Raw genomic sequence first — 227,218 nt, forward strand, 5'->3', positions numbered from 1 at the left:
CTCCTACAGAGACTGCGTAGGAGCCGGCTGGCCGGCGAAGACCATTCAGGCCTTGGCCGCAGCCGCCAGGATCAGCGCCTTCATCTCGGCCACCGCGCCCTTGAAACCGACGAACAGCGCATGCGCCACCAGGGCATGGCCGATGTTCAGCTCATTGATGCCCTTGATCGCCGCCACCGCTTCGACGTTGTGATAGTGCAGCCCGTGGCCGGCATTGACGATCAACCCCTGGGCCAGGCCCACGGCAACCCCGTCGACGATGCGCTGCAGCTCATCGGCCACTTCACTCGGCGTCTGGGCATCGGCATAGCGACCGGTGTGCAACTCGATGGCCGGTGCGCCGACGCGCTGGGAGGCCTCGATCTGACGCTCGTCGGCGTCGATGAACAGCGACACTTCGGCACCGATTTTCGACAAACGCTCCACCGCTGCCTTGATCCGTGCTTCCTGTCCGGCCACGTCAAGTCCGCCCTCGGTGGTCAGCTCCTGACGGGTTTCCGGCACCAGGCAGATGTGCGCCGGGCGGATGCGCTCGGCAAAGGCCATCATCTCTTCGGTGACGCCCATCTCGAAGTTCATGCGGGTCTGCAGCACGTCCTTGAGCAGCAGCACGTCGCGCTCCTGGATATGCCGGCGGTCTTCGCGCAGGTGCACGGTGATGCCGTCGGCACCCGCCTCTTCCGCATCCAGAGCGGCCTTGACCGGGTCAGGGTAACGAGTGCCGCGGGCCTGACGCAGGGTGGCAACGTGATCGATGTTCACGCCGAGAAGAATGCGATTGCTGGTGGTCACGGAAGCGCTCCTGGATAAATGTAAATTCGGCGCACAGCATACGGGGAGAACAGGGTCTGTTGCCATTTGCACGAACGCAGAACGAGCGCGGCAAGTGGCCGGCCGCCGCCAGCGGATGAGCGACCGGCAGGCCTAGGGTTTGCGAAACAGCTCGCGACTGACCAGGGGCCGACCGCCCAGGTGCACGGCCAGGGCCTGGCGCATCAGGCGCTTGGCCGCCGACAAGGCACCGGGGGCACTCCAATCGGCCTCGGCCATGGCCAGCAGCTCGGTGCCATTGAACAGGCCCGGTTGCAGCAGGAAGACCTGTTCCAGTCCGGCATCCACCTGCAGGCGATACAGCCCATCGGCAGCGATGGGCGCGCCATGGATGTCGCTGTCCAGGGCAAAGCCATAGCCCAGGTCGTCCAACAGGCGCCATTCGAAGGCCCGCAGCAAAGGCTCCAGGGGCCGGCCTTCGGCCAGGGCCAGCAAGGTGGCGGCGTAGTGGTCGAATACCGCCGGATGGGGATCTTCCGCCGGCAGCAGGCGGATCAGCAGCTCGTTCAGGTACAGGCCGCTGAACAAGGCTTCGCCATTGAGCCAGGAGGCGATTCCGGCACTTTCCATGCGCCCGACATTCTTCAGCTCACCACGGCCGCGAAACTCGACTTCCAGAGGCACGAAGGGTCGCGCCAGGGTGCCGGCCTTGCCCCGGGCGTTGCGCAATACAGCACGCAGGCGACCTTGAGGGGTTAGGAAATCCACCAAGGCACTACTCTCGCGGTAGGCGCGGCTGTGCAGGACGTAGGCGAGTTGGCCGACTGGGGCGTTGCTGGACATGGTTGCGAGGGATCTCAGGGGCAGAGAGGGAACCGGGTCCGAAGAAGGGGTTGCAGCTGGTCGTCGGCCAGCCGACTCCTACGCGAAGGTGTAGGAGCCGGCTGGCCGGCGCAGGGCATCAGAGGTCGCCGTAGCCCAGCGAGCGCAAGGCGCGCTCGTCGTCGGACCAGCCGCCCTTGACCTTGACCCAGAGGTTGAGCATGACCTTGGAGTCGAACAGCAGCTCCATGTCCTTGCGCGCTTCCATGCCGATGCGCTTGATCCGCTCACCCTTGTCGCCAATGATGATTTTCTTCTGACCGTCGCGCTCAACCAGGATCAAGGCGTGAATATGCAGGGTCTTGCCCTGCTGCTTGAACTCTTCGATTTCCACGGTGATCTGGTACGGCAGCTCGGCACCCAGCTGGCGCATGATCTTCTCGCGCACCAGTTCGGCGGCCAGGAAGCGGGAGCTGCGGTCGGTGATCTGGTCTTCCGGAAAGAAGTGGTCGTTCTCCGGCAGGTGCTTGGCGATCAGGCCTTCCAGGGCTTCGAGGTTATGCCCCTGCTGGGCGGAAACCGGCACGATCTCGGCGTTCGGCAGTTGCTCCTGCAGCCAGGCCAGGTGCGGCATCAGCTCGGCCTTGTCCTCGATGCGATCGGTCTTGTTGATCGCCAGGATCACCGGGCCTTGCACGTACTGCACGCGCTCCAGCACCAGTTGGTCCTCGTCGGTCCACTTGGTGCGGTCAACCACGAAGATCACCACGTCGACGTCTTTCAAGGCCGCCGAGGCGGTCTTGTTCATGTAGCGGTTCAGCGCCTTCTCGTTGCTCTTGTGCATGCCGGGGGTGTCGACGTAGATCGCCTGGATGGCGCCTTCGGTCTTGATCCCGAGCATGTTGTGGCGAGTGGTCTGGGGCTTGCGCGAGGTGATCGCCAGCTTCTGGCCGAGGATGTGGTTGAGCAGGGTCGACTTGCCCACGTTGGGGCGGCCGACGATGGCGACATAGCCACAGCGTGTTGCGGTTGAATCAGTCATGGCCATTCTCCACGCCCAGGGCAATCAGTGCTGCGGCGGCCGCTACCTGTTCGGCAATGCGACGGCTCACACCCTGACCTCGGCTTTTTTCATTCAATAAGGTGACTTCACATTCAACGAAGAATGTCCGGCAGTGCGGCTCGCCCTGGATATCCACCACTTCATAGCGCGGCAGTTCGCAGGCACGGGACTGGAGGAACTCCTGCAGCCGGGTCTTGGGGTCCTTGTTGGTGTCCACCAGGGTCAGGCTCTCGAACTCCGAGGCCAGCCAGGACAGTACGCGGTCGCGGGCGGTTTCCATGCCGGCGTCCAGGTAGATCGCACCAATCAGGGCTTCCAGGGCATCGGCCAGGATCGACTCACGACGGAAACCGCCGCTCTTCAATTCGCCGGAGCCCAGGCGCAGGTATTCGCCCAGGTCGAAACCGCGGGCCAGCACCGCCAGTGTTTCACCTTTCACCAGGCGCGCGCGCAAACGCGACAGCTGGCCTTCGCGAGCCTGGGGGAAGCGCTCGAACAACGCCTCGCCGGCCACGAAGTTGAGGATGGCGTCACCGAGAAACTCCAGGCGCTCGTTGTTGCGTCCGGCAAAGCTGCGGTGAGTGAGGGCCAGGAGCATCAGCTCCTGGTCCTTGAAGGAATAGCCGAGCTGACGCTCGAGACGGCTCAAAGAAACGCTCACGGTTTACCCACACTGATTTCGTTGCCGAAACTCGCCATCCTAGGGGCCGCGCACGAAGTGCGGGTGGCAATTAACGCTGTGTTCAAATCCACATCCTGAATATCGTTGACTGCATGCTTCTGGCTTTAAGGCTGTTACGGATGGCCCGAAGGCGCGCCGTTTTATACAAGAGCCAGAAAAGCATTCGGCGCTGTGTTCAACAGCGCCGTGTGTGATTACTTGATCAGGCCAACCCGCGAGAAATTCGGCAGGTGGCTGAGTTTCGGTTCGGGCCAGCTCATCCAGACTGCGAAGGCCTTGCCGACGATATTCTTGTCGGGAACCATGCCCAGCAGGTCTTTGGGAATACTTGGATCGTCCCAGTAGCGACTGTCGTTGGAGTTGTCGCGGTTGTCGCCCATCATGAAGTAGTGCCCGGCGGGCACCACCCAACGACCGTCAGGAGTGGCCCGATAGCGGCTCATTTCCTTGCGGATCAAGTGCTCGGCGGCACCGAGTTTCTCCTTGTACAGCTCAGCGCTGCCCAGGGTGCCAGGCTCGGCGCCAACCAACTGCTCGGCCACCGGCTGACCGTTGACGAACAGATGCTTGTCGCTGGTGTAGCGCACTTCGTCCCCTGGCAGGCCCACTACACGCTTGATGTAGTTGACGTTGGGGTCGCTCGGGTAGCGGAACACCATCACGTCGCCGCGCTGCGGATCACCGACTTCGATGACCTTCTTGTCGATCACCGGCAAGCGGATCCCGTAGGAAAACTTGTTCACCAGGATGAAGTCACCGACATCCAGGGTCGGTTTCATCGAGCCCGATGGAATCTGGAACGGTTCCACCAGGAACGAACGCAGCACCAGGACGATAAACAGCACCGGAAAGAACGACTTGCCGTATTCAACCAGCAGCGGTTCCTTGTTCAGCTTCTCGACCACCAGCCCATCCGGCTGGCTGACGCTGCCCTGATAGTTGGCGATGGCCGCGCGTCGACGCGGTGCGAGAAACACCAGGTCGAGCAACGCCAAGAAACCGCATACGAAGACAGCGATGACCAGCAACAGCGGGAAATTTAGTGACATAGGACCTAACTATCCAACCTGAGCACGGCAAGGAAGGCTTCTTGTGGAATTTCCACGTTGCCCACTTGCTTCATGCGTTTCTTACCGGCCTTCTGCTTTTCCAACAGCTTGCGCTTACGGCTGACGTCGCCGCCGTAGCATTTGGCCAGTACGTTCTTTCTGAGGGCCTTGACGGTTGTCCGCGCCACAATCTGCCCGCCGATGGCGGCCTGGATTGCCACGTCAAACATCTGCCGAGGAATCAGATCTTTCATCTTCTCGGTCAACGCACGCCCTTTGTAGTGGGCGTTGTCACGGTGCACGATCAATGCCAGGGCATCGACCTTGTCGCCGTTGATCAATACATCCAGCTTGACCAGATTAGCTGACTGGTAGCGATCGAAGTGGTAATCCAGCGAGGCGTAGCCGCGGCTGGTGGACTTCAGGCGATCGAAGAAATCCAGTACCACTTCGTTCATCGGCAGATCGTAGGTCACCTGGACCTGGCTACCCAGGAACAGCATGTCATGCTGCACACCGCGTTTCTCGATGCACAGGGTTATGACGTTGCCCAGGTGCTCTTGCGGCACAAGGATATTGGCCCGCACGATCGGCTCGCGCATGTCTTCGATGGACGACAGGTCCGGAAGCTTGGACGGGTTGTCGACGTAGATGGTTTCACCGGTCTTGAGCAGCAGCTCGAAGATCACCGTCGGCGCGGTGGTGATCAGGTCCAGGTCGTATTCGCGCTCCAGGCGCTCCTGGATGATCTCCATGTGCAGCATGCCGAGGAACCCGCAACGGAAGCCGAAGCCCAGGGCATCGGAGCTTTCCGGGGTGTACTGCAGCGACGAGTCGTTGAGGGTCAGCTTCTGCAAGGCTTCGCGGAAATCCTCGAAGTCATCGGAACTGACCGGGAACAGGCCGGCATAGACCTGCGGCTGGATGCGCTTGAAGCCTGGCAGCACTTCCACGTCCGGGGTCGAGCTCAGGGTCAGGGTGTCGCCCACCGGCGCGCCGTGAATGTCCTTGATGCCCGCGATGATGAAGCCCACTTCACCGGCCTTGAGGTCGGCGGTGGCGGTGTGTTTCGGGTTGAATACACCGACGCTGTCCACCAGGTGGATCTTGCCGGTGGATTTCACCAGGATCTTGTCGCCTTTCTTCACCCGGCCGTGACGCACACGCACCAGGGACACGACGCCCAGGTAGTTGTCGAACCAGGAGTCGATGATCAGCGCTTGCAGCGGGTCTTCGATATTGCCGGTCGGCGCCGGAATGGTGGTCACCAGGCGCTCGAGCACCTCGTCCACGCCCAGGCCGGTCTTGGCGCTGCAGGTCACGGCGTCAGTGGCATCGATGCCGATGATCTTCTCGATCTCTTCCTTGACCCGCTCCGGATCGGCCTGTGGCAGGTCGATCTTGTTCAGCACCGGCATCACTTCCAGGCCCTGCTCGATGGCGGTGTAGCAGTTGGCTACCGACTGGGCTTCAACGCCCTGGCCGGCATCCACCACCAGCAATGCACCTTCACAGGCCGCCAGGGAGCGACTGACTTCATAGGTGAAGTCCACGTGGCCCGGGGTATCGATGAAGTTCAGCTGGTAGGTAATGCCGTCGCGGGCTTTGTAATAGAGGGTGACGCTGTGGGCCTTGATGGTGATCCCGCGTTCACGCTCAAGGTCCATGGAGTCCAGAACCTGGGCTTCCATTTCGCGCTCGGCCAGGCCGCCGCACATCTGGATGAAGCGATCGGCCAGAGTCGACTTGCCATGGTCAATGTGGGCGATGATGGAGAAATTGCGGATATGACTCAAATCACTCACGGATGAACACTCAAAAAGGCTGCAGGCATGGCCCGCCGAAAAATAGCCGGGAATTGTACCTGATACTCGGCACGAGCGTCACGCTCGCCTGTCAGCGTTTGTCAAATGCAAAAACGCCCCGATCCAGAGACCGGGGCGTTGCGCTTGAAACCTGGCAGGACCGCGAAATCAACCGGCCCGGCGCAGCAGCCAGAAGCCTGCAATGGCGCAGATACCCGCCGGCACCAGCACCGCGAACAGCGGCGAGAAGCCGAAAACCAGGCTCGAAGGCCCCAGCAGATCCTGGGCGATGCGGAAAGTGAACCCCACCAGCACACCGGTGAACACGCGCTGACCCAGGGTCACCGAACGCAGCGGGCCGAAGATGAAGGAAATCGCCATCAATACCAGGGCCGCCGTCACCAGGGGCTGCAGGACCTTGACCCAGAACGCCAGCCAGTAGCGACCGTTGTTCAGCCCCTGATCCGCCAGGTAATGGATGTAGCCCCACAGACCACTGATCGACAGGGACTCCGGCGCCATCACCACGGTGCTCAGCAGTTGCGGGCTCAAGGCCACGTCCCAGCGCTCGTCGGGCACGCTGATGACTTCGGTGTGACCCTCACGGAAATAGGTGGTAGTGACATCCGTCAACTGCCAGTAGGTTTCGTGAAAACGCGCCTGACGAGCGAAGCTCGACGACAGCATGTGGTGATTGTCATCGAAGTGGTAACGCGTCACGCCATACAGCAAGCCATTGGGCTGCACGGCGTTGATGTGGATGAACTCCTCGCCCTGACGGTGCCACAGGCCGTGCTTGGAGCTCTGGGCATCGCCGGAACCCTGAGCCAGGGCACGGCTGGCCTGGGCCTGGGTCTCGGTGGCCGGCGCCACGTACTCGCCCACCAGTACACCCACCAGCATCAGCACCAGCATCGGTTTCATCACCGCCCAGACGATACGCCCGACGGAAACGCCGGCGGCACGCATGATGGTCAGCTCACTGTTGCTGGCCAAGGAGCCCAGGCCGATCAGGCAGCCGATCAGAGCCGCCATCGGCAGCATCTCGTACACCCGGCGCGGCGCGGTAAGGACGACGTAGCTCATCACGTCCATCACGGTGTAGGTATCGCTGACGCTGCCCATCTCATCGATGAAGGCAAACAGCGAGGCCAGCCCGAGGATGATCCCCAGGACCGCGAGAATGGCCATGAACACACTGCTACCGATGTAGCGATCGAGCTTAACCACGAGCCATCTCCTTCATGCTGCGACGACTCGCCATTTTCAACCGCATCGGTTCCCAGTACATCAAGCCCAGGCCAATGGCCAGGAACAGCAGGTGCACCCACCACAACCCCAGGGCGGGCGAGATCTTGCCTTTCTCCAGGGCACCGCGCACCGCGATCAGGATGGTCAGGTACGCCATGTACAGCAGAATGGCCGGGATCAGCTTGAGGAAGCGGCCCTGGCGCGGATTGACCCGGGACAGCGGCACCGCCATCAGGGTCACGATAAATACCAGCAACGGCAGGGACAGGCGCCATTGCAGCTCGGCACGGGCCCGCAGGTCATCCTTGCCGATCAGGTCGGCAGTGGGCATGGCATCGCGATCGGTGACCTCGTCGCTGACATCCGGACGCTCCAGCAGCACGCCGTAGGTGTCGTACTTGATCACCCGGTAGTTGGCCTCGCCCGGGTTGCCGTCATAGCGGTAGCCGTTTTCCAGGATCAGGTAACGATTGCCGTCGGGGCGGATGTCCTGATGGCCCTTCTCGGCCACCAGCACCGAGATGCCCTGGTCCTTCTTTTCCTGATTCAGGCGTTTTTCGGAGATGAACACCCCGGAAAGATTGGTCCGGTCTTCCGACAACTGCTCGGTATAAGTCACCCGGCTGCCGTCGTTGAGCGCCTGAAAGCGCCCGGCCACCAGGGTGTCGAACTCGGTCAGGGCATCCTGCTTGTTCAGCAGCAACTGGAACTGGTTGGCCCCCTGCGGCGCCAGGCTCAGGCTCAGCCACGCCACCACCAGTGCCACCAGGGCGGCCGGAATCATGGTCATGCCCAGCAGGCGCTGCTGGCTCATGCCGGTCGCGGACAACACGGTCATCTCGCTTTCGAGATAAAGCCGGCCATAAGCCAGAAGAATGCCGAGGAACAGCCCCAGAGGCAGGATCAGTTGCAGGAAGCCCGGCAGACGAAAGCCCATGATCAGGAACAGCGAGCCCGGATCCAGGGCGCCCGAGGCGGCTTGCGCGAGGAACTTGACGAAGCGCCCGCTCATGATGATGACCAGCAGCACCGCACTCACGGCACTCAGGGTCAGCAGGATTTCGCGGGATAGATAACGAAAGACGATCAAACCAGACACTCCAGGGTTGTCAGGCTAAGGCGGCCGAACAAGCAAACGTATCGAGCGGCCCCAGAATGCAGGGCAGCCGAAAAAGATGGCGCATTATCCTGTGATTGCGCGCGCCTGTCACGGAGGATGCTCTCCCGGCGCTCTAAAGCGGCGAACTTGGCCGATACGAGGGTTGTCAGCCGCGACCGGCGAGGTTCAAACTGGCAGCTTTGTCGTCGCCGGCAGGCGACGCCTTCTTCTATATAGACAAGCCCCGCGCCGGAGTCTTTCCTGCGCTCTCAGACCATTCATTCAGGGACCCGGACATGGAACTGGTTGTAAAAAGCGTTAGCCCGGAAACGTTGAAGACCGCCACCCTGGTGGTCGCCATCGGCGAAGACCGCAAGCTCGGCAGCGTCGCCAAGCAACTCGACGACCTCAGCGGCGGCGCCATCAGCGCCGTGCTCAAGCGCGGCGACCTGACCGGCAAGGTCGGCCAGAGCCTGCTGCTGCACGGCGTGGCCAAGCTCAAGGCCGAGCGCGTGCTGCTGGTCGGCACCGGCAAGGATGGCGAACTGGGCGACCGCCCGTTCCGCAAGATCATCAGTGGCGTGCTCACCACCCTCAAGGGCCTGGGCGGCAGCGACGCCGTGCTGGCGCTGGACGAAGTCGTGGTCAAGGGCCGCGACAGCTACGGCAAGACCCGCTTGCTGGCGGAAACCCTGGTGGATGGCGGTTATGTCTTCGATCGCTACAAGAGCCAGAAAGCCGAACCCCGCGCCCTGAAAAAAATCACCCTGCTGACCATCAAGGCCGCCGAAGCCGAAGTCCAGCGCGGCGTGACCCACGCCCAGGCCATCGCCAACGGCATGGCCTTCACTCGCGACCTGGGCAACCTGCCGCCGAACGTCTGCCACCCGACCTTCCTCGGCGAGCAGGCCAAGGCCCTGGGCAAGGAGTTCAAGGGCCTGAAAGTCGAAGTCCTCGACGAGAAGAAGATCAAGGAACTGGGCATGGGCTCGTTCTATGCCGTGGGCCAGGGCAGCGACCAGCCGCCACGCCTGATCGTCATGCAGTACAACGGCGGCAAGAAGTCCGAGAAGCCGTTCGCCCTGGTGGGCAAGGGCATCACCTTCGATACCGGTGGCATCAGCCTCAAGCCGGGCGCCGGCATGGACGAGATGAAGTACGACATGGGCGGCGCCGCCAGCGTGTTCGGCACCCTGCGTGCCGTGCTCGAGCTCAAGCTGCCGATCAACCTGGTGTGCATCCTCGCCTGCGCCGAGAACATGCCCAGCGGCGGTGCTTCCCGTCCTGGCGACATCGTCACCACCATGAGCGGCCAGACCGTGGAAATCCTCAACACCGACGCCGAAGGCCGCCTGGTGCTGTGTGACGCCCTGACCTACTCCGAACGCTTCAAGCCTCAAGCGGTGATCGACATCGCCACCCTCACCGGTGCCTGCATCGTCGCCCTGGGCGCCCATACTTCGGGCCTGCTGGGCAACAACGACGAACTGATCGAGCAACTGCTCAGCGCCGGCCGGCAAGCCGACGACCGTGCCTGGCAACTGCCGCTGTTCGACGAGTACCAGGAGCAACTGGACAGCCCGTTCGCCGACATCGCCAACATCGGCGGACCAAAGGCCGGCACCATCACCGCCGCCTGCTTCCTCTCGCGCTTTACCAAGAACCTGAACTGGGCGCACCTGGATATCGCCGGCACCGCCTGGACCAGCGGCGGCAAGGACAAGGGCGCCACCGGCCGTCCCGTCCCCCTGCTGACCCAATACCTGCTGGACCGCGCCAAAGCCTGAAAACCATGACCGAAAGAGGTCGCCGCCTGAAGGCGGCGACCTCTGCGGCTCAGGAACCCCAATGACCAAAGTCGACTTCTATATCCTTCCCAGCGCGGACCCTGCGGCGCGCCTGGATTTTGCCTGCAAGCTCACCGACAAGGCCTGGCGCATGGGCCATCGCATCTACCTGCATTGCAGCGATGCCGCGCAGCGGGATGAGCTCGATGCCCGCCTGTGGCGCTTCAAGGGCGAAACCTTCGTCCCCCACGGCCCGGCGGAAAGCGAACCCGAAGGCTTGATCGTGCTCGGCCTGGGCCAGGACCCCGGCCAACACAACGACCTGCTGGTGAACCTGGACCTGAAAGTACCGGCCTTCGCCTCACGTTTTGCCCGAATTGCCGAGGTGGTGGTGGAAGACCCGACTATTCGTCAGGCGGCCCGCGAGAGTTTCCGTTTCTATCGCGAACAGGGCTATCCTCTGCAAGATCACCGTTTACAGCGACTCTGAGCACCCGATGGACACTCCCAACCCGCTGCAAAAACCCGTGCATCTGCTGGATGACCTTGAGTCGATCCGGCAACTGCTCGGTGATGACAACCTGCAACCCCCGCTGCTGACCGAGACCGTGAGCAGTGAAGTGCAAATCCCCCTGCTGTTCGACATGGTGGGCAGCCAGCAACAAGCCGCAACCGACACCGCCCCCACCGCACCGGCCAAACCGCAACCTGCGCCGACCCCGGCTCAAGTCACCGCACCAGCACCAGCACCCGCTCAGGCCAAAGCTCCTGCGCCAGCTCCGGCAGCCAAACCCGCCGCCAGCAACAGTGCCGACGCCCTGCTGCACCTGGACACCGAGCTGCGTGCCGCCGCGCAATTGATCATGCAAGACGTGATCGACGACTTCGCCCCGCACATCGAAACCGAGATCAAGCGCCGCCTCGACGCCCGCCTGGAACGCCTGCTCGCAGCCGCCACCAGCGGCAAACCATAAGCCACACGCAAAAGCCGGGCATGGCCATCTTGTCGCTTGCCGCTGGTGGCTTGCTGCCGCCGCCCTCCGCTATACTTCCCGGCTTTTCCTGAATAAATGCCAATAGGGTCCCGCCGCGCATGGATAAGACCTACCAGCCGCACGCCATTGAAACTTCCTGGTACCAGACCTGGGAGTCAGAGAACTACTTCGCCCCGCAAGGCGCGGGCGACTCCTACACCATCATGATCCCGCCGCCGAACGTCACCGGCAGCCTGCACATGGGCCACGGTTTCAACAACGCGATCATGGACGCCCTGATCCGCTTCCGCCGCATGCAGGGTCGCAACACCCTGTGGCAGCCGGGCACCGACCACGCCGGTATCGCCACGCAGATGCTGGTGGAGCGCCAGATCGAAGCCCAGGGCCAGAATCGTCACGACCTGGGCCGGGAAAAATTCCTCGAAAAAGTCTGGGAATGGAAGGATCAGTCCGGGGGCAACATCAGCCGCCAGATCCGCCGCCTGGGCTCATCCGTGGACTGGAGCCGCGAGCGCTTCACCATGGACGACGGCCTCTCGGAGGCGGTCAAGGAAGCCTTCGTGCGCCTGCACGAAGACGGCCTGATCTACCGCGGCAAGCGCCTGGTCAACTGGGACACCAAGCTGCACACAGCGATTTCCGATCTGGAAGTGGAAAACCACGACGAGAAAGGCTTCCTGTGGAACCTCAAGTACCCGCTGGCCGACGGCGCCAAGACCGCTGAAGGCAACGACTACCTGATCGTCGCCACCACCCGTCCGGAAACCATGCTCGGCGACTCCGCCGTCGCGGTGAACCCCGAAGACGAGCGCTACAAGGCACTGATCGGCAAATTCGTCGAACTACCCTTGGTCGGCCGTCGCATCCCGATCATCGCCGATGACTACTGCGACCCCGAATTCGGCACCGGCTGCGTGAAAATCACCCCGGCACACGATTTCAACGACTACGAAGTCGGCAAGCGCCACAACCTGCCGCTGCTGAACATCTTCGACAAGAACGCCGCCGTGTTGCCGGCCTGCCAGGTGTTCAACCTGGACGGCAGCCTCAACGAAAGCATCGACGGCAAGATCCCGGCCGAATACGTGGGCCTGGACCGCTTCGAAGCGCGCAAGCAGATCGTCGCCGCCTTCGATGCCGCAGGCCTGCTGGTCAGCGTCGACGACCACGCCCTGAAAGTGCCGAAGGGCGACCGCTCCGGCACCGTGATCGAGCCGTGGCTCACCGACCAGTGGTACGTCTCCACCAAGCCGCTGGCCGAGCCGGCCATTGCTGCCGTTGAAGACGGCCGTATCGCCTTCGTGCCCAAGCAGTACGAGAACATGTACTTCTCCTGGATGCGCGACATCCAGGACTGGTGCATCAGCCGCCAGCTGTGGTGGGGCCACCGGATTCCGGCCTGGTACGACGAGTCGGGCAAGGTCTATGTCGGCCGCGACGAAGCCGAAGTGCGCGCCAAGCACAACCTCGGCCCGGACGTTGCCCTGCAGCAGGACAACGACGTGCTCGACACCTGGTTCAGCTCGGGCCTGTGGACCTTCTCCACCCTGGGCTGGCCGGAACAGACCGAGTTCCTCAAGACCTTCCACCCCACCGACGTGCTGGTCACCGGCTTCGACATCATTTTCTTCTGGGTCGCCCGGATGATCATGCTCACCATGCACCTGGTGAAGAACGAAGACGGCACGCCGCAGGTTCCGTTCAAGACCGTGTACGTGCACGGCCTGGTCCGCGACGGCCAGGGCCAGAAGATGTCCAAGTCCAAGGGCAACGTCCTCGACCCGCTGGACATCATCGACGGCATCGACCTGGAAACCCTGGTGCAGAAGCGCACCACCGGCCTGATGCAGCCCAAGCTGCAGAAAGCCATCGAGAAGCAGACCCGCGCCGAATTCGCCGACGGCATCGCCAGCTACGGCACCGACGCCCTGCGCTTCACCTTCTGCTCCCTGGCCACCACCGGTCGCGACATCAAGTTCGACATGGGCCGCGTCGAGGGTTACCGCAACTTCTGCAACAAGATCTGGAACGCCGCGCGCTATGTACTGGACAAGGGCGAGGACTGCGGCCAGAACGGCGAGGCTTACGAGCTGTCCCTGGCGGACCGCTGGATCATCTCGCAACTGCAGCGCACCGAAGCCGAAGTCACCCGCCAGCTCGACCAGTTCCGTTTCGACCTGGCCGCCCAGGCGCTGTACGAGTTCATCTGGAACCAGTACTGCGACTGGTACCTGGAGCTGTCCAAGCCGGTGCTATGGGACGAGAACTCGCCGGTTGAACGCCAGCGCGGCACCCGGCGCACCCTGGTGCGCGTACTGGAAGTGGCCCTGCGCCTGGCGCATCCGTTCATGCCGTTCATCACCGAGGAAATCTGGCAGCGCCTGGCACCGCTGGCGGGCGCGGAAGGCAAGACAATCATGCTGCAACCCTGGCCTGTGGCTAACGAAGCCCGCATCGACCAGGCCGCCGAAGACGACATCGAGTGGCTCAAGGGCCTGATGCTCGGCACCCGCAACATTCGCGCGGAAATGAACATCGGCCCGGGCAAGCCCCTGGCCCTGTTCCTGAAGAACGCCGGTGCCGAAGACCTGCGTCGCCTGACCGAGAACGAAGCCTTGCTGAAGAAGCTGGCCAAGCTCGAATCCATCACCGTCCTCGGCGCCGGCGACGAAGCTCCGCTGTCCGCCACCGCCCTGGTGGGCGAGATGGAAGTACTGGTGCCAATGGCCGGCCTGATCGACAAGGGTGCGGAACTGGCTCGTCTGGACAAGGAAATCCAGCGCCTGCAAGGCGAAGTGCAGCGCGTGGGCGGCAAGCTGTCCAACGCCGCCTTCGTCGACAAGGCACCGGCCGAAGTGATCGAGAAGGAACGCGCCAAACTGGCCGAGGCCGAACAGGCCCTGGGCAAGCTGGCGGAACAGCACGCACGGATTTCCAGCCTGTAACGGCAATTCGCGCAGCGTGAAAGAGGGAGGCCTGTATAGGCCTCCCTTTTTTTTGGCGCGTTGTCTTAAGTGGCCAGAAGGCACGCTTGCATCACTTGTCGCTCACCGCTTGAAACTTACCGCTGCTCCTGTGTGACAATGCCCGCCACTTTGAACCAGCCCCGAATCGATCCCCCATGACCGCCCCCAACACCCCCAAGCCTGCGCGCAAAAAGCCCAAGCCCGCCGCCCCAAAAATCACCGCGCCCCGGGAAAAGGCCAGCCTGCATCCGCGCAATCGTCACCAGGGGCGTTACGACTTCCCGCAACTGATCAAGAGCACCCCGGAACTGGGGCAGTTCGTGATCCTCAATCCCTACGGCAAGGAAAGCATCGACTTCGCCGACCCCGCGGCCGTGCGAGTGTTCAACCGCGCCCTGCTCAAGGCCTTCTATGGCATTGCCCACTGGGACATTCCGGCGGACTTCCTGTGCCCGCCCGTACCCGGTCGCGCCGACTACGTGCATTTCCTCGCCGACCTGCTGGCCAGCCACAACCAGGGTGAAATCCCTCGGGGCGCGGCAGTACGGGTGCTGGACGTCGGGGTCGGCGCCAACTGCATCTACCCGCTGATCGGCTACAGCGACTACCGCTGGCAGTTCCTCGGTTCGGACATCGACAGCACCGCCCTGGCCGCGGCCAAGGCCATTGTCCAGGCCAACGGCTTGAACAAGGCCATCAGCCTGCGCCAGCAGGGCAACCCCAAGCAGATCCTCAGCGGCCTGCTGGAAAGCACCGAGCGTTTCGACCTGACCATGTGCAATCCACCCTTCCACGCCTCCCTGGACGAAGCGACACGCGGTAGCCAGCGCAAATGGCGAGCCCTGGGCAAGGCCGATCCCAAGCGCAAGCTGCCGGTGCTGAACTTTGGCGGCCAGGCCCGGGAACTGTGGTGCGAAGGTGGGGAAATTCGCTTTGTCAGCCAGTTGATCAGCGAGAGCGCGAGCGTCGGCCAGCAAGTGCTGTGGTTCAGCACCCTGGTGTCAAAGGCTTCGAACCTGCCGGCGATTGAAAGCGCGCTGAAAAAGGCCGGTGCCCTGGAAAGCCAGGTGGTGGAGATGTCCCAGGGACAGAAACAGAGCCGCTTCGTCGCCTGGACCTTCAAGGACAAGGCACAGCAACAGGCCTGGAGTCAGGAACGCTGGGTCAGGAAGAGCTAGAGAGGCGGGGGATTCAAAGACGATTCACCTTGCGTGAATCGGTATCACACAAACCGTGCCCGGAGAACTTCTGAGCACGGTTTCACTGCAAGTCTTACTTGTTAACAGCGTCGGTCAGGCCTTTAGCCACAACCAGCTTGATAACTTTCTTGGCAGCGATTTCGATGGCGGCGCCAGTCGATGGGTTACGGCCAGTACGGGCAGGACGCTCGGTCACTTTCAGCTTGCCGATACCTGGCAGAGTGATTTCGCCGCCATTTTCCAACTGATCAGCAACGATCTGGGCCAGTTGGTCCAGAGCGTTACGCGCGGTGGTTTTCGGCGCGTCGATAGCTTCAGCGATATCAGCGATCAGTTGGTCTTTAGTAATAGCCATTGTGGTGTTCCTTCCCTATCAAATTCATTTGGATTGCAGAGTGCAGTGTCAGCCATCGAGCCAGATCTTGTGAATCTGGCACCCCGGTTACAACCACGACAGATCGGGGTTATAGATACCGAAATCAGGGTTTGGTTCGACCCGACAAATGCTGAATGCACGCTTAACGCTGAGACATCGCGTAAGACGGGGCAAAACTAGCACACAGACGGGGAAATATCCGCCTCTACCTAGCCATTTGGTCAGCTTTATTGCTCTAAATCGGTAAAAAAATGCATAAGCGTTACCGACCAGCCGTTCATCGCCCGGCAAACCGCGCCCGAACCCTCGGCTGCGGTACACTGGGCACTTTTTCGGGGAGCCCGCCCTCCCCCTTCAATCAGCCGAGAAGCCCATGCCGATCCGTCATTGCATCGTCCACCTGATCGACAAAAAACCCGACGGCAGCCCCGCAGTTCTGCATGCCCGAGACTCCGAACTGGCAGAGTCCGCGGCCATCGAGAACATGCTCGCCGACCTCAATGAAAGCTATAACGCCAAACAGGGCAAAGCCTGGGGCCTGTTCCATCCCGAGTCCGGCGCTTTCCCCTTCAGCGGCTGGCTGAAGGAGTACCTGGACGGCGGCCAGGACTTCACCGCGTTCAGCCGGGTGGCGGTGGAACACCTGCAGAAGCTGATGGAGGAATCCAACCTGTCAGTGGGTGGCCACGTGCTGTTTGCTCATTACCAACAGGGCATGACCGACTACCTGGCCATCGCCCTGCTGCACCACAGCGAAGGCGTGGCCGTGACCGACGAGCTGGACGTGACGCCGTCGCGCCACCTGGACCTGGGCCAGTTGCACCTGGCGGCGCGGATCAACATCTCCGAGTGGCAGAACAACAAGCAGTCCAAGCAGTACATCTCCTTTATCAAGGGCAAGAACGGCAAGAAGGTCTCGGAGTATTTCCGCGACTTCATCGGCTGCCAGGAAGGCGTCGACGGCCCGGGCGAAACCCGCACCCTGCTCAAGGCCTTCAGCGACTTCGTCGAAAGCGAGGATCTGCCGGAAGAGTCGGCCAGGGAAAAGACCAAGACCCTGGTGGACTACGCCAGCAGCCAGGCCAAGCTCGGCGAGCCCATGGGCCTGGAGGAGCTCTCGGAACTGATCGACGAAGACCGTCCCAAGGCCTTCTACGATCACATCCGCAACAAGGATTACGGCCTGTCATCGGAGATCCCCGCGGACAAACGCACCCTCAATCAGTTCCGCCGCTTCACCGGCCGCGCCGAAGGTTTGTCCATCAGCTTCGAGGCCCACCTGCTGGGTTCGAAGATCGAGTACGACGAAGAAGCCGGGACCCTGATCATCAAGGGCCTGCCGACCCAGCTGACCGACCAGCTCAAGCGCCGCAACTGATGCTCCAGGGGGTATTGAAGAAGTTCTTGCTGATCCTGCTGGTGGTGGTGATCTACCAGCACTGGGGCAAGATCGAGCGCCTGTTCAACCCTTCGGCGGTGGTCAGCGAAGAGATCCGCAGCCAGGCTCGGGTGGTGCTATACGCCACCGACTGGTGCGGCTACTGCAAGGCCACCCGGCGCTTTCTCGATCAGAAGGGCATTCCCTACCGCGAGTTCGACATCGAGAAAGATGCCGAGGCGCGTAAGGCCTACACCGCTCTGGGTGGTGCCGGGATTCCGATCCTGGATGTAAATGGAACCCTGATCCGCACCTATGATCCCGATGCGATCATGGCGGCGCTGCAACCGTAAGCACCGGCGATCCGACGCGGCGTTTGCCGGCGAAGGGGCCGGCAGATCGTGCACCGATCTTGGGGACGCCTTCGCTGGCAAGCCAGCGCCTACAGGTGTGGATCACTGCGCCTGGATGCGGAAACCCAGCCGCGGGAAGTGCACGTGCACCACACCGGCACGTGGATCTTCACGGCGCAGGATCAACTCTTCAGTGCCGGCGAACAGCAACTCGCCCGCCACCGGATCAACGCCGTAGTCGGTGGCGGCGATCAGCACTTGCTGCCCCGCCGCAAAGCCATTTGGATCGACAAACTGCTCATCAGGCAGGGCTGCCGGGGTAGCGCTGCGCGACACCTCAAGCGCCTCTTCGGCGCTCATCTCGGTGAAGGAGCCATGGCCAAAGCCCAGTACCCGCGCCAACCAGGCGGATACCGCCGGATACTCGTCCACCAGCGGCGCAGTCACTGGCGTGCCCTTGAGGAACCACAGCGGGTGAGCCAGGGCGATATCGGCAATCGACGGCTCGCCAAACAGGAAGTCCCCCGGCTCGCGCTGCAGCTGCTGCTCCAGACGCGCCATGAGGGTCGGCCACTGATGCTTGGCCACGTCCAGGGGCAGTCGGCTGGCGCTGCCGCCACTGAACAACCCGGCGCGGTCGGCCATGAAGGCCTTGACCGCTTCCGGCGGCAGCTTGCCAAAGCGCACGGCCGCCGATTCGGGCTGGAACACCAGGGTCACCGCATGCTGGAACACCACCGAGTCGACCCAGGCGGCGAAAGTCGCGCTGATCATTTCCTGGCCTTCGGGGAACAGCGCCGGCGAGGCTTTTTCCTGCTCCAGGCGCCGGGCGATCAAGGCCGTGTCGCAATAGATATCCGCGCCGATCTGCAACACCGGAGTCTTGCGATAGCCACCGGTCAGGGCCGTGAGATCAGGTTTGGGCATGACCGGGGAGATCTTCACGGAGCGCCAGGACAGGCCCTTGAAACCCAGGAGCAAGCGGGCTTTTTCCGCGAAGGGAGAAGTCGGGTAATGGTGCAGGATCAACTCTGACATGCTGGGGTCCGCCACAAGAGGGAGAGCGCTGAAGCTTAGCGCGCAATCCGTGGGCGGCCTACAGATGCAACTGATGAGAACCTATCAGTCAGATTGATGCCGCGGCGCTGGCCGAAGCCACCAGGCACTCCTTGGCACTCTTCCTGAGTTTCTTGATCAGCCGCTCCTGGCGCAGGGCCTCGCTCTTGTCTCGGCAGGCTTCGGTGTAGACCAGGGCCACCGCCGGGCTGGAGAGAAAGAAACGCGCGCCCTTGCCGCTCTGGTGCTTGGCGAAGCGCTTCACCGGGTCGTCGCTGATGCCGCAGTACAGAGCGCCGTTGGCCGCGCGCACCAGGTACACAAACCAGGGTTTGCTGGCCGGCGCGGCCAGGTCGGCGGCAATCACGGGGGATGGATCGGGGCTGCTCACAAAAACCATCGGGGCCTGTGGATAACAAGCCGCGATCTTAGCAGAGGATGGCGTTCAGCGACCGCTCTGGAAGGCCTTGAGGCCTTTGCGGGCCTGGGCGCGAACGGCATTCTTCAGCAGCGGCGTCCAGCCCAGCAACAGGCCCTTGGCCCCCAGGGCCTGACGCGCCCAGCGCCACAGGTCGAAATGATCGTGGTGCTCGCAGATCTTGCCGTCGCGAAACACGAAGCGCGCCTGAATGTCATTGACCACGGTGTTGCCGGTCTGGCTGAACAGGTAGGTGGCGACCCAGTGCGCACCACCCGAGCGCTCGTCGGCACGCACCTGATCGAAGGTCAGGGAAAAGTCCTTGGCCCGGGACGTGAGCATGCGCCACATGTCACCGGCGTCACGTCCGCGCAATTCGCCGAAGGCCGGATCACTGAATACGATGTCCTCGGTGTAGCAGGCGCTCATGGCCTCGGCATCGAGCCGCTGGAAGGCCTGGTAGAACTCGGTAATCAGGGCGCGATGGGCATCACTCATGAACGGACTCCGCAAGGGTAAGGGGGATGCAGCACAATAATCCGCAACCCCGGCGAACACTATCGGCATTTGCCAGGCAAATACCGACAGCGAAGCCCGTCAGATTCTCTCGCTCTGCACCTGCACATACAGCGAACGGCCGGCGCCCAACCCGGCGATGATTGCCCCGCTGCCCAACACCGCGAAAATCCAGCCCACGGCGTTCCAGCCACCGGTCCAGTCATGCGCCAGCCCCACCGCAAACGGCCCCATGGACGCCAGGGTGTAGCCGACGCCCTGGGCCATGCTCGACAGGTTGGCCGCCACATGGGTGTCCCGCGAGCGCAGCACGATCAGGGTCAGGGCCAGGCTGAAGGTGCCGCCCTGCCCCAGGCCCAGCAGGATCGCCCAGCCCCACAAGCCGTCCAGCGGCGCATACAGGCAACCGAACAGGCCGCCCAGGGTCATCAGCATGACCAACACGATGGCCAGGCGCTGGTCCTTGCCCCGGGTCGCCAGCCAGGGCGCCGCCAGGGAGCTGGCCAGCTGCACGATCACCGATCCCGAGAGCACCAGTCCGGCCTGGGTCGGACTCAGCCCGCGACCGATCAGGATCGACGGCAACCAGCCAAACACGATGTACGCCAGGGACGATTGCAGGCCCATGTACAGGGTCACCTGCCACGCCAGGGGGTCACGCAGCAACCCGCGCACACGGAAGGCCACATGATGGGCGCCGTGTTTGTGCCCCACCTGCGGCAACCAGAACAGCGCCGCCGCCAGCGCCGGCACCACCCAGAACCCCAGGCCCATGGCCCAGCTGTCTCCGAAATGCTGGCTCAGGGGCACCGTCGCGCCGGCCGCCATCGCCGCCCCCAGGCACAGGGCCATGGTGTAGACCCCGGTCATGGTGCCGGCATGCCGAGCGAAGTCACGCTTGACGATGCCCGGCAGCAGCACCCCGATCACGCCGATGCTGGCCCCGGCCAGGACGCTCCCGGCAAAGACGCCGAACTCACCGAGCGAGCTGCGCAGGACAATGCCCAGGGCCAGGGTCAGGAGAATCCCCAACACCACCCGCTCGGCACCGAAGCGCCGGGCCAGCAGCGGCGCCAGAGGCGCGAACAGCCCCAGGCACAACACCGGCAAGGTGGTCAGCAACCCCGCCTTGGCCGCCGACAGGCCCAGGCTCTGGGAAACGTCACTGAGCAACGGCGCCATGCTCGACAGTGCCGGACGCAGGTTCAGCGCCACCAGAATCAGCCCCAGCAGCAACAGCCAGGGCCGGCGCAAGGGTGCAGGGGCCTGCTGGACTGGTTCGTCATCGGCCTCGGCGTCGATCAGCAATTCTGGAGGCGATGGGGTGTTCGGAGGGGCCTGGTGGTTGGACATAAAGGTCTCGGATTCAGGATTCGTTGATCAACTGGCGGGAAAGGTTCTTGGCCCGCTCGGGGTCGCCTTGCTCGATGGCATCCAGCAGGTGCTGATGGAGATCGAAGACGTCCTGGCGACGCGGAGTCAGGGTCAGGGTCTGGCGCAACTGCGCGCCGACCACGCTGGAAAAATAACGGTACAGCTGGCTGAGGGTCGGGTTGTGGGCGGCATCCACCAGGCGCTGGTGAAAGACCAGGTCGCAGCCGATGTAGCTTTCCAGATCGCCATGAAAATGCCCGCTGCTGGCCTGCAAGGCTTGCTTCAGGGCCTGCAGGTCCTCGTCGGTGCGGCGCAGGGCCGCCAGGCCGACCGCCTCCACCTCAAGGATCTGCCGGGTTTCCCGGGCCTGTTCCAGGGAGCACTGGGACAGGGCCTGGAGCATGTCCAGTGGATCGGCCACCGCTCGCAGATAACTGCCGTCGCCCTGGCGGATCTCGATCAGTCCGGAGAACGCCAGCACCCGCATGGCTTCGCGCACGGTATTGCGGCTGATGCCCAGTTCATGGGCCAGTTCCGGCTCGGTGGGCAAGCGCTGGCCGACCCGCCAGACACCGCTGTTGATGCGTTTGCGCAGTTGCTCCAGGGCCTGGTCGACCAGGGATTTTTTGATCAGGGGGGATGTTTCGCTCATGGGACTCGCTCAATCATCCAATCATCGGATGAATTGCCCGACATGGTATTCAGGCTTTTCCGAGAGTTCAACGTTTTAGGCTGGAGGAGGCACTTTCGCCAAGGCAAACAGGCCTTGACAAAAAACCCTATAAGGGTAATTTCGATCAAGCCTCAAGGGTGTCTCATGGAAAAGAAAACACCTCACCATGACCTGTCGCTGATCAAGGCGCAGGTCGCTCGGCAAGGGGCACAAGCCTTCACTCGAAGCGCATTGCGCTGCGGCAAGGAACTCGGATTGTCCCTGGCCGACATGCAACGAGCGATAGCCGGACTCCAGGGCAGCCTGTTCTACAAATCGATGACCACCTATGGCGATCATCGGCTGTGGCAGGACGTGTATTACACCCGCATCGATAACTGGACGCTCTACATCAAGGTCACCTACCGCCCCGGTGCAGGGCCTCCGGTGATCTCCTTCAAGGAGGCAGAGACATGAAACGGCAACAATGCTACAGCTGCGGCGCCCCGACCGGCATGCTGGCCTTCGAGCAGCGCAGCGAGCTCATCGACTACCGGCACCTGCAGCGTCACCTCCATGGCCTGGCGGGCTGGGAATGCCAGGAATGCGGTGAAATCGAATTCGACGCCGCCAGTGCAGAACGCTACGCCGCCGCGGGCGACCAATTGCTGGAGGAGTACCGGCAAAGCGTCGCCACCGACATCAAGCGCATCCGCCGCAAGCTGCACCTCTCGCAGAAGGAAGCGGTCAAACTGCTGTCCGGCGGCGGGCACAATGCCTTTTCCCGCTACGAGCGCGGCGAAGTCGGCGTGCCCCAACCGCTGTATGTGCTGATGCGCCTGCTGGATCGCCACCCACGGTTGATGAAGGACGTACTGGAGCTGGGCGAACCACGGCCGGCGCCCTCGACCTTGGGCGCCCCCGCCGAACCACAGCTCGGCGCTGCCGGCGGTTGAACGCCGGGCAAAAATAAACCCGGAGCCAGTCCGGGTTTATCGTCAGCGCGGGCCCTGGATCAGGATCAATGCAGGATCTGGCTCAGGAACAGCTTGGTGCGATCGTTTTGCGGGTTGTCGAAGAAGTCGTTCGGTGCCGCCTGTTCAACGATCTCGCCCTTGTCCATGAAGATCACCCGGTTGGCCACGGTGCGGGCAAAGCCCATTTCGTGGGTCACGCAGAGCATGGTCATGCCGTCTTCGGCCAGGCCGATCATGGTGTCCAGCACCTCCTTGACCATTTCCGGGTCCAGGGCCGAGGTCGGTTCGTCGAACAGCATGATCTTGGGCTTCATGCACAGCGCCCGGGCAATCGCCACCCGTTGCTGCTGGCCACCGGACAGCTGGCCCGGGTACTTGTTGGCCTGCTCCGGAATGCGCACCCGCTCCAGGTAATGCATGGCGATTTCCTCGGCCTTGCGCTTGGGCATCTTGCGCACCCACATCGGCGCCAGGGTGCAGTTCTGCAAGATGGTCAGGTGTGGAAACAGGTTGAAGTGCTGGAACACCATGCCCACTTCCCGGCGGATGGCCTCGATCTGCTTGAGGTCGTTGGTCAGCTCCACGCCGTCCACCACGATGCGCCCCTGCTGGTGCTCTTCCAGGCGATTGAGGCAACGGATGGTGGTGGATTTGCCCGAACCCGAAGGCCCGCACAGCACGATGCGCTCACCTTGGCGGACGTTGAGGTTGATGTCCTTCAACACGTGGAACTGGCCGTACCACTTGTTCACACCCTGCATCTGAATAATGCCTTCAGGGCCCACAGGCTTTTTGTTCGCTTCACTCATGGAGGTACTCCTAACGCTTGTGGCCTGTGTCCAACTTACGCTCCAGATGCATGGAGTAGCGGGACATACCGAAACAGAAAATCCAGAACACCAGGGCCGCGAAGACATAGCCTTCGGTGGCCATGCCCAGCCATTTGGGGTCGGCGGCGGCTTGCTTGACGCTGTTGAGCAGGTCGAACAGACCGATGATGATCACCAGGCTGGTGTCCTTGAACAGGGCGATAAAGGTGTTGACGATGCCGGGAATCACCAGCTTCAGGGCCTGGGGCAGAATCACCAGGCCCATGGCCCGCCAGTAACCCAGGCCCATGGCCGCAGCCGCTTCGTACTGGCCCTTGGGAATGGCTTGCAGGCCACCGCGCACCACCTCGGCTACATAGGCCGACTGGAACAGGATCACCCCGATCAAGGCCCGCAGCAGCTTGTCGAAGTTCATGCCCTCGGGCAGGAACAGCGGCAGCATCACCGAGGACATGAACAGCACGGTGATCAGCGGCACGCCGCGCCAGAACTCGATGAAGGTCACGCAGACCACGCGGATCGCCGGCAGGTTGGAACGTCGTCCCAAGGCCAGCAGGATCCCCAGCGGCAAGGCTCCGGCAATCCCCACCGTGGCAATCACCAGGGTCAGCATCAGACCGCCCCATTGGCTGGTGGCGACGTTGCTCAAGCCCAGGTAACCGCCATGCAGCAGGGTGTAGGCCAGCACCGGGTACCACACCAGGAAACACAGGCCGTAGATCGCCTTGCGCGGAAAGCGCGAGATGAACAACGGCGCCACGCCGATCACCGCCAGCCACACGGTCAGGTCCACTCGCCAGCGCAGTTCCACCGTGTAGTAGCCATACATGAACTGGCCGAAACGCTGCTGGATGAACACCCAGCAGGCGCCGTCCTTGGTGCAGTCGGCACGGGTGGTGCCGACCCAGTTGGCGTCGAGGATCGCCCAGTGCAGAAGCGGCGGCACCACCAGGTAGATCAGGTAGAAGGCAAACAGGGTCAACAGGGTGTTGAGCCAGCTGGAAAACATGTTGGCGCGCATCCACGCCAGCACCCCGATACTGCGGCTGGGCGGCGGCATGTCGGGCTTGAAAATATGAGTCGTCATGGGCGCTTCCTCACCGCTCGATCAGCGCAATGCGCTTGTTGTACCAGTTCATCAGCAGGGAAATGCTGATGCTGATCGCCAGGTACACGCTCATGGTGATGGCAATGACCTCGATGGCCTGGCCGGTCTGGTTGAGCACCGTGCCGGCGAACAGCGAAACCATTTCCGGGTAACCGATACCGGCGGCCAGGGACGAGTTCTTCGCCAGGTTCAGGTATTGGCTGGTCAGCGGCGGAATGATCACCCGCAGGGCCTGGGGAATGATCACCTTGCGCAGGGTCGGACCGTTGCGCAGCCCCAGGGAGCGGGCCGCCTCGGTCTGGCCGTGGCTCACCGACTTGATCCCGGAACGCACGATCTCGGCGATGAAGGCCGCGGTGTAGACGGTCAGGGCCAGGGTCAGGGCCAGCAGCTCGGGGATCAGCACCCAACCGCCAACGAAGTTGAAGCCTTGCAGCTTCGGCAACTCCCAATGCACCGGCGAGCCGAAAACCAGCATGCACAGCGCCGGAATCACCAGCAGCAGCGCCAGGCCGGTCCAGAACTTGTGGAACGGCACCCCAGTGTCTTCAAAGCGTTTGTTGGCCCAGCGGCACATCAGCACGATGGCGACGATGGCCAGCACCACACTCGCCACGAACGCCCAGAACCCCGGGGCCATCTGCGCCGCCGGCATGTTCAGGCCCCGGCTGCTGACAAAGAAGGTGTCGCCGAAGTTGTGGCTGTTGCGCGGCCCCGGCATGGTCAGGAACACCGCGAAGTACCAGAACAGGATCTGCAGCAGCGGCGGAATGTTGCGGAACACTTCCACATACACCGTCGCCAGCTTGCTGATGATCCAGTTCTGCGACAGCCGCGCCACGCCGATGATGAACCCCAGCAGAGTCGCCAGGATCACCCCGATAAAGGTCACCAGCAGCGTATTGAGCAGGCCGATGACGAAGACCCGGGCATAACTGTCCGCTTCGGTGTAGGCAATCAGGTGTTGAGCGATGCCGAACCCGGCGCTGCGCTCAAGAAAGTCGAAACCCGAGGTGATACCCCGGTGCTGCAGGTTGGTTTGCGTGTTGTCGAACAGAAACCAGCCCAGCGAAACCACCGCCACGAGGGTGATGATCTGGAACAGCCAGGCGCGCACACGCGGATCGCTGAGGCTAAGCCTCTGCTTGGGTGCGCCGATTGAATTTTGCATGAAGTGCCCCAGGAATAATGGAACAGAACATCACCCGGCGGTTGGCCCGCCGGGTGATAGAACCATCAGCGCACAGGTGGTGCGTATTGGATGCCGCCGTTGTTCCACAGCGCGTTCAGGCCGCGGTCGATGGCCAGTGGCGTGCTCTTGCCGAGGTTTTTCTCGAACACTTCACCGTAGTTACCTACTTGCTTGACGATCTGTACTACCCAGTCCTTCGGCAGTTTCAGGTCTTTGCCGTATTCACCGTCCGCGCCCAGCAGACGTGCTACATCAGGGTTCTTGGTCGACTTGGCTTCAGCTTCGACGTTTTTCGAAGTGATGCCCGCCTCTTCGGCGTTGAGCATGGCGAACAGGGTCCACTTGACGATGCTGAACCACTCTTCGTCGCCCTTACGCACCACCGGGCCCAGCGGCTCCTTGGAGATGGTCTCCGGCAGCACGACATAATCGGTCGGGGTGGCCAGCTTGCTGCGCTGTGCGTAGAGCTGGGACTTGTCGGAGGTCAGCACGTCGCAACGCCCGGATTCCAGGGACTTGGCGCTTTCATCGGAGGTATCAAAGGTGATCGGGGTGTATTTCAGACCATTGCCACGGAAGTAGTCCGACACGTTCAGCTCGGTAGTAGTACCGGCTTGAATACAGATGGTCGCGCCGTCCAGCTCCTTGGCACTTTTCACACCCAGTTTGTTGTTCACCAGGAAGCCGATGCCGTCGTAATAAGTGACACCGGCGAACATCAGGCCCATGCCCGCATCGCGGGAGCTGGTCCAGGTGGTGTTGCGCGACAGCACGTCGATTTCGCCGGATTGCAGCGCGGTGAAGCGCTCCTTGGCGTTCAACTGGCTGAACTTGACCTTGGTCGCATCACCGAATACCGCAGCAGCCACTGCGCGGCAGACGTCGGCGTCGATCCCGAGGATCTTGCCGGTCGCATCCGGTACCGAGAAGCCCGGCAAACCATCACTGACGCCGCACTGTACGAAACCTTTCTTCTGTACTGCATCCAGAGTCGCACCCGCCTGTGCGAAACCGCTTGTAGCCAGTACCGTGGCCGCCGTGACAGCGGCCAGGGTGGATTTCAACATCTTCATTCAAACCTCCAGTTTTGCTCTTGTTGTGTCGGAGCTTGAGTCCTGCCGCACCCTCATGAGGCGCTGTTGACCCGTGTCGGCTTTTTTATGGGGTCAAGCGGCGTAAGACCTTCGCTATGAGTCTAGTAGGAGAAATCCACGTAATGGGGGGCCTACATCTCACCAATCGGCCGAACGGGCTGTAGCCCTTTGCCGTTCGCAAAGCCCGTAGCGGCCATTGGCGAACCGGTATCAGAGGAGGTTGGCTATGCCATCGCCCGCGGTAGCCTGTTAGTGTTACCGCCGGCAGAGCGTGCTATCACTTCCACTCCTCTTTCTGAGCCATAGCAAAGCCCGTACCACAGTTCCGGCTAAAGCGTTTCAGCCAGTGGTCAATAGCAAAACGTTCAACCGTGCGACATCTTCTTCACCGATCAACCGGGCGCGCCCCTTAACCTCGCACTCAATCAGCGCGCACGCACAAAAATGGAGCAGCCATGACCGAGCCCTTGATTCTTCAGCCCAGCAAGCCCGCAGATGCCTGTGTGATCTGGCTTCATGGCCTGGGAGCGGACCGTTACGACTTCCTGCCGGTGGCCGAGATGCTGCAGGAAAAACTCTTGAGCACCCGCTTCGTCCTGCCCCAGGCGCCGACCCGTGCCGTGACCATCAATGGCGGATATGCCATGCCCAGCTGGTACGACATTTTGGCCATGAACCCGGCTCGTGCGATCAGTCGCGAACAGCTCGATGAATCGTCCGATGAAGTCATCAGACTTATCGAGGAACAACGCGCCAGCGGAATAGACGCCTCGCGAATCTTCCTGGCCGGTTTCTCCCAGGGCGGTGCCGTGGTGCTGCACACCGCCTTCCTCAAATGGCAGGGTCCATTGGGTGGCGTACTTGCCCTCTCCACCTATGCCCCGACCTTTGGCGACGAACTGCAACTTTCCGCCAGTCAACAGCGGATTCCGGTGCTGTCGCTGCACGGCCAGTACGACGAAGTGGTGCAAAACGCCATGGGCCGCACCGCCTACGAGTACCTGAAACAGCATGGTGTCACCGTGACATGGCAGGAATACCCAATGGGGCACGAGGTGTTACCAGAAGAAATCCGCGACATCGGCACCTGGCTGAACGAGCGTTTGCGCTAGAAAAACCGCCTCAAGCCGGGGCCCAGAGCAACAGACTACGCCGCGCCCGTTTCTTGCATTACACTGGCCGGCGTACATTCCTTAACCAATTGATGAGATGACCGTGCTCAAAGCACTCAAGAAAATCTTCGGTAAAAGCGAGGCTGAGCCGCTCGCGCCAAGCCCCAGCGCCCCCTCCCCCAGTTCCAGCAGCCGCAACGACGGCCGTCAGCCGGAACGGAGCGCCCCCGCTACCGCAGCTAAAAAAGAACCGGTGAACACATCGGCCGCCCCTTGCGCTCCCAAAGCGCCGCGCCAAGAGAAGCCCAAGGCCGAACAACCCAAGCCTGAGCAGCCGCGCCGTCCGCGCGCGCCCAAGCCGCCGGCCAATCCCTGGAAACTTGAAGACTTCGTGGTCGAACCCCAGGAGGGCAAGACCCGCTTCCACGACTTCAAGCTGGCTCCGGAACTGATGCACGCCATCCAGGACCTGGGCTTTCCTTATTGCACGCCGATCCAGGCCCAGGTGCTGGGCTATACCCTGGCGGGCAAGGACGCCATCGGCCGGGCCCAGACCGGCACCGGCAAGACCGCCGCGTTCCTGATCTCGATCATCACCCAGTTGCTGCAAACCCCGCCGCCCAAAGAGCGCTACATGGGCGAGCCTCGGGCGCTGATCATTGCCCCGACCCGAGAGCTGGTGGTGCAGATCGCCAAGGACGCCGCGGCGCTGACCAAGTACACCGGCCTCAACGTCATGACCTTCGTCGGCGGCATGGATTTCGACAAGCAGCTCAAGCACCTGGAAGCCCGCCACTGCGACATCCTGGTGGCCACCCCGGGCCGCCTGCTGGACTTCAACCAGCGCGGCGACGTGCACCTGGACATGGTCGAAGTGATGGTGCTCGACGAAGCCGACCGCATGCTCGATATGGGCTTCATCCCGCAAGTACGGCAGATCATTCGCCAGACCCCGCCCAAGAGCGAACGCCAGACCCTGCTGTTCTCCGCCACCTTCACCGATGACGTGATGAACCTGGCCAAGCAATGGACCACCGACCCGGCAATCGTCGAGATCGAGGCCGAGAACGTCGCCAGCGAAAACGTCGAACAGCACATCTATGCCGTGGCCGGGGCCGACAAGTACAAGCTGCTGTACAACCTGGTCACCGACAACGGCTGGGAACGGGTCATGGTCTTCGCCAACCGCAAGGACGAAGTGCGGCGCATCGAAGAACGCCTGGTACGCGACGGCGTGAACGCCGCCCAGCTGTCCGGCGACGTGCCGCAGCACAAGCGGATCAAGACCCTGGAAGGCTTCCGCGAAGGCAAGATACGGGTCCTGGTGGCCACCGACGTGGCCGGCCGTGGCATCCACATCGACGGCATCAGCCACGTGATCAACTTCACCCTGCCGGAAGTGCCGGACGACTACGTGCACCGCATCGGCCGTACCGGGCGTGCCGGGGCCGAGGGCGTGTCCATCAGCTTTGCCGGCGAGGACGACTCCTACCAGCTGCCATCGATCGAAGCCCTGCTGGGGCGCAAGATCAGCTGCGAGATGCCGCCCGCCGAGCTATTGCGCCCAGTGGAGCGCAAACGCCCGCAAGCCTGATCACGGTCGCCGCGAAAAAACGCAGCCATCACCGGCTGCGTTTTTTTTCGCCTGGATATTGCCCACCAAAACTAAAAGTCCATAATGGACAAATTAGTTTAATTTGATGGGAGCTCTTGCATGTCCAGCACGCCCTACCTGATTGCCCGGCCCGAAGCCCGCCAGTTGCTCGGGCAAATCGACGTCCCGCAGATCCTGCGCAAACTGTTCCGCGACCTGGCCGCCGGGCTCGCCGTGCAACCGGCGCAGCAGCTGGTGGAGTTTCCCCAGGGCGCCGGCGACTTCATCAATTACCTCGGGGTGCTGGCTGAGGATCGGGTGTACGGGGTCAAGACTTCGCCCTACATCGTTCGCGCCGAAGGCCCGCTGGTGACCGCCTGGACCCTGCTGATGTCCATGGACAGCGGCCAGCCGCTGCTGCTGTGCGACGCCGCCGAACTGACCACCGCGCGCACCGCCGCCACCACGGCGGTCGCCGTCGAGGCACTGGCCACGCCCGAGGCCCGGCACCTGACGATCATCGGCAGCGGCGCGGTGGCCCAGGCTCACCTGCACTACGTGAAAGACCTGCGCCCCTGGCAGAGCATCCGCCTCTATTCCCCAAGCCTGGCGAGCAAGCCCGCCGAGGAGCTTGCACAGCTCCAGGCCCTCGACCCGCGCCTGCAACTGGTTCCCGAACTGGAAGCAGCTGTCGAAGACGCCGACGTGATCATGCTCTGCACCTCGTCCGCCGGACCGGTCATCGATCCCCGCACCCTCGACAAGCCGGCGCTGATCACCTCCATCAGCACCAACGCGCCACGGGCCCATGAAGTACCGCCCGCGGCCCTGCCGGAGCTGCAGGTCTACTGCGACTACCGGCGCACCACCCCGGGCTCGGCCGGCGAGATGCTGATTGCCGGCGAACAGCACGGCTGGGACAGCGCGACGATCCTCGGCGACCTGCCGGAGCTGCTCAGCGGCCAGGCCCGGCGCCCCAGCGCCGAGCGCCATGTGTTCTTCCGCTCCATCGGCCTGGGCCTAGAAGACATCGCCCTGGCCAATGCCCTGTACCACTTGCAACGCCAGCCATGAGCCCCCGTCACCTGCATTTTTTCCGGAGTTATCCATGACCCAGGCAGACTTCATCATCATCGGCGGCGGTATCGCCGGGGCCTCCACCGGCTACTGGCTGTCGCGCCACGGCCGGGTCATCGTGCTGGAACGCGAATCGCACCCGGCCTACCACTCCACCGGCCGTTCCGCCGCGCTCTACACCGCCGCCTATGGCACCGCTCAGGTGCGAGCCCTGACCCTGGCCAGCCGGGACTTTTTCGACCACCCGCCGGAAGGTTTCTGCGAACACCCACTGCTGACCCCACGGGGCGAAATGACCGTGGACTTCAACGGTGACCCGGCCGAACTGAACAGCCAATACCTGAGCGCCAAGGCCTCGGTGCCGGAGATGCAACTGCTCAGTGCAGACGAAGCCTGTGCACGCCTGCCGATCCTGCGCCGCGAAAAGGTCCATGGCGCCCTCTACGACCCCAGTGCCAGCGACATCGACACCGACGCCCTGCACCAGGGCTACCTGCGGGGCATTCGCCGCCATCAGGGGCAGGTCCATACCAACCATGAAGTGCTGGGCTTGCAGCGCGATGAACAAGGGCTGTGGCAGGTCCAAACCAATGGCCAGACCTTCAGCGCGCCGCTGCTGATCAACGCCGCCGGCGCCTGGGCCGACCAGATCGGCGCCATGGCCGGCGCCCGCCCCCTGGGCCTGCAACCCAAGCGCCGCGCGGCCTTTATCTTCCCCGGCCCCGAAGGGCTCGATACTCACCACTGGCCGATGCTGGTGAGCCTGGACGAATCCTTCTACATGAAGCCCGACGCCGGTATGTTCCTCGGCTCGCCGGCCAACGCCGACCCGGTCGAGCCCCACGATGTGCAGCCCGAAGAGCTGGACATCGCCCTGGGCATCTACCAGATCGAAGAAGCCACCACCCTGAGCATCCGACGTCCGACCCGGACCTGGGCCGGCCTGCGCAGTTTTGTCAGCGACGGCGATCTGCTGGCCGGCTTCGATCCCCAGGTGCCCGGGCTGTTCTGGGTCGCCGGGCAAGGCGGCTACGGCATCCAGACCTCCCCGGCCATGGGCCAGGCCAGCGCCGCCCTGGTACGGGGCCAGCCACTGCCGGAACCGCTGACCCGCTTCGGCCTCACGCCCGACCTGCTGTCCCCTGCCCGCCTGGGCTGAAACGGCCCTCGGGATGACGCGCCCGAACGATTGCGGCACACTCCCAGCGCCCGCTAACGACGGGCGCCGATGCCGCCTGGAGTACGACCCATGACCTCACCCGCAAAGGACCCTGCCCTGGACAATTTCCGGGCGATTGCCGATGCCATTGCCACGTTGTTTTTCCCTCACGCCGAGGTGGTGCTCCACGACCTGCGCACGCAGAAGATCGACTACATCGCCAACAACCTGTCCAAGCGCGAAGTGGGCGACGATGCGGCCCTGGAAGACCTGCTCAGCGGCGACAGCGACGAACGCAACATCGGCCCCTATGAAAAGCTCAACTGGGACGGACAGAAGATCCGCAGCCTCAGCAGCGTGCTGCGCGACAGCCACGGCCAGCCAATGGCCGTGCTGTGCATCAACCTGAACATCTCGCTGCTGGAAAACGCCAAGGCGGCGCTGGACCTGTTTCTCTCACCGAGCAAGCTGATTCCCCAGCCCGACTCGCTGTTTCGTGATGACTGGCAAGAGCGCATCAACACCTTCCTGCACAACTGGCTGCGCGAACGCCAGCTGGGGCTGAACCTGCTGACCCGCGATCACAAGCGCGAACTGGTACTGGCCCTGCACGCCGAGGGCGCCTTCAAGGGCAAGAGCGCCTCCAACTACGTCGCCAACGTGCTGAACATGGGCCGAGCGACGGTGTACAAGCACCTGAAGGAATTGAAGGGCCAATGAAGGTTCGCGAGCAAGCTCGCTCCTACACGCAATTGCACAACACCTGTAGGAGCGAGCTCGCTCGCGAAGGCGTCCTCAAGAACGCCGCAACGTCTCAATCCCCATAAATATCCGACTTGAAGTACTTGGCCTGGATCTTCTGATATTCGCCCTTGGCGCGAATCTCATCGATGGCCTTGTTCAACTCGCCCACCAGTTCACTGTTGCCCTTGCGCACCGCGATCCCCGCGCCCTCGCCGACGTACTTGGGATCCTTCAACTCGGGCCCGACAAAGGCGTAGTCGGCGCCCCGTGGCATCGACAGGAAATCCTCCAGGGGAATGGTGTCGGCGAAGATCGCGTCCAGGCGCCCGGCCGCCAGGTCCATGTAGATCTCTTCGTTGTTGCTATAGCGCACCACCTTGATGCCCTTGGGTTCGAAGACCTCGGTGGCGAAACGGTCGGTGGTGGTGGAACGCTGCACGCCTACGGTCTTGCCCTTGAGGCTGGCGTACTGTTCATCCACCACCGCGCCCTTTTTCATCACCAGGCGCGACGAGGTGAAGTAGTACTTGTGGGTGAAGTCCACCGATTTGCGGCGTTCCGCGGTGATGGTCATGGAGGACAGCGCGGCGTCGATCTTCTTCACTTTCAACGAGGGAATCAGACCGTCGAACTCGCCCTCGACCCACTCGCACTTGACCTGCATCTGCGCGCACAGGGCATTGCCGATGTCGTAGTCGAAACCGCCGATCTTGCCGTCGGCGGTCTTGAAGGCGAACGGCGGATACGCCGCCTCGATACCCAGGCGCAGGGTTTTCTCGGCAGCCATCAGGCTGCTGCACGCCAACAGGCTCAAGGCCAGGCCACTGATGAGGGGGAATTTTTTCATGTTCGATCTCTCGCGGGTTGTTGTTGGTTTGGCAAGACAGAAGGAAAGGATGAAACGGAGGACGCGTATTTGTACTTGTAATTCCATACTGGACTTTTACGTACATATCGTCAACGGCGCGCGCAACGACTTATCCCCAGCGGTCGGCGGGAACAGTCGCAGTCGATTACAGATTGGATTGCGGCGGACTCGGGGGCGCCGCCGGCCAGCATCAGGGGATCAGTCTTTCCAGCGCGCGGCCGCCGCGTGGTCACTGTCGCGGCCTTCCACCCAACGGGGGCCGTCGGCAGTGTTTTCCTTTTTCCAGAACGGCGCCCGGGTCTTCAGATAATCCATGACAAAGGCGCAGGCATCGAACGCCGCCTGGCGATGGGCACTGGCCGCGCCGACAAAAACGATGGGCTCGCCCGGCTCCAGGGCGCCGATGCGGTGCAGCACCTCCAATTGCAACAGCGGCCAGCGTTGCTCGGCTTCAGCCGCAATCTTGCCCAGGGCCTTTTCGGTCATGCCCGGGTAGTGCTCCAGGAACATGCCGTGCACGTCCTGGCCGTCATTGAAGTCGCGCACGTAGCCGACAAAGCTGACCACCGCGCCAACCCCGGTATTGGCGGCGTGCATGGCGTTGACTTCGGCGCCGGGATCGAAGGCCGCGGATTGCACACGGATCGCCATCTCAGCCTCCGGTCACGGTGGGAAAGAACGCCACTTCATCGCCGTCCGCCAGGGGTTCGTCCAGCTGGCACAGCTCTTCGTTGCGGGCGCACATCAGATTCTGTTCGGCCAATACACTGGCGCCCTCGCGGGACAGCAGCGCCTGGCGCACATCGTCGACACAGGCAAAGTCACCCTCGACAAGCAGGCCATCGAGCCCCAGCGCCTCACGGTAACGGGCAAAGAACTTCACCGAGATCCTCATGCGTCAGCCACCCGGTAATCGCCGCTTTTGCCACCGCTCTTCTCCAGCACCCGCACGCCTTCGATGGTCATGCCGCGGTCCACGGCCTTGCACATGTCGTAGATGGTCAGCGCGGCGACGCTGGCGGCGGTCAGCGCTTCCATTTCCACCCCGGTCTGCCCCGACAGCTTGCAACGCGCCACGATGTGCACGCTGTCCTCGCCCTGGGCACTGAGCTCGACCTTGACACTGGTCAGCATCAAGGGATGGCACAGGGGAATCAGGTCACTGGTCTTCTTCGCCGCCTGGATCCCGGCGATGCGCGCCACGGCAAAGACATCGCCCTTGGGGTGACCGCCACTGACGATCATCTGCAGGGTTTGCGGGAGCATGCGCACCCGCGCTTCGGCCGCCGCCTCGCGAAAGGTCACGGCCTTGTCGGTGACGTCGACCATATTGGCGCGCCCTTGGGAATCGAGATGAGTCAGCACGGCGTTACTCCTGATCAGGTGGGCCGATTGTAAACCTGCGGGTCAGTTTTTCGCACGGGGCATCTGCCCGCGCCAACCGGCAATCAGCCCGACGAATATCCCGCATCAGAACAACGAATTGGAGCCCGGCTGCGGATAAACGTACAACAGCGCCTACGTCCAAAAAAGGAAGTCGCTCCATGGCCTTGTTCGTTTCGATCCTGCTCAGCCTGCTCGCCGGTTTCGCCGTGCCCCTCCAGGCCGGGACCAACGCCCGCCTGGGCACCCTGCTGGGGCATCCACTGTGGGCCACCGGTGTTTCGCTGCTGGTCAGCCTGCTGGTGCTGGGGGTCCTGCTGCTGTTCATCAAGGTGCCCAAGCCCAATCTCATGGCCGCGCTGCAAGGCCCCTGGTGGATCTGGATGGGCGGCCTGGCCGGGGTGCTCTACATCACCGTGGCGCTGTTGATGGCACCGCGCCTGGGGGCGCTGAATTTCATCATGGTGGTGATCATCGGCCAGTTGTTGATCTCGCTGATCATCGACTACTTCGGCCTGGTGGGCCTGCCACGCAAGGACATCAGCCTGCAGAAACTGATCGGCGTGCTGGTGGTGATCGGCGGTTTCGTCATCACCACCCGAGGCTGAGAGGCCGCCTCAGTCCTGGGCCACGCTGGCCAGCCGGACCTGCTCACGCAACCAGCGATGGGCCAGGTCATCGCTGAAACGCGAATGCCAGATCTGCACGAACTTGAAGGGCGCAATGTTCAGCGGCGGAGTCAGGCGCAGCAGTCCGGGCTGCAGCGGGATCTCGTCCAGGGTGCGACTGGCCACGGTGAGGATCAGGTCGGTGCCACGGATCAGGTTCGGCGCCGCGCCCCAATGAGGCACGCTGAACGCAATCTGCCGCTGCAGGCCTTCGTCTGCCAGGCGCTGATCGACCTCACCGTTGAAGCAACCATCCATCGATACCTGCAAATGCGGACGCGCCAGATAGGTGCTCAAGTCCAGGCTTTGCTCCGCGCCCAAGGTGCTGCCATCCACCAGGCAAGAGAAGGTTTCTGCAAACAGCACCTCCTTGACGATCTCTCCCCCGAGGCTGGGAAACACCCCCAGGGCCAGGTCGATCTGGCCCTGGGCAATCTGCTCGGACATCTGGTGCCGGCTGCCCTGGGTCACCACCAGGCGCATCAGTGGCGCCTCGCCGCGCAGGCGCACCAGCAACCGGGGCAGGACGATGGCCGCCGCGTAATCTGACATCGCCAGGTGAAAGATCCGCTGGGAGCTGGCCGGGTCGAAGTCCAGGGATTTGCCGAGCAAGGTTTCGATCTGGCTGAGAATCTCCTTGAGGGGCGCCTGCAGGCTGCGGGCCAGGGGGCTGAGCAGCACGTCGTTGCCCTGGCGGATAAGCAGCGGATCATCCAGCAGCACCCGCAGCTTGCCCAGGGAATGGCTGATGGCCGGCTGGCTCAGGTGCAGGCGCTCGCCGGTGCGGGTCACGTGTTTTTCTGTCAGCAAGGCATCGAGGATTACCAACAGATTCAGGTCGATATTGCGCAGGGAAACGCGGGTCATCCGGTGTTTTCCAACTGGGAAGCGCTCGGCGGCGGGGAGCCGCAGAATAACCCAGTGCCGCAGGCCGAATGCAAAACGGGCGACCCGAAGGCCGCCCGTGCTGGAAGCAATTGAGGTTACAGATGGCTTTCCGCGTACTCCGCCAGGATCGAGCGCGGCACCCCTTGCAGGGTGATGTGCACGCCGTTGGGGAAGTCCTTGAAACGTTCGGTGAGGTAGGTCAGGCCCGAGCTGGTGGCCGACAGGTAAGGGGTGTCGATCTGCGCCAGGTTGCCCAGGCACACCACTTTGGAACCGGCGCCGGCACGGGTGATGATGGTTTTCATCTGGTGCGGGGTGAGGTTCTGGCATTCGTCGATCAGGATCAGGCTCTGCTGGAAGCTGCGACCGCGAATGTAGTTCAGGGATTTGAACTGCAACGGCACCTTGCTGAGGATGTAGTCGACGCTGCCGTGGGTGTTCTCGTCATCCATGTGCAGGGCTTCGAGGTTGTCGGTAATGGCGCCCAGCCAGGGTTCCATCTTCTCCGCCTCGGTGCCCGGCAGGAAGCCGATCTCCTGGTCCAGCCCCTGCACGCTGCGGGTGGCGATGATGCGCCGGTAGCGCTTGCTGACCATGGTCTGCTCGATGGCCGCGGCCAGGGCCAGGATGGTCTTGCCGGAGCCAGCGGCGCCGGACAGGTTGACCAGGTGGATGTCCGGATCGAGCAGCGCGTACAGCGCCAGGCCCTGGTAGATGTCTCGCGGTTTCAGGCCCCAGGCTTCCTGGTGCAACAGGGGTTCCTGATGCAGGTCGAGGATCAGCAGCACGTCGGCGCGGATCTCCTTGATCCAGCCGACGAAGCCCTGTTCGTCGATGATGAATTCATTGATGTGCACCGCCGGCAGGTTGTCGATCAACTGCACCTGGTGCCAGGTACGACCATGGTCCTGGCGGGTTTCCACTTTGCTTACGCGGTCCCAGAACGAGCCGCTCATGTTGTGGAAACCATTGGGCAGCAGGGACACGTCGTCCACCAGCTGGTCGGTGCTGTAGTCCTCGGCGGCGATCCCGCAGGCCCGCGCCTTGAGGCGCATGTTGATGTCTTTGGTCACCAGCACCACGGGCAGGTCCTTGTTGCGCGCGTGCAGGTCGATCAGCTGGTTGATGATGATGTTGTCGTTGAGGTTCTCCGGCAACAGGCTGTTGGGCTCGTTGCGCTTGCTCATCAGGATCGACAGCAAGCCCTTGGGCCCGCTCTTGCCGCGCTGGATCGGCACCCCCAGCTCGACATCCTCGGGCGAGGCCTCGCCCAGGGTCTTGTCGATCAGGCGGATCGCCTGGCGGCATTCCGCGGCCACGCTGTGATGCCCGCTCTTGAGCTTGTCCAGCTCTTCGAGAACGGTCATGGGAATGGCGACGTGGTGTTCTTCGAAATTCAGTAAGGCGTTGGGATCGTGAATCAATACATTGGTATCGAGTACATAAAGGATTGGCTGGTTGGAAGAAGCGCTACGTCCGTGGTCATCCATACTCGGTCACCTTATGTGGGAGCCAGTCGACGCAATACCATGGGGTATCGCGCCTCGAATGACCACCGAATTCACCCGCAGGGGGGTCAGGTGAGCTGCACACAAGGAGTCTTGGAAGACGCCACCTGTGTCGCAGGTTTCGGCGGTCTGAGTTCGTAATACTCCAAAAACCGTGACAGGAAAACGCACTTTGACGCTTTTTTGATGTTTATTTTTCAGAGTGACGAAAAGCCCTTGGCGCACCGCCTGCTCACCGTTAAAGTCGGAAGTCCGCCTGCCTCGAAATCCCGTCGAAATCCACCCCTTTTTCCGCCCACGCCCCGTGTTTCCGGGCACTTGGCGCGTTCAGCGAAACGCGTCCTGACAATCTTCCCAGCCGATGCCGCTCTGCGCGGTCTGCGCCAGCAACCAGGGCAGGCTGGTCTTGACCCCGTCCTGTTTGGCATTGAAGGCAATCACCCCGCGCCGCCACAGCAGCATCAGGGTCAGCACCCGTTGGCCACTGTCCTCGGCCTTGAGTTTACCGGCGCCGTCCTGGGCGTCGATGTCCCACAACGCCACCTGCATGCCCTGGGCATTGAAGAAGCCCTCGGCGTCGGCGCGACGCTGGCCATAGGGTGGGCGGAACAGCGGCACATAGTTTTCCGGCAGCTTGCTCTTCACCAGATCGGCGCTGCGCTGGATCGAGTACTGCCAGTCCTGCCAGTGGCTGTGGGAGCGGAATTCCCAGCCCTGGACCCCGACGCACTGCCGGGAATACAGCGACTGCAGGCTGGCCACCGAGGCCTTGTCGAGGCGGTTCTGGATATCGTTGCCGAGGACGAAGAAGGTCCCGCTGAGATTGGCCTTACGCAGGTAGTTGGTGAGCCAGGGCGTGTTGTCCGGCACCAGGTTGGCGGCGCTGTCGAAGGTCAGCAGAAACAGCCGGTCATTGAGCTCGTCGCCATTGCGCTCGTAATCGCCGAAACGCAGCACCTCGCTGCTGCTCTGCGGGGACAGCGCCGCCTTGCGCAGCAACTCGTCCAGGTACTGCTCGTGGAAGCTGCGGCTGGGCTCGCCCCAACGGGCGTAATAGGAATCCTCGCTGAGCTGGAACTTGCCGGCCTGCTTGCGCAACTGCTGCATGTTTTCCACCAGGAAACAGAACGAAGCGTCCTGATCGCAGCTCTGCTGGGCGAAGTCGTAGTTCTCCAGCAGACGCGTCCACAAATGCTCACGCAGCTCGTTGATCGCCGCCATGTTGATCATGCGCAGGCCCAGACGCTGCTTGAGCGAGGCCTCGTCCCAGGCCTCGCTGACCAGCAAGGCACGGGCAAAGGTCAGGATCTCGGCCCGCGAGGCCACGTCGAACAGGGTCGGGCTGTCGAGCTTTTCCGGCCAGGTGCTGCGATCCAGGGTCGCCACGTCATTGGGCGCCGCCAGCACGCTGACACTCAGGAGCCAGGCCGAGAAGAGAAACGCGATACGCAAAAGGGATGCCTCCAGAACAGAACCCGCGCGGCACTATAGCCGATCCGCCGGGCAACAAAGGCATCCCTAGCCACAACCGGCATCCACCACGCGTCAGCTATCACCTTGATAGGTGGAGTCCCGGCGCCCGAGCCCCTAGAATCCCCCGACGCTTAAAGGAGACGACCCCATGCTGATGGTGATTTCACCCGCCAAGACCCTCGATTACGAAACACCGCCGGTCACCCAGCGCTTTACCCAGCCGCAATACCTCGACCACTCCCAGGAACTGATCCAGCAACTGCGGGAACTGAGCCCGGCGCAGATCAGCGAGCTGATGCACGTATCCGACAAGATCGGCGGCCTGAATGCCGCGCGCTTCGGCAGCTGGACCCCAGCCTTCACCCCGGACAACGCCAAGCAGGCGCTGCTGGCGTTCAAGGGCGATGTCTATACCGGACTCAACGCCGAAACCTTGAGCGAAGCGGACTTCGACTACGCCCAGCAACACCTGCGCATGCTCTCCGGCCTCTACGGCCTGCTGCGCCCCCTGGACCTGATGCAGCCCTACCGCCTGGAAATGGGCACCAAGCTGGCCAACGCCCGGGGCAAGGACCTGTATGCGTTCTGGGGCACCCGCATCAGTGAATGGCTGAACGAGGCCCTGGCCGAACAAGGCGACGACCTGCTGCTCAACCTGGCCTCCAACGAGTACTTCTCGGCGGTCAAGCGCACGGCCCTGAACGCACGGATCATCAACACCGAGTTCAAGGACCTGAAGAACGGCCAGTACAAGATCATCAGCTTCTATGCCAAGAAGGCCCGGGGCCTGATGAGCCGTTTCGTCATCCAGGAACGTATCAACGACCCCGCCCAGCTCAAGCAATTCGACGTCCAGGGCTACCGCTTCAGCGCGGAGCAATCCAAAGCCGACCACCTGGTATTCCTGCGCGACCACGCACCGGAGTAAAGCGTTCCCCTGCCGCGCTCGTTGCCATCCGGCGAGCGCGCCAGAATGTGATCACCCGCACATTCCCCGCCTCTGATCAGCCATTTTTTTGGCGCTATAGAACTTTTCGCGTTTTCCCTAACTTTTCTTTCACTCGACAACAGTGATTTTTTTCAGTAGTGGCACCACTTTTTTTATTCGGTAGTGGCACAAAACTATCCCCGCGCTTCAACTCCCCACAACTAAAGGCCCAAACCTTAAGTGCTATCAGTTTGAAAGCAGTGCCATCTTTCTCACTATTTCAAGAAATTTCGCAAAACAGGATGAGCGGGCCGGAACTATGCCTGCGGACACCGCTCATACCACCGGTAACGATTCTCAACGAGCTTGTAAGAGATGACTTACACGGACTCAGCAGAAACTAATCAAGTTGCGACCGCGGTTTGACCAGCGGGTCACCAACTTGAACTAAAGGGTAAACAACAGGAGATAAGGCGCCACAACTATCCCCTAACGAGCCAAGGAACAGCTGGCCTTCAAGGACCACGAAAATCAACTGGAAATCCCGCATTACGTGGCATCCAGGCCATCCACAGGATTACGGATGGTTTTTTCGAGAAACCTGCAGCAGGAGCCGCCGGCAACATTCAAGGGCAAACCAGAACAACAAGGATCGGTTGTACATAACTTGAGTGCATTTATTTAGTCACTCGGAACTTAGTCTGCCTGCACCCGACACTACAGCGTACTTCGCTGTACTTACGAGTGCGCAACAACAGCTGGCAAACATTAACTCCGGCCATCTAATGGCGTGAATAACACAGAGGTAAATGCGATGCGCATCAGCATATTTGGTTTGGGTTACGTCGGTGCAGTCTGTGCCGGTTGCCTGTCCGCACGGGGCCATGAAGTGGTTGGCGTGGATATCTCGAAAGACAAGATCGACCTGATCAACGCCGGTAAATCGCCGATCGTTGAACCGGGCCTGGGTGAACTTCTGGCACAAGGGATTCAGACCGCTCGTCTGCGCGGCACCACCAACTTCGCCGAAGCCATCCGCGATACCGACCTGTCGATGATCTGCGTCGGCACCCCGAGCAAGAAGAACGGCGACCTGGAACTGGACTACATCGAATCGGTGTGCCGCGAGATCGGTTTCGTCCTGCGCGACAAGGCCACCCGCCACACCATCGTGGTACGCAGTACCGTCCTGCCGGGCACGGTGAAGAACGTGGTGATCCCGATTCTCGAAGACTGCTCGGGCAAGAAGGCCGGGGTGGACTTCGGCGTGGCGGTGAACCCCGAGTTCCTGCGCGAAAGCACCGCGATCAAGGACTACGACTTCCCGCCCATGACCGTCATCGGCCAGTTCGACCAGGCCTCCGGCGATGTGCTGCAAGCGCTGTACGAAGAGCTCGACGCGCCGATCATCCGCAAGGACATCGAAGTCGCCGAGATGATCAAGTACACCTGCAACGTCTGGCACGCGACCAAGGTCACCTTCGCCAACGAGATCGGCAACATCGCCAAGGCAGTGGGTGTGGACGGCCGTGAAGTGATGGACGTGGTCTGCCAGGACAAGACCCTCAACCTGTCCCAGTACTACCTGCGCCCGGGCTTCGCCTTCGGCGGCTCGTGCCTGCCCAAGGACGTGCGCGCCCTGACCTACCGCGCCGGCTCCCTGGACATCGAAGCGCCGCTGCTCAACTCGCTGATGCGCAGCAACGAATCCCAGGTGCAGAACGCCTTCGACATCGTCTCCAGCCACGACAAGCGCAAGGTCGCCCTGCTCGGCCTGAGCTTCAAGGCCGGCACCGATGACCTGCGCGAGAGCCCGCTGGTGGAACTGGCGGAAATGCTCATCGGCAAGGGCTTCGACCTGAGCATCTACGACAGCAACGTCGAGTACGCCCGGGTCCACGGCGCTAACCGCGACTACATCGAGTCGAAGATCCCCCACGTCTCGTCCCTGCTCAACTCGGACTTCGACGCGGTGATCGGCAATTCCGACGTGATCATCCTCGGCAACCGCGACGAGAAGTTCCGCGCCCTGGCCGAAGACGTCCCCCACGGCAAGCAGGTCATCGACCTGGTGGGCTTCATGTCCAAGGCCACCAGCGCCAAGGGCCGTACCGAAGGCATCTGCTGGTAAGGCAGCGGCAAGCTTCGAACCTCCAGCCGCAAGTGAGAGCACCACGCTTGAAGCTTGCGGCTTGGAGCTTGCAACTGATTTTAGGATGCAGATTATGCACAGGCTAAAGCACGGCCTGCTTCAGGCCGCCGGTTGGCTGTTTTACTTGAGTTTGCTGATGGGCATGGCCTTGCTGCTGCCCACCTCGACCTTCGACTCGCAGTCCAAGGACTTCATTTTCCTGATTGGCGCCGTGGGCATCTGGCGCTACTCCATGGGCGCCACGCACTTCGTGCGCGGCATGCTGTTTCTCTACGTGGTCTACCCGCACCTGCGGCGCAAGGTGCGCAAGCTCGGCCGCGCGGCGGACCCGTCCCACGTGTTCCTGATGGTCACCAGCTTTCGCATCGACGCGCTGACCACCGCCCAGGTCTACGGCTCGGTGATCCGCGAAGCCATCGACTGCGGCTTCCCCACCACCGTGGTCTGCTCCATCGTGGAGATGTCCGACGAGCTGCTGGTGAAAAGCCTGTGGGCGCGGATGAACCCGCCGGAGCGGGTCAAGCTGGACTTCGTGCGCATCCCCGGCACCGGCAAGCGTGACGGCCTGGCCTTCGGTTTCCGCGCCATCTCCCGGCACCTGCCGGACAACCGCGCGGTGGTGGCGGTGATCGACGGCGACACCGTGCTCGGCGAAGGCGTGGTACGCAAGACCGTGCCCTGGTTCCAGCTGTTCGACAACGTCGGCGGCCTGACCACCAACGAATTCTGCGAAGTGCGCGGTGGCTACGTGATGAGCGAATGGCACAAGCTGCGCTTCGCCCAGCGCCACATCAACATGTGCTCCATGGCCCTGTCCAAGCGCGTGCTGACCATGACCGGGCGCATGTCGGTGTTCCGCGCCAGCGTGGTCACCGACCCGGACTTCATCGCCGACGTGGAAAGCGACTCCCTGCAGCACTGGCGCCTGGGCCGCTTCAAGTTCCTCACCGGCGACGACAAGTCCAGCTGGTTCAGCCTGATGCGCCTGGGCTACGACACCTTCTACGTGCCCGACGCGGCGATCAACACCGTGGAACACCCGCCGGAAAAGAGCTTCATCAAGGCCAGCCGCAAGCTGATGTTCCGCTGGTACGGCAACAACCTGCGGCAGAACGCCCGGGCACTGGGCCTGGGGATCAAGCGCCTGGGACTGTTCACCAGCGTGGTGCTGTTCGACCAGCGCGTGTCGATGTGGACCTCGCTGCTGGGCCTGACCGTGGCCATCATCGCCAGCGTCAAGTACGGCACCGCCTTCCTCCTGGCCTACCTGCTGTGGATCGGCATCACCCGCCTGATCCTGACCTTGCTGCTGTCCTGCTCGGGGCATCGCATCGGCCCGGCCTACCCCTTGATCCTCTATTACAACCAGATCGTCGGCGCCCTGGTGAAGATCTACGTGTTCTTCCGCCTCGACCAGCAATCCTGGACCCGCCAGGACACCAAACTGACCCGTGATCTCGCCAGCTTTCAACGTTGGTTCAACACCTGGTCGTCTCGAACCATGACCTTCTCCGCCGGCAGCGTGTTCGTCGCCGTGCTGCTGCTGATGGTCTGACCCGACTTGCCTGAATGAACTAGGAAATCGACTCTATGAACACCGCCGTGAACGTCAACGTAGTGCATGAATCCGAAGCCCAACGCCAGCACGCCCGGGTCAAGATCCCGGCCAAGCTGCGCTTCTTCGGCAACGAGGCCAAGCCCCTGGAAGTGCGGGTCCACGACCTCTCCGCCGGCGGCCTGAGCTTCAACGCCGGGCAGCAGATGCTGACCGTGGGGGCCGTGCACAAGGGCCGCCTGCAATTTGTCATCGACAACCTCGGCCTGGCCATGGACGTGGAATTGCAGATCCGCTCCTTCGATCGCCAGAGCGGCCGCGTCGGCTGCCAGTTCCAGAACCTCGAACCCCAGGACATCTCCACCCTGCGCCACCTGATCACCTCGCACCTGGCCGGCGACATCGTCAGCATGGGCGACGTGCTCGCCACCCTGCAGCGCGACAACTTCACCAAGGCGCGCAAGACCAAGGACAGCGGCAGCGGCATGACCGCCATGGGCCGCCTGCGGGCCGTGACCTTCAGCGCCGGGATCTTCATCGTCGGCCTGGCCGCCTTCGGCTTTGTGCTCAAATCGGTGTACGGCATGTACTTCGTCAGCCACGCCCAGGCCGGGCTGGTCAACGTCCCCGGCATGAACGTCACCATGCCCCGCGACGGCACCGTGCAAAGCCTGGTGCAGACCGACGGCAGCGTGGCCAAGGGCGCGCCCCTGGCCAGTTTCAGCACCAGCATGCTGGACGTGCTCAAGGGCCACCTGGACGAAAACCAGCTGCAACCGGCCAAGGTCGAGGAGCTGTTCGGCAAGCAGATGACCGGCACCCTGACCTCCCCCTGCGACTGCACCGTGGCCCAGCAGCTGGTGGCCGACGGGCAGTACGCGAGCAAGGGCGACGTGATCTTCCAACTGGTGCCAAAGGCCAGTCAGGCCACTGTCGAGGCGCGCTTCTCCTACCGCCAGTTCGGCGACGTGCGCCCGGGCACCAAGGTCAACTTCCAGATCGCCGGCGAGGATGAAGTGCGCACCGGCACCATCGTCAGCAGCGCCAGCCTCAACAGCAGCGACCTGTCCTCCGACATCCGCGTGCAGATCAAGCCCGACGCGCCGCTGAGCAGCGCCTTCGCCGGGCGCCCGGTGGAAGTCAGCAGCGACCGCGGCCCGTCGATGAACTGGCTGATCGACAAAGCCATGGCCGCGGGTCTCTGAGCGGAGGACATGCCTGTGACTAGCCTTTTCATTGGCGAATGCTGCGCACTCGATCGCGAGCAAGCTCGCGCCTGCCAGAACACAGCCGCCCCCTGTAGGAGCGAGCTTGCTCGCGAAAGCTCGCAAGGCCGCCGCCATCTGGCCCTGTGCTCCCTGGCGCTGGCCCTGAGCCTGGCCGGTTGCGCCGGCCTGCCGGACCAGCGCCTGGCCAACGAAGCCCTGAAGCGCGGCGACACCGCCCTGGCCCAGCAGAACTACCGCCAACTGGCGGACCTGGGCTACAGCGAGGCGCAAGTGGGCCTGGCCGACATCCAGGTGGAAAGCCGCGACCCGGCGCAGATCCAGCAGGCCGAGGCCACCTACCGCGCTGCGGCCGATACTTCGCCCCGGGCCCAGGCGCGCCTGGGCCGCCTGCTGGTGGCCAAGCCCGGTTCCACCGAGGCCGAGCAGCACGAAGCCGAAGGCCTGTTGAAAAAAGCCTTTGCCAACGGTGAAGGCAACACCCTGATTCCCCTGGCGATGCTGTACCTGCAATACCCCCACAGCTTCCCCAACGTCGATGCCCAGCAGCAGATCAGCCAATGGCGCGCCTCCGGCTACCCGGAAGCCGGGCTGGCCCAGGTCCTGCTGTACCGCACCCAGGGCAGCTACGACCAGCACCTGGCCGAGGTGGAAAGCATCTGCAAGGCCGCCCTCAACAGCAGCGACATCTGCTACGTCGAACTGGCCACCGTTTATCAAAAGCGCGGCCAGCCAGAGCAGCAGGCCGAGCTGATCAAGCAACTGCAGGCCGGCTACAGCCGTGGCAGCGTCAGTGCCCAACGGGTCGACAGCGTGGCCCGGGTGCTGGGCGATGCCAGCCTCGGCAAGCCCGACGAAAAGACCGCCCAGGCCCTGCTGGAACAGGTCGCCCCCGGCTACCCGGCGTCCTGGGTCAGCCTGGCGCAACTGCTCTACGACTTCCCCGAGCTGGGCGACGTCGAGCAGATGATGGAATACCTGGAGAACGGCCGCGCCGCCGACCAGCCCCGGGCCGAACTGCTGCTGGGCAAGCTCTACTACGAAGGCAAGTGGGTGCCGGCGGACGCGAAAGTGGCCGAGGCGCATTTCCAGAAAGCCGTGGGCCGGGAAGTCGCCGCCGACTACTACCTGGGGCAGATCTACCGCCGTGGCTACCTGGGCCAGGTGTACCCGCAAAAAGCCCTGGACCACCTGCTGACCGCCGCGCGCAACGGCCAGAACAGCGCCGACTTCGCCATTGCCCAGCTGTTTTCCCAGGGCCGCGGCACCCAGCCCAACCCGGTCAACGCCTACGTCTTCAGCCAGCTGGCCAAGGTCCAGGACACGCCCCAGGCCAACGAACTGGCCCAGCAGCTGGAACAACAACTGCCCCCCGGCCAGCGCGCCGAAGCCCAGCGCCTGCTGCAACAGGAACAGGCGGTGCGTGGCGCCCTGACCCAGAACACGCTGCAACTGCACGCCCTGCAGGAAGAAGACGGCGAGGAATCCCTATGAAGCTCAGCCCATACAACACAAACCCTGTAGCCGCTGCCGCAGGCTGCGACCGAGCGCGAAGCGCTCGCCACGCCAGCCCTCGCAAATCGCGGCCGCTGCGCGACCGGGCACACCCCGCCGCCACAATCACAGGCAAGCGCTTGTGCCTGTCGAAACTGGGCATGGCCCTGGGTTTTGCCATGCTCTGGTCCAACCCGACCCTGGCCGCCCTCACCGACACCCGGAACTTCGGCCTGGAAGTGAAGATCACCGGCCAGTCCGAGGACGACCGCGACCTCGGTACCCAGCGCGGCGGCGACGTCAACGGCATCGGCCTCGACCTGCGGCCCTGGGTCTATGGCGAAAGCGGCAACTGGAGCGCCTACGCCATGGGCCAGGCCGTGACCGCCAGCGACGTGATCGAAACCGACACCCTGCAACAGTCCGGCGACGACGCCAGCCAGCAGTCCAGCAACGATGACCGCAAGACCCAGAAGAGCTACCTGGCCATGCGCGAGTTCTGGGTCGGCTACAGCGGCTTCACCGCCTACCCCGGCGAGCAGTTGAAGTTCGGCCGCCAGCGCCTGCGCAACGACGACGGCCAGTGGCGCGACACCAATATCGAGGCGCTGAACTGGACCTTCGATACCACCCTGCTGCGGGCCAACGTCGGCGCCGCCGAGCGCTTCAGCGAATACCGCACCGACCTCAAGGAACTGGCGCCCAAGGACAAGGACCGCCTGCACCTGTACGCCGACGCCGCCTACCAGTGGACCCCCGGCCAGTGGGTGGGCATCCGCGCCCACCACACCCACGACGACGGCAAGCTCGACTATGCCCAGCCCGGCGTGGCCAGCGACCCGCTGGACAAGAAGCAGAACGGCGACCTGACCTGGCTCGGCCTGCAAGCCAACAGCGACGCCTACAACTTTCGCAACACCAATACCGTCAACTATTGGGCCAGCCTCACCGGCATGCGCGGCGACCGCGACACGGTCAACCCGCTGAATGCCGACGGCAGCCGCCCGGCCCAGGCCAAGCGCGGCGACAACCTCGACGGCTGGGCCACCGACCTGGGCGTGCGCCTGCGCCTGGACCCGAACTGGCAAGTGGGCGCGGCCTACGCCCGGGCCAGCGCCGAGTACGAGCAGAACGGCCTGGAAAGCAACCGCTCCAACTACACCGGTACCCGCTCCCGGGTGCACCGCTTCGGCGAAGCCTTCCGCGGCGAAATGAACAACACCCAGAGCGCTACCCTGTTCGGCTCCTGGCAACTGCGCGAGGACTACGACGCCAGCCTGGTCTACCACAAGTTCTGGCGCGTGGACGGCAACAAGCCGGTGGGCAGCAACGGCATCAACGCGGTGGACAACCACTACGACGACGCCACCGGCGCCCTGCTCAGCAGCACCGCGCTGCCCCTGCAGGACGGCAAGAAGGACCTCGGCCAGGAGCTGGACCTGGTGGTCACCAAGTACTTCAAGCAAGGCTTGCTGCCGGCGGCCCTGAGCCAGTCGATCGACGAACCCTCGGCCCTGGTGCGGTTTCGCGGCGGCGTATTCAAGCCCGGCGACGCCTACGGCAAAGAGGTCGACTCCTACATGCACCGCGCCTTTATCGACGTGATCTGGCGCTTCTGATGCACGCCGCGAAGGGAGTCCCCACGATGAACTACTACCCTCACCACCGCCGCCTGAGCCTGCTGGCCGGTGCCCTGCTGCTGGCCAGCAGCGCCGCCTTCGCCAGCGTCGAAACGGCCAAGGCACCGATCGTCGCCAAGGGCCTGCAGCAGGCCAAGACCTACACCGTCAGCAGCGCGCCCACCGAACCCCTGGCCCTGGCCAAGCCGACCCTGCCGGACCTCTCCGGCTACACCGCCGAAGCCGTCGCGGCAAAGATCGTGCGCAGCCAGCCGGGCAAGATCAGCGTGCGCCGGATGATGCAGGAAGACGCCCTGAAGGACTTTATCGGCGGCGACAACAAGATGGCCGAATGGGTGGTGCGCCAGCACGGCATCCCCCAGGCGATCTTTATCGACGACGGTTACATCAACCTCAAGGACCTGGCCAAGAAACTGCCCAAGCAGTACATCAGCGAGACTGCGCCCGGGGTCTACCTGGCCCGCGTGCCGATCGTCGTCGGCCGCCACGGCATTCTCGAAATCGACAAACAGACCCGGGAGCTGCGCCTGTCCCAGGAAGGTGGCTCGTTCCTGGTCAACGACGGCCAGCTGTTCGTGCGTGACACCCAGGTCACCGGCTGGCGCGAACAGGACAACGGCCCGGCGACCTTCCGTTCGCCCAAGGAATTCCGCCCGTTCCTGCTGGCCTGGGGCGGCACCGAGACTTACATCGTCAACAGCCAGATGGCCAGCTTCGGCTACGCCAACTCCAAGTCCTACGGGGTGAGCATTTCCCAGTACACGCCGAACATGGCCAAGGTGCTCAAGCGCCCCGAGCCCACCGGCTGGATCATCGGCTCGACCTTCTCGGACATGTGGTACGGCTTCTACTGCTACGAAACCCGGGATTTTGTGCTCAAGGGCAACACCTATAAGGACAACATCGTCTACGGCATCGACCCCCACGACCGCTCCCACGGCCTGATCATTGCCGACAACACCGTCCACGGCACCAAGAAGAAGCACGGCATCATCATTTCCCGGGAAGTGAACGACAGCTTCATCTTCAACAACCGCAGTTACGACAACCACCTCTCGGGGCTGGTGATCGACCGTAACAGCGTCAACAACCTGATCGCCTACAACGAGATCTACCGCAACCACAGCGACGGCATCACCCTCTACGAGAGTGCCGACAACCTGATCTACGCCAACAAGGTGATCAGCAACCGCCGCCACGGCATCCGCATTCGCAACAGCGTGAACATCCGCCTCTACGAAAACATCGCCATGGCCAACGGCCTGACCGGGGTCTTCGGCCACATCAAGGACCTCTCCGACACCGACCGCGACATCAAGCTCGACCCGTTCGACGCCCAGGTTTCGCTGATCGTGGTCGGCGGCGAGCTGGCGGCCAACGGCAGCGGGCCGATGTCCATCGACTCGCCGCTGAGCGTGGAGCTGTACCGGGTGTCGATGCTGGCGCCGACCAAAAGCAGCGGCATCAGCTTCTCTGGGGTCCTGGGCGAACGCCAGGATGAAATTCTCGACCTGCTGGTGCGCCAGCAGAAGGCCGTGCTGATCGACCCCGTCGAACGCCAGACCGAAATGCGCGATTGAGGATGACTTGCATGCACCCACACTGGATCAAACTCCTGGGCCTGTCGGCCCTGACCGCGGGGCTTCTCGCCGCCAGCGCCGGCGCCCGCGCCGACGGGGCCAGCGCGCCGAGCGCCGCCCCCAGCTTCAAGGCCGAGCCGTGCTGCAACCTGTGCCCGGCCGCCCACGATGCGAAGAACTACGTGACCCGCTACCAGCAGAACTTCACCACCCTGGTGCAAGCCCAGGGCGACTGGCTGTTCCGCACCCAGGAAGATTTGCGCACCGAATTTGACACCACCCCTGAAGGCTACCGCCGCCTCAAGCAGTTGCACCAAGCCTTCAAGAGCAAGGGCGTGGAACTGGTGCTGGTCTATCAGCCGACTCGCGGCCTGGTGAACCGCAACAAGCTCAACCCGGCGGAGAAAGCCCGCTTCGACTACGACAAGGCGCTGAGCAACTACAAGGCCATGCTCGGGCGCTTCGCGCAGATGGGCTACGTGGTGCCGGACCTGTCGCCGCTGACCAACGAACAACTGCCCGAGACCCTGCCGGCCCACGACTTCTACTTCCGCGGCGACCAGCACTGGACCCCTTATGGCGCCCAGCGCACGGCGAAGATCGTCGCCGACAAGGTCAAGCAACTGCCGGCCTTCGCCGACATTCCGCGGCGTGAATTCGAAACCCACAAGTCCGGGCGCATGGGCAAGACCGGCACCCTGCACAACATGGCCGGCCAGCTGTGCGGCACCAGCTACGCCATCCAGTACATGGACCAGTTCACCACCGAGCCCAAGGGCGAGGCCGGCGACGGCGACCTGTTCGGTGATTCCGGCAACCCGCAGATCACCCTGGTGGGCACCAGCCACAGCGGTAAGAACTACAACTTCGCCGGCTTCCTCGAAGAGGCCATCGGCGCCGACATCCTCAACGTCGCCTTCCCCGGCGGCGGCCTGGAAGGCTCGATGCTGCAATACCTGGGCAGCGACGAATTCCAGAAGAGCCCGCCGAAGATCCTGATCTGGGAATTCTCGCCGCTGTACCGCCTGGACCAGGAAACCATCTACCGGCAGATGATGGCCCTGCTGGACAACGGCTGCGAAGGCAAGGACGCGCAGATGAGCGCCAGCACCACCCTCAAGCCGGGCAAGAACGAACTGCTGGTCAACAGCAAGAACCTGGACCTGCGCAACAGCGGCCACCAGGTCGACATCCGCTTCGCCGACACCTCGGTGAAAACCCTGCAAGCCACCCTCTGGTACATGAACGGCCGCCACGAGGACATCAAGATCGAAAAACCGGAAACGTCCGACACCGACGGGCGCTTCGCCTTCGAACTGCGCACCGACGAAGACTGGGCCACGCAGAACCTGCTGGCGGTCGAGATCCAGGGCCCGGAAGCAGGCACTGCGGGGCAGAAGGTCGAAGCGAAAATTTGCAAACGCAACGTATTCCCGAGCGCCGAGCAACGCACCGCGCAGATCGGGCAATGAGGTTACCTATGCAAAGCACAGACTTGAAACGCTTGTTGATACCCAGCCTGCTAGCGCTGGCCATGGTCACCGGCAGCGCCCAGGCCGCCGCGCCGCTGCGTCCGCCCCAGGGCTATTACGCCCCGGTGGACAAGTTCAAAAGCGGTGACCACAGCGAAGGCTGCGACGCCATGCCGGCGCCCTACACCGGCGCCCTGCAGTTTCGCAGCAAGTACGAAGGCTCGGACAAGGCCCGGGCCACCCTCAACCTGCAGTCCGAACAGGCCTTTCGCGACACCACCGCCGACATCACCAAGATCGAGCGCGGCACCAGCAAGCGGGTCATGCAGTTCATGCGCGACGGCCGCCCGGAACAGCTGGACTGCACCCTCGCCTGGCTCAGCGCCTGGGCCCAGGCCGACGCGCTGATGTCCAAGGACTTCAACCACACCGGCAAATCGATGCGCAAATGGGCCCTGGGCAGCATGGCCTCGGCCTACCTGCGGCTGAAGTTCTCCGACTCCCACCCCCTGGCCACCCACCAGGAACAGGCGCAGAAGATCGAGGCCTGGTTCAGCAAGATGGCCGACCAGGTGGTCAGCGACTGGGACAACCTGCCCCTGGACAAGACCAACAACCACTCCTACTGGGCCGCCTGGTCGGTGATGGCCACCGCCGTGGCCACCAACCGCCGCGACCTGTTCGACTGGGCGGTCAAGGAATACAAGGTGGGCGCCAACCAGGTCGATGCCGACGGCTTCTTGCCCAACGAACTCAAGCGCCAGCAACGGGCCCTGGCCTACCACAACTACGCCCTGCCGCCTTTGGCGATGATCGCCAGCTTCGCCCAGGTCAACGGCGTCGACCTGCGCCAGGAAAACAACAGCGCCCTCAAGCGTCTGGGCGAACGGGTGCTGGCCGGGGTCAAGGACCCGGAGCTTTTCGAGCAGAAGAATGGCAAGAAACAGGACATGACCGACCTCAAGGTCGACTCGAAATTCGCCTGGCTGGAACCCTTCTGCAGCCTCTACACCTGCGCTCCAGAGACATTGGAGCGCAAGCACAAGATGCAACCGTTCAAGACTTTCCGCCTGGGTGGCGACCTGACCAAGGTCTACGACCCGGCTCATGAAAAGGGCAGCACAAACCCGTAGCACCTGAACCTGTAGCCGCTGCCGAGGCACGAGGCTGCGACGCGGTCCGCAGGACCGCCCCCAGGGGCCGCTTCGCAGCCCATCGCAGCCTCGTACCTCGGCAGCGGCTACAGAGAGCGTCATCAATGCAATACGCCTCCCACGGTTTTTTTCAGTGGGGGGTTTGGGGGGGCTCCGGCCTCTGACTATTGGTTAAACATGGAGAGATCGGGATGGTTTTCTCATCCAATGTGTTCCTGTTCCTGTTCCTGCCGATCTTTCTCGGCTTGTACTACTTGAGCGGGCAACGCTATCGCAACCTGCTGCTGCTGATCGCCAGCTATGTGTTCTATGCCTGGTGGCGCGTGGACTTCCTGGCGCTGTTCGCCGGGGTCACCCTGTGGAACTACTGGATCGGCCTGAAAGTCGGCGCCGCCGGTGTGCGCACCAAGCCGGCCCAGCGCTGGCTGCTGCTGGGGGTGGCGGTGGACCTGTGCATCCTCGGCTACTTCAAGTACGCCAACTTCGGCGTCGACAGCATCAACGCCATCATGACCTCCATGGGGCTTGAGCCGTTCATCCTGACCCACGTGCTGCTGCCGATCGGCATCTCGTTCTACATCTTCGAGTCCATCAGCTACATCATCGACGTCTACCGTGGCGACACCCCGGCCACCCGCAACCTGATCGACTTCGCGGCGTTCGTGGCGATCTTCCCGCACCTGATCGCCGGTCCGGTCCTGCGCTTTCGTGATCTGGCGGAGCAGTTCAACCACCGTACCCACACCCTGGACAAGTTCTCCGAAGGCTGCACGCGGTTCATGCAGGGTTTCATCAAGAAGGTGTTCATCGCCGACACCCTGGCGGTGGTCGCCGACCATTGCTTCGCCCTGCACAACCCCACCACGGGCGATGCCTGGCTCGGCGCCCTGGCCTACACCGCGCAGCTGTACTTCGACTTCTCCGGCTACAGCGACATGGCCATCGGCCTGGGCTTGATGATGGGTTTTCGCTTCATGGAAAACTTCAAGCAGCCCTATATCAGCCAGTCGATCACCGAGTTCTGGCGGCGCTGGCACATCAGCCTGTCCACCTGGCTGCGGGACTACCTGTACATCACCCTGGGCGGCAACCGCAAAGGCACCCTGATCACCTACCGCAACCTGTTTTTGACCATGCTCCTGGGCGGCCTGTGGCACGGCGCCAACTTCACCTACATCGTCTGGGGCGCCTGGCACGGCATGTGGCTGGCCATCGAAAAGGCCCTGGGCATCAACACCACCCCACGCAGCCTGAACCCGATCCGCTGGGCCCTGACCTTCCTGCTGGTGGTGATGGGCTGGGTGATCTTCCGCGCCGAGAACCTGCACGTGGCCGGGCGCATGTACGGCGCCATGTTCAGCTTTGGCGACTGGTCGCTGTCGGAACTCAACCGCGCCAGCCTCACCGGCCTGCAAGTGGCGACCCTGATCCTGGCCTACGCCACCCTGGCGTTCTTCGGCCTGCGTGACCTGTACCGCAACCCGGCGCCGGTCAAGGCCAAGCCCGACGACGGCCCGGCCAGCGCCCAGCCCGGCCTGATCAAGGCGGTGCCCGGGGACAAGCCCGGCAGCATTCACCAGCCGGGCTACATCGTCGGCACCGAGGCCCAGGTGCAACCGGCCTACTGGAGCGCCGACTGGTCGCGCTACGCCATGCGCGCCCTGGTGCTGCTGCTGTTCATTGCCTCGATTCTCAAACTCTCGGCGCAAAGCTTCTCGCCGTTCCTTTACTTCCAGTTCTGAGGGATCTGCCCATGACCCGCTCATTACGTGTGTTCTACATCGCCCTGTTCCTGCTGACCCTGCTGGTGCTGGGGCTGTGGTCGGTGCGCAGCTTCTTCGGCTTCAGTACCAACAACGACGCCACCGTGCTCAACGGGCGCTGGGCCAAGGCCGTGGAAACCCACTACGACGACCAGTTCCCGATCAAGCGCCTGGGCACCAACCTGTGGGCCGCCCTGGACTTCAAGCTGTTCAACGAGGGCCGCCCCGGGGTGGTGCTGGGCCGCGACCAGTGGCTGTACAGCGATGAAGAGTTCAACCCGGTGGTCAACGAGGAGCTCAATCTGCAGGGCAACTACGCCCTGGTGGAAGGCGTGCGCCAGACCTTGAAGGCGCACGGGGTGAAACTGGTGATGGCCATCGTCCCGGCCAAAGCCCGGCTGTACCCGGAACACCTGGACGAAGTGCGCCCGGCACGGATCCACGCCAACCTCTACCAGGACTTCCACGCCCGGGTCGCCGCCGACAAGATTCTCGCTCCCGACCTGCTGGGGCCCCTGCAACAGGCCAAGCAACAGGGCCAGCCAGTGTTCCTGCGCACCGACACCCACTGGACCCCGGCCGGCGCCGAAGTCGTCGCCCGCCAGTTGGCCCAGGCCATCGCCGCCAAGACCCCGCTCAGCGGCCCGCCACAACGCTTCGTCACCGAGACCCTGGAGACGGTGAAGCACCAGGGCGACCTGCGGCGCTTCCTGCCCCTGGACCCGCTGTTCGACAACCTGATGCCCGCCGCAGAGCCGCTGCAAAAGCGCGTGACCCGCGCCAGCGGGGAACAGCCGGCCGCCGACGATGCGCTGTTCGCCGACCACGAAGTACCCGTGACCCTGGTGGGCACCAGCTACAGCGCCAACCCCAACTGGAACTTCGTCGGCGCCCTGAAACAGGCCCTGCACAGCGACGTGCTGAGCTACGCCGAAGACGGCCACGGGCCGATCCTGCCGATGCTCAGCTACCTGAAAAGCGACGACTTCAAGAACCACCCGCCCCAGGTGCTGATCTGGGAATTCCCTGAACGTTATCTGCCTGTGAACAACGAAATCGGCGACGCCGACCCGCAGTGGGTCGCAGAACTCAAGCAAGCCGGTGCTCGCCAACAGAACCTAGCTGTTAACACCAAATCCGAGACGCCCGACCGGGCGCAAAACTGAAAAAGAGGTAACACTCATGACTTTCATCACTACTCCTCGTCGTCTCGCCCAAGCAATCACCCTGGCTGCCGGCATGAGCGTCCTGTCCCTGTCGGCCTTCGCCGGTGGCGACGCCGCCCTGTACGGCCCCACCGCGCCCAAGGGCTCGACCTTCGTGCGCCTGTACAACGCCAGCAACAGCGAAGTCAGCGCCACGGTGGGCAGCACCAACGTCAATGACGTCGCGCCCCTGGCCAGCAGCGACTTCAGCTTCATGCCCGGCGGCGACTACACCGCCAAGGTGGGCAGCCAGAGCGTGCCGGTGAAACTGGCCGCCGATCACTATTACACCCTGGTCAACAACGCCAGCGGCCAGCCGCAACTGATCGAAGAACCGCCGTTCAAGAACAAGCAGAAATCCCTGGTACGGGTGCAGAACCTCAGCGACCAGGCCCTGACCCTGAAGACCGCCGACGGCAAGACCGACGTGGTCAAGGCGGTGGCCGCCAAGGGCCGCGGCGAGCGCGAAATCAACCCGGTGAAGGTCAGCTTCGCCCTGTATGACGGCGAGAAAAAGGTCAGCGACCTCAAGCCCGTGGCCCTGGAGCGCGGCGAAGCGGCGGTGCTCTACGTCACCGGCAACGGCAGCAACCTGTCGCCGGTGTGGGTGAAACGCCCCGTCTCCACCCGCTAAGACCTGTAGCCGCTGCCGAGGCCCGAGGCTGCGACGCGGTCCGCTGGACCGCCCTCAGGGGCCGCTTCGCAGCCCATCGCAGCCTCGTACCTGGGCAGCGGCTACACCGAGACAAAAACAAGAGTGAAACGACAGAACGCAGTAGCTCTAACCCATACGATGTTTGAAGGAGTAACAACATGATTCCGGTGATCTTGTCAGGTGGTAGCGGCTCACGTCTTTGGCCGCTTTCGCGCAAGCAATTCCCCAAGCAATTCCTCGCCCTGACCGGCGAACACACTTTGTTCCAGCAAACCCTGGAGCGCCTGGTATTCGAAGGCATGGACACCCCCATCGTGGTCTGCAACAAGGACCACCGCTTCATCGTCAACGAGCAACTGGCGGCGCGTAAGCTCGAATCCCAACGCATCCTCATGGAGCCGTTCGGCCGCAACACCGCCCCGGCCGTGGCCCTGACCGCGATGATGCTGGTCAACGAAGGCCGCGACGAGCTGATGCTGGTGCTGCCCGCCGACCACGTCCTCGACGACCAGAAAGCCCTGCAACGAGCCCTGGCCCTGGCCACAGTGGCCGCGGAGCGTGGCGAAATGGTGCTGTTCGGCGTTACGGCGACCAAGCCGGAAACCGGCTACGGCTACATCAAGTCCGCCAACGACGCCCTGCTGCCGGAAGGCATCAGCCGGGTCGCGCAGTTCGTCGAAAAGCCCGACGAAAAACGCGCTAACGAATTCGTCCAGGCCGGCGGCTACTTCTGGAACAGCGGCATGTTCCTGTTCCGCGCCAGCCGCTTCCTCGAAGAACTGAAGAAACACGACCCGGACATCTACGACACCTGCCTCTTGACCCTGGAACGCAGCCAGCAAGACCCGGACACCGTGACCATCGACGAAGCCACCTTCGCCTGCTGCCCGGACAACTCCATCGACTACGCGGTGATGGAAAAGACCCAGCGCGCCTGCGTGGTGCCCCTGAGCGCCGGCTGGAGCGATGTGGGCTGCTGGTCGTCGCTGTGGGACGTGCATGAAAAGGACGCCAACGGCAACGTCAGCAAGGGCGATGTGGTGATCCAGGACAGCAAGAACTGCATGATCCACGGCAACGGCAAACTGGTGTCGGTGATCGGCCTGGAAAACATCGTGGTGGTGGAAACCAAGGACGCCATGATGATTGCCCACAAGGACAAGGTCCAAGGGGTGAAACAGATGGTCAACACCCTCAACGAACAGGGCCGCAGCGAAACCCAGAACCACTGCGAGGTCTACCGCCCGTGGGGTTCCTACGACTCCGTGGACATGGGCGGGCGCTTCCAGGTCAAGCACATCTCGGTCAAGCCGGGGGCCTGCCTGTCGCTGCAGATGCACCACCACCGCGCCGAACACTGGATCGTGGTCAGCGGCACCGCCGAAGTCACCTGTGACGAGAACGTGTTCCTGCTCACCGAGAACCAGTCCACCTACATCCCGATTGCCTCGGTGCACCGCCTGCGCAACCCGGGCAAGATCCCGCTGGAGATCATCGAAGTGCAATCGGGCAGCTACCTGGGCGAAGACGATATCGAGCGCTTTGAAGATATCTACGGCCGCTCGACGCCGGTGGAACGTGGCGTCTCGGTGAAAACCATCGCGCAGTAAGCGCAGCGGCAAGTTTCAAGCGGCAAGCTGCAAGTAAAAGCAGGGAGTCGTGCTAGCAAGACCTTTGTGCTCCCCCTTTCCAGGTGCCTGCGTCCCCTATCCGCAGGCGCCTGGACAGGGGGATTTTTGTAGCCGCTGCCGCAGGCTGCGAAAAGGGCCGAAGGACCTTCAGCGGTCTTGAGCCCCCTGCGCCCGCTGCGCGGTCGTTCGCAGCCTGCGGCAGCGGCTACAAGAAGCAAAAAAAGCGCTGCGTCCCTCCCACGAAGACGCAGCGCCCTTTCGACTCCCTCCATCAAGAAACATCGATCAGGCCTGCAACACCTCTTCCTTCATTCCCAATCCCACGTCATCGATCACCGCTTTGCCCATCTCCGCCAGGAAATGCGCGGCCCAGGCGTAACGCTCGCCCTGGTCTTCCATGGCCGCATCCAGGGCGAGTTTCTTGGCGTAGTACAGCAGGGTCGAAGCGTGCTCCAGCGCCTGCTGCAAAGGCACGTCGGCATTGACGCGAAACAGGGACTGATCGGCGTCACCACAGGAACCGAAGGTGACGAAGCCCGAGGTCTTGATAACGCACATGGTTGAACCTCCCGTATCAAAGTGAGGACTGCCACGTTCGCGACCAAACGAATGGGTGGCAGCCGTGCGTGGATTGGTCGACCGGAGATACAGGAACCCGGCAGGGCCGAAGCCCTTCCACGCACAGCCGCCATTGCACGGAAATGCGGGCGCAAAAAAAGCGCCTGCAATCGTCAAGGGGCGCTGTTGCGCCTGTATCAAGTCGGGCGACCAAACCCGATCACTGCTTTCGCAGCGACGCTCAAAGGCTAGTCCCGGGTTCGACACGGAGCAACGACAAAGGCGTCGCAGTTTATGTCCAAGCCACGGGTGTTGGGAATGTTCAGGATGGTGGCACGCCGTAGCACGCCAGAACCAGCAGGCCATTGCGGCCAACTTCGATAGGGGTTTTAGGCAGTGACGATGCGCTTGAAGATATCTGCCATGGGCGTGTAGTTCACATAGACGCCATTGATATTCGCTTCAAGCCACTCATCCTGGCTGAGCTCTTCCCAATCCAGTTCGTAACCTGCCGATAGCGCGAGGTGTTCAAAGAAGATCCGCTGGACTCGGCCATTGCCCTCGCGAAACGGATGAATCATGTTCAGCTCGCAGTAGAATTCCGCCAACTTTTCACAGAAATCGTTTCGTTCAAGTCCACTCAGCCAGTTGTTTTCTTGAAGATTTGAAAAAATCTTCAGGGCTTCCGCCTCGATTCTTCCGCAGTTACAGAAACGCGTTCCGCCCTTGGAGATATCAACATTTCTTATCTCTCCCGCCCAAGCATAGAGGTCGGAAAACAACTGGCGATGCAGCAGCTTGAAATTCTCCAGGCTGTAGGGCGGAGCGACATAGCGAACCCGACTGACGGTCAGCGCGGTGATGTCCCTCTCCGCTGCCTCAAGGGCGGCCATTTCCTGGATATTCAGCTTGTTTTTAAGCACTGAGGAGGCGGGGTAGCAGTAATGATCATGAGAGGCGTCGTATTTATCCATTCAACGGTCTTCCATGCTTGGCCAGGATTTTTTCCAACGAAGCTTTTTCGTCGAAGATCGGTATATCTATGCCTTCCAGTCTTGAACTGCTGACAAAGTTTTTAAGCTTGTTCTTTTCGAAACGCTCATAAGGATCAAACGCTGGACGAACAGCGCATTTCGACAACAGGGACAAAGCGCCTCTAAGTTCTGCAACATTCCTGGCGCACATCCTGAAGCCGATTCTTTTTGAAACTTCATTGCGCACGGCCGGATAGGGCAACGCATCAATAAGCACGCGTTCGCACTCTCGCCCCTCTTCTGCGAGGGCACTCAGGCGCTTTAACTTCAAAGATAAAGAGCTCCAGCCATTTGCCCCTAACTTCAGATGAAGCTGAGTTTCGACAAAGCGTTTGACCTCAAGAAACGTCCCCAGCTTCTTCAGATCGCTGATCTGTGCAGTTTGCAAGATCTGCTGCAGTGATACGTCCATCATCGCCCCATGATTGATGCCAAAGCCCGGAGATTATACACCTCATAGATCGCCACCACGGGCACGTCTCGTCCTTGGCACCAGCACTCTTCACAGTCAAAAGCGGAGCCCACCCCTTCAGCTAGCATTCGCCTCGTTCGATGTTTGCAGCCCTGAGAGCCTGAGCATTTTCCAGTCCCGGTAAAGGTGTTCCAGAAATGGATAGATGACCCCGAAGCATGCCAGCCACCTGCTCGGGCGGGCACCAGAGTGGACCACATGATGTCCACTATCGGCATAAATCCGCTTTAACAGACCTTCTGTTGTCCTTAACGCCCCCATCAAAACCTGGCCTGTGGATAACGTCACAACAGCCACCCTCCATCGCCAACCCCACCTACGCTTAGGTAGGATGTCCCCTCCTTTTCCCCGAGGCTCGCGTCATGTTCATCGGCGTTCTGCTGGTCATTACCTGGCTGATCCTGCTTCTGCGCTATCCCGCCAAAGCCCTGCCCGTATCCCTGGCCGCCGCGTTCGGCCTGGCCCTGGTGGCGTGCTGGGTGGTCTGGCTGGACAACCGCGAAGCCCAGCAACTGGCGCGCCTGGAGCTGCGCCTGACCTACGCCCCCGAACATTGCCCCGCCGACCGCCCGTTGCAGGTCAAGCTGAACAACGGCAACAAGGTGCCGCTGATCGAGCTGCGCTGGCGGGTCGCGGCCTACGCGCCGGGGGATACGGTCAACCTCGCCGACAACCAGTACAGCGCCCCACGCTACCGTGGCCCCGGCGAGTTGCAGGCCGGCGCCAGCTGGCAGGACTGCTTGCCCCTGCCGCCGCTGCGCCCCGGCTATCGTCCGCAAACCCTGGAGTTTCGCGCCGAGCGTTTACAGGGTAGTTTCTCCGACTGATTCGCCCCTCCCCTCTCCCAGCACAAGGACCGCGCCATGCCCGTCGCGTTGATCACCGGTTGTTCCAGCGGCATCGGCCGCGCCCTGGCGGACACCTTCAAGGGCGCCGGTTTCACGGTACTGGCCACCGCCCGCAAGGCCGAGGACGTCAGCGCTCTGCAAGCCGCCGGTTTCAAGGCCGTGCAACTGGATGTGAATGATGGCCCGGCCCTGAGCGCCTTGAGCGAGGAGATCAGCCAGCAGTACGGCGGCCTCGATGTGCTGATCAACAATGCCGGCTACGGCGCCATGGGCCCGCTGCTCGATGGCGGCGTGCAAGCCATGCAGCGCCAGTTCGAAACCAACGTGTTTTCGGTGGTCGGGGTGACCCGGGCGATGTTCCCGGTGCTGCGCCGTAGCCGTGGCCTGGTGGTGAATATCGGCAGTGTCTCCGGGGTGCTGGTGACGCCGTTTGCCGGTGCCTATTGCGCCTCGAAAGCCGCGGTGCATGCCTTGAGCGATGCCCTGCGCATGGAGCTGGCGCCATTCGGCATCCGGGTCATGGAAGTGCAGCCCGGGGCCATCGCTTCAAGTTTTGCCAAGAACGCCGGGCACCAAGCCGAACAGCTGCTCAACGAACAATCGCCCTGGTGGCCACTGCGCGAGGGCATCCGCTCCCGGGCCAAGGCCTCCCAGGACAAGCCGACCCCGGCCAGCGAATTTGCCGCCGGCCTGCTCAAGGCCGTGCAACAGGACAAGCCGCCACGCCTGCTGCGCCTGGGCAATGGCAGCCGCGCCCTGCCGCTGCTGGCCAACCTGCTGCCCAAGGGGTTGCTGGAGAAGGGACTGATGAAGCGGTTTGGCCTGAGCGCCAAGCTCTGAGCCCCACGCACGCAAGCCATCCAGGGTGTACCGCGAGCCGAGTGCAAACCTTGCGACCGCCTTCGCTGGCAAGCCAGCTCCTACAGCGGTGCGCCTTTGTTCATTCGCCGATCAGGGATCTGCCCCATTGAAATGTCGTAGAGCACTACCGTTGGCCCTGTTCGCCTTGCTGCTGGGCTGCAATGCCTCGTCACCGGACGAAAAACTCAATGCCACCCTGCCGGACCTGAGCCTGGAACAGATCCTGCCCAAGGTCGAGGCCAACCCGTACTGCTCGCCGGAGATGGACAGCGAACGGCTGGTCGGCCTCGGCATCCGACTGATGAATGAGGACGAAGTGCTGCACGGCGCAAGCCGTACCTTGCTGGCGAGCAAGGCCATACAAATGGCCCGCGCCTGCCTGATCATGGCCGCCCCCCGCGACACCATGAGCCTGTGCCTCCTGGGCGGGATTGTCGGCTCCAGGCAGAGGGACTATGACAAAAGCGAAGCCTTCAACTACATCGCCTACGCCGCCCAGCACAATGAATCCTGCGCGGAAGCGGGCCTGTACGACATCTACAACCTTGGCAAGCTGGACCAGCCGGCGAACAAGGCATTGGCCATGGCCTGGCTGGAACGCGCCGCCCGGCACGGCGACGAGGACTCGCAACAAGAGATGCTGCGCAGCAACGAACAGGACAATTTCCCGCTGGCCTACGCCTGGGCCCGAACCCTGGATGACGCCCAAGCGCTCGAAGCGCTGAAACGCAAGATGAACCCTCAGCAGATGGCTGAAGGCGAACAGCACTACACCCGGCTGCTCAGCCAGCTCCCCTCCAAACAGGATCTTGAGCAGGAGCTGCGCCAGAACGTCATCCTCCTGGGCACAGGGGATATCTACTACGACTACCCGGAGGTGTTCGCGGGCATGTCCGCTGAGCAACAGCATGCTTTCGTCGCCCAGTTGGTGGACATGCAGGACCGCTACCCGAAGTTCCACACCCGCGGCCAACTGGTGGCCTATGCCTTGATTTCCCGCCTGGTGCAAAGCACCGGGCCGGCCGTGGACCTGTGGCAAGACCCGGCGCTGCAGGCCGTGCTGGAGGACGATGACCTGAGCGTGGAAGACAGCGTGGCCAAGGCCAAAATCCTCCTGGCCAAGCGCACGCCATAACCTGTGCGGCGGGCGCTACGCCTTTAATCGCCCCTGATGCAGGCGCCGGCTTGCCGGCGAAAGGGCCCGCGAGCCTTGCATCGCCCCTGCCGGCGCTTTCGCTGGCAAGCCAGCGCCTACAGAGGCTCGGGGTTGACGATGACGGTGCAGGTGATGCCCGCCGCCAGCAGCACGCCTTCCGGCACTTCATCGATGTGGATGCGCACCGGTACGCGCTGGGCCAGGCGCACCCAGTTGAAGGTCGGGTTGACGTCGGCGATCAGTTCGCGGCTTTCCGGGTTGTCGCGGTCGTAGATGCCCCGGGAAATGCTTTCCACATGGCCCTTGAGCACTTCGCCGCTCATCAGTTGCATGTCGGCCTTATCCCCGACGCGCACGTGGGGCAGCTTGGTTTCTTCGAAGAAGCCGTAGACCCAGAACGAGTTCATGTCGACCACCGCCATCTTCGCCTCGCCGATGCGCGCGTAGTCGCCACGGTGCACGTTGAGGTTGGTCACGTAGCCGTCCACCGCCGCCCGCACCTGGGTGCGTTTGAGGTTGAGTTCCGCCGCTTCCAGCTGGGCCTGGGCGTGCTGGTAGTCGGCCAGGGCCGAGTCGGCGATGTTGCCGGCGTCGTCGCGGTTTTCCTTGGAGATCACCAGGTTGTCCAGGTCGGCGCGGCGCCGGGCGTTGACCTTGCGCATCTCCCAGGTGGCCTTCTTCGACGCCACCAGCGCTTGCGCCTGCTTGACCGCGATCTGGTAGTGCTCGGGGTCGATCTGCATCAGCAGGTCGCCCTTGCGCACCAGCTGGTTGTCCTTGACCGGCACGTCCACCACTTCGCCGGTCACGTCGGCGGCGACGTTGATGATGTCCGCGCGCACCCGGCCGTCACGGGTCCAGGGGGTGTACATGTAGTGCTCCCACAGGGTGCGGCCGATCCACAGGGCCAGGGCCAGCACGAGCAGGGTGGCGAGCAGGCTGAAAAACTTTTTCATTGCGGGGGTCTCAACGGTAGACAGTGAGCGCCATGGCGCCGAACAGACAGCAGAACAGGCTCAGGCGCAGCAGCGCCGGGTGCCAGAAGAAGCGATACAGGTCATAGCCGGAAATGAACCGGTCCAGGGCCCAGGCCAGGGCCGCGGCGATGAAGAACATCAGGGTCATGGTGGGCATGTAAACGCCGTGGAAGGCGATTTCACGAGGCATGGTCAAGTCCTTGGGGTGCAGGCGCCGTAGGCTTGGCCAGGGCATAGGCCGCCAGCGGCGATTGCGGGTCGAGCAATGAAGTGCGGATGAAGTGCAGGTAGCTCTTGACCCGGCGCAGGGCCGAGGTGTCGAAGTGCGGAGCAAAGGGCTCGTCCGTGGCCTGGACCCGGCTGATGGCGTGGTCCACGGCGATCAGACCGCGCTCCAGGTTGCTCTGGCTCGGTTGCAGGAACAGCCGCACCAGGGAGCGGCCCATGACCCGGATCGCCTGGCGCCAGGGCTGGGATTCGGCATAGGCCGGGTGCACCGGGAGGATCGCCTGTTCCTTGCGCAGCTCGATGATGGCGTGGCCGACTTCCAGCACCACGAACATCCAGCGCAGCAGCTCGCTCTGCACCTTGGGCTGGCCCACCGCCAGGCCGTAGGCCTGGTGCAGCAGGTCGCGGGTGCGGCTTTCGAAGCTCGATGCCAGGCCCTTGAGCTTGCCGCTGATGGCGTACACCACCTGGCCGCGCAGGTCCTGCTCCAGGCGGCGCCACAGCCAGCGGCTGTTGGGCGGCAGGATGATCGCCCCGGCCGCGGCGCAGACCAGCATGCCCATGACCATGGCGATGTAGTCGTTGATGAAGGCGTAGGGGTTGTAGACGGTCAGGTTGTCCGGCACCGAACCGGTGCTGAAGAAGATCAGCAAGCCCAGGCCGACCCCGGCGTACTTGGGCCTGGACGCGAGGAACGAACCGAGCACGATCACCGGCGCCAGCATCAGGCACAGCAGCGGGAAGCCGTCGATCCAGGGGAACACGAAGAACATTTCGACGAAGCCCACCAGCGCGCCGATAAAGGTCCCGCAGGCCATCTGGAAGGCCATGCGCTTGGGGTTCGGCGTGGCCGCCGAAAGGCCGATGGTGGCGGCGGCGATCAGGGTCATGGTGGCGCCGCTGGGCCAGGCGGTGGCCACCCAGTAGCTGCCCAGCACCACCAGCACGAAGGCCGCGCGGATGCCCGAGGCGGCGCAGGCCAGCCAGTTGGTCTGCGGGGTGTAGGGCTCGTCCCAGCGCTCGCGTTCGTGGCGGTGGTCGGCCAGGGACGCGTGAGTCTGGGCGTAGCTGTGCATCTCGTCGACAAAGCGGTAGAGCAGCTCGTAGGCGGTGTGGAAATCCAGCTGCTCGGCGTCGCTCGGGCCGCTCTCCTGAAAGGCCGCCCGCAGGCTGCGCACCCGCGCCGGCAGCTCGGCCTTGTAGGCCGCCAGGGCCGTGGCCAAGCGCGCCGCGTCGGGGCTGGTGAGGGCCCGGCCGGAGAAACCGTCCAGCAGTTCCGCCAGGTCATAAAGCCCTGGCTTGATCGCCGCCACCACCTGGTCGGCGCCGCTGCTGCGCAGGCGTTCGAGCAACTGGTGCAGGGCGTTGAAGCGCGTGGTGATGCCCATGAATTCGCTGTTCAGGCGGCTCAGGCGACCGTTGCGCCGACGCATGTGCGGGTCTTCGAACACGGTGACGCTGCGCAACCCTTCCAGGCCCACGGCCTCGGCAATGAAGCGCACGTTGCTGGTTTCAAAACTGTCGCGCTGGCTGCGCCCGCGCAGGCCGTCGGTGACGAACAGGGCGAACACCCCGAAGCGCTGGTACAGGGCGTTGCGCATGGCGGCGCTGGCGGTTTGCGGCAGGATCGCGGCGCTGACCAGGGTCGAGCAGAGAATCCCCAGGGAGATCTCCAGCACCCGCCACACCGCCGCCATGAAGGCGCCTTCCGGATGGGCCAGGGCCGGCAGGCCGACCATGGCCGCGGTGTAACCGGCAAGGACGAAACCGTAGGCGCGAAAGTTGCGGTAGCGCGCGGCACCGGCCGAGCAGATACCAACCCAGATCGCCAGGGAGCCGAGGAACAGCTCGGTGTTCTGGGCGAACAGGGCGATCAGCGCCACCATCACCGCCGAGCCGGTCAGGGTGCCGAGAAAGCGGTAGAAGCTCTTGGCGAACACCTGGCCGCTCTGCGGCTGCATGACGATAAACACGGTGATCATCGCCGTGCGCGGTTGCGGCAACTCCAGGCGCATGGCCAGCCACAGGGTGAGGAACGCGGCGGCCAGGACCTTGAAGATATAGACCCAGGTCACGCCGTCGCTGCGCGCCCAGTCGAAGAAACCCCGGCGCCATTCAAGGGAGTACAGCCAGCGCAAAGGGGCGGGCAAGGAAGTCATGGGGGCCTGCTTCAGTGGTCGAACACGGCCAGGGCCGCGGGAGTCTTGGGTGCCTCAAGGCGATCTTGCGCGGGGACGTCGCGGCCGGCTTCCAGCCCGCCGCCCAGGGCCGTCACCAGGTCCGCCTGGACCGTCAGGCGCGCGGCCTGCACCTGCTGCTGGATCTGCTGCTGATGAAACAGCAGGCTCTGGGCATTGAGCACGTTCAGGTAGTCGGTCAGGCCGCGCTGGAAGGCCACGGTGGCGATGTCGTAGGTCTTCTGCGCCGCGGCCACCGACTCGGCGGCGAAGGCTTGCTGCTTGTCCATGGACTCGCGACGGATCAACTGGTCGGAGATGCTTTTCAGCGCGCCCACCAGGGTCTGGTTGTACCTGGCCACGGCCAGGTCGTAGCCGGCCGCGGCGTCACCCAGTTCCGAGCGCAGGCGCCCGCCGTCGAAGATCGGCAGGCTGATGGCCGGGCCGACGTTGTAGTTGAGCTTCTTGCCGGTGAGGAACTCCAGGGCCCCGCCGCCGGTGGCCATGAAGCCGATGCTGCCCACCAGGTCGACGTTGGGGTAGAAGCCGGCGTGAGCCACATCGATGCCGCGAGCCTGGGCCGCCACTTGCCAGCGGCTGGCGACCACGTCCGGGCGCTGGCCCAGCAGTTCGGCGGGCAGGGCCGAGGGCAGTTTCAGCGCGGCGCCCAGGGACAGGCTTGGCCGCTGCAGTTGCGCGCCCTCTCCCGGGCCCTTGCCGGCCAGGGCCGCCAGTTGGTTGCGGGTCAGGGCGATTTCTTCGTCCAGGGCGTCCAGCTGGCGATGGGTTTCCGGCAGCGGCGCCTCGGCCTGACTGACTTCGAAATGGGTGCCCAGGCCGCTGTCCAGGCGCCGTTGCGCCAGTTCGAGAATCTGTTGCTGCTGCTTCAGGGTGGCCTGGACTATGTCGCGCTGGGCGAAGTGCAAGGACAGCTGGATATAGCTGCGCACCACGTTGTTCACCAGTTCCAGCTGGGCCTGACGGGCTTCGGCCACGCTCATGTGGGCCAGGTCGACGGCGCGCTCGGTGTTGTTGCTCTCCCGGCCCCAGAGGTCCAGGGCATAACTGAAGCCCAGGGCGGCGTTGTTGTCCCAGGTGGTGGTGTTGGCCAGGGCGCCGGGGCCGTAGAACTGATCGGTGGGCCAGTTGTGGCGCTTGAGGGTGGCGTCGCCCTTGATCTGCAACGACTCGGCCGACTCGGCGATACCGGCCAGGGCCTTGGCCTGACGCACCCGGGCGGCGGCCATGGCCAGGCTCGGGCTGCCTTGCAAGGCCAGCTCGATCCAGCGGTTCAGCTGCGGGTCGCCGTAGGCCTGCCACCACTGGGCGCTGGGCCAGTGGGCGTCGCGCGCGGCGCTCTTTATCGCCTCGTCGGTGGCCAATGTATTAGCGGGAAGTGTCTTGCCTTGTGGGGCAATGCCTCCGGTTCCGATGCAGCCGCTGATTGCTAACGATAAAGCCCAAACACTGAGGGTCTTGAACCCTCTGCTGATGCGACGCGGCACTGCTGCGAATTCCTGAAGATCGGGGGGGAGTGTTTCTCTCGTGGAAGTCGGCCGGCCGGCGCAGCGATACGCCTGCTACACCGCGTTGCGCGGATCGCCGGCACGCCGACTCCTACGGATCGGGGCAATTCTAGGGGGCGGCCGGGGCGGCGATAAGCAGGGATTCCTGTGAATCTTTGTTACCGTAAACGCGATAATCCCTTGGTCGCCTATCCAAGCCCCCGTAACTTCGTGTCACAATTTGCCATCTCCCCAGAGAGCACCCCATGGACACTTTGCAAAACATGCGCGCCTTCAGTTGTGTGGCCGAAGCCGGCAGTTTCACCGCCGCGGCGGTGCAACTGGACACCACCACGGCCAACGTCTCGCGCGCAGTCTCCAATCTTGAGGCTCACCTGCAAACCCGCCTGCTCAACCGCACCACCCGCCGCATCGCCCTGACCGAAGCCGGCAAACGCTACCTGCTGCGCTGCGAGCAGATCCTGGCCTACGTCGAAGAAGCCGAGGCCGAGGCCAGCGACGCCCATGCCCGCCCCGCCGGGCAATTGAAAGTGCACACCATGACCGGTATCGGCCAGCACTTCGTGATCGATGCCATCGCCCGCTACCGCAAGTCGCACCCGGACGTGACCTTCGACCTGACCCTGGCCAACCGCGTGCCGGACCTTCTGGACGAGGGCTACGACGTGTCCATCGTCCTGGCCAGCGAGCTGCCGGATTCAGGGTTCGTCTCCCAGCGCCTGGGGATCACCTACAGCATCGTCTGCGCCTCCCCGGCCTATGTGAAAGCCAACGGCTGCCCGCAAAAACCCAGCGACCTGCTCAACCACGCCTGCCTGCGCCTGGTGAGCCCGGTGATACCGCTTGAGAAGTGGGCCTTCGACGGCCCGGAAGGCCAGGAAATGGTCACCATCAACAGCTCGCCGTTCCTGGTGAACTCCGCCGACGCCATGAAGACCGCGATCATCAGCGGCATGGGCATTGGCGTGCTGCCGGTGTACGCCGCCATCGAAGGCCTGCGCAACGGCACCCTGGTACGCGTGATGCCCCAGTACCGCTCCCAGGAACTGAACCTGTACGCCATCTACCCGTCGCGCCAGTACCTGGATGCCAAGATCAAGACCTGGGTCGAATACCTGCGCGGCTCCCTGCCGGAGATCCTCGCCGCGCACCAGGCGGAACTGGCGGCCTATGAACTGAGCGGCAGCCTGAGCGGCGCGCGCCTGGCCACCTGAGCACCGCCCTCCCGCGTAGGAGCCGGCTCGCCGGCGAAAAGGCCCGCCAGCCCTGCGCAAGCCCCGCCGGCGCCTTCGCTGGCAAGCCAGCTCCTACAGGATGTGCGCGGCGCCCACGAACGACGCCCTCCCCCGTAGGAGCCGGCTTGCCGGCGAAGAGGCCCGCCAGTTCTGCGCAAATCTGGAAACCGATTTCGCTGGCCAGCCAGCTCCTGCACAGGCCAGCGCCGGCAGGCTTTGGCGGCGGCGGCAAAAATGTTAGCTTGCTTGGCATTCTCTCCCGCCTGACGAGTCTTCCCGCAATGAAAAAGACGGTACTTGCCTTCAGCCGCATCACCCCCGAGATGACCGAACGCCTGCAACAGGACTTCGAGGTCATCGTCCCCAACCCCAAGCTGGGAGACATCGCCGCGCAGTTCAATGAAGCCCTGCCCCGGGCCCACGGCCTGATCGGCGTCGGCCGCAAGCTGGGGCGCGCGCAGCTGGAAAACGCCGCGCAGCTGGAAGTGGTGTCGAGCATCTCGGTGGGTTACGACAACTATGACCTGGCCTATTTCAACGAACGCGGGCTGATGCTCACCAACACCCCCGACGTGCTCACCGAAAGCACCGCCGACCTGGCCTTCGCCCTGCTCATGAGCAGCGCTCGCCGAGTGGCCGAGCTGGATGCCTGGACCAAGGCCGGGCAATGGCAGGCCAGCGTCGGCCCGGCGCTGTTCGGCTGCGATGTGCACGGCAAGACCCTGGGTATCGTCGGCATGGGCAACATTGGCGCGGCCATCGCCCGTCGTGGGCGTTTGGGCTTCGGCATGCCGATCCTCTACAGCGGCAACAGCCGCAAGGCGGCCCTGGAGCAAGAACTGGGGGCGCAGTTTCGCAGCCTGGAGCAGCTGCTGGCGGAGGCGGATTTCGTCTGTCTGGTGGTGCCATTGAGTGAACAGACCCGGCACCTGATCAGCCACCGCGAACTGGCGCTGATGAAGCCCAGCGCGATCCTGGTGAACATTTCCCGGGGCCCGGTGGTGGATGAACCGGCGCTGATCGAAGCCTTGCAGAAGGGTCAGATACGTGGCGCCGGCCTGGATGTGTACGAGAAAGAGCCGCTGGCGGAGTCGACGCTGTTCCAACTGAAGAACGCCGTGACCCTGCCGCACATTGGCTCGGCCACCCATGAAACCCGCGACGCCATGGCCGAACGCGCCATGGCCAACCTGCGCAGCGCCCTGCTGGGCGAACGCCCGCAGGACCTGGTCAACCCGCAAGTGTGGAAGGGCTGACCTCACTGCCTATCACCCCCTGTAGCCGCTGCCGAGCCTGCGAGGCTGCGAGGCTGCGACAAGGTCCGCAGGACCTTCAGCGATAGCCCGGCAGAATCAGGTCGCCTGGTTTTGCGACGGCTGCGCCGCCGTTCGCAGCCTCGCGAGCTCGGCAGCGGCTACAGAGGCAGGTTTGGGTTTGCGGAACACCAGGACGTTGCCCAGCATCACCAGCACCAGCCCGGCCAGCGCTGGGGCGGTCCACTGATAGCCTTCGGCAAACGCCGAGACGTTCAGCGCCACCACCGGGAACAGCACCGTGCAATAGGCCGCGCGCTCCGGGCCCATGCGCCCCACCAGGGTCAGGTAGGCGGTGAAGCCGATCACCGAACCCGGTATCACCAGGTACAGCAGCGAGCCGATGTAGCGGGTGCTCCATTCCACGTCGAAGGCGATGCCCTGGGCCAGGCAGTACACCGCCAGCATCGTCGCGCCGTAGGCCATGCCCCAGGCATTGGTGGTCAGAGGCTTGAGCCCGGCTTTCTGCTGCAGGCTGGAGAGCATGTTGCCCGCCGAGAAACACAGGGTGCCGAGCAGAGCCAAGCCCAGGCCCAGCAGGGTTTGCGGGCTGGCGCTATGGCCTGCCAGCTCCGGCCAGAACAGCAGCCCCAACCCCAACAGCCCCAGGCCGCCGCCGAGCAATACATTGCGGGCGATCTTCTGGCCGAAGAACACCCGCGCATTGAGGGCGTTCCACAGGGTCGCGGTGGAAAACACCACCGCCACCAGGCCACTGGGAATCCACTGGCTGGCGTGCAGAAAGCACATGAAGTTGATGCAGAACAGGCACAAGCCCTGGGCCAGGCAGATCAGGTGGCCACGGCGGTTCATCGGCTGCAGCTTGCGGCTGAGCAGCAGCAGGACGAACAGCACCAGGGCCGCCAGGGCGAAGCGATAGACGATGGACACCGGAATCGCCACCACCCCCAGTTGCAGTTTCAGGGCGATCCAGGTGGTGCCCCAGATCAGCACGGTCAACAGGTACAGCGATAGGTTCATGGCACGACTCCTTTATAAGGCGTGCAGTGTCCCGCCCGCCCGACCTTGGGCGCTTGCATAAACTTGCGCTTTTTATCGGCCCGGGGCTGGCGGCGAACCGGCGAGGGAGTAGCATGCAAACCACCGGACACCGGACCCCTTGCCGATTCGAACAGCATGCCCGCACTGGATACCCTGCAAGTCTTCCAAGCCCTCAACCGCTCGCCCCATGCTCGCCTGGAGCACAGCGCCGAGCTCGGTGACGGCTTGTCCGCGGCCTTGTGGAGCAACCATCACGACGCCCAGGAATATGAAGCGCCCGGCCACCACACCCTGTCGTGCTATCTGGCGGGTGGCACCGGCACCTTTCGCCGCGACCAGCCGGGCAGCAAGGGCGGCCCGGGCAAGCTGTGCATCCTGCCTGCCGAGCACCAGTCGGCCTGGGTGATCAACGGCGATATCCGCCTGGCCCATGTGTATTTCAGCCCTGAGCAGTTCGCCCTGGGTTGCGTCACCCTGCTGGACCGCGAGCCGCGGGCCATGCAACTGCGCGAAAGCACCTTTGTCGACGACCCCGAGCAGACCCGGCGCTTTGCGCAACTGGTCCGCCTGAACTGGAACGAGCCCGGCGAGCGCCTGCTCACCAGCAGCCTGGCCCACGAGATGCTCAGCCACGCCCTGCTCAATCAAGTGGGCCTGCGCCAGGGTGCCCGGCTCAAGGGCGGCCTGGCCGCGCACCAGCGCCGCCTGCTGGTGGACTACATCGACAGCCAGCTGGACGCGCCCCTGAGCCTGGGCCAACTGGCGGGGTTGTGCAGCCTTTCCGAATACCACTTCGCCCGCATGTTCCGCACAAGCTTCGGCCTGCCGCCCCATCAGTACGTCCTGGCACGGCGCCTGGTCCGGGCCCGCTATCTGTTGCGCCACAGCGCCCTGCCCCTCGGGGAAATCGCCCTGGCCTGCGGCTTCTCCAGCGCCAGCCACTTCACCAACCGCTTTCGCCAGGCCCTGGGAGGAACACCGGGGGACTACCGCCTGGCGTTCCTGCGCTGACCAACCCGCCTCTGTACGCCCCTCCCGATGCCAAAACCCACACTGGCACGCCTCTATCAGTAATACGACTCCAGTTCCTGAATCAAACAGGACGATTCTTACAAATTAATTAAACAAACCCTACATAAACACCCACAAAAGAGCACCTCCAATAAGTTCTTATATGACAACCCAAAACATAAACGGGTAATTATTTTAGAACTTCAGTTACTGCCTCATTCACAGAGCTGATGGTTCTTGTTTAACGTTCAGCCCAACTTAGTCTTTAGACCTGAAAGTCCAGGTATGACACAAAGTTCCAACACGCCGCCAAACACATCCACCACTTCCAACCACCACTCAGCAGAGTTAAACAAAGCGGCAAAGACTCAACACATCAGCCCCCAATCGCCTTGTTCCTAAAACAACAAAAACAGAGGACGATGAAATGCCTTCAAGACACTGGCCACGACAATGGATCAACCGCTCCAGCCTATTGTGTGCCTTGATGCTGGCCCTTCCGGTGAAGGCCGAACTGCTGGACGACAGCAGCGCGCGCCTGGATCTGCGCAACTATTACTTCAACCGGGACTATCGCGAAGGCTCCGCGCCCACCCGGGAAGAATGGGCACAAGGTCTGCTCTTGCGCCTGGACTCGGGGTTTACCGAGGGCGCCCTGGGTGTCGGTGCCGACGCCATCGGCATGCTCGGCATCAAGCTGGACTCCGCGCCTGGCCGGACCGGCACCGGGCTGCTGAAGGTGGCGCGCGATGGCCGGGCAGAGGATGACTATTGGAAGCTGGCCCTGGCCGGGAAGCTCAAGGCCAGCAAGACCCTGTTCAAGTTCGGCGCACTGGTGCCACCGGTGCTGCCAACCTTGAAACCCAACGACGGCCGCCTGTTTCCGCAGGTTTTCGAAGGCGGGCTGCTGACCTCGAATGAAATCGACAACCTGGAGTTGACCGTCGGGCGCCTGAGCCGGGTCATGCAGCGCAACGCCACGCAGTACACGCCACTGACCTTGAGCCCCTTGAACCGGCGCTTTCAGGGCCAGGGGGCAACGGCGGATCACTTCGACATGGCGGGCGTCGACTATCGGTTCCACAAGCAATGGCTGGCGCGGGTGCATGTCGCGCAACTGGAGGACATCTACCGCCAGCAGGTCTTCACCCTGGTCAACAAGAGTCCCTGGGGCGCGGGGACGTTAAGCAGCGATCTGCGCTTGAGCCTGATGAACGACTACGGCAATGCCAAGGGCGGCAAGATCGACAACCGCGCCCTGCAGGGACTCATCGGCTATGCCTATAAAGGCCACAACCTTGGCCTGGCTTATCAGCGAATGTTGGGAGACACCGGTTATGCCAACATCCTGGGCGCCGATGCCAACTTGATCAACTTGTCGGTACTGGGTGACTTCGCCAATGCCAAGGAACGTTCCTGGGCACTTCGTTATGGCTATGACTTCGCCAGCCTGGGCTTGCCGGGCCTGAGTATCAACAGCCGCTATATATCCGGCAGCCATGCCGAAATTACCGGCACCCGGAAAGTTGGCAAGTCTTGGGAACTGGATAATGAACTTCGATATGTCGTGCAACAAGGACCTTTGAAAGATTTAAACGTGCGCCTGCGCAGTGCCGTATATCGCTCCAACTATGCCAAGAACTTCATTCGCGATACTGATGATACGCGGCTGATGCTCAGCTACTCCTGGAATATCAAGTAACACAACAACAAGAGCCGATATAACGGTTCAACCGCCCAGAGGTGCTTTCCACATGCAACGTCTATTGTCGAAAAGTTTGGCCAGCCTGTTGTTTTTAAGCCTGATCAACCCCAGCGAAGCCAAACAAACCACGCCGACGGAAACCGTCCCGGAGTTCCGACCGGGCTACTTGATCGGCTATCTGAAACAGCAAGACCTGCCCAATAGCCTGGCGCTGTTACCGCCACCGCCTGCGGTGGGCACGCCAGCCTTCGCGCTGGACCAGCACATGGCTGAAAAAAGCCAGGCCTTGCGTGGCGGCAAACGCTGGGCCTTGGCCATCAGCGACGCCAACCTGAAGTTCCCCGCCGCCGCGCAGACGTTTTCCTGCGCCCTGGATGCGCCCATCAGCGAACAGCAAACACCTGCGCTGTACAGACTCTTGCGCCGGACCCTGACCGATGCCGGGCTGGCCACCTATGGCGCAAAGCAGCGCTACCAGCGCACCCGGCCCTTCGTCTACAACCAGCAGCCCAGCTGCACCCCGGAAGATGAGGCCAAGCTGGCCGCCGATGGTTCCTACCCATCGGGCCACAGCGCCATCGGCTGGGCCTGGGCGCTGCTGTTGAGCGAACTGGCCCCCGAGCACGGCAACGCGCTCTGGGCCCGTGGCCGGGCCTATTCGGAAAGCCGCATGGTGTGCAACGTGCATTGGTACAGCGACGTGCGTGAGGGCCGCGAAATGGGCGCGGCCACCGTGGCACGCTTGCACACCGACCCGACCTTCCAGGCCGACTTCGCCGTCGCCCGGCAAGAGCTGCTGGCCGTTCGCGCCAAGGGCCTGACCGCCAGCGGCGACTGTGCGGCGCAAGCGCAAGCCCTGACACTGGGCATCGACTAGGGCGCCAGGGTGATGACCCTGAAGGTATTGGCGTGAAACAGCGGATCCGGCTTGGGTTCGGCCGGGCTCGCGGCTGGCTGGGTGAAGTCCATGGCCGCCAGATAGACCCGCCGGGTGCGCGGGTCAAACGCCATGTTGTAGGCCATGGGCTGGGTACTGACGCTGCCCAGGGCCTGGTAGCGGTCGGCATCGAGCTGGGCGATGACGCTGAGGTTGGCGTCCACCCCGCTGGCGATCAGCAAGCGCTGGGCCTGCGGGTCGTAGGCCAGGGCGTTGACGTCGCGGGTGATCGGCAGGCGGGCCTTCAGCGCGCCGCTGTCGCGGTCGAGCACCAGCAGCTGCGGCCGCTCACCGCGGCAGGCGACGAACAGCCGCCCGCGCCGTTCATCCTTGGCCAGGGCGCTGGGCCGCTGACAGTCGGGATACTGCCAGCGATCCAGGACCTTGAAGCTGCTGGAGGACAACCGCGCAACGATGCCCTCATCGCGCATCGGCAGAAAGAAACTGCCATCGCCCTTGAGCAGCAAGGGGTCGATCTTCTTCACCGCCAGCTCGTGGGCCGCGGTGATCCGTTCTTCCTTGGGATCGAACACGAACAGGGTCGAACGATCGGCCCGGCGCCCGCTGACGATGATCACCTGCCCGGTGCGCGGCTCGTAGACCGCGCTATTGAGGTTGCTCTGGGCCACGGCAATGCGTTTGAGCGGCTTGAGTGTGGATAACTCCACCAGCCCCAGGCTGCCGTCGGTATTGAGCACCAGCAGGCGGTTGAGTTCGGGCACCGCCACCACGCCGTTGGCCCCCTGCGATTGCTCGACGGTGCGCAGCAGACGCTGCTTGTCGACATCGAACACGCTCAGGCCGTTTTCCCGCCGGGCCAGGAACAGGTAGGGCCGGGTCGGGTCCAGGGCGATAAAGCCCCAGCTGCTGCCGGTCCCCGGCAACTGCACGTGCTGCTCGCGGTGGTACAGGCGTTCATCGGCCGGCGCGGCGGCCTGGGCCACGCCGCAAAACGCCAGCAACGCACTCAGGATCTGGGCTCTCATCAGAACTCCAGGGTGCTGGACAAGGACACCTGACGGGCATCCCCCATGGACACGAAGTACTTGCTGGCCGACGAGGTGTAGTAGGTCTTGTCGAACAGGTTCTTCACGTTGAGCTGGAACTTGACCTTCTGCCCTTCGATCCGGGTGTCGTAGGTGGCGAAGGCATCGGCCACGGTGTAGCCCGGCAGGTCGAAGCTGTTGGGCGCATCCCCGGCGCGCTGGCCGACATAGCGGGCCCCGGCGCCGACCCGCAGGCGGTCGCCGCCGAGCAGGTTGCCGAAGTCGTAGACCGCCGACAGCGAGCCGCTGTTCTTGGCCACGTTCTGCAGTTGCTTGCCCTTGTACTGGGTGTCCTTGGTCACCTCGGTGTCGGTGTAGGCGTAGCTGCCGATCAGGCTCCACTGATCGCTGAGCTGCCCGGTCAGGTCCAGTTCCAGGCCCTGGGAATGCACTTCACCGGCGACGCTGGTGACCGTCTCGGTGGCGGTGGCCGTGGACACCAGCACATTGCGCTTGGTGATGTCGAACAGCGCCGCGCTGGCGGTGATGCGCCCGGGGATGTCGAGCTTGGCGCCCAGCTCCCAGGACTTGGCTTCCTCTGGGGCGATGGAGCCGTCGAGTACCGCGGTGCCACCGGCCAGTTGGGCGATGCTGGAGTTGGGTTTGAACGACTCGGTGTAGCTGCCGTAGAACGACAGCTGGTCGGTGTAGCGGTACACCAGCCCGGCGCGGGGCACGAACTTCTGCCCGTTGCTGTCGGTGTTGGCGTGGAACGGCCGGCCCTTGCCGGCGTACTGGTCGTATTCCTGGAAGCGCCCGCCGCCCACCAGGATCCACTGGTCGGTGAGGTGGATGGCGTCCTGGAAGAACAGCGAGTCGCTGCGCAGCAGGTCGGTCTGGTCGCTGTCCGGGGCGCTGACCGTGGTGCCGGCCACTTCGCGGCCATAGACCGGGTTCAGGTAGTTGAAGGTGGTCCGGCTTTTCTGCCGGATCAGGTCGGCGCGGTAGATCTTGCGGTATTCGTCGTCCAGGCCGAACACCAGGTCGTGCTGCATGCCGCCCAGCTGCACCTTGCCTTCCAGGCTGACGGTGGCGTAGCGGTCGGTGGTCAGGGCGCCCTGGGTGCCGTCCATGCTTCGGGTCAGGGTGCCGTTGGCATTCACCGCGGTCAGGCGCACCTGGCTGGCGTCGTAGGTTTCGCGGTTCCAGCTGTAGCCGAAGTGGGCTTTCCAGTCGTCGCTGAGGTCATGATCGACCTCGAAGCGATACAGGTCCGAGCGCCCTTCCATGTTGTTGAACGGCTCGTCCAGGCGCCGGGTGGCCGGAATGTCCAGCGGGTGGTTGGTCTTGGGATCAATGGCCGTGCCGCGGTCGAAGGGGGTGAGGAATTCGCGGTGCTCATAGGCCAGCAGCACCTTGGTGCGCTCGCCGTACCAGGCCAGGGACGGCGCCACCAGGGATTCGCGGTGGGTGCCGAAGTTGCGCCAGTAGTCCTCGTCTTCATGGTCGACGATCAAGCGGTAGGCCAGCCCGGAATCACCAATCGGCCCGGTGGTGTCGAGGCTGCCGCCGCTGCCGTTCTTGCCCGAGCCGTAGCTTGAGCCGCGCACGGTCAGGGCCGTGGACGACTGCAGTTCGGGCTTCTTGCTGACCACGTTGACCACGCCGCCCGGGTCCTGGATGCCATACAGCAGCGACGAGGGGCCCTTGAGCACTTCCACCCGCTCCGCCGTGGCGTTCAGGGCCCGGCCCTGCACCACCGGCATGCTGTCGCGCATGATCGAGCCGTTGCGGTTGTCGCCGAAGCCGCGCAGCAGCACCGCGTCCTGGGTGCCACCCAGGGTGTTGGTCTGGGTAATGCCGCTGACATTGGCCAGGGCGTCATCCAGGTTGCGCGGGGTCTGGTCGCGCAGTACCTGGGCCGGGACCACGTTGATGATCTGCGGGATCTCCTGGTTCAACGCCTGGGAACGGGCCACCGAAGTACTGGCCGGCGGCTGGTAGCTGGTGCTGTCGTCAGGCCCTTGGGTGGTGACTTGGGTGGCCTCCAGGTTCAGCCCGGCGTTGCTCGGCAAGGGTTCCAGGACCAGGGTGCGGGCGTCGCTGTGGCGGTAGCCGAAGCCGGAGTTGCCCAGCAGGCGCTGCAAGGCCTGTTCGGCGCTGAACTGGCCGCTGAGGGCCGGCGCCGTCAGCGCATAAGGCGCTTCATCGGTGTAGATCACGCTGATCCCGGTGATCCGGGTGAAGTCGCTGAGGGCCTGGGGCAGCGGCTTGGCCGCGATGGAAAAGTTGAACAGCGCGCTGTGCTGTTCAGCGCCGGCCTGGGCCGCCAAGGCCACGTTCAGCGGCAGCAGCGCCAACCCTGAAACCACCAGCGCCGAAGCGCCGAACCAACGTTTGACCGAAGCGTTTGCCGCCGATTGTGCCCTGGACTTCATGCTTGAGACTCGCGTGTAAAAAAGCCGTGAATGCGAATTAGTCGCACTTTCAAGCACTACACGTAGCTCGAACGCAAAGACCTCACCGGTTTTTTGAAAATATTTTCACGACGGCAAAAACGCCCCCCGGCCGATGCCTCCCCTGTAGCCGCTGCCGCAGGCTGCTCGCGGCGGCCTTGAGGCCGCTGGAGGTTGGGCGGGAGGCCGTCAAGCAAGGTCCTGCGGACCTTTTCGCAGCCTCGCAGGCTCGGCAGCGGCTACAAGGGTCGCCAAGCTTCTGTCGTCAGTTGAGGCGCTGGATGCGTCCGGCGCTGGTGCTGGAGCCCACCGGCTGGCCCTGCTGGTCCATGGCCTTGAGGTACTGCAGCATCGAGTCCAGATCGCTGACCCCGAGGTCGCTGCGGTTGCGACCGCTCTTGAACAGGCTGAAGCGGTCGCCGCCATCGGCCAGGAAGCCGTTCATCACCAGCCGGTAGTTGCCGTCGGCCCGCAGCGGTTGGCCGTTGAGGCGCAGGCTGCCGGGCACCACCCGGCTGTCCAGCGGGCGCTGGGCGTCCCAGCGATAGCTGAAGCCCCGGGACACTTGCAGGATGTTGGCATCCTCCGCGCCCTTCCATTGCTGGTTGAGCACCTGCTCGATCTGCCGCCCCGTGAGGTCGAAGGCGATCAGGTTGTTGTTGAACGGCTGCAGGGTCGCCAGTTGCCCGTAGTTGACCTGGGTCTGCCCCGGCTCCAGGGCCAGGTCGCTGCGAATGCCACCGGTGTTCATAAAGGCGATCTGTGCGCCATTGGCCCGGCCGCCGGCCAGATGGGCGTCGGCGATCAGGTCGCCGATGGGCATTTCCCCGGCGGCATCGGCGCGCCGGGCAATCGGCGAGGCGGCAATCGCGCCCACCGGTTTGAGCAGCACCTGATTGCTGCGGGCCTCGACCTCCTGTTGCAGCCGCGCCAGGGCCTGATCCTGTGGATAACCGGCCGGATCGGCCAGCAGGTTGACCGCCTGGATACTCGCCACCCGGTGCTGGCCCGGGGTCACTTGCAGGGTCAGGTGGGTCAGCAGGTGGCCGTAGGCATTGCCCTGGGTCACCAGCAGTGGCCCGACCTTGCACAGGTAGCCCTGGTGCGAGTGGGCGCTGATCAGCACGTCCACCGCCGGGTCCAGGCGCTTGGCCACGTCGACGATGTCGCCGCCCAGTTGCGAGCAGTCCGGCTTGTCGAACGGCTCCGGGGTCGCGCCGCCCTGGTGCACCACGGCAACGATGGCATTGACGCCCTGGGCATTGAGCTCGGGAATCAGCCGGTTGATGGAGTCGGCTTCATCGGCCACCTGCAAACCGCGCATGCCCTTGGCGCTGACCACCGAGGCCACGTCCCGCAGTACCGCGCCGACGAAGGCCACCTTGACCCCGCGCACCTCTTCGATGCGGTAGGCCGGCAACAGCGGCCGGCCGGTGTCGCTGTCCAGCAGGTTGGCCGCCAGGTAGGGGAAGCCGCTGCCGGGGTAGTTCGGGCGGAACTGGCAGGCCTTGTCCGGCCGGGGCGACTGGCAGCCGCCATTGAGCTGGCGCAGGAACTCGGCCTTGCCGTTGTCCAGTTCGTGGTTGCCGATGGCGCTGAGTTTCATGTGCATGTGGCGCAGGGCTTCCAGGGTCGGCTCGTCGGCCCACATGGCCGACAGCGGCGGGCTGCCGCCCACCAGATCGCCAGCGCCGATGAACAGCAACTGCGGGTCCTGCTGGCGCAGCTGGGTGAGCATGCCGCCGAGGGTGGCGATGCCGCCGGCCGCAAGCTTGCGCACCCCGCCCGGGGCCTGCGGGTCCTTGTAGCTGAAGGGGTTGGCTTGCAGGTAGCCGTGCAAATCGTTGATGGCGACGATGTTCACCGCCACCGGTTGCGGTTCGCGCGGCAGTGAGCTGCAACCGGCCAGGGCGACCAGGACCAGGGTCAGTGCACCCAGCAGCCGGGGCATGGGAGGAAGACGGGACATGAAAGACATCCTTGGCAGATCAGCGAAAAAAAAGCCGCTGGCACAGGCCTGGATCAGGCGCAGAAGAGCGCTGGAGAACAGCGCCGGCTTCGTCGTCGATCGCAGCCTGGGGCAGCGGCCACAGGTCACTTCAGTTCATCAGGCCGGTTGCAGGTTGCCGTGGATCGTGGCTGCGGGCGCGGGGGCCTTCAGCGCGGTGCCCATGCCGGCGCGCAGCAGCAGGATCTTCAGGTGGTCGGTGATGCGCTCGACCCGGTCCTGGAAGTGGTTGTGAAAAATCATGCTGCCCAGGGCGATGGCGATCCCCAGGGCGGTGGCGTAGAGCGCGGTGCCGATGCCCTTGGACACTTCGCCCGGGTCGCTGACGCCGGTCTCGGCCAGGGCCTTGAAGGTGTCGATGATCCCCAGGATGGTGCCCAAGAGGCCCAGCAGGGGCGCGGCGGTGACCACGGTTTCCAGCAGCCACAGGCCATGCATCAGCTTGCTGCGGGTGGCAATGTAGATCGACTCGCTGAGGTCTTCCAGGTCCTTGTGGCTGGCCAGCCCCTGCTTGTGGGCGAACAGCTCGGCGACCATCTCCAGGGGCAGGCTGTTGCGCTGGCGCAGCTCGGCGGGCAAGTCGTCGACGCTGTGCATCTTCGGGTTGAGCACGTTCTCCAGTTTCTTCGCCTGGCGCAGGCTGAAGCTGAAGTAGATGCCCCGCTCCACGGCGATAAAGGCGGCAATCGCGGCGGCGCCGTACATGGTGTAGAAGGTGATGTCGTGCAGCAGATTCATGTCCATCGTCATTTCCTCTTGGGCCCGAAGGGCATCAGAACCCGGCTTCCAGGGAGACCATCGCGGTGCGTTCCTCACCGACGTTGTAATAGGCCGTGCTTGGCGCCAGACCGTTGGTGCGCTGGGTGTTGAACGACACGGTGCGGGTCGAGGCCAGGTATTCCTTGTCAAACACGTTGAGCATGGAGAAGCGCAGGGTCGCGGACTTCAGCACCTTCTTGTCCACCGGCAGGTGGATACCGGCGTTGAGGTCGACCACGGTGCGGCCGGCGATCTTCTCGTCGTTGGTCAGGTCGCCGTAGAAGGCGCCGACATACTTGCCGACCACGTTGCCGTAGTAGCGCGAGTCGTCGTAGCCCAGGCTCAGGTTGAACATGTTTTCCGGCACGTTGGCCAGTTGCTTGCCGGAGGTCGGCAGCAGCACGTTCTTGTTGGTCAGGTCATCCATCTGCTCGGACTTGGTGTAGGTGTACGAGGCGTAGTAGTTGAAGTCGTGGGGCAGCTTGCCGCTCCACTCCAGCTCCAGGCCGCGGTTCTTCACTTCGCCAACGTTGGCCACCACGTAGTCGCCGTTGAGGTCGGTGGTGGAGATCTGCCGGTCCTTGAAGCTGATGTAGAACAGGGTCGCGCTCAGGGCCATGTTCTCTTCGCTGTAGCGCCAGCCCAGTTCCTGGTTCCAGCTCAGCTCGGGTTTCAGGCTGATGGAGTCACCCTTGTTGTAGAGCACGTAGTTGGGCGGCGTGCGCATGTTGCGGGTGACGTTGTAGAAGGCCTGGTTGTTCGGGTCGATCTGGTACTTGGCGTTGAAGCTGGGCAGGAACTGGTGGTACTTGGCGTCGCGTTTTTCCGGCTTGTCGGTGAGGCTGCCGAGGTTGTTGCCGTCGCGTTCCACGTACTGGTAGGCCAGGGCCCCGGTGAGGGTCAGGTCCGAGGTGGCCTGCCAGGTGTCCTGCACCCAGAGTTTCTGCGCCGGGGTCACGGTGTACTGGTGACGGCCCTGGACCGTGACGCCGTTGCGGTCCACCAGTTGGTCGGAGCCGTTGTAGTCGCCCCAGACATTTTCCGGTGCGCCGTTGCCCTTGATCCCGATGAAGGGCTGGGTCTGGCGCTGGCGGGCGCGCTCGTACCAGTAGCCGACGTCCAGGCTGTGGGCTTCGTTGAGGTCCCACTTGAGCTTGGTGGTCATCCCGGGGCGCCAGGTTTCGGTCCACGACGGCCGGTAGTAGGTGCCGGCGGGCAAGCCGCTCAGGTCGTAGTTGCCGGCCTTGTTCGAGCTGGCGGACAAGCTGGTGGCGGTCTGGCCGCTGAAGCTGCCGCCGTTGGACCACACGTAGTACGGGTTGAAGGTCAGGCTCAGGTCGTCGCGCAACTGAAAGCGCTGGGTCAGCGAGGCGGTCACGCTCTCGAAGGGGTTGCGGTTGAGCTTGTAGGACTGGGACACGCTGCCGTTCTTGAACACGGTGCTTTCCGAGTAGTCCAGGCGCCGGCCCTGGGTCTGGAACTGGGCCTTGCTCAGGCTGTTGTAGTTGTAGTTTTCCTGCAGGTTGTACTTGACGATGGCGTTGGTGGAGTTGCCGTTGCCGTCTTCGAACAGGGTGTTCCACTCGACCTTGTCGGCGCGCAGGGTGCCCTTGCCACGCCACTTGTCGCCCTCGGTGTGGGACGCCGAAACCCAGGTCTTGAAGCCGCCCAGGTCACCGGTATTGAGACGGGCAAAGCTCTTGCGCACGTTGTTCGAACCGATGGACTGCTTGGCGAACACGCCAAAATCCTTGGTCGGGCGGATGGTCACCAGGCCGATGTTGCCGCCGCTGGAGCCGATGTGCGGGCCGTCGGCTTCGGATGAACCCTGGGTGACGAAGACTTCGCTGAAGTTCTCCGGATCGCCCATCAGGTTGGGGTAGATGCTGTAGTCACCGGAATCGTTGATCGGGAAGCCGTCGGCGGACAGCCCGACCTGATCGGAGTTCATGCCGCGCATGGTGAAGTTGGTGCCGCTCAGGCCCGTGGCGTCGGTGCTGGAGACGTTGATTCCCGGGGTGTACTTGAGCTTGTCCACGGCGTTGGCGGTGGGGGCCATCTGGTCCATGGCTTCCTTGGTCACGGTGGAGCGCCCCTTGGCGCTTTCTTCCTTGATCATGTGGCCGTTGCCCAGGGTCTGTTTACCGGCAACGTTCACCGCACCGACGTCGACGCTGTCGTCGGCCAAAACCAATGGCGCAAAACTGCCCAGGCCCGATGCCAGCAGCAGGGCATAAAGTTTATTGATCTTCACGGGTCAATCCCTTGCTTACAACTTTCGTTAATAGGTGATGGGTTTATTCCACGTTGTAACTAAAGGTCGCGGTAAAACGTTGCTTGGACTTGCCGGAGAAGGCGTCCGAGGGAAACGGTGAAACTTTCTCCACGCGGCGCAAACTGGTTTGCGCGGCGCGATTGAGCAACATGTTCGGCGCCTTGTTTTCGATGCCACTGTCGAGCACGTTGCCGGCCCGATCGACTTCCAGCCAGATCACTACATCGCCCTGGGGACGTTGCAACGAGGCCTCGCGGCCGCTGGGGTATTGCTTGTGCTTTTCCAGTTCCTTGCGCAAAGCGGCGGTGTACAGGCTTTCCTTGATGGCACTGCTGGGCGCCGCGGGTGCGGGAGCCGGAGCAGGTACGGCGGCCGCGGGTGCCACCGGTTTGGCGGCGGCCACCGCGGGCTGCGGCGCCACCGGAGCACTCTGGGCCACGGCGGTCGGGGCCGGGGCCGGCTTAGGCGGCTGCGGCTTGGCCACCAGTGGCTTGGGCACCGGCGGTTTGGGCTTGACCACCGGCTTGGGCTTGGGCGGCTCGACCACCAGCGGTTCTTCCTCCGGGACCACCTGCGGCGGTTCGGGCTCGACCGGCAGCGGCTCGGGTTCCGGCGGCGCTGGCTCGGCGACCGCCAGCAGTTCGGCGGCTTCGACCAGGGCAATTTCCACGGTGCTTTCGTCATACACCGGCTTGATCTGCAACTGTTGCAACTGGCTGGTATAGATCACCAGCAACAACAGGCCAGCCGGCAGCAGGCACGCCAGCCACTTGCGAGTTCTATATAAACCGAACATGGCGTCAGGACTTGCGTGTAGCGATGGAGACGGAAGAGAAGCCATTGCCCTTGAGCAAGTCCATCACCGACACCAGGCGCTTAACTTCCACGCCCTGATCGCTGTTGATGATGATCACCAACTTTTCGCTGCCGTTATTCAGCGCTTTGAGTTGGGCCAGCAGCGCCCCTTCATCCAGGTCCTGACCGTCCAGTTGCAGACGTTCCTCCAGGCCCAGGGTGATCACCGCCTTGTTTTGCGGCTTCAACTGTTGCGCGGTGCTGGCCACCGGCAACTGCGTCTTGATTCCCACGGCGGGAATCACGTTGAGACTGATGAGTACGAAGAACACCAGGAGAAACATCATCACGTCGATCATCGGAATGATTTCGATGTGGGCCTTCTTCTTTTTTGCGACATCCCAGCTGCGCATCGTCTTGCTCCCGCTTCAGCCTTCCCTCCCTTGTGAGAGCTGAATCACAACCCTCGCCGATCCTGACCATGTGCTCAGGAATGCGCAGATCATCCGCGCCCCATGTAACGATTTGGTGACAGAACGGTGTGATATCAGTGAATGTTCGGGAGCTCTGGGACGGGCCTTTCAGCGCAAGACGATGAACCTTCCCAGCACCTTGTGCTGCTGGAAACCAAGCACCGCCTGCAACGAATCGAGGACCGCTTGCGGGTCCTGGCTGGAGAAACTGCCGCTGACCCGGCGCGCTGCCAACTGGTCGTTGAGCAGCACAATGCGTCCGGGGAAATAGCGCCGCAGGTCGGCCACCACCTCGCCCAGGGGCGCGTGGTAATAGTTCAGCCACCCCTGGCGCCAGGCCAGCTGTGCCTCGCTGTCGACGCTGTGCAACGGGGTCGCGGCAGCGTGCTCGTAGGCCACTTGCTGGCCGGCACCGAGGACCTGCTGCGCCGCGCCCTGGGCCGCCGTGACCGCGACCCGTCCGGACAGCACCGTGACCTGCGCGCCCGCCGGTTGCAGGCGCACTTCGAACTGGGTGCCCAGGACCCGCGTCTCGCCCTCCCCGGCCGCCACCACGAAGGGCGCGCCGGTGTGGCTGACACTGAAGAACCCGGCGCCGCGGCGCAGTTGCACATGCCGCTCGCCGCCGCTGAAATCCACGGCAATCGCGCTGTCGGCATCCAGGGTCACCTGGCTCTGGTCGGCCAGGGTCACGGTGCGCACCTGGCCCGGCGCGGAAACGTAGTCGGCCCCCAGGTCATCGATCCAGCGCCCGGGCTGCCAACCGGCGCCCAGGGCCACCGCCAGCAGCACGCTGGCGGCCAGGGCCAGGCCCGCCGACCAGCGGCGCCGCGCTCGGCCCTTGGCCGCATCCATGGAGCGCAGCAGGCCTTGCAGGGCAAAAGCGTCTTCAGCGGCCAGGGTCCGCGCTGGCTGTTCGCTCAGCTCCCACAGCACCTGGGCCTGGGCGTAGGCCTCGCCATGGGCGGGGTCGGCCTGCAGCCACTGGCTGAAGGTCGCCTGATCGCCGCTGCTGGGCTGGTCGTGGAGCAGGCTCAGCCAGGCCAGGGCCGCCTGTTCCTGGGCGGGCGTGGGACTGACACGGGGGCGGTGGTTCACGGTGCATTCCTTGGCGTGCGCGGGGTCGAGGGTTCCCGCAGGCTGGCCTTGCAGGCTTCGAGGGCGCGCATCATGTGTTTTTCCACGGCGCTTTGGGACAGGCCCATGGCCTGGGCGATCTCGGCGTACTTGCGCCCGTGGATGCGGTTGAGCAGGAAGATCTGCCGGGTACGCTGCGGCAGGCTGCGCAGGGCGGCCTCGACGTGGCGCAGGTCGTTGCCGGCCTCCAGGGCGGCCTGGGGTTCGCAGCCCTGGTGGTCCTGCTGTTCCGGCAGCCAGCCTTCGCTGACCCGCACCCGCGCGCCCTCGCTGCGCAGATGATCGATGGCGATGTTGCCGGCGCAGCGCAGCAGGTAGGTGCTGAGCTCTTCGACCTGCACCAGGGGCCGGCGCCAGAAGCGCAGGAACAGGTCCTGCACCAGATCGGCGGCGGTGGCCCGGCAACCGACCCGGCGGCTGACCAGGGCTTCCATCTGCGAACGCTGGGACAGGAACACCTGCAGAAAATGCGCGCGGCTGCCCTGAGGATCGGCGTGTTCCAACTCAGAAGGCTTGGGTGGCAAGGTGCTCATCATCGTCGGCTCGCTCAGCAACAGGCCGGGGCGAGCACTGGCGGCCGCACCCGGTGAGCGAGCCCCTGCTTGAAGCAGGAGGCGTGCGCCAGCAACGCGGCGAGAACCCGCGAAGCCAACGCCAGACAATAGGAAGTGGCGATAGCGCCGACCTGGCTTTTCATGTTTCGACCTTGAAGCGAGAGGAAAGCCGGCACCGCGCACAGGGACCGGAAAAACAGTCGGGCATTTTAATGATAAATATTCTCATATGCAAAAAGCCCGCGACGAATTTCTCCTGGCTTCGCGGCCGCCCCCTGATTGCCGAATGCCGTATCAACCCTCTAAAATGCGAACAATTCTTGTTATCTAATAAGTCTTGTTCGCGCAGGAGCGTCCGGTTTGTCCCACTCCGCTACCGTCGAAGGCCTCTACCAGGCCCATCACAGCTGGCTGAACAACTGGTTGCGACGCCGGCTCGGCTGCCCGCACAGCGCCGCCGACCTGGCTCAGGACACCTTTGTCCGAGTGCTCGGCGCCCGGGAAACACCGGCCCTGATCGAACCCCGGGCGTTTCTCACCACCGTCGCCAAGCGTGTGCTGTTCAACCACTACCGGCGCCAGGACCTGGAACGGGCCTATCAGGAAACCCTGGCGCAGATGCCCGAACAGTTCGCGCCCTCCGAAGAGGAGCGGGCCATCATCCTGCAGACCCTGATGGAACTGGACAACTTGCTCGATGGCCTGCCGCGCCCGGTCAAGCGGGCCTTCCTGCTGTGCCAGCTGGACGGCATGAGCTACGGCGAAATCGCCCGGGAATTGAACATCTCCATCGCCACGGTCAAACGCCACCTGAACAAAGCCGCCATGCGCTGCTACTTCGCCCTGTGAGTGCCTTGATGAATCCACACCTCAACGGCCAGCCCGACTTCAGCCAGCAGGTGGCCGAGCAGGCCGTGCACTGGCTATTGGAAATGCACGGCGGGCCGTTGAGCCCGCGCCAGCAACAGGCCTGGCAGCACTGGCACGACGCCCACAGCGAACATCAACGAGCCTGGGAGCATATCCAGCGGGTCAACCAGCGCTTGCGCGGTGTGTCGTCGCCCCTGGCCCACGCCGCTCTGAACGGCCCCAGGTCCTCCAGTCGACGCCAGGCGCTGAAGCTGTTGCTGCTGCTTGGCGCCGGCTCGGTCGCGGCCTGGGGCCTGCGCGAGCACAACCCGCTGCCGCCGCTGCTGGCGGACTATCGAAGCAAGGTGGGCCAGCGCCGCCAACTGCGACTGAGCGACGGCAGCCAACTGCAACTCAATACCCGCAGCGCCGTGGACGTGCGCTTTGACGGGCAGCAGCGGCTGATCCGTCTGCTGGAGGGCGAGATCATGCTCAGCAGCGCCCAGGACGCCCGCCCCTTGCAGGTGCAGACCGCCCAGGGCTGGCTAAGCCCGCAAGGCGCACGGCTGAACCTGCGCCAGTTCAAGACGCGCGCTCACCTGGCGGTGTTCTCGGGAAGCGTGAGCGTAAAGCCCCTGAGCGACTCGGCCGCGCCCTTTGAGGTGGCGGCCGGGCAACAGGTGAGTTTCGACCGTCACCGCGGGGCAACGCCCCGCGCCCTGGATGCCGGCAGCGGCGCCTGGAGCGAAGGCATGCTGGTGGCGGCGCACATGCGCCTGGCGGACTTTCTCGATGAACTGGGACGCTACCGCCCTGGCCAATTGAACTGCGATGGGCAAGTGGCCGACCTGCTGATTTCCGGCAGCTATCCGCTGGATGACAGCGAACGGATTCTGGATCTTCTGGAAATCAGCCTGCCGGTCAAGGTGCGGCGCTTTACCCGGTATTGGGTCACTGTTGAAGCACGGGCGTAGAAGCGGCCCGTTCATTCGCGCAGGGAGCTTTGCCGCCGAAAAAAATGTCCGATCAGGTGAGCCGTTTGCAACGGCTCGGGTGACAGAGAAGGAAAGCCACCTTGATTCCCCCTTCTCAGGACCCCCGTTCATGACTGAGCAACCCACCCGTCTCACTCCCTTGGCCCGCGCATTGCGCCACTTGCTGCTGGGCGCCAGCCTGACTCTCGGCGGTCTGCCCCTGGCTCAGGCCGCCGAGGCAGCCAAGAGTTATCACATTGCCCCCACCACCCTGGAGGACGCGCTGAACCAGTTCGGCCGGGAGTCCGGGGTGCTGATTTCCTTCGGTTCACAGGTCACCCGTGGTGTGCAAAGCCGTGGCCTGGAAGGGCAATACGCTGCGCAGGAAGGCCTTGATGCCCTGCTGCAAGGCACCGGCCTGCAAGCCCGCGCCGAAGGCAACAATGCCTTCAGCCTGCAACCGGCCAGCCCAGACAAAGCCCCACAAACGCTGCACCTGGAGGCCTCCAACGTGGTGGGCGACTGGCTCGGTGATGCCCAGCAGAGCGATGTGTTCGAGCACGCCGGCGCCCGCGACGTGATCCGCCGGGAAGAATTCGAACGCCAAGGTGCAACCCAGGCGCGGGACGTGCTCAATCGGATTCCCGGGGTCAATGCACCGGACAACAACGGCACCGGCAGCCACGACATGGCGCTGAACTTCGGTATCCGTGGCCTCAATCCGCGCCTGGCCTCGCGTTCCACGGTGTTGATGGATGGCATTCCGGTGCCTTTCGCCCCCTACGGTCAGCCGCAACTGTCGTTTGCCCCCATCAGCATGGGCAACATGGACGCGGTGGACGTGGTACGCGGCGGCGGTGCGGTGCGCTATGGCCCGCAGAACGTGGGCGGCATCGTCAACTTCGTAACCCGGGCGATTCCCGATACGCCAACGGTCAAGGGCGGTTTTCAGACCGAGACCAGCCCCTCCTCCAGCCATGACGGCTTCAAGACCACCGGCAACCTGCTGGCCGGCGGTACCGCCGACAACGGCCTGGGTGGCGCCCTGCTGTACTCCGGCACCCGCGGCGGCGACTGGCGCGAACACAGCGACACGCAGATCGACGACCTGATCCTCAAGGGCAAGTACCAGCTCGACGAGGCCAACAGCTTCAACGCCATGGCCCAGTACTACGAAGGTCAGGCGGACATGCCGGGGGGCCTGAACGTAGCGGACTACAAGGCCAACCCGTACCAGTCGACCCGTCCTTACGACAAGTTCTGGGGCCGGCGCACGATGTTCAACGTCGGCTACCGCTACCAGGAAGACCGTCGTGAATTCACCGTCAACAGCTTCTTCACCAAGACCCTGCGCAGCGGTTACCTGGACCAGGGCAGCTTCCTTTCTCTGTCACCCCGGGAATATTGGGTGCGCGGCCTGGAAACCCGCTTCGCCCAGGGCTTCGACCTGGGCGCCAGCAGCCACGAGGTGGGGGTCGGTTATCGCTACATCAACGAGACCGGGCATGAACTGCGCTATCGCACACCGCTGACCGCCAATCAGCAACTGCCCACCAGCAACAGCCGCAACGACCGCGACACCCGCGGCGGCACCGAGGCCCACGCGTTCTTCGTCGACGACCGGATCGATATCGGCAAGTGGACCCTGACCCCAGGCATCCGCTACGAGATGATCGAGTCCCAGCAAAGCAACAACCTCACCCACGTCAAATACCAGGGCGACTACAACACCGCGCTGCCGGCGCTGAACGTGATGTATCACCTCAACGAGAGCTGGAACCTCTACGCCAATACCGAAGGCTCCTTCGGCAGCGTGCAGTACAGCCAGATGCCCAACCGCGTGGCCAGCGGCGAGGTCAAACCGGAAAAGGCCCGCACCTGGGAACTGGGCACCCGCTATGACGACGGCACCCTGCGGGCGGAGCTCGGCGCGTTCCTGATCAACTTCGACAACCAGTACGACAGCAACCAGACCAACGACAGCGTGATCGCTCGTGGCGAAACCCGCCATCAGGGGATCGAGGGCAGCCTCAACTACGCCCTGGATGGCCTGGATCCGGCGTTGGCCGGTTTCAATGTCTACGCCACCTACGCCTACGTCGATGCCACGATTCGTGAGGACGGTCCGAACAAGGGCAACCGCGTGCCCTTCTCTTCCAAGCACAAGGGCACCCTGGGGGTGAGCTACACCGAAGGCCCGTGGAAGCTCAATCTCGACAGCAGCTACCAGAGCAGCCAGTTCGCCGACAATGCCAACACCTCGCGCGAAAGCGCCGATGGCAGCAACGGTCGAATTCCCGGCTACATGCTGTTCAGCACCCGCGCCGGCTACGACTTCGGCCCGCAGCTGTCTGACCTGAATGTCGCGGTGGGGGTGAAGAACATCTTCAATCACCAGTACTTCACGCGCTCTTTCGACGACAACAACAAGGGCAAATACGTGGGCGAACCGCGCACCCTGTATGTGCAGACATCCGTCGCCTTCTAAATCCCGCCCCGCGCCACACGAACGCACCTGGCAGTGAAAAAAAAGGGCCTGCAATGCAGGCCCTTCTTTGGGGGGGACGCTTGGCCGTCAGCTATTGAGCGCGGCCTGTTGGTTTTCCAGGAATTCTTCTTCAAGCAGGGCATCGGCCTCGCTGCCATCGCTGCTGGGCACGGCGGCCGCACGTTTGCCGCGCAGTTTGCCGAACATGTGCTCCAGGGCGCTTTCCAGCTTGACGGTGGCGCCATCGATGGCCTGTTCCAAAGTATCGGCCTTGTGGGTCACGGAAATCGGTTGGTGACCTTTCGGACGGGCTTCCAGCTGGCAGCGCATATCGTCTGGACCGGACTTGCCGCCGTTCTCGTCCCGCAGGTGGACCACGACCCGGGTCAAATCTTCTTCGTAGCGTTCGAGCGTGCTTTCAACGGTGCTGCGCACCCACTCCTCCATCCGAAGGCTGCTTTGAATATGGTTATCGCTATGGACTTGGATTTGCATAGTTCTTCCCTTATTTCAGCTTGCTCGTAAGAGGGTCAAGGCAGGGCGTTTGGACCTGCTTTTCGTGACCTCTTGATTACACAATTAGGCACGGCGAGGAACATTTCAACCCCTAAAAAAAGATAAATATTCATACGCAAATAAACCCGGACAAACTGCAAAAGCGCTGTTACTGTCGGGAGTTAGCTCGATTCGGCTTCCTCGCTCAAACCCTCACAATTGCCCCTCTCCCAGGGGGTGCAGACCGCGAAAAATCTCCGCCTCCTCCACCAGCCAGTCATGCACCGCGCGCACGCCCGGATGACTCAGCGCGCCCGGCGCATAAAGCAGCACATAGCGCTTGTGATTGGGCACCGCCAGGCCGAAAGGCACGATCAGGGTGCCGCGCTCCAGCTCGTCGTTGAGCAGGGTGCGCCGAGCAATCGCCACGCCCATGCCGGCGATCGCCGCCTCGATGGTCAGGTGGTTGCGGTTGAAGGTATGACCACGACGCACATCCGCGCCTTCGAAGCCGATGGCATTGAGGTAGAACTCCCACTCGGCGTATTCGTAGCTGCCACGCCAGGCGGTAATGTCGTGCAGCAGCGCAAAGTGCGCCAGGTCCGCCGGACCATGCAGCGGCGGCCGGCCCCGCAGCAGGCTCGGCGCGCACACGGGGAAGATCTGCTCGTCCAATAGCGCGGTGGACTGCAAGCCCGGATAACTGCCGTCGTTCAGGTCGATGGCCAGGTCGAAGTCACCTTCGTGCAGGGCCACGCTGCTGTCTTCGGCCACCAGCCGCAGCTGGATCTCCGGATAACGCTGTTGCAGGCGCGGCAGACGCGGGGTCAGCCATTTGCCGAGAAATGAAGGGATCGACCGCAGACGCAAGGTGCCGCTGATCATTCCCGCGTCCAGGCGCCGCAATTCCGCATCGATGCTGCCGTAGGCCTCGCTCACCGTCAGCGCCAGGCGCTGGCCCTCGGCGCTCAGCTCGACGCCCCGGGGCCGGCGATGAAACAGGCGCAGGCCCAGGCGCTCCTCCAACTGGCGGATCTGCTGGCTGACCGCACCGGGAGTGATGTGCAGTTCTTCGGCACAGCGAGTAAAGGACAGGTGCCGCGCGGCACAGGAAAACACATGCAGCCAGACATAGGTCTGGGCATGAAACTGACGACTCATCGTTTAGTCCTGCTAAAGGATCTCTTAGGAATTTTCGTTGGTCAGCCGCGACCGACCCGGGCAGTATCGCCGACATTGCGCTTGGCCTACAAAAAATGGCAGCGATCCACCTTCCATTGCTTGTAAGGCTTTAGCATGGCTATCAGTGTTTTCGATCTTTTCAAAGTCGGTATCGGCCCCTCCAGTTCCCACACCGTGGGCCCGATGCGCGCCGCCGCGACCTTCGCCCAGGCGCTGTTCGAACAGGGCCTGGAGCAGCAGGTGCAGCGGGTGCAGATCCGCCTGTACGGTTCGCTGTCGGCCACTGGCGTCGGCCATGCCACCGACCGCGCCAGTGTCATGGGCCTGATGGGCGAATGGCCAGACAGCATCGACCCCAGCAGCATCAACCCTCGCATCCAGCAACTGCGCGACAGCGGCCAGCTGCTGCTGGGCGGACGCAAGCCCATCGCCTTCGACTGGCAGCAGGATTTGCTGCTGCTGGACCAAAGCCTGCCCTACCACCCCAACGCCATGTCGCTGACCGCCCACGGCGAGCAGGGCATCGTGCTGGAGCAGACCTATTACTCGGTGGGCGGCGGCTTCATCATCGAAGCCGCCCAGGTCGAGGCCGGAACTGAAGCCGGCGCCAGTGTCGAATTGCCTTACGACTTCAACAGCGCCGCCGAACTGCTGGCCCTGTGCAAGACCCACAAGCTGCGGGTCGGCGAGCTGATGCTGGCCAACGAACGGGCCTGGCGCAGCGATGCCGAAATCCGCAGCGGCCTGCTGCATATCTGGTCGGTGATGCGCGAGTGCGTCGAACAGGGCCTACGCCACGAAGGCACCCTGCCCGGCGGCCTCGATGTCCCACGCCGCGCGGCCAAGCTGCACCGCAGCCTGCTGGAGATCGGCAAGCCGAATGTCATCACCTCGACCCTCTCGGCCATGGAGTGGGTCAACCTCTACGCCCTGGCGGTGAACGAGGAAAACGCCGCCGGCGGACGCATGGTCACCGCCCCCACCAACGGTGCGGCGGGGATCATCCCGGCGGTGCTGCACTACTACATGAAGTTCAATCCCCAGGCCTGTGACGACGACGTCGTGAACTTTTTCCTCGGTGCCGCGGCCGTGGGCATCCTGTGCAAGAAGAACGCCTCGATCTCCGGCGCCGAAGTCGGCTGCCAGGGCGAAGTGGGCTCGGCCTGCGCCATGGCCGCCGCCGGTCTGGCGGAGGTTCTCGGCGCCACGCCCGAGCAACTGGAGAACGCCGCCGAAATCGGCCTGGAACACAACCTCGGCCTGACCTGCGACCCGGTGGGCGGGCTGGTGCAGGTGCCGTGCATCGAGCGCAACGCGATTGCCGCGGTGAAGGCGATCAACGCCACCCAGATGGCCCTGCGCGGCGACGGCAAGCACTTCATTTCCCTGGACCGGGTGATCCGCACCATGCGCGATACCGGCGCCGACATGCACGACAAATACAAAGAAACTTCACGGGGCGGCCTGGCAGTGAGCTGGGTGGAATGCTGAGGAGCCTTGCCTGACCGTCCGTAAAACGTGAGCCCGAGCAAAAATAATAACGAGGCGATACCGATGACCGATGTACCCACACCTGCTGCCGAACACCCTGCTGTAGCCACACCCCGCGACACCGCTCCAGCCCACTCGGGCTGGAGCAAGCACGACACCACCTGGATGCTCGGCCTGTATGGCACCGCCATCGGCGCCGGCACCCTGTTCCTGCCGATCAACGCCGGGGTCGGGGGCTTCTGGCCGCTGATCGTGCTGGCGCTGCTGGCCTTCCCCATGACCTTCTTCGCCCACCGCGGCCTGACCCGCTTCGTCCTTTCCGGACGCTCCGGGGACATCACCGAAGTGGTCGAGGAACATTTCGGGATCGGCGCCGGCAAGCTGATCACCCTGCTGTACTTCTTTGCCATCTTCCCGATCCTGCTGGTGTACAGCGTGGCCCTGACCAACACCCTGGGCAGCTTCATGGAACACCAGTTGCACATGACGCCACCGCCCCGGGCGCTGCTGTCGCTGCTGCTGATCCTCGGCCTGATGGCCATCGTGCGCTGCGGCCAGGGCGTGATCGTGCGGGCCATGAGCCTGCTGGTCTATCCGTTCGTCGCCGCCTTGCTGCTCCTGGCCCTGAGCCTGATCCCCAACTGGAACGGCGCGTTCTTCGCTTCGGCCAGCGAGGGCATGCCCCTGCCGCTGTTGTTCAAGACCCTGTGGCTGGCGATTCCGGTGATGGTGTTTTCCTTCAACCACTCGCCGATCATCTCGGCCTTCGCGGTGGACCAGAAGCGCCAGTACGGAGCCCAGGCCGAGCGCAAGAGCAACGGCATCCTGGCCACGGCCCACGGCATGATGGTGCTGACCGTGATGTTCTTCTGCTTCAGCTGTGTGCTTGCCCTGTCGCCGGCGGACCTGGTGGCGGCCAAGGAGCAGAACATTTCGATCCTGTCGTACCTGGCCAACCACTTCCAGACCCCGGTAATCGCCTACGCCGCGCCGCTGATCGCCCTGGTGGCCATTACCAAGTCGTTCCTGGGCCACTACATCGGCGCCAGCGAAGGCTTCCAGGGGCTGATCGTGAAAAGCCTGCGCAGCCGTGGTCGCGTGCTGTCGGCCGGCAAGCTGGAAAAGATCACCGCGCTGTTCATGGTGCTCACCTGCTGGGCCGTAGCCACCTTCAACCCGAGCATCCTCGGCATGATCGAGACCCTCGGCGGCCCGGTGATCGCCTGCCTGCTGTTCCTGATGCCGATGTACGCGATCCAGCGGGTGCCTTCACTGCGCCAGTATTCGGGCCAGCTGTCGAACCTGTTCGTGGTGCTGATCGGCCTGATCGCACTGTCTGCGATCATTTACTCGTTCCTGCCCTGAAACGGACCGGGATAAAAAAGCGGACCTGATGGTCCGCTTTTTTTGTCCCCGTATTCATTGCCCGGCGCGTTTCCCGGCATGTCCCTTGCTTTGTCCCGGAGGAGCAATACGGACGTTGGCTACCCTCGGCGAACGGCTGGCCAGTGGTCTGGAATCGCGAACTAATTCCGTGCCCTGCCGGTCAATGACTGCACGATCCAATCAGGCGGTGACGCATCATGGACAACCCTTTGCAACTGATTACCGACACCTTCACCCCGCAATACCAGGTCAACCTGAGCATCCAGGGCCTGGACGGCAGCATCATGCTGACCCTGTCCGAAGGTGGCCGGGTGGTGGCCAAGCGCATGATCAGCGCAGCCCAGCGCAATGACCCGCAGCGCATCAAGCGCCTGGTGCAAAGCATTCAGTTCGGTATCGCCATCGAGCAGGGCCACAGCGCCGTGGCCATCCTCGAAGCCATGACCAACGGCGACAGCCTGGGCCTGCCGCCGCCCAAGGGCCAGACGCTCGCGCCTCCGGCCCTGCGGTTCTAGAGCTCGCCCTTCTCTACTTCCGGGTGTTCACCGGAACCGGCGCCGAGCTTGCGCTGCGGATGCTCGATCTTCACCGAGGGGAACTGCGAGGAGGCGTAGCGCACCACCAGGATGGCGAAGGCCAGCAACAGGATGCCGCCGCACAGGTAGATGATCCCCAGGTCCGGCGGGTTGTGGTGCGAGACATTGGAGATCAGCAGCCGGGTCAGCGCGGTGATCGCCACGTAGATCAGGAAACGCACCGGCATGTGGTTGGTCTTGAAGTAGATGCCGACCATCGCCCCCAATTCCAGGTAGATGAACAGCAGCAGGATGTCATCGATCTTGATGTGGCCCGCCTCGATCATCTGCAAAAATTCCATCACTGCCGCCCAGGCAGTCACCGCGCCAATGGCGAACAGCGCCAGGTAGTGGAATGTCTCGACGAACAGGTTGCCCAGGGACTCGGCCAGCTGGTGCACGTTCTGCCGCAGGTTCTCGGCCCAATTGATTTTCACGATGGTTCTTCCTTAGGTCGGTTCGACCGGATGATGCGGATTGGACGTGACGGTTGTTCTGCATGCAGAAAAAAGGCCAGGAGCCGTCAGTGAGATGGTGGCCGCTCGCAACGAGGCACGGCCCCGTAGCAATCGGCCCGGGAAAAAAATTCCGTCTACATTAAAAAGCCACTATCCAAGGGAAAAGGATTCGCCTATTCTCTCGACCTGTATATAGATACAGTATTTATACAGACCCATTATCGTGAAGGCATGTGAGGTGGTGAATGGCCGTCGAAGTGGTATACCGCAGCAGCCGAGATCTGGAGCGCTTGTTCATGGATAAAGCCGAAGCTGACCGTCATGACAAAATGCTCGAACTGGCTGAATTGCTGGCGCAAGTGTTGCACAAAGCTGTGCCATCGTTGAGCGAGCAGCAAGTGGAAGAAGCCGGGATCTACATGGCGAAAAATCGCGATGTATTTGCCAAGGCCTTCAAGAGCCAGCCGGATGCGTTGTCCGAGTTGCTCAGCGCCCCCGCCCCCGCTCCCGCGGTGGAGGTGGTTGAAGCGCCGCAACCTGCTGAAGTCGAGGCGCCGAGCAAACCGGCGAAAGCCGCCAAGGCGGCAAAATAGGCAGCACGCGAATTGAATAAGCCCTGTGTCGATGACACAGGGCTTTTTTCATGCTTGCCGATCAAGAAGCGCCCGTTATGCAGCCGCCGGTCAAACGATTGCCGCGCCCTTCAGCTCGGGCAAATCGATAAGGTTGCGACGCAATATCGCAATGATCTTGCCCATGAAGATCACCGGCAAATCGGTTGCGCCTCCATACAGGTCGACCATTCCAACCTCAACCGCGCTGTCGACGATGCTGGAGAACGTCTCGATATCCTCAGGCGCTATCAAGGCGACAAGGCTCGCTGGCAAATCATCCCCTCGCCCATTCAATGCCAGTTGCGCTCCGGCCCTCTCCCAGGCCAGTAAACGATCTTTTTCCGGGTAGCCCTCAAGGTGTTTTATCAAGTCATCTACAGCAGGATGAGCAATACCTTGCTTCAGGCAGTAAGCCTCCAGACACGCCGCAGCGTACAACTGCAGGTCGCTGACGGAACACCCGATCAATTGCTTGTCCGTGTTGGCCGCTGTCATGGAGCGACCTCCCATACCCTGCAGCCTGGCGAGCAGTACCCGCAGGCTATATCCATGGCGTCCAGGACTCGGTCTTCAAATTCTTCAGGTGCGTCGTGCCTGAGCGAGGCCAGATAGTTGTACACAGCCTGGGCGCCAAAGCCCCTATCCCGGTACCGCACAAGAAGCTCGCGTATCGATTGAATATCCGCGCCTTTGCGCAACAGTGAAGACAACTGCTCATCCAGATCTCTATCGAGCACTTGCGGCATCGTCGAATACATTCCTTGTCAATTGAGCCGAGAGGGACAGGGCTCGGCACTGCAACCTTTCCCGGGCCCAGATACTACAGAGGGCAGGACCCAGAGTTAAGACAGGGACGCCTAGCGGTACAGCACCCGCTCCGCCAGTTCATCGGCCACCCGCGCCGGGGAGCGCTTTTCGGCCTGGGCATGGGCGAAGACCTCGGTCAGCCGTGAACTGATCTTCGAAAGGTGGGCGGTGATGGTCGACAGCTCCTCGCCACGGTGCTTGAGCGAGACATAAATCAGCCCGCCGGCATTGATCACGTAATCCGGCGCATAAAGGATGCCGCGGCGTTCAAGCTGGTCGGCCACCTCCAGGTTGGTCAGTTGGTTGTTGGCCGATCCCGCCACCGCCGCGCAACGCAATTGCGCCACGCTATGACTATTGAGCACGGCCCCTAGGCCGCACGGCGCAAGAATGTCGCAGGGGGTACTGAGCAGCGCATCGTTGGCAATCGGATGGGCGCCCAGTTGCTCCATGGCCAGCTGCACCTTGCCCGCATCGATGTCACTGACCAGCAGTTCGGCCCCGACTGCATGCAGCTGTTCGGCCAGGGCAAAGCCGACGTTGCCCAGGCCCTGGATCGCCACCCGCAGGCCTTCCAGGTTGTCGCTGCCCAGGCGCGCCATGGCGGTGCTGCGGATGCCGGCGAACACCCCCATGGCGGCGTGCGGCGAAGGATCGCCGGCAGCGCTGGTGCTGGTGACGTAGCGGGTCTGCTGGGCGATGCAGTCCATGTCGGCCACCGAGGTGCCGCTGTCGATGGCGGTGATGTAGCGGCCGTCCAGTTGCTCGACGCAACGGCCGAAGGCCTCGAACAGCGCGGCGCGATTCTCCACATGGGCCGGACGGATGATCACCGCCGTGCCGCCACCTTGCGGCAGCCCGGCCAGGGCGGCCTTGTAGCTCATGCCCCGGGCCAGGCGCGCGGCGTCTTCCACGGCGCTGGTGGCATCGGGATAGGCCAGATAACGGCAACCGCCCAGGGCGGGGCCCAGGCGGTTGTTGTGGATGGCGATCACTGCCTTCAACCCGGTGCCGGGGTCGACGCTGAGGTGCAGCGATTCAAGGCGGGTACTGTGCATGAGAGCGAACATCGACGGGCTCCCGAATCACGTCTGGTAGTCGCCAGTATAGGCTTGCGCCTGGAATTTGCTGCGCCGCGCAGGAATAAGCCGGGAGCCTTTGCAGGCATTGGGAAATAACCTGCAACCACCTGTGTCAGCACTGGACGAAGCGGCGCCACGAGGCTAAAACGAGGCATCCGTCGGAGGTTGAGATGAACCCGCGCCAAGCCTTTTTCGCCTGCCTGCACCGCTCGCCGCCCGCTCTGCTGGAGGCGGCGCTGTGGATCGCCGCCGAACATGCACCGCAACTGGTCCCCGAACGCCAGCTGGAAGCCTTCAAGGATATCCAACTGCAGATCGGCAACAGCCTGCCCCCGTTGCCGGCGAACGAGTTGGGCCAGCCGCTGTTGCGGCGGATGAACGACCTGGGCTTTCAACAAGACGAACACCTGCCCCTGCGGCCCCAGGCGGCGCTGATGGACAAGGTCCTGGAGTCGCGCCGCGGGCAGCCCCTGGCCCTGGCGCTGATCGCCCTGGAGCTGGCGCATCGCTTGCAGATTCCCCTGGTGGGCGTGAACTTCCCCGGGCATTTTCTGCTGCGGGTGCCCGGCGCCGACCATTTGCTCGATCCTTGCGGCGGACGCCGGCTGTACCCCGCCGACTGCCGGGAACTGCTGCAGCGCCAATACGGCGCCCATATCAAGCTCAGTGCCGAACACCTGGTCAGCGCCGAGCCCACGCAGATGTTCCAGCGCCTGTCGCGCAACCTGCGCCAGTTGCACCTGTCCTACGACGACCACCTGGGCGCCCTGATCAACGCCGAACGCGTGCTGGAGCTGGGCAATGGCAGCGCCGCCGACTACCTGGCCCGGGCCAGCCTCTACCAGCGCCTGGAATGCCCGAACGCCGAGCGCTTTGACCTGGAACACGCCCTGCTGCTCAGCGACGATCCGATCCAGCGCCTGCGCCTGACCGAGCGCCTGGGGCACCTGCCGCCCAACACCATCGTGCACTGAACCCCGACTGCACCCGCGCCCGCCGTGACCGGATGAAACACCAACTGCAGGACACCACCCGACACCTGCAACGCCTGAACGGCACCTGACCAACCGCCTGGAGCCTGTTGTGGATCCAGGCCAGGGCCGCATGACAGCCACGCCGGCGCTCTGGCAGGATGGGCGGCTCACGCCAAGGAACGGATTCAGCATGCTCATCAGAAAAGCTCACAGCGGCGACGCGCAGCGGGTCTTCGACATTCGCAACCGGGCCATCAACCACCAGTGCGCCGGTCACTATCCCGAGGCCGACCTGAAGATCTGGACCGATGGCGAACTGTCGGACTATTTCATCGAGCTGGTGGCGAACACCGGCCATGTCGCCGTCGTCGACAACCAGGTGACCGCCAGCGGCCTGCTCGACCTGGAGACCGGCCAGGTCGACGCGGTGTTCGTCGACCCGGCCTACATGGGGCGCGGCATTGGCCGCCGGATGATGGACTACCTCGAAGAACAGGCGCTGCAGGCCGGCTTGCCCCACCTGATCCTGGACTCGACCCTGAACGCCGCCGACTTCTATCGCCGCTGCGGTTTCGTCGGCGAGCGCATCGCCCAGTACCAATCGCCCCGGGGCCTGACCCTGGCGTGCGTGCCGATGCTCAAGCACCTGGCCCGCTGAACGGCTTCAGGACTTCAGGGGCGCAGCCCCTTGCGCGGCAGGCCCCGCCTCGCCGGAGGCGGCCGCCAGCGGCGAACGCACCTGAATGATCAGCAACGCCGCGAGCAGAGCCGGAATCCCACAGAAGAAGAAAATCTGCTGCACCGGAATGTGCATCGCCAGCAGCAGGCTGCCGAACAGCGGACCGAGGATCGAACCGAAACGCCCGACACCCAAGGCCCAGCCGGTGCCGGTAGCGCGCACCTGGGCCGGGTAGAAGTTGCTGGCAAAGGCGTTCAGGGTCAGTTGGCCGCCGATGATGCAAAAGCCCGCGGCAAACACGAACAGCACCAGGTAGCGCGGGTTGTCATGGTTCAGCCCCAGCAGCACGGTGCACAGCGCAGCCGCCGCGAGTACCGCCGCCAGCAAGCGCACCTTGCGTTTCAAGCGGTCGGCGAACCAGGCCATGCAAATCGCGCCCAGGGTGCCGGCGAAGAGGAACATCGAGGTCACCAAGTTGGCCTGCTTCAGCGCCAGGCCGCTCTCCAGCAGCAGCGTCGGCAGCCAGCTGATCATGAAATACAGCAGGATCAGGCTGACGAAAAAGGTCGACCAGAGCAGCAGGGTCGGCCGCGCATAGCCGTGGCGAAACAGTTCCAGCACCGTGAGCTTGCTGTCCGCCTGCGCCTCATCGCCGCTCACGGCAACCGGCGGCTGCCAGCCCGGGAGCATCTGCGCGCTGAGCTTGCGCAGTCGCGCATAGGGCGGCGCGTCCCGCAGCAGGCGCGGCAGGGACTCCGGCAGGCGCCAGAGCAAAAACGGAAACAGCAGCAACGGGGTGATGCCACCGGCGAGGAACACCGCCTGCCAACCAAAGAGCTCGATAAACCCGGCGGCGACAAAACCACCCGCCGCGCCGCCAAAGGAGAAACCGCAGGCCGCCAGGGTGACCATCAGGGTGCGCAAGCGCGGCGGCGAATATTCGGACATCAGCGCCATGGCGCTGGGCATCGCCCCACCCATGCCGATGCCGCAGATAAAACGCGCCGCCATCAGGCTTTCCAGGGAACGGGTGAACACCATCAGCACCGTCAGGCTGGCGTAGATCAGCACGCAACAGAGCAGGATCCGGCGCACGCCAAAACGGTCCGCCAGGGGCGTCACTGCCAGGGAGCCCAGGGTCAGGCCCAGCAGGTTGGCGCTGAACACCGGGCCGAAGGCGGCCTTTTCCAGGCCCCAGTCCTGAGCCAGGGCCGGCACCACATACCCCAGGACCTGGGCATCGTAGCCATCGGTGACCAACAGCAAGGCGAGAAGCAACAGGAGCAACCACTGGTAGCGGGACACCGGGCGGGCGTCGAGCGCCGCGCGAAAGCTGGCAATCTGATTTTGCATCGCAAGGTACCTGTTCGGTTTTTATGGTTATGGGCAACGGTGTTGCGCCGATCACCGGTAGTGACCGCTCAGGCCCCATTGCGGGGCCTGGGTGATGCGGATACCGCGCGGCCCCGGATGTCGGGGCCGCGCGCAGGTCAGGCCGGGGTGTCGGGCTGATTGGCCGGGTGCGCGGCCTGGAACGCCGGATGCGCGGCGGCCAGGGCCGCGACCCGAAGAATCCGCGGATAGGCGTCCAGCGGCACCTTGAAACGCTCGGCCGCGTACAGCTGGGGAATCAAGAACACATCGGCCAGCCCCGGCTGCTCGCCAAAGCAGAAGCCCTGGTCGCCGATCAGTTGCTCCAGGGCTGCCAGGCCCTGGCTGATCCAGTGAGCGATCCACACCTGCAACTGCTCTTCTTCATGGCCCCACTCGCGCAGCAGGTTGAGGGTGCTGGAGTTGTGCAGCGGATGGACGTCGCAACCGATGATCGCCGCCACGGCCCGTTCCCGGGCACGGCTGGCCAGGTCCTCGGACAGCAGCGGCACCTGTGGATAACGTTCCTCCAAGTACTCGATGATCGCCAGGGACTGGATCAGCAGGTCGCCGTCGTCGGTGCGCAGCGCCGGCACCCGCCCCTGGGGGTTGATGCCCAGGTACTCCGGCTGGCGGTTGGCGCCGCCCTTGGGCACCAGCAGGTTGACCGGAATCGCCTGGAACTCCAGGCCCTTGAGGGCCAGGGCAATCCGCACCCGATAGGAGGCGGTGGAACGGTAGTAGGTATAGAGCTGCATGGGGCTCTCCCTTAACGTGCCGGTTGGACCGTGCCACGGCATTCGCCGAAGCCGATGGAGGCGAAACCTTCGCGGCGGCAACGCCCGCGCAGGATGATTTCATCGCCGTCTTCGAGGAACTTGCGCACCTCGCCGGAGGCCAGCTCGATGGGTTTCTTGCCGCCTTCGGTGATCTCCAGCAGGCTGCCGAACTGGCCGCTTTGCGGACCGGACAAGGTGCCCGAACCAAACAGGTCACCGGCCTGCAACTGGCAGCCGTTGACGCTGTGGTGCGCCACCATCTGCGCCACGGTCCAGTACATGTACTGGGTGTTGCTCAGGGTCAGGCGGTGGGCCGGCAAGCCCTGCTCGCGCATGGCCTGGGTGATCAGCAGCACTTCCAGCTCGATGTCGAAGCCGCCAGCGGCCTGGTCGCGCTTGTCCAGCAGATAAGGCAAGGGTTGCGGATCGCCTTCCGGGCGCGGCGCCTGGGCCTGGCGGAACGGCTCCAGGGCTTCGGCGGTCACCACCCAGGGCGAAATGCTGGTGATGAAGCTTTTCGACAGGAACGGGCCCAGCGGCTGGTATTCCCAGGCCTGGATATCCCGCGCCGACCAGTCGTTGAGCAGGCAGAAACCGGCGATGTGCTCGGCGGCGTCGCCAATCGCGATCGGCTCGCCCATCTCGTTGCCCTGGCCGATCCAGATGCCCAGCTCCAGTTCATAGTCCAGGCGCGCGCAGGGGCCGAAGGTCGGCTCGCTCTGCCCGGCCGGCAGGGTCTGGCCCTTGGGCCGGCGCACGTCGGCACCGGAAACCCGGATGGTCGAGGCCCGGCCGTGGTAGCCGATGGGCACGTACTTGTAGTTGGGCAACAGGGGGTTGTCGGGGCGGAACAGCTTGCCGACGTTCTGCGCGTGTTCGATGCCGACATAGAAGTCGGTGTAGTCATTGATCTTGGCCGGCAGGTGCATCTGGCAATCGGCCGCCAGGGGCAGCAGTTTCGCGCCCAGTGCCTCGATCTTGCTGCGCAGGCTGCTGCCTTCGCCGAGCAGTTCCAGCAGGCGCTCACGCAGGGCGACCCGGGCCGGGCGGCCAAGCTGGAAGAACGCGTTCAACTGACCACCACGGGCGGCTTGCACCGCGGCCTTGGCCTGGCCTTCGAACAGGCCGGCGTCCAGCGCCGCTTCCAGGTCGAAAATCTGTTCGCCGATGGCGACCCCGCTGCGGGGTGCCGAACCCTGGGTGCTGAAAACGCCCAGGGGCAGGTTCTGCAACGGGAAGTCGGGGTGACCGTTGGCGGACTCGACCCAGCTACGGGTGATGGTGGGCAAGGTCATGGGTTATCTCCGATTCGGGTTGAAGGTGACGGGCAGCGAGGCCCAGCAAGCATCGTAGTCGTTCTGCAGCTGCGGGCACTCCAGGGCGAACTGGCTCGGGCGCAGCACCTGGCTGGTTTCGAACATGAAGGCCATGGTGTTGTCGATCTTGGCCGGTTGCAGCTCGACGTTGATCGCCTTGGTGCAGGTTTCGCCGTCCGGACCGTGGGCGCTCATGCAGCTGTGCAGCGACGCCCCGCCGGGCAGGAAGCCTTCGGCCTTGGCATCGTAGGCGCCCTGGATCAGGCCCATGAACTCGTTCATCAGGTTGCGGTGGAACCACGGTGGACGGAAGGTGTTCTCGGCCACCATCCAGCGTGGCGGGAAGATCACGAAATCCAGGTTGGCCAGGCCCGGCACGCTGGTGGGCGAGGTCAATACGGTGAAGATCGACGGGTCCGGGTGGTCGAAGCTGACCGTACCGATGGTGTTGAAACGGCGCAGGTCGTATTTGTACGGCACGTTGTTGCCGTGCCAGGCGACGACGTTCAGCGGCGAGTGGTCGAGCTCGCAGCCCCAGAGTTCGCCAAGGTACTTCTGGACCAGCGTGGTGGGCTGGCGCAGGTCTTCGTAATGAGCCACTGGCGCCAGGAAGTCACGGGGGTTGGCCAGGCCGTTGCTGCCAATCGGTCCCAGGTCCGGCAGGCGCAGTGGCGCACCGTGGTTCTCGGCGACGTAGCCACGGGCTTGCGGGTCCAGCAGCTCAATGCGGAATTTCAGGCCGCGCGGCAGCACGGCGATTTCCAGCGGCTCCAGCGCCAGCACGCCCAACTCGGTGACGATGCGCAAGCGGCCCAGTTCCGGCACCAGCAGCAGTTCGCCATCGGCGTTGAAGAACACCCGCTCCATGGAACGGTTGGCGCGGTAGTGATAGACGCTGATACCCGCCGGATGCTGCGCCGCGGAGTTGGCCACCATGGCCACCAGGCCATCGATGAAGTCGGTGGGCTCGCTTGGAATCGGCAACGGGTTCCAACGCAGGCGGTTGGGGGTCACCTCACCCAACGGGCCGCCCGCCAGTTGCCGCGCCAGCTTGGCGAAGGCCGGGTGCTTGGCCGAAGGCTGGATGCGGTACATCCAGGTGCGCCGGGCTTCGCTGCGGGTCATGGTGAAGGCGGTGCCGGAAAACAGTTCGGCGTACAGGCCGTAGGGGGCTTTTTGCGGGGAGTTCTGACCGACGGGCAGTGCGCCCGGCAGGGCTTCGCTGGCAAATTCATTGCCAAAACCCGATTGGTAGCTGAGGGCCGACGCCGAAGAATCGAGGTTCATGGAGCCTCCTGGAAGTTGGAATAGGCAGGGGCCCACCACTCCTTCGCAAGAGTTATCGGCACGCCTGGGTTGTTTTTATCGTAATCCAATTACGCATAACGTAATTTGATTGCCTAGGAGCGTCAAGCTATAAAGACCGCCACTTGTCACGGGACCCCGACACCTCCATGGAAAAGCCGCGCAGCACCAGCGATAGCACCGGTAAACAGAAAGTCCGCTCGGCCGAAGTCGGCACCGACATCCTCAAGGCCCTGGCCGAACTGTCACCGGCCACGTCGCTTTCGCGCCTGGCCGAACATGTGCAAATGCCCGCAAGCAAAGTGCACCGCTACCTGCAGGCGCTGATCGCCAGCGGCTTTGCCGAACAGAACAGCGCCACCAATCATTACGGCCTGGGCCGCGAAGCCCTGCGCGTGGGTCTAGCGGCCCTGGGCAGCATGGATGTGTTGAAAGTCGGCGCCCTGCCCCTGGCGGAACTGCGCGATGAATTGAACGAAACCTGTTTCCTCGCGGTATGGGGCAACCAGGGCGCGACCGTGGTGCACATCGAGCCGGCGGTGCGCGCGGTGACCGTGGTCACCCAACTGGGCTCGGTGCTGCCGCTGCTCAGTTCATCCACCGGGCTGGTGTTCAACGCCTACCTGCCACACCGGGAAACCCTCGATCTGCGCCAGCAGGAACTGGCCAGCGGCGCGCCCCATGCCCTGGCCGACCCGCAGGTCCACGATGCACTGGCGGAGCAGATTCGCCAGCGCGGCCTGCACCATGTCCACGGCCTGCTCATGCCCGGGGTCGATGCGCTGTCGGCGCCGGTGTTCGATGCCACCGGCAAGATTGCTGCCGTGCTGACCGTGGTGGGGCCGACTTCGCTGTTTCACGCCGATGAACATGGGCCGGCGGCCCAGCGCCTGCTGGCGGCCAGCGCCGCCGTGAGCTGGCGCATGGGCTATCAGGCGCAGCCCGAGTAATCAGCGCCCCTCAGCTCATCAGCCCCAGGGCCTGGGCCTTGGCCACGGCCTGGGTGCGCCGCTCCACCCCCAGCTTGCTGTGGATCCTGCGACCGTGGGTCTTCACCGTGTGCAGAGAGATGAACAACTGCTCGGCAATCTGCTGGTTGGAGCAGCCCTGGGCTATCAATTGCAGCACCTGCAACTCCCGCAGGCTGAGCAGGCTCTCGTGATGCTCTGGCGGCGCCTGGGCCGCCAGGGCGGGCGAGCTGTCGGCTGGCGGCAGCAAGCCCGGTTGCCGCAGGCGCAACTCGTGCAGGGCGTGGGGCAGATTGCACCGCGCCGCCAGGGCCTGCCCGGCCTCCAGGGCCTGGGCCGCCAGAGCCTGATCGTCGAGCCTGAAGGCCACCTCGGCCAGGACCAGTTGCACCTGGACCTCCAGCCCCAGCATGCCGTGGCGCCGAGCCCGGGCCAGCAGCCCCTGCAAGGTGGCCACCGGCGCCTGGGCCCGTCCCAGATGCACCTCGGCCAGCACCAGCAGGCATTCGATACTCGGGATCAGTTCCAGACTGGCCGGAGGCGCCTGCAGTGCCTGGGGCCCGCGATAATGCCGGAGTACCCGGCTCAGGGCTTCGTGAGCCAGATCCGCCCGCCCCTGCTGCAGCCAGAGTTGGCTGCTGACCTGCAACAGCACGCCACGGTAGACGCTGTCCGGAATCTGCCGTTGCTGCATCAGTCGCTCGGCGTCTCGCAGGCGGACGAAGGCCTGGGCGTAGTCGCCCTGGTTGGCCGCCAACTGGGCCTCACCGAGAAAGCCGTACAAGGCGCGCTTGTCATGACTGATCAGGCAATCCTCAAGGCCACGGCGAAAATACCCGGCCGCTTGCTGATCCTGTCCCTGACGCAAGGCCAGACGCCCCAGGCGCAAGGCCAGGCGCCCCAGCAAGGGCGTGGCCCGCAGTGCTTGCCCGGACAAGCGCTCGATCACCTGTTCCAGCAGGCTCTGCGCCCGATGCGGCGCGCCGCGCTGTTCCAGCAGTTGGGCATGGTCGAGCTCCAGCAGGCCTTCGAACAGCAGCGCATCCTGGGCCCGGGCCAGGCACAGGGCTTGCCGATTGAGGGACTGGGCCACGTCCAGCTCGCCACACAGCAAGGCTTGCTGAGTCAGCCCGGACAGGCACAGCAGGCGGGTGGTCCAGGCGCTGTCGTCCAAGGCGTTCAAGGCTTCGCGAAAATGCTGCCGCGCGGCCTCCATGCGCCCGCCCAGGTGCAACAGCCAGCCCTGCTGCGCCTGCCAGCGGGCCAGTAGCTGACGCTGTTCGGCGGCCGACGGTTGCGGCGTGAAACGGGCCATCTGGGCCATGCACTGCTCGGCCTGTTCGAAGCGTCCGGCAAACAGCATGGCCGCCGCCAAGAGCCCCAGTAACTGCGGACTGCCCAGCAACAGCTCGGCGCCCTGGCGCTCGTGCAGTTGCAACAACAGCAAGCCATTGTGGCGCTGGAACAGGAACTCGATATTGAAATGCTCCAGCAGGCTGACCGCCACTTCATATTCCTCGGCCAGCAGCGCCTGCTCAAAAGCCGACTGCCAATCCTCCTGAGCGGTAAACCACTGGCAGGCCCGGCGATGCCAGGAGCGCGCCGTGGGCCAGGCTTCATCGCGCATCAGCCGGGCCAGGGGCGCAAACACCTGCAGCCAGTCGGCACCGCCTTCCCAGGGTTCGATAAAGCAGCCCAGGTCCTGCAGGGTGCGCAGGTACTGGGCCCCTTCTCCGGCGCCAAACAGGTGCTCGCACAGCTCGGCATTGAACCGCGGCATATGGGCCAGCACTTGCCAGACTTCCGCCAGCTCAGCCGGCAACACGCTGAACAGCTCGTGCTCCAAGTATTCGAGCAAGGTGTTGGGGCGCCCGGGCTTGCAGGGCTGGGTGACCCGCTCGCTGCCCTCGAGCAAGGCGATACGCACCCCCGCGCACCAGCCGCCGCTGCGTTGCAGGACGCGGCTGGCGGTTTGCGTACACAAGGGTTGCGGCAGGCGTTGCAGCAAACCCTCGATATCGTTCTGGCTGAACGCCAGGGCGCTGCCGTCCAGTTCGTAGAGCTGGTCGTCCAGCAACAGTCGTGGCCAGTTGCATTGAGGTCGACGGCGGCTGCCGATCCACCAGGTGAGTACGGGGTTGTCGACGCTCAGCAAGCGGTCCAGCAGCAGGTCCAGATCGGCCGCCGGCAGCCGGCAATAGTCATCGATACACAGCCAGGCCGGGCCCGACAGCTGCGCCAGATGGGCCAGCAGCGCTGCCGGTTCGGCCGTGGCCAGGCCCAAGGCCGAGGCCAGGACGCGACACAGCTCCTCGGGGGTCTGCCGCGCGCCGCCCAAGGGCAACCAGATGACCCGGCAGCCCTCGGGGGCCTGCTGCAGGCATTCGCTGAGCAGCGCGGTCTTGCCGCTGCCGGCGGGGGCGCACAACAACTTGACCCGCGCGCTGGAGAGCAGCAGGGGCTCACTCAGGTGGCGGCGTGGAGCATGATGGGAGGACAAACGGGGCATGAACCCGGGACGCTCTGGACAACGAGTCATGGCAGTCATTGCGGCAAGCCTTTTTATAGTTTTAGCCAGCGTGTCCCCACCCTAGCCCCGACCTCTCGACCTGTTGAAGAAGTATTCAGCGGGCTGATCCCCTGCCATAAAAAAGGCGACCGGGCGGTCGCCTTTCAACCTCGTGCGTCACTCGCGCCTAGCGCACCCCGCCGGCGCGCAAGGCGGCCGGGGTGTAGTCGGCGGCCTTGGCGGCAAAGCCGAACTCCAGGCTGTGCTTTTCCTCGTTCTTCATGCCCAGGGCCAGGTAGCGACCAGCGTTGAGGTCATACAGGGCTTCCAGGGTGTAGGCCGGGACCTGATGGTCGTAGTAGTACTGCGCGTGACCTTCGGCGACCCGCCACAGCTGGCCACGACCGTCGTAGTGATCCACCAGGGCCACCTGCCAGCTGTCCTCGTCGATGTACATGTGCCGGGTGGCGTAGATATGCCGCTGGTTCGGCTTGACCGTGCCCACCACCTCCCAGACCCGGTGCAGCTCGTAGCGGGTCAGGTCCTGGTTGATATGCCCGGCCTTGACGATGTCGTCGTACTTGAGGCTCGGCGAGTCCAGCTTGTAGCTGTTGTAAGGGATGTACATCTCCTTCTTGCCCACCAGCTTCCAGTCGTAACGATCGGGAGCGCCGGAGAACATGTCGAAGTTGTCCGAGGTGCGCAGGCCGTCGGCGGCGGTGCCCGGACCGTCGTAGGCCACTTGCGGGGCCCGACGCACGCGGCGCTGGCCGGCGTTGTAGATCCACGCCGAACGCGGCTCCTTGACCTGGTCCAGGGTTTCATGAACCAGCAGCACGTTGCCCGCCAGCCGCGCCGGGGCGGTCACCGACTGCTTGAAGAAGTTCAGCACGTTGGCCGCTTTGGCCGGATCCAGATCAGGGATCATCGGCGGCGCCGCGATCTCTTCCTCGAAACGGATCGAGGTATAGCTGCCGTTGGTCTGCGGGGTGACCTGAGTGATGATGCGTTTCTGGTTGCCACCGTGATAGCGGGTCAGGTGGTTCCACAGCACCTCGATGCCGTTCTTCGGAATCGGGAAGGCGTAGTAGCGGTTGCCGGTGAAGTTGGCCAGGCCGTTGCCGTCGTTGGTGGTGGTCACGTTCAGCGCGCTGCGCTTGGCCGACTCGTAGATCTCCGGTGGCAGGCCGAAGCTGCGATGGGTCGGGTAGACCGGAATCCGGTAGCTGTCCGGGTAACGCTTGAACATCGCCAACTGCCCTGCGGACAGCTTGTCCTTGTATTTGTCCGCGGTGGCCGCGGTGATGATGAACAGCGGTTTTTCATTGGCGAACGGGTCGGCGAGAAAGCCCTTGCTGTCCACCGCGCCGGCGTTCTTCGGGATGCCGCCGGTCCAGGCCGGAATCGAGCCATCGGCGTTGCCGGCCTTCTCCGCGCCCACGGGAGTCAGGCTGGTGCCCAGCTTGGCGGCCTCTTCCGGGCTCACCGCGGCCATCAGGTTGGCCGCCCACAAACCCAGTGCCAGGGCGCTGCATTGCAGAATCATGTTGCGCATTCAAGTGCTCCTTCTTGTGCCGGTTCAGAAGTTCACGCCAAAGCTCAACGCGAGGAAATCCCGGTCGGTGAGGGTGTTGTAGCGCCCGCCAAAAAAGTCGGTGTAGCTGAGACTGGCGGTGTAGGTGTTGCGGTAGTCGGCATCGACCCCGACGCTCAGGGCCTTGGCGCCCTGGTTGAACAGGCCGTTGGGACCGTAGCCGTTGACGTCATGGGACCAGGACAGGTTGGGCTTGAAGTTGATCCCGGCGATCACGTTGCTGTAGTCGAGGATCGCCCGGGCGCGATAGCCCCAGGAGGTGGCGGTGACGAAACCGCCGGTATCGCCGCCATAGCCGTACTGGCCATAGACCGAGTCACGGCCGTAGCGCAGCTTGCTCTTGTCCTCCAGGCCGCCGACCCGGACGATCGCCGCCTCGCCCACCAGGGTCAGGCGATCGGCCCCCAGCACCTGATCGAAGAACTGGGTCATGGAGCTCTGGATCTGGGTGATTTCCTTGCGCCGGTAGCCGGTGTTGTCGGCGCCCAGGGCGGTCTTGATCGGCGACGCCGCGCCGCCGGCAATCGGATTGAGCAGGGCCAGGGTCAGGTCGTTGGTGTTGACCTGCACCGGGGCGTTGGGGCGGTAGCTGATCTCGCCGGTCCAGGCGGTGCCGGTGGGCAGCGTGGTGGAGAAGCTAGCGCCGTACAGGCGGATGTCTTCGGGGTATTCGAGGTAGTACTGGCCACGGCCGAGCATCACGCTTTGCACCAGGCCACTGCCGGAACCGGGAACGATGCCGTTGGCAGCCCCGGCAATCGCCCCCAGGGTCGCCGGACTCACATTGGCGGTGGTGGTACTGACCACCGGGCTGCGGGCGTGGTAGTTCATGAAATACAGGCCGTACTCGGTGTCGTCGCCGAGCCAGCGCAAGGCGGCGCCCCACTGCCCGGAATCACGGGCATCGCGGTCGCCGCCGCGGGGCAGGATCACCCCTTCACGGGACACCTGAAAGCCCTGGCCGAACGCCGCGGCGACCGGTTGCAGGGGCGCGATCGCCGGATTGCCGACGGTGTAGCCGGTGGTGCAACCATCGGCCACCACATCGTTGCCGAAGAAGGTGCCGCAGTTGTCCACCACGGTCTGGTCCCATTCCAGTTGATAGAAGCCTTCCACGGTCAGCTGGTTGGTCAGGCCCTGGGAGGCGAACAGCATGTTCACCGGCACCAGGCCTTCCTTGATCTCGGCGCCCGGGCGGCGAAAGGCCGAGACGTCCACCGGGTTGATGCTGTTGATGGAGTTGCCGATGAAGGTGCTCTCGCCCCAGCTGACCACCTGCTTGCCGGCGCGCACGGTGCCCGGCAGGTCGGCGATGGAGTAGTTGTGGTAGACGAAGGCGTCGAGAATCTGCGCGCCTGAGGACTTGGCGCCTTCCTTGCGGTTGTGGTCGCTGATGGGCTTGAACTCGCGGTCTTCATCCTTGAGTTCGAAGTCGTACCAGTACTTGCCGCGCACGAAGACCCCGGTGTCGCCGTACTTGAGCTCCAGGTCATGCAGGCCCTTGAAGATCTTCGAGAACGTCTCGCCCTTCTTGAAGTTCAGGCGGCCATCGTCGCCGGTAGAAGACTGCGCGGTGCCGCCGTTGACCGTACCGACGAACTTGCGGTCGGCATCGCGCATGCCCCAGCTGGCGCCGACCGACAGCGACGAGTCGAACTGCCCTTCGATTTCCCCGATGTTGAACGAAACCGCTTGCACCTGGCTGCAGCAGCCCAGTGCTACCGCGGCGGCCAGCGCCTGCGGTGTGAAGATGGCGCGCATTGTTGTTCTTGTCATGCGTCTTCCCCGGTGAGTGACAGGAGAACTCACCCTACTGCCGGGGTAGCACGGTCGATAAGCGCACCAAGGAGGTATTCGCGTTGTCGCTCGAAAGGATGAATGCCCTTGCCTCAGGGGCGCTTCAGCGGCCTATCCACGGGCTGGATACGGCCCCATCAGGGGCGTCGATGCGGTTCTCGGGCGGCCACCTCGAACTGTTGCTCAGGCTGTAACAGTCCTTGTCCTGAATCGCTATTTTTCCAAGGCGGGCCAGGGCTTATTCTTGCCCCGCAGTCACGGCAAACAGCACCACGCCACTGCCACGGGAAGTACCCGGCACCCGGGTTCCCCGAATCAGTTTCCAGGCGGCTTGAAGGGTTTGGGTTCAGGTCGCGACACCCGGTTCACCGACGTTGATTTTGTAGCTCCTTGATCTAACGTCTTACTTTGGCCGCTGCTCTTGCAGCGGCCTTTTTTATGCGCGCAAGACCACGGCCGCGTTGAACTTACAACTTGTCGTCATCGCCTTCGTCGTAATGAAACTTGTGCAACAGACGATGCGCCACCGGCGACAGGATCAAGCCCAGCGTGGCGGCGAACACCAGGTTGGTGTAAAGCCCGTAGGTGGCAAAAAACAGTTTGCCGCCAGGGGTTTGCGGCATGTTGATGGGCCCGATGCCGCCGAGAATCATGGCCGCGTCATACAGGGCGTCGTGAAAGGAAATGTCCTGCTCGAAGTACAGCAGACCGCTGATACCCAGCAACACCGAAAAGCTGATCAGGGCCAGAACCACCAGGCCGTGAACACATAGACGCCGGATAAACAGCAGTCGCGACAGTACCGGCTGATCCTTTGATTCATACATCTCAAGCGCTCCTTGTGCGTTCGCCAGCCGTCGAGCATAGAGACGAACGCCACAGGAGTAAAACCGCCGCGGCCCAGGCGGCGGCGGGTCATTGCCTGGCGGCTTTCAAGCCTGGAAAAAGTGCCTGCCGATCAGCGCCGGACAACGCTGCCCCACGGAGCGTCAGAGGGCGTATTTTTGCAGATTCTGCATCATCTCCTTCAGCGCCTCGATGTTGTCCTTGGGATGGGCCGCCCCCTCGAAATCGCAGATCTGCTGCCAGTGCGCTGCCACATCATCAGGCGAAAAGCCCTGGTGTGGATCGAAACCGGCGCCCAGGCTGCGCTCCCAACGCACCTTGCCGATCCAGCCGCCGCCCACTTCGAACAGGCCGGAGGTTTCCTGGCATTGCTCGCTGCCCAGGTACACCACCAGCGGGCTCACCAGTTCCGGCTTGAGCTGCTCGAACACTTGCGGCGGGATCAGCCCCTCGGTCATCCGCGTGCCACCGGTGGGGGCAATGGCGTTGACCAGGATGTTGTTCTTGCGCCCTTCGATGGCCAGGGTCCGGGTCAGGCCGTACAGGCCGAGCTTGGCCATGCCGTAGTTGGACTGGCCGAAGTTGCCGTAGATACCGGATGTCGAAGCGGTGAAGATCACCCGGCCGTAGGCCTGGTCCCGCAGGTGCGGCCAGGCGGCGCGAGTGACCTTGTAGGCCCCTTCGACATGCACCCGGTACACCAGGTCCCAATCGCTGTCGTCCATCTTGTGGAAGGTCTTGTCCCGCAGGATGCCGGCGTTGTTGACCACCACGTCGACCCGGCCGAACACATCCAGCGCGTTCTGCACGATCTTGTCGCCGTCGGTGACCGAGTCGTGGTTGGCCTCGGCGATACCTCCGGCCTCACGGATCTGTGCCACCACTCGATCGGCCGCCGTGGCGCTGGCGCCTTCCCCCTGGGCCGAGCCCCCCAGGTCATTGACCAGCACCTTGGCCCCGTGTCTGGCGAACAGCAGCGCATGGGCCCGGCCCAGGCCGCCGCCGGCTCCGGTGATGATCACTACTTTGTCTTCCAAGCGCACAGACTCACTCATACCGAACTCCCGCAGGGCCAATGGACAATGGGTCGAGTGTCGGGCAGCCGGGCGGCGGTCACAATAAAAACGTCCGGACCTGAATGGTGCGCAATAAGACAGCGGGATAATCGCCCCGAGCGCTCAAGGGCGGGCTCCTGCTGGGGACCACAGCGCGGCCCCGGCGTTCAGGAGCCAACGGCCTGACGCGATGGCGATGGCAGCCTGTCGCGAAAGCCCAGGTAATGCTTGAGCACCGGCAGCGGCGCCTCGATCTGCGGGTAATGGCCGATGCCCGGCAGCAGCACGGTGTCCGGCTCGGGGATCAACTGGCAGTAGCGCTCCACCATGTGCGCGCCGGAAATCGGGTCCTGGGCGCCGTCGATCACCCGCAGCGGCACCTCGCCGCGTTGCATGGCACTGACCCAACGCTCGCGCTGGGCGCGCCGCTCGGGGATGTAGGCGATCAACTTGTGCAGGATGCGCGGCCCGTTGTTGCTGTGCACCAGGCTCCAGAAGTCGTCCAGGACCGACTCGCTGGGCCGGGTCTGGGGGCCGAAGATCTGTCGGAAGCTGTTCGCCAGGCCGTGGCGGCTGAAGGCCCGCCCAAGCATCCAGCCCAGCGGACTGAGCAGGAGCTTCTGGGTCAGCACCGGGCGATGGGTTTCCGGAAACAGGCCGCCATTGAGAAACACGCAGCTGGCAATCGCGATCCGCTGTTCATAGTGCCGGGCCAGCAGCTCCTGGGCGACGCTGTCGCCGTAGTCATGGGCCAGCAGGTGCACCGGCTGGCGGACCTGCACATGTGCCAGCAGCGCCTGCTGCAAGTCCGCCTGCTCCAGCAGGCTGTACTCGTGCTCCAGGGGCTTGTCCGAGTCGCCGAAGCCGAGCATGTCGCAGGCGATCACCTGATAACGCCGCGCCAGGGGTTGCCACAGGTAATGCCAGTCCCAGCTGGCCGTGGGAAAACCATGGATCAACAGCAGCGGCTCGCCATGCCCCGCCACCCAGTAACGAATGCGCCGGCCGCGGAACTCGAAGTCCTTGCCGCGCTTGCGCCAGACACAAAGAGGAATCTCGGCAATAGGCATCAGAGTTTATAACCCGGGTCGAGTTGATCGAGTTTGCGCAGCAGGGCCGGCCAGGCCAGCACCCCGCCCATGCCCTGGGCACTGCGGGTGACCCCGGCGATCATCGCCTTGGCCCCGCTCAGGATGGATGGGGCAATGGCCATCAGCTCGGCGCCGCCGCCCTGCGCCAGCACCTGGATCTCGCAGGCGCGCTGGAAGATGAACATCATCAGAAAGGTGTCGGCGATGCTGGCCCCGCAGGTCAGCAAGCCATGGTTGTGCAGCAGCAGAAAGTTGTTGTCCCCCAGATCGGCCTGCAGCCGCACCTTCTCCTCGGGGTTCAGGGCCACCCCTTCATAGGGGTGATGGCCCAGGCTCGACAGGACAAACAGCGACTGCTGACTGATGGGCAGCACGCCCTGCTTCTGCGCCGACACGGCAACCCCGGCGGCGGTATGGGTATGCAGCACACAGAGCACATCGTGGCGCACCGCATGCACGGCACTGTGGATGGTGTAGCCGGCCGGGTTGATCTCGTAGGGGCTGTCCATCAGCTTGTTGCCGGCCTGATCGACCTTCACCAGGCTGGAGGCGGTGATCTCGTGGAACATCATGCCGAACGGGTTGATCAGAAAGTCTTCGGTGCCCGGCACCTTGGCGGAGATGTGGGTGAAGATCAGGTCGTCCCAGCCATGCATCGCCACCAGGCGGTAGCAGGCGGCCAGGTCCAGGCGGGTTTGCCACTCGATGGCGCTGACCTGGTTTTTCACACTCGCTGTCGATTGAACGGGGGCTGAGCTCACGGCAAGGACCTCGGTGACGGTTCTTATTGGAGGAGAGGACCCTCAGAGTCTAGACAGCCCGAAGCGCGGGCGGAGTTGCATTGCCAGCCAGCTTGATGACCGAGCGGGTCAGCCGAAAAAAAGGCTCTGGCGCAGGGGTTTCACGTCAAAGCACCGACGCCAGCAAAGGGGCGGCGAACAGGTTCAACAGCCCGGTCAGGACCATCACCAGACCGGCCACCGAGCCCTCCTCGCCGCCGACTTCATGGGCCCGGCTGACCCCGGCTCCGTGGGCCCCCACCCCAAACAAGGCGCCTCGGGCCAGGGCACTGCGCAGGGGCAGCCAGCGCAGCAGCACACCGCCAAGCATGGCGCCGAACACCCCGGTGAACATCACGAACACCGCCGTCAGTTCGGGCACGCCGCCCAGGTCATGGGCCAGGGGCATGGCGAACGGCGTGGTAATGGAACGGGGCACCAGGGACAGCGTCACCGAGCTGTCCAGGGCCAGCATCTTCGCCAGGCCGAAGGAACTGCCGATGGACGCGGCGCTGCCCGCCAGCATGCCCAACAGCAGGGCCGACCAGTGGCGCATCAGCAGGTGCCGCTGCTGCCAGATGGGAATCGCAAAGGCCACGGTCACCGGCCCCAGCACCAGCATCAGCCAGTGGGTGTTGGCGGCATATTCGGCGTAGGCGGTGTGCAGCGGCACGGCAATCGCCAGCAACAGGGCCGGCACCAGGATCAGCGGCGACAGCAGGTAGCGCCCGGTGCGTCGATAGATCCAGCGGCTGAACAGATAGGCCCCCAGGGTCAGGGCCAGCCAGAACATCGGCATCAGCTCAAGCTTCATGGCGCATTCTCCAGCGGCACACCCATTCCACGGTCAGCGCGGTCACCAGCATCACCAGCAAGGTGCTGATGCCGATCACCAGCAGGATCCGCCAGCCCTCCTCGCGCAGCAGGCTGCCGTAATCCAGCAGGCTCATCAGCGCCGGAATGAAAAACAGCAGCATCTCCGCCATCAGCAGGCCGGCCCCCAGTTGCAGCGTGGCCGGCTTGACCCAGCCCAGGGCGAAGGCCAGCAGCAACAGCCCAAGGCCGATGACCCCGCCGGGAATCGGCCAGGGCAGCCAGGTGGCCAGTTGGCAACCGAGAAAATAGATGGCCAGCAGCACCGCCAGTTCGCCAATCAGGCGGCTCAGGCGTTTACAGGTGGAAATGTTCATGGGGTCAGGTCCTCTCAGGGGCCCATTTTATAAAAAGCCCCCGCATCACCGAAGCGAATTGTTAGACTCGAAACCATTCCAATCTGGAATTACCACCATGGATTTCAAACAACTGCGCAGCTTCGTCGAAGTGATGCGCCAGGGCGGTTTCACCCAGGCGGCCAAGACCCTGCACATCAGCCAGTCGGCCGTCAGCAAACAGATCGCCCAGCTGGAACAGAGCCTGGGCACGCCCCTGCTGGAGCGCCAGGGCTCGCACATTCATCTGACTGCCGCCGGCAGCGTGGTGCTGCAACGGGCCGAGGGCATGCTGCGCCTGCGCCAGGAACTGCTCAGCGAACTGGACGACCTGAGTCAACTGGCCCGGGGCGAACTGCGCCTGGGCCTGCCGTTGCTGGGCAGCGACGCACTGTTCGCCAGCCGCTTTGCCGAATACCGCCGGCGCTATCCGAACATTCAGGTGTCACTGCTCGAAGGCGGCAGCCTGAATGTCGAGCAGGCGGTGCGCAATGGCGAGCTGGAACTGGGCGGCAGCCTGACCCCCAAGGACCCGGTGTTCGCCTATCAGCCTTTTTGCGATGAGCCTCTGGATGCCTTGCTGCCCGCCGATCATCCCCTGGCGATGAACGCCCAGGTGCGCCTGGAAGAACTGGCGGATACCCCCTTCCTCCTCTATCAGCGCAGCTTTGTGCTCAACGACCGCCTGCTCCAGGCCTGCCAGCAAGTGGGCTTCACCCCCAAGGAGGGCGGGCGCAGTGGTCAGGCGGATTTTCTCGCGGCACTGGTGGCCGCGGGACAAGGCGTGGTGTTACTGCCCAGTGTGGTGGCCCGCGGCCTGGTGCGGCCGGGGGTGGTGCGCCTGACACTCAAGGCGCCGGAATACCTGCGTTGGGATATCGCCTTCATCTGGCGCCAGGGCGCTTATCTGTCCAAGGCAGCGCAAGCCTGGCTGGCGCTGCTGCGGGAACAGCCGGTCAGCCCCGCAGGGCGCTGATCAGCTCGGCCAGCCAGGGCTCGGCGTCGGTTTCCGGGGTCACGCTCTCGCTGGCGTCCAGGCGCAGCATCGGCAGCACTTCGCGCACGCCCAGTTCGGCAAACAACTCGCGCATCTGCTCACCGCCACCGCAAAAGGTATCGCCGTAGCTGGAGTCGCCGAGGCCGATCACCGCCCCCGGCAGCCCGCGCCAGGCGGCGGGCAGCTGATCGCGGATGCTCGAATACAGCGGCAGCAGGTTGTCCGGCAGTTCACCCATGCCGGTGGTCGAGGTGACCGCCAGCAACGCCTGGGGCGCGAAGGCCTGGACCTCGGCCAAGCTGGCGCGCGGGTTGTGCCAGGCCTCGAAACCGGCGGCATTGAGGAGTTTGGCGACGTGCCGGGCGACTTCTTCAGCCGTGCCGTAGACCGAGCCGGAAAGGATGGCGACTTTCATCAATCTGTTCCTGAAGCTGACTAAAAGACTGGGATATTACCAGCTACGGAGTAAAATCCCTTTCCTGGCATGCCGCGCCTCTGGATAGCCCCAGTGGACAGCGTGCCAGCATGTCTTAGAATCCAGCACCAACTGATCGATAGCGGAACTTCGGGATGATCAACGCGCATCTTCTGCAACGGATGATCGACGCCTCCAACGACGGGATTGTGGTCGCGGAACAGGAAGGCGAAGACAACATCGTGATTTACGTGAACCCGGCTTTCGAGCGATTGACGGGCTACAGCGCCGATGAGGTGCTTTACCAGGACTGTCGCTTCCTGCAATCCGGGGACCGCGACCAGCCGGGCCTGGAGCGGATTCGCCAGGCCCTGAGCAAGGGCCAGCCGTGCCGCGAGGTGCTGCGCAACTACCGCAAGGACGGCAGCCACTTCTGGAACGAGCTGTCGATCACTCCGGTGTTCAACGACAGCGACCAACTGACCTACTTCATCGGCGTGCAAAAGGATGTCAGCGCCCAGATCAAGAGCCAGCAGCGCCTGCAGCAGCTGGAACAACAGCTGGCCGCCGCCGAGGCCGAACTGGCCGCGCTCAAGGCGACCGACGGGCACTAATAAAATTCATCTTTGGTGGTCTGTAGGGATATTCCCCGCCGATCAGCCATCCACCCTTCGAGCAACATCATGCAGCGTGACGCCCTCCTCACCCAGGATGAACTGGACTTCATCCGGACCATGCAGCACAACCCGCAGCTCAATGTGCGCGAAAGCACATCCAGCCTGCTGGTCAATGGCGGCGCACAGGTCCGTGACTTGCTGACCCGCCTGGCGGCCAACGAAAAGGTCACTCTCCAGGCGCACTTCGACAATCAGCAGATGACCTTTCCCCTGCAACTGGTGGAAGACGAGTTCCATGCCCTGCATCTGCGCCTGGGGGTGCCGAGCATCTTCGAAGACGGCCCCATGGTCCGGCCCTGGCGCCTGACGCTGGAAGAACCGGTTGCCCTGGAAAACGCCAAAGGCCAGCCGGGACGCCTGTGGGTGCGGGAAGTGTCGTTCAAGGGCGTGTTGCTGGAGATCCGCAACCGGACCCGCCCACCCAAGCAGTTCGCCCAGTGGTTCAGCCCCTCGGGGTATGAGCGGATTGCCCTGCATGGGCGCTTCGAGCGCCAGACCGAAGCCGGTTTCTATGCCTACCGCCTGGATCAGCGCGATGCGGAAGAAACCGAGCGCCTGCGCCAGTTCATCCTCCAGCAGCACCGCCACAGCCATCCGGCCCTGCACGCTTGAGCCGGGCCGACGACGCTTTCAGGTATCCAGGCGCCCACTGAGGAACTGCCGCAGGCGCTTCTGCATCAGGCGTCCGTCATTACCCAGGCAGGCCACCGGCGAACCGCTGAGACGGTCCTGCGCCAGGTCCGCCGCATCTCCGGCCAGCATCAGCGGACAATCCAGGGTCAGCGCCAGCCGCTGAAGACGCTTGGGCAGTTCCGCCGTCGGCGCATGATTGGAAAACACCACCAGGGCCACGGGCTGGAGCTTCTCGCAGACCAGGGTCAGCTCCTCCAAGGGCGCCCCCGGCCCCAGCAGACGGACACCGATCTGGTCATGCCCGAGCATCAGCGCCGCCACCAGCAGCTCCAGCTCGCGACACTGCTCGTTGAACGCCGTCAGCAACAATTGCCGACTCTGGCCGGCCCGCTGCAGCAACAGGCGCTGAGTGATCCGCGCGCGCAAGAAACCGTCCAGAAACAACCACTCGCTGGTCTGGCCGAAATCGTCCCGAACCTGCAGCAGTTGCTTCCAGAACGGCAGGAAGATGTCCTGGAACACCACCGGCAGGGCATAACTGGAAAAGATCTGCCCATACAGACGCTCCAGCAGCTCTTCATCGAAGGCGCTCACCGCCAGCTTCAACTGATCGCGCCACTGGCCGTACTCGCCTTGCTGAGGATCGTCTAGCGGTACCTTGACCTGAACCTGGGCAGCGCGGTTCTTGGCCATGATCTTGCCCACCTTGCTCACCGCCACGCCGCGCTCGATCCAGCCGAGAATCTCCCGCACCGCCTCAACATCGTGCATCGAATACAGGCGATGCCCGCTTTCGGTGCGCGTGGGTTGAATCAGGCCGTAGCGTCGCTCCCAGGCCCGCAGGGTCACCGGGTTGATGCCGGTCAGGCGCGCCACCTCACGAATCGGAAACAACTCGTCCTGAGGGACGGAGTCAGGGGCAGGCGTGACAGGGACAAGTTCAGTCATGACGGGCATCTGGGGGAGAACACACCGATAAACAAAGTGGCGCTCATTCTACTCTTCCTCAGCGCCAATGCCTCAAGCCCGAGAAAAACCGACCAGCGTCGTTGGTCCAGCGCCGGCAATCGGGAATAATCCTTGCTTGTTCCAGACGCGGCCCACTACCCCGGTGCCACGTCAAGCGCCTGCCTTATCCAGGCGGCGCATTGGTTTTACGGAGATACATAATGTCTACCTCACCCGTCACCCTGATGGTTGCCCGGCGCGTTGCCGACGGCCGTTACCAGGACCTGATCGCCTGGCTGCGCGAAGGCGAACAACTGGCCACCGACTTTCCCGGCTACCTGGGTTCCGGTGTCCTTGCCCCCCCGCCCGACGATGACGAATTCCAGATCATCTTCCGCTTTGCCGACGAACACACCCTGCACACCTGGGAACACTCCGCCTCGCGTACCGCCTGGCTGGCCCGGGGCAGCGATCTGTTTGCCCACCCTTCTGAGCACCGGGTCAGCGGTATCGATGGCTGGTTCGGCGCGGCCGGACAGCGACCGCCACGCTGGAAGCAGGCCGTGGCCATCTGGCTGGCGTTCTTCCCGGTCTCGCTGCTGTTCAACTTCGTCCTCGGCCCCTTGCTCAGTGATCTGAGCCTGCTGCCCCGGGTGTTTGTCAGCACCCTGGCGCTGACCCCGCTGATGGTCTATTTCTTCATTCCGCTGTCCACCCGCCTGCTGGCCAACTGGCTCAACAGCACACCGGCGCGCGTATTGCCGAGCGCCCCCTCGACGCAGAATCCGTGATTCGCCGGCAAGCCGGCTCCTGCAGCGCTTCGCGCCGACCGCAGGAGCTGGCCAGCCCGTTGCCTGCAGGCACAGCTCCTCCCCCGCTGGTATAGTTTTCCCCCTACCCGCGACGCGAGCCCTCCATGAACGCTTCCCCCGCCCCGATCCTGATCACTGGTGCCAGCCAGCGTGTCGGCCTGCATTGCGCCCTGCGCCTGCTGGAAGACGGGCAGCCGGTGATCGTCACTTATCGCAGCCAGCGCCCGGGCCTTGAAACCCTGCGTGAAAAAGGCGCCACCCTGCTGTTCGCCGACCTGTCCAGCGAAGCCGGAATCCTGGCCCTGATCAGCGAGCTGAAAAACCACACCGAGCGCTTGCGGGCCATCGTCCACAACGCCTCGGAATGGCTGGAAGAAAGCCCCGGCGAGGAAAGCGCCGCCTTTGCCCGGATGTTCAGCGTGCACATGCTCGCGCCCTACCTGATCAACCTGCATTGCGCAGAATTGCTGCAGCGTTCAACCCCGGCGGACATCATCCACATCAGCGACGATGTGACCCGCAAGGGCAGCAGCAAGCACATTGGCTACTGCGCCAGCAAAGCCGGGCTGGACAGCCTGACCCTGTCTTTCGCGGCGAAATACGCCCCGACAATCAAGGTCAACGGCATCGCTCCGGCCCTGCTATTGTTCAATCCCGACGACGACGCGGCGTACCGCGCCAAGACCCTGGCCAAATCCGCGCTGGGCATCGAACCCGGCAGCGAAGTGATCTACCAGAGCCTGCGCTACCTGCTGGACAACCCCTATGTCACCGGCACCACCCTGACCGTAAACGGCGGGCGACACATCAAGTAAGCCGGCCCCGTGAGGACCTTGCATGACTCTTTCCCTGCCCCAGCACTACCGCGAGATCCTCAAGGATCTGGGCGAAGACCCCGAACGCGAAGGTTTGCTCGACACCCCCAAGCGCGCAGCCAAAGCCATGCAGTACCTGTGTCACGGCTACAGCCAGTCGCTGGAGGACATCGTCAATGGCGCACTGTTCGCCTCCAACAGCGATGAAATGGTGATCGTCGCCGACATCGAACTGTATTCCCTGTGCGAACATCACCTGCTGCCCTTCATCGGCAAGGCCCATGTGGCTTATATTCCCACCGGCAAGGTACTGGGGCTGTCGAAGATCGCCCGCATCGTCGACATGTTCGCCAGGCGCCTGCAGATCCAGGAAAACCTCACCCGGGAAATCGCCGAAGCGGTGCAGAGCGTGACCCAGGCCGCCGGCGTCGCGGTAGTGATCGAGGCCAAGCACATGTGCATGATGATGCGCGGCGTCGAGAAACAGAATTCCACCATGCACACCTCGGTGATGCTCGGCGCCTTTCGCAATTCGAGCACCACTCGCCAGGAATTCCTGCAATTGATTGGACGGAGCAAGTAGCAATGCCACAACTTCAGCCAGGAATGGCTCGCATCCGGGTCAAGGACCTGCTCCTGCGGACCTACATCGGAATCAACGAGGAAGAAATCCTCAACAAGCAGAATGTGCTGATCAACCTGACCATCCTGTACCCCGCCCAGGAGGCGGTGCGTGACAACGATATCGATCATGCGCTGAACTATCGCACCATCACCAAGGCAATCATCGCTCACGTCGAAGGCAACCGCTTCGCCCTGCTGGAGCGCCTGACCCAGGAACTGCTGGATCTGGTGATGAGCAACGACTCGGTGCATTACGCCGAGGTCGAGGTCGACAAACCCCACGCCCTGCGCTTTGCCGAATCGGTATCCATCACCTTAGCGGCAAGTCGCTAGCGCCCAGCGGCCAGTCAACGCGATTCGGCGTTGACTGGCCGCTGGCAGCTTGTCGCTTGCCGCTGTTCCCATCCTTTTATGTGCAGTGAGTCTTATGTCCCCTCAACAACGCCTGGAACTGGAAGCCGCGGCCTTTCGCCGCCTGGTGGCCCATCTGGACAGCCGCAAGGACGTGCAGAACATCGACCTGATGAACCTGGCCGGGTTCTGCCGCAACTGCCTGTCCAAGTGGTACAAGGCCGAGGCCGACGAGCGCCAGATCGAGGTCAGCCTCGATGAGGCCCGTGAAGTGGTGTACGGCATGCCCTACGCCGAATGGAAAAATCTCTACCAGAAAGAAGCCAGCGCCGAGCAGCAAGCGGCGTTTGCCAAAGGAAAACCCCATGACTGACCTGAACACCCTGCGCGCCAGCCTGAACAGCGGTGAACATGCTTTTGCCGACACCCTGGCCTTTGTCGCCGCCGGTTACCACTACCAGCCCCAGGCGTTCAACAATGGCGGCGTGGAAAACGCTGCCGGGCAGAACGAAGGTTCGTGCAAGACCCTGGGCCTGGCCCTGCTGGAAGGCCTGAGCGACCAAGAGGCGCTGCTGGCCTTTGGCGAACACTACCGCTCGGTACTGGCCACGCCCGAAGGCACTGATCACGGCAATATCCGCGCCCTGATCGCCCACGGCCTGGCCGGGGTGAAGTTCGCAGCCCAGCCGCTGACCCGGCGCTGATCCGTACTCTGCAGGAGCTGGCTCGCCAGCGAAGGCGTCAGCGCAGGGCTCGGAGGAATCTTCGCCGGCAAGCCGGCTCCTGGCGTGCAACACCCATAAAAAAACCGGCTTGCGCCGGTTTTTTTATTGCCTGGGGATCAGTGTGCAGCGTTCTGCAGACCGTCCAGGTAACGCTCGGTGTCCAGTGCCGCCATGCAACCGGCGCCGGCCGAGGTGATGGCCTGGCGGTACACGTGGTCGGCCACGTCACCGGCGGCAAAGATGCCTTCGACGCTGGTCGCGGTCGCATTGCCGTCACGACCGCCCTGCACCACCAGGTAACCGTCCTTGAGGGTCAGTTGGCCTTCGAACAGCGAGGTGTTCGGGGTGTGGCCGATGGCGATGAACACGCCGTCGACCTTCAGCTCTTCGAAGCTGCCGTCGTTGTTCTTCAGGCGGGCACCGGTCACGCCCATGTTGTCGCCCAGGACTTCGTCGAGGTTGGCATTGAGCTTGAGGATGATCTTGCCTTCGGCCACGCGGGCGTTGAGCTTGTCGATCAGGATCTTCTCGGCGCGGAAGGTTTCGCGACGGTGGATCAGGGTCACGGTGCTGGCGATGTTGGCCAGGTACAGGGCCTCTTCAACGGCAGTGTTGCCGCCGCCGACCACGGCCACCGGCTTGTTGCGATAGAAGAAACCGTCGCAAGTGGCGCAGGCGGAAACGCCCTTGCCCATGAAGGCTTCTTCCGAAGGCAGGCCCAGGTAGCGAGCGCTGGCGCCGGTGGCGATGATCAGGGCGTCGCAGGTGTAGGTCGCGCTGTCGCCGGTCAGGGTGTACGGCTTGGCGGCAAAATCCACGGCATTGATGTGGTCGAAGACGATTTCGGTTTCGAAACGCTCGGCGTGCTCGCGCATCCGCTCCATCAGTGCCGGACCGGTCAGGCCGTGCACGTCGCCAGGCCAGTTGTCGACTTCAGTGGTGGTGGTCAGCTGGCCGCCGGCCTGCATGCCGGTGATCAGCAGCGGCTTCAGGTTGGCCCGGGCGGCATAGACGGCGGCGCTGTAACCGGCAGGGCCGGAACCGAGAATAATCACACGCGAATGACGTACTTCAGACATGACTCACTCCTATCGACCGGCCCGGGTGACCTGGCACGGAACGCCGGATTGCCGGCTGGAATAAAAAAGGACGGCGAAACCTCGGGGAAGGCTTTGACTCGTCCGTCCCAAAAATAATGGGTGAAGCGTATAGAGGGGGCGAAGATTAAGGAAATACGGTTTAACAATCCAGCTCATAGGCGGTCTCTATCCCCAGCGGACTCATTTGAAAGGGTCTTTGTTACCGTTGATGTCGACCTGATGGTGCTGCTTTCGCCCCTTGGGCAAAGCCGGTAAGGTCGGCGCGTTTTCCATCTGCTCGGAGCGTTCTATGCCCGCCCCCGTACTGTCCGGACCGCAATACCTGCGCGAAGGCCTGAAGCTGGTCCTCAGCCCTGGCCTGCGCCTGTTCGTGCTCCTGCCCCTGGCGATCAACCTGATACTGTTCGTCGGATTGATCTATTTCGCCGGCCACCAGTTCAGCCTGTGGATCGACAGCCTGATGCCAACCCTGCCGGACTGGCTGAGTTTTCTCAGTTACATCCTCTGGCCACTGTTCATGGTGCTGGTGGCGCTGATGGTGTTTTTCACCTTCACCATGCTGGCCAACATCATCGCCGCGCCCTTCAACGGCTTTCTATCGGAAAAGGTCGAAACCGTGGTCCGTGGCACCGACGATTTCCCGCCCTTCAGCTGGGGCGAACTGATCGCCATGATCCCCCGCACCCTGTCCCGGGAAATGCGCAAGCTCGGCTACTTCCTGCCCCGGGCCATCGGCCTGTTCATCCTCTCGCTGATCCCGGTGGTCAACCTGGTGGCCGCGCCGCTGTGGCTGCTGTTCGGCATCTGGATGATGGCCATCCAGTACATCGACTACCCGGCGGACAACCACAAGATGAGCTGGCAGGACATGCTCGCCTGGCTGCGGCAGAAGCGCTGGCAGAGCCTGGGCTTTGGCGGCATCGTCTACCTGGCGCTGATGATCCCCTTCGTCAACATCCTGATGATGCCGGCCGCCGTGGCCGGGGCCACGCTGTTCTGGGTGCGTGAACGCGGGGTGGAGAAGCTGCCGGGCCAATAGGACCCCGGCGTCATAAATCCATCATCCGCACGTCACAATGGCGACATGGCCCCAGTCGACACTGAGGCCATGACGACCGCTCTGCATATCACCCTCATCACGGAAACCTTCCCACCGGAAATCAATGGCGTGGCCAATACCCTTGGCCGCCTGTGCGATGGCCTGCGTGCTCGCGGGCATCAGGTGGAACTGGTGCGCCCGCGCCAGGGCTGCGATCAGAGCCGGCCCAGCGATGAAGCCCTGCTGCTGTGCCGCGGCTGGCCGCTGCCGGGTTATCCGGGGCTGCAATGGGGCCAGTCGTCGATGCACAAACTGCTGCGGCGCTGGAAACGCCAGCGCCCGGACGTGCTCTACATCGCCACCGAAGGCCCCCTGGGGCTGTCTGCACTGCGGGCTGCCAAGCGCCTGGGGATCTCGGTGGTCAGCGGCTTCCATACCAACTTCCAGCAGTACTCCAGCCAATACGGCCTGGGTTTGCTGACCCGCCTGCTGACCCATTACCTGCGCTGGTTCCACAACCGTTCGAAGCTGACCCTGGTGCCCAGTGTCAGTCAGCGCCTGGAGCTGGAACGCCGCCACTTCGAACGTCTGGCCCTGCTGTCCCGGGGCGTCGACAGCCAGTTGTTCCATCCGGCCAAGCGCCTCAATGAGCTGCGCAGCGGTTGGGGCCTGGGCAACGATGATCTGGCGGTGATCCATGTCGGACGCCTGGCGTCGGAGAAGAACCTGGGGCTGCTCAAGCGCTGCTTCGAACGGCTCCAGGCCACTTATCCACAGCGTCGGATGAAGTTGATCGTGGTGGGTGACGGCCCACAACGCGCCGCCCTGGAAAAAAGCCTGCCCGAGGCCCTGTTCTGCGGCTGCCAGCGCGGCGAGGCACTGGCGGCCCATTACGCCTCGGGGGATGTGTTCCTGTTTCCCAGCCTGACCGAAACCTTCGGCAATGTGGTGCTGGAAGCCCTGGCGTCAGGGTTGGCGGTGGTGGCTTACGATCAGGCCGCTGCAGCCCAACATATCCGCCATGGCTACAACGGCGTGCTGGCCATGCCCGGGGATGAAGGCGCGTTCTGTGAGGCCGCCGGCTGGCTGCTGGAGGAGGCGGAAACCCTGCGCCGGGTGCGCCTCAACGCCCGACAACACGCCAGCCGCCAAGGATGGCCCGCGGTGATCGAGCAGTTTGAGGATCAGTTGCGCAATGCCTGCCAGCCGGCGCCGGCCGTGGACTACGAGGCAATGATCGACGCGGCGCTGCAAACGCCAGGTGCGGTCAAGACACTCCAGGCGGTGAGGAGGCTACCCCCCTCGCCGCCCGGCGCCGGGCGTTAGACCAGGGTCATCAGGGCTTCACGGCTGAACGGCAGAATGTCCTGCTCACGGCCTTCACGGACTTTCTGCGCCCAATCCGGATCCACCAGCAGGGCCCGGCCCACCGCCACCAGATCGAACTCGTCATTGTTCAGGCGCTGCAACAGGTTCTCCAGACTGGCCGGCTGCGCCACCTTGTCGGTGTTGACCATGAATTGCAGGAACTCGCCGTCCAGGCCGACGCTGCCCACGGTGATGGTCGGCTTGCCGGTGAGCTTGCGGGTCCAGCCGGCCAGGTTGAGGTCGGAACCTTCGAACTCCGGCTCCCAGAAGCGCCGGGTCGAGCAGTGGAAGATATCCACACCGGCCTCCGCCAGCGGCTTGAGGAAGGCGCCCAGGGCTTCCGGGGTCTGCACCAGGCGAGCGCTGTAGTCCTGCTGCTTCCATTGGGAGAAACGCAGGATGATCGGGAAATCCGGGCCAACGGCGGCACGCACGGCCTGGATCAGCTCGATGGCGAAACGCGAACGCTGGGCCAGGTCGCCGCCGTATTCGTCGCTACGCTGGTTGCTGCCTTCCCAGAAGAACTGGTCCACCAGGTAACCGTGGGCGCCGTGGATTTCCACGCCATCCATGCCGATGCTCTGGGCATCCTTGGCGGCCTGGGCGAAAGCGGCGATCACCTCCCGGATGTCCTCGTGGGTCATGCCATGCACCACCACCTTGCCATCCTTGAGCTTCTCACTGGGGCCGTAGCCGGGCACGCTGGCATCCGGCTCGGTGCCCAGGCGTCGCACATTGCCCACATGCCACAGCTGCGGGACGATCTTGCCGCCCTCGGCATGAACCGCGTCCACCACCTTCTTCCAGCCGGCCAGGGCCGCTTCGCCATAGAACTGCGGCACGTTGGGATAACCGTTGGCGGCCTTGTGCCCGACCGTGGTGCCTTCGGTGATGATCAGGCCCACGCCGGCGGCGGCGCGGCGCCGGTAATACTCGATGACCTTGGAGTTGGGCACCCCACCCGGGGAAAACGACCGGGTCATCGGCGCCATCACCACGCGGGTCGGCAGCTCCAGCGCGCCGAGTTGAAAGGGTTTGAACAAGGCTTGAACAGGCATGCTGCACTCCGACAAAAAGGCTTGAGTCGATAGTCGACCCACAAGACTGCGCCGGTTACCTGCCCCAGCGCACTTATGATGGGGATAATATTCATCCCCCAAAGCCCTGCACAGCATTATTGATTTAAGTGATTTAGATGCAAAAACGCCGCATGAGAGCGGCGCGGGGCAGGCAGGAACAATGGGCCGGGCGGATGGACCCGGCTGGCCGCGTCAGCTCAAGGCCTTCTCGATAGCCTGGACCACGGTGGGATCATCCGGCGCGGTGCGCGGCGAAAAACGCGCCAGCACCCGACCGTCCTTGCCCAGCAGGAATTTCTCGAAATTCCAGGTGATATCCCCAGGAAACTCGGCGCCCTCGCCCGCCAGCAGGCGGTACAGCTGATGACGCTCGGGACCGTTGACCTCGAGCTTGCTGCTCAGGGGAAAGGTCACCCCGTAGTTGAGGCTGCAAAACTCCTGGATCTGCTGCTCGGTGCCCGGCTCCTGCCCGGCGAACTGATTGCAGGGCAGGCCCAGTACGCTGAACCCTTGGCCCTTGTATTGCTGGTAGAGATTTTCCAACGCCGCATATTGTGGTGTCAGACCACATTTGGAGGCGACGTTGACCACCAGCACGACTTGCCCCTTGAAGGGCGCGAGCGGTAGCTCCTGACCATCCAGGGCTTTCAATTTAAGGTCGTGAAAAGCACTCATGACGAACTCCAAATTCCTGTGTTCTTACAGAAAACAGCCTCTCGACAGTACAGCCAAAAGCCGCGGACTAAAAAGGCGCCCTCGGGCGCCTCTCCAGCAAACTTGAGCTTAGCGCAGAAAATCAGTGGTGATGGCCACCTTCGCCATGGACGTGGCCATGGGCGATTTCTTCCTGGCTGGCGTCACGGATGGCAACGATCTTGACCTGGAAGTTCAGGCGCTGGCCGGCCAGCGGGTGGTTGCCGTCGACGGTGACGTCGTCGCCGTCCAGGTCACGGATGGTCACGATCTGCATCTGGCCGTCCGGAGCGGAAGCGTGGAACTGCATGCCCACTTCCAGTTCGTCGACGCCTTCGAACATGCTGCGGCTCAGGGTGCTGACCAGTTCGGCAGCGTATTCGCCGTAGGCATCTTCAGGTTCTACGGACACGTTCAGCTCGTCACCGACTTGCTTGCCTTCCAGAGCCTTTTCCAGACCAGGAATGATGTTACCTGCGCCTTGCAGGTAAACCAGCGGGGCGCCGCCGGCAGAGCTGTCGATGACCTCACCAGCGTCATTGGTGAGGGTATAGTCGATGGAGACAGCCTTATTGGCGGCGATCAGCATGGGGTGGGACCTTTTGCATAAGAATGAAGAGGGTCGAAGTTTAGCGAAGCAATCGCTCGAAAGCGAACGGAACCCGGACCAACGGAACGGGAAAAGCCCCTCGACAATTCGTGGATTTCATCAGGATGAAGACGGCCATTGGGTGGCGCAGCTGTCCTGCGGCCATACCCAGCACCTGCGCCACCAGCCGCCCTGGCAATCCCGGGCCTGGGTCCTCGACCCACAGCAGCGGGCAGAAAAAATAGGCCAGCCCTTTGCCTGCGGCTGGTGTGCTCAAGCCCCGGGAAGCGATAACCTTAGCGCCTGACGATTCGGCAGACGGCCTTAGACCGTCGCCCTTGCCATGCACCTTCCGAGAATTCGCATGCAAACTTTTTTTATCGCGCCCACCGATTTTGGTGTGGGTCTGACCTCCATCAGCCTCGGGCTGGTGCGTACCCTGGAACGGGCCGGCCTCAAGGTCGGCTTTTTCAAGCCCATTGCCCAGCCGCACCCCGGTGATACCGGGCCCGAGCGTTCCACCGAGCTGGTGGCCCGCACCCACGGCCTGAAACCGCCGCAACCCCTGGGCCTGGCCCATGTCGAGCGGATGCTCGGCGACGGCCAGCTCGATGAACTGCTGGAAGAAATCATCACCCTCTACCAGCAGGCCGCCATCGGCAAGGACGTGCTGATCGTCGAAGGCATGGTGCCGACCCGCAGCGCCAGCTACGCCGCCCGGGTCAACCTGCACCTGGCGAAAAGCCTGGATGCCGAGGTGATCCTGGTGTCCGCCCCGGAAAACGAAGTGCTCACCGAGCTGTCCGGCCGGGTCGAACTGCAGGCCCAGTTGTTCGGCGGCCCACGGGACCCGAAAGTGCTGGGGGTGATCCTCAACAAGGTGCGCACCGATGAAAGCATGGAGGCCTTCTCCGCGCGCTTGAAGGAGCATTCGCCGTTGCTGCGCAGCGGCGACTTCCGTCTGCTGGGCTGCATTCCCTTCCAGCCGGAACTCAACGCCCCACGCACCCGCGACGTGGCGGAGCTGATGGGCGCCCAGGTGCTCAATGCCGGCGACTACGAAAGCCGGCGCATGACCAAGATCATCATTTGCGCCCGCACCATGCGCAACACCGTGGAGCTGCTCAAGCCCGGCGTGCTGGTGGTGACGCCAGGGGACCGCGACGACATCATCCTCGCCGTGAGCCTGGCGGCGATCAACGGCGTGCCCCTGGCCGGCCTGCTGCTGACCAGCGACACCTTGCCCGACCCGCGGATCATGGAGCTGTGCCGTGGCGCCCTGAACGCCGGCCTGCCAGTGCTGTCGGTCAGCACCGGGTCCTACGACACCGCCAACCAGCTCAATGGCCTGAACAAGGAAATCCCCATCGATGACCGCGAGCGCGCGGAGATCATCACCGATTTCGTCGCCAGCCACCTGGACGCCAACTGGCTGCACCAGCGCTGCGGCACCCCGCGGGAAATGCGCCTGTCGCCGGCGGTATTCCGCTACCAGTTGATCCAGCGCGCGCAGCAGGCCAACAAGCGCATCGTCCTGCCCGAAGGCAGCGAGCCGCTGACCGTACAGGCTGCCGCCATCTGTCAGGCTCGCGGCATTGCCCGCTGCGTGCTGCTGGCCAAGCCGGAGGAAGTGCATGCGGTGGCCCGGGCCCAGGGCATCGAGCTGCCCGAAGGCCTGGAGATTCTCGATCCGGACCTGATTCGCCAGCGCTACGTGGAGCCCATGGTGGCCCTGCGCAAGAGCAAGAGCCTGAATGCGCCCATGGCCGAGCAGCAACTGGAAGACCCGGTGGTGATCGGCACCGTGATGCTGGCCCTGGATGAAGTCGATGGCCTGGTATCCGGAGTCATCCACTCCACCGCCAACACCATCCGTCCGGCCCTGCAACTGATCAAGACCGCCCCGGGCTGCACCCTGGTGTCTTCGGTGTTCTTCATGCTGTTCCCCGAGCAGGTGCTGGTCTACGGCGACTGCGTGATGAACCCGCACCCCAGCGCCAGCGAGCTGGCGGAAATCGCCTTGCAGAGCGCTGACTCGGCGGCGGCCTTCGGCATCACCCCGCGGGTGGCCATGATCAGCTACTCCAGCGGCGATTCGGCCAGTGGCGAAGAAGTGGAGAAAGTCCGCGAGGCGACCCTGCTGGCCCACGAAGCCCAGCGTTCGCTGCTGATCGACGGCCCGCTGCAATACGACGCCGCCGCCAACGAAAACGTCGCCCGGCAGTTAGCCCCCAACAGCCAGGTGGCGGGCAAGGCCACGGTGTTCGTGTTCCCCGACCTGAACACCGGCAACACCACCCACAAGGCCGTGCAGCGCAGCGCCGATTGCGTGAGCCTGGGCCCGATGCTGCAAGGCCTGCGCAAACCCGTGAACGACCTGCCTCGGGGCGCCCAGGTGGACGACATCGTCTACACCATCGCCCTGACCGCGATTCAAGCCGCCAACCGACCCATGGATGTCTAAATGCTGGAATTTCTACCTGCCACCGTGCGCGGGATCATCGCCTCGATCCTGCTGGCGCTGAACACTATCTTGCTGTGCTCGTTCCTGTTCTGCGTGGCGATCTGCAAGGCCCTGCCCTTCGCCCTCACCCAGCGCTTGACTCACTGGCTGATGAACCACACCCACGAAGCCTGGATCAGCAACAACAAGGCCTGGATGCAGCTGGTGTGCCGCACCCGCTGGCACGTGCAGGACCTTGAAGGCCTGGATTACCAGCATTCCTATCTGGTCACCAGCAACCACCAGAGCTGGGTCGACATCATGGTCCTACAGTACGTGTTCAACCGGCGCATCCGCCCGCTGAAGTTCTTCCTCAAGCAGGAACTGATCTGGGTACCGGTGATTGGCCTGGCCTGGTGGGCACTGGGCTTTCCGTTCATGAAGCGCTACTCCAAGGCTTACCTGGAGAAGCACCCGGAGAAGAAAGGCAAGGACCTGGAAACCACGCGCAAGACCTGTGCGAAGTTTCGCAACAACCCGGTGGGCATCTTCAACTTCGTCGAAGGCACGCGCTTTACCGAAGCCAAACACACCCAGCAGCAATCGCCGTTCCGCTACCTGCTCAAGCCCAAGGCCGGTGGTATCGCCTTTGTGTTGGACGCCATGGGCGAGCAACTGCAATCGATCATCGATGTGACCCTGCACTACCCCGCTGGCCGGCCCGGTTTCTGGGACCTGTTGTGCGGCAGGGTCAAGGATGTGGTGGTGCGCTTTGAAGAGGTACGGATTCCGCCGCAGTTCATTGGCAAGAACTATGAACAGGACACGGCCTATCGCCAGGAATTCCAGGGCTGGATCAACCAGCAGTGGCTGGCCAAGGATGCGCTGCTGGAAGTGCTGCATCGAGAGTATCCGGCAAACCCCTGAGGGCCTCTTCGCTGGCAAGCCAGCGCCTACGGAGCTGTACCGTCCTGGCCGGGGAAGGCTAATTCAAGCGCACAAAAAAGCCCGCAGCCGATCACTCGACTGCGGGCTTTTTCTTACGGCTTAGATCGCGCCGCGGCTACGCAACAGGTCCAGCACCAGCTTGACGCTTTCTTCCAACGACAGCGCCTGGGTGTCGATCACCAGATCGGCATTCAGCGGTACGTCATAGGGGAAGGATTCGCCCGGGATGTTGTCCCCGCCAGCCGCGTACAGGCCTTGCGGATCGCGCTCGGCGCACACCGCAGGCGATGCCTGGACGTAGACCGTCAGCAGACGATCCCTGCCGATCAGGTCCTTGGCCTGCTCGCGCCCTTCGGCACTCGGCGCCACGAACGCGGCCAGGGTCAGCAGGCCGGCTTCGTTGAACTGACGGGCCACGTGAGCCGCACGACGCCAGTTCTCGGTACGTCCGGCACGATCCTGTGGCAGGCCCTTGTTCAGGTCATGACGCAGGTTCTGGCCATCGAGCACATACACCGCACGGCCCATGTCGAACAGCTTGCGCTCCACGGCGTAGGCCAGGGTGCTCTTGCCCGCGCCCGACAGGCCGCTGAACAGCACGGTGGCCGGTTGCTGGCCGAAGCGCTGGGCACGCTCTTCAGTGGCCACATGGGCCAGCTTGCCATGGTGGGTGGCGCTGCCATGGGCCACCGGCTGGGCGATGATCATGCCGGCGCCGACGGTGCCGTTGGTCAAGCGGTCGATGACGATGAAAGCCCCGGTGGTGCGGTTGCTTTCGTAGCCATCCAGGGCAATCGGCGCGTCGAGGCTGATCTTGACCTTGCCGATCTCGTTCAGTTGCAGCGCGCTGGCCGCGCCCTCTTCCAGGGTGTTCACATCGACCTTGTGGATGATGCTGGCAATCGAGCCCGGCACGTAGCTGGTAGCCCGCTTGATGTCGTATTTCTTGCCCGGCAGCATCGGCTCTTCGGCCATCCACACCAGCATGGCTTCGAAGCTGTCGGTGACCGGCGGCACGTTGTCGGCATGCACCAGCAGGTCGCCGCGGGAGATGTCGATCTCGTCTTCCATGGTCAGGGTCACGGCCTGGCCTGGACCGGCCTGCTCCAGCTCGCCCTCGAAGGTGACGATGGACTTGACCCGGCTGCTCTTGCCCGACGGCAGCACCACGACTTCGTCACCCTTGTGCACGATGCCGCTGGCCAGGGTGCCGGCAAAACCACGGAAGTTCAGGTTCGGACGGTTGACGTACTGCACCGGGAAACGCAGATCGGTGAAGTTGCGGTCACCGGCCACTTCCACGGTTTCGAGGATCTCCATCAGCGACTGCCCGGTGTACCAGGGCGAACGCTCGCTCTTGTTCACCACGTTGTCGCCCTTGAGTGCCGACATCGGCACGAAGTGCAGGCTGGTGGGCTGCAGCTTCAGGCCCTGGGCGAACTTCAGGTAGTCGGCCTTGATCGACTCGAACACGCCTTCATCGAAGCCCTTGAGGTCCATCTTGTTGATGGCCACGACGATGTGCTTGATGCCCAGCAGCGAGGCGATGAAGCTGTGGCGACGGGTCTGGGTCTGCACGCCGTAGCGGGCGTCCACCAGGATGATCGCCAGGTCACAGGTGGACGCACCGGTGGCCATGTTGCGGGTGTACTGCTCATGGCCGGGGGTGTCGGCGATGATGAACTTGCGCTTGGCGGTGGAGAAATAGCGATAGGCAACATCGATGGTGATGCCCTGCTCGCGCTCGGCCTGCAGACCGTCCACCAGCAACGCCAGGTCGATATCGTCACCGGTGGTGCCGACCTTCTTCGAATCCCGGGTGATGGCTTCCAGATGGTCTTCATAGATCATCTTCGAGTCGTGCAGCAGACGCCCGATCAGGGTGCTCTTGCCGTCATCGACGTTGCCGCAGGTGAGAAAGCGCAGCAGCTCTTTGCGTTCGTGCTGGCCCAGGTACGCGAGGATGTCCTCGCTGATCAAATCAGATTGATGCGACATGACAGCCCCTTAGAAATAACCTTGACGTTTCTTGTCTTCCATCGAGCCGGCGCCATCGTGGTCGATGACCCGGCCCTGGCGCTCGGAAGTTCGCGTCAGGAGCATTTCCTGGATGATGTCCGTCAGGCTCTCGGCCTCGGACTCCACCGCGCCCGTCAACGGGTAGCAGCCAAGGGTACGGAAACGCACTTTCTTCTTGACGATGCGGGCTTTCTCTTCATCGGACAGATGCTCGAGGATGCGCTCGTCATCGATCATGATCAGGGTGCCGTTCTTCTCGATCACTTCACGCTCGGCGGCGAAGTACAGCGGCACGATCGGGATGCCTTCCAGGTAGATGTATTGCCAGATGTCCAGCTCGGTCCAGTTGGACAGCGGGAACACGCGGATCGACTCGCCCTTGTTGACCTTGCCGTTGTAGACGTTCCACAGCTCGGGGCGCTGGTTCTTCGGGTCCCAGCGGTGCTTGCTGTCACGGAACGAGTAGACGCGCTCCTTGGCGCGGGACTTCTCTTCATCGCGACGGGCACCGCCGAAAGCGGCGTCGAAACCGTGCTTGTCCAGGGCCTGCTTGAGGCCCTCGGTCTTCATGATGTCGGTGTGCTTGGCACTGCCGTGGGTGAACGGGTTGATGCCCTGGGCCACGCCATCCGGGTTGACGTGGGTGATCAGGTCCAGGCCCAGTTCTTCGACCATGCGGTCGCGGAACTTGTACATTTCCTGGAATTTCCACTGGGTATCGACGTGCATCACCGGGAACGGCAACTTGCCGGGGAAGAACGCCTTGCGGGCCAGATGCAACATCACGGCGGAGTCTTTACCGATGGAGTACAGCATCACCGGGTTGTCGAACTCGGCGGCCACCTCGCGGATGATGTGGATGCTTTCCGCCTCCAGCTGTTTCAGATGCGTCAGTTTGTCGACCATGGCTACTCACGAAAGCTTTCTTATGGACGGCCATCGGGCCGTGTTCGAGCGGGGCATGCTAGCACAGCGACCTGCTTCTAATCAGGGAGCCAACTAGAACGAAACGGTATATGAATATACCGCTCCGTTAGCCCGCAAACGCCCCTGTGCAGGAGCTGGCTTGCCAGCGAAGGCGCTTTCAGGCGCACCTTCGGACTGAAGATCTTTTTGCCGACAAGCCGGCTCCTGCACGGGATCAGATCGGGTTGGGGCAGTCGATGAACAGGTGTTCCAGGGCAAAGCGCCGGGCCAGGTAGTCGCCCAGGGCCTGGACGCCGTAACGCTCGGTGGCGTGGTGGCCGGCGGCGATGAAGCTGATGTCGTTTTCCCGGGCACTGTGGAAGGTCTGCTCCGAGGCCTCGCCGCTCAGGTACAGGTCGACGCCGGCCTGCACCGCCTGGTCGATATAGCCCTGGCCGCCGCCGGTGCACCAGCCGACCCGGCGGATCATCTCGCTGCCTTCGATCAGCAGCGGTTCACGGCCCATCACTTCCTGCACCCGCCGGGCAAAGTCCCGCGCCGTCATGGGTTCGCCGAGGGAACCGACCAGACCGACAACCTTGGGGTTCTCCGGGTCCAATGGGCCTTCCACGGTGATATCCAACTGCCGGGCCAACTGCACGTTGTTGCCCACCTCAGGATGCAGGTCCAGGGGCAGGTGATAGGCCAAGAGGCTGATGTCGTGCTTGAGCAGGGTTTTCAACCTACGCTGCTTCATGCCGGTGATGCAGGGGTTCTCGCCTTTCCAGAAATAGCCGTGATGCACCAGCACCAGATCGGCCTTGGCCTCCACCGCAGCGTCCAGCAAAGCCTGGCTGGCGGTCACGCCACTGACGATACGCATCACCTGCGGGCGCCCTTCGACCTGCAGGCCATTGGGGCAGTAGTCGGCGATGCGGGAACTGCCCAGATAGCGGTCCGCTTCTTCCACCAATGTGCTCAGAGCAACGGCCATAAAAGACTCCTAAATATCCCGTTCAGAGGCGCGCGCGGCCTCGTATAATGCGCGACATTATGGGCCGTGCGCAGCCCTTCGTAACCACCCAGGACTTGCTCAATGCTCAAGGCTCTGCGTTTTTTTGGCTGGCCGCTTCTGGCCGGCGTGCTCATCGCGTTGCTGATTATTCAGCGCTACCCCCAGTGGGTCGGCCTGCCCAGCCTGGACGTCAACCTGCAGCAAGCGCCACAAACCACCAGCACCCGGCAGGGACCGGTGTCCTATGCCGATGCGGTGCTGATTGCCGCGCCGGCGGTGGTCAACCTGTACACCACCAAAGTGATCAACAAGCCGGCCCACCCACTGTTTGAAGACCCGCAGTTCCGCCGCTTCTTCGGCGACAACCTGCCCAAGCAGCAGCGCATGGAGTCGAGCCTGGGTTCCGGGGTGATCATGAGCCCCGAAGGCTACCTGCTGACCAACAACCACGTGACCTCCGGCGCCGAACAGATCGTGGTGGCGCTCAAGGATGGGCGGGAAACCCTGGCCCGGGTCATCGGCAGCGATCCGGAAACCGATCTGGCGGTGCTCAAGATCGACCTGAAGAACCTGCCTTCGATCACTGTCGGCCGCTCGGAAAACGTCCGCGTCGGCGACGTCGCCCTGGCCATCGGCAACCCGTTCGGGGTCGGCCAGACCGTGACCATGGGCATCATCAGCGCCACCGGGCGCAACCAGTTGGGCCTGAACAACTACGAAGACTTCATCCAGACCGATGCCGCGATCAACCCGGGCAACTCCGGCGGCGCCCTGGTGGACGCCAATGGCAACCTGACCGGGATCAACACCGCGATCTTCTCCAAGTCCGGCGGCTCCCAGGGCATCGGCTTTGCCATTCCGATCAAGCTGGCCATGGAAGTGATGAAGTCGATCATCGAACACGGCCAGGTCATCCGTGGCTGGCTGGGGATCGAAGTGCAACCGCTGACCCAGGAACTGGCGGAGTCCTTCGGCCTGGCCGGACGTCCCGGGATCGTGGTGGCGGGGATCTTCCGCGATGGCCCGGCACAGAAAGCCGGCATGCAGCTGGGTGACGTGATCCTCAGCATCGACGGCGAACCTGCCGGCGACGGCCGCCGCTCGATGAACCAGGTGGCGCGCATCAAGCCGATGGAAAAAGTCGCAATCCTGGTGATGCGCAACGGCAAGGAAATCAAGCTGACGGCGGAAATCGGCCTGCGCCCACCACCCGCGCCGGTCAAGGAAGAAGAGTAAAGCTGCGCCCGGCGATGCCGGGCTAACAGCATACATTCTCATCGGTCATGTTATATTGTTTCAATATTGCTATTGGAACAGCCCCATGACGTCCCGAAAAATCCTCCCCCTGGCCGGCCTGGCCCTGGGCCTGCTGGCCGATCCCCTGCTCGCCGAAGAACCGCAGCCCCTGGAGCTCGAAGCCACCCGCATCACCAGCGAATACGAGTCCGCCAGCGGTCCGGTCAAAGGCTACCGGGCCACGCGCTCGGCCAGCGCCACCAAGACTGACACGGCGATCCGCGATATCCCGCAATCCATCAGCGTGATCCCCGCCAGCGTGCTCAAGGACCTGGGCAGCAGCAATGTCGAACGCGCCCTGGAGTTTGCCGGCGGCGTCTCCAAGCAGAACAACTTCGGTGGCCTGACCCTGTATGAATACAGCGTGCGCGGCTTCACCACCTCGGAGTTCTACAAGGACGGCTTCAGCGCCAATCGCGGTTACCCCAGCACCCCGGACGCGGCCAATATCGAGCGCATCGAGGTGCTCAAGGGCCCGGCCGCCAGCCTCTATGGGCGCGGCGACCCTGGCGGCACGGTGAACATCGTGACCAAAAAGCCCCAGCCCGAAGCCTTCACCACCCTGCAGACCAGCGCCGGCAGCTGGGACCGCTACCGCACCGCCCTGGATATCAACACCCCGCTGGATGCTCAAGGCGACCTGCTGTCCCGGGTCAATCTGGCGGTGGAGGACAACCACAGCTTTCGCGACCACGTCGACAGCCGCCGGGTGTTCGTCGCCCCCTCCTTCAGCTGGCAACTGAACCCGGACACCAGCCTGCTGGTGGAAGGCGAATTGGTGCGCCACAGCTCGACCTTCGACCGCGGCATCGTCGCCCCCAACAACCGCTGGAGCGGCGTCTCGCGCTCGACCTTTCTCGGCGAACCCAACGACGGCAACATCGACAACCACAACAACATGCTCCAGGCCGCCCTGGAACATCACCTCAACGACAGCTGGAAGCTGCGCCTGGCCAGCCACTACAAGGAAGGCCAGTTGTGGGGCTTCGCCTCGGAAACCCGCCCGCTGAATGCCGACCAGCACACGGTCAATCGGCGCTACCGCGAACGGGACAACAACTGGCACGACAGCATCACCCAGCTGGAACTGCGCGGCCTGTTCGACATCGGCAGTTGGCAGCACGAGCTGCTGATCGGCAGCGAATACGAGAACTACCGCAAGAACGAGCGGGTCACCACCATCGCCGGCGGCCCTTACGCCATTGATATCTACGACCCGATCTACGGCCAGGCCAAGCCCAGCGGCAAGCGTTCCGGCACGGACTTTTTCGAGCATGTCGAAAGCCGGGCCCTCAACCTGCAGGACCAGATCGTCTTCACTGACCGCCTGCGCGGCATGCTCGGCGCCCGCTTCGAACACTTCGAGCAAAAGATCGACGACCACACCACCGGCAAGCGCAGCCGCCAGACTCACGACGCCCTGACCCAGCGCGCCGGCCTGCTGTATCAACTGACTCCGCAAGTGGGCCTGTTCGCCAACGCCTCCACCTCGTTCAAGCCCAACAACGGGCTGGATGCGGCCGGCAAGACCTTCAAGCCCGAGGAAGGGGTCGGTTATGAAGTGGGGATCAAGAGCGAGCTGTTCGACGAACGCCTGAGCGCGACCCTGGCCGCCTTCCATATCGACAAGGAAAACGTCCTGGCCCTGGACCCCGGCAGCGACGCCAGCCGCGCCGTGGGCAAGGCCCGCAGTCAGGGCTTCGATGCGCAAGTGAGCGGCCAGTTGACCGACGCGGTGCGGGTGATCGGTGCCTATGCGCTGATCGATGCCGAGGTCACCAAGGGCGATCGGGCGATCCCCGCCGGCAGTCGCATCCTCGGCGTGGCCAAGCACAGTGGCAGCCTGCTGGGCGTCTATGAGTTCCAGGACGGCCGGCTCAAAGGCTCGGACATCGGCGCCGCCCTGACCTATGTCGGCGATCGCTCCGGCGAGGCTGGCGGCAGTTTCGAGTTGCCCGCCTATCGCACCCTGGATCTGCTGGCCCATTACAAGGCCAGCGACAACCTGACCCTGGGCCTGAACCTGAACAACCTGTTCGACGAGAAGTACTACGAGCGCTCCTACAGCAACTACTGGGTCACTCCAGGCGAGCCGCGCAACTTCACCGTCAGCCTGACACTCAACCTGTAGCCGAGAATCGCCATGCACCACCTCAAGTCAATCACGCTGCTGGGACTGCTCATCACGCTGGGCACAACCCAAGCCACGGCCCACGGTCTATGGACCGAGCAGCGCCGCGGAAATATCGAAGTGATCTACGGCCACGGCGCCGAAGACGATGCCTTCAAAGCCAAGAAGGTCAGCGGTGCCTGGGCCTACGACGCCGCGGCCAGGATGATTCCAGTGACCGTGCAACGCCTGGCTGACCATGCGCGCCTGCAACCACTCAAGCCACCGGCGGTGCTGGCCGTGGCGCTGGACAACGGCCCGTGGTCGCAAACGGCGGACAAAGGCTGGGTCAACCAGGGGCGCAGCCAAGTCCCGGGGGCCATCGCCTCGACCCACACCTTCAAGTACAGCCTGGCGATCTATCAAGCAGGGGCGAAGCTGCCCAAGCTGGAACAGCTCAAACTGCTGATCCTGCCGGAAGTCGACCCGCTGACCGTGGGCCAGGGCAACAGCCTGCCGGTGCGGGTACTGCTGGATGGGCAGCCCGTGGCTGGGGTCAAGTTGATCGGCGATTATCGCAACGCACCGAGCACCCTGAGCACCGAGACCGATGCCCAGGGACGCGCGCAAGTGTTGGTGAGAAATGAAGGCTTGAACGTGATTGCCGCAGAGCTTGAAGTGCCGCTCAAGAACGACCCGGATGTGGCTTCACGCGGCCTGTTCAGCTCCCTGACCTTCCTCGGCAACCCGCACCACGAATGAGGGCAGCCGGGGGCTGCAGCTACGAGCGGCAAGCTTGTAGCTGCAAGCGCGAGGCGCCAAGCATTGGCTCCGGGCTTCTGACTTGCAGCTTGCCGCTCGCGGCTTAGAGCGGCCCCAACCCGTCGATCAGTGCCTGGTTCTGCTCCGGGGTGCCGATGCTGATGCGCAGGAACTGGGCGATCCGCTGCTGTTTGAAGTGACGCACGATCACCCCTTGCTCGCGCAGCTTGGCCGCCAGCCCCGCCGCATCGTGCTGCGGGTGGCGGGCAAAGATGAAGTTGGCCGCCGACGGCAGCACTTCGAAACCCTTGGCCTGCAACTGCGCCACCACCCACTCGCGACTGTCGATCACCAACTGGCAGGTCTTGGCGAAGTACTCGCGGTCCTCGAAGGCCGCCGCCGCGCCGACAATCGCCAGGCGATCCAGTGGGTAGGAGTTGAAGCTGTTCTTGATCCGCTCCAGGGCCTCGATCAGGTCCGGATGGCCCACCGCCAGGCCCACCCGCAAGCCGGCCAGGGAGCGCGACTTGGACAGGGTCTGGGTCACCAGCAGGTTGGGGTAGCGGTCCACCAGGCTGATGGCGGTCTGGCCGCCAAAGTCGATATAGGCTTCGTCCACGACCACCACCGAATCCGGGCTGGCCTGGAGGATCTGCTCCACCGCGTCCAGGGCCAGCAGGCAGCCGGTGGGCGCGTTCGGGTTGGGGAAGATGATCCCGCCGTTGGGTTGGGCGTAGTCGGCCACACGGATCTGGAACTGCTCGTCCAGGGGCACCGCCTGGTAATCGATGCCGTACAGGCCGCAGTACACCGGGTAGAAGCTGTAGCTGATGTCCGGGAACAGCAGCGGCTTATCCTGCTGCAACAGGCCGTGGAAAATGTGCGCCAGGACTTCGTCGGAACCGTTGCCGAGGAACACCTGGTTGCCCTGCACGCCGTAGTAACCGGCCACCGCCTGCTTGAGCAGGTCGCTGTTGGGGTCGGGGTACAGGCGCAGGTTGTCGTTGAGTTCGGCCTGCATCGCCGCCAGGGCCTTGGGCGACGGGCCATAGGGGTTTTCATTGGTGTTGAGCTTGACCAGCTTGGTCAGCTTGGGTTGTTCGCCCGGCACGTAGGGCACCAGGTTCTTGACGAACGGACTCCAGAATTTGCTCATGTTCATTGCCCCTGATCTTGGTCGTCGACGATGCGGTATTCGGCGCTGCGGGCGTGGGCGGTCAGCGACTCGCCACGGGCCAGCACCGAGGCGGTGCGGCCCAGCTCGGACGCGCCCTGCTCGGAACAGAAGATGATCGACGAGCGTTTCTGGAAGTCATACACCCCCAGCGGCGAAGAGAAACGCGCGGTGCCGGACGTCGGCAGCACGTGGTTCGGCCCGGCGCAGTAATCGCCCAGGGCCTCGGAGGTGTGACGACCCATGAAGATCGCCCCAGCGTGGCGGATCTGCGGCAGCCAGGCTTGCGGGTCGGCCACCGACAGCTCCAAGTGCTCGGGGGCAATGCGGTTGGCCACGTCCATGGCTTGCTGCATGTCGCGAACCTGAATCAGCGCGCCACGGCCATTGATCGAGGTGTTGATGATTTCCGCGCGCTCCATGGTCGGCAGCAGCTTGGCGATGCTCGCCGCCACCTGGTCGAGGAACTCGGCGTCCGGGCTGACCAGGATCGCCTGGGCGTCTTCGTCATGCTCGGCCTGGGAGAACAGGTCCATGGCGATCCAGTCCGGATCGGTCTGGCCGTCGCAGACCACCAGGATCTCCGACGGGCCGGCGATCATGTCGATCCCGACCTGGCCAAACACATGGCGCTTGGCGGTGGCCACATAGATGTTGCCCGGGCCGACCACCTTGTCCACCTGGGGCACGCTTTCGGTGCCGTAGGCCAGCGCCGCGACAGCCTGGGCGCCACCGATGGTGAACACCCGGTCGACCCCGGCAATGCAGGCGGCGGCCAGGACCAGCTCATTGACCTCGCCACGGGGCGTCGGCACCACCATCACCACCTCGGTCACGCCCGCCACCTTGGCCGGGATCGCGTTCATCAGCACCGATGACGGGTAAGACGCCTTGCCCCCCGGAACATACAGGCCGGCGCGGTCCAGCGGCGTGACCTTCTGGCCCAGCACCGTGCCGTCGGCCTCGGTGTAGCTCCAGGAGTCCTGCTTCTGTTTCTCGTGATAGCTGCGCACCCGCGCCGCGGCCTTTTCCAGGGCTTCGCGCTGGGCCACGGTGATTCGGGTCAGGGCCAGTTCCAGGCGCTCGCGCGGCAGGATCAGGTCGGCCATGGAGGCCACTTGCAGGCCGTCGAAACGCTGGGTGAACTCCACCAGCGCCGCATCACCGCGCTCGCGCACGGCCTTGATGATGTCCAGCACCCGCTGATTGACCGAATCGTCAGAGACACTTTCCCAGCTCAGCAGATGATCCAGATGACGGGCGAAATCCGGGTCGGCAGCGTTGAGTCGGCGAATTGCAGTCGGAGCGGTCATAGCGAAGGCCTCAATGATTGGCGAGTGCACAAAAGGGCAAGCTTGGATTTGCAAAGCTCAGGCGCCGCAAGACTACCAAGCCATCCGCGTGGGCACCTGAGCATTCTGGCTATGACGCGGATAGATGGGCGCGGCTCAAGGCCACGCATGTGAATCAGCCGCGGTGTCGCGATTCCACTGCCTTGCGCAGGGTGTCGATCAACGCCTGGATACGGGCGTGCTGCATCTTCATCGATGCCTTGTTGACCACCAGGCGAGAGCTGATGGTGGCGATCAGTTCCTGGGGCTCCAGACCGTTGGCCCGCAGGGTGTTGCCAGTGTCGACCACGTCGATGATCTTGTCCGCCAGGCCGATCAGCGGCGCCAGTTCCATCGAGCCGTAGAGCTTGATGATGTCGACCTGACGGCCTTGCTCGGCGTAGTAACGCTTGGCGACGTTGACGAACTTGGTGGCCACGCGCAGGCGGCCCTTGGGTTCGACGGCGCCAATCGCACCGGCGGTCATCAGCTTGCACTGGGCAATCTGCAGGTCCAGCGGTTCGTACAGGCCCTGGCCGGAGTACTCCATGAGGACGTCCTTGCCAGCCACCCCAAGGTCGGCGGCGCCATGTTCGACATAGGTCGGCACATCGGTGGCGCGCACGATCAGCAGGCGAACATCGTCCTGGGTCGTGGGGATGATCAGTTTGCGGCTCTTGTCCGGATTCTCGGTTGGCACGATGCCCGCTTCAGCCAGAAGCGGCAGCGTGTCGTCGAGGATACGGCCCTTGGACAGTGCGATGGTCAACATGAGTAACGTAAGTCCTTATGCGGCGACTGATGCCCGGACGCAAACGGCGCCAGACATGCGTCGAGCCTGAAGACAGGCTCGACGTGGAACAGATTCGGCAGTGGGCACCTCCCTGTGCCCGTCATGCAACTAGCCCGGTACGCGGCGGATCTTGGCGCCGAGCATCTGCAGCTTCTCTTCGATGCACTCGTAACCACGGTCGATGTGGTAGATGCGGTCGATCAGGGTGTCGCCTTCGGCCATCAGGGCCGAGATCACCAGGCTGGCCGAGGCCCGCAGGTCGGTGGCCATGACTGGCGCGCCCTTGAGGATCTCGGTGCCGGTAACGATCGCGGTGTTGCCTTCGACCTGGATCTTGGCGCCCATGCGGTGCAGCTCGTACACGTGCATGAAGCGGTTTTCGAAGATGGTCTCGATGACCGCGCCCGTGCCTTCGGCAATCGCGTTCAGGGAAATGAACTGCGCCTGCATGTCGGTCGGGAACGCCGGGTACGGAGCGGTACGCACGTTGACCGCCTTGGGGCGCTTGCCGTGCATGTTGAGCTCGATCCAGTCGCTGCCGGTGGTGACTTCAGCGCCGGCTTCCTTGAGTTTTTCCAGTACGGCTTCAAGGATGGTCGGATCGGTGTCCTTGACCTTGACCCGGCCGCCAGTGACGGCAGCCGCCACCAGGTAGGTGCCGGTTTCGATACGGTCGGGCATGACCTTGTAGGTCGCCGAATGCAGGCGCTCGACGCCATCGATGGTGATGGTGTCGGTGCCGGCGCCGGAAATCTTCGCGCCCATGGCGATCAGGAAGTTCGCCAGGTCGACGACTTCCGGTTCGCGGGCGGCGTTCTGCAGCACGCTGCGGCCACGGGCCAGGGCCGCGGCCATCATGATGTTCTCGGTACCGGTCACGCTCACGGTATCGAAGAAGAAATTCGCGCCGCGCAGGCCGCCTTCAGGGGCCTTGGCCTTGATGTAGCCGCCTTCGACGTCGATCACCGCGCCCATGGCTTCCAGGCCGCGGATGTGCAGGTCGACCGGACGCGAACCGATGGCGCAACCGCCTGGCAGGGCCACTTCGGCCTCACCGAAGCGGGCAACCATCGGGCCCAGTACCAGGATCGAGGCGCGCATGGTTTTCACCAGCTCGTAGGGCGCTACCAGGGTCTTGATGGTGCGCGGGTCGATTTCGACACTGAGCTTCTCGTCGATCACCGGTTCGATGCCCATGCGGCCGAACAGCTCGATCATGGTGGTGATGTCGTGCAGGTGCGGCAGGTTGGCCACGGTGACCGGGCCATCGCACAGCAGGGTTGCCGCCAGAATCGGCAGCGCGGAGTTCTTGGCCCCGGAAATGCGGATCTCGCCATCAAGGCGAACGCCGCCGGTAATAATCAATTTATCCATAACAGTCTCGACGCCCTTGGGCTCAGGTGCGCTCGGCCCAGGCCGCGCGGCTGAAAAATTTCATGGTGATCGCATGGATGCTGCCATCGGCAATCCATGGATTCAAATGGGCATAGATGCTCTGCTGACGCTTGACCGGGCTCAACGCCACCAGTTCGTCGCTAATCACGTTCAGCTGAAAGTTGCAGCCTTCGCCCTCAACTTCTACCTGAGCTCCGGGCAGCTTTCCCTCAAGAAAGCTCTTCACTTCGTTGGCCTGCATGCTCAACCTCAATCGGCGCCCTGTGCGCGCGGGTCGGACATCATACAAAAAAGCCCCGCGCCTGCGAACCCCGCATAGCAGGACTCTGACGGGGGGCTTCTCTATAGATGAGGGTTACTACGGATGGAGGAGGATCTCAGTGACCCCGGATACCTCGGCGATTTCTCGCATGTCCTCGGGCAAGGCACGAACACTCACGGTCTTGCCAAGGCCCTGACCGTCGCGAATGAAGGCCAGCAACAGGGCCAGACCGACACTGCTGGACTTTTCCACCGCCGAGCAGTCGAGTACCAGGGCCGTGCCCGGACTCGACTTGATCAGCGCCAGACCCTGCTTGCGCAGGCCCGGGCCGCTGCGGTAGTCCAGCACGCCACTGATCAGCAGCTCCCCGGCGTCACCCAGGCGCACGGCCGACTCGCTCATTGTGCCGCCTTATGGGCAGCGTCTTCGGTGACTTCCTTGGCCTTGGCCACTTCGCCGGCCCAGCCGTCGATGGTCTTGTCCAGGTTGTTGCCGTTGCGCTGCATGGCGTCGGCGAACTGATCACGGAACAGCTTGCCGATGTTGATGCCGTTGATGATCACGTTGCGCACTTTCCACTCGTCGTTGATCTTTTCCAGGGTGTAGGACACTGGATAGATAGCGCCGTTGTTGCCTTTGACCTGCATGTCCACGCTGGTACGGGTGCCGCTTTCATCCTTGGCCGGAGAAACGGTGATGCCCTGGTTGTTGTACTCGAGCAAGGCGTTGCCATAGAACTGCATCAGGCTGCGCTTGAAGTTTTCCTGGAAGCGCGCCATCTGCTCCGGCGTGGCCTTGCGCGAATACTTCACGGTCATGATGCTGCGGGAGATGCCGTCGGCATCCACCACCGGACCGACAATGCCGTTCAGGGCGTTGTAGAAGTCGTTCGGGCTTTGCTTGTACTTTTCCTTGTTGGCCGCCAGATCCGCCAGCAGGCGGGTGGTGGTGTCCTGCACCAGATCGTGGGCGGAAGGTGCAGCGGCCGCGTTAGCCAGCAACGGCAGGGCCGCCAGCAGCACCAACAGGCCACGTCGCAAGATCGAGATCATCGAAAAACTCCTCATTTGGCGTCTTTGCTAACGGTATTGAGCAGGAATTTACCGATCAGGTCCTCCAGCACCAGCGACGACTGGGTGTCGTGGATGGTTCCACCATCCTTGAGCAAGGCTTCTTCCCCGCCCACGCTGATACCGATGTATTTCTCACCCAACAGGCCAGCCGTCAGAATAGATGCAGTGGAGTCGGTCGGTAGATTATCCACACGTTTTTCCAGTTGCATCGTCACCCGACCGGTGAAGCTGTCACGGTCCAGATCGATCGCCGTGACCTTGCCGATGGTTACCCCGGCCATGGTCACCTTAGCTCTGACCGTCAAACCGGCGATATTGTCGAAGTAGGCGTAAAGCTTGTAGGTATCGGTGCTTGCGCTGGGAGACAAGCCACTGACTCGCAGGGCAAGCAACAGCAAAGCCAGAATGCCGGCCAGCAGGAAAAGGCCGACACCGATTTCCAGGGTGCGGTTTTGCATCAGAAATCTCCAAACATCAAGGCGGTCAGAATAAAGTCCAAGCCCAGTACGGCCAACGAGGCATACACCACGGTCTTGGTAGTGGCACGGCTGATCCCCTCTGAAGTGGGCTCACAGTCGTAGCCTTGGAATACGGCGATCCAGGTCACTACAAACGCAAAAACGATACTTTTGATCACACCATTGAGTACGTCACCGCTGAAGGTCACGCTGTTCTGCATGTTCGACCAGTAGGAACCTTCATAGACCCCCAGCCAGTCCACGGCAACCCAGGAACCGCCCCAGATCCCCACCACGCTGAAAATCATCGCCAGCAGCGGCAGGGAAATGAAGCCGGCCCACAGGCGCGGCGCGATGATGTACTTGAGCGGGTCGACCCCGATCATCTCCAGGCTGGAGAGCTGCTCGGTGGATTTCATGTTGCCGATCTCGGCCGTCAGCGCCGAACCGGCGCGACCGGCGAACAGCAGCGCGGTGACCACCGGCCCCAGTTCGCGCAACAGGGTCAGGGCGACCATCTGCCCTACCGCCTGCTCCGAACCGTAGCTGGAGAGAATGTTGAAGCCCTGCAGCGCCAGCACCATGCCGATAAAGACCCCGGACACGACGATGATCACCAGGGACATCACGCCCACGGAGTGCAGTTGCTTGATCAGCAGGCCGAAACTGCCGCCGATGCCGCCGCGTCCCAGCAGCGCGTGAAACAGGAACAAGGTGGAACGCCCCAGTACCGCCAGGACATCGATGCCTGAGCGACCGAAGAGGCGAACCCTCTCGATTAGCGATATTTTGCGCATCAGCGCTTCCCCAGAAGATCTGCGCGGTAATCCGTCGCTGGAAAGTGAAACGGCACCGGGCCGTCGGGATCGCCCTTCATGAATTGACGGATACGCGGATTGTCGGAGTCCATCAGTTCGTCAGGAGTTCCCTGCCCCAATACCTGGCCGTCGCCGACCACATAGAGGTAATCGGCAATGCTCGCGGTTTCCGCAAGATCGTGGGACACCACGATGCTGGTAATGCCCAGGGCATCGTTGAGCAGGCGAATCAAGCGCACCAGGACGCCCATGGCAATCGGGTCCTGCCCCACGAAAGGCTCGTCGTACATGAGAATCTGCGGGTCCAGGGCGATGGCCCGGGCCAGGGCGACCCGACGCTTCATGCCGCCGGACAGCTCATCAGGCATCAGGTCGACGGCACCGCGCAGGCCCACCGCCTGCAGCTTGAGCAGGACAATGTCGCGAATCATCTCGTCCGGCAGCTCGGTATGCACCCGCAGCGGAAAGGCCACGTTCTCGAACACATCCAGATCGGTGAACAGCGCGCCACTCTGAAACAGCACGCCCATCTGCTTGCGTGCATCGAACAGATCGCTGCGCGAGAGGGTCGGCAGATTCTGGCCGTTGACCCACACTTCGCCGCTGCTGGGCCGCAACTGCATGCCCATCAAGCGCAACAGGGTGGTTTTTCCGCAGCCGGAAGGCCCCATGATGCCGGTGACCTTGCCCCGCGGAATACGGATATCCACGTTATTGAAAATGCTGCGCGCACCGCGCTTGAAGGACAGTCCCTTCAGCTCGACCGCGTAGGCGTTATCGGCACTCATCTAAACTCCTTGCGATGCAGCCTATCACTCGGACGCTTGGCTCCCTGCCGGGAGTACGTGCCCCTGGGCAGGCCGAACTGGCGGCGAACTATATCACTGCTGATACGACGCCCCCAAGGCCGAAGCCGTCAACGTTCAGGTCCAGGACAGGCGAAATCGGAGGAATCCTGATACCGGACGGACAAAGGCTGACGAACTTGCGTGAGGGATTTGTTCATTACCGCTATAATCGCCGCCTTTTCATCGGGCTATACGATTTCAGACATGAGCCAATCCAGCGACCTGATTCAATCAGCACAACGCACCATCCGCCTCGAACTTCAGGCCGTAGAAGGCTTGCTGCCCCATATCGACGCAGATTTCGTACGCGCTTGCGAGATGATTCTGGCCAGCAAAGGCCGCGTGGTCGTGGTGGGCATGGGCAAGTCCGGGCACGTCGGCAACAAGATCGCGGCGACTCTGGCGAGCACCGGAACCACGGCTTTCTTTGTCCATCCGGCCGAAGCCAGTCATGGCGACATGGGCATGATCACCCGCGACGACGTGATCCTGGCCCTCTCCAACTCCGGCTCCACCAACGAAATCGTCACCCTGCTGCCGCTGATCAAGCGCCTGGGCATCCAGCTGATCAGCCTCACCGGCAACCCCGAGTCGCCGCTGGCCAAGGCCGCCGACGTCAACCTGAATGTGCATGTCGAACACGAGGCCTGCCCGCTGAACCTGGCGCCGACCTCCTCGACCACTGCAGCCCTGGTCATGGGCGATGCCCTGGCCGTGGCCCTGCTGGAAGCTCGCGGGTTCACCGCCGAAGACTTCGCGTTCTCCCATCCCGGAGGCGCCCTGGGCCGCCGCCTGCTGCTCAAGGTCGAGAACGTGATGCACGAAGGCAGCGACCTGCCACAGGTGCAACGGGGCACCCTGCTCAAGGATGCGCTCATGGAAATGACCCGCAAGGGCCTGGGCATGACCGTGATCCTGGAAGCCGACGGTCGCCTGGCCGGGATCTTCACCGACGGCGACCTGCGCCGCACCCTGGATCGCGCCATCGATATCCACCACGCCACCATCGATTCGGTCATGACCCCTCATGGCAAGACCGCCCGTGCCGATATGCTGGCCGCCGAAGCCCTGAAGATCATGGAAGACCATAAAATCAGCGCCCTGGTGGTGGTGGACAAGGAAGACCGGCCGATCGGCGCCTTGAACATGCACGACCTGCTGCGCGCGGGAGTGATGTAAATGAGTGCCGACCTGCTGCAACGCGGTAAACACATCAAGCTGGCGGTCTTCGACGTCGACGGCGTCCTGACCGACGGTCGCCTGTACTTCCTTGAAGACGGCAGCGAGTTCAAGACCTTCAACACCCTCGACGGCCAAGGCATCAAGATGCTCATGGCCGCTGGGGTGCAGACCGCGATCATCAGCGGGCGCAAGACCCCGGTGGTGGAGCGTCGGGCCAAGAACCTGGGGATTCCCCACCTGTACCAGGGCCGCGAAGACAAGCTGGTGGTACTGGACGAACTTCTTGGCCAACTGGGCCTAAGCTATGAACAGGTCGCCTACCTGGGTGACGACCTGCCCGACCTGCCGGTGATCCGCCGTGTCGGCCTGGGCATGGCGGTGGCCAACGCCGCCGGCTTTGTCCGCGAACACGCCCACGGCATTACCCTCGCCCGTGGCGGCGAAGGCGCCGCACGGGAGTTCTGCGAGCTGATCCTGCGCGCCCAGGATCGCCTTGAAGCAGCCAATGCCGCTTATTTATAGAGCCCTCCCATGCTGAGTAAAAAGATTCGCACCATCCTGATCTTCGGGACCATCGCCCTGCTGTTCGCGGCGGTCGGCTACTGGAACATCAGCCCGGAACGCTTCCTCGACAAGCCTGTGGTGCAGGTCGACGAGAGCGCCATCGACTATTACGCGATCAACGCCCGCAGCGTGCAGTACCTGCCCGACGGCAAACTGCAGTACGAAATGACCTCGGACAAGGTCGAGCACATCAAGGCCAGCGAAGTGACGCTGCTGACCAAGCCCGACCTGCAGATGTACCGCGGCACCACTTATCCCTGGCACGTCCAGAGCGAGCGCGGCGAAGTCAATCCGGACGGCACCGAGGTCGAGCTGATCGATTCGGTCCGGGTTTCCCGCACCGATGAGCACAACCGCAACCTGCTGATCACCACCAGCCGCATGACAGTATTCCCGCAGAAGCAATATGCGCAGACCGAGCAAGCCGTTAGAATCGACGGCGCCGACGGCGTGACCACTGCCAAGGGAATGAAAGCGTATTTGAAAGACGGCAGGATGAACCTGCTATCGAACGTAAGAGGACAGTATGAGGCTCGTTAAAACCCTCCCTATTTTGCTCAGTCTGGGCGCAGCACTGGGAAGCGTGAGCGCCTGGGCTCTGCCGAACGATAGCCAACAGCCGATCCGTATTCAGGCCGACGACGCCCAGCTGGACGACAAGAACGGCGTGGCCACCTACAAGGGCGATGTGATCATCACCCAGGGCTCGATGAAGATCACCGGCAACACCGTGACCATCACCCGATCCAAGACTGGCGAAATCGATGTCGTGACTTCGGTGGGCAACCTCGCCTACTTCGAGCAGCTGCAGAAGCAGACCGACCCGAAACCGGTCCAGGCCTACGCCGTGACCATCCAGTACCATGCCCAGCAGAACCGCATCGTGCTGATCGACAAGGCCAAGGTGATCAACGACGGCAACACCACCGAAGGCGAGAAAATCGTCTACGACACCGTCAAGCAAGTGGCTAACGCCGGTCGCGCCAATGGCAGCTCGGTCACCGCGCCACGTCCGCGGATCGACATGGTCATCCAGCCGAAAAAGAAAACCGACGAGCAAAAGGCCCAGTAATGGCAACTCTGAAAGCTCAGCACCTGGCCAAGAGCTACAAGAGCCGCCAGGTCGTGCGTGATGTCAGCCTGTCCATCGACAGCGGTCAGATCGTCGGCCTGCTCGGCCCCAATGGCGCCGGCAAGACCACCTGCTTCTACATGATCGTCGGCCTGGTCCAGGCCGATCAGGGCCGCGTGCTGATCGACGATCTGGACGTCAGCCACCAACCGATGCACGGTCGCGCCCGCGCCGGTATCGGCTACCTGCCCCAGGAAGCCTCGATCTTTCGCAAGCTGTCGGTGGCCGACAACATCATGGCCATCCTCGAGACCCGCAAGGAGCTCGACAAGGCCGGCCGTCGCCAGGAGCTGGAAAGCCTGCTGCAGGAATTCCACATCAACCACATCCGCGACAACCTCGGCATGAGCCTGTCCGGTGGTGAGCGCCGCCGCGTGGAAATCGCCAGAGCGCTGGCTACCGCCCCCAAGTTCATCCTGCTGGACGAACCCTTCGCCGGTGTGGATCCGATCTCGGTCGGCGATATCAAGCAGATCATCCATCACCTGAAGGCCAAAGGCATCGGTGTGCTGATCACTGACCACAACGTCCGGGAAACCCTGGACATCTGTGAGACCGCCTATATCGTCAACGACGGGCAACTGATCGCCGAAGGCGACTCCGAGACTATTCTGGCCAATGAACTGGTCAAGGAAGTCTATCTGGGCCATGAGTTCCGCCTGTAACGGCTGAGGTGTCGGGCCAGACGCCAGAGCGCCGGAAACGATAAATCCCCACAAACTTTATTGTTACAGCGCTCTAGGCAAACACTTCAGTTTCAGGCATATAATTTGCTTATGTTTGGCGCTCCGGCGCCCTGTAGTGGATGGCGCATGTGCGCCGGCAAATAAGGTGTTAAGCCCCTGCCATGAAACCATCGCTAGTCCTGAGAATGGGCCAGCAGCTGACGATGACACCGCAGCTGCAACAGGCCATCCGCCTGCTCCAATTGTCGACCCTGGACCTGCAACAGGAAATCCAGGAAGCCCTGGAGTCCAACCCGATGCTCGAACGCCAGGAAGACGGCGACGACTTCGACAACAGTGACCCCCTGGCCGACAACACCGAGTCCAAACCCAATACCGAAATCCAGGAACCCTCCTATCAGGAAACCGCCCCCACGGTGGACAACCTCGAGGAAGGCGAGTGGAACGAACGCATCCCCAACGAACTGCCCGTGGACACCGCCTGGGAAGACGTCTACCAGACCAGCGCCAGCAGCCTGCCCTGCAGCGATGACGACGAGTGGGACTTCACCACTCGCACATCGGCCGGTGAAAGCCTGCAGAGCCACCTGCTCTGGCAACTGAACCTGGCCCCGATGTCGGACACCGATCGCCTGATCGCCGTGACCCTGATCGATTGCATCAACAATCAGGGCTACCTGGACGAAACCCTTGAGGAAATCCTCGAGGCCTTCGATCCGGAGCTGGACATCGAGCTGGACGAGATCGAAGCCGTCCTGCATCGCATCCAGCAATTCGAACCTGCCGGTATCGGTGCACGCAACCTGGGTGAATGCCTGCTCCTGCAACTGCGCCAACTGCCGGCGAAAACCCCTTGGCTGAGCGAGGCCCAGCGCCTGGTCAGCGATTACATCGACCTTCTGGGCAGTCGCGACTACAGCCAATTGATGCGCCGCATGAAGCTCAAGGAAGACGAACTGCGCCAGGTCATCGAACTGGTGCAAAGTCTCAATCCGCGCCCGGGCTCGCAGATCGAATCCAGCGAAGCCGAGTACGTGGTCCCGGACGTCATCGTGCGCAAGGACAACGAGCGCTGGCTGGTGGAGTTGAACCAGGAATCCGTGCCACGCCTGCGGGTCAACGCACAGTACGCCGGCTTTGTTCGCCGCGCCGACACCAGCGCCGACAACACCTTCATGCGCAATCAGTTGCAGGAAGCCCGCTGGTTCATCAAGAGCCTGCAGAGCCGCAACGAAACCCTGATGAAAGTCGCCACCCAGATCGTCGAGCACCAACGGGGCTTCCTAGAGTACGGCGACGAAGCCATGAAACCCCTGGTTCTGCATGACATTGCCGAAGCGGTAGGCATGCACGAATCAACGATTTCCCGGGTGACCACGCAAAAATTCATGCATACCCCTCGGGGCATATATGAACTGAAATACTTTTTCTCCAGCCACGTCAGCACCTCGGAAGGCGGCGAATGCTCGTCCACGGCAATCCGCGCGATCATCAAAAAACTGGTGGCCGCGGAAAATCAGAAAAAGCCGTTGAGTGACAGCAAGATCGCTGGTTTACTGGAGGCACAAGGCATTCAGGTAGCCCGTCGGACCGTCGCCAAGTACCGCGAATCCCTTGGGATCGCGCCTTCCAGCGAACGGAAGCGGTTGATGTAACCGCCGGGCCGGCCACAGCGTTTCAGAGCGTGCCTGCAAGCTGGCTGAGCCAGTGATTGCAGGCATGGTCTAGGTGGCAGGCACCTCAGCCTGCCGCGTTATGCACTGGCAACGAAGGAGAAGCTGTATGCAAGTCAACATCAGTGGACACCAACTCGAAGTGACTGAACCTCTGCGCGCTTACATCGGCGAAAAACTCGACCGGCTGGAGCGGCATTTCGACAAGATTACCAATGTGCAGGTCACCATGGCCGTCGAAAAACTGAAGCAGAAAATCGAAGCCACGCTGCACATCCACGGTGGGGAGGTCGTCGCCAATGCAGAACATGACGATATGTATGCCGCAATCGACCTGCTCACGGACAAGCTTGACCGCCAACTGAAAAAGCATAAGGAAAAGCAACTCCACCTTCTCCAAGGCACGGGTCGCTAACACTCCCCTCCCATGATCCGACTTGAAAGCATCCTGACCCCCGGCCGTTCCCTGGTGAACGTGCCGGGCGGCAGTAAAAAACGCGCCCTCGAACAAATTGCCAACCTGATCAGCCGTGAAGTGCCTGATCTGGAGATGCAGGACGTCTTCGAGAGCCTGATCGCCCGCGAGAAACTCGGCTCCACCGGTTTTGGCAACGGCATCGCTATTCCCCACTGCCGCCTCAAAGGCTGTGAGTCGCCCATCAGTGCACTGATGCACCTGGACGCCCCCATCGATTTCGACGCCATCGACGGCGCCCCGGTCGACCTGCTGTTTGTCCTGCTGGTCCCGGAAGCCGCCACCGATGCCCACCTGGAACTGCTGCGGCAGATCGCCAGCATGCTCGATCGCAAGGAAGTCCGTGATCGCCTGCGCAGTGCCACCAGCAACGAAGCCTTGTATCAGGTTGTCCTGGACGAGCAAAACGGTCAGTAATCATGCGCTTGATCATCGTCAGCGGCCGTTCCGGCTCAGGTAAAAGCACCGCCCTCGATGTCCTCGAGGATCACGGCTACTACTGCATCGACAACCTGCCCGCAGGCTTGCTGCCCGAGCTGGCCGAACGTGCATTGATTCACACTGAACTGGCACAACCGCTGGTGGCGGTGTCCATCGACGCCCGCAACCTGCCCAGCCATCTGTCACGCTTTCCCGAGCTGCTGGAAGAAGTGCGCAGCCGGCATATCCAGTGCGATGTGCTGTACCTGGATGCCGACGAGGAAACCCTGCTCAAGCGCTTCTCGGAAACTCGTCGTCGTCACCCGCTGAGCAGTGCCAATCGCTCGCTGGCCGAAGCCATCCACGATGAAACCCAACTGCTGGGCCCGATCGTCGATCTGGCCGACCTCAAGGTCAACACCACCAATCTGAACCTCTACCAACTGCGGGACACCATCAAGCTGCGCCTGTTGAACCAGCCGGAACCCGGCACCGCGTTCCTGGTGGAGTCCTTTGGTTTCAAGCGCGGCATGCCGGTGGACGCCGATCTGGTGTTTGACGTTCGCTGCCTGCCCAACCCGTATTGGAAGCCCGAACTGCGCGCCCAATCCGGACTGGACGCCCCGGTGGCGGAATACCTGGCCGCACAACCCGATGTCGAGGAGATGTTCCAGGACATCGAAAGCTATCTGCTCAAGTGGCTGCCGCGCTTCGCCGCCAGCAACCGCGCCTACGTAACCATTGCCATTGGCTGCACCGGCGGGCACCACCGCTCCGTGTACCTGACCGAGCGCCTGGGCAAGGTGTTGCAAAAAACCCTGAAGAACGTCCAGGTTCGCCACCGCGACCTTAGCTGAAAGGATCTACCCCGCGATGCCAGCTCTGGAAATCGAGATCATCAACAAACTGGGCTTGCACGCCCGTGCCTCGGCCAAGTTCGTCGGCGTGGCCGGCCAGTTCCCCTGCCAGATCCGCGCCGGCAGGACCCCGGACTCCATGGTCGACGGCAAAAGCATCATGGCCATGATGATGCTCGCCGCCGGCAAGGGCACCAAGATCCACCTCAAGACCGAAGGCGAGCAGGAACAGGAAGCACTGGATGCACTGGTTGCCCTGATCAACAACTACTTCGACGAAGGCGAGTAAGCACGAGCGAGCCCCTCGCCACACGGCAATCAGGCGAGCGCCGTGTCCATCACCATCATCAGGCAAAAACCGATACACAGCCCGAGGCTGGCAAGCTTGTCATGGCCATTGCGACGCGACTCGGGAATCACTTCATGAGTGACCACCAACAACATCGCCCCCGCCGCCAGGGCCAGCCCCAAGGGCAGCAGCACCTGCGCCAGGCTCACCAGCCAGGCACAAAGCAAGGCAAAGACCGGCTCCACCAGGCCTGAAGCGGCGCCGATCAGGAACGCCTTGACCCGCGACATTCCCGCCCCCGCCAACACCAGGGCAATCACCAGTCCTTCCGGTACATCCTGCAGGGCAATGCCCATGGCCAGGCTGTCCGCGTCCGGCATGCCACCTCCGGCCGACACCCCCACCGCCATCCCTTCAGGAATGTTGTGGGCAATGATCGCGAAGACGAACAGCCAGATACGCGGGGCAATCACCGGATGCTCCGACGTACCCACCAGCAGCTCCGGGCTGCCCCCGGAAATCTTGCGATCCACCAAAAACAGAACACAGGCCCCCAGCATGATGCCGGCGCAGATCAGGCCGCTGGAGCCCCAGGCAGACAAGCCCAGGTCCTGGGCCGCGGCAATGCCGGGGACAATCAGTGAAAACGCCGTCGCCGCCAACATCACTCCGGCCCCAAAACCCAGCAGGGTGTCGCTCACGGCCACCGGCATTTGCCGGATCACCAGCACCGGGACCGCCCCCAATGCCGTGCCCAGCGCGCAAATGGAACCGCCCTGCAAGGCACGCAGCAAGCGCGGCTCCACGTTCAACCAGCTCAACCCTTGCGCCACCAGCAAAGCCGTACCCGCCAACAGCAGCAGCGAACCGAAGGCATAGCGAAACATTCGCCCGCTACTGATCGCCAGTGTTTCCGTGCCCATAATCGGCCTTAGATCTTGTTTGCAGGAGAAGGGATCAAGCCATCGCCGCCCGGTAGCGCTGAGCCACTTCCGGCCAGTTGATCACGTTGTAGAAGGCGTTGATGTATTCCGGCCGCCGGTTCTGATAACGCAGGTAATAGGCATGCTCCCACACGTCCAGACCAAGAATGGGCGTATTGCCGTTCATCAGCGGGCTGTCCTGATTGGCGCTGCTTTCCACCACCAGTCTTTTCTCCGGGGTCACGCTGAGCCAGGCCCAGCCGCTGCCGAAACGGCTCAGCGCGGCCTTGGTGAAGGCCTCCTTGAAGCGTTCGAAACCGCCCAGTTGCTGCTCGATGGCCTGCCCCAGGGCACCGTCGGGCCTGCCGCCGCCTGCCGGGGTCATGACGGCCCAGAACAGGGAATGGTTGGCATGACCGCCGCCCTGGTTGATCACGGCGGCACGAAGCTGCTCAGGCAGTTGCTGGACGCTGGCCACCAGTTTCTCGATCTCCCAACCGGCCCATTCGGTGCCCTCCACTGCGGCATTGAGGTTGTTGATGTAGGTCTGGTGGTGCTTGCTGTAGTGAATCTCCATGGTCTGCGCATCGATGTGCGGCTCCAGGGCGTCGTAGGCGTAAGGCAGTGCAGGCAAGGTAAAGGACATATCAATGAACTCCGAAAAGGGCGCCGTTGGCGCGCGGGCTATCGCTCGACAGCCCCGTGACGTTGCCGCCCAGCAAGCGATGAGTGCGGGGGTATTCACCGTGCTCGCCGATGAAATTCAGCAGCTCGACGTAGGTCTTGCTGCTCTGGCGCCAGGCCGCCTCGCGCAAGGCCGGGGCCAGGCGACCGTCCTGCATGGTCTGCAGCAGGCGCTGATGGATCGCGCAGAGGTATTCCGCGCTCTCCTCCGGCTGGTTCAGGTGTAGATGCAGGTCCGCCAGGTTGTGATGGGAAATCACGCAGGCCGCCACCGCTTCGTCGGCATCCGCCCAGCGCTCGAACAACACCTGGGCCAGCGCCAGCGCCTGCAGGTAGAACTCGCGAGCATCCACCAGTTCGCCCTGCATAAAGAGACGATTGGCCCTTTCGATCGTGCGTTTCCAGTGCTCCATGGTGCGCCTCCAAAACGGTGTCGAGGGTTACACGCCGCCGGCGGTGAGTTTTTCCGGATCCAGCAGAATTTCCAGCTGGCTACGCGGCAGATCGGTGAGTTCCAACGCCACATCAATCACCGGTCGTCCCTGCCGGTAGGCGGTCTTGGCAATTTCCGCGGCCTTCTGGTAACCGATGATCGGGTTCAGGGCGGTGACCAGGATCGGGTTGCGCGACAGCGCTTCCTTGAGCTTGGCTTCGTTGACCTTGAAGCTGGCAATGGCCTTGTCAGCCAGCAAGCGGCTGGAGTTGGCCAGCAGCTCGATACTGCCCAGCAGGTTCTGGGCGATGATCGGCAGCATCACGTTGAGCTCGAAGTTGCCCGACTGGCCGGCCACGGTGATGGTGCTGTCGTTGCCAATGACTTGGGCAGCAACCATCGCCACCGCCTCCGGAATCACCGGATTGACCTTGCCCGGCATGATCGACGAGCCCGGCTGCAACCCTTGCAGCTCGATCTCGCCCAAGCCCGCCAGCGGGCCGGAGTTCATCCAGCGCAGGTCGTTGGCGATCTTCATCAACGACACCGCGGTGGCCTTGAGTTGGCCGGATACCGTCACCGCGGTGTCCTGGGATCCGATCAGGGCGAACAGGTTCTTGCCCGGGGTGAACTGCACCTGGGTCAGGTGGCTCAACTGCTGGCAAAAGCGTGCGGCGAACTCGGGGTGGGCGTTGATCCCGGTGCCCACTGCGGTACCGCCCTGGGCCAGGGCCTGCAGGCTCGGCAGCAGGTCCTGCAAGTGAGCGATGTTGGCCTTGAGCTGTTGTGCCCAGCCGTCCAGTACCTGGCTCATGCGTACCGGCATGGCATCCATCAGGTGGGTACGCCCGGTCTTGATGAAGGGATGCACCTCTACCGCCTTGCGTTCGATGACCTCCACCAGATGCACCAGTGCCGGCAACAAGCGCTCGTGCAGGGTCAGGGCGGCGCTGACATGAATGGTGGTGGGAATGATGTCGTTGCTGCTCTGGCCACAGTTGACGTGGTCGTTGGGATTGACCGGCTCGCCCAACAAGCGACTGGCCAGGGTCGCCAGCACTTCGTTGGCGTTCATGTTGGAACTGGTGCCGGAACCGGTCTGGAAGATATCCACCGGGAAGTGCTGCATGAAATCGCCTTCAAGAAGGCCCTGAGCAGCATCGACAATGGCCTTGCCCTGGGCGGCGCTGATCTGCTGCAGCTCGACGTTGGCCCTGGCCGCGGCGGCCTTGGCCAGGATCAGCGCACGGATAAAGGCCGCCGGCATGCGCTGGCCGCTGATGGGAAAGTTATCCACCGCGCGCTGGGTCTGCGCGCCGTACAGCGCCTGCTCCGGGACCTGCAGTTCGCCCATGCTGTCGCGTTCGATACGGAAGTTACTCATCGGGAAATCCTTGCACCAGTTCAATCAGAGGAATGGAAGGCAGCAGCGATACGGTCGCCAACCGCCAGGCATGGCTTTGCCAGCGCTTGAGCCGACACTTGCACAACGACAACCGCTCCATGTCGCGCAATGGGCGCCAGGCCTGATCCAGGCACAGGCTGCGCCAGTGCCAGGGCAACGCGGTATCGGTGGCGGTATCGAGCAATAAACGGAAGGAAGTTTCAGCGACGGTCCAGGCCGACATGGACGTGCAGCACGCCAGATAGCGCCCTTCGGCCAGGTAGTGCTCAATCAGACGCGGTTCATCCGGCTCCAGTGCGCAACGGATCTGGCGACTCATCCAGCGCCAGCTTTCGAGGTAGGGCTGCTCGTGCAAGGCAGAACTCATGACCTGGGCTCATTGAATAATGATTTTCATTATTAAATGATATTGAGAATCAAATCAATCTGACTTGTACGATTTTTGCCCAGCTCTAGCAGGAGCCGGCTTGCCGGCGAATGAGCCCTTGAGCCTTATGCCGGGCGTCCGGACGCCTTCGCTGGCCAGCCAGCTCCTACAAAGCGCCAGGCATAAAAAAACGCGCCACCCGGGGAGGTAGCGCGTTGGGGTGACTCAGGACGGCGATCAGCTGCCAGCGACGGTCATGCGTTCGATCAGCACCGAGCCGGTGCGGATGTTGCTGCGCAGTTCCAGGTCATTACCCACGGCCACGATCTGCTTGAACATGTCGCGCAAATTACCGGCAATGGTCACTTCCTGCACCGGGAACTGGATCTCGCCGTTCTCGACCCAGAAGCCTGCCGCACCACGGGAGTAGTCACCAGTGACCATGTTCAGGCCATGGCCCATCAACTCGGTCACCAGCAGGCCGCGTCCCATGCGCCGCAACAGCGCGGCCTGATCCTCATCACCATGGGTGACGAACAGGTTGTGCACGCCACCGGCGTTGGCGGTGCTCGGCATGCCCAGCTTGCGCCCGGAATAGGTGCCCAGCACATAGGACACCAACTCGCCGTCCTTGACGAAAGGCTTGGCATAGGTGGCCAGGCCGTCACCATCGAACGCCGAACTGCCCATGGCGCGCATCAGGTGCGGCCGCTCGTCGATGGTCAGCCATTGGGGAAACAACTGCTGGCCCAAGGCACCTTCAAGGAAGGATGACTTGCGGTACAGATTGCCGCCGGAAATCGCGCCGAGAAAACTGCCGAACAGGCCACAAGCCAGCTCCGCGGAAAACAGCACCGGCACTTCGCAGGTCGGCACCGGACGGGCACCCAGCCGACTGGCCGCACGCTGGGCGGCACGCTGACCAATGCTCGCCGGATCCGCCAGCAACTGGCCCTGGCGATTGACGTCGTACCAGTAGTCACGCTGCATCTGGCCATTGGCCTCGGCAATCATCACGCAACTCAGGCTGTGGCGGGTGGACGCGTAACCGCCGATGAAACCGTGGCTGTTGCCATACACCCGGCAGCCCTGGTGGGTACTCAGGGTAGTGCCGTCGGCATTCTTGATTCGGCTGTCGGCGGCAAAGGCTGCCGCTTCACAGGCCAGGGCCTGCTCGATGGCTTGCTCGGGGGTGATGTCCCAGGCATGGAACAGATCGAAATCCTGCAGGTCCTTGGCCATCAGGGAGGCATCGGCCAGGCCCGAGGCTTCATCTTCTGAAGTGTGCTTGGCAATCGCCAGGGCCGCGGCCACGGTTTCACGAATGGCCTCCGGACCGCTGGCAGAAGTGCTGGCCGAACCTTTGCGCTGGCCCACATAAAGGGTGATGCCAAAGCCCTGGTCGCGGTTGAACTCGACGGTTTCCACTTCCCGCTGGCGCACCGAGGTCGACAGCCCCTGCTCCAGGGACACCGCTACTTCGCAGGCACTGGCCCCCTGGCGCTTGGCCTCGGCGACGATCTGCTCGACTTGCTCCTGCAGGGCCGGCAAAGCCTGTGGGCCGACGCTTTGTGCTGCACTCATGCTGTTCTCCACTCAAATTCTGCTTTCGATTAAGGCCGGCGAGCGACCGAGCCGGACAAGCGGCCCTCGACTGGTTATCATGGCGGCGTTTCTTTGCGGACTGCCACCATGGTTGATTCTTACGACGACTCCCTCGATGGGGAGAAAAGCAAATCCCAGGTCAAACGCGAGCTGCATGCTCTGGTTGATCTCGGCGAGCGCCTTACCACCCTCAAGCCCGACCTGCTGAACAAACTGCCTCTGACCGACGCCTTGCGCCGGGCCCTGGCGGATGCGCCCAAGCACGTCGCCCATATCGCCCGCAAACGCCACCTGCAATTCATCGGCAAGCTGATGCGGGACCAGGACACCGACGCGATTCTGCAACTGCTTGATCAACTCGATGCCTCCACCCGGCAGTACAACGAACGCTTCCATAACCTGGAGCGTTGGCGTGACCGCCTGATCGGCGGCGGCGATGACGTGCTGGAAAAGTTCGTCAACGAGTACCCGGATGCCGATCGCCAACAGCTGCGCTCCCTGATCCGTCAGGCCCAGCATGAGGTGGCTCATAACAAGGCGCCGGCCTCCAGCCGTAAAATCTTCAAGTACATCCGCGAACTGGACGAGACTCAACGCGGCCTGCGCTGAGCCTTCCACGGGGTGAGCTGCCCGGCAGCTCACCCGACGCCCTCCTTCCTTATGCCCCAGTGCCACCCACGGTGATCGCATCGATCTTCAGGGTCGGCTGGCCGACGCCCACCGGCACCGATTGCCCATCCTTGCCACAGGTGCCAACGCCGCTGTCCAGGGACAGGTCATTGCCGACCATCGACACCCGGCTCATGGCCTCTGGGCCGTTGCCAATCAGGGTCGCGCCCTTGACCGGTGCGGTGATCTTGCCGTCTTCGATCAGGTAGGCCTCGCTGGTGGAGAACACGAACTTGCCGCTGGTGATATCCACCTGGCCACCGCCGAGGTTGGCGCAGTAGATGCCCTTCTTCACAGAGGCGATGATTTCCGCCGGGTCGCTTTCACCACCGAGCATGTAGGTGTTGGTCATGCGCGGCATCGGCAGGTGCGCATAGGACTCACGACGACCATTGCCGGTGCGGGCCACGCCCATCAGGCGGGCATTGAGCTTGTCCTGCATATAGCCCTTGAGCACGCCGTTCTCGATCAGTGTGGTGCACTCGGTCGGGGTGCCTTCATCGTCCACGCTCAGAGAACCACGACGCCCAGCCAGGGTGCCGTCGTCGACGATGGTGCAAAGCTTGGAAGCCACCATCTCCCCCATGCGTCCGCTGTAGGCCGAGCTGCCCTTGCGGTTGAAGTCGCCTTCCAGGCCGTGGCCCACGGCTTCGTGCAGCAGCACCCCGGACCAGCCGGAACCCAGCACCACAGGCAAGGTGCCCGCCGGTGCCGGAATCGCTTCCAGGTTGACCAACGCCTGGCGCAGCGCTTCACGGGCATAGCCCATGGCCCGGTCCTCGCTGAGGAAATACCGATAGTCGGTGCGCCCGCCACCGCCGTGGCCACCGCGCTCGCGGCGCCCGTTCTGCTCGACGATGACGCTGACATTGAAGCGCACCAGCGGCCGCACATCGGCGGCCAGGCCACCGTCGGTGGAGGCCACCAGGATTCGCTCCCAGACCCCGGCCATGCTCACGCTGACCTGCTGGATACGCGGGTCCAGGGCGCGGGTTGCGGCGTCAACACGCTTGAGCAGCTCGACCTTCTCGGCGCGGCTGATGACTTCCAGGGGGTTGTCCGGCGCATACAACTGCGCCACGTCCTGAGTCGAGAACGCCTGCACCGTGCCGTTCTGCCCGGCCCGGGAGATCGAACGCGCCGCTCGGGCGGCAAGGCCCAGGGCTTCCAGGGTGATGGCGTTGCTGTAGGCAAAGCCGGTCTTCTCACCGGATTGCGCGCGCACCCCGACCCCTTGGTCGAGGTTGAAACTGCCTTCCTTGACGATCCCGTCCTCCAGGGACCAGGACTCGGAAATCTGCCCCTGGAAATACAGGTCGGCGGCATCGATGCCCGGGCCGGCCAGGTCCCCCAGCACGCCCTGCAGGCTTTCGATGGTCACGCCGCCAGGGGCTAGAAGATGTTCACTGACTGAGGACAACAACCCGCTCATATGCTTTGGCCTTAAATTCGTCGTACTTATGCAAGCCGTTGAACGCCTTGCGAGAAAATGCGCCGGTGACTGAACACCGGCATCCGCGCCCGGATGGACGCCTGTTCACTGCTGTCGCGCTCGGCCAGCAGCACACCCTCACCTTGATCCTGCTGCGCCAGCACTCGCCCCCAAGGGTCGACGATCGCGGCGTGGCCGTAGGTTTCCCGCGGGCCCGGGTGCACGCCACCCTGGGCCGCCGCCAGCACATAGCACTGAGTCTCGATGGCCCGGGCCCGGATCAGCACCTCCCAGTGCGCGGCACCGGTCACCGCGGTAAACGCCGAGGGCGCGGTAATCAATTCAGCGCCGGCGGCGCGCAACTCGCTGTACAGCTCGGGAAAGCGCAAGTCATAACAGACCGTCAGCCCCAGGCGACCCACCGGCGTATCCGCCACCACCACGCGGTTTCCATGAGCATAGTCATCGGATTCGCGATAGCGGCCGCGATTGTCGGCCACGTCGACGTCGAACAGATGCAACTTGTCGTAGCGCGCCACGTACTGTCCCTGGTCATCCACCAGCAACGAACAGGCGTTGGACTTGGCATCGGGCTCATGCTCGGGTGGCAGCGGCAGGGTGCCGGCGACAATCCATAACCTGAGGTCGCGGGCGGTCTGTTTCAACCACGGCAGGATCGGTCCCTCGCCCAAAGCCTCGGCGCGACCGATGGCGGCCATGTCGCGCCGGCCCATGGCGGCGAAGTTTTCCGGCAGCACCGCCAGCCTGGCGCCACCCTCGGCGGCGCGCTCGAGCAGGCTGCGGGCCTGCTGCAGATTGGCCAGAACGTCGCTCTGGCTGACCATTTGAATCACCGCAAGAGACATGGCGTACTCCGTGTTGGGTAGGCCGCCATGCTACTCCAAAGGCACGAATCGAGGATTCTCAAAACGGCTTGTCGAAGGTGATTTTCGGCTCTTTCCACGGGCCCTTGACGTTGTACTTGACGCTGGCGAAGCGCGCCACGCGGTCACCGATCAGCTTGTCGATCAAAAACAGCGCCCCACCCACTGCCGGTGCGCCGACAATCAGCGCGGCGATCGGCAAATTGTTGGTCACCGGCAAGGTCACCAGCAACTTGGCGTCCACCTGGTCAGCCACCATGTCCAGGGTGCCATTGAGCTCCAGATTGCTCGACGGCCCGGTCAGCGTGATGGGTTCGCGGGTGACATAGACACCGTTGCTCGCCACCAGCACGCCACGCACCCGGTCGTAGCTCAGCCCCTTGCCGAACAGATCGGAGAAGTCCAGGCGCAGGCGCCGGCCAATGGAGTTGAAGTTCAGCAGACCGAACACCCGCAGCGCCTGGGCGCCGCCCTCGACTTCCACGAACTGGCCCTTGCGCAACGTGGCGTCCAGGCTGCCGGAGTAGCGCTTGAGACCGACCCAGGCCGGCGAGCCCGGCCAGCGACCGTCGACGTCCAGGTGAAAGTCCTCACTGGTGACCGTGGGCGCAAAGCCCCAGCCCTTGAGCACGTCGGCCAGGTTCTTGCCGCCAATGCGCCCGCGGTACCAGCTGTTGCTGGCGCCGGCCTGACCTTCCCAACCGCCCTCGCCTTGCAGCTGCATGCCCTTGAGCCCCAGGTCCAGGCTGTTGAAGCTCATGCCCTTGGCGGTAGGACGCACCTTGAGCGCCCAGCGGCCGATCAGGTCCGGGCCCTGGAACAGCTGCTCGATGGCGATGTCCAGCGGCGGCACATTCTTCGGGTCCACCGAAGCCAGCGGATCGGGAGCATTGTCGTCGGCTTGCGCCGTAGGGTCCGCGGCCGGCAAGCGCACGTACTGCATATTGATCGCCATCGGCGCCGCCTTGGCATCGGGGATGGCGACATTGCCCTTGGCCTGCTGACTGTCAATCTGCAATGCCCAGGCGGCGGACTGCCGGGTCAGCTGCAGGTTGACCTGATCCAGACGGGTGCCAAAGGCGCTGAGCGCCCCGACCTTGAAGTCAGCGCTGCTGAGCAACTGCTTGGCGCTGCCGCCCGGGTCCTTCCCGGCATAGCGGTCCACCAGGTTTTTCCAGGGCTCGACATCCAGCTCGGACAAGATCCCCCGCACCCGCAGCCCTTTGCTGGTGGGCAGCAAGGCCGCACCGTCACCGAGAAACAGTTCGCCACGGCCTTCGGCGAGCTTGCCGCTGGGGGCGGCGAAGGTGAAGTCGGCCAGCTCGCCGTAATCGAACCAGTAGCGGCGCTCGGCCCCTTGCAGGGTCATGCGGAACACACTGTTGCGGCCGGTGCTGGCGCTCATGCCGAACGGCGCCGGCAGGTCCACCGCCACCCCCTTGAGACTGGAACTGACCATCAACTGGCTGTCGGCGCCATCGAGGTTCAGTTGCAACTGATAAGGCAACTCGCCGGATACCGGCAGCGGCTGGCTGACTTGCAGCCAGTCGGTGAGTTTCTTGATCGCCACCTGCCCCTTGGCCACCACCCGCGTATTGGGCTTGCCGGGCTTGCCATCGGCAAAGATCTGCGCGGTCACCGGCCGGTCGAAGGCCTGGGCACTGATGCCTTCGCCACTGAGCCCCTTGCTGCTGTCAAAGCGGAAGTCGCCCTTGAGCTGAGTCAGCTCCAGTGACGGCTCACTGAGCTTGAGGCGTGCCTTGTCGGTCTTGAAATCCACCACGATCTTCGGCTCTTCGCCCTTGACCAGAGGGATGTCCAGATTCAGCTTGCCTTGCAAATCGCCCTCGCCCTGCCAGCCGGCAAAGGTCGAGGCGGTGCCGATCGGCGCCTCCTGCAGAATCTTCACCCCGTCGCCCAGGCCGCCGGCAAAACCGCCGTCGATCAGCATGTGGCTGCTTTGCCCGCTGGCCACATGGGGAATGTTGACGAAAACATCCCGCACCTTGGTGTCCAGTAGCTGGCCCTTGCTGGCGACGATGCGCACGCCACTGTCTTCGACGAACACATCGCCACTGATCTTGCTCAGGTGCGGCCAGCCCGGCTGGAACGCCAGTTCGGCGTCATGCACCTTGAAAAACAGGCTGATGCTACGGGCCGCTTCGATGGCGTCATGGTTCAGCGAGCCCTGGTACTGGAAGAAGCCCTCATCCACCGCGCCCTTGAGAATCGCCGTGCGCAGCCATTCATCCAGCGCCGGACTGAGCACCTGGGGCAGGTACTTGGCGGTGTAGCGGCCATCGCCCTCCACCAGGCCGACCCGCAGGTCCATGTAGTCTTCCTGGCTGTGGTCGAAGTGCAGCCGGATCAGGAAATCGCCGGCAATCTTGCCCTCTTCCCCCAGCACCTTGAGATACGGAGCGATCAGGGTGAAACCCTGCTTGTCCAGTTTCCAGGTCAGGGTGGCGTTGGCCTGGATGTACTGCCAGGGCTTGGCGAAGATCGGGAACAGGTGCAGGGAGAAATCCTTGCTGTCCATGCGCAGCTCGCCCTGGCCCAGGTCGCCGCTGATGCTGCCGCTGACATTGCGCGCCGCCGGAGCGCCGTGATAGGCGTCGAAGCCGATCCGATCAAGGTTGGCGGCAAAGCTCAGCCGCTGGTCGCCGCTGTTCTGCGGGCGGTAGTCGAGCAGCACATTGCGCAGCCCACCCGTGACCTTCAGGCGTTCGATGGTGGTGGCCAGGCCTTCCGGCAAGGGGGCCAGGGCGTTGAGGATCGGCGTGAGCGGCGTCAGGTCCAGGCGGTCGGCCTGCAGATGCCAGAGTTCTTCGCGGTTGTCGCCGGCCTGGGTTTGCTGCAGTTGCAGGCGCGATTCCCAGCGGGTTTCGCCAAGGCTCAGCGCCAGGGAGTCGAGTTGCACCTGCAGGCCCTGATCGCTGCGCTGGAAGAAGGCGTTCAACGCCAGGTTCTTCAGGGTGACCGGCGTGCGCTCGGCATAGGCGCCCGTGAGCTGGGGCGCGTTCAGGCGCAGCGCCGCGCTTTGCACGTCGCCCTTGGCCCAATTCAGCCACAGCTCGCCGCCGGCCTTGAGTTCGGAGAGCTTCCATTGCTGAGTGACGCGCGCCGGCAGCCAGCGTGACCAGTCGCTTTGCGGCAGGCTCAGGTACAGCTCGGCCTGGGCGTCGCGCCATGCCTGCGCCTGGATCCGCGTGCGCAGGTTGACGGCCAGGGGCTGCCCGTCTGGCAGGGTCAGGCGCAGGTCAAGGCGCTGGCGACTGGGGCCGGTGCGCAGGTTGAGGCCGACATAGGTCAGGGCCAATGGCGAGTGATCCTGCGGCAGCAAGGTGACCTGGCTGTCCAGCAGGGAGAATTCGGCGACTTGCTGCAAGCGGGTCAGCAGTTGCTCCGGGTCCATGGGCTGGTCCTGCTGCATCGGCAGGCCTTGCAATTGCCACTGGCCGTCCGCGCCTTCCTTGAGGCTCAGGCTCAGGCCACTGAGTTCCAGGCGCCCTATGCGCAGATCCCGGGCCAAGAGACTGCCGAGCATGTCCGGGGCCACGCTGACCTGATCCAGGCGCAGGGCATTGGCCCCCTCACCCACCGTCACATCGTGGGCCAGCAGGATCGGTGACAAGCCGCTCCAGCGGCCCTCCAGGCTGCCGATCTGCACCGGCAAGCCGACGGCCTGCTGCACCTTGGCCTCGACCTCGGCCTGGTACTCGGCCACCAGTGGCGTCAGCTCCCGGCCCAAACTGACATACAGGGCAATCACCACCAGCAGCAAGGCGCAGAGGCCCAGGCCCCAGCGAGTCAGCGTGGCGAATAGACGGATCAGCCGCTCCATTTCAGTTGGCTCCCACGGCAAAAGTCATGCAGAAAGCTGAAGCCAGCCGTTTCCACTGAGGTAAGACACGGGGAATCAGAGCAGCACCACGTCGTATTGTTCCTGGGAATACATGGTTTCGACCTGGAACCTGATGGTCCGGCCGATAAAAGCTTCCAACTCCGCGACGTTGCCCGACTCTTCGTCCAGCAGGCGATCCACCACTTTCTGATTGGCCAGCACTCGGTACCCTTCTGCCTGATAAGCCCGGGCCTCACGGAGAATTTCGCGGAATATTTCGTAACAGATGGTTTCCGGGGTCTTCAGCTTGCCCCGCCCCTGGCAACTGCTGCAGGGCTCGCAAAGCACTTGTTCCAGGCTTTCCCGGGTGCGCTTGCGGGTCATCTGCACCAGGCCCAGCTCAGTGATGCCGATGATGTTGGTCTTGGCGTGATCGCGCTCCAGCTGTTTTTCCAGGGTCCGCAGCACCTGGCGCTGGTGTTCTTCGTCTTCCATGTCGATGAAGTCGATGATGATGATCCCGCCCAGGTTGCGCAGGCGCAGTTGCCGGGCAATGGCGGTGGCGGCTTCGAGGTTGGTCTTGAAGATGGTTTCCTCAAGATTGCGATGACCGACGAAGGCACCGGTATTGACGTCGATGGTGGTCATGGCTTCTGCCGGGTCCACCACCAGATAGCCGCCGGACTTGAGCGGCACCTTGCGTTCGAGGGCCCTTTGCACTTCATCCTCGACCCCATACAGGTCAAAGATCGGCCGCTCGCCGGGATAGTGTTCCAGGCGATCGGCAATTTCCGGCATCAGTTCAGCCACGAATTGCGTGGTCTTCTGGAAGGTTTCCCGGGAGTCGATGCGGATCTTCTCGATCTTCGGATTCACCAGGTCGCGTAGGGTGCGCAAGGCCAGGCCCAGGTCTTCGTAGATCACATTGGGCGCGCCGATGGTCTTGATCTGCGCGCCAATCTGATCCCACAGCCGGCGCAGGTAGCGGATGTCCATGAGGATCTCGTCGGCCCCGGCGCCCTCGGCGGCGGTGCGCAGAATGAAGCCGCCGGCTTCCTTGATGCCTTCCTGGGCCACGCAGTCGCTGACCACCTGTTTCAGGCGCTCGCGCTCGGCCTCGTCCTCGATCTTCAGCGAAATGCCGACATGGGCGGTGCGCGGCATGTACACCAGATAACGCGACGGAATCGACAGCTGGGTGGTCAGGCGCGCCCCCTTGGTGCCGATGGGATCCTTGGTGACCTGCACCACCAGGCTCTGCCCTTCATGGACCAGGGCGCTGATGCTCTCCACCGCCGTGCCTTCACGGGTGGAGATTTCCGAAGCATGGATAAAGGCCGCGCGATCCAGGCCAATGTCGACGAAGGCCGCCTGCATGCCGGGCAGGACTCGAACCACCTTGCCTTTGTAAATGTTGCCGACAATGCCACGGCGCTGGGTGCGCTCGACGTGAACCTCTTGCAGCACTCCGTTTTCGACCACCGCCACCCGCGATTCCATCGGCGTGATGTTGATCAGAATCTCTTCACTCATGGCAGTGTCTCGTTCAGGCGTGTTCATAGAAGGCCGCAGCTGTCTTACACGGCGCTTTAGCGCACTGGAAGGTTTTGCCAACAGGGTATGCCGAAATGGCCGAGCAATTCTGCGGTTTCGCATACCGGCAAGCCGACCACGGCGGAATAACTGCCATTGAGCCCGGCGACAAATACCGCCGCAAGCCCTTGGATAGCATAGCCGCCGGCTTTGTCCCGAGGCTCGCCGCTGGCCCAGTAGAGCGCCGCTTCCGCCGCCGAAATGGGGCGAAAACGCACCAGGCTGCGCACCACTCGCGATTCGCAGCGCTCGCCGTCGAGCAGGGCTATGGCGGTCAACACTTCATGCTCGCGGCCGGACAGCGCCATGAGCATTTCCTGGGCGTCGGCCTGGTCCCGGGGCTTGCCCAGGATCCGTCCATCGAGCACCACGGCGGTGTCGGCACCCAGCACGCAGGCCGGGGCCTGGGATTCGCTGCTGGTGATCAGCGCACGGCCGGCAGCCGCCTTGCCCCGAGCCAGGCGCTCGACATAGGCGGCAGGGGATTCATCGGCCAGCGGCGTTTCATCGATGTCCGCGCTGATGGCGGTGAACGGCACACCGATCTGGGTGAGCAGCTCACGTCGGCGGGGCGAACCGGAGGCGAGGTAAAGCGGATTCATCAAGACATCTCCCTGTCGAGGTGCGGGCCAATGCCTGACCGAATTAATTGATTTTGAAACGTCGACGCAAGCCACGCAGGCCGAAGCTGACCCAAGGCCACAACAAGGCACTGACCAGGGCCGGCAGCACCAGCGCCAGGGTTGGCTGGCGATTGCCGGTCAGGGCACTGAGCCAGAGCTGGACCAGCTGCGCCAGGCCGAAGATCACCAGGATCACCAGGCTTTGCTGCCACATCGGGAACATCCGCAGGCGCTGCTGCAAGGACAGCACGAGGAACGTGATCAGGGTCAGAATCAACGCGTTCTGTCCCAGCAGGGTGCCGTACAGCACGTCTTCCGCGAGCCCCAGGCACCAGGCGGTGACCATGCCGACCTTGTGTGGCAGGGCCAGGGCCCAGAAAGCCAGCAGCAGGGCCAGCCACAACGGGCGCAGGACTTCCATGAACTGAGGCAGTGGCGACACGCTGAGCAACATGCCGATCAGGAACGTCAGCCAGACGATCCAGCCGTTTTGTGAATAGGGAGTGCCCGCCATTATTCTCTTCCTCCGGTGGTGGCCGGTGCTGTGGCCGCAGGCTTGGTCGCCGCCGGCTTCACCACAGGTTTATGGACCGGCTTGGCCGGAGCATGGGCCGCAGGCTTGGCCGGAGTCACTGGCGCAGCAGGAGCAGCGCTGGCGGGTGCAGCAGCGTTCGCCGCAGGCTTGGGCACCGTGGCCGGCACCACCGGCGCCGCGTTGCCACCTTGCTGATCCTGGGCTTCCTGGGCCTGGGCGGCATCGTTGGCCCGCTCCTCGGCGGTACGCGGATCGCTGAACACCAGCAGCAGGTAGCGGCTGCGGTTCAACGCGGCCGTGGGCACCGCCCGCACGATGGCGAATGGCTGGCCGGAGTCGTGGATCACTTCCTTGACCGTGGCCACCGGGTAGCCGGCCGGGAAACGCTGGCCGAGGCCGGAGCTGACCAGCAGGTCACCTTCCTTTATATCCGCGGTGTCGGCCACATGGCGCAGTTCCAGCCGCTCCGGGTTGCCGGTGCCGCTGGCAATGGCGCGCAGACCGTTGCGATTGACCTGTACCGGAATGCTATGGGTGGTGTCGGTGAGCAGCAGGACGCGGGAGGTGTAGGGCATCAACTCCACCACCTGGCCCATCAGGCCACGGGCATCGAGCACCGGCTGACCGAGAAAGACGCCATCGCGCTCACCTTTATTGATGATGATGCGGTGGGTGAAGGGGTTCGGGTCCATGCCGATCAACTCGGCCACTTCGACCTTCTCGTTGACCAGTGCCGAGGAGTTGAGCAGTTCGCGCAGGCGCACGTTCTGCTCGGTCAGGGCCGCGAGCTTTTGCAGACGCCCCTGCAGCAGCAGGTTCTCGGTCTTGAGTTTTTCGTTTTCAGCGACCAGCTCGGTACGGCTGCCGAACTGACTGGCCACGCCCTGCCATAGCCGCTGCGGCAGGTCGGTGATCCAGTAGGACTGCATCAGCACCAGCGACATCTGGCTACGCACTGGCTTGAGCAGTGTGAAGCGGGCATCGACCACCATCAGTGCGACCGACAGCACGACCAGCACCAGGAGGCGCACGCCTAATGAAGGGCCTTTGGCGAAAAGCGGTTTAATAAGCCGCTCCTCCCAGGCAAATGTTGTGTTTATTCATACGGCATCAAACCGGCCTGGATGCAGATTGACAGAAGATAAACGCCACAGGCAGCACTGCAAAGTGCTGCCTGTGAGCGCAACAGCATAGATGCCCGCCGCGACGTTATTCGCTGGAGAGCAGGTCCATGGTGTGTTTGTCCATCATTTCCAATGCACGGCCACCGCCGCGAGCGACACAGGTCAGCGGGTCTTCGGCGACGATCACCGGCAGACCGGTTTCCTGGGCCAGCAGCTTGTCCAGATCACGCAGCAGGGCGCCACCACCGGTCAGCACCAGGCCACGCTCGGCGATGTCCGAAGCCAGTTCCGGCGGCGATTGCTCCAGGGCGCTTTTCACCGCCTGAACGATGGTCGCCAGGGACTCTTGCAGAGCTTCCAGCACTTCGTTGGAGTTCAGGGTGAAGGCACGTGGCACGCCTTCGGCCAGGTTACGGCCGCGCACGTCGACTTCGCGCACTTCGCCGCCCGGGTAGGCGGTGCCGATTTCCTGCTTGATGCGCTCGGCGGTGGATTCGCCGATCAGGCTGCCGTAGTTGCGGCGTACGTAGGTGATGATCGCTTCGTCGAAGCGGTCGCCGCCAACCCGCACGGATTCGGCATAGACCACGCCGTTCAGGGAGATCAGGGCGATTTCAGTGGTACCGCCACCGATGTCCACGACCATCGAACCGCGAGCTTCTTCAACCGGCAGGCCGGCGCCAATGGCAGCGGCCATGGGCTCTTCGATCAGGAACACTTCACGGGCACCGGCACCAAGGGCCGATTCACGGATGGCGCGACGCTCAACCTGGGTGGACTTGCATGGAACGCAGATCAGCACACGAGGGCTGGGCTGCAGAAAGCTGTTTTCATGAACCTTGTTGATGAAGTACTGCAGCATCTTTTCGCAGACGCTGAAGTCGGCGATCACGCCGTCCTTCATCGGACGAATGGCGGCAATGTTGCCCGGAGTACGACCGAGCATGCGCTTGGCCTCGGTACCAACCGCAACAACACTTTTCTGATTACCGTGGGTCCGAATGGCCACAACCGATGGTTCATTCAGGACAATACCGCGCTCGCGCACGTAAATAAGGGTGTTGGCAGTGCCCAGGTCAATGGAAAGATCGCTGGAAAACATGCCACGCAGTTTCTTGAACATGGGAAAGGGACCCTAGGCAACGCGTGGGTAAAAAAGTGCGGCAAACTCTAACAACGACAGGGATTTTGGGCAAGGCGCCAATATGTTAAATTGGCCGCTTTTCTGTGCACCAAACCCCACAATCGCGGCCATAAGACCGTAGAAATGCGGTAGTGTTCCGACAATCTAACACGCGGACGAAATCCGTTTTTGTTTTCCACTGGAGAATCCCATGGCGCTTGAACGCTCCGACGTGGAAAAAATCGCCCATTTGGCCAGCATCAAGCTCAATGAAGGCGATCTTCCACACATTACCTCCGCCCTGAACAGCATTCTCGGGCTGGTGGACGAAATGCAGGCAGTCGATACCGACGGTATCGAACCCTTGGCCCACCCTCTGGAAGCCAGCCAGCGCCTGCGCGCAGACGTTGTGACCGAGTCCAATCATCGCGAGGCTTATCAGTCCATCGCACCAGCGGTCGAAAGCGGCCTGTATCTGGTTCCGAAAGTCATCGACTAAAGGGAAAGAGCCTGCAATGCATCACATGACTCTGGCCGAGATCGCCCGCGGACTCGCCGACAAGAAATTCTCTTCCGTAGAACTGACCCAGACCCTGCTGGCGCGCATCGCCCAGCTGGATCCCAAGATCAACAGCTTCATCAGCCTCACCCAGGACCTGGCCCTGAGCCAGGCCCAGGCCGCCGACGCCCGTCGCGCCAACGGTGAGAGCGGTGCCCTGCTGGGCGCGCCGATCGCCCACAAGGATCTGTTCTGCACCCAGGGCATCCGCACCAGCTGCGGCTCGAAGATGCTCGACAATTTCAAGGCGCCCTACGACGCCACCGTGGTCGCCAAGCTGGCCGCAGCCGGGGCCGTGACCCTGGGCAAGACCAACATGGACGAATTCGCCATGGGCTCGGCCAACGAGTCGAGCTGGTACGGCGCGGTGAAAAACCCGTGGAACCTGGAACACGTGCCCGGCGGTTCGTCCGGTGGTTCCGCCGCGGCGGTCGCTGCGCGCCTGCTGCCAGCCGCTACTGCCACCGACACCGGCGGCTCGATCCGCCAACCGGCCGCCTTCACCAACCTCACCGGCCTGAAGCCGACCTACGGTCGCGTTTCCCGCTGGGGCATGATTGCCTACGCCTCCAGCCTCGATCAGGGCGGCCCGTTGGCCCGTACCGCAGAGGACTGCGCGATCCTGCTGCAAGGCATGGCCGGCTTCGACCCGAACGATTCCACCAGCATCGATGAACCGGTGCCGGACTACAGCGCCGGCCTCAACGGCTCGCTGCAGGGCCTGCGCATCGGCGTGCCGAAGGAATACTTCAGCGCCGGCCTCGACCCACGCATCGCCGAGCTGATCCACAACAGCATCAAGGAGCTGGAAAAGCTCGGCGCGGTGATCAAGGAAATCAGCCTGCCGAACATGCAGCACGCCATCCCCGCGTACTACGTGATCGCCCCGGCGGAAGCCTCCTCCAACCTGTCGCGTTTCGACGGCGTGCGCTTCGGCTATCGCTGCGAGAACCCGGCCAACCTTGAAGACCTGTACAAGCGCTCCCGTGGCGAAGGCTTCGGCAGCGAAGTGCAGCGCCGGATCATGGTCGGTGCCTACGCGCTGTCCGCCGGCTACTACGATGCGTACTACCTCAAGGCGCAAAAAATCCGTCGCCTGGTGAAGAACGACTTCATGAGCGCGTTCAACGAAGTCGACATCATCCTCGGCCCGACCACGCCCAACCCGGCCTGGAAGCTCGGCGCCAAGAGCAGCGATCCAGTCGCTGCGTACCTGGAAGACGTCTACACCATCACCGCCAACCTCGCCGGCCTGCCGGGCCTGTCGATGCCGGCCGGTTTCGTCGACGGCTTGCCGGTCGGCGTGCAACTGCTCGCCCCGTATTTCCAGGAAGGCCGCTTGCTCAACGTTGCGCACCAGTATCAGTTGAACACTGACTGGCACACCCGCACCCCAACCGGCTTCTGAGGAGACACACATGCAATGGGAAGTCGTGATCGGGCTGGAGATTCATACCCAGCTCACCACTCAATCGAAGATTTTCTCCGGTAGCTCCACCGCCTTCGGTGCCGAGCCCAACACCCAGGCCAGCCTGATCGACCTGGGCATGCCCGGCGTGCTGCCGGTGCTGAACCAGGAAGCGGTGCGCATGGCGGTGATGTTCGGTCTGGCGGTAGACGCCGAGATCGGCCAGCACAACGTGTTCGCCCGCAAGAACTACTTCTACCCGGACCTGCCCAAGGGCTACCAGATCAGCCAGATGGAGCTGCCGATCGTCGGCAAGGGCCACCTGGACATCCCTCTGGAAGACGGCACCGTGAAACGCGTCGGTATCACCCGCGCGCACCTGGAAGAAGACGCCGGTAAAAGCCTGCACGAAGAGTTCAACGGTGCCACCGGCATCGACCTGAACCGCGCCGGCACGCCGCTGCTGGAAATCGTCTCCGAGCCGGACATGCGCAGCGCCAAGGAGGCCGTGGCCTACGTCAAGTCGATCCACGCCCTGGTGCGCTACCTGGGCATCTGCGACGGCAACATGGCCGAAGGCTCGCTGCGTTGCGACTGCAACGTCTCGGTCCGGCCCAAGGGCCAGGTCGAGTTCGGCACCCGCTGCGAGATCAAGAACGTCAACTCGTTCCGTTTCATCGAGAAGGCCATCAACTCCGAGATCCAGCGCCAGATCGAGCTGATCGAAGACGGCGGCAAGGTGATCCAGCAGACCCGCCTGTACGACCCGAACAAGGACGAAACCCGTCCGATGCGCAGCAAGGAAGAAGCCAACGACTACCGTTACTTCCCCGACCCGGACCTGCTGCCGGTGGTTATCGAGGATTCCTTCCTCGACCAGGTACGCGCCACCCTGCCAGAACTGCCACCGCAGAAACGCGAGCGCTTCCAGGCGCAGTTCGGCCTGTCGGCCTACGACGCCAACGTCCTGGCCACCAGCCGCGAGCAGGCGGACTACTTCGAGAAGGTCGCCAGCATCGCCGGTGACGCCAAGCTCGCCGCCAACTGGGTCATGGTCGAGCTGGGCAGCCTGCTGAACAAGCAGGGCCTGGAAATCGATGAAGCCCCGGTGTCGGCCGAACAGCTGGGCGGCATGCTGCTGCGGATCAAGGACAACACCATCTCCGGCAAGATCGCCAAGACCGTGTTCGAAGCCATGGCCAATGGCGAAGGCACGGCAGACGAGATCATCGACCAGCGCGGCCTCAAGCAGGTCACCGACAGCGGCGCGATCTCCGCGGTGCTGGATGAAATGCTCGCGGCCAACGCCGAACAGGTCGAACAATACCGCGCCGCCGATGAGGCCAAGCGCGGCAAGATGTTCGGCTTCTTCGTCGGTCAGGCGATGAAGGCATCCAAAGGCAAGGCCAACCCGCAACAAGTCAACGAACTGCTGAAAAGCAAGCTCGAAGGCTGATCGCGGTTCAACCGCAAGCGGCTCGGGCCGCTTGCGTGTGACGAGGGAGCGGGCTCCCGCTCGGTCGCGCAGCAACGGCATACCGGTCGGCGCCATTCCCCCAAAGGAACATCGCCGCCGGCTTGCGGTCTGCCAAACAGACCGGCGCGAGCCCGCTCCCTCGCCACATCAACCATCGGAGCCTCCCGAATGAAGCGTCTGGTTGCCACTAGCGCCCTGCTCGCTCTGCTCACCGGCTGCGCCACCAGCCACGTCATCGACCCTCGGGGCTATGACGAAACCGGCACGGCCTCCTATTACGGCGCTCGCCACCACGGCAATCGCACCGCCAGCGGCGAACCCTTCGACCAGAACGGCTTGAGCGCCGCCCACCGCGAACTGCCCTTCGGCACGCGGGTGCAAGTCACCAACCTGAGCAACGACAAGAGCGTCGTGGTCCGTATCAACGATCGTGGCCCGCACACCCGCGGCCGCCTGATCGACCTATCCCGCGCTGCCGCGCAACAGCTGGACATGCTGCGCAGCGGCACCGCCAAAGTACGGGTCCAGGCCCTCAGCGACTGACCGACGGAGCCCAAGCCATTACCGCCTTTGCCGAATTGCCCCTGCTCAGCCTGATCCAGCTCATCAGCGGCCTGGTGATGCTGATCGCCGGTGCCGAACTGCTGGTACGCGCCGCCGTGCGCTTGTCGGCACGCCTGCGGGTGCGCCCGCTGATCATGGGCCTGAGCATCGTCGCCTTCGGCAGCAGCGCGCCGCAAATGGCCATCAGCCTGCAGGCGACCCTGGCCGACAACACCGATATCGCCGTCGGCAGCGTGATCGGCAGCAGCATCTTCAACATCCTGGTGATCCTGGGCCTCTCGGCCTTGATCATTCCCCTGCGGGTGTCGCGACAGCTGGTGCGCCTGGATATCCCGCTGATGATCGGTGCCAGTGTGCTGGTGTTCGTCCTGGCCTATAACGAACGCCTCACCCCCTCCGACGGCCTGATCCTGCTGGCGGCCCTGCTGCTTTACCTGGTTCTGCTGCTGCGCCAATCCAGGCACCCGGCACGCCCGCCGTTGCCTTGCGCCACCAACCGCCGCGGTAGCGCCCCGCGCCTGAGCAGCATGCTGCTGGTGCTGCTCGGCCTGGGGCTGCTGGTGTTCGCCGGTCACTTGCTCCTGGGGGCTGCGGTCACCGTAGCCGACGACCTTGGCTTGTCGGAACGGGTCATGGGACTGACCGTGATCGCGGTCAGCACCTCCCTGCCGCAACTGGCCACCTCGCTGCTCGCCGCCCTGCGGGGCCAGCGGGACATTGCCGTGGGCAACGTGATCGGCAGCAACCTGTTCAATCTGCTGGGCGTGCTGGGCTTCACGGCGCTGGTCGCGCCGAGCCCGCTCTCGGTTTCGCCCAATGCCCTGGACTTCGACCTGCCGGTACTGCTCGCCGTGGCCGTGCTGTGCCTGCCGGTGTTCTATTCGGGGTATCGCATCACCCGCGCCGAAGGCCTGCTGTTTCTCGGGCTGTACCTCGCCTACGGGCTGCACGTGGTGTCCTTCACCACCGGCATGCCCCTGGCCGGCAAGCTGGAACACTTGATGCTGTTTTTCGTCCTGCCAGCGCTGGTAGCGTTTCTGCTGTTCAGTTCGCTACGGGCCTGGCGCCGCCAACACAAGAGAGAAGCGCCATGAGCGAGAACAAGAAAAGCGGACTGCAAATGCGTCGCCAGGTGATGGGCGATGCCTTCGTCGATCGCGCCCTGGGCAATGCCACCGAGTTCACCCAACCACTGCAGGACTTCGTCAACGAGCATGCCTGGGGTGGGGTGTGGAATCGTGAAGGACTGCCGCTGAAAACCCGCAGCCTGATCACCCTGGCCACCCTGACCGCCTTGAAATGCCCGCAGGAGTTGAAAGGCCATGTGCGCGGCGCCTTGAACAATGGCTGCAGCGTGGAAGAGATCCGTGAAGCCTTGCTGCATTGCGCGGTGTACGCCGGAGTGCCAGCGGCCATCGACGCGTTTCGCGCGGCCCAGGAAGTGATAGACACCTATCAGCAAGCGCAGTGAACGCGCGGTTCGCCGCCAAGCCGGCTCCTACCCCCGCCCAGTAGGAGCCGGCTTGCCGGCGAACAGCCTCAAATCCACCCGCCCCACTGCAAGACAAAGATCCCGATGTTGGTGGTCACCGCCGCCATCACCGTGGTGATGACGATAATGGCCGCCGCCAGCTCATGATTGCCATTGGCCGCCCGGGCCATGACAAAGCTCGCCGCCGCGGTGGGGCTGCCAAAATACAGAAACAGAATCCCCAGCTCCGCGCCGCGAAAACCGCACAGCCACGCACCGAAGGTAGCCAGCGTCGGCAGGCTGACCATCTTCAGCAAACTCGAACTCATGGCCATCCGCCCGCTGTTGCGCAAGGCCGCCAGGGACAGGGTGCCGCCAATGCAGATCAACGCCAGCGGCAGTGACATCTGCGCCAGATAGCGGCCCGAGGTTTCCAGCCAGCCGGGCAGGCCGATCTGCCAATAGGCGAACGGCGCGGCCACCAGCACGCTGATAATCAACGGATTGCTGAACACGCTCTTGCAGATGCTCCAGGGATCGGACTTGATCACCGGGCTGTAGACCGCCAGGACAACGGTCGACAGGGTGTTGTAGAACAGAATCACCAACGCCGCGAGCAACGCCCCCAGGGAAATCCCGTAATCCCCGTACATGCTGGCCGCCAGGGCCAGGCCGATGATCGCGTTATTGCCGCGAAATGCCCCCTGGGTGTAGATCCCCCGATCCTCCTTGGGACAGCGCCAGATGGCCCAGCACCAGGCCAGGACGAAACAGACCAGGGTGGCCACACAAAAGTAGATCAGCACCCCGGGTTTTAGCGAGGCATGCAGGTCGGCGTGGACGATGCCGAGAAACAGCAACGCCGGCATGGTGACATTGAAGACCAGGGCCGACGCCGTATGAATGAAGTTGTCGTTGATCCAGCCGACCCGCTTGAGCACCAGCCCAAGAAACAACATGGCAAAGACCGGCGCAGTGATGCTCAAGGTTTCGAAGAAGATTGCCAGCATGCGCGGGGGGACCTTGAGCCTGTCGTTAGGGCGCTAATGATAATCCAATCGAGCAACGCCGTCGCAGTGGGCTTCTTGACGCCCGATGATTTTCAATTATGCTGAAAAACAACTGTATATATATACAGTCAATCCAAGCATAACCATGACATATCAAGGAGCTAGAAATGTCAGGAATCTCTGCACAGATGCAGCAACAATCACAACCGGCGGGCCAGATCATTGCCGACCTGGATCGCCTGTTCAGCGAACAGGGCATCGCCATCACCGGCGATGGCGACACCCTGATACTGACCGCCGACGGCCACCACACCGTCAAGTACCACCGCCCACAAGACCTTCCCCAGCCGACGCACAACGCCCGCAAGGCCTTGCCTCAATTGCGCTTCGAAGGGGGCGAACACACCGCCATCGGTGACAGCACACTGCTGCGCTTCGTCAAGGATGGCCCGGCCATTCCGGCCTGGCAGGTAGAACTGCACCTGCCCAACGGCCTGGCCCTGACCTACGGCCAGGTGGTGGCCCTGGGGGGCGACTTCTACGGCATTCCCGAGCAACCCATCTGCGAAGGCGCCACCGCCGCCGAGCGGGTGCAGCGTTTCAACGCCGCCTTCAATTCCCTCGCGGTGCTGCCGACGTCCAGGGACGAAGCCCGGCAGATCCTGGCCGTGATGCAGAAGGAAGTCCTCGCCGCCAATCAGGCGATCCGCGATGGCAAACAGCCCCATGAAGCCTACGACGCCCTGGGCGATACCTTGTCCGAAGAGTGGAACCGGATAACCGGTGGCGGCAGCGTGGTGTCCGCCCTGTTCCCCCTGGGCCGCTACCTGAAGCTGGCGGCCAACAACGCCGACCACTTTGGCGAATGGGCCCTGGCAGCCTATGTCGCCGGGCACACCGCAGCCCTGCAGCAAGCCGCTCTGGCCGGCAAAACCGCGGACGACAAGCAGCTGGAACTGGCCTACGCGATGAACGCCTTCGCCGACCACTTCCTCACCGACCTGTTTTCCGCCGGCCATGTACGCGTGCCACGCAAGCAACTGGCCGCGGTGGTCACCCCCAGCGACCTGGGCTCGTTGATCACCCGCTTCATGCACGACGAGGACAGCAAGTTCGGCCTCAATGTCAGCAACGCCCTGGGCGAGCGCTGGCACGCCTACGGCGACAAGCGCTACTTCGACAGTGTCGATCAGCGCAATCGCCAGCAAGTGAAACAGGCAGTCCAGCGTTCGGCGGACGAGATCTTCGCCTGCTACCTGAGCGGCCAGTTGCCGGCTGCCGGCAGCTACGGGGCGCTTCAGGCGCTGCCGGATCTGAACGCGGCGAAAACCGGCAATTTCTCGCCGCTGTTCGTGATGAGCGGGGACAAAGTGCTGCGCAGAAGCGACGTCAACAACCTCAACGACAGCAAGACCATCGACAACTGGTGGGGCTGGAGCACCTACCTGCTGCTGAAGAACTACAGCCCGAACAAACCGGCAGGCTATCTGGACACCCCAAGCGCGGTGCCGACGATCCTGGTCGATGGCTGGCAGAGCCACAGTCCCAGCGCGCCCAACTGGCTGCCAGGCCAGGCCGTGCGTTATGCCCTCAGCGAAACCAACGGCTTGAACGAGTCCTACATCGGCCCCTGGTCGGCCTATGTGGAACTGAGCGACAGCTTCCAGCCCACCTTGGACATTCCGCCCGGCACCAGCAACAGCAGCGCCACCGGACGCAATGTCTTCCGTCAGTTCCGCGCAGGCTCACCGGAGCTGATCGGCTCCATCGACAAGAACACCAACCGCTTCATCGATCGCAACGCCTGATAAGGACATCACCATGACTATCAAACTGAACCTGCAACTGGCCTCGGGCCAATCCCTGAAGGACGCACCGCTGGAGCTGTTGCTCAACGGCGCACCCATTGCCCGAGCGCGCGTGGATGAGCACGGCAAGGTGGCCTTCAACGCCAAGCCGGGAACTGGCCAACTGGCCGTGCGTGTAGACCGCTCGATTCTGCACTCGTCCTGATCGCCCTCTGTAGGAACGGGCTTGCCCGCGAAACGGCCTCAGCCCCATGGCGCCCCCATGAGCCTGGGGCCAGCGCCGCCCTGGCAGGCGGCTTGCTACAGGACTCAAGCGGCAGGGAGCCCCTGCCGCCCTGACGGCAACGCCGTCAAGCGGTGACAGCCTGCTCCTGCAGATGCCCCTGCTCGATGCGCACATGCCGCGGGTGGAAGCGTTTGAGACTGCTGCGGTGACCGACACTGACAATGCTCAAGCCCGGCAACTGATCGATCAGTGCCTGGTACAGGCAGGCCTCGTCTTCCTCATCCATGGCCGAAGTCGCCTCGTCCATGTACAGCCACTGCGGCGCATAGAGCAGCGCCCGGGCAAAGGCCAGACGCTGCTGTTCACCCGGGGACAACATGCGCTGCCAGTGATTGCTTTCGTCCAGGCGCGCAACCAGGTGCGGCAGGCGGCAAGTCTCCAGGACCTGTGCATAACGCTCCTGGGGGTAGCTGTCGCCCGGCTGTGGATAACTCAAGGCTTCACGCAGCCTGCCAATGGGCAGGTAAGGTTTCTGCGGCAGGAACAGGTAGCGCTGATTGGGTAGCAGAATACTGCCGTGCCCCGTCGGCCATAACCGGCCCATGGCGCGCAACAGGGTGCTCTTGCCACTGCCGGAGCGGCCACTGAGCATCAACCGCTCGCCGGGATTCACGGTCATCTGGGCTCCGGCCAGCAGATGGCGGCCGTCTGCCAGGTCCAGGCTCAGGTCACGCACTTGCAATTGCTCGCCCTGGTGCTGCACGTCGATTGCCGGCGGGCACTCTTCGTTTTCGCTCATCGCCTGGCGAAAGCTCAGCAGACGATCACAGGTGGCGCGCCAGGCGGCCAGGTCCGAATAGGCGCTGATGAACCAGCTGAAGTTCTCCTGGACGTTGCCGAAGGCCGAGTTGATCTGCATCAGCTCGCCCAGCTCGATCTTGCCGGCGAAGTAGCGCGGCGCGGCGACGATGAACGGGAAGATGATCGCGATCTGACCGTAACCGGCGGTGAAAAAAGTCAGGCGCTTGGACACCTTCATGATGTCCCAGAAGTTGTGCCAGACCTTGCCGAAGCGGCTGCTCAGGCGCTGATTCTCGTTTTTCTCACCGTCATACAGGGCAATGCTCTCGGCGTTCTCCCGGACCCGCACCATGGAGAAACGCAAATCGGCTTCAAAACGTTGTTGCTGGTTGTTGAGGCCGATCAAGCGACGCCCGATCAAGTGGGTCAGCCAGCTACCGACCGCCGCATACACCAGCGCACACCAGAACATGTAGCCGGGAATGGTGTAGCCGAGCACCTCGATGCTGCCGGACACGCCCCACAGGATGATCGAGAACGACACCAGGCTCACGATGTTGCGAATCAGCCCCAGGCCCAGGGACAAGGTATTGCTGGTGAAGCTGTTGAGGTCTTCGGAAATCCGCTGGTCCGGGTTGTCGGTGTAGCCGCCCTGCTCCAGCCGATAGTAGTTCTTGTTGCCGAGCCAGCGGGCAAAGTGCCTCTCGGTCAGCCAGGCCCGCCAGCGGATGGTCAGCATCTGGGTCAGGTAGAGACGGTAGACCGCCCCGAGAATGGCCACCGCGGCGATCCCGCAGAAATACAGGATCAGGCTCCAGAACGCCGCTTCGTCCTTCTTCTGCAAGGCGTTGTAGAAGTCCTTGTACCAACTGTTGATCCACACCGAGATGGCCACGCTGAACAGCGACAAGCCAATCACCGCGATCAGCAGCAGCCAGGCCTTGCCCTTCTCCTCGCTGCGCCAGTAAGGCGTGATCATGGCCCAGACCCGTCGGAAGAATTGACCGCGCACAGCATCGTTGACCGCAGAGTATTCAGCGTTCTGATTCATCGTTGAGGCTCGATTGGAAAGAGGACAAGCATTGAGCCGATCTTAGTAGATCGGCTCGCTTTTTCACGATGCCCGGCGGACATTCGTTCAGTCGCGGTTCAGCGACGGACGGGGCGCTTCTGAAGTTTGCGCTGCAAGGTGCGGCGATGCATGCCCAGCGCACGGGCAGTGGCGGAGATATTGCCTTCGTGCTCGGTCAGCACACGTTGAATGTGCTCCCATTGCAGGCGGTCCACGGACATCGGGTTTTCCGGCACCAGGGTGTCCAGGTCGGCGTGTTCGGAGAGCAACGCGGCCAGCACGTCATCGGCGTCCGCCGGCTTGCACAGGTAGTTGCAGGCGCCGCGCTTGATGGCCTCCACCGCCGTCGCGATGCTCGAGTAGCCGGTGAGGATCAGCACACGCATTTCCGGATCCAGCTCCAGCAGCTTGGGCAACAGCACCAACCCGGAGTCGCCGTCCATCTTCAGGTCCAGCGCGGCGTAGTCCGGCAGATCCTGCTGGGCGATGCTCAGGCCCTCTTCCGCGGAACCTGCGGTACTGACGCGAAAACCCCGCCGGCTCATGGCCCGGGCCATGACCCGGGTAAAGGTGGCGTCATCGTCCACCAGCAACAAATGCGGCAGTTCTTCGCCTTCGACTTGGATCTCTTCACTCATGGTCGTCTCCTCGGGCGGCACGAGGCAGGCGCAGCTCAGTGAGCGTTCCGCCTTCCTCATGACTGTAGAGTTTCACTGAGCCGCCAGCACGGGTCACGCTGGCCTTGCTCAAAAACAGGCCCAGGCCGAAGCCTTTGCCCTTGGTGGTAAAAAACGGCTTGCCGATCTGCTCGGCGATGGCCAAGGGTACTCCGGCGCCGTGGTCGCGAATACTGATGGTGAGGTTTTCCGCATCCCAGTCCAGGCGCACTTCCAGGCCTTCGGCACAGGCATCGGCTGCATTGTTCAACAGATTGAGCAAGGCCTGGGTCAGGTCCGGCGGCGGCGCCAGGCGCGGCACCGGCCCCTCTCCCAGCAGATGGAAGCGGTAGCTGGCCTCGGGGCGCATCAGGTGCCAGCGATTCAAGGCTTCGTCCAGCCACTGGGTGACTTCCTGCATCTCTACCGCCATACGGCGATTGGCCTCGGCGGCGCGCACCAGTTGCTGCAGGGTTTCCTTGCACAACTTGACCTGGTCCTGGAGCACGCTGAGGTCATCCTGCAACAGCGGGTCGGGATGGTCCTGGCGCATCTCCTTGAGCAATACGCTCATGGTCGCCAGCGGCGTGCCCAGCTCATGGGCGGCGCCGGCGGCCTGGGTCGCCACGGCCAGCAATTGCTGATCCCGCAGCCCCTCTTCGCGGCGGATCGCCCGCAGCTCTTCCTGGCGGCGCAGCTCTTCGGCCATGCGCGCGGCGAAGAAGGTGATCACCGCCGCCGCCAGGGCGAAACTCAGCCACATGCCGTACACCTGCAGGTTTTCCCGGGCGATGGGGAAGGTCTGCAAGGGATAGAAGCGGGCCAGCAGCAAGGTGTAGAGCGTCAGCGCGATGCCCGACAGCACCACCGAATAGCGCCAGGGCAAGGTCACCGCGGCAATCGTCAGGGGCACCAGGTAATAGGAGACGAAGGGGTTGGTGGAGCCCCCGGAGAAATACAGCAGCACGCTGTGGATAAACAGGTCACAGGCCAGCTGCAGGGCATATTCCAGCTCCGTTACCGGCCATGAGGTGCGCAGGCGGATGGCCGTGAAGGCGCAGAGCACCATGGAAAACATCAGGGTCACACCCAACTGCAGCCAGGGCAGGGGCAACAGGTCCAGCCAATAGGCAAGCCCTACCGAACCGGCCTGAGCGGCCAGCACCAGGGTGCGTATGAAGGTCAGCCGCCAGAGATTCTGACGGGTAGCGGACAGCAATTTTACGGGGGCGAGCATGAGCTCTCCTGATGAGCGCTCCAGGGCAATCGGCGGGAGTATAACCAAGCAGCCCCCGACGCAGGCAAAACTGCGGCAAAGCGTCACAGAAAAACAGTTGCAAGCTGCAAGCATTCAGCTACAAGCCTAATGGCTTGCCGCTTGCGGCTTGAAACTTGCCACGGCCTTGTAGGTCTGAAGGTTTCACGCAGGTCGGGATCAACCCTGTGGACCGCACTCAAGGAGTTTCCATGCCGCATTTCAGTCGCAGCCTCGCCCTTCTGGCCCTCAGCGCCGGCACGCTCACCAGCCTGCCCGCCCTGGCCGCCGATGAACTGCACTACAACCAGATTTCCCTGCGCGCCGAAGTCAGCCAGGAAGTGGCCCGCGACCTGATGATCGTGACCCTCTACAGCGAATCGCAGAACAGCGACCCGGCCAAGCTCGCGGCAGAAATCACCACCGCCATGAACAAGGCCCTGGAACAGGCCCGCCAGGTCAAGGACGTGACCCTGCGCCAGGGCAGCCGCAACAGCTATCCGATCTACGACGGCAAGGGCCAGAAGATCACCGGCTGGCGTGAGCGCGCTGAGCTGCGCCTGGAAAGCGCCGACTTCGCCGCGCTGTCCAAGCTCACCGGCGAGCTGCTGGGCGATTTGAAAATGGCCGGCATGGACTTCGCCATCGCCGATCCGACCCGCAAGGCCAGCGAAGATGCCCTGCTCAAGGATGCGGTCAAGGCGTTCAAGGCCCGTGCGCAACTGGCCACCGAGGCCCTGGGCGGCAAGGGCTACAAGATCGTCAACCTGAACCTCAACAGCAACGGTTATCCACAGCCCTATCTGCGCGCACCGATGATGATGAAGGCCGCCAGCATGGACTCGGCACCGGTGACCCCGGAAGTGGAAGCCGGCACCAGCCAGGTCAGCATGACCGCCGATGGCGCCATCGAAGTGCTGATGCCGTAATCCTTTCCCGGCCTCTTCCTGCGGCGATAACCTTCTGCAGAAAGGTTATCGCCGTTTTTCATTACCAACTATTTCAAGCCAGACCCGGGGAACTCGGCTCGGTGATGTTAGAGTTACGCCCCCGGTACAGGGCCAGTCAGAGGTGACTGACGTCCACCGGGTATAACCGCGCCTATCCAATAAGAGTCTCGACAATGACCGCAGATCGCATCGGCGAACGCCTGCGTCGCTATCGCCGCGCCGCCAAGAAAACCTTGCGTCAGATCGCCAGTGAATCGGGACTGACCGCCAGTTTCCTCTCCCAGGCAGAACGCAACCTCACCGGGGTCTCCATCTCCTCCCTGGTGAACATCGCCAAATCGCTGAACGTTCCCCTGAACGCGCTGTTCGACCAGCCGATCCAGGCGCAGCCCGACTCCCACGACGGCAAGCGGGTGCGCTACACCATCGAGGGCCAGCCTCTGGCCTACGAGCGGCTGTCCAGTTCCTTCCCCGGCAACCTGATCAACGCGGTGAAGATGAACATACCGGTGGGTTATCAGTCGGAGCTGATCTCCCATGACGGCTCGGAGTTTTCCTACGTGCTTTCCGGGCAGATCGTCTACACCATCGAAGGTCAGCAATACCCGCTCAGTGCCGGAGACTCGGTGCACTTCGACGCGACCAAGAGCCATTTCCTGGCCAATGCAGGCCATGGCCCGGCGGAAGTGCTGACCGTCACCACCATGGGCCTGTTCGACGATCATTCGGCGGCCTGAGCCGACTCCACAGCCGCCCATGGCGCCTCACACGCGGCACTGTGCCGTAGAGAAATGTTAGTCAGGCTTAATTTTCGTTGACCACGATTTCAGCATGACTTAATTTCGGCATCGGCGAATCGACAATCAACCACATAACAAGCGATCGCCGTCGCCGCACAGGGTCCATGGGGCTGGCTCAACGCCCCATAGCAAGGCGAATTGCCACGGCCCACAAGGCCAATCCTCAGATCTGCCCTAGAAGAAGAAAAAATGAGGTTTGCATGTGTAAGACCTTTGCGCTTCAGGTTTGGCAAACAACCAGGCTGACCCAGCCCAGCGGACGCTCGAACGCCTCCCGCAACCTCCACAGTGACAACCTCACTGCGAGCCAAGACTCCCACACCGCCGACGATGCGCTGTTCACCCGTCATCGCCTGCAAGGTCCCGGGCATCCGTCTCCCACGGCCTCCCCTAACCCAGCGAACGTCGTCATCCGCCCAAGCGAATGCGTCGAGCCCCTGTGTGCGCCAGCCACGGCCTGGCGGCTCCGACACAAGCCGGTCGGCACCCGCGCCAGCCAAGCACCGATGGGAGGCGCGGCCCGCCCTGGCGGCCCAAGAAAAAGGCGACGTATGCAGCAGAAACAACCCACGCAAACGGTCAAATGCGTCAAGTTTTATACAAATGCGTCATTCCTGTACGTTCGTTCCACTCTTTGAGGCTTGTGTCCGCCCCGCATCTTGCATTGGGTACGGGGCCTGCATAAGTATCGGCGGGTCGACTCACAAGGTCGCCCTCTACTCCAAAAATGACAACAAATCATGAGGCCACCATGTTCAAGAAAGCAGTCCTTCCGTTTTTAGTCAGCGCCGGCTTGCTTGCCAGTGCCCCCTTCGCCCAGGCGGCGACTAACCTGGTGTTCTGCTCTGAAGGGAGCCCGGCCGGTTTCGACCCAGGCCAGTACACCACCGGAACCGACTTCGACGCCTCAGCCGAAACCCTGTACAACCGCCTCAGCCAGTTCGAACGTGGCGGCACCGCCGTCATCCCGGGCCTGGCCACCAGCTGGGACATCTCGGACGACGGCCTGACCTACACCTTCCATCTGCGTGAAGGCGTCAAGTTCCACACCACGCCCTACTTCACCCCGACCCGTACCTTCAACGCCGATGACGTGCTGTTCACCTTCAACCGCATGCTCGACAAGGACATGCCGTTCCGTAAGGCCTACCCCACCGAATTCCCGTACTTCACCGACATGGGGATGGACACCAACATCACCAAGGTCGAGAAGCTCGACGACAAGACCGTCAAGTTCACCCTGAAGACCGTGGACGCCGCGTTCATCCAGAACCTGGCCATGAGCTTCGCCTCGATCCAGTCCGCCGAGTACGCCGACAAGCTGCTCAAGGAAGGCAAGGCCAGCGACATCAACCAGAAGCCGATCGGCACTGGCCCGTTCGTGTTCAAGAGCTACCAGAAGGACTCCAACATCCGCTACACCGGCAACAAGGACTACTGGAAGCCTGAAGACGTGAAGATCGACAACCTGATCTTCGCCATCACCACCGACCCATCGGTGCGCATTCAAAAGCTGAAGAAGAACGAATGCCAGGTGACCCTGTTCCCGCGTCCGGCCGACCTCAAGGCGCTCAAGGAAGACAAGGACCTGAAGATGCCTGAACAGGCCGGCTTCAACCTCGGCTACATCGCCTACAACGTGATGCCGGTGCTCAAGGGCCGTACCGACGCCAACCCGCTGGCCGACCTCAAGGTTCGCCAGGCACTGGACATGGCCGTCAACAAGCCGCAAATCATCGACTCGGTCTACCAGGGCGCCGGCCAGCTGGCGGTCAACGCCATGCCACCGACCCAATGGTCCTACGACACCAGCATCAAGGACGCCAAGTACGACCCCGAGAAAGCCAAGCAGTTGCTCAAGGAAGCCGGCATCAAGGAAGGCACCCAGATCACCCTGTGGGCCATGCCGGTACAACGCCCCTACAACCCCAACGCCAAGCTGATGGCGGAAATGCTGCAGTCCGACTGGGCCAAGATCGGACTCAAGGTCAACATCGTCAGCTACGAGTGGGGCGAGTACATCAAGCGCTCCAAGGGCGGCGAGAACCAGGCCATGATCATTGGCTGGAGCGGTGACAACGGTGACCCCGACAACTGGCTCGGCACCCTGTTCGGCTGCGATGCGCTCAATGGCAACAACTTCTCGAAATGGTGCGACAAGCCTTACGACGCGCTGATCAAGCAAGCCAAGGCCACGTCGGATGTGGCCAAACGCACCGAGCTGTACAAGCAGGCGCAACACATCCTCAAAGACGCCGTTCCGATGACACCTATCGCACACTCGACGGTGTTCCAACCCATGCGCGCCAACGTGCAGGACTTCAAGATCAGCCCCTTCGGCTTGAACTCCTTCTATGGTGTCAGCATCGGCAAATAAGGCCCGGCAACGGCGACGTCCCTGACGTCGCTGTTGTTTTACCGGCCCGCACAGTAAGCACCCGGCCTACCTTCGACATACCGCCTCGGCAAAGAGCGGTCCCGCGAATTTACAGCCGATTCTTACAGGGCTTTCAGGCACAGCGGATATACGCCCCGGCCTTCGACCCTTAACGTCGAGGCCAGGCAAGGCTGCGTCTGTCGGCGGACCTTTGCTACAGCCATGGTTTGGCATCAATGACCTGTACAGGCTCCAGGAAGGAGCCAGGGTCGATTGATCATCACAACAAAAAATGGAGATGGACCGTTATGCGTCATTCCCTGATTTTCTCGGCCCTGGTAGGGAGCAGCCTGCTGGCCGCCAGCGCTACCGGCGGCGCCGCCGAGCGCAGCCTGGTGTTCTGTTCCGAAGGCAGCCCGGCGGGCTTTGACACGGCGCAATACACCACCGCCACCGACAACGATGCCGCCGAGCCGCTGTACAACCGCCTGGTGGAATTCGAGAAGGGCGCAACCAACGTGCTGCCCGCCCTGGCCAAAAGCTGGGACATCTCCGAGGACGGCCTCACCTACCGCTTTCACCTGCGTGAAGGGGTGAAGTTCCACAGCACCCCGTACTTCAAGCCCACCCGCGACCTCAACGCCGACGACGTGCTGTTCACCTTCAACCGCATGCTCGACGCCAATCACCCGTTCCGTAAGGCCTACCCGACGGAGTTTCCCTACTTCAACGGCATGAGCCTGAACAAGAACATCGCCAAGGTCGAGAAAACCGATCCGCTGACCGTGGTCATGACCCTCAATAGCGTGGACGCGGCGTTCATCCAGAACCTGGCCATGAGCTTTGCCGCGATCCTCTCCGCCGAATACGCCGAGCAACTGCTCAAGGCCGGCACCCCCAGCCAGATCAACCAGAAGCCCATCGGCACCGGGCCGTTCGTGTTCCAGCGTTACCAGAAAGACTCGCAGATCCGCTACGCCGCCAACCCGCACTACTGGGACCCGAGCCGGGTCAAGCTCGACCGGTTGATCTTCGCCATCAACACCGATGCCTCGGTACGGGTGCAGAAGCTGCGGGCCGGCGAATGCCAGGTGACCCTGCACCCGCGCCCCGCGGATATCGATGCGCTGAAAAACGACCCGAAACTGCAAGTCATCGAGAAGCCCGGCTTCAACCTCGGCTACATCGCCTACAACGTGCAGCACAAACCCTTCGACCGCCTCGAAGTGCGCCAGGCACTGGACATGGCGGTGAACAAGCCCAGCATCCTCAACGCCGTGTACCAGGGGGCCGGCCAGCTGGCGGTCAACGCCATGCCACCGACCCAGTGGTCCTACGACGAAACCATCAAGGACGCGGCCTACAACCCGGAAAAGGCCCGCGAACTGCTCAAGGCCGCCGGGGTCAAGGAAGGCACGGAAATCACCCTCTGGGCCATGCCCGTGCAGCGTCCCTACAACCCGAATGCCAAGCTGATGGCGGAAATGCTGCAGTCCGACTGGGCGAAGATCGGCCTCAAGGTGAAGATCGTCAGCTACGAATGGGGCGAGTACATCAAGCGCACCAAGAATGGCGAACACGACATCAGCCTGATCGGCTGGACCGGAGACAACGGCGACCCGGACAACTGGCTGGGCACCCTGTACAGCTGTGACGCCATCGGCGGCAACAACTACTCCATGTGGTGCGACCCGCAGTACGACAAGCTGATCAAGCAAGCCAAGCTAGTGACCGACCGCCAGCAACGCACCGAGCTTTATAAACAAGCCCAACAGCTGCTCAAACAGCAGGTGCCGATCACGCCGGTGGCCCACTCGACGATCAGTCAGCCATTGAGCGCGAAAGTCGAGGGTTTCAAGGTCAGTCCTTTCGGCCGCAACACCTTCTCGGGTGTCAGCCTGGCCCCATAACCGATGAGTCAAAACCTTGAGGACGATTTTCGTCCTCACGCAGGCGCTTTGCCTGAATTCGGCGATCAAGCCGCATGCAAACGTTTGCGATGCCGTGAATGAGTTCCAAAAACCAGCCGGCCGAAAAAAACCGGCATCTAAAAAAGAAAATAAAGGAGCTTCACCCATGAAACTGAGCAGCAGCGCATTGTTAGCCTTGGCTATCAGTAGCATCACCGCCACGGCCTATGCGGAGAACGTCAGCCAGGACTTCGTCCCGACTGTACAGAACAGCACCAACGCCCAGGCTGAGGCCAAGGGTTTCATCGAAGGGCAGAGCCTGTCGGGTACCACGCGCAACTGGTACGCCAACGAGCTGAAACGTCGCAATGACCGTTTTTCGTACAACCACAATGGCGTCGATACCTCGACTCCGCGTCGGATCAACTGGGTCCAGGGCACCATCCTCAACTACAGCTCCGGCTTCACCGAAGGCACCGTGGGGGTCAGCACCGAAGTCGCGGCCTACAACGCCATTGCCCTGGATCGCGACCGCAAGGACATCGCCGGCAAGAACAACCGCACCCTGACCCATTCCGACGGCGACGCCGTGGGCCAGTGGAGCAAGCTCGGCCTGGCCAACGTCAAGTTCCGCGTATCCAACACCACCCTGACCGCCGGCCGGCAGAACTTCAGCACGCCGATCGTCGACGTCATCGGCAACCGCGCGCTGCCTTCGAGCTTCGAAGGGGTGAGCATCCACAGCGAAGAGTTCAACAACCTGTCGTTCGATGCCGGCACCTTCGACCGGGTATCGCCACGGACCGAACAGAGCCTGTCGAAATTCCGTTCCGAGTACACCAGCAACACCGCCGAGACTGACCGCGTGAGCATCGTCGGCCTCAACTACCAGCCGCTGAAAAGCCTGAAGACCAGCCTCTACGCCTCCAAGGTGGAAGACTTCTGGAACCAGTACTACTTCGGCGCTACCCACGAGCTGGGCGACAGCTCAGTGCTGAGCCTGACCACCGGCCTGAACTACTACAAGACCGTCGACACCGGCAAGAAAGAGATGGGCGAGATCGACAACGATACCTACTCCCTGTCCATGGGGCTGACCCACCAGGCCCACAGCCTGACCTTCTCGTACCAGGAAGTCAGCGGCAACGAGTACTTCGACTACCTGCACGAAACCAACGGCATCTACCTGGCCAACTCCCTGCTCTCGGACTTCAACGGCCCGAACGAGAAATCCTTCCAGATCGCCTACGGCCTGAACATGGCCGAATACGGCGTGCCTGGCCTCAAGTTCAACGTCTACCAGGCTCGCGGCTGGGGCATCGACGGCACCCACTACACCGGCAGCGCCTACGGCGGCATCAACTCCGAAGGCAAACTCTACGGCGTGAGGACCATGGATGGCGAAACCCACTACGAATACGGCATCGGCGCCTCTTACGCCGTGCAGAGCGGGCCACTCAAAGCCACCGCGATCCGTGCCACCTACACCACGCACCGCGCCAGCAAGAACCAGGCCGATGGCAACATCAACGAATTCCGCCTGGTTACCACCATCCCGTTCAACATTCTCTAACCCACCAGTTGAAGGGCGGGTTCATGACGAATCCGCCGTTCAAGCTAATCTGGTTCAATCGATTGCAGAGGGTTCCTGATGAACATGCTTCCCCTGAAAGCGGCCATTGGCGCCGCCCTGCTGAGCGCCGCCCTGGGCGCCACAGCCAAACCCTTGGTGGTCTGTACCGAAGCCAGCCCGGAAGGCTTCGATATGGTCCAGTACACGACTGCAGTCACGGCCGACGCAGTGGCGGAAACCATCTTCAACCGGCTGGTGGACTTCAAGCCCGGCACCACTGACATCGAGCCCGCCCTGGCCGAGTCCTGGGACATCAGCCCGGACGGCCTGCAATACACCTTCCACCTGCGCAAGGGCGTCAAGTTCCACAGCACCGACTACTTCACCCCGACCCGCGACATGAATGCCGACGACGTGCTCTGGAGCTTCCAGCGCCAGCTGGACCCGAAGCACCCCTGGCATGACAAGTCCAGCGTGGGCTTCCCCTACTTCGAAAGCATGGGCTTCAAGGAACTGCTCAAAAGCGTCGAGAAGATCGACGAGCACACCGTGGTCTTCACCCTGACCCGCCGTGAAGCACCGTTCCTGGCCGACATCGCCATGGCCTTCTCATCGATCTACCCGGCGGAATACGCCGACAAGCTGCTCAAGGAAGGCAAGACAGCCGACCTCAACAGCAAGCCCATCGGCACCGGCCCCTTCATTTTCACGCGTTACGCCAAGGACGCCCAGGTCCGCTTCAAGGCCAACCCGGACTACTTCCGCGGCAAGCCACCGGCCGACCCGCTGGTACTGGCGATCACCACCGACAACAACGTGCGCCTGCAGAAGCTCAAGGCCAACGAGTGCCAGGTTGCCCTGTACCCCAAGCCCGATGACATTCCCAGCATCAAGGCCGACCCCAACCTCAAGGTCGACGAACTGGCGGCCATGACCACCGGCTACATCGCCATGAACACCACCCGCCCATACATGAGCGACGTGCGGGTACGCAAAGCCATCGACATCGCCTTCGACAAGGAAGCCTACGTCAACAGCCTCTACGGCAAAGGCAACGCGCTGATCGGCACCGGCCCTTACCCGCCGACCCTGCTGGGCTTCAACAACAGCCTGAAGAATCCGCCCCGGGATCTGGACAAGGCCCGGGCCCTGCTCAAGGAAGCCGGGGTGCCGGACGGTACGGTGATCACCCTGTTCACCCGCAACGGCGGCGGCCCGACCAACCCCAATCCCCTGCTGGGCGCGCAGATGATGCAGGCCGACCTGGCCAAGATCGGCCTCAAGCTCGATATCCGCGTCATGGAATGGGGCGAGATGCTCAAGCGGGCGAAAAACGGCGAACACGATATGGTGTCGGCCGGCTGGGCTGGGGATAACGGTGACCCGGACAACTTCCTGACCCCGAACCTGAGTTGTGACGCAGCGAAAAACGGCGAAAACTACGCCCGCTGGTGCAATAAGGAGTTCCAGCAGCTGATCGACCAGGCCCGCGCCGACGCTGAACCTGCCAAGCGCGCCGCGCTCTATGAAAAAGCACTGCTGGTTTTCCAACAGGACCAACCCTGGATTCCCATGGCCTATCCGAAAATGTTCACCGCCATGCGCAAGAACGTCGAGGGTTACCACCAGAGCCCCCTGACCACCAACAACTTCGCGACCACCCAAGTGAAGTGATAAGAAACGCCCGCCGCCCTTGACCCCAAGGGTGGCGGGTACGCCTAACCGGCTGATTGAGGTACTTCAGAAGATGTTTAGTTTTATTGCCCGCCGTGTGGGGTTGTTGATCCCCACATTCTTCGGCATCACCTTGCTGACCTTCGCCTTGATACGCATGATTCCCGGCGACCCCGTGGAAGTCATGATGGGCGAGCGTCGGGTCGACCCCGAGATGCATGCCCAGGCAATGGAACGCCTTGGATTGAACAAGCCGCTGTACGCCCAGTACCTGGACTACATCGGCAAGCTGGCCCACGGTGACCTGGGCGAGTCCCTGCGCACCCGCACCAGCGTGTGGAGCGAGTTCACCTCGCTGTTCCCCGCGACCCTGGAGCTGTCCATGGCCGCCCTGCTGTTCGCCGGCATCATCGGGCTGCTGGCCGGGGTGATTGCCGCCCTCAAGCGAGGGTCACTGTTCGACCACGGGGTGATGGGCATCTCCCTGGCGGGCTATTCGATGCCGATCTTCTGGTGGGGCCTGATCCTGATCATGTTCTTCTCGGTGAGCCTGGGCTGGACCCCGGTGTCCGGGCGCATCGACCTGCTCTACGACATCGAGCCCAGAACCGGCTTCATGCTCATCGACACCCTGCTGGCCAAAGACACCGACGCCTTCTTCGACGCCCTGCAGCACCTGATCCTGCCGGCCATCGTCCTGGGCACCATTCCCCTGGCGGTGATCGCGCGGATGACCCGCTCCTCGATGCTCGAAGTGCTGCGCGAGGACTACATCCGCACCGCCAAGGCCAAGGGCCTGTCGCCGGCGCGAGTGGTATTCGTCCACGGCCTGCGCAACGCCTTGATTCCGGTACTGACCGTGGTCGGCCTGCAAGTCGGCACCCTGCTGGCCGGGGCGGTCCTGACCGAAACCATCTTTTCCTGGCCGGGCATCGGCAAGTGGCTGATCGAAGCCATCGGCGCCCGCGACTATCCCGTGGTGCAGAACGGCATCCTGCTGATCGCCTGTCTGGTGATCATGGTCAACTTCGTGGTGGACATCCTCTACGGCTTTGCCAACCCACGCATCCGTCATCAGCGCTGAGATCAAGACTAATGAGCACTCCAACTTCCTCAGTAGCAGTCGATCAAAGCCTGCTCTATCCGTCCGTGTACAAAGAATTCTGGCAGCACTTCTCGCGCAACAAGGGCGCGGTGGCCGGCCTGCTGTTCATGCTGCTGATCGTGTTCTGCGCGCTGTTCGCCCCCTGGGTGGCGCCGCACAACCCCAGCGAGCAATACCGCGACTTCCTGCTGACCCCGCCGGCCTGGCTCGAAGGCGGACAGATGCAGTTCCTGCTGGGCACCGATGAGCTGGGCCGCGACCTGCTGTCGCGACTGATCCAGGGTTCGCGCCTGTCGCTGCTGATCGGCCTGTCGTCGGTGGTGATGTCGCTGATCCCGGGAATCCTCCTGGGCCTGTTCGCCGGCTTCTTCCCGCGCTTGCTCGGCCCGACCATCATGCGCCTGATGGACATCATGCTGGCCCTGCCCTCGCTGCTGCTGGCCGTGGCGATTGTCGCCATCCTCGGCCCAGGCCTGATCAACACCGTGATCGCCATCGCCGTGGTGTCCCTGCCCTCCTATGTGCGCCTGACCCGCGCCGCGGTGATGGGCGAGATCAACCGCGACTACGTGACCGCCGCGCGCCTGGCCGGTGCCGGCCTGCCGCGCCTGATGTTCATCACCGTGCTGCCCAACTGCATGGCGCCGCTGATCGTCCAGGCCACCCTGAGCTTCTCCTCGGCCATCCTCGACGCCGCCGCCCTGGGCTTCCTCGGCCTGGGCGTGCAACCGCCGACTCCGGAGTGGGGCACCATGCTGGCCTCGGCTCGCGACTACATCGAACGCGCCTGGTGGGTGGTGAGCCTGCCGGGCCTGACCATTTTGCTCAGCGTGCTGGCAATCAACCTGATGGGCGACGGCCTGCGCGATGCGCTGGACCCGAAACTCAAGAACGCCGCCTGAGGAGATTCCCATGTCACTGCTCGAAATCAAGAATCTCAATGTCCGTTTCGGCGACGCCACGGCGGTGCCAGTGGTCGATGGCCTCGACCTCAAGGTCGACAAGGGCGAAGTGCTGGCCATTGTCGGCGAGTCCGGCTCCGGCAAGTCGGTGACCATGATGGCCCTGATGGGCCTGATCGAGCACCCCGGCATCGTCACCGCCGATGCCTTGAGCTTTGACGGTCGCGACATGCTCAAGCTCAGCGCCCGCCAGCGCCGGCAGATCGTCGGCAAGGACCTGGCCATGGTCTTCCAGGACCCGATGACCGCGCTCAACCCCAGCTACACCGTGGGCTTCCAGATCGAGGAAGTGCTGCGCCTGCACCTGAAAATGTCCAGCAAGGCCGCGCGCAAGCGTGCCATCGAACTGCTGGAGAAGGTCGAGATCCCCGGCGCCGCCAGCCGCATGGACGCCTACCCGCACCAACTGTCCGGCGGCATGAGCCAGCGAGTGGCGATCGCCATGGCGATTGCCGGGGAACCCAAGTTGCTGATTGCCGACGAACCCACCACCGCCCTGGACGTGACCATCCAGGCGCAGATCATGGACCTGCTGCTCAACCTGCAACAGGAACAGAACATGGGCCTGGTGCTGATCACCCACGACCTGGCCGTAGTCGCCGAAACCGCCCAGCGCGTCTGCGTGATGTACGCCGGGCAAGCCGTGGAAGTCGGCCAGGTGCCGCAGCTGTTCGACATCCCCGCGCACCCCTACAGCGAAGCGCTGCTGGCGGCGATTCCCGAGCACAGCCTCGGCGCCACCCGCCTGTCGACCCTGCCGGGCATCGTCCCCGGGCGCTATGACCGGCCCCAGGGTTGCCTGCTGTCGCCGCGTTGCCCCTACGCCCAGGACAACTGCCGCCAGCAGCGTCCAAGCCTTGATCCGCAAGCCGCCAGCCTGGTGCGCTGCTTCTATCCGCTGAATCAGGAGGTGGCGTAATGGCCGTCGTTCTTACCGCCCGCGACCTGACCCGTCACTACGAAGTGTCCCGTGGCCTGTTCAAGGGCCATGCCACCGTGCGCGCCCTCAACGGCGTGTCCTTTGAACTGGAAGCCGGCAAGACCCTGGCCGTGGTCGGCGAGTCGGGCTGCGGCAAGTCCACCCTGGCCCGGGCCCTGACCCTGATCGAAGAGCCATCCTCGGGCTCGCTGAAAATCGCCGGCCAGGAAGTGGCCGGCGCCGACAAGGCCCAGCGCAAGCAGTTGCGCAAAGACGTGCAGATGGTGTTCCAGAGCCCGTATGCCTCGCTCAATCCGCGGCAGAAGATTGGTGATCAACTGGCCGAGCCACTGCTGATCAACACCAAGCTGTCGGCCGCCGAACGCCGGGAGAAAGTCCAGGCGATGATGCAGCAGGTGGGCCTGCGCCCCGAGCATTACCAGCGCTACCCGCACATGTTCTCCGGCGGCCAGCGCCAGCGCATTGCCCTGGCCCGGGCGATGATGCTGCAGCCCAAGGTGCTGGTGGCGGACGAACCGACCTCGGCCCTGGACGTGTCGATCCAGGCCCAGGTGCTGAACCTGTTCATGGACCTGCAGCAGGAATTCAACACCGCCTACGTGTTCATCTCCCACAACCTGGCGGTGGTGCGTCACGTCGCCGACCAGGTACTGGTGATGTACCTCGGCCGGCCGGTGGAAATGGGTCCCAAGGAGGACATCTACACCCGCCCTCTGCACCCCTACACCCAGGCCCTGCTGTCGGCGACCCCGACCATTCATCCGGACCCGGACAAGCCGAAGATCAAGATCGTCGGTGAACTGCCCAACCCGCTGAACCCGCCACCCGGCTGCGCCTTCCACAAGCGCTGCCCCTACGCCACCGAGCGTTGCAGCGCTGAAGAGCCGGCCCTGCGCCCGCTGGACAACCGGCAAGTGGCCTGCCACTACGCCGAGCAATTCGTGCTGTAGCGGCCATGGAAAAGGCGCTTGCGAATACCTCCGCAAGCGCCTGAACCTTGTTCGACCCGCCCCTGGCGACGGATTGCGCATCAGTCCGTCGCTGGGGGTTTCTTTTAGCCCTGGCTGTCGCCTTCGCCCTCGTCGGTGGTCTGGTCGTCATCGCCTGAACTGCCACCCTGGCCTTGATCGCCCGGCTCCGAGTCGGACTTGGCAAGCATCTGCACCGGTGCGCCATGGCTCGACTGATAGCCCGGCTCTTTCACCTGCATCAGGTTGTGGGCCCAGGCCGCCGAGGTTCCGAGCGACAGCATCACCAGCACTTTGATCAACAGCACAACGCGTTGGAAAATTCTCATGGTCGATTCCATCCCTTCATAGGTGAATCTGCGAAGGCTGCGCGCCCTGCCGTACAGTGGCCACAGCACTGTCTGAAACCTAGTCGTGATCTCCGGGCTTTTCCAGATAGCCCCCTATCGATACCCGGGCCATACAAGCCCTTCCGACTAACGGCGCTCCCTGAAAAACCCCACAACCAGTAGCCGGCTTGCCGGCGCAGAGGCCCGCAAGCCATGCACCACAGCGTCCGCCGCCTTCGCTGCCCAGCCAGCCTCTACGGGGCGGCAGCGGGCCAATCCTGCGCGCAACAAAAAGCCCCGCTGTCTGCACAGCGGGGCTTGGGGTGTCACAGACGAACTTAGTGGTGTTCGCGGGTAGCGCGGAATTTCACGTCCGGCCAGCGCTCTTCCATCAGCGCCAGGTTGACCCGGGTCGGCGCCAGGTAAGTCAGGTGACCGCCGCCGTCCAACGCCAGGTTTTCCACCGCCTTGTTGGAAAACTCTTCCAGCTTCTTCTTGTCGCTGCATTCGATCCAGCGAGCGGACCACACGGTGATCGGCTCGTAGGAGCACTCCACCTTGTATTCCTCCTTCAGGCGGCTGGCCACCACATCGAACTGCAGCACACCGACGGCGCCGAGAATGATGTCGTTGCTGCGCTCGGGGAAGAACACCTGGGTCGCGCCCTCTTCGGCCAGCTGCTGCAGGCCCTGACGCAGCTGCTTGGACTTGAGCGGGTCCTTCAGGCGTACGCGGCGGAACAGTTCCGGGGCGAAGTGCGGGATCCCGGTGAAGCCCAGGGCTTCGCCTTCGGTGAAGGTGTCGCCGATCTGGATGGTGCCGTGGTTGTGCAGGCCGATGATGTCGCCAGCGTAGGCTTCTTCCAGCTGTTCACGCTCGGAGGAGAAGAAGGTCAGGGCGTCGCCGATGCGCACGTCCTTGCCGGTACGCACGTGGCGCATCTTCATGCCCTTGTCGTACTTGCCCGAGCAGATACGCATGAAGGCGATACGGTCGCGGTGCTTGGGGTCCATGTTGGCCTGGATCTTGAACACGAAGCCGCTGAATTTTTCTTCCTGCGGCGCCACGACACGTTCGTTGGCTTCACGGGGCAGCGGCAGCGGCGCCCAGTCCACCACGGCGTCGAGCACGTGGTCGACGCCGAAGTTCCCCAGGGCGGTACCGAAGAACACCGGGGTCAGCTGACCGTCGAGGAACTCCTGCTGGTTGAACTCGTGGCAGGCCCCCTGCACCAGCTCCAGCTGCTCGATGAAACGCTCGTACTCGTCACCCAGGTGGGCGCGGGCTTCGTCGGAATCGAGCTTCTCGATGATCTTGGTTTCGGTGCGTTCGTGGCCGTGGCCCGGGGTGTAGACAATGATGTAGTCGCCCGCCAGGTGGTACACGCCCTTGAAGTCGCGGTAGCAACCGATCGGCCAGGTGATCGGCGCGGCCTTGATCTTCAGTACCGCTTCGATTTCGTCCAGCAACTCGATCGGGTCGCGAATGTCGCGGTCGAGTTTGTTGATGAAGCTGACGATCGGCGTGTCGCGCAGGCGGCAGACGTCCATCAGGGCGATGGTCCGTGGCTCAACGCCCTTACCACCGTCGAGCACCATCAGCGCCGAGTCCACGGCGGTCAGGGTGCGATAGGTGTCTTCCGAGAAGTCTTCGTGGCCCGGGGTGTCCAACAGGTTGATCATGTGTTCGCGATAGGGGAACTGCATGACCGACGTGGTAATGGAAATACCCCGCTGCTTCTCCATCTCCATCCAGTCGGAAGTGGCATGGCGGTCGGACTTACGCGATTTGACGGTACCCGCCACCGCAATCGCCTTGCCCATCAGCAAGAGCTTTTCGGTGATGGTGGTCTTACCCGCATCCGGGTGGGAAATAATGGCGAAAGTGCGGCGTTTCGCGACTTCGGCGGCCTGGTTGGTCATGGGAAATCGCCTGGCGGTGATCAAAAAAGGGCGCAGATTATAGCCCAGACAAAGCCTTGCGGGCCACCGCTGCCCCCGTCGCCCAGGCCACCGCGCGGCAGATAAACGGTGGCTAAATGCTGCCAAGTATGGAACCTTTTAAAACGTGGAGACGTCCACTCCCCTGTCACGCGCTGTCGTCAGGGGCTGAAATATCAGCACGTTAGCTTGACGAAGCTGCGCTCATGGCTCGTTCACCCGCCGCTTTGCCGGCGCTCGACGAGCTGCTTTTCGCGCGTACTTTCGCGGCAGCCAGGAATGGCCTTGCCACACGGGAAAGTGCCCGCCGACTGAAAAAAGGAGTCCGCCTGTGGCTATTCGCTATGGCAAAGGGCTGATAGGAGGGGTTGCGGTGATCGCCCTCCTGGCCCTGCTGGTCCACTGGATCGGCATCACGACGATCGAACACTACCGCGACGATCTACTGTTCTACCTGCAAGCTCATCTGTTCCTGGTCCTGGCGTCCATGCTCGCCGCACTGCTGGTGGGCATCCCCGCCGGCATCTTCCTCAGCCGCCCGAACATGGCCGGACGCGCCGAACGCTTCATGCAAGTGTTCAACATCGGTAACACCGTTCCCCCTCTGGCCGTCCTGGCCATCGCCCTGGGGATCCTCGGCATCGGCAGTGGCCCGGCCATCTTCGCGCTGTTCCTCGCCTCCCTGCTGCCCATTGTGCGCAACACCTACGAAGGCCTGAAAAACGTCCAGGGCTCGCTCAAGGAAGCCGCGATCGGCATCGGCATGACCCCGCGCCAGGTGCTGTGGAAAGTCGAATTGCCCAACGCCGTGCCGATCATCATCGGTGGCGTGCGGGTGGCCTTGGCGATCAACGTCGGCACCGCGCCCCTGGCCTTCCTGATCGGCGCCAACAGCCTGGGCAGCCTGATCTTCCCCGGCATCGCCCTGAACAATCAGCCGCAACTGCTGCTCGGCGCCGCCTGCACCGCGCTGCTGGCCTTGCTCCTCGACGGCCTGGTGACCCTGGCCAGCCGCCTCTGGCTGGAGCGCGGTCTGCGCCCGTCCTAAGTCCGACAGAGACAAGGAATGAACATGAAGAAATTAAGCCTGATACTCGGCTGCGCCCTGCTGCTTGCCGGACTGGTACAAGCCGCGGAAAAACCGCTGATCCGCATTGGCGCCCGGGTCTTCACCGAACAGACCCTGCTGGCGGAAATCACCTCCCAGTACCTGCGCAGCAAGGGCTATGACACCCGCGTTACCGGCGGCCTGGGCAGCAACCTGGCGCGCAGCGCCCAGGAAAGCGGCCAGCTGGACCTGATCTGGGAATACACCGGGGTGTCGCTGGTGGCCTACAACCACATCGACGAGAAACTCGACAGCCAGCAATCCTACGCCCGGGTCAAAGCACTCGACGCGAAAAAAGGCCTGGTCTGGCTGGCGCCGTCCAAGTTCAGCAATACCTACGCCCTGGCCCTGCCGGAGAACGTGGCCAAGGAACATCCCGAGATCAACAGCATCAGCGACCTGACCCGAGCCCTGGCTGAAGACGCCAAGGAGAACCGCCTGGTGGCCCTGGACACCGAGTTCGCCAACCGTTCCGACGGCCTGGCCGGCATGGTCAAGCTGTACGACATGAACCTGACACGCAAAAACACCCGGCAGATGGACGCCGGCCTGGTCTACACCGCCCTGCGCAACGGCCAGGTGTTTGCCGGCCTGGTGTACACCACCGACGGTCGGCTCAACGCCTTCAAGCTCAAGCTGCTGGAAGACGACAAGCACTACTTCCCGGACTACACCGCGGCCCCCGTGGTGCGTCAGGCGTACCTCGACGCCCACCCGCAACTGGCTGCAGACCTCCAGCCGCTGGCGGCGCTGTTCGACGACGAAACCATGCGCCAGCTGAACGCGCGGGTCGACGTCGACCATGAAAGCCCTTCCGCCGTGGCCGCAGATTTTCTGCGCCAGCATCCGCTCAACCACTGATAGAGAGGAGAAGACATGGAATTTCTGAACGCCTTTTCCCATCTCGATTGGGCCCAGGTCCTGCACCTGACCTGGCAGCACATCACCCTGGTGGGCATCGCCGTGACCCTGGCCATCGTCTTTGGCGTGCCCCTGGGCATCCTGATGACCCGCTTCCCGACCCTGGCCGGCCCGTTGCAGGCCAGCGCCACCGTGCTGCTGACCATCCCGTCCATCGCCCTGTTCGGCCTGCTGCTGCCGTTCTACTCCAAGTTCGGCCAGGGCCTGGGGCCGCTGCCGGCCATCACCGCGGTGTTCCTCTATTCGCTGCTGCCGATCATGCGCAACACCTACCTGGCGCTGACCGGCGTCGAGCCGGGCATCCGCGAAGCCGCCCGCGGCATCGGCATGACCTTCGGCCAGCGCCTGCGCATGGTCGAGTTGCCGATCGCGGTGCCGGTGATCCTCGCCGGGGTACGCACCGCCGTGGTGATGAACATCGGCGTCATGACCATCGCCGCCACCATCGGCGCCGGCGGCCTGGGCGTACTCATTCTTGCTTCCATCAGCCGCAGCGACATGTCGATGCTGATCGTCGGCGCCGTGCTGGTCAGTCTCCTGGCCATCTTCGCCGACCTGCTTCTGCAATGGCTGCAACGCTCGCTGACTCCAAAAGGACTGCTCAAATGATCGAACTTCAAAACCTGACCAAGACCTTCCAAAGCAACGGCAAGACCATCACCGCCGTTGACTCCGTAAGCCTGACCGTCAATGAAGGCGAGATCTGCGTGTTCCTCGGGCCGTCCGGCTGCGGCAAGAGCACCACCCTGAAAATGATCAACCGCCTGATCATGCCCACCTCGGGCAAGGTGCTGATCAACGGCGAAGACACCACCGACCTCGACGAAGTGACCCTGCGCCGCAACATCGGCTACGTGATCCAGCAGATCGGCCTGTTCCCCAACATGACCATCGAGGAAAACATCGTGGTGGTGCCGCGCCTGCTGGGCTGGGACAAGCAGAAATGCCACGACCGCGCCCGCGAGCTGATGAGCATGATCAAGCTCGAACCCAAGCAGTACCTGCATCGCTACCCACGGGAACTGTCCGGTGGCCAGCAACAGCGCATCGGGGTGATTCGCGCCCTGGCGGCGGACGCCCCGCTGCTGCTGATGGACGAGCCCTTCGGCGCGGTGGACCCGATCAACCGCGAGATGATCCAGAACGAGTTCTTCGAGATGCAACGGGCGCTGAACAAGACCGTGATCATGGTCAGCCACGACATCGACGAAGCCATCAAGCTGGGGGACAAGATCGCCATCTTCCGCGCCGGCAAGCTGCTGCAGATCGACCACCCCGACACCCTGCTGGCGCACCCGGCGGACGACTTCGTCAGCAACTTCGTCGGCCAGGACAGCACCCTCAAGCGCCTGTTGCTGGTCAAGGCCGAAGACGCGGCGGACAACGCCCCGTCGGTGAGCCCGGAAACCCCGGTGGCCGAAGCCCTGGAGCTGATGGACGAGCACGACCGCCGCTACGTGGTGGTGACCTGCGCCGAGAACAAGGCCCTGGGCTATGTACGCCGCCGCGACCTGCACCGTCAGACCGGCACCTGTGCCCAGTTCCTGCGCGAGTTCAACGCCACCGCCGCCTACGACGAACACCTGCGGATTCTTCTGTCACGCATGTACGAGTTCAACCGCTCGTGGCTGCCGGTGCTGGATGCCGAACGGGTGTTCCTGGGGGAAGTGACCCAGGAATCCATCGCCGCCTACCTGAGCTCCGGGCGTTCGCGGGGGATGAAGACCAATATCGTCTCACCGGCTGAAACAGTGGTCGCCTGATCAATAAATAGCCAATAACCAACCTGTGGCGAGGGAGCTTGCTCCCGCTGGGCCGTGAAGCGGCCCCTCTTGGCAAACAAGAGTGGAACTGCTGCGCAGTCCGCGGGAGCAAGCGCCCTCGCCACAAGTTTTTTTGCCCGCCAACGCGCCGGAAAAAAATATCAACAGCCGCCACGGTCAAAGCTGTCCGGCGACACTCTCCCAAACAGCCAAAATCCCCCTCACACCATCCTCTCGCCGCTAACGTCGCCGATGTTGACGCCTTCATACTTACCGGCCAACTGGCATGCAAAAGCGTCGAACGTGCAGGTATTTTTAACACCCGTGAATTCTTCGGGAACATCTGTCCGTCATCTGTGTCGGCTACAAAGAGAGGTGTCGTTTACGCACGTCAGACAAGTGCAAAAACGCGACATTTTTTGTTGATCTCAGGCCCCTCACCGCCTAAAGTTCGCGCCGAACGTCCATGCTGGAAACGATCCATCCGGCTCAAGTACTGACGACGAGACAGCAAGGCCAAGGGCAGATTGCCCATGGCCTTTTTGCTTTCGGCGACATGCCTTGGGAAGTAGGCGAACCAAAGTGGGGATACGGAGGACGTTCATTTGCACCCATTGATTTCTAACGTTTGCCAGTAGGAGCTCCCAACGCATGTCGATTAACGTCGAAGACTATTTTGCGCGCGAAACCTTTCAAAAAATGAAGGCCTTCGCCGACAAGCAAGAAACCCCATTCGTGGTCATCGACACCCAGATGATCGCCCAGGCCTACGATGACCTGCGCGCCGGTTTCGAATTCGCCAAGGTCTACTACGCGGTCAAGGCCAACCCGGCCGTCGAGATCATCGACCTGCTGCACGAAAAAGGCTCCAGCTTCGACATCGCCTCGATCTACGAGCTGGACAAAGTGCTGAGCCGCGGCGTCAACCCGGCCAACATCAGCTACGGCAACACCATCAAGAAGTCCAAGGACATCCGCTACTTCTATGAGAAGGGCGTGCGTCTGTATGCCACCGACTCCGAAGCCGACCTGCGCAACATCGCCAAGGCCGCCCCGGGCTCGAAAGTCTATGTGCGCATCCTCACCGAAGGCTCCACCACCGCCGACTGGCCGCTGTCGCGCAAATTCGGCTGCCAGACCGACATGGCCATGGACCTGCTGATCCTCGCCCGCGACCTGGGCCTGGTGCCTTACGGCGTGTCGTTCCACGTGGGTTCGCAACAGCGCGACATCAGCGTCTGGGACGCGGCAATCGCCAAGGTCAAAGTGATCTTCGAACGCCTGAAAGAAGAAGACGGCATCGAACTCAAGCTGATCAACATGGGTGGCGGCTTCCCGGCCAACTACATCACCCGCACCAACAGCCTGGAAACCTACGCCGAGGAAATCATCCGCTTCCTCAAGGAAGACTTCGGTGACGACCTGCCGGAAATCATCCTCGAACCGGGCCGTTCGTTGATCGCCAACGCCGGCATCCTGGTCAGCGAAGTGGTGCTGGTGGCGCGCAAATCCCGCACCGCCGTCGAGCGCTGGGTCTACACCGACGTGGGCAAATTCTCCGGCCTGATCGAAACCATGGACGAGTCCATCAAGTTCCCGATCTGGACCGAGAAGAAAGGTGAAGTGGAAGAAGTGGTGATCGCCGGCCCAACCTGCGACAGCGCCGACATCATGTACGAGAACTACAAGTACGGCCTGCCACTGAACCTGGCCATCGGCGACCGCCTGTACTGGCTGTCCACCGGCGCCTACACCACCAGCTACAGCGCAGTGGAATTCAACGGCTTCCCGCCGCTGAAAGCCTTCTACCTTTAACGACAGTGGCTAGCTGCTAGCGACAAGCTGCAAGAAAAAGCCCATGACATGTCATGGGCTTTTTTGTGCGCGCGGTTCAGTGGCTCAACGATCTTCACGGACATGCCAAATACGCAGGATGGACAAGGCCATGCCTTGAATCTCATAACGCACCTCGTAATGCCCCACCAGCAACCGTCGAACATCCCTCGGCTTGAACTCCTCCAACTGCTCTCCCAATCGAGGGTTGGAGAGAAGTGCATCTGGAGCCCGCACGAGGGATTGCACGGTCCGAGCAGCAGAGCGATTAACCTGGGCGAGAAATTCAAAAAGCCGAGCCAGGTCGGATAGCGCCTTGCTCGTCCATTTCAGCTGTCTCATTTTGGTAAGGGCAGAGGATTGTCGCCAGACAGACTCTCCGCCCAAGCCAGCACCGACTGATGATCAACAACCCTTCCAGCATCGACATCTGCCAAGGCCTCAAGCGTCAGCCGGCGGCGCTCTTCTTCCTGGTCAACCCAGGCCACCAACGCTTGCTTCACGATCCAGGCACGGGAGCGTTCCAGGCGAGAAGCCAGTTGATCGACCTTATCCGCCAGTTCCAAGGGAATGTGAGCGGTCAGTACTTTTGTCGCGGGCATGAGGCAAAACCTGCATCAGAATGATTAAAAGCGATTGGTACTGAATCATAGTGATTTAAGCCAACACAGCAAGCCGCTCGCCATCCCGCTCATCACCCAATTGCACGGCCCGCCGCTGATAAGCCTGTGCCAGTTCGCGAATCTCGGGATGCGTGGCATTGAGCAACGCAGCGCAAGCCACTCGCAGGAAATTCAGGTTGCCGCCAGCCAGTGCCTGTTGCAGCCAATCCACGGCTTCGTCGATACGACCGGCATCGGCCAGCACCGCCGCATAGCTGAACTGCCCACGGAAATCCCCGCCTTCGGCCGAGCGCCGATACCATTCGTGGGCCGTTTGCGGGTCGGCCAGGCAGACCAGCCCTTCCTCCAGGTAACGCCCCAGCAGGTTCATCGATTTGGCATGCCCCAGCTCCGCCGCGCGGCGGTAGCAGGCCAGCGCCAGGGCGTGGTTCTGGGCCACGCCACGGCCGGTGGCCAGCAGGTTGGCGTAGTTGTACAGGCCCCAATCCAGCCCCGCTTCGGCGGCCAATCGGTAGTGTCCGGCAGCGCGGGCGGCATCCGCCGGGCAACCCCAGCCGTGTTCGTGGCAGCGGCCGAGCATGTTGCGCGCCATCAGGTGCCCACGTCGCGCGGCGATGTCGAACCAGCGCACGGCCAGGGCTTGATCCTGCTGGATGCCGTGACCGTCGAGGAGGATCTGTCCCAGCAGCGCCTGGGCCTCCAAAAGCCCTTCGCGGGCCGCCACCAAGATTGCCTGGGCGGCGCGGGCCGGGCTCTGTTGGAGCATGGCGCTCAGTTGCGCGCCGTCGAGGACTTCCTCGCGGCGAAGTTGAACAGTCACCGCTTACACCTCGACCCAGCGCCGCAGCAGGTTGTGATAGGTGCCGGTCAGGCGGATCAGCGAAGGATGGTCGGGCACGTCCCGGGTCAGTTCCTGGATCGCCCCGTCCATCTCGAACAGCAAGGCGCGCTGGCTGTCTTCGCGCACCAGGCTCTGGGTCCAGAAGAACGAGGCGTAGCGGGCGCCGCGGGTCACCGGGTTGACCTTGTGCAGGCTGGTGCCGGGGTACAGCACCAGGTCCCCCGCCGGCAGCTTGACCCGCTGCAGGCCGTAGGTGTCCTGAATCTCCAGCTCGCCGCCGTCATAGTCCTCGGGGTCGCTGAAGAACAGGGTCGATGACAGATCGGTGCGCACCCGCTCCGGGCTGCCCTTGGGCTGGCGCACGGCGTTGTCGATATGGAAGTCGAAACTGCCGCCGGCGGTGTAGCAGTTGATCAGCGGCGGGAACACCTTGTGCGGCAAGGCGGCGGACATGAACAGCGGGTTCTGCCACAGGCGCTCGAGCATTGCCGCGCCGATCTCCTGGGCCAGCGGGTGCCCTTCGGGCAGTTGCAGGTTGTGCTTGGCCTTGGCCGACTGGTAACCGGCGGTGATCTTGCCATCCGCCCAGTCCGCCTGCTCCAGGGCTTCGCGGATGCGCCCCACTTCATCACGGGTGAACACGCCGGGGATGTGCAGCAACATGGCCAGGTACCTGAGCAGCGAAAGGTCGTCAATGATATTGATTCTTATTGACTGTGTAAAACCCGGTGACGAATGAGCGGGCAAAAACCGTAAGGATAAATTGTAAAGATTGTAAATTCAGTGCGAATAGTAACGTTTCGCAATTGATAACGATTGTTTCTTTCCCCTATATTCCGCGACCTCAAATCCTTGGGGAGGGGAACCACCATGTCACGCCAACAACCACCATCCGCTGTCAGTTCACCGCGCCTGCTGGCCTCCGCCATTGGCGTGGCGATTACCGCCGGCTCCGCGGGCCATATGGTTCAGGCCGCCGAAGACACCCAGCAAAAGACCGCGGGCAAGGCCATTGCCCTGGATGCCACCAGCATTAGTGGTGAGGCCCAGGACAACACCTCCTACCAAGTGGAAAAGGCTTCGTCGCAGAAGTACACCGCGCCGCTGGTGGACACGCCGCGCTCGGTGACCGTGGTCCCGCAGCAAGTTCTCAAGGACACCGCTGCCACCTCCCTGCAAGACGCACTGCGCACCGTGCCGGGTATCACCTTCGGCGCCGGTGAAGGGGGCAACCCTCAAGGCGACCGTCCGTTCATTCGTGGTTTCGACGCCCAGGGCGACACCTACCTCGACGGTGTGCGTGATACCGGTGGCCAGAGCCGCGAAATCTTCGACATCGAAACCATCGAAGTGAGCAAAGGTCCGAACTCCGCCTTTGGCGGACGTGGTTCGGCGGGCGGCAGTCTGAACCTGACCAGCAAGATGCCCAAGCAGCAAGACTTCCTCAACGGCGGCTTCACCTACGGCTCCGACCAGACCCGGCGCTACACCCTGGACGTCAACCGGCAGTTCCTCGAGGGTGCCGCGTTCCGCCTGAACCTGATGAGCCACGAACAGAATGTGGCGGGCCGCGACGCCGTCAATTACGACCGCTGGGGCGTGGCACCATCGCTGACCTTCGGCCTGGGCACCCCGACCCGGGTCAACCTCAGCTACTACCACATGGAAAGCGACGACCTGCCGGATTCGGGCATTCCCTACGGCTACAGCTCAAAAGCCTCCAGGGCCGCGCACATCCATGACAAACCCACCGATGGCGGTGACAGCAGCAACTTCTACGGCCTGAAGGACCGTGACTTCCGCAAGACCCGTGCGGACATCAGCACCTTCTCCATCGAGCACGACCTGAATGACAACATGACGCTGAAAAACACCTTGCGTCATGGCAGCACCGGCCAGGACTACATCCTCACCCAACCGGACGACAGCCAACACAACGTCAACCAGTTCGGCACCGTATGGCGCCGGGCCAATTCGCGAGTGTCCACCACCGAGACCACCACCAACCAGACCGATCTGTTTGGCGAGTTCCACGCGTTGGGCTTCAAGCACAATTACTCCACCGGGCTTGAGTTCACAGGGGAAGAAACCCGGGTCAGCAGCTACAACATCGCCGGCAATACTGCCCAAGTATGCAATCCGGGCAGCACGCCCAGCTGCACCTCGCTGGGCAATCCGAACCCCAACGACCCTTGGACCGGCAGCATCACTCGCAACTACTACGGCACCAACACCAAGGCCACCAGCCGCGCCGCCTACGTCTTCGACACCATCGAACTGGACCCGCAATGGCTGTTGAACGTAGGCCTGCGCTACGACACTTTCGACACCGTGGCCAACACCAACGCCGCCGCGGGCCGCACCAAGCTCAAGAACGACAGCCAGTTCTGGAACTGGCAGGCCGGCCTGGTCTGGAAACCGATGGAGAACGGTAGCGTCTATGCCTCCTACGCGACCTCGGCCACCCCGCCCGGCGCCCTGGTGGGCGAAGGCGCCGAGGGCAACCCCCTGGCGGCAGGCGCCAGCACCAGTGACCTGCAACCTGAAGAAACGGTCAACTACGAGCTGGGCACCAAGTGGAACGTGTTCAACGACCGCCTGTCCCTCACCGCGGCGGTCTTTCGCACCGAGAAGAAAAACACCCGGGTCCTGGTCGACGCGCTGACCTACCAGAACGCCGGTGAGTCCCGCGTAGATGGCCTGGAATTGGGCGCCAGCGGCAAGATCACCGACAAGTGGCAAGTCTTCGCCGGCTACAGCTACCTCAAGAGCGAACTGGTGGAGGCCGGCCTGACCGGTCGTAACGGCGTGATCACCGCAGGTGCCGCCTCGGCCAAAGGCAATCAAATGCCCAATACGCCGAAGAACAGCTTCAGCCTGTGGAGCACCTACGACATCACCCCGAAACTCACCGTGGGTGGCGGCGCGTTCTATGTCGACCAAGTCTACGGCGACACCGGCAACACCGTGTACGTGCCGTCCTATACCCGCTACGACGCCATGGCCAGCTACAAGCTGACCAAGAACGTCGACCTGCAGCTGAACGTGCAGAACCTCACCGACAAGACCTACTACGACAAGGCCTACTCGGCGCACTTCGCCAACCAGGCCGCCGGCCGTACCGCCCTGATGAGCGCCAACTTCCACTTCTGATCCAGCGCCACACCCTCCTGTGGCCCCGGCCACAGGCCGCCAAGCCCCACGCATCGCAATGCCTGGGGCTTTTGCGTGTAAAAACGAATGCTTCTCGACAACACACGGCATAATGCGCGCCGTGTTTTCTCTCTCTGGACGAACAAGGCGAGTGACGTGTTGAAGAAAACCCTGTTCCAGCTGCACTGGTTCTTCGGCATCAGTGCGGGGCTGATCCTGGCCCTGATGGGCATCACCGGGGCGACGGTGTCGTTCCAGGACGAGATCCTGCGCGCCCTCAACCCTTCGGTGCTGCAAGTCGACCCGCTCCCCGCCGGGGTGCTGCCGCCCGCCGAACTGGTGGACAAAATCCAAGCCGCCGAAGGCAAGACGGTGTCCATGCTCTGGGTGGAAACCGACAGCGGCAACGCCGCGCGGGTGTTCTTCACCCCGCCGCCGGGGGAGCGTCGCGGGCAGATGCGCTACTTCGATCCCTACACCGGCGAGCTCCTGGGTGACGCGGTCGGCCAGGACTTCTTCGGCCTCATGCTGCAACTGCACCGCTTCCTGGCCATCGGCGACACCGGCCGGCAGATCACCGGCGCCTGCACCCTGCTGCTGATCTTCTTCTGCCTGTCCGGGCTGTACCTGCGCTGGCCGCGCCAGGTCGGCAACTGGCGGGTGTGGCTGACCCTGGACTGGGCCAAGAAAGGCCGCGGCTTCAACTGGGACCTGCACGCGGTGTTCGGCACCTGGTGCCTGTTGTTCTACCTCTTGTTCGCCCTCACCGGCCTGTACTGGTCCTACGACTGGTACCGGGAGGGACTGACCAAGCTGCTCTCCGACGCGCCACACAGCGAACGCCAGCGCGGCGGTCGCGGCGGCCCGCCACCCAAGGGCGAGGCGCCGCAGGCGGACTACAACGCCCTGTGGAGCAGCATCTACAGCGCCGCCGGCAAGGACCTCAACGCCTACAACATCCGCATGCCCGCCGTGGCCGGGCAGCCGGCGACGGTGTTCTACCTGCTTAAAGGTTCACCCCACGATCGCGCCCTGAACCAACTGACCCTGGACCCCGTCACCGGGGTCATCAGCCGGCATGAGCGCTACGCCGACCAGAGCTTCAAGTCGCAGTTGCTCACCAGCGTCTACGCCCTGCACGTGGGCAGCTACTTCGGCCTGATCGGGCGCATCGTGCTGACCCTGGCCTCACTGAGCATGCCGCTGTTCTTCATCACCGGCTGGCTGCTGTACCTGGATCGCCGGCGCAAGAAGCGCCAGATCAAGCAGGCACGCCAGGGCCTGGAAAGCGTCGCCAACGAGGGCTCGGCGTGGCTGATCGGCTTCGCCAGCCAGAGCGGTTTTGCCGAACAACTGGCCTGGCAGACCGCCGGGCAATTGCAGGTTGCCGGGATCGCCGCCCGGGTCCTGCCCCTGGGCCACCTCAGCGAACAGGACCTGCGTGACGCCCAGCGAGCCCTGTTCGTGGTCAGCACCTTCGGCGACGGCGAAGCCCCGGACAGCGCCCGCGGCTTCGAGCGCAAACTGCTGGGCCGCGAGCTGTCGCTGCCGGGCCTGGAATACGCCGTGCTCGGCCTGGGCGACCGCCAGTACCCGCACTTCTGCGGCTTTGCCCGTCGCCTGCACGACTGGCTGACCAAGCAGGGCGCCAGCACCCTGTTCGCCCCCATCGAGGTGGACAGCGGCGACAGCTACGCCCTGCGTCACTGGCAACAGCAGCTGGGTCAAGTCACCGGCCATGCGCCGGTGGACCTGTGGCAGGCCCCGGCCTTCGACAACTGGACCTTGAACAGCCGCACCCTGCTCAACCCTGAAAGCAGCGGCTCCGGGGTCTACCTGCTGCAACTGCTGGCCCCCAGCGCCAGCAGCTGGCTGGCCGGGGATCTGGTGGAAGTCATGCCGCGCAACAGCCGTGGCGCGGTGGCGGATTTCCTCGCGGGCCTGGGCCTCTCCGGCAGCACCCCGGTGCACCTGGACGGCCTGCAGGAAAGCCTCGAACAAGCTCTGGGCAGCCGCCAGCTCCCGGAAAACCGCGCCCATTTGATCGGCCTGCACGCCCAGGCCCTGGTGGACGCCCTGGTGCCCCTGAGCATGCGCGAATACTCCATCGCCTCGATTGCCGCCGATGGCTGCCTGGAGTTGCTGGTGCGCCAGGAATGCCACCCCGATGGCAGCCTGGGGATTGGTTCCGGCTGGCTCACCGAGCATGCCGCGGTGGGTTCCAGCATCAGCATGCGGGTACGGCGCAACAGCGGCTTCCACCTGCCGGCCGAACCTTGCCCGCTGATTCTGCTGGGCAACGGCACCGGCTTGGCCGGCTTGCGCAGTTTGCTCAAGGCACGGATCGCCGAGGGCCAGCAACGCAACTGGCTGATCTTTGGCGAGCGCAACGCCGAGCATGATTTCTACTGCAAGGATGAACTGCAGGAATGGCGCACCCGGGGCGACCTGAGCCGCCTGGACCTGGCGTTCTCCCGGGACCAGGCCGAGAAGATCTACGTCCAGGACCGCCTGCGCCAAGCGGCCGACGAACTGAAAAAATGGCTGGCCGACGGCGCCGCGATCTACATCTGCGGCAGCTTGCAGGGTATGGCTTCAGGGGTGGATCGGGTGCTCAACGAGGTGCTGGGCGCAGACCAGGTCGAACGCCTGATCGAGCAAGGGCGCTATCGCCGCGACGTCTACTGACAAAACCGCTGGCGCGGGGCGCTCTGTGCTGCAGGCGGCCTGCGAGCGCCATCGTCGAAGGGCTGAAAAAAGGACTGTGGCGAGGGAGCTTGCTCCCGCTCGGCTGCGCAGCGGCCGTAACCCCTGAGTGCGAGGTCTGTCTGACAGGTTGCGAGGCTGGCCTTGGGCGCGCTGCGCGCGCCAGCGGGAGCAAGCTCCCTCGCCACAAGTCAGCAGCCTGCCAGTGCGAGCCCCTCGCCACAGTCGGTGCTTGGGCTAGCTCAACCGCCCGCGTGACGATTACCGTCGAGCAAGGCATCGACCACGCCACGGGCCATTTCCACCGAATGCACCAGGGACCAGATCAGGCCACGCTCAATACCGCTGGCGTGTTCGGTGATCTCGTCGGACACCTCCTCGGCCGCCTTGAGCAGCATGGACACGTGGAGCAAGGCTTCTTCGGCACTGATACCGGGGCGGACGCTGAAGGGCGAATCGGAGCCCGCAGGGCCCGCCGCCGTGGGCTTCAACTCAGTGACCAACGAGCGGTTCAGCGCATTGTTGGCCAGGGCATAACGAACCACTTCGTTGGCCAGATCGTGATCTGGATTACGACGGGAAACAGAATGGGAAACAGGCGGATCGGGGACGATCTTTTTCATGGTGTAGCTCCCGAGCAGTAGAGCCTTCACCCATCGCTGCTAAACGAAAGGTGGCGGCTGGACGCGGGTTAGCAGACCAGGGCTCAGGAACCCGGCGCACCCGAAGGTGCCCCACGTACAGCCGCCATAACAAGCAGGCCAGAACAAGATCTGGCCAAGAAAGAGATAGCGCTTATACGTCTGAGACTTATCGAGCTGCTAAACCCGATCACTGAACATTCAGTGACTCCCCGAGCCTAGTGAGCCAAGTACCCAGCCGCAAGCGCCTGGGAGTTTCTCGGAAACCCCTTACAAAAGAAAGAGACTTGGCCGACTTTAGTCGCGGCCACGCTCTGAAAATTTCTGACAACACAGGTTGATCCGCTCGCCCCCAAAAGGGCCGTTGCAGCTCCTTGACCACATCGCCCCAGAACGCGCCCCGGTGCAGCTCGATCACACCGGCTGCAGTTTTTGCTCGTACACCGCCACGCCATCCAGGTCCCGCAGGATCACCTTCAGCTCTGCCGTCTGCCCATCGATCTGCACTTCGCCAAAGAACTGGAAGCCGGCAAAGGGCGAAGTGTTCTGCGCCGGCGGCGCCTTCTGAAACACCACTTCCGGGCCGAAGGTCTTGTCCAGCACATTGGGCCCGAAACTCCCGGCATTCAGGGGACCGGCGACAAACTCCCAGAACGGCTCGAAATCCTGAAACGCCGCGCGATCCGGGTGGTAATGGTGAGCCGCGCAGTAATGCACATCCGCCGTCAGCCACACATGATTGCGCACCTGATGCTTGCGCAGGTGCGCCAGCAATTCGGCAATCTCCAGCTCACGCCCCTGGGCCGGCCCAGGATCACCATTGGCCACCGCTTCCCAGCGCGCCACTCCCGGGCTGACCTCGCCATCCGGCACACCCAGGCCAATCGGCATGTCCGCCGCCACCACTTTCCATTGGGCCTGTGAATCCTTGAGTTCACGCTTCAACCAATCCAGCTGCTCACGCCCCAGGAAGGGCTTCTCGCCACCAAGGTTGTCATCGTTGGCCCCGCGATAACTGCGCATGTCCAGCACAAATACATCCAGCAACGGCCCATAGCTGAGCTTGCGGTAAATCCGCCCGCCGCCATCGGCGCTCTGCCGGCGCATCGGCGAATACTCCAGCCACGCCTGCCGCGCGCGGCCCACCAGGGTCTGGATATCCTTGACCGCGTAGCGCTCGTCCAACTGCTTGCCGGGCGACCAGTTGTTGACCACCTCGTGGTCGTCCCACTGCCAGATCTGCGGCACCTCGGCGTTGAAGCGACGCAGGTTGTCGTCCATCAGGTTGTAGCGGTAATTGCCCCGGTACTCATCCAGGGTTTGCGCCACCTTGCTCTTGGCCTCGGTGGTGATATTGCGCCAGACGCGCCCGTCCTCCACGGTCAACTGCGCCGGCACCGGGCCGTCGGCGTAAATGGTGTCGCCGCTGTGGATAAAGAAGTCCGGCAAGCGCAGGCGCATGGCCTCATAAATGCGCATGCCGCCAATGTCCGGGTTGATGCCGAAGCCCTGCCCCACCGTGTCGCCGCTCCAGACAAAACGGATATCCCGGCGTTGCGACGGCGCACTGCGCAAATGACCGAACCACGGCTCACTGGCCACACCGGATTGCGCGTCCTCGAACCTCGCCCGATAGAAGATCGCCTGATCGGCCGGCAACCCGGTCAACTCCACCCGCGCGGTGAAATCCGTGCGCGCATCGGCCAGCTGCGAAACAAAACGCCGAGGGTTGCCGAACAGGCTTCGCGTGTCCCACTCCACCACCATCCGCGCCGGGCGATCGGTGCGGCTCCAGATCATCGCCTTATCCCCCAGCAAATCCCCGGACTGCACCCCATCGGTGAGCTGCGGCCGATCCTTGACCGAAGCAATCACCGCCGGCGCCAGACTCGGCAGCAACAGCCCCGCCCCGGCGATTTGCATGACCCGACGACGGCCGAGGTTGAACTCGCTCATGGTGACTCCCTGACAATGGTCAAAAGGCAACCTTAGTCAGTGGGGATGAAGGGGGTGTGACAAGCGACTTGGAGCCAGCCGCCGTTAACCTGCGACCCGGCCTTACAACACAACAAGAACAATCACTAGCCGCATCTGAAAAATCACTCCTACATCAAGTTTGATCCCACCTACCCGAAACAACCGACACGCTAAGCTCGCCCTTTCCGATATAACCAACCGAGTCAAACATGAATAAAAAAAAGAATTTTGGTAACCGGTGGCGGAAAAGGAATAGGCGAAAAAGTCATTCGCCTGTTGGTAAGCAAGGGCTACGAAACGCACTTCACCTACTGCCGATCAAAAAGCAGCGCTGAGAAACTATGCCGCGAGTTCCCCAACAAGGTGTTCGCCCACTATTTGAATATGGCGGACCCTGACTCCATCAACACTGGCGGCTTTAGTCAGATATCCGATTGGTACGGCGTTATTTTCAATGCGGGAGTGGGTTCCGCCAGCGTCAACAGCTATGCCAATAGCCCTGATACTTCTGAAGATCAGTTAGATGAGGCCATGTTGAAAATCAACGCCTTGGGGCCGCTATCCCTGTACCGGCGACTCAAGCCGAACCTGATCAAAAACAACCACGCAAAGATAATCTTCATTTCATCGGTGGGAGGAGGCATCGCCGCGTTTCCCGGCTTTCGCTACAGCGACGGAATGAGCAAGGCGGCCCTGAGCTATCTGGCCAGACAGATCGCCACGGAGAACACGGACTCTGGCATCGATGTGTTCACCCTGTGCCCCGGAGCGACCGAAACATCAATGTTTGAGGCCAGTACCCTGAATAAACTGAGCCCGTCGGAACGAGCACACTTTGTCCAGAAACTCCCGAAAGGGCGTCTTATCCAGCCTGAAGAAATAGCCCACTGGGTCGCCAAACTATTAGAACCTGAATCCACCGTATTACATGGTTGCATCATTGATGCCTCTGCCGGACTGGGCATACGCCCCAGTCACATGGACTGACCCAAGCATTTGCAATACAGGCCAACTGAATAACAGCCAAACACCGGAGATTAACGTGGAAGCTGAAACATGGATCACTTACTTAATAGCCTGCATCTTCATCTGTATCTCTCCAGGCAGCGGCGCTGTTCTGGCGATGAGTCATGGCACTCTTCTTGGCTGGCGCCGGACCCTCTTCACCATTGCCGGCCTGGAAGCCGGTGGCGCGGTCATACTCTTGTTGGCAGGAGTGGGAGTGGGCTCTGTGTTACTGGCCTCCGGATTCTGGTTCGGCGTGATCAAAGTCATTGGCGCCCTCTACTTGATCTGGCTCGGACTCGCTCAATGGCGCAGCGCCGGGACTCAAAGCCAGGCTCAAGCTGAACACTCCAGCGTCCCGACCACCCGACTCTTCATAACCGGATTTGCAACTAACGTCTCCAATCCCAAAGGCATCATTTTCATGGTGGCCATCCTGCCCCAGTTCATAAACCAGGCACTGCCCTTAGTCCCTCAACTTGCACTCATGGCCTTGACCATGACCCTGGTGGACATGCTGGTGATGACAACCTACGCCTACAGCGCCAACCGACTGCAACAGTATCTGCGCAGCCCATCGGCCCTGAGCATTCAGAGCCGATTCTTTGGCGGGGTACTGATGGCCATGGGTGCAGCCTTGCTCATGGTGAAGAACCAGGCCGCCGATTGAACGCACGCCACGCTGAACGTAATGGCAAGGGCGCCGAAGCCCCTTGCCAAAAGAGCGGGAAACCTCGACTACGGAACCAAGCGATTGCCATCAAGCAAGGCATCCACCACGCCACGGGCCATTTCCACCGAATGCACCAGGGACCAGATCAAGCCACGCTCGACGCCGCTGGCCTGCTCAAGGAATCCGGCGCACCCAAGGGCGCCCCACGCACAGCCGCCATAACAGAACTCGGCAGGCCAAAAGCCAACCGGGACAGGGGCAATACTTGCGTGTCTCGGAATCAGGTGGCTAAACCCGATCACTGAACATTCAGTGACGAACCGAACCTAGTGAGCCGAGTCCCCAGCCGCAAGCGCCAAGGAATGTCTCGGAAACGCCTTACAAAAGAAAGAGACTTAGCCGACCGCTACCACCACCAAAGGCTGAGATCGACCAAGATTCGGGCGCAGGATTTCCAGCGTCCTTGAAATCGCCGCGTCTCCTGCGACGGAGTGCCGCCCAGAGCGTTCACAGCCTGCGGCAGCGACTACACGAAGCTGTGCCCTGTAGCCGCTGCTGAGCCTGCGAAGCTGCGAAAAGGACCGCAGGGCCTTGCTTGGCGATTTACCGACGAACCTCTGGCGTCTTCAAGATCGCCGCGTCTCCTGCGGAGCCGTTCGCAGCCTGCGGCAGCGGCTACACGAAGCTCTGCCCTGTAGCCGCTGCTGAGCCTGCGAAGCTGCGAAAAGGACCGCAGGGCCTTGCTTGGCGATGTCCCGACGAACCTCGGGCGTCTTCAAGATCACTGCGTCTCCTGCGGAGCCGTTCGCAGCCTGCGGCAGCGGCTACATGAAGCTGTGCCCTGTAGCCGCTGCTGAGCCTGCGAAGCTGCGAAAAGGACCGCAGGGCCTTGCTTGGCGATGTCCCGACAAACCTCGGGCGTCTTCAAGATCACTGCGTCTCCTGCGGAGCCGTTCGCAGCCTGCGGCAGCGGCTACACGAAGCCGTGCCCTGTAGCCGCTGCTGAGCCTGCGAAGCTGCGAAAAGGACCCCAGGGCCTTGCTTGGCGATTTCCCGACGAACCTCTGGCGTCCTCAAGATCGCCGCGTCTCCTGCGGAGCCGTTCGCAGCCTTCGGCAGCGGCTACACCAAGCCGTGCCCTGTAGCCGCTGCTGAGCCTGCGAAGCTGCGAAAAGGACCGCAGGGCCTTGCTTGGCGATGTCCCGACGAACCTCTGGCGTCTTCAAGATCGCCGCGCCTCCTGCGGAGCCGTTCGCAGCCTGCGGCAGCGGCTACAGGTGCGAATGTTGGGGGCCGTTGGCAACAGGTCAGGCCGCCTTGGCCGGTTCCAGAGCCAGTTCGACGCTTTCGGGCCGCTTCACCAACGCGTACACCACCGCCGTCAGCAGGCTGCCCGCGACAATCGCCAGCAGGTATAGCAACGCATGGTTGATCGCATTCGGAATCAGCATCACAAACAGGCCGCCATGAGGCGCCATCAGCTTGCAGCCGAAATACATCGACAAGGCCCCAGTCAGAGCACCACCGGCAATGCTCGCCGGAATCACCCGCAGCGGGTCCTTGGCGGCAAACGGAATCGCCCCTTCGGAGATAAAGCACAACCCCAACACCAGCGCCGCCTTGCCGGCCTCACGTTCGGTCTGGGCAAATTTGCGCCGGGCAATGAAGGTGGCAATCCCCAGGCCAATCGGCGGCACCATGCCCGCGGCCATGGTCGCGGCCATCGGTGCATAACTCTGGGAGGCCAGCAGCCCCACCGAGAACGCATAGGCCGCCTTGTTGATCGGCCCGCCCAGGTCGACGCACATCATCCCGCCCAACAGCACCCCAAGCAGAATGGCGTTGGTGGTGCCCATGCTGTCGAGGAAGTGGGTCAGGGCTCCGAGCATGCCGGCCACCGGCTTGCCCACCACGTAGATCATCACCAGCCCGGTAAACAGGCTGGCCAGCAGCGGGATGATCAGGATCGGTTTCAACGCCTCCAGGCTTTGCGGCAGCCGCACATATTGGCTGATCGCCTTGGCCGCATAACCGGCCAGGAAGCCGGCGATGATGCCGCCGATAAAACCCGCGCCCAGGGTGCTGGCGAGCATGCCACCGATCATCCCCGGCGCCAGCCCTGGCCGGTCGGCGATGGAGTAGGCGATGTAACCGGCCAGCAGCGGCACCATCAACTTGAAGGCGGTCTCGCCGCCGATCTGCATCAGGGCCGCAGCCAGGGTGCCCTGCTCCTTGAAGGCGGTGATGCCGAAGACGAAGGACAGGGCAATCATCAGGCCGCCCGCCACCACCATCGGCAGCATGAACGACACCCCGGTCAGCAGGTGTTTGTAGACCCCGGTCTTTTCCTGCTTGGCCGGTGCCTGGGCGCCTGCCGCGGAGGACTCCAGCTGGCCCTCGGCCAGGGCCTTGTTCAGGGTCGCCTCGGACTGTTTCAGGGCCACGCCGGTGCCGCAGCGGTAGATGCGCTTGCCGGCAAAACGCTCGGTGGGCACTTCGATGTCCGCCGCCAGCAGCACCACGTCGGCGGCGGCGATGGCTTCGGCGCTCAGCGGGTTGCGCGCGCCCACCGAGCCCTGGGTTTCCACTTGCAGGTCGTAGCCCAGGCGCTTGGCGGTCTGCTGCAAAGCCTCGGCGGCCATGAAGGTGTGGGCCACGCCAGTCGGGCAAGCGGTGATCGCCACCAGCCGCGGCGCGCGCTTGCCAGCCTCGATCACCGGCTCGGCACTGGCTTCGGCGACGACATGGATCTGGGCCTCTTCGGCGCCGCGACGCAGCACCGCATCGACGTCCTGCAGAGCCTGGGACGGGGTGCTGCGGTAGACCCGCTTGCCGACAAAACGCGACATATCCACAGGCCCGGTGCTGACCACCAGTACCCATTCGGCGGCCTCAAGGGTGGCCGCTGACAGTTGGCGTTCCGGATGGGCGTCGTCGTGCACTTCAACGCTGGTGCTCCAGCCCTGGCGCTGGGCCGCGGCGTCCAGCAGGCGGGCGCAGAGTACGCTGGTGACCATGCCGTTGGGGCAGGCGGTAATAATGGCTAACTTCATACGCAACCCTCTTATTGTTCTAGGAGGGGATGCACGCGCACCCCCTGCTCCAGCCGGGCCAGTTGGGCCCTGTCGCTGATGCCGAAACCGATCTGGGTCACGGCCATGGCGGCAATCGCCGTGGCGGTGCGCAGGGTCTGTTCGAACGGCTGGGCGCTGAGCAGGCCGTGGAGCATGCCCGCCAGCAGCGAGTCGCCGGCGCCCACGGTGCTGAGCACGCTGACCTTGGGCGGCAAGGCCTGCAGGGACGGCGCGGCGCTGAACCAGTTGACGCCCTCGGCCCCCTGGGAGATCACCACGTGCTCGACGCCCTGGGCGTGCAGCAGGCGCGCCGCCTCGGCCTGCACCGCCACGCCAAGCACCGGGCTGCCGAGGACGTCCGCCAGTTCCTCCGTGTTGGGCTTGATCAGCCAGGGCCCCGCCGACAGACCAGCACGCAAGGCGGCGCCGCTGGTGTCGAGGGCGACCTTCAAGCCCAGGCTTTTCAGGCGCAGCAACAGCGCCTGGAACCATTCGGGGCTGACGCCTCGTGGCAAGCTGCCGGCGACCACCACCGCGTCATGCCCGGGGGCGATCTGCTCCAGGCGCTCGATCAATGCCTGTTGCGCGACCTCGCTGACCTCGGGCCCGGGGCCGTTGATATCGGTAATGCGGCCATCGCTTTCGGCCAGCTTGATGTTGCTGCGGGTGGTGCCGGGCACGCGGATAAAGGCATCGACAAACCCGCGCTGGGCGAACAGCGCGTCAAACGCCTGCGGATTGTTTTCCCCGAGAAAGCCACTGACGGTCAGTTGATGGCCAAGGTCGGCCAGCACCTGGGCCACGTTCAGGCCCTTGCCCGCCGCGTGGCTGTGCAGGGCGTCGCTGCGGTTGACTTCCCCGACCTCCAGGCGGGCCAGCTGCACCGTCAGGTCCAGCGCCGGATTGAGGGTCAGGGTGAGAATCTTCGCCATTACATGGCCTCCACTAGGGCGCGCACTTCGTGGGCGCTGCCGACGGCCAAAGCCTGTTGAGCAAGGGTTTGCGCCTGGGTCAGGCTGAGTTCACGAATCCGCGCCTTGACCTCGGCGATGCTGCGCCCGGAGACGCTCAGTTCATCCACGCCAAGGCCCACCAGCACCGGCACCGCCAGCGGGTCGGCCGCCAGTTCGCCGCACACACCCACCCATTTGCCGTGGGCATGGGCGGCGCGCACGGTGATGTCGATCAGTTGCAGCACCGCCGGGTGCAGGCCGTCGGCCTGGGCAGAGAGCGTCGGGTGGCCACGGTCGATGGCCAGGGTGTATTGGGTCAGGTCGTTGGTGCCGACGCTGAAGAAGTCCACTTCCTTGGCCAGCACCGGCGCCAGCAAGGCGGCGGACGGCACTTCGATCATGATCCCCAGTTGCAGGTCGGCCACGGGAATTTCCTGGCGCAGACGCTCGGTCATGTCCCGGGCCTGGCGCCATTCTTCGACGCTGCCGACCATGGGGAACATGATCCGCAGCGGGCGGTTGTCCGCCGAGCGCAGCAGGGCGCGCAATTGCGCTTCCATGATCAGCGGCCGCTGCAGGGTCAGGCGGATGCCGCGCACGCCGAGGAAGGGGTTTTCTTCCTTGGCGATCGGCCAGTAAGGCAGCGGTTTGTCGCCACCCACATCCAGGGTGCGTACCACCAGCGGACGCCCGGCGAGGCCGTCGAGCACGCGGCGGTATTCGGCTTCCTGGGTGGCTTCGTCCGGGGCCTGGGGATGGGCCATGAAGATCAGTTCGGTGCGCAGCAGGCCAATGCCTTCGGCGCCGTTTTCCACGGCGGCGGCGACCCCGGCGCTCTCACCGATATTGGCGAACACCTCGACGGCGTGACCGTCCGTGGTATGGGCCTGTTGATGACGTTGCTCGGCGGCGGCCTTGAGCCGTTGCTCGCGGCTGTCACGCTCCTCGGCGGCCCGCTGCAGGGTGTGGCTATCGGCGTCGACATGCAGGCGGCCGCGCTGGCCGTCCAGCAGCAAGGGCGTGCCGGACTTGATCAGTAGCACGCTGGCGCCCGCGCCCACCAGGGCTGGAATGCCCAGGGCCCGGGCGACGATGGCGCTGTGGGCGGTGGCGCCGCCGCGAGCGGTGAGAATGCCGGCGACCCGGGCCGGATCGAGGCGCGCGACGTCCGAAGGACCGACTTCGTCCATCACCAGGATGTAGGGCTGGTCCGGCTCGGCCGGGGTTTCGATGCCGCACAGTTGCGCCAGCACCCGGCGACCGATATCCCGCAGGTCGGCGGCACGTTCGGCGAGCAAGGCGTCCTGCAGGGCTTCCTGCTGTTTGGCGGCGGTTTCGATCACGGTCATCCACGCCGCTTCGGCGCTTTCACCCTGTTTGAGGCGGGTGTCCACCTCGTCGCTCAGCTCGGGGTCGTCGAGCATTTCCTGGTGGGTGATGAAGATCTCGCGAATGGCCTTGGCCTGGCTGCGCTGGATCAAGCCATCGATGTCCTGGCGCACCTCGGCCAGGGCCTGCTGCAGGCGCTGACGCTCGATAGCGGTGGACTCGCCCCGCAGCGGGTAGTCGATGGCTTGTTGAACCTGGATGTGGGCCGGGCCGATGGCGATGCCGGGAGCGGCGGCGATGGCCTGGATCAGGCTGCCGGAAGCCGGGGCGCTGAGCGGCACCTCGACTTCTTGCGGTTGTTCCCGGGGGGCGCTGGCCGCCGGCAGGGGCTCGACGGCTTCGCCGAGGCCGGCTTCGATGGCCGCCAGCAGGGCCGGCAAGGCATCGGCGGCAATGCTCGGCTCGGCGATCAGCTCCAGCACCTGGCCGCGTCGGGCTCCGAGGCTCAGCAGCTTGCTCAGGCTCTTGACCGACACCGCGGAATCTTGGCCATCGACGATGCGAATGCGGATCTCGCCCTCAAAGTTTTTCGCCAGTTGCGCCAGCTCCTTGGCCGGGCGCGCATGCAAGCCATGGGCATTGGCCAGGGCGATACGGGCACTGGGCCAGTCCGCCGGCAACTCACCGCCGAGCACTTCCAGCACCGCGCGCCGGCTGGTGGCGCGGCCCAGTTCCTGGCCTCGGCCTTCGATCAGCAGCGCACACAGGCGCTCCAGCAGGGCTTGATGGGCCTCCCCCAGGCTGGCCAGGCAGAACAGGCCGCTGAGGGGCTGGCCCAGGTAGCGGATGGGTTTGTCCGGGGTGACGAAGGCCAGCCCGGGGCGCAGTACGGTCTGCTCGCTGTGCAGCCACCACAGGCCGTCGCCCAGGGGCAGCGCTTCAACTTGTTGCAGCACCGCGGCAAAGCCGTTGCTCACGCACTCGGCCTGACGCAGCAGGCGAGCGCCGCGCCAGACCAGTTCTTCGAAATCTTCCGCCGCGACCCCGAGGCCGATCATCTGCGCGTCCAGCGCCAGTTCCTGGGGCGCGCCCTGCAACAGCTTGAGCAGGGCCTCCGGGGTACTGGCGCGACGCAGGGCCTGGCCCAGGTCGGTTTCCCCCAGGGCCCGGGTCAGCAGTTGCAGCAGGCGCAGGTGCTCGTCGGATTTGGCCGCGATGCCGATGGCCAGGTAGACGATCTGCCCGTCGCCCCAGTCCACGCCGTCGGGAAACTGCAACAGGCGCACGCCGGTGGCAAACACCTGATCACGGGTTTCCGGGGTGCCGTGGGGAATGGCGATGCCTTGGCCGAGAAAGGTCGAGCCCTGGGCTTCGCGGGCCTTCAGCCCCGCCAGATAACCGTCGGCCACCAGGCCGTCAGCCACCAGTTTGTCGGCCAGCAAATGCAGCGCCGCGGACTTATCCACAGCCGTTTGGCCCATGGATATCTGCTCTACAGTGAGCTCGAGCATGGCTTCTCCTATTTAGCGCGGCAGGGGGCGGCGCTAGGTATTGTTTTAAGTAAGCAGCGTAGGCGTGTTTAGGGCCACAAACGGGACTTGTTACCGGGCAGGGGCAGTTTTCCGCTTATGATCTGGCCTAGAAAATACGCCTGCTGAAACGTTTAATCTAGCAAGTTTGCTAAGTTACTCGATAATCTCGGCGCCTTGAAGTCCTTCTGCTCGATGGCCGGTTCCGACGTTGGTCGCCTGCCCAGATCAGGTAGGATTGGCGAAAATGTCGGGGCAAGCACCAAAAACAAGGAAATCCCGGGTTGAAACTCAGTGATATCGCTCGCCTGGCCGGTGTGTCCGTCACCACCGCCAGTTACGTCATCAACGGCAAGGCCGAACAACAACGCATCAGCAACGCCACCGTGGAACGGGTGCGCGCGGTGGTGGAGGAACACGGCTTCACCCCCAATCCCCAGGCCGCCGGCTTGCGCAGCCGCCACACCCGGACCCTGGGGTTCATTCTTCCGGACCTGGAAAACCCCAGCTACGCGCGCATCGCCAAGCTGCTGGAGCAAGGCGCCCGGGCCCGAGGCTATCAGTTGCTGATCGCCAGCTCCGACGATGCGCCGGACAGCGAGCGGCAATTGCTCCAGCTGTTTCGCGCGCGGCGTTGCGATGCGCTGTTCGTCGCCAGCTGCCTGCCGCCGGAAGACGACAGCTATGAGCAATTGCAGGCCCAGGGGCTGCCGATCATCGCCATCGACCGGGTGATGCCGGCGCAGCAGTTCTGCTCGGTGATCAGCGACGACCTGCAAGCCAGCCTGCAACTGACCCAGAGCCTGCTTGAGCCCGAGCCCAAGCAGATCGCGCTGATCGGCGCGCGCCCGGAACTGAGCATCAGCCAGGAGCGCGCCGCCGGTTTCCGCCAGGCCCTGCAAGGCTTTGCCGGTGAGGTGCTGATCGAGCAGGGCGAAGCCTTCAGCCGTGAATGCGGCCGGCAGTTGATGGAAGAGTTGCTGCAGCGCCTGGGCCACCTGCCGGATGCCCTGGTGACCACCTCCTATGTGCTGCTGCAGGGGGTGTTCGACGCGTTGCATGACTTCCCGCTGAAATCCCGGCCGCTGCGCCTGGGCACCTTCGGTGATACCCAGTTGCTGGACTTTTTGCCGCTGCCGGTCAACGCCATGGCCCAGCAGCATCAACTGATCGCCGAAAAAGCCCTGCAACTGGCCCTGGCCGCCATCGAGGAAGGGCAATACCAGCCCGGCGTCCAGGCCATCCCGCGGACCTTCAAACAGCGCATTCGGCAGGCCTGAACCGTGGAACTGATCGACACCCACACCCATCTGGATTTT

General features: G+C 63.2%; 210 protein-coding genes and 1 pseudogene (1 of these 211 cut by a window edge). 103 read left to right on the forward strand and 108 right to left on the reverse strand.

The features are described from left to right. Positions 1–45: 45 nt before the first annotated feature. The 8 genes from pdxJ to lptF all read right to left on the reverse strand — a co-directional run bounded on the left by pdxJ (position 46) and on the right by lptF (position 8,533). Entirely contained in the window at positions 46–792 is a 747-nt protein-coding gene (gene pdxJ / locus GWQ44_RS18920) for a pyridoxine 5'-phosphate synthase (protein ID WP_275928040.1), read from the reverse strand. A 132-nt stretch (positions 793–924) separates the two neighbouring features. Continuing rightward, positions 925–1,614: a DNA repair protein RecO gene (recO, locus tag GWQ44_RS18925; RefSeq protein WP_047301927.1), complete on the reverse strand. Its 690-nt coding sequence runs from the start codon at positions 1,612–1,614 to the stop codon at positions 925–927. A gap of 118 nt (positions 1,615–1,732) precedes the next feature. After that, entirely contained in the window at positions 1,733–2,635 is a 903-nt protein-coding gene (gene era / locus GWQ44_RS18930) for a GTPase Era (RefSeq protein WP_016967829.1), read from the reverse strand. Further along, positions 2,628–3,317 (reverse strand): ribonuclease III, encoded by a 690-nt coding sequence (gene rnc, locus GWQ44_RS18935; RefSeq protein WP_011059421.1) that lies wholly within the window; start codon positions 3,315–3,317, stop codon positions 2,628–2,630. The genes era and rnc overlap by 8 nt, the downstream gene beginning before the upstream one ends. 215 nt (positions 3,318–3,532) lie before the next feature. Continuing rightward, positions 3,533–4,387 (reverse strand): signal peptidase I, encoded by an 855-nt coding sequence (gene lepB / locus GWQ44_RS18940; protein ID WP_016967828.1) that lies wholly within the window; start codon positions 4,385–4,387, stop codon positions 3,533–3,535. 5 nt (positions 4,388–4,392) lie between these two features. Continuing rightward, positions 4,393–6,192, reverse strand: coding sequence for a translation elongation factor 4 (lepA, locus tag GWQ44_RS18945; protein WP_047301924.1), 1,800 nt, complete (start codon positions 6,190–6,192; stop codon positions 4,393–4,395). A gap of 168 nt (positions 6,193–6,360) precedes the next feature. After that, positions 6,361–7,422, reverse strand: a complete 1,062-nt coding sequence (gene lptG, locus GWQ44_RS18950) for an LPS export ABC transporter permease LptG (RefSeq protein ID WP_016967821.1) — start codon at positions 7,420–7,422, stop codon at positions 6,361–6,363. After that, a complete protein-coding gene (lptF, locus tag GWQ44_RS18955; protein ID WP_016967820.1) occupies positions 7,415–8,533 on the reverse strand; it encodes an LPS export ABC transporter permease LptF in 1,119 nt (372 codons plus the stop codon). Before lptF ends, lptG begins: the two co-directional genes overlap by 8 nt. A 305-nt stretch (positions 8,534–8,838) precedes the next feature. On the opposite strand from lptF, the gene GWQ44_RS18960 reads away from it, so the two are divergent. From GWQ44_RS18960 to rlmF, 5 genes are all read left to right on the forward strand, one after another. Further along, positions 8,839–10,329, forward strand: coding sequence for a leucyl aminopeptidase (locus tag GWQ44_RS18960; RefSeq protein WP_275928041.1), 1,491 nt, complete (start codon positions 8,839–8,841; stop codon positions 10,327–10,329). Between the two features lie 61 nt (positions 10,330–10,390). Next, a complete protein-coding gene (locus GWQ44_RS18965; RefSeq protein ID WP_047301921.1) occupies positions 10,391–10,819 on the forward strand; it encodes a DNA polymerase III subunit chi in 429 nt (142 codons plus the stop codon). Between the two features lie 7 nt (positions 10,820–10,826). Continuing rightward, a complete protein-coding gene (locus GWQ44_RS18970) occupies positions 10,827–11,303 on the forward strand; it encodes a DNA polymerase III subunit chi (RefSeq protein WP_275928042.1) in 477 nt (158 codons plus the stop codon). Between the two features lie 119 nt (positions 11,304–11,422). Continuing rightward, a complete protein-coding gene (locus GWQ44_RS18975; RefSeq protein WP_047301916.1) occupies positions 11,423–14,269 on the forward strand; it encodes a valine--tRNA ligase in 2,847 nt (948 codons plus the stop codon). Positions 14,270–14,445: 176 nt separating this feature from the next. Next, entirely contained in the window at positions 14,446–15,468 is a 1,023-nt protein-coding gene (rlmF, locus tag GWQ44_RS18980) for a 23S rRNA (adenine(1618)-N(6))-methyltransferase RlmF (RefSeq protein WP_047301915.1), read from the forward strand. Positions 15,469–15,562: 94 nt separating this feature from the next. On the opposite strand, the gene GWQ44_RS18985 is transcribed toward rlmF, so the two are convergent. After that, entirely contained in the window at positions 15,563–15,844 is a 282-nt protein-coding gene (locus GWQ44_RS18985; RefSeq protein WP_003440137.1) for an HU family DNA-binding protein, read from the reverse strand. Positions 15,845–16,238: 394 nt separating this feature from the next. Here GWQ44_RS18985 and yejK point away from each other — a divergent pair, with 394 nt between their 5' ends. After that, a complete protein-coding gene (yejK, locus tag GWQ44_RS18990) occupies positions 16,239–17,243 on the forward strand; it encodes a nucleoid-associated protein YejK (protein WP_275928043.1) in 1,005 nt (334 codons plus the stop codon). Further along, a complete protein-coding gene (locus GWQ44_RS18995) occupies positions 17,243–17,596 on the forward strand; it encodes a glutaredoxin family protein (RefSeq protein ID WP_253127237.1) in 354 nt (117 codons plus the stop codon). Before yejK ends, GWQ44_RS18995 begins: the two co-directional genes overlap by 1 nt. Before the next feature lie 102 nt (positions 17,597–17,698). Here GWQ44_RS18995 and GWQ44_RS19000 read toward each other — a convergent pair whose 3' ends face one another. The 5 genes from GWQ44_RS19000 to GWQ44_RS19020 form a co-directional block, all read right to left on the reverse strand. After that, on the reverse strand, positions 17,699–18,634 hold the full coding sequence (locus GWQ44_RS19000) for a glutathione S-transferase family protein (RefSeq protein WP_016965190.1): 936 nt from the start codon (positions 18,632–18,634) through the stop codon (positions 17,699–17,701). Positions 18,635–18,722: 88 nt separating this feature from the next. Continuing rightward, positions 18,723–19,043 carry a GIY-YIG nuclease family protein gene (locus GWQ44_RS19005; protein WP_103741072.1) on the reverse strand — a complete coding sequence of 107 codons (321 nt, stop codon included), beginning with the start codon at positions 19,041–19,043 and terminating at the stop codon, positions 18,723–18,725. 54 nt (positions 19,044–19,097) lie between these two features. Further along, the gene (locus GWQ44_RS19010) at positions 19,098–19,568 is read right to left on the reverse strand and encodes a nuclear transport factor 2 family protein (protein WP_275928044.1); all 471 of its coding nucleotides are present in this window, start codon (positions 19,566–19,568) and stop codon (positions 19,098–19,100) included. A 99-nt stretch (positions 19,569–19,667) separates the two neighbouring features. Further along, positions 19,668–20,939, reverse strand: a complete 1,272-nt coding sequence (locus GWQ44_RS19015) for a CynX/NimT family MFS transporter (RefSeq protein ID WP_275928045.1) — start codon at positions 20,937–20,939, stop codon at positions 19,668–19,670. Between the two features lie 13 nt (positions 20,940–20,952). Then, positions 20,953–21,612 carry a FadR/GntR family transcriptional regulator gene (locus tag GWQ44_RS19020; protein WP_275928046.1) on the reverse strand — a complete coding sequence of 220 codons (660 nt, stop codon included), beginning with the start codon at positions 21,610–21,612 and terminating at the stop codon, positions 20,953–20,955. 165 nt (positions 21,613–21,777) lie between these two features. On the opposite strand from GWQ44_RS19020, the gene GWQ44_RS19025 reads away from it, so the two are divergent. After that, positions 21,778–22,089, forward strand: coding sequence for a type II toxin-antitoxin system MqsR family toxin (locus GWQ44_RS19025; protein ID WP_179597993.1), 312 nt, complete (start codon positions 21,778–21,780; stop codon positions 22,087–22,089). After that, positions 22,086–22,568 (forward strand): type II toxin-antitoxin system MqsA family antitoxin, encoded by a 483-nt coding sequence (locus tag GWQ44_RS19030; protein WP_275928047.1) that lies wholly within the window; start codon positions 22,086–22,088, stop codon positions 22,566–22,568. Before GWQ44_RS19025 ends, GWQ44_RS19030 begins: the two co-directional genes overlap by 4 nt. Before the next feature lie 65 nt (positions 22,569–22,633). Here the strand turns inward: GWQ44_RS19030 and GWQ44_RS19035 are convergent, their stop codons facing one another. The 4 genes from GWQ44_RS19035 to GWQ44_RS19050 form a co-directional block, all read right to left on the reverse strand. Further along, entirely contained in the window at positions 22,634–23,398 is a 765-nt protein-coding gene (locus GWQ44_RS19035; protein ID WP_016965197.1) for an amino acid ABC transporter ATP-binding protein, read from the reverse strand. A 10-nt stretch (positions 23,399–23,408) separates the two neighbouring features. Then, on the reverse strand, positions 23,409–24,506 hold the full coding sequence (locus GWQ44_RS19040) for an amino acid ABC transporter permease (protein ID WP_275928048.1): 1,098 nt from the start codon (positions 24,504–24,506) through the stop codon (positions 23,409–23,411). Between the two features lie 10 nt (positions 24,507–24,516). Next, complete coding sequence (locus GWQ44_RS19045) at positions 24,517–25,698, reverse strand: amino acid ABC transporter permease (protein WP_016965199.1); 1,182 nt, start codon at positions 25,696–25,698, stop codon at positions 24,517–24,519. 65 nt (positions 25,699–25,763) lie between these two features. Then, positions 25,764–26,792 (reverse strand): amino acid ABC transporter substrate-binding protein, encoded by a 1,029-nt coding sequence (locus GWQ44_RS19050; protein WP_016965200.1) that lies wholly within the window; start codon positions 26,790–26,792, stop codon positions 25,764–25,766. Between the two features lie 476 nt (positions 26,793–27,268). Between GWQ44_RS19050 and GWQ44_RS19055 the strand changes: the two genes are divergently transcribed. From GWQ44_RS19055 to GWQ44_RS19075, 5 genes are all read left to right on the forward strand, one after another. Then, entirely contained in the window at positions 27,269–27,925 is a 657-nt protein-coding gene (locus GWQ44_RS19055) for an alpha/beta hydrolase (RefSeq protein WP_016965201.1), read from the forward strand. 97 nt (positions 27,926–28,022) lie between these two features. Beyond that, positions 28,023–29,519 carry an ATP-dependent RNA helicase RhlB gene (gene rhlB, locus GWQ44_RS19060; protein WP_047301897.1) on the forward strand — a complete coding sequence of 499 codons (1,497 nt, stop codon included), beginning with the start codon at positions 28,023–28,025 and terminating at the stop codon, positions 29,517–29,519. A 120-nt stretch (positions 29,520–29,639) separates the two neighbouring features. Next, complete coding sequence (locus GWQ44_RS19065; protein WP_275928049.1) at positions 29,640–30,593, forward strand: ornithine cyclodeaminase family protein; 954 nt, start codon at positions 29,640–29,642, stop codon at positions 30,591–30,593. A 34-nt stretch (positions 30,594–30,627) separates the two neighbouring features. Then, a complete protein-coding gene (locus GWQ44_RS19070) occupies positions 30,628–31,755 on the forward strand; it encodes an FAD-binding oxidoreductase (RefSeq protein ID WP_275928050.1) in 1,128 nt (375 codons plus the stop codon). Positions 31,756–31,845: 90 nt separating this feature from the next. After that, the gene (locus GWQ44_RS19075) at positions 31,846–32,475 is read left to right on the forward strand and encodes a transcriptional regulator (protein ID WP_016964468.1); all 630 of its coding nucleotides are present in this window, start codon (positions 31,846–31,848) and stop codon (positions 32,473–32,475) included. A gap of 94 nt (positions 32,476–32,569) precedes the next feature. On the opposite strand, the gene GWQ44_RS19080 is transcribed toward GWQ44_RS19075, so the two are convergent. From GWQ44_RS19080 to moaC, 4 genes are all read right to left on the reverse strand, one after another. Beyond that, positions 32,570–33,346: an ABC transporter substrate-binding protein gene (locus tag GWQ44_RS19080; RefSeq protein WP_199010738.1), complete on the reverse strand. Its 777-nt coding sequence runs from the start codon at positions 33,344–33,346 to the stop codon at positions 32,570–32,572. A gap of 219 nt (positions 33,347–33,565) precedes the next feature. Beyond that, positions 33,566–34,018, reverse strand: coding sequence for a molybdopterin synthase catalytic subunit MoaE (gene moaE / locus GWQ44_RS19085; RefSeq protein WP_179598008.1), 453 nt, complete (start codon positions 34,016–34,018; stop codon positions 33,566–33,568). A gap of 1 nt (position 34,019) precedes the next feature. After that, positions 34,020–34,262: a MoaD/ThiS family protein gene (locus GWQ44_RS19090; protein ID WP_016964466.1), complete on the reverse strand. Its 243-nt coding sequence runs from the start codon at positions 34,260–34,262 to the stop codon at positions 34,020–34,022. Then, positions 34,259–34,732, reverse strand: a complete 474-nt coding sequence (gene moaC / locus GWQ44_RS19095) for a cyclic pyranopterin monophosphate synthase MoaC (RefSeq protein ID WP_047284014.1) — start codon at positions 34,730–34,732, stop codon at positions 34,259–34,261. The genes GWQ44_RS19090 and moaC overlap by 4 nt, the downstream gene beginning before the upstream one ends. Positions 34,733–34,911: 179 nt before the next feature. On the opposite strand from moaC, the gene GWQ44_RS19100 reads away from it, so the two are divergent. Further along, positions 34,912–35,358 carry a DMT family transporter gene (locus tag GWQ44_RS19100; protein ID WP_047301890.1) on the forward strand — a complete coding sequence of 149 codons (447 nt, stop codon included), beginning with the start codon at positions 34,912–34,914 and terminating at the stop codon, positions 35,356–35,358. 9 nt (positions 35,359–35,367) lie between these two features. Here the strand turns inward: GWQ44_RS19100 and GWQ44_RS19105 are convergent, their stop codons facing one another. The 3 genes from GWQ44_RS19105 to GWQ44_RS19115 form a co-directional block, all read right to left on the reverse strand. Next, entirely contained in the window at positions 35,368–36,285 is a 918-nt protein-coding gene (locus GWQ44_RS19105; protein ID WP_275928051.1) for a LysR family transcriptional regulator, read from the reverse strand. Positions 36,286–36,401: 116 nt separating this feature from the next. Continuing rightward, complete coding sequence (locus GWQ44_RS19110) at positions 36,402–37,796, reverse strand: PhoH family protein (protein ID WP_016968495.1); 1,395 nt, start codon at positions 37,794–37,796, stop codon at positions 36,402–36,404. 345 nt (positions 37,797–38,141) lie between these two features. Then, complete coding sequence (locus tag GWQ44_RS19115) at positions 38,142–39,266, reverse strand: polysaccharide deacetylase family protein (RefSeq protein WP_275928052.1); 1,125 nt, start codon at positions 39,264–39,266, stop codon at positions 38,142–38,144. 169 nt (positions 39,267–39,435) lie between these two features. Here GWQ44_RS19115 and yaaA point away from each other — a divergent pair, with 169 nt between their 5' ends. From yaaA to GWQ44_RS19180, 13 genes are all read left to right on the forward strand, one after another. Further along, the gene (yaaA, locus tag GWQ44_RS19120; protein ID WP_275928053.1) at positions 39,436–40,215 is read left to right on the forward strand and encodes a peroxide stress protein YaaA; all 780 of its coding nucleotides are present in this window, start codon (positions 39,436–39,438) and stop codon (positions 40,213–40,215) included. Positions 40,216–41,029: 814 nt separating this feature from the next. Next, positions 41,030–42,346 (forward strand): nucleotide sugar dehydrogenase, encoded by a 1,317-nt coding sequence (locus GWQ44_RS19125; protein WP_275928054.1) that lies wholly within the window; start codon positions 41,030–41,032, stop codon positions 42,344–42,346. Between the two features lie 91 nt (positions 42,347–42,437). Next, entirely contained in the window at positions 42,438–43,922 is a 1,485-nt protein-coding gene (alg8, locus tag GWQ44_RS19130; RefSeq protein ID WP_275928180.1) for a mannuronan synthase, read from the forward strand. 35 nt (positions 43,923–43,957) lie between these two features. Next, entirely contained in the window at positions 43,958–45,127 is a 1,170-nt protein-coding gene (locus GWQ44_RS19135; protein ID WP_275928055.1) for an alginate biosynthesis protein Alg44, read from the forward strand. Positions 45,128–45,136: 9 nt separating this feature from the next. Continuing rightward, positions 45,137–46,642: an alginate biosynthesis TPR repeat lipoprotein AlgK gene (gene algK, locus GWQ44_RS19140; protein WP_275928056.1), complete on the forward strand. Its 1,506-nt coding sequence runs from the start codon at positions 45,137–45,139 to the stop codon at positions 46,640–46,642. Between the two features lie 161 nt (positions 46,643–46,803). After that, positions 46,804–48,261, forward strand: coding sequence for an alginate export family protein (locus GWQ44_RS19145; RefSeq protein WP_275928181.1), 1,458 nt, complete (start codon positions 46,804–46,806; stop codon positions 48,259–48,261). A 26-nt stretch (positions 48,262–48,287) separates the two neighbouring features. After that, complete coding sequence (gene algG, locus GWQ44_RS19150) at positions 48,288–49,862, forward strand: mannuronan 5-epimerase AlgG (protein ID WP_275928057.1); 1,575 nt, start codon at positions 48,288–48,290, stop codon at positions 49,860–49,862. Positions 49,863–49,873: 11 nt separating this feature from the next. Beyond that, entirely contained in the window at positions 49,874–51,334 is a 1,461-nt protein-coding gene (locus GWQ44_RS19155; protein WP_179598024.1) for an alginate O-acetyltransferase, read from the forward strand. 8 nt (positions 51,335–51,342) lie between these two features. Further along, the gene (locus GWQ44_RS19160; protein WP_275928058.1) at positions 51,343–52,467 is read left to right on the forward strand and encodes a mannuronate-specific alginate lyase; all 1,125 of its coding nucleotides are present in this window, start codon (positions 51,343–51,345) and stop codon (positions 52,465–52,467) included. A 212-nt stretch (positions 52,468–52,679) separates the two neighbouring features. Beyond that, positions 52,680–54,230 carry an MBOAT family protein gene (locus tag GWQ44_RS19165; RefSeq protein WP_275928059.1) on the forward strand — a complete coding sequence of 517 codons (1,551 nt, stop codon included), beginning with the start codon at positions 52,680–52,682 and terminating at the stop codon, positions 54,228–54,230. A gap of 11 nt (positions 54,231–54,241) precedes the next feature. Next, positions 54,242–55,417 carry an alginate O-acetyltransferase gene (locus GWQ44_RS19170; RefSeq protein ID WP_275928060.1) on the forward strand — a complete coding sequence of 392 codons (1,176 nt, stop codon included), beginning with the start codon at positions 54,242–54,244 and terminating at the stop codon, positions 55,415–55,417. Between the two features lie 16 nt (positions 55,418–55,433). Continuing rightward, positions 55,434–56,090, forward strand: a complete 657-nt coding sequence (locus GWQ44_RS19175; protein WP_047335751.1) for an alginate O-acetyltransferase AlgF — start codon at positions 55,434–55,436, stop codon at positions 56,088–56,090. A gap of 179 nt (positions 56,091–56,269) precedes the next feature. Next, the gene (locus tag GWQ44_RS19180; RefSeq protein ID WP_275928061.1) at positions 56,270–57,721 is read left to right on the forward strand and encodes a mannose-1-phosphate guanylyltransferase/mannose-6-phosphate isomerase; all 1,452 of its coding nucleotides are present in this window, start codon (positions 56,270–56,272) and stop codon (positions 57,719–57,721) included. A 306-nt stretch (positions 57,722–58,027) separates the two neighbouring features. Here GWQ44_RS19180 and GWQ44_RS19185 read toward each other — a convergent pair whose 3' ends face one another. The 3 genes from GWQ44_RS19185 to GWQ44_RS19195 form a co-directional block, all read right to left on the reverse strand. Next, positions 58,028–58,300, reverse strand: coding sequence for a DUF3077 domain-containing protein (locus GWQ44_RS19185; protein WP_275928062.1), 273 nt, complete (start codon positions 58,298–58,300; stop codon positions 58,028–58,030). A gap of 389 nt (positions 58,301–58,689) precedes the next feature. Further along, positions 58,690–59,274 (reverse strand): putative adenosine monophosphate-protein transferase Fic, encoded by a 585-nt coding sequence (locus tag GWQ44_RS19190; RefSeq protein ID WP_065364593.1) that lies wholly within the window; start codon positions 59,272–59,274, stop codon positions 58,690–58,692. Continuing rightward, positions 59,267–59,746 carry a YhfG family protein gene (locus tag GWQ44_RS19195; protein ID WP_011059363.1) on the reverse strand — a complete coding sequence of 160 codons (480 nt, stop codon included), beginning with the start codon at positions 59,744–59,746 and terminating at the stop codon, positions 59,267–59,269. The genes GWQ44_RS19190 and GWQ44_RS19195 overlap by 8 nt, the downstream gene beginning before the upstream one ends. 422 nt (positions 59,747–60,168) lie before the next feature. Here GWQ44_RS19195 and GWQ44_RS19200 point away from each other — a divergent pair, with 422 nt between their 5' ends. The 3 genes from GWQ44_RS19200 to GWQ44_RS19210 all read left to right on the forward strand — a co-directional run bounded on the left by GWQ44_RS19200 (position 60,169) and on the right by GWQ44_RS19210 (position 62,650). Beyond that, positions 60,169–60,633, forward strand: coding sequence for a multidrug transporter (locus tag GWQ44_RS19200; RefSeq protein ID WP_248765233.1), 465 nt, complete (start codon positions 60,169–60,171; stop codon positions 60,631–60,633). Between the two features lie 36 nt (positions 60,634–60,669). Continuing rightward, positions 60,670–61,494, forward strand: a complete 825-nt coding sequence (locus GWQ44_RS19205; RefSeq protein ID WP_275928063.1) for an SDR family oxidoreductase — start codon at positions 60,670–60,672, stop codon at positions 61,492–61,494. A 127-nt stretch (positions 61,495–61,621) separates the two neighbouring features. Next, positions 61,622–62,650, forward strand: coding sequence for a sel1 repeat family protein (locus GWQ44_RS19210; RefSeq protein WP_275928064.1), 1,029 nt, complete (start codon positions 61,622–61,624; stop codon positions 62,648–62,650). 116 nt (positions 62,651–62,766) lie between these two features. On the opposite strand, the gene GWQ44_RS19215 is transcribed toward GWQ44_RS19210, so the two are convergent. Genes GWQ44_RS19215 through GWQ44_RS19230 form a run of 4 tightly spaced genes read right to left on the reverse strand, consistent with a single transcriptional unit; the run spans position 62,767 to position 67,558 of the window. Then, on the reverse strand, positions 62,767–63,627 hold the full coding sequence (locus GWQ44_RS19215) for an HlyD family secretion protein (protein WP_016968504.1): 861 nt from the start codon (positions 63,625–63,627) through the stop codon (positions 62,767–62,769). A gap of 10 nt (positions 63,628–63,637) precedes the next feature. After that, positions 63,638–63,838 carry a DUF1656 domain-containing protein gene (locus GWQ44_RS19220; protein ID WP_007930063.1) on the reverse strand — a complete coding sequence of 67 codons (201 nt, stop codon included), beginning with the start codon at positions 63,836–63,838 and terminating at the stop codon, positions 63,638–63,640. Further along, positions 63,828–66,035, reverse strand: a complete 2,208-nt coding sequence (locus tag GWQ44_RS19225) for an FUSC family protein (protein WP_199008967.1) — start codon at positions 66,033–66,035, stop codon at positions 63,828–63,830. The genes GWQ44_RS19220 and GWQ44_RS19225 overlap by 11 nt, the downstream gene beginning before the upstream one ends. Before the next feature lie 11 nt (positions 66,036–66,046). After that, a complete protein-coding gene (locus GWQ44_RS19230; protein ID WP_275928065.1) occupies positions 66,047–67,558 on the reverse strand; it encodes an efflux transporter outer membrane subunit in 1,512 nt (503 codons plus the stop codon). Positions 67,559–67,824: 266 nt separating this feature from the next. On the opposite strand from GWQ44_RS19230, the gene GWQ44_RS19235 reads away from it, so the two are divergent. Together GWQ44_RS19235 and GWQ44_RS19240 are read left to right on the forward strand one after the other, a co-directional pair. After that, positions 67,825–68,793, forward strand: coding sequence for a LysR family transcriptional regulator (locus GWQ44_RS19235; protein ID WP_047301864.1), 969 nt, complete (start codon positions 67,825–67,827; stop codon positions 68,791–68,793). 302 nt (positions 68,794–69,095) lie between these two features. Next, positions 69,096–70,070 carry a D-glycerate dehydrogenase gene (locus GWQ44_RS19240; protein ID WP_275928066.1) on the forward strand — a complete coding sequence of 325 codons (975 nt, stop codon included), beginning with the start codon at positions 69,096–69,098 and terminating at the stop codon, positions 70,068–70,070. Between the two features lie 96 nt (positions 70,071–70,166). Here the strand turns inward: GWQ44_RS19240 and GWQ44_RS19245 are convergent, their stop codons facing one another. Further along, positions 70,167–71,108 (reverse strand): DMT family transporter, encoded by a 942-nt coding sequence (locus GWQ44_RS19245; protein ID WP_047301859.1) that lies wholly within the window; start codon positions 71,106–71,108, stop codon positions 70,167–70,169. A 156-nt stretch (positions 71,109–71,264) separates the two neighbouring features. On the opposite strand from GWQ44_RS19245, the gene GWQ44_RS19250 reads away from it, so the two are divergent. From GWQ44_RS19250 to GWQ44_RS19260, 3 genes are all read left to right on the forward strand, one after another. Then, the gene (locus tag GWQ44_RS19250) at positions 71,265–72,140 is read left to right on the forward strand and encodes a helix-turn-helix transcriptional regulator (RefSeq protein ID WP_103741843.1); all 876 of its coding nucleotides are present in this window, start codon (positions 71,265–71,267) and stop codon (positions 72,138–72,140) included. Positions 72,141–72,567: 427 nt separating this feature from the next. After that, complete coding sequence (locus tag GWQ44_RS19255; protein ID WP_275928067.1) at positions 72,568–73,842, forward strand: OprD family porin; 1,275 nt, start codon at positions 72,568–72,570, stop codon at positions 73,840–73,842. Positions 73,843–73,894: 52 nt separating this feature from the next. Next, the gene (locus GWQ44_RS19260) at positions 73,895–74,722 is read left to right on the forward strand and encodes a phosphatase PAP2 family protein (RefSeq protein ID WP_275928068.1); all 828 of its coding nucleotides are present in this window, start codon (positions 73,895–73,897) and stop codon (positions 74,720–74,722) included. Here GWQ44_RS19260 and GWQ44_RS19265 read toward each other — a convergent pair. The 9 genes from GWQ44_RS19265 to GWQ44_RS19305 all read right to left on the reverse strand — a co-directional run bounded on the left by GWQ44_RS19265 (position 74,719) and on the right by GWQ44_RS19305 (position 86,207). Next, the gene (locus tag GWQ44_RS19265; protein WP_275928069.1) at positions 74,719–75,768 is read right to left on the reverse strand and encodes a hypothetical protein; all 1,050 of its coding nucleotides are present in this window, start codon (positions 75,766–75,768) and stop codon (positions 74,719–74,721) included. The genes GWQ44_RS19260 and GWQ44_RS19265 overlap by 4 nt on opposite strands. After that, the gene (locus GWQ44_RS19270) at positions 75,768–78,206 is read right to left on the reverse strand and encodes a TonB-dependent receptor (protein ID WP_275928070.1); all 2,439 of its coding nucleotides are present in this window, start codon (positions 78,204–78,206) and stop codon (positions 75,768–75,770) included. Before GWQ44_RS19270 ends, GWQ44_RS19265 begins: the two co-directional genes overlap by 1 nt. 283 nt (positions 78,207–78,489) lie before the next feature. Continuing rightward, complete coding sequence (locus GWQ44_RS19275; protein ID WP_275928071.1) at positions 78,490–80,193, reverse strand: bifunctional metallophosphatase/5'-nucleotidase; 1,704 nt, start codon at positions 80,191–80,193, stop codon at positions 78,490–78,492. Between the two features lie 138 nt (positions 80,194–80,331). Continuing rightward, the gene (locus GWQ44_RS19280) at positions 80,332–80,976 is read right to left on the reverse strand and encodes a MotA/TolQ/ExbB proton channel family protein (protein ID WP_275928072.1); all 645 of its coding nucleotides are present in this window, start codon (positions 80,974–80,976) and stop codon (positions 80,332–80,334) included. Positions 80,977–81,004: 28 nt separating this feature from the next. Beyond that, on the reverse strand, positions 81,005–83,245 hold the full coding sequence (locus GWQ44_RS19285) for a TonB-dependent receptor (protein WP_275928073.1): 2,241 nt from the start codon (positions 83,243–83,245) through the stop codon (positions 81,005–81,007). Between the two features lie 43 nt (positions 83,246–83,288). Continuing rightward, entirely contained in the window at positions 83,289–84,062 is a 774-nt protein-coding gene (locus GWQ44_RS19290; RefSeq protein WP_275928074.1) for an energy transducer TonB, read from the reverse strand. A gap of 4 nt (positions 84,063–84,066) precedes the next feature. After that, on the reverse strand, positions 84,067–84,474 hold the full coding sequence (locus GWQ44_RS19295) for a biopolymer transporter ExbD (RefSeq protein ID WP_016962919.1): 408 nt from the start codon (positions 84,472–84,474) through the stop codon (positions 84,067–84,069). A 168-nt stretch (positions 84,475–84,642) separates the two neighbouring features. Next, a complete protein-coding gene (locus GWQ44_RS19300; RefSeq protein WP_275928075.1) occupies positions 84,643–85,632 on the reverse strand; it encodes a FecR family protein in 990 nt (329 codons plus the stop codon). Then, entirely contained in the window at positions 85,629–86,207 is a 579-nt protein-coding gene (locus GWQ44_RS19305; RefSeq protein WP_016962917.1) for an RNA polymerase sigma factor, read from the reverse strand. The genes GWQ44_RS19300 and GWQ44_RS19305 overlap by 4 nt, the downstream gene beginning before the upstream one ends. Before the next feature lie 378 nt (positions 86,208–86,585). On the opposite strand from GWQ44_RS19305, the gene GWQ44_RS19310 reads away from it, so the two are divergent. The 3 genes from GWQ44_RS19310 (at position 86,586) to fecA (ending at position 90,536) form a co-directional block, all read left to right on the forward strand. Beyond that, on the forward strand, positions 86,586–87,074 hold the full coding sequence (locus GWQ44_RS19310) for a sigma-70 family RNA polymerase sigma factor (RefSeq protein ID WP_275928076.1): 489 nt from the start codon (positions 86,586–86,588) through the stop codon (positions 87,072–87,074). Between the two features lie 8 nt (positions 87,075–87,082). Then, positions 87,083–88,048 carry a FecR family protein gene (locus tag GWQ44_RS19315; protein ID WP_275928077.1) on the forward strand — a complete coding sequence of 322 codons (966 nt, stop codon included), beginning with the start codon at positions 87,083–87,085 and terminating at the stop codon, positions 88,046–88,048. A gap of 130 nt (positions 88,049–88,178) precedes the next feature. Beyond that, a complete protein-coding gene (gene fecA, locus GWQ44_RS19320) occupies positions 88,179–90,536 on the forward strand; it encodes a TonB-dependent Fe(3+) dicitrate receptor FecA (RefSeq protein ID WP_275928078.1) in 2,358 nt (785 codons plus the stop codon). 87 nt (positions 90,537–90,623) lie between these two features. On the opposite strand, the gene GWQ44_RS19325 is transcribed toward fecA, so the two are convergent. After that, entirely contained in the window at positions 90,624–91,031 is a 408-nt protein-coding gene (locus GWQ44_RS19325) for an HPF/RaiA family ribosome-associated protein (RefSeq protein WP_016962913.1), read from the reverse strand. Between the two features lie 213 nt (positions 91,032–91,244). Beyond that, positions 91,245–92,192 carry a LysR substrate-binding domain-containing protein gene (locus GWQ44_RS19330; protein ID WP_103740957.1) on the reverse strand — a complete coding sequence of 316 codons (948 nt, stop codon included), beginning with the start codon at positions 92,190–92,192 and terminating at the stop codon, positions 91,245–91,247. Between the two features lie 135 nt (positions 92,193–92,327). On the opposite strand from GWQ44_RS19330, the gene GWQ44_RS19335 reads away from it, so the two are divergent. The 3 genes from GWQ44_RS19335 (at position 92,328) to GWQ44_RS19345 (ending at position 95,605) form a co-directional block, all read left to right on the forward strand. Beyond that, positions 92,328–93,704 carry an L-serine ammonia-lyase gene (locus GWQ44_RS19335; RefSeq protein ID WP_275928079.1) on the forward strand — a complete coding sequence of 459 codons (1,377 nt, stop codon included), beginning with the start codon at positions 92,328–92,330 and terminating at the stop codon, positions 93,702–93,704. Positions 93,705–93,767: 63 nt separating this feature from the next. Further along, positions 93,768–95,069 (forward strand): serine/threonine transporter, encoded by a 1,302-nt coding sequence (locus tag GWQ44_RS19340; RefSeq protein ID WP_275928080.1) that lies wholly within the window; start codon positions 93,768–93,770, stop codon positions 95,067–95,069. A gap of 218 nt (positions 95,070–95,287) precedes the next feature. Next, positions 95,288–95,605 (forward strand): DUF3509 domain-containing protein, encoded by a 318-nt coding sequence (locus GWQ44_RS19345; RefSeq protein WP_016968031.1) that lies wholly within the window; start codon positions 95,288–95,290, stop codon positions 95,603–95,605. On the opposite strand, the gene GWQ44_RS19350 is transcribed toward GWQ44_RS19345, so the two are convergent. Continuing rightward, positions 95,602–96,102: a phosphate-starvation-inducible PsiE family protein gene (locus tag GWQ44_RS19350; RefSeq protein WP_016968029.1), complete on the reverse strand. Its 501-nt coding sequence runs from the start codon at positions 96,100–96,102 to the stop codon at positions 95,602–95,604. The genes GWQ44_RS19345 and GWQ44_RS19350 overlap by 4 nt on opposite strands. A gap of 266 nt (positions 96,103–96,368) precedes the next feature. Between GWQ44_RS19350 and GWQ44_RS19355 the strand changes: the two are divergent. Then, positions 96,369–96,608 (forward strand): annotated as a pseudogene (locus GWQ44_RS19355) (YebG family protein); the annotation flags it as partial. 198 nt (positions 96,609–96,806) lie between these two features. Here the strand turns inward: GWQ44_RS19355 and GWQ44_RS19360 are convergent. Next, positions 96,807–97,232, reverse strand: coding sequence for a hypothetical protein (locus GWQ44_RS19360; RefSeq protein ID WP_016968026.1), 426 nt, complete (start codon positions 97,230–97,232; stop codon positions 96,807–96,809). 362 nt (positions 97,233–97,594) lie between these two features. Then, positions 97,595–98,614, reverse strand: coding sequence for a Glu/Leu/Phe/Val dehydrogenase dimerization domain-containing protein (locus tag GWQ44_RS19365; protein WP_016968023.1), 1,020 nt, complete (start codon positions 98,612–98,614; stop codon positions 97,595–97,597). A gap of 182 nt (positions 98,615–98,796) precedes the next feature. On the opposite strand from GWQ44_RS19365, the gene GWQ44_RS19370 reads away from it, so the two are divergent. Beyond that, complete coding sequence (locus GWQ44_RS19370; RefSeq protein ID WP_016968022.1) at positions 98,797–99,600, forward strand: transglutaminase family protein; 804 nt, start codon at positions 98,797–98,799, stop codon at positions 99,598–99,600. Between the two features lie 190 nt (positions 99,601–99,790). Next, positions 99,791–100,258 carry a GNAT family N-acetyltransferase gene (locus GWQ44_RS19375; RefSeq protein ID WP_047301823.1) on the forward strand — a complete coding sequence of 156 codons (468 nt, stop codon included), beginning with the start codon at positions 99,791–99,793 and terminating at the stop codon, positions 100,256–100,258. Positions 100,259–100,264: 6 nt separating this feature from the next. Here GWQ44_RS19375 and GWQ44_RS19380 read toward each other — a convergent pair whose 3' ends face one another. The 4 genes from GWQ44_RS19380 to hmgA all read right to left on the reverse strand — a co-directional run bounded on the left by GWQ44_RS19380 (position 100,265) and on the right by hmgA (position 105,032). Further along, a complete protein-coding gene (locus GWQ44_RS19380; RefSeq protein ID WP_275928081.1) occupies positions 100,265–101,632 on the reverse strand; it encodes an aromatic acid/H+ symport family MFS transporter in 1,368 nt (455 codons plus the stop codon). A 137-nt stretch (positions 101,633–101,769) separates the two neighbouring features. Further along, positions 101,770–102,408: a maleylacetoacetate isomerase gene (gene maiA, locus GWQ44_RS19385; RefSeq protein WP_016968016.1), complete on the reverse strand. Its 639-nt coding sequence runs from the start codon at positions 102,406–102,408 to the stop codon at positions 101,770–101,772. A gap of 11 nt (positions 102,409–102,419) precedes the next feature. Beyond that, a complete protein-coding gene (gene fahA, locus GWQ44_RS19390; RefSeq protein ID WP_275928082.1) occupies positions 102,420–103,724 on the reverse strand; it encodes a fumarylacetoacetase in 1,305 nt (434 codons plus the stop codon). Between the two features lie 3 nt (positions 103,725–103,727). Beyond that, positions 103,728–105,032, reverse strand: coding sequence for a homogentisate 1,2-dioxygenase (gene hmgA / locus GWQ44_RS19395; RefSeq protein WP_047301817.1), 1,305 nt, complete (start codon positions 105,030–105,032; stop codon positions 103,728–103,730). 167 nt (positions 105,033–105,199) lie between these two features. On the opposite strand from hmgA, the gene GWQ44_RS19400 reads away from it, so the two are divergent. Then, on the forward strand, positions 105,200–106,000 hold the full coding sequence (locus GWQ44_RS19400; protein WP_179601964.1) for an IclR family transcriptional regulator: 801 nt from the start codon (positions 105,200–105,202) through the stop codon (positions 105,998–106,000). Positions 106,001–106,010: 10 nt separating this feature from the next. Here the strand turns inward: GWQ44_RS19400 and GWQ44_RS19405 are convergent, their stop codons facing one another. From GWQ44_RS19405 to GWQ44_RS19445, 9 genes are all read right to left on the reverse strand, one after another. Beyond that, positions 106,011–108,566 (reverse strand): LuxR C-terminal-related transcriptional regulator, encoded by a 2,556-nt coding sequence (locus GWQ44_RS19405; protein WP_275928083.1) that lies wholly within the window; start codon positions 108,564–108,566, stop codon positions 106,011–106,013. 148 nt (positions 108,567–108,714) lie between these two features. Beyond that, complete coding sequence (locus tag GWQ44_RS19410) at positions 108,715–110,082, reverse strand: DUF1329 domain-containing protein (RefSeq protein WP_103740944.1); 1,368 nt, start codon at positions 110,080–110,082, stop codon at positions 108,715–108,717. Between the two features lie 24 nt (positions 110,083–110,106). Further along, positions 110,107–111,897: a DUF1302 domain-containing protein gene (locus GWQ44_RS19415; RefSeq protein ID WP_199008995.1), complete on the reverse strand. Its 1,791-nt coding sequence runs from the start codon at positions 111,895–111,897 to the stop codon at positions 110,107–110,109. A 488-nt stretch (positions 111,898–112,385) separates the two neighbouring features. After that, positions 112,386–112,745 carry a hypothetical protein gene (locus GWQ44_RS19420; protein ID WP_016965842.1) on the reverse strand — a complete coding sequence of 120 codons (360 nt, stop codon included), beginning with the start codon at positions 112,743–112,745 and terminating at the stop codon, positions 112,386–112,388. Between the two features lie 162 nt (positions 112,746–112,907). Beyond that, positions 112,908–113,819, reverse strand: a complete 912-nt coding sequence (locus GWQ44_RS19425) for an SDR family oxidoreductase (protein WP_016965843.1) — start codon at positions 113,817–113,819, stop codon at positions 112,908–112,910. A 167-nt stretch (positions 113,820–113,986) separates the two neighbouring features. Beyond that, positions 113,987–114,889 (reverse strand): alpha/beta hydrolase, encoded by a 903-nt coding sequence (locus tag GWQ44_RS19430; protein WP_275928084.1) that lies wholly within the window; start codon positions 114,887–114,889, stop codon positions 113,987–113,989. Next, positions 114,889–115,671, reverse strand: coding sequence for a class II aldolase/adducin family protein (locus GWQ44_RS19435; protein WP_016965845.1), 783 nt, complete (start codon positions 115,669–115,671; stop codon positions 114,889–114,891). The genes GWQ44_RS19430 and GWQ44_RS19435 overlap by 1 nt, the downstream gene beginning before the upstream one ends. 145 nt (positions 115,672–115,816) lie before the next feature. Next, complete coding sequence (locus GWQ44_RS19440; RefSeq protein WP_047301809.1) at positions 115,817–116,503, reverse strand: LrgB family protein; 687 nt, start codon at positions 116,501–116,503, stop codon at positions 115,817–115,819. Beyond that, positions 116,493–116,879 carry a CidA/LrgA family protein gene (locus GWQ44_RS19445; protein WP_016964760.1) on the reverse strand — a complete coding sequence of 129 codons (387 nt, stop codon included), beginning with the start codon at positions 116,877–116,879 and terminating at the stop codon, positions 116,493–116,495. Before GWQ44_RS19445 ends, GWQ44_RS19440 begins: the two co-directional genes overlap by 11 nt. A 97-nt stretch (positions 116,880–116,976) precedes the next feature. On the opposite strand from GWQ44_RS19445, the gene GWQ44_RS19450 reads away from it, so the two are divergent. Continuing rightward, positions 116,977–117,873, forward strand: a complete 897-nt coding sequence (locus tag GWQ44_RS19450; protein ID WP_275928085.1) for a LysR family transcriptional regulator — start codon at positions 116,977–116,979, stop codon at positions 117,871–117,873. Here the strand turns inward: GWQ44_RS19450 and GWQ44_RS19455 are convergent. Further along, entirely contained in the window at positions 117,854–118,309 is a 456-nt protein-coding gene (locus GWQ44_RS19455) for a flavodoxin (protein ID WP_016964758.1), read from the reverse strand. The genes GWQ44_RS19450 and GWQ44_RS19455 overlap by 20 nt on opposite strands. Positions 118,310–118,464: 155 nt before the next feature. Between GWQ44_RS19455 and GWQ44_RS19460 the strand changes: the two genes are divergently transcribed. Together GWQ44_RS19460 and GWQ44_RS19465 are read left to right on the forward strand one after the other, a co-directional pair. Further along, on the forward strand, positions 118,465–118,923 hold the full coding sequence (locus tag GWQ44_RS19460; RefSeq protein ID WP_016964757.1) for a PAS domain-containing protein: 459 nt from the start codon (positions 118,465–118,467) through the stop codon (positions 118,921–118,923). A gap of 69 nt (positions 118,924–118,992) precedes the next feature. Beyond that, complete coding sequence (locus GWQ44_RS19465) at positions 118,993–119,598, forward strand: hypothetical protein (protein WP_016964756.1); 606 nt, start codon at positions 118,993–118,995, stop codon at positions 119,596–119,598. 18 nt (positions 119,599–119,616) lie between these two features. On the opposite strand, the gene GWQ44_RS19470 is transcribed toward GWQ44_RS19465, so the two are convergent. After that, complete coding sequence (locus GWQ44_RS19470) at positions 119,617–120,576, reverse strand: MerR family transcriptional regulator (protein ID WP_275928086.1); 960 nt, start codon at positions 120,574–120,576, stop codon at positions 119,617–119,619. A 212-nt stretch (positions 120,577–120,788) separates the two neighbouring features. On the opposite strand from GWQ44_RS19470, the gene GWQ44_RS19475 reads away from it, so the two are divergent. From GWQ44_RS19475 to GWQ44_RS19500, 6 genes are all read left to right on the forward strand, one after another. After that, positions 120,789–121,358, forward strand: coding sequence for an antibiotic biosynthesis monooxygenase (locus GWQ44_RS19475; protein ID WP_016964754.1), 570 nt, complete (start codon positions 120,789–120,791; stop codon positions 121,356–121,358). 125 nt (positions 121,359–121,483) lie between these two features. Then, a complete protein-coding gene (gene folM, locus GWQ44_RS19480; RefSeq protein WP_016964753.1) occupies positions 121,484–122,194 on the forward strand; it encodes a dihydromonapterin reductase in 711 nt (236 codons plus the stop codon). Positions 122,195–122,216: 22 nt separating this feature from the next. After that, positions 122,217–122,777, forward strand: coding sequence for a GTP cyclohydrolase I FolE (gene folE, locus GWQ44_RS19485; protein ID WP_275928087.1), 561 nt, complete (start codon positions 122,217–122,219; stop codon positions 122,775–122,777). A gap of 2 nt (positions 122,778–122,779) precedes the next feature. Beyond that, positions 122,780–123,151, forward strand: a complete 372-nt coding sequence (folX, locus tag GWQ44_RS19490; protein ID WP_016964751.1) for a dihydroneopterin triphosphate 2'-epimerase — start codon at positions 122,780–122,782, stop codon at positions 123,149–123,151. Positions 123,152–123,245: 94 nt separating this feature from the next. Further along, positions 123,246–123,542 (forward strand): DUF1244 domain-containing protein, encoded by a 297-nt coding sequence (locus tag GWQ44_RS19495; protein WP_016964750.1) that lies wholly within the window; start codon positions 123,246–123,248, stop codon positions 123,540–123,542. Further along, positions 123,535–123,873, forward strand: a complete 339-nt coding sequence (locus tag GWQ44_RS19500; protein WP_199009002.1) for a HopJ type III effector protein — start codon at positions 123,535–123,537, stop codon at positions 123,871–123,873. The genes GWQ44_RS19495 and GWQ44_RS19500 overlap by 8 nt, the downstream gene beginning before the upstream one ends. Before the next feature lie 137 nt (positions 123,874–124,010). Here the strand turns inward: GWQ44_RS19500 and trxB are convergent, their stop codons facing one another. Beyond that, entirely contained in the window at positions 124,011–124,973 is a 963-nt protein-coding gene (gene trxB, locus GWQ44_RS19505) for a thioredoxin-disulfide reductase (RefSeq protein ID WP_016964795.1), read from the reverse strand. A 310-nt stretch (positions 124,974–125,283) separates the two neighbouring features. On the opposite strand from trxB, the gene cysZ reads away from it, so the two are divergent. Next, a complete protein-coding gene (gene cysZ / locus GWQ44_RS19510; protein WP_179598105.1) occupies positions 125,284–126,033 on the forward strand; it encodes a sulfate transporter CysZ in 750 nt (249 codons plus the stop codon). 45 nt (positions 126,034–126,078) lie between these two features. Further along, on the forward strand, positions 126,079–127,359 hold the full coding sequence (locus GWQ44_RS19515) for a glycosyltransferase family 1 protein (RefSeq protein ID WP_275928088.1): 1,281 nt from the start codon (positions 126,079–126,081) through the stop codon (positions 127,357–127,359). Here GWQ44_RS19515 and GWQ44_RS19520 read toward each other — a convergent pair. From GWQ44_RS19520 to GWQ44_RS19530, 3 genes are all read right to left on the reverse strand, one after another. Continuing rightward, on the reverse strand, positions 127,356–128,459 hold the full coding sequence (locus GWQ44_RS19520) for an NADH:flavin oxidoreductase (RefSeq protein ID WP_016964798.1): 1,104 nt from the start codon (positions 128,457–128,459) through the stop codon (positions 127,356–127,358). The genes GWQ44_RS19515 and GWQ44_RS19520 overlap by 4 nt on opposite strands. 213 nt (positions 128,460–128,672) lie before the next feature. After that, entirely contained in the window at positions 128,673–129,155 is a 483-nt protein-coding gene (locus tag GWQ44_RS19525) for a glutathione peroxidase (protein WP_016964799.1), read from the reverse strand. Positions 129,156–129,276: 121 nt separating this feature from the next. Then, entirely contained in the window at positions 129,277–129,762 is a 486-nt protein-coding gene (locus GWQ44_RS19530; protein ID WP_016964800.1) for a peptidylprolyl isomerase, read from the reverse strand. On the opposite strand from GWQ44_RS19530, the gene GWQ44_RS19535 reads away from it, so the two are divergent. From GWQ44_RS19535 to GWQ44_RS19545, 3 genes are read left to right on the forward strand one after another with little or no spacing between them, the layout of a single operon-like run. Next, positions 129,731–130,069, forward strand: a complete 339-nt coding sequence (locus GWQ44_RS19535) for a DUF3565 domain-containing protein (protein ID WP_103740966.1) — start codon at positions 129,731–129,733, stop codon at positions 130,067–130,069. The two genes, GWQ44_RS19530 and GWQ44_RS19535, sit on opposite strands and share 32 nt — an antisense overlap. A gap of 57 nt (positions 130,070–130,126) precedes the next feature. Then, positions 130,127–132,226 (forward strand): phosphate acetyltransferase, encoded by a 2,100-nt coding sequence (gene pta / locus GWQ44_RS19540; RefSeq protein ID WP_016964801.1) that lies wholly within the window; start codon positions 130,127–130,129, stop codon positions 132,224–132,226. Beyond that, entirely contained in the window at positions 132,227–133,132 is a 906-nt protein-coding gene (locus GWQ44_RS19545) for an acyltransferase (RefSeq protein WP_275928089.1), read from the forward strand. Positions 133,133–133,252: 120 nt separating this feature from the next. Here the strand turns inward: GWQ44_RS19545 and cysN are convergent, their stop codons facing one another. From cysN to GWQ44_RS19560, 3 genes are all read right to left on the reverse strand, one after another. Further along, positions 133,253–135,151: a sulfate adenylyltransferase subunit CysN gene (gene cysN / locus GWQ44_RS19550; RefSeq protein ID WP_275928090.1), complete on the reverse strand. Its 1,899-nt coding sequence runs from the start codon at positions 135,149–135,151 to the stop codon at positions 133,253–133,255. A gap of 9 nt (positions 135,152–135,160) precedes the next feature. Then, on the reverse strand, positions 135,161–136,078 hold the full coding sequence (gene cysD / locus GWQ44_RS19555; protein WP_011059289.1) for a sulfate adenylyltransferase subunit CysD: 918 nt from the start codon (positions 136,076–136,078) through the stop codon (positions 135,161–135,163). 235 nt (positions 136,079–136,313) lie between these two features. Continuing rightward, complete coding sequence (locus GWQ44_RS19560; protein ID WP_179598119.1) at positions 136,314–137,072, reverse strand: Nif3-like dinuclear metal center hexameric protein; 759 nt, start codon at positions 137,070–137,072, stop codon at positions 136,314–136,316. A gap of 102 nt (positions 137,073–137,174) precedes the next feature. Between GWQ44_RS19560 and algW the strand changes: the two genes are divergently transcribed. The 3 genes from algW to GWQ44_RS19575 all read left to right on the forward strand — a co-directional run bounded on the left by algW (position 137,175) and on the right by GWQ44_RS19575 (position 141,261). Further along, entirely contained in the window at positions 137,175–138,329 is a 1,155-nt protein-coding gene (gene algW / locus GWQ44_RS19565) for a Do family serine endopeptidase AlgW (protein ID WP_047301789.1), read from the forward strand. Positions 138,330–138,414: 85 nt separating this feature from the next. Next, complete coding sequence (locus GWQ44_RS19570) at positions 138,415–140,520, forward strand: TonB-dependent siderophore receptor (RefSeq protein WP_275928091.1); 2,106 nt, start codon at positions 138,415–138,417, stop codon at positions 140,518–140,520. A gap of 12 nt (positions 140,521–140,532) precedes the next feature. Next, positions 140,533–141,261: a DUF4198 domain-containing protein gene (locus tag GWQ44_RS19575; protein ID WP_275928092.1), complete on the forward strand. Its 729-nt coding sequence runs from the start codon at positions 140,533–140,535 to the stop codon at positions 141,259–141,261. Positions 141,262–141,364: 103 nt separating this feature from the next. Here GWQ44_RS19575 and hisC read toward each other — a convergent pair whose 3' ends face one another. From hisC to GWQ44_RS19625, 10 genes are all read right to left on the reverse strand, one after another. After that, the gene (hisC, locus tag GWQ44_RS19580) at positions 141,365–142,417 is read right to left on the reverse strand and encodes a histidinol-phosphate transaminase (RefSeq protein ID WP_179598125.1); all 1,053 of its coding nucleotides are present in this window, start codon (positions 142,415–142,417) and stop codon (positions 141,365–141,367) included. A 2-nt stretch (positions 142,418–142,419) separates the two neighbouring features. Continuing rightward, positions 142,420–143,748 carry a histidinol dehydrogenase gene (gene hisD, locus GWQ44_RS19585; RefSeq protein WP_179598127.1) on the reverse strand — a complete coding sequence of 443 codons (1,329 nt, stop codon included), beginning with the start codon at positions 143,746–143,748 and terminating at the stop codon, positions 142,420–142,422. Between the two features lie 154 nt (positions 143,749–143,902). After that, the gene (hisG, locus tag GWQ44_RS19590) at positions 143,903–144,538 is read right to left on the reverse strand and encodes an ATP phosphoribosyltransferase (RefSeq protein WP_016968619.1); all 636 of its coding nucleotides are present in this window, start codon (positions 144,536–144,538) and stop codon (positions 143,903–143,905) included. A gap of 129 nt (positions 144,539–144,667) precedes the next feature. Then, entirely contained in the window at positions 144,668–145,933 is a 1,266-nt protein-coding gene (murA, locus tag GWQ44_RS19595; protein WP_047301786.1) for a UDP-N-acetylglucosamine 1-carboxyvinyltransferase, read from the reverse strand. A 22-nt stretch (positions 145,934–145,955) separates the two neighbouring features. Continuing rightward, positions 145,956–146,195 carry a BolA family protein gene (locus GWQ44_RS19600; RefSeq protein WP_016966651.1) on the reverse strand — a complete coding sequence of 80 codons (240 nt, stop codon included), beginning with the start codon at positions 146,193–146,195 and terminating at the stop codon, positions 145,956–145,958. A gap of 117 nt (positions 146,196–146,312) precedes the next feature. Continuing rightward, positions 146,313–146,618 (reverse strand): STAS domain-containing protein, encoded by a 306-nt coding sequence (locus GWQ44_RS19605; protein ID WP_047301785.1) that lies wholly within the window; start codon positions 146,616–146,618, stop codon positions 146,313–146,315. Then, positions 146,615–147,268, reverse strand: a complete 654-nt coding sequence (locus tag GWQ44_RS19610) for an ABC transporter substrate-binding protein (protein WP_016966649.1) — start codon at positions 147,266–147,268, stop codon at positions 146,615–146,617. Before GWQ44_RS19610 ends, GWQ44_RS19605 begins: the two co-directional genes overlap by 4 nt. Positions 147,269–147,279: 11 nt before the next feature. After that, on the reverse strand, positions 147,280–147,747 hold the full coding sequence (mlaD, locus tag GWQ44_RS19615) for an outer membrane lipid asymmetry maintenance protein MlaD (RefSeq protein WP_016966648.1): 468 nt from the start codon (positions 147,745–147,747) through the stop codon (positions 147,280–147,282). Then, positions 147,747–148,544 carry a lipid asymmetry maintenance ABC transporter permease subunit MlaE gene (gene mlaE / locus GWQ44_RS19620; protein ID WP_016966647.1) on the reverse strand — a complete coding sequence of 266 codons (798 nt, stop codon included), beginning with the start codon at positions 148,542–148,544 and terminating at the stop codon, positions 147,747–147,749. Before mlaE ends, mlaD begins: the two co-directional genes overlap by 1 nt. Continuing rightward, positions 148,544–149,353 (reverse strand): ATP-binding cassette domain-containing protein, encoded by an 810-nt coding sequence (locus tag GWQ44_RS19625; RefSeq protein WP_016966646.1) that lies wholly within the window; start codon positions 149,351–149,353, stop codon positions 148,544–148,546. The genes mlaE and GWQ44_RS19625 overlap by 1 nt, the downstream gene beginning before the upstream one ends. A 264-nt stretch (positions 149,354–149,617) precedes the next feature. On the opposite strand from GWQ44_RS19625, the gene GWQ44_RS19630 reads away from it, so the two are divergent. The 10 genes from GWQ44_RS19630 (at position 149,618) to GWQ44_RS19675 (ending at position 156,691) form a co-directional block, all read left to right on the forward strand. Continuing rightward, positions 149,618–150,592 (forward strand): KpsF/GutQ family sugar-phosphate isomerase, encoded by a 975-nt coding sequence (locus GWQ44_RS19630; RefSeq protein WP_011059274.1) that lies wholly within the window; start codon positions 149,618–149,620, stop codon positions 150,590–150,592. Continuing rightward, positions 150,593–151,117 carry an HAD family hydrolase gene (locus GWQ44_RS19635; RefSeq protein ID WP_016966645.1) on the forward strand — a complete coding sequence of 175 codons (525 nt, stop codon included), beginning with the start codon at positions 150,593–150,595 and terminating at the stop codon, positions 151,115–151,117. Between the two features lie 9 nt (positions 151,118–151,126). Further along, positions 151,127–151,699, forward strand: coding sequence for an LPS export ABC transporter periplasmic protein LptC (gene lptC / locus GWQ44_RS19640; RefSeq protein WP_016966644.1), 573 nt, complete (start codon positions 151,127–151,129; stop codon positions 151,697–151,699). After that, the gene (lptA, locus tag GWQ44_RS19645; RefSeq protein ID WP_011059271.1) at positions 151,686–152,231 is read left to right on the forward strand and encodes a lipopolysaccharide transport periplasmic protein LptA; all 546 of its coding nucleotides are present in this window, start codon (positions 151,686–151,688) and stop codon (positions 152,229–152,231) included. Before lptC ends, lptA begins: the two co-directional genes overlap by 14 nt. Further along, positions 152,231–152,956: an LPS export ABC transporter ATP-binding protein gene (gene lptB, locus GWQ44_RS19650; protein WP_011059270.1), complete on the forward strand. Its 726-nt coding sequence runs from the start codon at positions 152,231–152,233 to the stop codon at positions 152,954–152,956. The genes lptA and lptB overlap by 1 nt, the downstream gene beginning before the upstream one ends. Positions 152,957–153,138: 182 nt before the next feature. Continuing rightward, positions 153,139–154,632: an RNA polymerase factor sigma-54 gene (locus GWQ44_RS19655; protein WP_275928093.1), complete on the forward strand. Its 1,494-nt coding sequence runs from the start codon at positions 153,139–153,141 to the stop codon at positions 154,630–154,632. 127 nt (positions 154,633–154,759) lie between these two features. Then, positions 154,760–155,065: a ribosome-associated translation inhibitor RaiA gene (gene raiA / locus GWQ44_RS19660; protein ID WP_016966642.1), complete on the forward strand. Its 306-nt coding sequence runs from the start codon at positions 154,760–154,762 to the stop codon at positions 155,063–155,065. A gap of 12 nt (positions 155,066–155,077) precedes the next feature. Continuing rightward, positions 155,078–155,542 (forward strand): PTS IIA-like nitrogen regulatory protein PtsN, encoded by a 465-nt coding sequence (ptsN, locus tag GWQ44_RS19665; protein WP_011059267.1) that lies wholly within the window; start codon positions 155,078–155,080, stop codon positions 155,540–155,542. 2 nt (positions 155,543–155,544) lie between these two features. Next, a complete protein-coding gene (rapZ, locus tag GWQ44_RS19670) occupies positions 155,545–156,402 on the forward strand; it encodes an RNase adapter RapZ (RefSeq protein ID WP_016966640.1) in 858 nt (285 codons plus the stop codon). A gap of 16 nt (positions 156,403–156,418) precedes the next feature. After that, positions 156,419–156,691 (forward strand): HPr family phosphocarrier protein, encoded by a 273-nt coding sequence (locus GWQ44_RS19675; protein ID WP_016966639.1) that lies wholly within the window; start codon positions 156,419–156,421, stop codon positions 156,689–156,691. A gap of 29 nt (positions 156,692–156,720) precedes the next feature. On the opposite strand, the gene GWQ44_RS19680 is transcribed toward GWQ44_RS19675, so the two are convergent. The 6 genes from GWQ44_RS19680 to pmbA form a co-directional block, all read right to left on the reverse strand. Further along, complete coding sequence (locus GWQ44_RS19680; RefSeq protein ID WP_275928094.1) at positions 156,721–157,614, reverse strand: ZIP family metal transporter; 894 nt, start codon at positions 157,612–157,614, stop codon at positions 156,721–156,723. Positions 157,615–157,648: 34 nt separating this feature from the next. Beyond that, entirely contained in the window at positions 157,649–158,260 is a 612-nt protein-coding gene (locus GWQ44_RS19685; protein ID WP_103740923.1) for a superoxide dismutase, read from the reverse strand. A 1-nt stretch (position 158,261) separates the two neighbouring features. Further along, a complete protein-coding gene (locus tag GWQ44_RS19690) occupies positions 158,262–158,711 on the reverse strand; it encodes a hypothetical protein (RefSeq protein WP_103740922.1) in 450 nt (149 codons plus the stop codon). Positions 158,712–158,738: 27 nt separating this feature from the next. Then, positions 158,739–160,115, reverse strand: coding sequence for a class II fumarate hydratase (locus GWQ44_RS19695; protein ID WP_047301776.1), 1,377 nt, complete (start codon positions 160,113–160,115; stop codon positions 158,739–158,741). After that, the gene (locus GWQ44_RS19700) at positions 160,108–160,503 is read right to left on the reverse strand and encodes a hypothetical protein (protein ID WP_016966631.1); all 396 of its coding nucleotides are present in this window, start codon (positions 160,501–160,503) and stop codon (positions 160,108–160,110) included. Before GWQ44_RS19700 ends, GWQ44_RS19695 begins: the two co-directional genes overlap by 8 nt. Before the next feature lie 237 nt (positions 160,504–160,740). Beyond that, on the reverse strand, positions 160,741–162,087 hold the full coding sequence (pmbA, locus tag GWQ44_RS19705) for a metalloprotease PmbA (protein ID WP_275928095.1): 1,347 nt from the start codon (positions 162,085–162,087) through the stop codon (positions 160,741–160,743). Positions 162,088–162,195: 108 nt separating this feature from the next. Between pmbA and yjgA the strand changes: the two genes are divergently transcribed. Then, the gene (gene yjgA / locus GWQ44_RS19710; RefSeq protein WP_016966626.1) at positions 162,196–162,717 is read left to right on the forward strand and encodes a ribosome biogenesis factor YjgA; all 522 of its coding nucleotides are present in this window, start codon (positions 162,196–162,198) and stop codon (positions 162,715–162,717) included. 49 nt (positions 162,718–162,766) lie between these two features. Here yjgA and tldD read toward each other — a convergent pair whose 3' ends face one another. The 8 genes from tldD to mreB all read right to left on the reverse strand — a co-directional run bounded on the left by tldD (position 162,767) and on the right by mreB (position 173,935). Continuing rightward, positions 162,767–164,209 carry a metalloprotease TldD gene (tldD, locus tag GWQ44_RS19715; protein ID WP_011059257.1) on the reverse strand — a complete coding sequence of 481 codons (1,443 nt, stop codon included), beginning with the start codon at positions 164,207–164,209 and terminating at the stop codon, positions 162,767–162,769. Positions 164,210–164,235: 26 nt separating this feature from the next. Continuing rightward, positions 164,236–165,075, reverse strand: coding sequence for a carbon-nitrogen hydrolase family protein (locus GWQ44_RS19720; protein WP_275928096.1), 840 nt, complete (start codon positions 165,073–165,075; stop codon positions 164,236–164,238). A gap of 58 nt (positions 165,076–165,133) precedes the next feature. Next, positions 165,134–168,937, reverse strand: a complete 3,804-nt coding sequence (locus GWQ44_RS19725; RefSeq protein WP_275928097.1) for a YhdP family protein — start codon at positions 168,935–168,937, stop codon at positions 165,134–165,136. Positions 168,938–169,012: 75 nt separating this feature from the next. Then, positions 169,013–170,470 carry a ribonuclease G gene (rng, locus tag GWQ44_RS19730; protein WP_016963424.1) on the reverse strand — a complete coding sequence of 486 codons (1,458 nt, stop codon included), beginning with the start codon at positions 170,468–170,470 and terminating at the stop codon, positions 169,013–169,015. Between the two features lie 56 nt (positions 170,471–170,526). Beyond that, positions 170,527–171,132, reverse strand: coding sequence for a nucleoside triphosphate pyrophosphatase (locus GWQ44_RS19735; RefSeq protein ID WP_253165069.1), 606 nt, complete (start codon positions 171,130–171,132; stop codon positions 170,527–170,529). A 43-nt stretch (positions 171,133–171,175) separates the two neighbouring features. Then, entirely contained in the window at positions 171,176–171,667 is a 492-nt protein-coding gene (gene mreD, locus GWQ44_RS19740; RefSeq protein ID WP_016963426.1) for a rod shape-determining protein MreD, read from the reverse strand. Further along, complete coding sequence (gene mreC, locus GWQ44_RS19745) at positions 171,667–172,755, reverse strand: rod shape-determining protein MreC (protein WP_080962993.1); 1,089 nt, start codon at positions 172,753–172,755, stop codon at positions 171,667–171,669. The genes mreD and mreC overlap by 1 nt, the downstream gene beginning before the upstream one ends. Positions 172,756–172,897: 142 nt before the next feature. After that, the gene (mreB, locus tag GWQ44_RS19750; RefSeq protein WP_002555108.1) at positions 172,898–173,935 is read right to left on the reverse strand and encodes a rod shape-determining protein MreB; all 1,038 of its coding nucleotides are present in this window, start codon (positions 173,933–173,935) and stop codon (positions 172,898–172,900) included. 211 nt (positions 173,936–174,146) lie between these two features. Here mreB and gatC point away from each other — a divergent pair, with 211 nt between their 5' ends. The 6 genes from gatC (at position 174,147) to GWQ44_RS19780 (ending at position 179,414) form a co-directional block, all read left to right on the forward strand. Then, positions 174,147–174,434: an Asp-tRNA(Asn)/Glu-tRNA(Gln) amidotransferase subunit GatC gene (gene gatC / locus GWQ44_RS19755; RefSeq protein WP_011059250.1), complete on the forward strand. Its 288-nt coding sequence runs from the start codon at positions 174,147–174,149 to the stop codon at positions 174,432–174,434. Positions 174,435–174,450: 16 nt separating this feature from the next. Beyond that, positions 174,451–175,902, forward strand: a complete 1,452-nt coding sequence (gatA, locus tag GWQ44_RS19760) for an Asp-tRNA(Asn)/Glu-tRNA(Gln) amidotransferase subunit GatA (protein ID WP_016963428.1) — start codon at positions 174,451–174,453, stop codon at positions 175,900–175,902. Positions 175,903–175,912: 10 nt separating this feature from the next. Beyond that, on the forward strand, positions 175,913–177,358 hold the full coding sequence (gene gatB / locus GWQ44_RS19765; protein WP_016963429.1) for an Asp-tRNA(Asn)/Glu-tRNA(Gln) amidotransferase subunit GatB: 1,446 nt from the start codon (positions 175,913–175,915) through the stop codon (positions 177,356–177,358). 189 nt (positions 177,359–177,547) lie between these two features. Next, positions 177,548–177,922 carry a septal ring lytic transglycosylase RlpA family protein gene (locus GWQ44_RS19770; RefSeq protein WP_016963430.1) on the forward strand — a complete coding sequence of 125 codons (375 nt, stop codon included), beginning with the start codon at positions 177,548–177,550 and terminating at the stop codon, positions 177,920–177,922. A gap of 50 nt (positions 177,923–177,972) precedes the next feature. Then, positions 177,973–179,037 carry a calcium/sodium antiporter gene (locus GWQ44_RS19775; RefSeq protein ID WP_080962994.1) on the forward strand — a complete coding sequence of 355 codons (1,065 nt, stop codon included), beginning with the start codon at positions 177,973–177,975 and terminating at the stop codon, positions 179,035–179,037. Then, positions 179,034–179,414 carry a carboxymuconolactone decarboxylase family protein gene (locus GWQ44_RS19780; protein ID WP_047301762.1) on the forward strand — a complete coding sequence of 127 codons (381 nt, stop codon included), beginning with the start codon at positions 179,034–179,036 and terminating at the stop codon, positions 179,412–179,414. Before GWQ44_RS19775 ends, GWQ44_RS19780 begins: the two co-directional genes overlap by 4 nt. Positions 179,415–179,482: 68 nt before the next feature. On the opposite strand, the gene GWQ44_RS19785 is transcribed toward GWQ44_RS19780, so the two are convergent. Next, positions 179,483–180,424 (reverse strand): AEC family transporter, encoded by a 942-nt coding sequence (locus GWQ44_RS19785; protein ID WP_275928098.1) that lies wholly within the window; start codon positions 180,422–180,424, stop codon positions 179,483–179,485. A gap of 167 nt (positions 180,425–180,591) precedes the next feature. On the opposite strand from GWQ44_RS19785, the gene GWQ44_RS19790 reads away from it, so the two are divergent. Further along, a complete protein-coding gene (locus tag GWQ44_RS19790) occupies positions 180,592–182,232 on the forward strand; it encodes a phospholipase (protein WP_275928099.1) in 1,641 nt (546 codons plus the stop codon). 13 nt (positions 182,233–182,245) lie between these two features. Next, a complete protein-coding gene (locus GWQ44_RS19795; RefSeq protein WP_275928100.1) occupies positions 182,246–182,437 on the forward strand; it encodes a hypothetical protein in 192 nt (63 codons plus the stop codon). Between the two features lie 145 nt (positions 182,438–182,582). On the opposite strand, the gene GWQ44_RS19800 is transcribed toward GWQ44_RS19795, so the two are convergent. The 3 genes from GWQ44_RS19800 to GWQ44_RS19810 form a co-directional block, all read right to left on the reverse strand. Further along, positions 182,583–184,310 (reverse strand): ABC transporter ATP-binding protein/permease, encoded by a 1,728-nt coding sequence (locus GWQ44_RS19800; protein WP_275928101.1) that lies wholly within the window; start codon positions 184,308–184,310, stop codon positions 182,583–182,585. A 98-nt stretch (positions 184,311–184,408) separates the two neighbouring features. Further along, complete coding sequence (locus GWQ44_RS19805; protein ID WP_016968400.1) at positions 184,409–184,969, reverse strand: response regulator transcription factor; 561 nt, start codon at positions 184,967–184,969, stop codon at positions 184,409–184,411. Next, on the reverse strand, positions 184,962–186,224 hold the full coding sequence (locus tag GWQ44_RS19810) for an ATP-binding protein (RefSeq protein ID WP_016968401.1): 1,263 nt from the start codon (positions 186,222–186,224) through the stop codon (positions 184,962–184,964). The genes GWQ44_RS19805 and GWQ44_RS19810 overlap by 8 nt, the downstream gene beginning before the upstream one ends. Positions 186,225–186,454: 230 nt before the next feature. Between GWQ44_RS19810 and GWQ44_RS19815 the strand changes: the two genes are divergently transcribed. From GWQ44_RS19815 to GWQ44_RS19860, 10 genes are all read left to right on the forward strand, one after another. Further along, complete coding sequence (locus tag GWQ44_RS19815; protein ID WP_016968402.1) at positions 186,455–187,171, forward strand: SIMPL domain-containing protein; 717 nt, start codon at positions 186,455–186,457, stop codon at positions 187,169–187,171. A 194-nt stretch (positions 187,172–187,365) separates the two neighbouring features. Then, a complete protein-coding gene (locus GWQ44_RS19820) occupies positions 187,366–187,929 on the forward strand; it encodes a cupin domain-containing protein (protein ID WP_016968403.1) in 564 nt (187 codons plus the stop codon). Between the two features lie 814 nt (positions 187,930–188,743). Beyond that, complete coding sequence (locus GWQ44_RS19825) at positions 188,744–190,369, forward strand: ABC transporter substrate-binding protein (RefSeq protein ID WP_253127135.1); 1,626 nt, start codon at positions 188,744–188,746, stop codon at positions 190,367–190,369. 308 nt (positions 190,370–190,677) lie between these two features. After that, positions 190,678–192,279 carry an ABC transporter substrate-binding protein gene (locus tag GWQ44_RS19830; protein ID WP_047301747.1) on the forward strand — a complete coding sequence of 534 codons (1,602 nt, stop codon included), beginning with the start codon at positions 190,678–190,680 and terminating at the stop codon, positions 192,277–192,279. 166 nt (positions 192,280–192,445) lie between these two features. Next, the gene (locus GWQ44_RS19835; protein WP_092319579.1) at positions 192,446–193,852 is read left to right on the forward strand and encodes an OprD family porin; all 1,407 of its coding nucleotides are present in this window, start codon (positions 192,446–192,448) and stop codon (positions 193,850–193,852) included. Positions 193,853–193,930: 78 nt separating this feature from the next. Then, entirely contained in the window at positions 193,931–195,526 is a 1,596-nt protein-coding gene (locus GWQ44_RS19840; protein WP_275928102.1) for an ABC transporter substrate-binding protein, read from the forward strand. 73 nt (positions 195,527–195,599) lie between these two features. Beyond that, on the forward strand, positions 195,600–196,610 hold the full coding sequence (locus GWQ44_RS19845; protein WP_047301743.1) for an ABC transporter permease subunit: 1,011 nt from the start codon (positions 195,600–195,602) through the stop codon (positions 196,608–196,610). 11 nt (positions 196,611–196,621) lie between these two features. After that, positions 196,622–197,533, forward strand: a complete 912-nt coding sequence (locus tag GWQ44_RS19850) for an ABC transporter permease subunit (protein ID WP_016968408.1) — start codon at positions 196,622–196,624, stop codon at positions 197,531–197,533. Positions 197,534–197,543: 10 nt separating this feature from the next. Then, positions 197,544–198,512 (forward strand): ABC transporter ATP-binding protein, encoded by a 969-nt coding sequence (locus GWQ44_RS19855; RefSeq protein ID WP_016968409.1) that lies wholly within the window; start codon positions 197,544–197,546, stop codon positions 198,510–198,512. Next, positions 198,512–199,483: a peptide ABC transporter ATP-binding protein gene (locus tag GWQ44_RS19860; protein ID WP_016968410.1), complete on the forward strand. Its 972-nt coding sequence runs from the start codon at positions 198,512–198,514 to the stop codon at positions 199,481–199,483. Before GWQ44_RS19855 ends, GWQ44_RS19860 begins: the two co-directional genes overlap by 1 nt. Before the next feature lie 104 nt (positions 199,484–199,587). On the opposite strand, the gene GWQ44_RS19865 is transcribed toward GWQ44_RS19860, so the two are convergent. Then, entirely contained in the window at positions 199,588–199,830 is a 243-nt protein-coding gene (locus GWQ44_RS19865; protein ID WP_042942222.1) for a hypothetical protein, read from the reverse strand. 338 nt (positions 199,831–200,168) lie between these two features. Further along, on the reverse strand, positions 200,169–201,752 hold the full coding sequence (locus GWQ44_RS19870) for a peptide chain release factor 3 (RefSeq protein ID WP_047301737.1): 1,584 nt from the start codon (positions 201,750–201,752) through the stop codon (positions 200,169–200,171). 349 nt (positions 201,753–202,101) lie between these two features. Between GWQ44_RS19870 and GWQ44_RS19875 the strand changes: the two genes are divergently transcribed. The 5 genes from GWQ44_RS19875 to GWQ44_RS19895 all read left to right on the forward strand — a co-directional run bounded on the left by GWQ44_RS19875 (position 202,102) and on the right by GWQ44_RS19895 (position 207,377). Then, entirely contained in the window at positions 202,102–202,818 is a 717-nt protein-coding gene (locus GWQ44_RS19875; protein ID WP_016967204.1) for an ABC transporter permease, read from the forward strand. Between the two features lie 24 nt (positions 202,819–202,842). Further along, positions 202,843–203,739 carry a glycine betaine ABC transporter substrate-binding protein gene (locus tag GWQ44_RS19880; RefSeq protein ID WP_275928103.1) on the forward strand — a complete coding sequence of 299 codons (897 nt, stop codon included), beginning with the start codon at positions 202,843–202,845 and terminating at the stop codon, positions 203,737–203,739. Between the two features lie 15 nt (positions 203,740–203,754). Next, the gene (locus GWQ44_RS19885; RefSeq protein ID WP_016967202.1) at positions 203,755–204,408 is read left to right on the forward strand and encodes an ABC transporter permease; all 654 of its coding nucleotides are present in this window, start codon (positions 203,755–203,757) and stop codon (positions 204,406–204,408) included. Next, positions 204,405–205,562: an ABC transporter ATP-binding protein gene (locus tag GWQ44_RS19890; RefSeq protein ID WP_103740908.1), complete on the forward strand. Its 1,158-nt coding sequence runs from the start codon at positions 204,405–204,407 to the stop codon at positions 205,560–205,562. Before GWQ44_RS19885 ends, GWQ44_RS19890 begins: the two co-directional genes overlap by 4 nt. A gap of 651 nt (positions 205,563–206,213) precedes the next feature. Further along, entirely contained in the window at positions 206,214–207,377 is a 1,164-nt protein-coding gene (locus GWQ44_RS19895; protein ID WP_047301731.1) for a type III PLP-dependent enzyme, read from the forward strand. An 84-nt stretch (positions 207,378–207,461) separates the two neighbouring features. On the opposite strand, the gene GWQ44_RS19900 is transcribed toward GWQ44_RS19895, so the two are convergent. The 4 genes from GWQ44_RS19900 to GWQ44_RS19915 are packed head-to-tail and all read right to left on the reverse strand — an operon-like array spanning position 207,462 to position 209,522. Further along, positions 207,462–207,737 (reverse strand): type II toxin-antitoxin system RelE/ParE family toxin, encoded by a 276-nt coding sequence (locus GWQ44_RS19900; protein WP_080962990.1) that lies wholly within the window; start codon positions 207,735–207,737, stop codon positions 207,462–207,464. Next, positions 207,734–207,997, reverse strand: coding sequence for a ribbon-helix-helix domain-containing protein (locus tag GWQ44_RS19905; protein WP_016967198.1), 264 nt, complete (start codon positions 207,995–207,997; stop codon positions 207,734–207,736). Before GWQ44_RS19905 ends, GWQ44_RS19900 begins: the two co-directional genes overlap by 4 nt. 55 nt (positions 207,998–208,052) lie before the next feature. Beyond that, positions 208,053–208,838 carry a tetratricopeptide repeat protein gene (locus GWQ44_RS19910; RefSeq protein WP_275928104.1) on the reverse strand — a complete coding sequence of 262 codons (786 nt, stop codon included), beginning with the start codon at positions 208,836–208,838 and terminating at the stop codon, positions 208,053–208,055. 3 nt (positions 208,839–208,841) lie between these two features. After that, on the reverse strand, positions 208,842–209,522 hold the full coding sequence (locus GWQ44_RS19915; RefSeq protein ID WP_016967196.1) for a Fe2+-dependent dioxygenase: 681 nt from the start codon (positions 209,520–209,522) through the stop codon (positions 208,842–208,844). A 207-nt stretch (positions 209,523–209,729) separates the two neighbouring features. On the opposite strand from GWQ44_RS19915, the gene GWQ44_RS19920 reads away from it, so the two are divergent. Both GWQ44_RS19920 and GWQ44_RS19925 read left to right on the forward strand, forming a co-directional pair. Next, positions 209,730–212,012 carry a TonB-dependent siderophore receptor gene (locus GWQ44_RS19920; RefSeq protein ID WP_275928105.1) on the forward strand — a complete coding sequence of 761 codons (2,283 nt, stop codon included), beginning with the start codon at positions 209,730–209,732 and terminating at the stop codon, positions 212,010–212,012. 156 nt (positions 212,013–212,168) lie between these two features. Next, positions 212,169–214,700 (forward strand): sulfite reductase flavoprotein subunit alpha, encoded by a 2,532-nt coding sequence (locus tag GWQ44_RS19925; RefSeq protein WP_275928106.1) that lies wholly within the window; start codon positions 212,169–212,171, stop codon positions 214,698–214,700. A 260-nt stretch (positions 214,701–214,960) separates the two neighbouring features. On the opposite strand, the gene GWQ44_RS19930 is transcribed toward GWQ44_RS19925, so the two are convergent. Both GWQ44_RS19930 and GWQ44_RS19935 read right to left on the reverse strand, forming a co-directional pair. Next, positions 214,961–215,341 (reverse strand): hypothetical protein, encoded by a 381-nt coding sequence (locus tag GWQ44_RS19930; protein ID WP_047301721.1) that lies wholly within the window; start codon positions 215,339–215,341, stop codon positions 214,961–214,963. A gap of 432 nt (positions 215,342–215,773) precedes the next feature. Next, positions 215,774–217,315, reverse strand: a complete 1,542-nt coding sequence (locus GWQ44_RS19935; RefSeq protein ID WP_275928107.1) for an alkaline phosphatase D family protein — start codon at positions 217,313–217,315, stop codon at positions 215,774–215,776. 249 nt (positions 217,316–217,564) lie between these two features. Between GWQ44_RS19935 and GWQ44_RS19940 the strand changes: the two genes are divergently transcribed. Beyond that, on the forward strand, positions 217,565–218,323 hold the full coding sequence (locus tag GWQ44_RS19940) for an SDR family oxidoreductase (RefSeq protein ID WP_275928108.1): 759 nt from the start codon (positions 217,565–217,567) through the stop codon (positions 218,321–218,323). Positions 218,324–218,378: 55 nt separating this feature from the next. Continuing rightward, positions 218,379–219,011, forward strand: coding sequence for a LysE family transporter (locus GWQ44_RS19945; RefSeq protein ID WP_275928109.1), 633 nt, complete (start codon positions 218,379–218,381; stop codon positions 219,009–219,011). A gap of 1,310 nt (positions 219,012–220,321) precedes the next feature. On the opposite strand, the gene GWQ44_RS19950 is transcribed toward GWQ44_RS19945, so the two are convergent. The 3 genes from GWQ44_RS19950 to ptsP are packed head-to-tail and all read right to left on the reverse strand — an operon-like array spanning position 220,322 to position 225,881. Continuing rightward, positions 220,322–222,067 carry a PTS fructose-like transporter subunit IIB gene (locus GWQ44_RS19950; protein ID WP_275928110.1) on the reverse strand — a complete coding sequence of 582 codons (1,746 nt, stop codon included), beginning with the start codon at positions 222,065–222,067 and terminating at the stop codon, positions 220,322–220,324. A gap of 11 nt (positions 222,068–222,078) precedes the next feature. Further along, positions 222,079–223,020 (reverse strand): 1-phosphofructokinase, encoded by a 942-nt coding sequence (pfkB, locus tag GWQ44_RS19955; protein ID WP_016967775.1) that lies wholly within the window; start codon positions 223,018–223,020, stop codon positions 222,079–222,081. Beyond that, entirely contained in the window at positions 223,020–225,881 is a 2,862-nt protein-coding gene (gene ptsP / locus GWQ44_RS19960; RefSeq protein WP_275928111.1) for a phosphoenolpyruvate--protein phosphotransferase, read from the reverse strand. The genes pfkB and ptsP overlap by 1 nt, the downstream gene beginning before the upstream one ends. A gap of 302 nt (positions 225,882–226,183) precedes the next feature. Between ptsP and cra the strand changes: the two genes are divergently transcribed. Beyond that, a complete protein-coding gene (gene cra, locus GWQ44_RS19965) occupies positions 226,184–227,179 on the forward strand; it encodes a catabolite repressor/activator (RefSeq protein WP_016965099.1) in 996 nt (331 codons plus the stop codon). A 3-nt stretch (positions 227,180–227,182) separates the two neighbouring features. After that, positions 227,183–227,218, forward strand: partial view of a TatD family hydrolase gene (locus GWQ44_RS19970; protein ID WP_275928112.1) — the start only. It continues 756 nt past the right edge of the window; only the first 36 of its 792 coding nucleotides appear in the window; the start codon lies at positions 227,183–227,185; its stop codon lies off the right edge, out of view.

The sequence above is a fragment of the Pseudomonas sp. 3MA1 genome, assembly GCF_029237275.1.
Lineage (GTDB): Bacteria > Pseudomonadota > Gammaproteobacteria > Pseudomonadales > Pseudomonadaceae > Aquipseudomonas > Aquipseudomonas fluorescens_AP.

Excerpts from the sequence above, each read along its gene's own strand:
- recO (WP_047301927.1), bottom strand. The coding sequence starts at position 1,614 with ATGTCCAGCAACGCCCCAGTCGGCCAACTCGCCTACGTCCTGCACAGC.
- era (WP_016967829.1), bottom strand. The coding sequence starts at position 2,635 with ATGACTGATTCAACCGCAACACGCTGTGGCTATGTCGCCATCGTCGGC.
- lepB (WP_016967828.1), bottom strand. The coding sequence starts at position 4,387 with ATGTCACTAAATTTCCCGCTGTTGCTGGTCATCGCTGTCTTCGTATGC.
- GWQ44_RS18960 (WP_275928041.1), top strand. The coding sequence starts at position 8,839 with ATGGAACTGGTTGTAAAAAGCGTTAGCCCGGAAACGTTGAAGACCGCC.
- GWQ44_RS18965 (WP_047301921.1), top strand. The coding sequence starts at position 10,391 with ATGACCAAAGTCGACTTCTATATCCTTCCCAGCGCGGACCCTGCGGCG.
- GWQ44_RS18970 (WP_275928042.1), top strand. The coding sequence starts at position 10,827 with ATGGACACTCCCAACCCGCTGCAAAAACCCGTGCATCTGCTGGATGAC.
- GWQ44_RS18975 (WP_047301916.1), top strand. The coding sequence starts at position 11,423 with ATGGATAAGACCTACCAGCCGCACGCCATTGAAACTTCCTGGTACCAG.
- rlmF (WP_047301915.1), top strand. The coding sequence starts at position 14,446 with ATGACCGCCCCCAACACCCCCAAGCCTGCGCGCAAAAAGCCCAAGCCC.
- GWQ44_RS18985 (WP_003440137.1), bottom strand. The coding sequence starts at position 15,844 with ATGGCTATTACTAAAGACCAACTGATCGCTGATATCGCTGAAGCTATC.
- yejK (WP_275928043.1), top strand. The coding sequence starts at position 16,239 with ATGCCGATCCGTCATTGCATCGTCCACCTGATCGACAAAAAACCCGAC.
- GWQ44_RS18995 (WP_253127237.1), top strand. The coding sequence starts at position 17,243 with ATGCTCCAGGGGGTATTGAAGAAGTTCTTGCTGATCCTGCTGGTGGTG.
- GWQ44_RS19000 (WP_016965190.1), bottom strand. The coding sequence starts at position 18,634 with ATGTCAGAGTTGATCCTGCACCATTACCCGACTTCTCCCTTCGCGGAA.
- GWQ44_RS19010 (WP_275928044.1), bottom strand. The coding sequence starts at position 19,568 with ATGAGTGATGCCCATCGCGCCCTGATTACCGAGTTCTACCAGGCCTTC.
- GWQ44_RS19015 (WP_275928045.1), bottom strand. The coding sequence starts at position 20,939 with ATGTCCAACCACCAGGCCCCTCCGAACACCCCATCGCCTCCAGAATTG.
- GWQ44_RS19020 (WP_275928046.1), bottom strand. The coding sequence starts at position 21,612 with ATGAGCGAAACATCCCCCCTGATCAAAAAATCCCTGGTCGACCAGGCC.
- GWQ44_RS19025 (WP_179597993.1), top strand. The coding sequence starts at position 21,778 with ATGGAAAAGAAAACACCTCACCATGACCTGTCGCTGATCAAGGCGCAG.
- GWQ44_RS19030 (WP_275928047.1), top strand. The coding sequence starts at position 22,086 with ATGAAACGGCAACAATGCTACAGCTGCGGCGCCCCGACCGGCATGCTG.
- GWQ44_RS19035 (WP_016965197.1), bottom strand. The coding sequence starts at position 23,398 with ATGAGTGAAGCGAACAAAAAGCCTGTGGGCCCTGAAGGCATTATTCAG.
- GWQ44_RS19040 (WP_275928048.1), bottom strand. The coding sequence starts at position 24,506 with ATGACGACTCATATTTTCAAGCCCGACATGCCGCCGCCCAGCCGCAGT.
- GWQ44_RS19045 (WP_016965199.1), bottom strand. The coding sequence starts at position 25,698 with ATGCAAAATTCAATCGGCGCACCCAAGCAGAGGCTTAGCCTCAGCGAT.
- GWQ44_RS19050 (WP_016965200.1), bottom strand. The coding sequence starts at position 26,792 with ATGAAGATGTTGAAATCCACCCTGGCCGCTGTCACGGCGGCCACGGTA.
- GWQ44_RS19055 (WP_016965201.1), top strand. The coding sequence starts at position 27,269 with ATGACCGAGCCCTTGATTCTTCAGCCCAGCAAGCCCGCAGATGCCTGT.
- rhlB (WP_047301897.1), top strand. The coding sequence starts at position 28,023 with ATGACCGTGCTCAAAGCACTCAAGAAAATCTTCGGTAAAAGCGAGGCT.
- GWQ44_RS19065 (WP_275928049.1), top strand. The coding sequence starts at position 29,640 with ATGTCCAGCACGCCCTACCTGATTGCCCGGCCCGAAGCCCGCCAGTTG.
- GWQ44_RS19070 (WP_275928050.1), top strand. The coding sequence starts at position 30,628 with ATGACCCAGGCAGACTTCATCATCATCGGCGGCGGTATCGCCGGGGCC.
- GWQ44_RS19075 (WP_016964468.1), top strand. The coding sequence starts at position 31,846 with ATGACCTCACCCGCAAAGGACCCTGCCCTGGACAATTTCCGGGCGATT.
- GWQ44_RS19080 (WP_199010738.1), bottom strand. The coding sequence starts at position 33,346 with ATGAAAAAATTCCCCCTCATCAGTGGCCTGGCCTTGAGCCTGTTGGCG.
- moaE (WP_179598008.1), bottom strand. The coding sequence starts at position 34,018 with ATGGCGATCCGTGTGCAATCCGCGGCCTTCGATCCCGGCGCCGAAGTC.
- GWQ44_RS19090 (WP_016964466.1), bottom strand. The coding sequence starts at position 34,262 with ATGAGGATCTCGGTGAAGTTCTTTGCCCGTTACCGTGAGGCGCTGGGG.
- GWQ44_RS19100 (WP_047301890.1), top strand. The coding sequence starts at position 34,912 with ATGGCCTTGTTCGTTTCGATCCTGCTCAGCCTGCTCGCCGGTTTCGCC.
- GWQ44_RS19105 (WP_275928051.1), bottom strand. The coding sequence starts at position 36,285 with ATGACCCGCGTTTCCCTGCGCAATATCGACCTGAATCTGTTGGTAATC.
- GWQ44_RS19110 (WP_016968495.1), bottom strand. The coding sequence starts at position 37,796 with ATGGATGACCACGGACGTAGCGCTTCTTCCAACCAGCCAATCCTTTAT.
- yaaA (WP_275928053.1), top strand. The coding sequence starts at position 39,436 with ATGCTGATGGTGATTTCACCCGCCAAGACCCTCGATTACGAAACACCG.
- GWQ44_RS19125 (WP_275928054.1), top strand. The coding sequence starts at position 41,030 with ATGCGCATCAGCATATTTGGTTTGGGTTACGTCGGTGCAGTCTGTGCC.
- GWQ44_RS19135 (WP_275928055.1), top strand. The coding sequence starts at position 43,958 with ATGAACACCGCCGTGAACGTCAACGTAGTGCATGAATCCGAAGCCCAA.
- algK (WP_275928056.1), top strand. The coding sequence starts at position 45,137 with ATGCCTGTGACTAGCCTTTTCATTGGCGAATGCTGCGCACTCGATCGC.
- GWQ44_RS19145 (WP_275928181.1), top strand. The coding sequence starts at position 46,804 with ATGGCCCTGGGTTTTGCCATGCTCTGGTCCAACCCGACCCTGGCCGCC.
- algG (WP_275928057.1), top strand. The coding sequence starts at position 48,288 with ATGAACTACTACCCTCACCACCGCCGCCTGAGCCTGCTGGCCGGTGCC.
- GWQ44_RS19155 (WP_179598024.1), top strand. The coding sequence starts at position 49,874 with ATGCACCCACACTGGATCAAACTCCTGGGCCTGTCGGCCCTGACCGCG.
- GWQ44_RS19160 (WP_275928058.1), top strand. The coding sequence starts at position 51,343 with ATGCAAAGCACAGACTTGAAACGCTTGTTGATACCCAGCCTGCTAGCG.
- GWQ44_RS19165 (WP_275928059.1), top strand. The coding sequence starts at position 52,680 with ATGGTTTTCTCATCCAATGTGTTCCTGTTCCTGTTCCTGCCGATCTTT.
- GWQ44_RS19170 (WP_275928060.1), top strand. The coding sequence starts at position 54,242 with ATGACCCGCTCATTACGTGTGTTCTACATCGCCCTGTTCCTGCTGACC.
- GWQ44_RS19175 (WP_047335751.1), top strand. The coding sequence starts at position 55,434 with ATGACTTTCATCACTACTCCTCGTCGTCTCGCCCAAGCAATCACCCTG.
- GWQ44_RS19180 (WP_275928061.1), top strand. The coding sequence starts at position 56,270 with ATGATTCCGGTGATCTTGTCAGGTGGTAGCGGCTCACGTCTTTGGCCG.
- GWQ44_RS19185 (WP_275928062.1), bottom strand. The coding sequence starts at position 58,300 with ATGTGCGTTATCAAGACCTCGGGCTTCGTCACCTTCGGTTCCTGTGGT.
- GWQ44_RS19190 (WP_065364593.1), bottom strand. The coding sequence starts at position 59,274 with ATGGATAAATACGACGCCTCTCATGATCATTACTGCTACCCCGCCTCC.
- GWQ44_RS19195 (WP_011059363.1), bottom strand. The coding sequence starts at position 59,746 with ATGGACGTATCACTGCAGCAGATCTTGCAAACTGCACAGATCAGCGAT.
- GWQ44_RS19200 (WP_248765233.1), top strand. The coding sequence starts at position 60,169 with ATGTTCATCGGCGTTCTGCTGGTCATTACCTGGCTGATCCTGCTTCTG.
- GWQ44_RS19205 (WP_275928063.1), top strand. The coding sequence starts at position 60,670 with ATGCCCGTCGCGTTGATCACCGGTTGTTCCAGCGGCATCGGCCGCGCC.
- GWQ44_RS19215 (WP_016968504.1), bottom strand. The coding sequence starts at position 63,627 with ATGAAAAAGTTTTTCAGCCTGCTCGCCACCCTGCTCGTGCTGGCCCTG.
- GWQ44_RS19220 (WP_007930063.1), bottom strand. The coding sequence starts at position 63,838 with ATGCCTCGTGAAATCGCCTTCCACGGCGTTTACATGCCCACCATGACC.
- GWQ44_RS19225 (WP_199008967.1), bottom strand. The coding sequence starts at position 66,035 with ATGACTTCCTTGCCCGCCCCTTTGCGCTGGCTGTACTCCCTTGAATGG.
- GWQ44_RS19235 (WP_047301864.1), top strand. The coding sequence starts at position 67,825 with ATGGACACTTTGCAAAACATGCGCGCCTTCAGTTGTGTGGCCGAAGCC.
- GWQ44_RS19240 (WP_275928066.1), top strand. The coding sequence starts at position 69,096 with ATGAAAAAGACGGTACTTGCCTTCAGCCGCATCACCCCCGAGATGACC.
- GWQ44_RS19245 (WP_047301859.1), bottom strand. The coding sequence starts at position 71,108 with ATGAACCTATCGCTGTACCTGTTGACCGTGCTGATCTGGGGCACCACC.
- GWQ44_RS19250 (WP_103741843.1), top strand. The coding sequence starts at position 71,265 with ATGCCCGCACTGGATACCCTGCAAGTCTTCCAAGCCCTCAACCGCTCG.
- GWQ44_RS19255 (WP_275928067.1), top strand. The coding sequence starts at position 72,568 with ATGCCTTCAAGACACTGGCCACGACAATGGATCAACCGCTCCAGCCTA.
- GWQ44_RS19260 (WP_275928068.1), top strand. The coding sequence starts at position 73,895 with ATGCAACGTCTATTGTCGAAAAGTTTGGCCAGCCTGTTGTTTTTAAGC.
- GWQ44_RS19265 (WP_275928069.1), bottom strand. The coding sequence starts at position 75,768 with ATGAGAGCCCAGATCCTGAGTGCGTTGCTGGCGTTTTGCGGCGTGGCC.
- GWQ44_RS19270 (WP_275928070.1), bottom strand. The coding sequence starts at position 78,206 with ATGAAGTCCAGGGCACAATCGGCGGCAAACGCTTCGGTCAAACGTTGG.
- GWQ44_RS19275 (WP_275928071.1), bottom strand. The coding sequence starts at position 80,193 with ATGTCCCGTCTTCCTCCCATGCCCCGGCTGCTGGGTGCACTGACCCTG.
- GWQ44_RS19280 (WP_275928072.1), bottom strand. The coding sequence starts at position 80,976 with ATGGACATGAATCTGCTGCACGACATCACCTTCTACACCATGTACGGC.
- GWQ44_RS19290 (WP_275928074.1), bottom strand. The coding sequence starts at position 84,062 with ATGTTCGGTTTATATAGAACTCGCAAGTGGCTGGCGTGCCTGCTGCCG.
- GWQ44_RS19295 (WP_016962919.1), bottom strand. The coding sequence starts at position 84,474 with ATGCGCAGCTGGGATGTCGCAAAAAAGAAGAAGGCCCACATCGAAATC.
- GWQ44_RS19305 (WP_016962917.1), bottom strand. The coding sequence starts at position 86,207 with ATGATGAGCACCTTGCCACCCAAGCCTTCTGAGTTGGAACACGCCGAT.
- GWQ44_RS19315 (WP_275928077.1), top strand. The coding sequence starts at position 87,083 with ATGAATCCACACCTCAACGGCCAGCCCGACTTCAGCCAGCAGGTGGCC.
- fecA (WP_275928078.1), top strand. The coding sequence starts at position 88,179 with ATGACTGAGCAACCCACCCGTCTCACTCCCTTGGCCCGCGCATTGCGC.
- GWQ44_RS19325 (WP_016962913.1), bottom strand. The coding sequence starts at position 91,031 with ATGCAAATCCAAGTCCATAGCGATAACCATATTCAAAGCAGCCTTCGG.
- GWQ44_RS19330 (WP_103740957.1), bottom strand. The coding sequence starts at position 92,192 with ATGAGTCGTCAGTTTCATGCCCAGACCTATGTCTGGCTGCATGTGTTT.
- GWQ44_RS19335 (WP_275928079.1), top strand. The coding sequence starts at position 92,328 with ATGGCTATCAGTGTTTTCGATCTTTTCAAAGTCGGTATCGGCCCCTCC.
- GWQ44_RS19340 (WP_275928080.1), top strand. The coding sequence starts at position 93,768 with ATGACCGATGTACCCACACCTGCTGCCGAACACCCTGCTGTAGCCACA.
- GWQ44_RS19345 (WP_016968031.1), top strand. The coding sequence starts at position 95,288 with ATGGACAACCCTTTGCAACTGATTACCGACACCTTCACCCCGCAATAC.
- GWQ44_RS19360 (WP_016968026.1), bottom strand. The coding sequence starts at position 97,232 with ATGACAGCGGCCAACACGGACAAGCAATTGATCGGGTGTTCCGTCAGC.
- GWQ44_RS19365 (WP_016968023.1), bottom strand. The coding sequence starts at position 98,614 with ATGTTCGCTCTCATGCACAGTACCCGCCTTGAATCGCTGCACCTCAGC.
- GWQ44_RS19370 (WP_016968022.1), top strand. The coding sequence starts at position 98,797 with ATGAACCCGCGCCAAGCCTTTTTCGCCTGCCTGCACCGCTCGCCGCCC.
- GWQ44_RS19375 (WP_047301823.1), top strand. The coding sequence starts at position 99,791 with ATGCTCATCAGAAAAGCTCACAGCGGCGACGCGCAGCGGGTCTTCGAC.
- GWQ44_RS19380 (WP_275928081.1), bottom strand. The coding sequence starts at position 101,632 with ATGCAAAATCAGATTGCCAGCTTTCGCGCGGCGCTCGACGCCCGCCCG.
- maiA (WP_016968016.1), bottom strand. The coding sequence starts at position 102,408 with ATGCAGCTCTATACCTACTACCGTTCCACCGCCTCCTATCGGGTGCGG.
- fahA (WP_275928082.1), bottom strand. The coding sequence starts at position 103,724 with ATGACCTTGCCCACCATCACCCGTAGCTGGGTCGAGTCCGCCAACGGT.
- hmgA (WP_047301817.1), bottom strand. The coding sequence starts at position 105,032 with ATGAACCTCGATTCTTCGGCGTCGGCCCTCAGCTACCAATCGGGTTTT.
- GWQ44_RS19400 (WP_179601964.1), top strand. The coding sequence starts at position 105,200 with ATGGAAAAGCCGCGCAGCACCAGCGATAGCACCGGTAAACAGAAAGTC.
- GWQ44_RS19405 (WP_275928083.1), bottom strand. The coding sequence starts at position 108,566 with ATGACTGCCATGACTCGTTGTCCAGAGCGTCCCGGGTTCATGCCCCGT.
- GWQ44_RS19410 (WP_103740944.1), bottom strand. The coding sequence starts at position 110,082 with ATGCGCAACATGATTCTGCAATGCAGCGCCCTGGCACTGGGTTTGTGG.
- GWQ44_RS19415 (WP_199008995.1), bottom strand. The coding sequence starts at position 111,897 with ATGACAAGAACAACAATGCGCGCCATCTTCACACCGCAGGCGCTGGCC.
- GWQ44_RS19420 (WP_016965842.1), bottom strand. The coding sequence starts at position 112,745 with ATGTATGAATCAAAGGATCAGCCGGTACTGTCGCGACTGCTGTTTATC.
- GWQ44_RS19425 (WP_016965843.1), bottom strand. The coding sequence starts at position 113,819 with ATGAGTGAGTCTGTGCGCTTGGAAGACAAAGTAGTGATCATCACCGGA.
- GWQ44_RS19430 (WP_275928084.1), bottom strand. The coding sequence starts at position 114,889 with ATGCCTATTGCCGAGATTCCTCTTTGTGTCTGGCGCAAGCGCGGCAAG.
- GWQ44_RS19440 (WP_047301809.1), bottom strand. The coding sequence starts at position 116,503 with ATGAAGCTTGAGCTGATGCCGATGTTCTGGCTGGCCCTGACCCTGGGG.
- GWQ44_RS19445 (WP_016964760.1), bottom strand. The coding sequence starts at position 116,879 with ATGAACATTTCCACCTGTAAACGCCTGAGCCGCCTGATTGGCGAACTG.
- GWQ44_RS19450 (WP_275928085.1), top strand. The coding sequence starts at position 116,977 with ATGGATTTCAAACAACTGCGCAGCTTCGTCGAAGTGATGCGCCAGGGC.
- GWQ44_RS19455 (WP_016964758.1), bottom strand. The coding sequence starts at position 118,309 with ATGAAAGTCGCCATCCTTTCCGGCTCGGTCTACGGCACGGCTGAAGAA.
- GWQ44_RS19460 (WP_016964757.1), top strand. The coding sequence starts at position 118,465 with ATGATCAACGCGCATCTTCTGCAACGGATGATCGACGCCTCCAACGAC.
- GWQ44_RS19465 (WP_016964756.1), top strand. The coding sequence starts at position 118,993 with ATGCAGCGTGACGCCCTCCTCACCCAGGATGAACTGGACTTCATCCGG.
- GWQ44_RS19470 (WP_275928086.1), bottom strand. The coding sequence starts at position 120,576 with ATGCCCGTCATGACTGAACTTGTCCCTGTCACGCCTGCCCCTGACTCC.
- GWQ44_RS19475 (WP_016964754.1), top strand. The coding sequence starts at position 120,789 with ATGTCTACCTCACCCGTCACCCTGATGGTTGCCCGGCGCGTTGCCGAC.
- folM (WP_016964753.1), top strand. The coding sequence starts at position 121,484 with ATGAACGCTTCCCCCGCCCCGATCCTGATCACTGGTGCCAGCCAGCGT.
- folE (WP_275928087.1), top strand. The coding sequence starts at position 122,217 with ATGACTCTTTCCCTGCCCCAGCACTACCGCGAGATCCTCAAGGATCTG.
- folX (WP_016964751.1), top strand. The coding sequence starts at position 122,780 with ATGCCACAACTTCAGCCAGGAATGGCTCGCATCCGGGTCAAGGACCTG.
- GWQ44_RS19495 (WP_016964750.1), top strand. The coding sequence starts at position 123,246 with ATGTCCCCTCAACAACGCCTGGAACTGGAAGCCGCGGCCTTTCGCCGC.
- GWQ44_RS19500 (WP_199009002.1), top strand. The coding sequence starts at position 123,535 with ATGACTGACCTGAACACCCTGCGCGCCAGCCTGAACAGCGGTGAACAT.
- trxB (WP_016964795.1), bottom strand. The coding sequence starts at position 124,973 with ATGTCTGAAGTACGTCATTCGCGTGTGATTATTCTCGGTTCCGGCCCT.
- cysZ (WP_179598105.1), top strand. The coding sequence starts at position 125,284 with ATGCCCGCCCCCGTACTGTCCGGACCGCAATACCTGCGCGAAGGCCTG.
- GWQ44_RS19515 (WP_275928088.1), top strand. The coding sequence starts at position 126,079 with ATGGCCCCAGTCGACACTGAGGCCATGACGACCGCTCTGCATATCACC.
- GWQ44_RS19520 (WP_016964798.1), bottom strand. The coding sequence starts at position 128,459 with ATGCCTGTTCAAGCCTTGTTCAAACCCTTTCAACTCGGCGCGCTGGAG.
- GWQ44_RS19525 (WP_016964799.1), bottom strand. The coding sequence starts at position 129,155 with ATGAGTGCTTTTCACGACCTTAAATTGAAAGCCCTGGATGGTCAGGAG.
- GWQ44_RS19535 (WP_103740966.1), top strand. The coding sequence starts at position 129,731 with ATGGAGACAGCCTTATTGGCGGCGATCAGCATGGGGTGGGACCTTTTG.
- GWQ44_RS19530 (WP_016964800.1), bottom strand. The coding sequence starts at position 129,762 with ATGCTGATCGCCGCCAATAAGGCTGTCTCCATCGACTATACCCTCACC.
- pta (WP_016964801.1), top strand. The coding sequence starts at position 130,127 with ATGCAAACTTTTTTTATCGCGCCCACCGATTTTGGTGTGGGTCTGACC.
- GWQ44_RS19545 (WP_275928089.1), top strand. The coding sequence starts at position 132,227 with ATGCTGGAATTTCTACCTGCCACCGTGCGCGGGATCATCGCCTCGATC.
- cysN (WP_275928090.1), bottom strand. The coding sequence starts at position 135,151 with ATGTCGCATCAATCTGATTTGATCAGCGAGGACATCCTCGCGTACCTG.
- cysD (WP_011059289.1), bottom strand. The coding sequence starts at position 136,078 with ATGGTCGACAAACTGACGCATCTGAAACAGCTGGAGGCGGAAAGCATC.
- GWQ44_RS19560 (WP_179598119.1), bottom strand. The coding sequence starts at position 137,072 with ATGGCCGTTGCTCTGAGCACATTGGTGGAAGAAGCGGACCGCTATCTG.
- algW (WP_047301789.1), top strand. The coding sequence starts at position 137,175 with ATGCTCAAGGCTCTGCGTTTTTTTGGCTGGCCGCTTCTGGCCGGCGTG.
- GWQ44_RS19570 (WP_275928091.1), top strand. The coding sequence starts at position 138,415 with ATGACGTCCCGAAAAATCCTCCCCCTGGCCGGCCTGGCCCTGGGCCTG.
- GWQ44_RS19575 (WP_275928092.1), top strand. The coding sequence starts at position 140,533 with ATGCACCACCTCAAGTCAATCACGCTGCTGGGACTGCTCATCACGCTG.
- hisC (WP_179598125.1), bottom strand. The coding sequence starts at position 142,417 with ATGAGCAAATTCTGGAGTCCGTTCGTCAAGAACCTGGTGCCCTACGTG.
- hisD (WP_179598127.1), bottom strand. The coding sequence starts at position 143,748 with ATGACCGCTCCGACTGCAATTCGCCGACTCAACGCTGCCGACCCGGAT.
- hisG (WP_016968619.1), bottom strand. The coding sequence starts at position 144,538 with ATGTTGACCATCGCACTGTCCAAGGGCCGTATCCTCGACGACACGCTG.
- murA (WP_047301786.1), bottom strand. The coding sequence starts at position 145,933 with ATGGATAAATTGATTATTACCGGCGGCGTTCGCCTTGATGGCGAGATC.
- GWQ44_RS19600 (WP_016966651.1), bottom strand. The coding sequence starts at position 146,195 with ATGCAGGCCAACGAAGTGAAGAGCTTTCTTGAGGGAAAGCTGCCCGGA.
- GWQ44_RS19605 (WP_047301785.1), bottom strand. The coding sequence starts at position 146,618 with ATGAGCGAGTCGGCCGTGCGCCTGGGTGACGCCGGGGAGCTGCTGATC.
- GWQ44_RS19610 (WP_016966649.1), bottom strand. The coding sequence starts at position 147,268 with ATGATCTCGATCTTGCGACGTGGCCTGTTGGTGCTGCTGGCGGCCCTG.
- mlaD (WP_016966648.1), bottom strand. The coding sequence starts at position 147,747 with ATGCAAAACCGCACCCTGGAAATCGGTGTCGGCCTTTTCCTGCTGGCC.
- mlaE (WP_016966647.1), bottom strand. The coding sequence starts at position 148,544 with ATGCGCAAAATATCGCTAATCGAGAGGGTTCGCCTCTTCGGTCGCTCA.
- GWQ44_RS19625 (WP_016966646.1), bottom strand. The coding sequence starts at position 149,353 with ATGAGTGCCGATAACGCCTACGCGGTCGAGCTGAAGGGACTGTCCTTC.
- GWQ44_RS19630 (WP_011059274.1), top strand. The coding sequence starts at position 149,618 with ATGAGCCAATCCAGCGACCTGATTCAATCAGCACAACGCACCATCCGC.
- GWQ44_RS19635 (WP_016966645.1), top strand. The coding sequence starts at position 150,593 with ATGAGTGCCGACCTGCTGCAACGCGGTAAACACATCAAGCTGGCGGTC.
- lptC (WP_016966644.1), top strand. The coding sequence starts at position 151,127 with ATGCTGAGTAAAAAGATTCGCACCATCCTGATCTTCGGGACCATCGCC.
- lptA (WP_011059271.1), top strand. The coding sequence starts at position 151,686 with ATGAGGCTCGTTAAAACCCTCCCTATTTTGCTCAGTCTGGGCGCAGCA.
- lptB (WP_011059270.1), top strand. The coding sequence starts at position 152,231 with ATGGCAACTCTGAAAGCTCAGCACCTGGCCAAGAGCTACAAGAGCCGC.
- GWQ44_RS19655 (WP_275928093.1), top strand. The coding sequence starts at position 153,139 with ATGAAACCATCGCTAGTCCTGAGAATGGGCCAGCAGCTGACGATGACA.
- raiA (WP_016966642.1), top strand. The coding sequence starts at position 154,760 with ATGCAAGTCAACATCAGTGGACACCAACTCGAAGTGACTGAACCTCTG.
- ptsN (WP_011059267.1), top strand. The coding sequence starts at position 155,078 with ATGATCCGACTTGAAAGCATCCTGACCCCCGGCCGTTCCCTGGTGAAC.
- rapZ (WP_016966640.1), top strand. The coding sequence starts at position 155,545 with ATGCGCTTGATCATCGTCAGCGGCCGTTCCGGCTCAGGTAAAAGCACC.
- GWQ44_RS19675 (WP_016966639.1), top strand. The coding sequence starts at position 156,419 with ATGCCAGCTCTGGAAATCGAGATCATCAACAAACTGGGCTTGCACGCC.
- GWQ44_RS19680 (WP_275928094.1), bottom strand. The coding sequence starts at position 157,614 with ATGGGCACGGAAACACTGGCGATCAGTAGCGGGCGAATGTTTCGCTAT.
- GWQ44_RS19685 (WP_103740923.1), bottom strand. The coding sequence starts at position 158,260 with ATGTCCTTTACCTTGCCTGCACTGCCTTACGCCTACGACGCCCTGGAG.
- GWQ44_RS19690 (WP_103740922.1), bottom strand. The coding sequence starts at position 158,711 with ATGGAGCACTGGAAACGCACGATCGAAAGGGCCAATCGTCTCTTTATG.
- GWQ44_RS19695 (WP_047301776.1), bottom strand. The coding sequence starts at position 160,115 with ATGAGTAACTTCCGTATCGAACGCGACAGCATGGGCGAACTGCAGGTC.
- GWQ44_RS19700 (WP_016966631.1), bottom strand. The coding sequence starts at position 160,503 with ATGAGTTCTGCCTTGCACGAGCAGCCCTACCTCGAAAGCTGGCGCTGG.
- pmbA (WP_275928095.1), bottom strand. The coding sequence starts at position 162,087 with ATGAGTGCAGCACAAAGCGTCGGCCCACAGGCTTTGCCGGCCCTGCAG.
- yjgA (WP_016966626.1), top strand. The coding sequence starts at position 162,196 with ATGGTTGATTCTTACGACGACTCCCTCGATGGGGAGAAAAGCAAATCC.
- tldD (WP_011059257.1), bottom strand. The coding sequence starts at position 164,209 with ATGAGCGGGTTGTTGTCCTCAGTCAGTGAACATCTTCTAGCCCCTGGC.
- GWQ44_RS19720 (WP_275928096.1), bottom strand. The coding sequence starts at position 165,075 with ATGTCTCTTGCGGTGATTCAAATGGTCAGCCAGAGCGACGTTCTGGCC.
- GWQ44_RS19725 (WP_275928097.1), bottom strand. The coding sequence starts at position 168,937 with ATGGAGCGGCTGATCCGTCTATTCGCCACGCTGACTCGCTGGGGCCTG.
- rng (WP_016963424.1), bottom strand. The coding sequence starts at position 170,470 with ATGAGTGAAGAGATTCTGATCAACATCACGCCGATGGAATCGCGGGTG.
- GWQ44_RS19735 (WP_253165069.1), bottom strand. The coding sequence starts at position 171,132 with ATGAATCCGCTTTACCTCGCCTCCGGTTCGCCCCGCCGACGTGAGCTG.
- mreD (WP_016963426.1), bottom strand. The coding sequence starts at position 171,667 with ATGGCGGGCACTCCCTATTCACAAAACGGCTGGATCGTCTGGCTGACG.
- mreB (WP_002555108.1), bottom strand. The coding sequence starts at position 173,935 with ATGTTCAAGAAACTGCGTGGCATGTTTTCCAGCGATCTTTCCATTGAC.
- gatC (WP_011059250.1), top strand. The coding sequence starts at position 174,147 with ATGGCGCTTGAACGCTCCGACGTGGAAAAAATCGCCCATTTGGCCAGC.
- gatA (WP_016963428.1), top strand. The coding sequence starts at position 174,451 with ATGCATCACATGACTCTGGCCGAGATCGCCCGCGGACTCGCCGACAAG.
- gatB (WP_016963429.1), top strand. The coding sequence starts at position 175,913 with ATGCAATGGGAAGTCGTGATCGGGCTGGAGATTCATACCCAGCTCACC.
- GWQ44_RS19770 (WP_016963430.1), top strand. The coding sequence starts at position 177,548 with ATGAAGCGTCTGGTTGCCACTAGCGCCCTGCTCGCTCTGCTCACCGGC.
- GWQ44_RS19780 (WP_047301762.1), top strand. The coding sequence starts at position 179,034 with ATGAGCGAGAACAAGAAAAGCGGACTGCAAATGCGTCGCCAGGTGATG.
- GWQ44_RS19785 (WP_275928098.1), bottom strand. The coding sequence starts at position 180,424 with ATGCTGGCAATCTTCTTCGAAACCTTGAGCATCACTGCGCCGGTCTTT.
- GWQ44_RS19790 (WP_275928099.1), top strand. The coding sequence starts at position 180,592 with ATGTCAGGAATCTCTGCACAGATGCAGCAACAATCACAACCGGCGGGC.
- GWQ44_RS19795 (WP_275928100.1), top strand. The coding sequence starts at position 182,246 with ATGACTATCAAACTGAACCTGCAACTGGCCTCGGGCCAATCCCTGAAG.
- GWQ44_RS19800 (WP_275928101.1), bottom strand. The coding sequence starts at position 184,310 with ATGAATCAGAACGCTGAATACTCTGCGGTCAACGATGCTGTGCGCGGT.
- GWQ44_RS19805 (WP_016968400.1), bottom strand. The coding sequence starts at position 184,969 with ATGAGTGAAGAGATCCAAGTCGAAGGCGAAGAACTGCCGCATTTGTTG.
- GWQ44_RS19810 (WP_016968401.1), bottom strand. The coding sequence starts at position 186,224 with ATGCTCGCCCCCGTAAAATTGCTGTCCGCTACCCGTCAGAATCTCTGG.
- GWQ44_RS19815 (WP_016968402.1), top strand. The coding sequence starts at position 186,455 with ATGCCGCATTTCAGTCGCAGCCTCGCCCTTCTGGCCCTCAGCGCCGGC.
- GWQ44_RS19820 (WP_016968403.1), top strand. The coding sequence starts at position 187,366 with ATGACCGCAGATCGCATCGGCGAACGCCTGCGTCGCTATCGCCGCGCC.
- GWQ44_RS19825 (WP_253127135.1), top strand. The coding sequence starts at position 188,744 with ATGTTCAAGAAAGCAGTCCTTCCGTTTTTAGTCAGCGCCGGCTTGCTT.
- GWQ44_RS19830 (WP_047301747.1), top strand. The coding sequence starts at position 190,678 with ATGCGTCATTCCCTGATTTTCTCGGCCCTGGTAGGGAGCAGCCTGCTG.
- GWQ44_RS19835 (WP_092319579.1), top strand. The coding sequence starts at position 192,446 with ATGAAACTGAGCAGCAGCGCATTGTTAGCCTTGGCTATCAGTAGCATC.
- GWQ44_RS19840 (WP_275928102.1), top strand. The coding sequence starts at position 193,931 with ATGAACATGCTTCCCCTGAAAGCGGCCATTGGCGCCGCCCTGCTGAGC.
- GWQ44_RS19845 (WP_047301743.1), top strand. The coding sequence starts at position 195,600 with ATGTTTAGTTTTATTGCCCGCCGTGTGGGGTTGTTGATCCCCACATTC.
- GWQ44_RS19850 (WP_016968408.1), top strand. The coding sequence starts at position 196,622 with ATGAGCACTCCAACTTCCTCAGTAGCAGTCGATCAAAGCCTGCTCTAT.
- GWQ44_RS19855 (WP_016968409.1), top strand. The coding sequence starts at position 197,544 with ATGTCACTGCTCGAAATCAAGAATCTCAATGTCCGTTTCGGCGACGCC.
- GWQ44_RS19860 (WP_016968410.1), top strand. The coding sequence starts at position 198,512 with ATGGCCGTCGTTCTTACCGCCCGCGACCTGACCCGTCACTACGAAGTG.
- GWQ44_RS19865 (WP_042942222.1), bottom strand. The coding sequence starts at position 199,830 with ATGAGAATTTTCCAACGCGTTGTGCTGTTGATCAAAGTGCTGGTGATG.
- GWQ44_RS19870 (WP_047301737.1), bottom strand. The coding sequence starts at position 201,752 with ATGACCAACCAGGCCGCCGAAGTCGCGAAACGCCGCACTTTCGCCATT.
- GWQ44_RS19880 (WP_275928103.1), top strand. The coding sequence starts at position 202,843 with ATGAAGAAATTAAGCCTGATACTCGGCTGCGCCCTGCTGCTTGCCGGA.
- GWQ44_RS19885 (WP_016967202.1), top strand. The coding sequence starts at position 203,755 with ATGGAATTTCTGAACGCCTTTTCCCATCTCGATTGGGCCCAGGTCCTG.
- GWQ44_RS19890 (WP_103740908.1), top strand. The coding sequence starts at position 204,405 with ATGATCGAACTTCAAAACCTGACCAAGACCTTCCAAAGCAACGGCAAG.
- GWQ44_RS19895 (WP_047301731.1), top strand. The coding sequence starts at position 206,214 with ATGTCGATTAACGTCGAAGACTATTTTGCGCGCGAAACCTTTCAAAAA.
- GWQ44_RS19900 (WP_080962990.1), bottom strand. The coding sequence starts at position 207,737 with ATGAGACAGCTGAAATGGACGAGCAAGGCGCTATCCGACCTGGCTCGG.
- GWQ44_RS19905 (WP_016967198.1), bottom strand. The coding sequence starts at position 207,997 with ATGCCCGCGACAAAAGTACTGACCGCTCACATTCCCTTGGAACTGGCG.
- GWQ44_RS19915 (WP_016967196.1), bottom strand. The coding sequence starts at position 209,522 with ATGTTGCTGCACATCCCCGGCGTGTTCACCCGTGATGAAGTGGGGCGC.
- GWQ44_RS19920 (WP_275928105.1), top strand. The coding sequence starts at position 209,730 with ATGTCACGCCAACAACCACCATCCGCTGTCAGTTCACCGCGCCTGCTG.
- GWQ44_RS19930 (WP_047301721.1), bottom strand. The coding sequence starts at position 215,341 with ATGAAAAAGATCGTCCCCGATCCGCCTGTTTCCCATTCTGTTTCCCGT.
- GWQ44_RS19935 (WP_275928107.1), bottom strand. The coding sequence starts at position 217,315 with ATGAGCGAGTTCAACCTCGGCCGTCGTCGGGTCATGCAAATCGCCGGG.
- GWQ44_RS19950 (WP_275928110.1), bottom strand. The coding sequence starts at position 222,067 with ATGAAGTTAGCCATTATTACCGCCTGCCCCAACGGCATGGTCACCAGC.
- pfkB (WP_016967775.1), bottom strand. The coding sequence starts at position 223,020 with ATGGCGAAGATTCTCACCCTGACCCTCAATCCGGCGCTGGACCTGACG.
- ptsP (WP_275928111.1), bottom strand. The coding sequence starts at position 225,881 with ATGCTCGAGCTCACTGTAGAGCAGATATCCATGGGCCAAACGGCTGTG.